Origin of the sequence: Roseomonas populi (genome assembly GCF_024594815.1) — a bacterium.
GTDB lineage: Bacteria > Pseudomonadota > Alphaproteobacteria > Acetobacterales > Acetobacteraceae > Roseomonas > Roseomonas populi.
Genome location: NZ_JANJOU010000001.1, coordinates 1 through 222,442 on the forward strand (window position 1 = coordinate 1; position 222,442 = coordinate 222,442).

Here is a 222,442-nt window from a genome sequence, read left to right on the forward strand (position 1 = left end):
GGGAGCATCAGGTTCTCCGTCACGTCGAGGCTGGCGAAGATCCCGCGCTCTTCCGGGCAGTAGCCGATACCGGCGCGGCCGATCGCGTCCGGGCTCATGCGGATCGTCTCGCGCCCCTCGAAGATCACGGAACCCGTGCGGCGGCCGGTCAGCCCCATGATGGCGCGCAGCGTGCTCGTCTTTCCCGCGCCGTTGCGGCCGAGCAGCGTGACCACCTCGCCCGGGCGGATGTCGATGTCCACGCCGTGCAGCACATGGCTCTCGCCGTACCAGGCGTTGAGTCCGCGCACCGCCAGCATCGTGTCGGTGGAGACGGCGGCATCAAGCATGGGCCGCCTCCTGGCTCGCGCCGGAAACGCCGGGATCGCTGCCGAGATAGGCCGCGATCACCGCCGGGTTGCGTGAGACCTCGGCATAGGGGCCCTCCGCCAGCACCTTGCCGCGCGTCAGCACGGTGATGGCGTCGCAGAGCCCCTCCACGACCTTCAGGTTGTGCTCCACCATCAGCACGGTGCGGCCCTGCGCCACGCGGCGCACCAGCGCCACGATCCGGTCCACGTCCTCATGCGTCATGCCCGCCGTGGGTTCATCCAGCAGCATCAGGGTGGGCTCGAGCGCGAGCGTCGTCGCGATCTCCAGCGCGCGCTTGCGGCCATAGGGCAGCGTGCCCGCGGGCGCGCCGGCATAGGAGGTGAGCCCGACATCGGCGAGCAAGGCCATGGCGCGGTCGTCGTACTGGCGCAGCACTGAATCGCTGCGCCAGAAATCGAAGCTGCCGCCACGCTGGCGCTGCAGCGCGACCCGCACATTCTCCAGAACCGTCAGGTGCGGGAACACGGCCGAGATCTGGAAGGAGCGCACCAGCCCCATCCGCGCCACCTCCGCCGGGGGCGTGCGCGTGATGTCCTGCCCGTCGTAGCGGATGCTCCCGCGGGAGGGCTGCATGAACTTCGTCAGCAGATTGAAGCAGGTGGTCTTGCCCGCCCCGTTCGGGCCGATCAGCCCGTGGATCGTGCCCCGCCTGATACGCAGCGAGACGTCGGAGACCGCGACGAAGCCGCGGAACTCTTTCGTCAGCCCGTCCGTCTCCAGGATGTATTCCTGCACCCAGACCGTCCCATTCCCCAAAGCGCCGTCTTCGCGGCTGCGGGGAAGCATGGACGGGCCGTCAGGGCCACGCAAGCGGATTGAGGTAAGAAGGATAGGAAGGGGGAAGGATGGTCGGAGCGGCGGGATTCGAACCCACGACCCCCAGTCCCCCAGACTGATGCGCTACCAGGCTGCGCTACGCTCCGACGCGGCGGGGTCTAGCACCCGCCCGCACCGCCCTCAACCCCGGCGGCACGGCTTTCCGCAGGTTTCAGCGGGCGGTCAGGGCCCTGAGAGCGCCGGCGATCGCCTCCAGCTCGTCCAGGCAGGCGCGCAGCTCCATCCCCTCGGCGACCTCGGGCGAGTCGGCCAGGGCGGCCTCCCCGGACTCGCCGGCGGCCTCAACGGCCTCCAGCCCGCCCTCGCGCAGCAGGCGTTGCACGCCCTTGATGGTGTAGCCCTGGGTATAGAGGAGGTCGCCGATGCGGCGGAGGAGGTTGATGTCCTCCGGCCGGTAGTAGCGGCGGCCGCCACCGCGCTTCAGCGGCTTCAACTGCGGGAACTTCGTCTCCCAGAAGCGCAGCACGTGCTGCGGGATGTGCAGGTCCTCCGCCACCTCGCTGATGGTGCGGAAGGCATTGGGGGACTTGCGGGCCCGGGCGGCGGATTCGCCGCCCTCGCTGATCCCTGAGGGCGGGGTGGGAGTGATATCGCCAAGGACGCTCATGCCGCTCATCGCGCTCCTGCTCAGTCCTCGCCCACTCAATCGTCGGTCCGGGGCGGCGTCTCGCCGTTGATCCGGGCCTTCAGCACCTGGCTGGCGCGGAAGGAGAGGACGCGGCGCGGGGTGATGGGCACCTCGACGCCGGTTTTGGGGTTACGCCCGATCCGCTGCGCCTTCTGCCGGACCGAGAAGGTCCCGAAGGCCGAGAGCTTCACCGCCTCCCCCGCCTGCAGCGTGGCGGAGATGCGGTTCAGCACATCCTCAAGAAGTGCCGCGCTCTCGTTCCGGGAGAGACCGACCTGCATGTAGATCGCCTCAGCCAGCTGAGCGCGGGTAATGGTGTTCACGCGGCCATGCCCCCTCTCGCCCCTGCGGGAATGTCCCGCCTGGGGCGATTGGACCGCCGCTACCCCACCCCCGTCAATCGACTCACGGGAAAGATGTGGTTTCCGGCACGCAGTGTTGCCGATTTGCCGAGGTGAGTCGGAGCGCGGCCTAGAACCGCGCCAGCGCCGCGCCCCAGGTCAGGCCGCCGCCGATGGCTTCCATCAGCACGAGGTCTCCGCGCGCCACGCGCCCGTCCCGCGTCGCCTCGGCGAGGGCGAGGGGGATGGAGGCGGCGGAGGTGTTGGCGTGGCGGTCCACCGTCACCACCACGCGCTCCGGCGGCAGGCCGAGCTTGCGGCCCATCGCATCGATGATCCGCCGATTCGCCTGGTGCGGCACCAGCCACTGCACGTCCGCCTGGGCCAGGTTGTTGGCGGCCAGCGCCTCGTCCACGGCGGAGGCGAGCTTGGCAACGGCGTGGCGGAACACCTCCCGCCCGGCCATGCGGACGAGGCCGCCCTCCACCTGCAGGATGTCGCCGTGGCGGCCGTCCGAGTGCAGGTGGCTGGAGAGGATGCCGCGCTCCCCCTCCCCGTCCTCGGCGCGCAGCAGCACGGCGCCGGCACCGTCGCCGAAGAGCACGCAGGTGCTGCGGTCCGTCCAGTCGAGGATGCGGCTGAAGGCCTCGGCCCCGATCACCAGGGCGCTGCGGCACTGCCCCGTGCGGATCATCGAGTCGGCGACGCCCAGGGCATAAATGAAGCCCGTGCAGGCGGCCGAGATGTCGAAGGAGAAGCCCTGGTGGATGCCCAGCTTCTCCTGCACGCGGGTCGCGGTGGAGGGAAAGGCGGAGTCGGGCGTGGCGGTGGCCAGGATGATGGCGTCCACCTCGGAGGCCTCGGCACCGGCCTGGGCCAGGGCCTCGCGCGCGGCGGCGGCGGCCATGTCCGCGGTGGTCTCGCCCGGGGCGGCCATGTGGCGGCGGCGGATGCCCGTCCGCTCGGTGATCCAGGCGTCGGAGGTGTCGAGGCTATAGGCCTCGGCCAGCTCGTCATTGGTCAGGGCACGCGCCGGCAGGTAGCCGCCGGTGCCGGCGATGACGGAACGGATCATCAGCCGGCCGCAGCCCGCTGCTTCTGCGGGATACCCAGTTGGGCCCCGCCCAGCTGGGCCACGCCCGTGCGGATGCGCTCGTTGAAGCCGTGCGTCACCATGTCCATCGCAACGTCCACCGCATGGGCGAAGCCGAGCGCGTCCGTGCCGCCATGGCTCTTCACCACCACGCCGTTCAGTCCGATCAGCACCGCGCCGTTGTAGCGGCGGGGGTCCATCCACTGCCGCAGCCGGTCCAGCGCCGGGCGTGCCAGCAGGTAGCCCAGGCGCGCGGGGATGGAGGAGTTGAAGACCTGCCGCAGGAGGCTGCCGACGAGCTTCAGCGCCCCCTCCCCGGTCTTGAGTGCCACATTGCCCGTGAAGCCGTCCGTCACCACCACGTCCACCGTGCCGGCCGTGATGTCGTGCCCTTCAACGAAGCCGTGAAAATTCGCGCCGATATGGCTGTCGCGCAGCATCTCCGCCGCCTGACGGATCCGCTCATCGCCCTTCAGCTCCTCGGAGCCGACGTTGAGCAGGCCGATGGTAGGGTCGGTGAGGCCGAGCACGGCCCTGGCGAAGGCGTCGCCCATCACCGCGAACTCCACGAGGTTGCGCGCCTCGTAGGTGATGTTGGCGCCGAGATCGAGCAGCACCACGTCGCCGCGCGCGGAGGGGCCGATGGCAGCGAGCGCCGGGCGGTCGATCTCCGGCATGGTCCGCAGCACGATCTTGGCCAGCGCCATCAGCGCGCCGGTGTTGCCGGCAGAGACCACGCCCTCAGCCTCCCCCGCCGCCACCGCATCGATGGCGAGCCGCATGGAGGCGCGGCGGACGCGCAGCGCCGCCGTGGGCTTCATGTCGCCGGGGATGGCGTCGGGCGCGTGCCGGATCGTGCAGAGAGCGGCCGCGCGCGGACGGGTCGCGAGGCCGGCCGTCAGCCGCACCTCGTCACCCACCAGCAGGAAGCGGGCGCCCTTGTGGCGCTCCGCGGCCTGCTCCAGCCCGTCCAGCACGGCATCAGGGGCGTGGTCGCCCCCCATGGCATCGACCGCGAGCGCGAAACGCTCCGCGGGTCCGGTGGCCCCGGGTGCGGCCAATTCCGCGCTCCTCAGCTTGCCTGGACGGGAAGGAAGCCGCGCCGGATCAGGCGCGGACAGCGGCCTTCAGCGGCTTGCCGGCGGCCACGACCTCGCGGCCATCGTAGAAGCCGCAGGAGACGCAGATGTTGTGCGGGCGGCGCAGCTCACCGCAGTTCGGGCACTCGGCGTGCGCCTCGCGGTTCAGGGCCTCATGGCTGCGGCGCATGCCGCGGCGGGAGGGCGAGGTCTTTCGCTTCGGAACGGCCATCGGTGCCGGGCCTTTCTATAGTTATGACACGTCACGCGGACGGACGGGATGCTCGGGAGGCGCGCGCCTTACCACTCACGCTCTCGCGGGGCAAGGCTTCTGGTGCCTAGCTGGGCTTCAGCCCGCGCAAGGCGGCGAAGGGCGAGGCCGCCGCATCCCGCGCACCATCCGGCAATTCAGCGTCCGGGGCGCGCGGATAAGGGTCCAGGGCCAGGGAAAGACTCTGCGCGAGGGCCTCGCCGAGGTCCACCGTGCCGTCGGGCTCCGATTCGATCTCGTCCGGCCCATCGTCCAACTCGTCGGAAGGCTCCTCCCCCGGCGGCAGGATACGCCAGTCCAGAGGCTCCTCGATGGTCTGCGGCACCGGCTCAAGCGTCACCACGCAGGCCTGCACCACCGCCGCGCGCAACATCCCGCGCGCCCGCGCCGTGCTGCCAGGGCCGGGCACCAGGTCCAGGTCGGCGGAGAGGGAAGCGAGCGACAGCAGCCCCATACGCGCCGCAAGTGCCGCGCGCTCCTCCGGCGTCGCCTCCAGGTGCTCCGCCCGCCCGCCCTGCGCCAGGGCGGCCGGGCGAAGGGTCCTGCTGAATTCCCGCTTCATGCGGCCACCTTCCCGAAATCGACCTCGCCGGCAGCGAAACCAGCGAAAGGCTGGGCCGCCAGCCGCCCATCCAGCGCCGCGGCATGCGCCGCCAGCCGCGCGGCCGCCCCTTGCGGCGGTTCCCCGCCCCAGACATTGCGGGCCAGGGCCGCCTCCAGCCCGGCGGCATCCCCGCCCTCCAGCGCGGCCTCGTAGGCGAGGGCGCGGCCATGGAAGGCCTCCCACATGCGCCGGACGCGCTTGCCGATGGACATGTCGCCCACCCCCATCTCCCGCAGATTCAGGTCCATGTCGGCGAACATCGCGTCGAACACGGCCTGAGCCAGGGCCGGGCCGCGCGGGTCCGGGTCCCGCCGGAGGCGGCGCACCAGGAGGGCCGCGTGGAGCGCCACCAGGTCGAAGCGGCCCTCCAGCGTGTCCGGCACCCCCCCTTCCTCAAAGAGGAGGGGATCGCGGGCCGCGGTCACGGCCGCCGTGTAAAGGGCGAAGCCGGCCCGCTCATGCGTGCGGCGGCGAAAAAGGCCGAAGAAGGCCATGGCTTCAGAGGTTCCGTTCCAGCAACCCACCCCCTGGCCCGGAACGGGCGCGACGATCTGTTGACCGGGCCGCGGGGCGGTGGCAATCGAACCCCCGAGATGGCCTCCATGACCGCCCCCGTCAATCCGCTCTCCGGGCCGCCGGCACGGCGCCGCGCCGGCCCTGCCGCGCTCGTCCTGCTCGCGCTCCTCGCGGCGCCCCTTGGCGGATGCTCCGTCTTCGGCGCGCCGGAGGAGCTGCGCGGCAACCGGGCGGATGCCGAACTGCTGCGGGACATCACCCCCGGCGTCTCCAGCAAGGCGGACGTCACCGCACTGCTCGGCTCGCCCACCGCCACCTCCACCTTCGACGGGCGCGAGTGGTACTACATCAGCTCCACCACCCACATTCGCCCGGCCCGCACCCCCGGCATCGACAACCAGCGCGTGGTGATCGTGCGCTTCGACGAGCGCGATATCGTCCGGGGCGTTGAACAGAAGGGCGAGGACGACATGCGGAACATCGCCATGTCCGAGCGCACCACTCCCGTTCCGGGCAATGACCGTTCCTTGCTGCAGGCCCTGTTCGGCAATATCGGCCGCTTCGGCCCCTCCGCGACCACGCCGGTGGGTCCGGGCGCCGGACCCGGGGCGCCCTGATCGGCGCCGCCCCCCGCTGCTGGCGGGGGATCCAGGCGGCCCGCCGATAGACCTGCCCGGATTCTCCGCCGGGGAGCGGACGACCGCGCCGGCCCGCCCTGCCCGGCCTTATTCCCGCGTTGCCTGGCAGGCCGGCCAGGGCCGCTCATCTCAGAAGTGGCTCCAGCCCCCTTGTGGAAGGCTCACGGCATCCCCCTCCGGTCCTAGCACCGTGACCTCCACATGGCCGTCCGTAAAACCTCCTATGCGCGCGACAGGTGTGCCCGCAGCCCGGGCGGCCGCCTCCACCCGCCCGGCATCGGCCGGGTCGGCCGCGAAGAGCAGCTCGTAGTCGTCCCCGCCCGCGGCCAGGCGGGCCCGCCAGCACGGGTCCTCCAACGCCAGAGCGGCGGCCGGCGGGGATAGCGGGATCGCGGCCAGGTCCAGCACCGCCCCCACCCCGCCTGCGCGGCAGAGATGGCCAAGGTCCTGCGCCAGCCCGTCCGAGACGTCCATCGCGGCCCGCGCCACGCCCCGCAGAGCCTTCCCCAGCGCCAGGCGCGGCTCCGGCAGGCGGTAGCGGCGGGTCAGGTGCCCCTCGGGGTCGGCCGGAATCCGCCCCTGCAGCACGCCCAGCCCCAGCATCCCATCCCCGATCGTGCCGGAAACCCAGAGATCGTCGCCCGGGCGAGCGCCGGCACGCCGGAGAGCCTGCCCGGGCGGCACGGTGCCGAGGATGGTGAGGGAAAGGCAGGCCGGGCCAGGGATGGAGACGGTGTCGCCCCCGAGCACGTGCAGCCCGAACCTCCGCTGGTCATCCGCCAGCCCGGCTGCGAAGGCGGCTAGCCAGTCCGGCGGCGTGCCGCGTGGCAGGGCCGTGGTCATGAGATAGGCCAGCGGCTCCGCTCCCATGGCTGCGAGGTCGGAGAGGTTCACCCGCAGCAGCTTGCGCCCGACCGTCTCCGGCGGGTCGTCTGGCAGGTAGTGCACGCCCTCCACCATCGCGTCGGCCGCCAGCACCAGCTCCAGCCCCGGCGGAGGGGCGAGGAGGGCGGCGTCGTCCTGGAGGTCCAGCGCCCCCTCCCCCGCCAGCCCGCGGAAGTGGCGGGCTATGAGGGCGAATTCCGGGGGCAGGGACACGGGATCAGGCCCCGGAGGCGGGCTTCGCCTGGAACTCGTCCCCACGCATCTGCCGCGCGAGTGCGTCCAGCACGCCGTTGGCGAAGCGGGGCTCCTCGCCGTCGAAGAAGCCGTGGGCGATGTCCATGTACTCGTTGATCACCACCCGGGCGGGGGTGTCCGCCGCGCCCCAGAACTCGGTGGCGGCGGCGCGCAGCAGGGCGCGCAGCACCGGGTCCAGCCGGTCCAGCGTCCAGTTGCCGGAGAGGTGGGAGGCGATGGCGGCGTCGATCGTCTCCGCGTCCTTGGCGGCGCCGCGGACGATCCGGCTGAACAGGGGCACGTCCGCCTGGGGCACGCGCCCGTCCTCGAAGCCGGCGTCGCTGTTCAGCGTGCCGATGCGGTGGCGGACAAACTGGTCGATCACCGTCTCCGCGCTCTCCCCGCCCGCCTCGGACTGGAACAGGGCCTGCACGGCGGCGACGCGGGCGCCCGTGCGGGGGCGGCCGGCCTTGGCCGGCTTGGGGTTGCGCTTCGGGGCCGGGCCCGTGGTCTGGTTCATTCGGTGGTCTCCGCCAGCCGCCGGACGAGGGCGATCTGGCCGATCATGGCGTTCGCCGCCTCCACGCCCTTGTTGTGGCGGTCAGCAGAGGAACGCGCGATCGCCTGCTGGATCGTGTGCACGGTAAGGAGACCGAAGCCGATCGGGGCCATCGTCTCCACCGAGATGTCCATCACGCCGCGGCAGGCCTCGCGGCAGATGTGGTCGTAATGGTCGGTCTCGCCCTTCACCACGCAGCCGAAGACCAGGAACCCGTCCCAGCGCCCGGCGCGGATCGCCATGCGGAGGGCGGCGGGCAGCTCGAAGGCGCCGGCCACGTCCACCACCTCGGCCTCGGCGCCGATGCCGGCGAGGACCGCCAGCGCCCCGTCCACCATGCCGCCCACCACGTCGGCGTAGTAGGGCGCCTGGATCACCAGCACGCGCGGCGGCGGGCCGGAGAGCTCGGGGGCAGCGCGGAGGGGGGCGTCGGCAGTGCTCAAGAGGCGTCTCCGATGGGGCGGATCTCGGTGATGGTCAGGCCATAGCCCTCCAGCCCCACCACGGGGCGGGGATGGTTGGAGAGGAGGACCATCTCCCGCACCCCGAGGTCGGCCAGGATCTGGGCGCCGATGCCGTAGTCGCGCAGCTCCGGCGCCGCCTTCTCGCGCCCGGCCCGCACGCGGCTGGAGAGCGCATCGGCCTTCACGTCCCGGATCAGGACCACCACGCCACGCCCGATGCGCGCGATCTCCTCCATCGCGTCGTGCAGGTCCTTCGGCCCGTTGCGGCCGGTGATGTCGGAGAGAAGGTTCACCGCGTGCACCCGCACGGGCACCGGGCCGGGGCGGGTCAGGTCGCCCTTCACAAGGGCCACATGCTCCCCGTACTCCAGGGTGTTGGCGTAGATCGTCACGCGCCAGGGGCCGCCGGGGGCGTCCTCCAGCGTGCCCTCCTCCACCCGGCGCACCAGCCGCTCCGTGCGGCGGCGGTGGGCGATAAGGTCGGCGATGGTGCCGAGCTTCAGGCCGTGGTGCTGGGCGAAGGCCACCAGGTCCGGCATCCGGGCCATGGAGCCGTCCTCGTTCATGATCTCGCAGATCACGCCCGCGGGGTTCAGCCCGGCGAGCCGGGCGAAGTCCACCGCCGCCTCGGTATGGCCGGCCCGGACCAGCGTCCCGCCCTCCCGCGCGACCAGCGGGAAGACATGGCCCGGTGTCACGATGTGCTCGCGCCCCAGCTCCGGGTTCACCGCCACCGCCACCGTGCGGGCGCGGTCGGCGGCGGAGATGCCCGTCGTCACCCCGTCCCGCGCCTCGATGGAGACGGTAAAGGCGGTCTGGTGCCGGGTGCCGTTGCTCTGCGCCATCAGCGGCAGGCCGAGCTGCTCCACCCGGTGCCGCGTCATCGCCAGGCAGATCAGGCCCCGCGCGTGGCGGGCCATGAAGTTCACCGCGTCCGGCGTCGCGAACTGGGCGGGGATCACCAGGTCGCCCTCGTTCTCCCGGTCCTCGTCGTCCACCAGGATGAACATGCGGCCACGCCGCGCTTCCTCCAGCAGCTCCTCAGTGGGGCTGATGAAGTCGGAGAAGCTCGTCTTCACGGCCTGCACGTTCATGCCCCGGACTCCCGTCCTTCAAACTGGCGAAGCCGCGCGACGTAGCGCGCGAGCATGTCGATCTCGATGTTGACCCGCGCGCCCGGCGCGAGGGCGCCGAGGGCGGTGACCTCCGTCGTGTGGGGGATGAGGTTGACGCCGAAATCGGTGCCTTCCACCGCGTTCACGGTAAGGGAGACACCGTCGATGGCGATGCTGCCCTTCTCCGCCACGAAGCGGGCGAGCTTCTCCGGCAGGCGGAAGGTCCAGCGGTGCGACCCGTTCTCCGGCACGACGGAGAGCACCTCCGCCACCCCGTCCACATGGCCGGAGACGACGTGGCCGCCCATCTCGTCGCCCATCTTCAGGGAACGCTCCAGGTTGATCCGCGCCCCCTCCCGCCAGTTGCCGAGGGTGGTGCGGGAGAGGCTCTCGGCGGAGATGTCCACCTCGAACAGGCCTTCCTCCAGCGTCACCACGGTCAGGCAGCAGCCCGAGCAGCAGATGGAGGCGCCGATGGCCACGCCATCCAGCCAGCCTGCCGGGGTGGCGATGCCGACGCGCATGTCCTGCCCCGCCCCGATCGGGGAAAGGCGGCGGATCTCGCCGATCGCGGTGACGATGCCGGTGAACAAGGGGGCGGTTCCAGGAACGGTTGAGAACGCGAGGCAGGGGATGGCGCGCGGGGCGCCCCATGACAAGAGGGAGACGGCGCGGGTCAGCCCGGCGTCGTGTCTCCCGGCATGAGATCGGCTTCAACCAGCCAGCAGTCCCCCGCCGGGCGCCGCCCGGTGATACGGAGCCGGGGCATGGTGGCCAGGCGCTCCACGCCGAGGGAGTCCAGCCCCGCCCGGCCATCGCCGCCGATCAGCGATGGCGCGGTGAACCAGGCCAGCCGGTCCACCAGCCCCGCCCGGATCAGGGAGGCGGCCAGGGCCGCCCCACCCTCTACCAGCAACCTTGTGATGCCTTTCCGGGCCAGGGCGCGCAGCAGCGCCTCCGGCTCCAGCCCGCCCCCGGGCGCGGCAGGGATGTCGATGAACTCCGCCCCGCGCTGCTCCAGCGCCGCCAGGGCCGCCGGGTCGTGGCCGGACACGGTGGCGATCCAGGCCGGGGCCTCGGACGAGAAAAGGCGCGCACCGAGCGGCGTGCGGAGCCGCGCATCGGCCACCACCCGCACCGTCCGCACGGGGGCGTAGCCGGGCAGGCGGCAGGTCAGCTCCGGATCGTCCGCCAGGAGGGTACCGCTGCCGGCCATCACCGCATCGTGGCTGCCGCGCAGCGCATGGGCCAGCCGCCGCGCCTCCGGGCCGGTGATCCACTGGCTCTCGCCGGTGCGGGTGGCGATGCGGCCGTCCAGCGTGGTGGCCAGCTTCACCGTGACCATCGGGAGGCCGCGCTCGAAGCGCTTGAGGAAGCCGGCGTTCACGCGCCGCGCCTCCTCCTCCAGCAGCCCGACCTCCGCCGCGATCCCGGCATCGCGCAGGCGCTGCAGCCCGACGCCGTCCACCCGCGGGTCCGGGTCGCGCAGGGCGACCACAACGCGGGAGACGCCGGCCGCGATCAGCGCGTCCGTGCAGGGCGGGGTGCGGCCCCAGTGGCAGCAGGGTTCCAGCGTGACATAGGCGGTGGCGCCGCGCGCGGCCTCGCCGGCGGCGCGGAGGGCCTCCGTCTCCGCATGGGGCCGGCCGCCAGGGCGCGTGTGGCCGCGCCCGACCACCATCCCGTCCCGCACGATGACGCAGCCGACGGACGGGTTGGGCCAGGTATTTCCAAGGCCCCGCGCCGCCAGCGCCAGGGCCGCACTCATATGCGCGCGATCAGACACGCGAGCCCTTTGCTCGCCTCACCCGGCATTGTCCAGGGAGCCGAGGAAGGCGTGAAAGTCCTCCGCATCCCGGAAGTTCTGGTACACGCTGGCGAAGCGCACATAGGCCACGGGATCCAGCTCCCGAAGCACCTCCATCACCCGCTGGCCGATAGCCTTGGAGGTGATCTCCTCCGCCCCCTCCGACTCCAGCCGGCGCTGGATGGAGGAGACGATGCGCTCCACCTTCTCCGCATCCACCGGCCGCTTGCGGAGCGCGACGCGGATGGAGCGGGCCAGCTTCTCCCGGTCGAAGGGCACGCGCCGCCCGTCCGTCTTCAGCACGATCAGGTCGCGCAGCTGCACCCGCTCGAAGGTCGTGAAGCGGGCGCCGCAGGCGTTGCAGGAACGGCGGCGGCGTATGGCCGAGCCGTCCTCCGCCGGACGGCTGTCCTTCACCTGCGTGTCCTCGGACTGGCAGAAGGGGCAGCGCATCCGGCTGGGCTAACTCAGCCGCGGTAGATCGGGAAGCGGGCGCAGAGAGCCTGCACCGCCTCCCCGGCCGCCCGCTCCACGGCCTCGTTCCCCTCGGGGGAGTTGGAGCGGGAGAGCCCATCCAGCACCTGCCCGATCAGGCGCCCCACCTCGCGGAACTCCGCCTCGCCGAAGCCGCGGGAGGTGGCGGCGGGGGAGCCCAGACGCACGCCGGAGGTGACGAAGGGCTTCTCCGGGTCGAAGGGAATGGCGTTCTTGTTCACCGTCAGGTGGGCGCGGCCCAGCGCGGCCTCGGCGGCCTTGCCCGTCAGGTTCTTCGGCCGCAGGTCCACCAGCACCAGGTGGTTGTCCGTGCCGCCCGTGACGAGGCCGAAGCCCTGCTCCAGCAGCTCCGCCGCCAGGGCCTTGGCGTTGTCCGCGACGGCGCGGGCATAGGTACGGAACTCCGGGCGCAGCGCCTCACCCAGCGCCACGGCCTTGCCGGCGATGACATGCATCAGCGGCCCGCCCTGGGTGCCCGGGAAGACGGCCGAGTTCAGCTTCTTCGCGATCGCCTCGTCATTCGTGAGGATGAGGCCGCCGCGGGGGCCGCGCAGGGTCTTGTGGGTGGTGGTGGTCACCACATGCGCGTGCGGGAAGGGCGAGGAGTGGACGCCGCCCGCCACAAGGCCGGCAAAATGGGCCATGTCCACCAGGAACAGGGCGCCCACCTCGTCGGCGATCTCGCGGAAGCGCGGGAAATCCCACTCGCGGGCATAGGCGGAGCCGCCGGCGATGATCAGCTTCGGGCGGCTCTCCCGCGCGATGCGGGCCACTTCCTCCATGTCGATCCGCTGGTCCTCGCGCCGCACCGTGTAGGGGGCGACCTTGAACCACTTGCCGGAGAGGTTGACCGGGGAGCCGTGGGAGAGGTGCCCGCCGGCGGCCAGGTCCAGGCCCATGAAGGTGTCGCCGGGCTGGAGCAGGGCGAAGAACACCGCCGCATTGGCGGAGGCGCCGGAATGGGGCTGCACATTGGCGTAGCCGCAGCCGAAGAGCTTCTTGGCCCGCTCGATGGCCAGCGTCTCGGCGAGGTCCACCACCTCGCAGCCGCCGTAGTAGCGCTTGCCCGGCAGGCCCTCGGCATACTTGTTCGTCAGGACCGAGCCCTGGGCCTCCAGCACGGCGCGGGAGACGATGTTCTCGGAGGCGATCAGCTCGATCCCGTCCTGCTGGCGCACCAGCTCGCGGGAGATGATGTCCGCGATCTCCGGGTCAATATCGGCCAGGGGGGCGTTGAAGAAGCGGTCCGTGCTGGCGGCCGGGGTCTGCTCGTTCATGGGGTGCGGGTCCAGTCCGGGGAGAGCTTCAGGACCCGGCGGTCATGGCGGCCGCCGGCATAGGGGGTGGCGAGGAAGGCCTTCAGGGCCTCCAGCGCGGGTTCCGGGCCGGTCATGCGGGCACCGAAGGCGATGACGTTGGCGTCGTTGTGCTCGCGGGACAGGCGGGCGCCCGTCACGTCATGCACCAGGGCGCAGCGGATGCCGGGGGTGCGGTTGGCCGCGATGGAAATGCCGATTCCCGTGCCGCAGACGAGCACGCCGTAGCGGGCCCGGCCCGCGTTCACGGCCTCGGCCACGGCCATGCCGAAATCGGGATAATCCACGCTTTCCGTGCCGTGGGTGCCCATGTCGAGCACGGAGTGGCCCGCTTCCTCCAGCGCCTGGCGGAGGGTGGCCTTGAGCGCCAGGCCGGCGTGATCGGCGCCGACGGCGATGGTGAGGGGGGCAGTCATTGCGGCGCCTTACCACGGGTGGCGCCGGGGTTGAAACGGCAGGGCTAGTCCTTGCGGTCGGGTCCGCCATGCGCGGCCAGGAAGGCCGGCACGCGGCGCAGCGCGTCGGCCCGTGCCGCCTCGTCCGTGCCCATGCGGGCCGTGCCGTCGCCGCGGGCTGTCATGTCCAGTCCGGACAGGCTGCGCGGGGGCATGGCGGGCTGGTCGAAGCCGTGCACGGCGCCGGGGTACTCCACAACCTCCACCGACGCCGGGCGGGCGCGCTCCGCGGCCAGCCGGCAGGGGCCGGGCGGGGTCCAGTCGTCGGCGCCGCCCAGCAGCATCAGCACGGGGGCGGCGGGCTTCCAGGGCGGGGGCGGCTGACCCGGGCGGGCGCAGCCGGGGTAGAGAGCTACGGCCCCGCGCAGCAGGCCGGGCGGCACGGGCTGCCCGATGGCGGCCAGGGCCGTGCTGCCGCCATGAGACCAGCCCATGAGGAAGGCGCCGCCGGGGACGGACCAGGGCTGGGCGGCGGCCCAGGCGGCGGCCGCCTGGGCATCGGCCCGGCGGATCGTCTCGGGCATGATCCCGTGCTCACCGCCCGAGCAGACCTGGGTCACGCCCCGGCTGCCGAAGCTGTCGGGGAAGACCAGGGGGTGGCCGAGCGCGGCCAGCCGAGCGGCCCAGTCGGCCTCCCGCGACGGCAGCGACAGGGGCGTGCCCGGGCCGCCGAGCCCGCCGCAACCGTGCAGGGCGACGATCGGTATGCCCCGGGCATGCCCGGCCGGGCGCACCAGCAGCCCGCGCAGCGCCACGCCGCTCGGGCCGGGGATGGTGACGGGCTCGGCCGCCGCGGCGGGCAGGGCGGCGAGGAGCGCGGCCGGGAGGAGCCATTTCATGCCGATCCAGCGCCCCTCCCCCGCCACGGTTTCGGCTTGGCGGCCCCGGAACTTGGCGCGACAAGACGCCATGCACCACGCCCCCTTCCCCTCCGGCCGCCCCCGCCGCAACCGCCTGGACGATTCCACCCGCCGCCTGGTGGCGGAGAACCGGCTCTCGGTGGATGACCTGATCTGGCCGATCTTCATCACGGAAGGGCAGAACCAGCGGCAGTCCGTGGCGTCCATGCCCGGCGTGGAGCGCGTCTCGCTGGACCTGCTGGCGGACCATGTCGGCCCGGCGGCGGAGCTGGGCATCCCGGCCATCGCCCTGTTCCCCGTCACGCCGCCTGAGAAGAAGAACGCTGAGGGGACGGAGGCGAAAAACCCGGAGAACCTGATGTGCCGGGCCGCGCGCATCCTGACGCGGGATTTTCCGGGCCTGGCGCTGGTCGGCGACGTGGCGCTGGATCCCTACACCGACCATGGGCATGACGGCGTGATACGCGACGGCTACGTCCACAACGACGAGAGCCTGGAGGTGCTGGTCGCCCAGGCCGTGGTGCAGGCGGAGGCGGGGATCGGCATCATCGCGCCCTCCGACATGATGGATGGCCGCGTGGGCCGCATCCGCGGCGCGCTGGACGAGCGGCACCTGATCCACACGCGGATCATGTCCTATTCCGCCAAATACGCCTCGGCCTTCTACGGCCCGTTCCGGGACGCGGTGGGATCTGGCGGCGCGCTGAAGGGCGACAAGAAGACCTACCAGATGAACCCCGCCAATTCCGACGAGGCGCTGCGCGAGGTGGCGGGCGACCTGGCCGAGGGCGCGGACATGGTGATGGTGAAGCCGGGGATGCCGTATCTGGACATCATCCGCCGCGTGAAGGACGAGTTCCGCGTGCCCACCTTCGCGTATCAGGTGAGCGGAGAGTACGCGATGATCCAGGCCGCGGCGCGCAATGGCTGGCTGGACGGCGAGAAGGCGATGATGGAGAGCCTGATGGCCTTCCGCCGCGCGGGGGCGGACGGCGTGCTCACCTATTTCGCGGTTGAGGCCGCGAGGCGGCTGCGCGCCGGCTGAGGCCGGCGCACAGCCCGTTTCTCACATCGCGGGGGCCGGGCGCCGCACCGGCCGGCGGCCACGCGGCGGGGCCGCGGGCATCGGCGGCGCGTCGAAGGCACGGCGCATCTCGGCGCCCACGAAGCTCTGGGCCTCCTTCGCCTTCGTCAGCACGGGGTCGGCGCCGAAGAACTCGTGCGTGACACCGGCATAGGCGCGCCGGATCACCGGCGTGCCGGAGGAGCGGAACTTCTGCTCCAGCCGCGCGCCGTCATCGGCCAGCGGGTCGATCTCCGCATTCACCAGGATCACCGGCGGCAGGCGGGAAAGGTCGGCCTTCCCGATCAGGTCCAGCCGCGGGTCCTGCAGGTCCTGCGGGCCGCGCGTGTAGTTCTGCACGAACCACTGGATCATCGGCTTGTTCAGCGGCTTCGCGTTGGCGAACTGCTGGTAGGAGGGCGTGTTCAGGTCCACGCCGCCGACCGGATAGATGGCAGCGACGGCCTTTGGCGCCGGCAGCCCGGCCTCGCGCGCGTAGATGGCGGCGTTGATCGCGAGGTTGCCGCCCGCGCTCTCGCCGGCGATGGCGATCTCGTTCGGGTCGGCGTTGATGGAGGCCGCGTTCCGAACGGCCCAGGCATAGGCGACGTTCGCGTCATCATGCGCGCCGGGGAAGCGGACCTCGGGGCCCTGGCGGTAGTTGATGGAGAGCACCATCGCGCCGGACTCCACGCAAAGGGCGCGCGCGGACTCGTCGTAGGTGTCGATGTTCGCGATCACCCAGCCGCCGCCGTGGAAGTACACGATCAGGGGCACCGGGCCGGCATAGTTCACCACCGGGCGGTAGAGCCGCGCGATCAGCGGGTTCGGCACGGTGTTGAGGGTCATATCCTCCTGGCTGCCGATCACCCGCATCGGGTTCGTGTTCGCCAGCTCCAGCGCCCGGGCGCGGACTGCATCGGCCATGGAGGGCTGGCGGCGGGCCTCGACGGCACTCAGCGTCTCGATCGGGCGCGGGTTCAGGCGGGCGAAGGTCTCGAGGAGGGCGCGCATCTCCGGATCGGCACGGCCTGAGGGATCGGCGGGCATCAGCGTCCCGGCAGGGGGCTGCACGCAGGCCGAGGTGAACGCGGCCAGGCCCAGCGGCAGCATGAGGGCCCCACGACGGGACAGATTGTTCATAAGGGATCTCCAGCGATGCCGGTTCGGCATGCCGGCTGGAACGCTAAGTTCCCTGGGCGGTTGCTGTCTTAGGTTACGAAAGGAAATCGGCAATCGCGCCGGTTTGATCGGCGTCGATCAGCGCAGGCGCATGGCCGCAACGCGGGAAGGTGACGAGCCGCGTGGCCGGGCGCGCCACCATGGCGGCGGCGGTGGCCTCGTCCAGCAGGTCGCTCTCGGCACCGCGGATGACGAGGATCGGCTGGGCAAGCGCTTTCCAGAGCGGCCCGAGCTCCACATCCACCACGGGCGCGTTGACCACCGGATCGGCGATGGCAGGGTCGTAGTGCATCACCAGCCGCCCTTCCGGAGTGCGGCGGCTGCTCGTCTCGGCCATGTGGCGCCAGGCGGCGTCGGGTAGCTCACCGAAGCCGGCGTGGACGAGGCGGAGATGGGTCTCCACCTCCTCGATGCTCATAAAATCGTGCCGTACGGCGAGGTACGCGGCGATACGGCCAAGCGCGCGGGCGGGCAGGAACGGGCCGACATCGTTCAGCACCATGCGGCGCGGCGAGAGACCGGGCGTGGCGCCGATCGCCATCCCGATCAGCCCGCCCATGGAGGTGCCCACCCAGTCATAGGGCTTGGGCAGCTGTGCCAGGAACTGCTGGAAAGCCAGCGCGTAGTTCGGCACGGCGTAGAGCTTGCCGTCCGGCAGCCAGTCGCTGTCTCCGCGGCCGAAGACGTCCGGGCAGATCACCCGCCGGCCCTGCGCGGCGAGGCGCATGGCCAGGGCATCGAAATCCCGGCCGTTGCGCGTCAGCCCGTGCACGCAGACCACGGGCATCCCGTCCGGCGGGCCCCACTCCACCCAGCGCAGCATCGCCCTGAAGTGGCCGACGCCGCAGCGGAACTGGCCGGGACGAGGTCCGTCAGGCGATGCCATCGGCCCGCAGCTTCGCGATCTCCTCCGCGCCCATTCCCAGGCCTTTCAGCACCACCTCCGTGTGCTGCCCCAGCACCGGGGCGGCGCTGCGGTAGCCTGGCGGGGTGGCGGAGAGGCGCACGGGGTTGGCGATGACCTGCACGCGCTCGCCCGAGGCATGGTCCATCTCCACGATCACGCCGCGCGCCTGCACCTGCGGGTCCTCGAACACGTCCTTCAGCGTGTTGATCGGGCCGCAGCCGATCTTCGCCGCCTCCAGCGCCGCCACCCAGTCCTTCGTGGTGCGGGTCTGCATGACAGGCGTTAGCGTGTCCGTCACGAGCTGGCGGTTGCTCACGCGGGCAGCATTGGTGGCGAAGCGCTCGTCGGCCAGCAGCGCCTCCTGCCCCGTCAGCTTGCAGAAGCGCTCGAAGGTCGGGTCGTTGCCGACGGAGAGGACGATGTACCCGTCCTCTGTCGGGAAGACCTGGTAGGGCACGATGTTCGGGTGCTGGTTGCCCAGGCGCTTCGGGTTCTCGCCGGTGGCGAGGAAGTTGGAGGCCTGATTCGCGAGCCACGCCACGCTGGTGTCCAGCATGCCGATGTCGATGCGCTGCCCCTGCCCCGTCGCGTGGCGGTGGTTCACCGCCGCCAGGATGCCGATGCAGCCATAGAGGCCGGAGAAGAGGTCGGCCACCGGCACGCCCACCTTCTGCGGCTCGCCCTCGATATCGCCGGTGATGGACATGACGCCGCCCATGGCCTGGATCAGCGCGTCGTAGCCCGGGCGGGGGGCATAGGGGCCGGTCTGCCCGAAGCCAGTGATGGAGCAGTAGATCAGGCGGGGATACCGGTCCTTCAGCTCGTCCCAGCCCAGCCCGTACTTGGCCAGCGCCCCGACCTTGAAATTCTCCACGAGGATGTCGCACTCGCCGAGCAGCTTGTGGATGATCGCCTGCCCCTCAGGCTTGGCGATGTCGAGCGTGACCGACTTCTTGTTTCGGTTCACGCCGACGAAATAGGCGCTCTCCCTCGTGTTGGGGACGTAGGGCGGGGCGAAGCCGCGCGTGTCGTCCCCCGCACCGGGGCGCTCGATCTTGATCACCTCGGCGCCGAGGTCGCCGAGCATCTGCGTGCAGGTGGGCCCGGCCAGCACGCGGGTGAGGTCGAGAACCTTCAGGCCGTTCAGCGCGCCGGGAGCGATCGCGGACATTCTCAGGACGCCTTCGTGGAGGAGCGGGACTTCTTGGAGGCCGCCGGCTTGCCCGGCGCGAGCAGCGCGTCCACGGCGCCGGAGCGCACAACCGTGCCGCCGCGCGCGAAGGCCTCGTGGTTCCGCTCGATCTCGTCGCGCTCGTAGAGGTAGTTCACCATCAGCCCGTAGGATTCCTTCATGCCGCGGGGCGCGGTGTTGCCCAGCCAGTTGATCCGCTCCAGCCGCGCGCCGTTGCCGAGGTGGAAGCGCGCCACAGGGTCCATCTTGTCGTCCGGATCGGTGAGAAACTCCGCACAGAGCTTCAGTAGCGGCCCGCGCAGCGCCTCCGCCCGCGCCGGATCCTGCCACCAATCGGAATCCGCCAGCGGCAGCGCCAGTTCCGGGTCCGCGCGGCCATCGGCCAGCCGCTTCTCCAGCCAGCGCCGGAATCCCGGCACGGGGGAGAGGGTGGAGAAGCGCGTGAGCTGCGGCAGCTCCGCCTTCAGGTCCTCCACGACCTGCTTGATGAGGAAGTTGCCGAAGGAAATGCCGCGCAGCCCGTCCTGGCAGTTGGAAATGGAGTAGAAGATGGCGGTGTCCGCCGCCTCCGCCCGCGCCTCCGCTCCCGCCTCGTGCTCCGTGTCCAGCAGCGGCTGGATGGAGGCGGCGAGGCCCTGGACCAGCGCCACCTCCACGAAGATTAGCGGCTCGTTCGGGAGCGAGGGGTGGAAGAAGCCGTAGCAGCGGCGGTCGGCGGCAAGGCGGCGACGCAGGTCGTGCCAGCCGGCGATCTCGTGCACCGCCTCGTAGTGGATGATCTTCTCCAGGATCGCGGCGGGGGTCTGCCAGTCGATCCGGCGCAGCTGCAGGAAGCCGCGGTTGAACCACGAGGTGAAAAGGTGGTGCAGGTCCGCGTCCAGCGGCTTCAGCGCCGGCTCGCCCCGCACCTCCTGCAGCAGCTGCCGCCGCCACTCAACCAGCGTGCCGGTAGCGCCGGGGGACATGTTCATGCGGCGCAGCAGCTCCTGCCGCGGCGGCTCAGCGCAGATTGTCAGGTGGGCCGCGTTCTCCGGGCTGGGATCGGCGAGGTAGGCCTCGGCGGCCGCGCGCAGTGGCTCCGGCCTCGGCGTGAAGTTCGTGGCGAGGTAGAGGCGGAAGGCGCTGCGGTCCTCCGGCGAGAGGTCGCGCAGCGCGTGCATCACCTCCCGCGCGACGGCGGCGCCCGAGGCCTCGCCGCGCTCGGTCAGTAGGGCCTGGGCCAGCTCCTTGGCCCGCTCCAGCGGCGGCGCGGAGTCATTCGGGACGGTCGCGAAGAGGCGACCCCGGTCCGCGATGGAGGACCAGAGCCGCTCGATCCAGGACCGGCTGTTGGCTGGAACGGACTCGGACGGCGCGTCCTGGTCGATGCTGGGCGCGTCGGACATGAGTCTCCTCCTCTGCGTCGCCCCGGAGCCTTCGGGAGGGCGGGCGACGTGGCCAGATTGGCCGCGCGGGGGCGCGCGGGCAAGGCACGGTTGCGCCAGGACAGCGATGCTTGCGGCGCCGCGCCGGCAGGGGCACCCTCGCCCGCCCCATACTGGCCGCAAGGAGGAAAAGTCCGTGCTCGACACCCCGCACCCGACGCCCGAGGCCCCGACGCTGGACCCCTTCGTTCTGGCCAAGGGCCTGTCCGGCCGGCACTTCATCGGCGGGCGCTACGTTCCCGCCCGTTCCGGCAAGACCTTCCCGGTGGTGAACCCCGCGACCGGTGAGGAGGTTGCCACTGCCGCGGACGGCGACGCCGCCGACGTGGACGCGGCGGTCGAGGATGCCGGCCGCGCCCAGAAGGAATGGGCCAAGACCGCCGCCCGCAAGCGCGGCGCCCTGGTGGCGCAGTGCGCCGCCGTAATCCGGCTGCACGTGGAGGAGCTGGGGCGCCTGATCGCGCTGGAGACGGGCAAGGCGCTGCGGACCGAGAGCCGGGTGGAGGCCAATACCGTCGCCGATATCCTGGAGTTCTTCGGTGGGCTGGGCGGTGAGATCAAGGGAGAGACCGTTCCCTTCGCGCCGGAAGTCCTTTCCATGACGGTGCGCGAGCCCCTGGGCGTGGTGGGCGCCATCATCCCCTGGAACGTGCCCATGCTGCTGATGGCGCTGAAGGTGGCGCCCGCGCTGGTGGCCGGGAATTCCGTGGTGGTGAAGAGCGCGGAGGAGGCGCCGCTGGCGGTGCTGCGCATCTGCGAGCTGATGAATCGCGTGCTGCCTGCCGGCGTGTTCAACATGGTTTCCGGCTTCGGGCCGGAATGCGGCGCCCCTCTCGTCTCGCACCCGAAGGTGCGGAAGGTGACCTTCACCGGCTCCGTCGAGACCGGGAAGATCGTCTACAAGACCGCCGCCGAGAAGCTGATCCCGGTGACGCTGGAGCTGGGCGGCAAGTCGCCCATGATCGTCTTCGAGGACTGCGACTTCGACAAGACGCTCGCCGGCGCCCTCACCTCCATGCGCTTCACCCGCCAGGGGCAGAGCTGCACGGCCGCCAGCCGCATCTACGTGGAACGGCCGATCTTCCAGCGCTTCGTCGATGCCATGGCGGAGAAGGTGGACAAGATGGTGATGGGCGATCCGCTGGATGAGAAGACGGATATCGGCACCATCATCTCCGACGGGCAGTTCGAGAAGGTGAAGACCTTCATCGACGAGGGGAAGGCGACGGCGGGCGCCAATGGGCGCGCCTGCTCCGCCATGCCCGACGATCCCGCGCTGAAGAAGGGGCTCTTCATCCAGCCGCACATCTTTACCGGCCTGACGAAGGAGAGCCGGCTGGTGCGGGAGGAGATCTTCGGCCCAGTGACCTGCATCTTCCCCTTCGACGATCCGGAGGAGGTTCTGGCCGAGGCGAATGACAGCGAGTACGGGCTGGCCGCCAGTCTCTGGACGAACAACCTGAAGGTCGGGCTGAACCTGGCGCACAAGCTGGAAGCGGGGCTGGTGCAGATCAACCAGAACCTCGTCGTGCAGGCCAACCTCTCCTATGGCGGCGTGAAGTCCTCCGGCCTCGGCAAGGAAGCCTCGCTGGAGGCGATGCTGGAGCACTTCACCCACAAGAAGACGATCATGATCAACATGGCCTGAGTGCCAGGGGCGCGGTGCCGGCCGGGCGCATCGCCCGGCCCGCCGGCGCCCCCGGCAAGGCTCCCGGAACTTTCCTGCCCTCGTTGAAGAAGAACACAGCGGAACCGTAATCGCAGGTTGTCTGAACCGCGCACCAACCGCCCGCGTCCCGGATCGTTCTTAACCCAGGCGAAGAGGCGGAGGAGAGGTGCAGCAGCGGGTCCCCATCGCCGGCAGCGTGCCCGGAGGCAATCCGGGCAGGGGCAATGCCGAGACCCGGGCGCTGAGATCCGCCCTCGCGGCCGCGCGCGTCGAATCGGCCCGGCTTGCCGCGCGGCTCGAGGCGGCGGAGCGCCAGCTGATGGCTGGCCGCGCCCTCGTTTCCGCCCGGCGCGCGGCCGGCGAGGAGGACGCCGTCCTCGGCGAGGCGCTCGAGGACCTCTGGTCCCTCACCACCGAGTTGGAGGAGGCGAATTCCCAGCTGGCGCGCGAGACGGCGGAGCGCCGGGCGGAGCTGGCTGCGGTGGACTCCGCGTTGCGCGAGAGCGAGGACCGCGTGCGCCTGGCCCACCGCTACGCCGGGGCCGGGGCCTGGGAGTGGGACGTGCAGTCCGGGACCATGACCTGCTCGGCCGAGTACCGCGACCTTCTCGGGCTGGATCCCGATGCCTGCGGCACGAAGGAAGACTGGCTGCAGAGCATCCTGCCGGAAGACCGCGCCTCTGCGGAGCGGGCCGCGCTCCGCCTGCTCGACGAACCGGGCACGCCGGAGTTCGAGGTGGAGTACCGCGCGCGGCACCCCGGAAAGGGCATCCTGTGGCTCGCGGGGCGTGGGCGGCTGCAGCGCGACGCGGCGGGCCGCCCCTGGCGCCTCACGGGGCTGAGCATCGACATCACGGCCCGGAAGCGGGCGGAGATCGCGCTGCGCGACGCCAACGAGAACCTGCGGCGGGAGGTGGAGAAGGAGGTTGCGGCCCGGGAGGCCGCGCAGGCCGGCGTGACCCAGACGCTGAAGCTGGAGGCGCTGGGCCGCCTCACGGGCGGCGTCGCGCACGACTTCAACAATCTCCTGGCCGTGGTCAGCGCCGGGATTTCCCTCCTAGCCCGCACGGAGGATCCGGCGCGGCGGGAAAGGCTGACATCCAGCATCGCCAGCGCCGCCCAGCGCGGCGCGGACCTGACCCGCCGCCTTCTCACCTTCGCCCGGCGCCAGGCGCTGCGGCCGGAGCCGATCGCGCTCGGCCCCTGGCTTGCCGATCTCGGCGGCATGCTCTCCCGCTCGCTGCAGGCGGACATCGCCGTGGAGATCGCGACGCCCGAGGATGTCTGGCCCGTCCACGCCGACCCTTCCGAGCTGGAACTTGCGCTGACCAACCTCGCCCTCAACGCGCGGGATGCGATGCCGCGCGGCGGAACGCTGCGGATCTCGGCGGGGAACACGACGCTGGACGGAACGGAGGAGCCCGATGGGCTGCAAGGCGACTTCCTGCGCCTCGAGGTCTCCGACACCGGCACGGGCATGGCGCCGGAGGTGCTGGCCCGCGCCTTCGAGCCCTTCTTCACCACCAAGCCCGGCAGCGGCAGCGGGCTGGGACTGGCCCACGCCTACGGCTTCGCGCGGCAGAGCGGAGGCGGGGCGCGGGTCCGCAGCCGGGAGGGCCAGGGCACCTGCGTGACCCTCCTGCTCCCGCGCGCCGCCGAGGAGGCCTCTGCCCCTGCCCAGGCCGAGCCCGCGGCAGAGGAGCGGCCGCTCCGCGTGCTGGTGGTGGAGGACGAGGAGGCGGTGGCCGGCCTGGTGCTGGACATGATGCGCCACCTCGGCCACGCCCCCATTCGCGCCGCCAGCCCGGCCCTGGCGCTGGAGATGCTGGAGCGCGGGCTGGAGCCGGACCTCGTCTTTACGGACGTTCTGATGCCCGGCGGGATGGACGGGCTGGACCTCGCGGCCCGCCTGAAGGCGCTGCGGCCGGGGCTGCCCGTGCTCCTGACCAGCGGCTATGGCGGCGCCCCCGCGCGGGTGGCGGCGGCGGGCCTGCCGCTCCTCCGCAAACCCTATACCTTGGGCGCGCTGCGGGAGGCCCTGGCGGCCGCGGCGGATGTCCGGAAGCCCGGCTGAGAGCCCGCGAAGGTTTCACGCGCCCCGGCCTTGGCCGGCGACCGGCGGGCTGGTTGATTGGTGCTCATGCCCCTTGCACCCCGGCGCGCCCGCCCCTCCCCTGCCCGGTTCGCCTGGCGCTGGCTGCGCCGCGCGCTGCTTCTGCTGGTGGCACTGCCGCTGCTGCTGATCGCGGGCGTGGCGGGGCTGGTCTGGTGGAGCCTGCCCGGCGCGGATGACGCGCTGCGCGTCGCCGGCCTCTCCGCCCCGGTGGAGATCGGCTTCGACCCCAACGGCATCCCGCGCATCCGCGCCTCCAGCGAGCGCGACGCCGCCATGGCGATGGGCGTGCTGCACGCGCGCGACCGGCTTTTCCAGATGGAGATGACGCGCCGGGGCGGCGCCGGGCGGCTGAGCGAGATCGCCGGCCCATCCACCCTGCGGCTGGACCGCTTCGTTCGCACCCTCGGCCTGCGGCAGAAGGCGGAATCCGATCTCGCCGCCCTGCCCGCCGATGCGCGCGAGATGCTGGAAGCCTATGCGGCGGGGGTGAACGCCTGGATCGCCGCGCGCGGCCGCTTCGCCGCGCCGGAATTGATTGCCCTCGGCGCGCCGGAGCCCTGGAAGCCCTCGGATAGCCTTCTCTGGGGCAAGGTGATGGGCCTCTGGCTCTCCGGCAACTGGCGGCTTGAGACGGAGCGGGCCCGGCTGGCGGGCATCCTGCCGCAGGAGAAGCTCTGGCAGCTCTGGCCCTCGGACGACAGCCCCGGCCGGCCCGACCTGGCGGCTCTGCCAGCGCCCGAGCGCCTGGCGGGGCTGCTGGAGGCGACGCCGAGCTGGGGCCGGGGCGCGCCGCTGCCGGAATCCGCCTCCAACGCCTGGGCCCTGGCGCCACATCGCTCCGCGACCGGCGGCGCCCTGCTCGCCTCGGACCCGCATCTGGCGCTGCAGGCGCCGGTGCTGTGGTACCTCGCGCGGATCGAACTGCCGGGCGGGCGCTTCCTGGCCGGGGCCACCGCACCGGGCGTGCCGATGGTTGTGATTGGCAGGAACGAGCGGCTGGCCTGGGGATTCACCACCACCCATTCCGACACCCAGGACGTCTTCGTCGAGCGCCTTTCCGGGCCCGACGCCTACGAGACGCCGGAAGGCCCCCGCCCCTTCACCACGCGGGAGGAGCGCATAGCCGTGCGCGGCCGCGCCGAGGAGGTGCTGCGGGTGCGGGAGACGCGGCACGGCCCCGTCACCTCCGACCTGGACGAGCAGCCGCCGGGGAACGAGGTGCTGGCCGTCTCCATGGCCTCGCTCGCCCCGGCCGACAGCCAGGCCGCGGGGCTGCTGGCGCTGAACCGCGCGCGCTCCGTCGCGGAGGCGCGGTCGGCGGCGGCGCTCATCGCCTCGCCCGCGCAGAACCTGATGGTGGCCGATGCGGCGGGCGGCATCGCGATGTATCTCACCGGCCGCACCCCGGTGCGCGCCTCCGGCGACGGCTCCATGCCCGTGCCGGGCTGGGACGGGGCGCATGACTGGACGGGCTGGGTGCCGTTCGATTCCATGCCGCACGCGGAGCGCCCGGCCAGCGGCGTACTGGTGAACGCCAACAACCGCGTGCAGCCGCCCGGGCAGGAACCCTTCCTCGGCCGGGACTGGTACGGCGACTGGCGCTTCCGTCGGATCGGGGAGCTGCTGCGCCAGCGGGAACGCCAGTCGCCCGGCGACCTTGCGGCCATCCAGGCTGATCCCGTGAGCCTGCTTGCGCGGGAGATGCTGCCCCTCCTTCTCTCCCCGGCGCGCCCGGCGGGCGCGGCCGGCACGGCGCGCGACCTGCTGCTGGGCTGGGATGGCACGATGGGGCCGGACATGCCGCAGCCCCTGGTCTTCAACGCCTGGATGCGAGAGTTCGGCCGGCTGGCTCTCGGCATGGCGCAGGTGCCGGAGGACGCCTTCTCCGCCACGCCGGAGTTCCTGCGCCTGCTGGCGACGCCGCAGGGCGCGGAGTGGTGCGGCGGCGCCGGCTGCGCGGCCCTGTCGACGCGCGCGCTGGAGGCGGCGGTGGCCGGCCTCGTTCCCCGCTTCGGCCCGGATCCTGCCGCTTGGCGCTGGGGCGAGGCGCACCGCGTGCGGCTGGAGCACCCGTTGCTGCGCTTCGTTCCCCTGCTGGGCGACATGCTGCGGATCGAGGCGGCCACGCCCGGCGACGGGCAGACGGTGAACCGGGGCGGGCTGGCGCGGGACTTCTCCCATGTCCACGGGCCTGGGCTGCGGATCGTGATGGACCTCGCCTCCCGAGACGGCGTGGCGGCGGCGATCGCCACCGGGCAGTCGGGCAACCCCTTCTCCCGCCACTGGCGGGACATGAACGGCGGCTGGGCGGCGGGCCGGCTGGAGCCGATCCCCGCCCTGGCCGAGACGGCGGAGCGTCTTCGCCTGGAGCCCTGACGTTTCAAGCCGCCACGAAATTGAAACCCTGCGGCCCAGCCATGCGATTGAGGTTCAACGAAGCCATGGACGGCGACGGCCTTTCCGCGGACACTGGGGTTCTCATGCTGCACCGCGCCGGCCGCCGACCGCAGTTCTTCTACACCACCGCGCCCCTGCCCTGCCCCTACCTGGCCGGGCGGACGGAGCGGAAGGTCGTCACCGAGCTCTCCGGGCCGGAGGGCGAGGCCCTGCACGACCGCCTTTCCCGCGCTGGGTTCCGCCGCAGCCACAACATCGCCTACGCGCCGGTCTGCCCGGGCTGCCAGTCCTGCATTCCCATCCGGATCGTGGTGGCGGATTTCCAGCCGGGGCGGACGCATCGCCGTCTGCTGAAGGCCAATGCCGGCGTGACGGCGCAGGAGGTTCCGGCCCGCGCCACCGCGGAGCAGTTCGCCCTGTTCCAGCGCTACCAGCGCGCCCGCCACCGGGACGGCGACATGGCCGCCATGGGCTTCTACGACTACCGCGCCATGGTGGAGGACACGCCGATCACCACCATGCTGATCGAGTTCCGGGAGGCCCCGGACCGGCTGGTCGGCGCCTGCCTGACGGACTGGCTGAAGGACGGGCTCTCCGCCGTCTACTCCTTCTTCGAGCCGGACTACGCGAGCCGCTCCCTCGGCACCCTTTCCATCCTGCACCTGGTGGAGCGCGCCCGGCAGCTCGGCCTGCCCTACGTGTACCTGGGCTATTGGGTGCCGCAGAGCGCGAAGATGGCCTACAAGGCCGCTTTCAGGCCCAGCGAGATCCTGGTGAACGGCGCCTGGGTGCCGCTGCGCGACGCGGCGCCGCCAGTGGCCTCCTTCGTGCCGGAGAGCGTGGGCTAGCGTCCCGCGCGGTTTCGGCCTGATCCTTGCGTGAGTGGAACCGGTGTCTGCCCGGCCTGTGCCGGGGCTGTCGGACCGCACCCATCGGAGCGCCGGATCGTGCTGGATCGCCGTAGTCTTCTCCTGAGCCCGCTGCTCGCCAAGTCCGCCCTCGCGCAGGAGAGCTTCCCGAGCCGGCCGGTCAGCTTCGTCGTGCCGCTCACGGCCGGCGGCCCCGCCGACGTTATCTTCCGCCCCCTCGGCAATGCGCTGCAGGCGGAGCTTGGGCAACCCGTGGTCATGGACTACCGGCCGGGCGCCGGCGGCACCGTGGCGATGGACTATGCCATCCGCTCCCGCCCCGATGGCCATACCCTGGCGATCGCCAGCAACAGCCAGTACGCGATCGCGCCGTTCCTATTCCCCATGCCCTACGACAATGACCGGGCCTACCTTCCGGTGATCCTCGTCGCGCAGGCGCCGAGCTTCGTGGTGGTGCACCGTTCCGTTCCCGCCAGCACGCTGGCGGAGCTGATCGCGCTGGCGAAGGGCAAGCCGGACGGGCTGAGCTTCGCCACCGCGGGCGTGGGCTTCACCAGCCATCTCGCGACGGAGCTGCTGATGGAGCGGGCGGGCGTCTCCATGCTGCACGTTCCCTATCGCGGGGCCTCCGCAGCCACCCAGGCGGTGGTGAGCGGTGAGGTGCAGATGAACTTCATGGAGGCCGCCTTCCTGGCTGGACAACTCCCGGGCGGCCAGATCCGGGCGCTGGCGGTCACGAGCCGGGAGCGGCACCCGCTTTTCCCCGACGTGCCGACCGTCGGGGAGGCCGGCATCCCCGGCTTCGAGACCGCCACCTACTGGGGGCTGGTCGCGCCCGCCGGCGTGCCCACGCCGGTGCTGGAGAGGCTGCGGGCCGCCTGCCTGCGCCACGTCGCCTCTGCCGAGGAACGCGCGCGGCTGATCCAGGCGGGCTTCCTGCCGGTGGCGGGCGACGCGGCGGCGTTCGAGCGGAACAAGGCCGAGGAGAGCGCCAAGTGGGGACCCCTCATCCGGTCCCGCAACATCCGCGTGACCTGAGCGGGGCGCCGGGCGTCGTGCCCGGCGCGGCTCAGCCGTCGAAGCGGTTGGACTTCGGGAAGCCGGTGGGCGGCATCTTGCCCGCACCGCCGCGGTTGCCGCGCCAGGGGGCCAGCGCCGTCTCCGTGCGCGTGCGGTCGCCGAGCTGCCAGGTGAGGCCCTCGCGCCGCGCGTCGAAGACCTTCACGTCGGAGAGGCCGCCGTCGCGGTAGCCCTGCAGGGCCACGCCGCGCCCGCGCGCCAGCTCCGGCACCTGTTCCAGCGGGAAGACCAGCAGCTTGCGGTTCTCGCCGACCACCGCGACCGTGTCGCCCTGCGCAGGCACGGCGGCGGCCAGCGTGTCGGGCGCGTCCACCACCAGCACCTGCTTGCCCGTGCGCTTCTCCGCCAGCAGGTCCTCGCTCTTCGCCACGAAGCCGCGGCCGGAGGCGGAGGCGAGCAGGAACTTCATCCCCTCCCTCCAGACAAAGGCGGAGAGGACGTCGTCCTCGTTCCCCAGCTCCACCATCAGCCGCACCGGCTGCCCGTCGCCGCGGCCGCGCGGGATGGCATCGGCCTTGATCGTGTAGGCGCGGCCGTTGGAGGCCAGGAGCCCGATCCGGTCCGTCGTCTCGGCGTGCAGGAGCAGGGCGAGGCTGTCGCCCTCCTTGAAGCGCAGGCCGGAGGGGTCTTCCAGATGCCCCTTCTGCGCGCGCAGCCATCCCTTCTCGGAGAGGATAACGGTGATCGGCTCCTTCTCCACGAAGTGGCTCTCGTCGAAGACGACCGCCACGGCCTCCTTCTGCACCGTCCGCCGGTCCCCAAGCGCGCCGGAGCCGAACTTCTGCCGCGCCGCCTCGATCTCGTCCGCGATGCGGTCCCACTGCGCCTTCTCGCTGGAGAGCAGCTTTTGCAGCCCCTTCAGCTCCTTCGTCAGGCGCGTGTGCTCCTTGCGGATCTCCATCTCTTCCAGCTTGCGCAGGGCGCGCAGGCGCATGTTGAGGATGGCCTCGGCCTGGTTGTCCGTTAGGCCGAAGGTCCGCATCAGGACCTCCTTCGGGTGGTCCTCCTCGCGGACGATCCGGATCACCTCGTCCAGGTTCAGGTAGACGATGAGGTAGCCGTCCAGGATCTCCAGCCGGCGCTCGATCGCGGCGAGGCGGTGCTTCGAGCGGCGGACCAGCACCACCTGCCGGTGGTCCAGCCAGGACCGCAGCACCTCCTTCAGCCCCATGACGCGCGGCGTGCGGTCCGCATCCAGCACGTTCATGTTCAGGGAGATGCGGCTCTCCAGCGGCGTCGCGCGGAACAGGCTCTCCATCAGCACGGCCGGGTCCACGGTGCGGGACTTAGGCTCCAGCACCAGCCGCACCTTGTCCGTGCTCTCGTCCCGCACATCCGCCAGCAGCGGAAGCTTCTTCGCCTCCAGCAGCTCCGCGATCTGCTCGATCAGGCGGGACTTCTGGACCTGGTACGGGATTTCCGTGACGACGACGTGCCAGGTGCCGTTCTTCAGCGCCTCCTTCTCCCAGCGCGCGCGCAGGCGGAAGCCGCCGCGGCCGGTTTCGTAGGCGTTCAGCACGCTGTCCGCCGGCTCCACCATGATGCCGCCCGTGGGGAAGTCCGGGCCGGGCATGTGGGCGAGGAGGCCGGCGGTGGTGACCTCCGGGTTGCGGATCAGCTCCAGTGCGGCGGCGCAGCACTCGCCGGCATTGTGCGGCGGGATGCTGGTCGCCATGCCCACCGCGATACCGTTCGCGCCGTTCGCCAGCAGGTTCGGGAAGGCGGCCGGCAGAACCACCGGCTCCTGCTCCTCCCCGTCATAGGTCGGGCGGAAATCGACGGCGTCCTCGTCGATCCCCTCCAGCAGGGCCTTCGCCACCTCGGTCAGCTTGGCCTCGGTGTAGCGCATGGCCGCGGCGTTATCGCCGTCGATGTTGCCGAAGTTGCCCTGGCCCTCCACCAGCGGGTAGCGCGCGGCGAAGTCCTGCGCGAGCCGCACCAGCGCCTCGTACACGCTGGCGTCGCCGTGCGGGTGATACTTGCCGATCACGTCGCCCACGACGCGCGCGCACTTCTTGAACCCGCCCGCCGGATCCAGCCGCAGCTGCTGCATGGCCCAGAGCAGGCGCCGGTGCACGGGCTTCAGCCCGTCCCGCACATCCGGCAGGGAACGCGCCATGATGGTGGACATGGCGTAGGCGAGGTAGCGCTCGGACAGGGCCCCGGCGAGCGGGGTCTCGTGGATGCGCCCCCCCTCGGGGAGCGCCTTGAGGTCGTCTGGCATGGCGGCCCAGGCCCTCTGTTCTCAATTCGTTCAGGTGGTTCCGTTCTAGCAGGCCGGGCGCCGCGGCGCCAGGGCACGGCCATGTTGATGGACCACCGGGCGGGCAGAGGTTAGCAGGGGGCGAAGCGACGAGGAGGATTCCGCATGGCGCAGCGCGGATCGAGCAGGACGATCGGCACGGTGGCAGGGGCCATGATGGGTGTCGCGGCGATGCTGGCGGCGGGCGGGGCCGGCGCGCAGTCGCCCGCCCGGCCAGCACCGGAAGGCCCGGCCAAGGGGCCCGCCACCCCCTCCCCTTCGCGCCCTGGCCAAGCCGCCGCGCCGGCGCCGGCGCCGGCCTATGCGCTTAACGCCGCCGACGCCGCCCGCACCCCGCCGCTGCAGCCGGACCGCCCCGTGCAGGTGAACCTCCGCCGCGGGCAGCAGGCTTTCTTCCGCGTGGCGCCGGAGGCGGGCCAGGCCTGGGCCGTGACCACGCGCCGCCTCGCCCGCAGCACGGACACGGTGCTGGCCGCGCTGAACGAGGGCGGCGAGGTGGTGGCCGAGGACGATGATGGCGGGCAGGAGAGCCTTGCCTCCCGCCTGGAGATCCAGCCCGGCGACGGCGCGCGGCTGATCCGCGCCGGCGTGCTGGACGATTCCGGCGGACGCTTCGAGGTGGTGCTGACGCGCGAGGCGGTGCTGCCCCCGCCGGACTTCGCCACCACGCGCGAGGACGCGGCCAACCGCCCGCCCCTGGCGGCCGGGCAGGCCGTGCGGGTGCGGCTGCGGCGCAACCAGCAGGCCTTCTTCCGCCTGCCGGACGACCGCACGGACCTGATCGCCGTCACGCGCGATCTGTCCCAGAACACGGACACCGCCCTGGCACTGCTCGACTCCACAGGTCGGGTCCTGGCGGAGAACGACGATTCCGAGCGCGGCCTGGCCTCCGTCCTCACGGTCTCCCGCGCGGCGGAGGGGCCGCTGCTCCTGCGGGCGAGCCTCGTGAACGAAGGCACGGGAAGCTTCGAGGTGATGCTGGAGCGGGAGGCCCCCCTGCCCCCGCCCGACTACCCCGCCACCCTGGAGGCGGCGCGCGCCCGCGGTCCGCTCTCGCCCGGGCAGGCCGTGCGGATTGAGCTGGCGCGCGAGGGGCAGGCGATCTTCGCCCTGCCCGAGGGCCAGAGCCTCACCCTCCTCACCCGCGACCTCAGCGAGAACGCCGACACGGTGCTGGCCCTGCTGGACGCAGCCGGCGAGCAGGTGGCGGAGGACGATGACGGAGGCGGCGGCGTTGCCTCCCGCATTGCCACCTCGGCCGCTTCCCGCCCGGCCGCCTTCGTGCGCGCCACGCTGCTGAACGGCGCGCGCGGCAGGTTCGAGCTGGTGGCGCAGGGCGCGGCGGAGGCCACCCCGGGCGGTGCTTCCACGAGCCTGGCCGACGCGGCGCGCCGCCCGACCCTGGTGCTGGGCGAGGCCGTGCGGGTGCGTCTGGAGGCCGGTGGGGAGGCCTTCATCGCCCTGCCGCATGACGGCCGCCCGGCCCAGGCCCTGACCTTCGACCTGGAGGCCGAAGTGGACACGGAACTGGCCCTGGTGGACGAGAACGGCGCGGTGCTGGCGGAGAACGACGACGCGGACGGCCTGGCATCCCGCGTGGACGTGCCGCCCACGCCGCGCCCCGCCTTCCTGCGGGTGAAGATGGTGGATGAGAAGGCCGGCTCGTTCAGCCTCGTCCTGGTGCGCCCGGCGCCCTGAGGCGCGGGCCGGTCAGGCTGCGGGCGGCGCTTCCGCCGGTGCCGCGGCCTGGGCCAGGGCGTCCACCCGGTCGGCCAGCGCCTGCCGGGCGGCCGGCACGGGGCGGTGGTGCACGCCGAAGGCGTCGCGGGCCAGGAAATGGCCGGTCAGGCGCAGCGCGTCGGACCAGTCCTTGGGCCCGCTGGGCAGGGTGGCCTTCCTCAGGAAGGGCGGCAGGACCAGCATCCGGTCGCCATAGGGCGCGGCGATGTCCGAGCGCACGGCGCGGCCGGATTTCGGAGAGACGTGGGTGAGGCCTTGCGTGTCCCCCGTCATCGCGCAGCGGGAGAGGTCCAGGCCGTAGCCCAACTCCGCCAGCAGCAGCATTTCCCACTGCGCATAATCCGGGATGACCTCCACCGCGCCGGTCTGCAGGTGGGCGATGATCGGCAGCAGGGCGCGGAAGGCCGCGGGGTGCGCCTCCCGCTCCGGCAGCGCCTCCATCGCCACGGCGCAGGCGGAGGACAGCAGGGCAAGGGCGAGCGGGTCCTCCATCGCGAGGGCCGCGGTGGGGTGCACGAGTTCACCGGAGAGGTGGCCGAGCTGGTCGGACAGCCGCGCGACCCAGCGCGCCTCCACCAGGTTGCCGGGCAGCCAGGTCGCCACCTGCCCGCGGGAAGCGCCGCCCTTCACCAGCCCGGCGTGGCGCCCGTGCTCCTCGGTCAGCAGGGTGACCACCGCGCCTCCCTCGCCGAGGGGGCGCGAATCCAGCACGATCGCGGGGGCGGTCCATTCCATGCCGGGAAGATGGGGCGTTCCCGGCTTCGCCGCTACTCCAGGTCCTCGAGGCCGAGGGCGCGCAGCCGGCCCCGCTCCTCGTCCCAGCCCGGCCGGTCCTTCACGTTGAGGAACAGGTGCACCGGCCGCTCCAGCAGCTTCGTCAGCTCGGTGCGCGCCCTCTGGCCGATCTCGCGGATGCGGCTGCCCTTGTCGCCGATCAGGATGGCCTTCTGGGAGGCGCGGCCGACGTAGATCGTGCAATCGATCCGGACGGAGCCGTCCTTCCGCTCCTGCCAGGATTCGGTCTCCACCGTCGCGTGATGGGGTACCTCCTCATGCGTCTGCCGCAGGATCTGCTCGCGCACGATCTCGGCGGCCAGCATCCGGTCCGGCACGTCCGAAAGCTCATCCTCAGGGAAGAGCCACGGCCCCTGTGGCATGGCCTCGCAGAGCTGGGTGCGCAGCCGGTCCACCCCATCGCCCGTTTCGGCGGAGACCATGAAGGTCTCCTGGAAGGACAGCATCTCGTTCAGCTCGGCTGTCAGCGGCAGCAGGCGCTTGGTGTCGAACAGGTCGGTCTTGTTCAGCACCAGCCAGAGCGGCGGCGCCCCCTTGGCCAGCTTCTTCACGATGGCCCGCAGCGGGTCTGTCACGCCCGCCCGCGCATCCACCACCAGCATCGCCATGTCCGCGTCCTGCGCCCCGCCCCAGGCGGCGGCGACCATGGCGCGGTCCAGGCGCCGCTTGGGCGCGAAGATCCCCGGCGTGTCCGTCAGCACCACCTGGGACCGGCCCTCGGTGATGATGGCACGGATGCGGAAGCGCGTGGTCTGCGGCTTGTTGGAGACGATCGAGACCTTCGCCCCCGTCAGCCGGTTCACCAGCGTGGACTTGCCGGCATTCGGCGCGCCGAGCACGGCGGCGATGCCCGCGCGGGGCGGTCCGTCCGGCAGGGCGGGGCCATCCTCGTGCGGGGCGTCCTCGGGCGGCGTCTCGGCAGGTTCGTCAGCCACGGCCCAACTCCGTCAGCAGCGCCTCGGCGGCCGATTGCTCGGCGGCGCGCTTGCTGTCGCCGGTGGCCTCCGCGACCTTGCCGCAGGCCGTGACGGAAACGGTGAAGAGCGGCGCGTGGGAGGGTCCCTCCGTGCCGATTAGCGCGTATTCCGGCAGGCCCTGGCCCCGGCCGAGCGAGAATTCCTGCAGCCGGCTCTTCGCCGACATGGGCGGGGTGGCGTCGGCCTCCATGGCCTCGCCCCATTCGCGGCGGATGAAGTCCCGCGCCGCTTGCAGCCCGGCATCGAGATAGAGGGCGCCGATCAGCGCCTCCGTCGCGTCGGCCACCACGTTGGCGCGCTGGCGCAGCCCCGTGCGGCCCTCGGCTGGCGGGATGCGGAGCGCGGCGGGCAGGCCGATGGCGTCGCCGACCTTCGCCAGCGTATCGGCAGCCACCAGCACGGCGAGGCGCTTGCCCAGCTCCCCTTCCCGCTCCTGCGGGAAGCGCTCGCTCAGCCATTCCGCCATGCAGAGGGCCAGGACGCGGTCGCCCAGGAACTCCAGCCGCTCGTTCGAATCGAGCTGGCGGCGCTTGGGGTCGGCGGCGGACCGATGCGTGAGGGCCTGTTCCAGCAGCGCGGCGTCGCGGAACTCGTGGCCCAGCCGGCCGGCGAGGGCGGCGACGGGGGCTTTCACGGGGACAGGACCTTCATCAGCGGACGCCCGAGAAGATGCGGGACCAGCGGACGGCGAAGGGCCAGGCCCAGACCTCCCACCAGTTCGCCGAGCCGTCCCAGGAGAAGAAGATGAACTCCGCGCGGCCGACAAGGTTCTCCACCGGCACGAAGCCCACATAGTTGGTGGCGCGGCTGTCCAGCGAGTTGTCGCGGTTGTCGCCCATGGCGAAGACATGGTTGGGCGGGACCACGAATTCCTGGGTGTTGTCGTAGGGACCGTCGTCGGTCTGCTCGAGGATGTCGTGCGTGCGCCCGGGCGCGTCCGCGCTCGGCGGCAGCGTTTCGCGGTACAGGTTCACCGTCAGGCGCGGGCCGTCGCCCTCCACCGTGTAGGGGCCGACGCGGTTGCGCGTGACGGGCTGGCCGTTGATCCGCAGCACGCCGCCGCGGACCTGGATGCGGTCGCCGGGCAGGCCGACGATGCGCTTGATGTAGTCCGTCACGCCGTCCCGCGGCAGCTTGAACACGGCCACGTCCCCGCGCGCCGGCAGGCTGCCGAGGATGCGGCCGCTGAACAGGTTCGGGCTGAAGGGCAGCGAGGCGCGGGAATAACCGTAGGAGTACTTGGAGACGAAGAGGTAATCGCCCACCAGCAGGGTGGGGATCATGCTGCCGGAGGGGATGTTGAACGGCTCGAAGGCGATGGTGCGGATGCCGATGGCGATCAGGCCCGCGTAGAGGATCGTCTTCAGGCTCTCCAGCCAGCCGCCGGAGGACTTCTTGCTCATCGTGCGCTTGCTCGCGGGCCTACCCGGTTGGCCGTGCGTCCCAGGGTTCGGGTCGTGCCACCGCGTCGCGGGTGGGTGCGACAGATGCGGGCTCCTGTCAAGGAAGCGGCCTCTTTCCAGGCCCTCCGGAATGGTGGCGCTCGTCGCCCGGGTGGCACGGAAAAGTGAGTTGGACTAATCCCTATAACGCCGATAGGATTAAGGTAGATCGGATGGAGCGTATCCCAATGACCTTCCGCGACCCGATGCGTAGCAATCCCTCGCGCCGCCAAGCGCCCGCCGCCGTGCCGGCACCGGCCGACCTGCCGCCGAGCCTGACCCGGCCCTTCCGGAAAGAGACGCCGCAGGAGGCGGTGGAACGCGCCGCGCGGGCGCAGCCGGCAGCAACCGGCGCCGGCGATTTGGCCTTCGTGGCCGCCATGCTGGCCAAGCGCGGGGTCGCCAAGGAAAACTAGGACAGGCAGGTCGCACCGCGGCGCCCTGCCGAAGGGCGGTCGCCGCGCTTTCCGGCGGGATCGCCCTACGGCGATCCGCCCGGCACGGGCGGGATCGGGACGGCGGAAATGATCACGACCGCCTCCGCGTACGGGTACTCGTCCGTCATCGTCAGCGAGACCTGGGCCAAGTGGCCAGGGGGCGTCATCGCCGCCAGCCGCTCCGCCGCGCCGCCGGTCATCCGCAGCGTCGGCTGACCGGACGGCAGGTTGACCACGCCCAGGTCGCGCCAGAACACCCCGGCCCGGAACCCCGTGCCCAGCGCCTTCGAGGCCGCTTCCTTCGCCGCGAAGCGCTTGGCGTAGGTCGGGATGCGGGTCAGGCCCCGCCGCTCTGCCTTCGCCCGCTCGACATCGGTGAAGATGCGGGAGAGGAACCGGTCCCCGTGCCGCTCGATGGTCCGCTCGATCCGGCGGATGTCCACCATGTCGTTTCCAAGACCGAGGATCACGCCTTCGCCCGCTCCACCTGCTCGATTCCCGGCAGCGCCCGCAGCGCCGCGATGACGCTGGAGAGGTGGCGCAAGTCCTTCACCTCCAGGTCCACGTTCAACTCCGCAAAGTCCGCCGCCCGGTGCAGGAAGCGCAGGGACTGGATGCGTGCCTCCTGCTTCGCGATGGCCGTCGTCATGCCCGCGATGGCCGGCCCCTCGTTGGAGGTAATGATGGAGAGCCGGGCCACATGCTCCCCGGCGACGCCGGGCCCGCTGTCCCAGTCCACGTCGATGAAGCGCTCCGGCGTCCCCGCGAAGGCTTCCAGCGTGTGGCAGCCCTGCTTGTGCACGGTCACGCCGCGCCCGGTGGAGATGATGCCGACGATCCGGTCCCCCGGCACGGGGTGGCAGCAATTGGCGAAGTGCACCTCCATACCGGAGACGAGGCCGGTGATGCCGTGCGCGACCTCCCGCCCGCCGGCTCCGCGGGCATAGGGCACGGTGGAGCCGGGCTTGCCGCGGGCACGGGTCAGCGCCAGCGCCTCGATGCCGGTGACGGCAGGGCGGGGCGGCCCGCGCAGCTCCGGCACGGCGGCGTGCAGCACGTCGCGCGCCGTGATGTTGCCGTTACCGACCGCGATGCAGAGTTCCTCGAAGCCCGGCTGCTTCAGGGCCTTCACCGCGGGCTCGGCGATCTTCTCGGAGAACTCCAGCCCTTCCTGGCGGAAGGCGCGGGCGATGGCCTGGCGGCCGTTCTCGCGGCTCTCCTCGCGCTGGCGGGCCAGGACGGTGCGGCGGATGCGCGCCCGTGCCTTGCCGGTGACGACGAAGCGTTCCCAGGCCGGGTTCGGCGTGCCGCCCCGGGCCGTGATGATCTCGACCTGGTCGCCATTCTCCAGCTGGTAGCGCAGCGGCACGATGCGGCCGTTGATCTTCGCGCCCACCGTGGAATCGCCCACCTGGGAGTGGACCTGGTAGGCGAAGTCCACCGGCGTCGCGCCGCGCGGCAGGGCGATCAGGTCGCCCTTCGGCGTGAAGCAGAAGACCTGGTCCTGGTGGAGGGCGAGCTTCGTGTTCTCCAGGAAGTCCTGCGCCTCGCCGGCGTTCTCCAGGATTTCCAGCAGGTCCTTCACCCAGGGGAAGCGCTTGCGGTCCCGCGCCGCGTTCACCACCCCGTCCGGGCCCTGCTTGTAGATCCAGTGGGCGGCGACGCCGAACTCCGCCACCTCGTGCATCTCCGGCGTGCGGATCTGCACCTCGATCTTGGCGTTGCGCCGCTCCGGCACCGTGACCCCGGTGTGGAGGGACTGGTAGCCGTTGGGCTTGGGGGTGGAGATGTAGTCCTTGAAGCGGCCGGGCACCACGCGATAGGCGGAGTGGACGGCGCCGAGCGCGGCGTAGCAGTTCGCCTTGTCGTCCGTGATGATGCGGAAGGCCATGATGTCCGAGAGCTGCTCGAACTCCACCTTCTTGGAGTGCATCTTCAGCCAGATGCCGTAGGCCGACTTCTCCCGGCCCTGGATGTCGATCACCGGCACCTCGGCGTCGCGCAGCCGGCGGTGGATGTCGGCCTTGATCTCCTCGATCAGGTCCGCCCCCTGCCCGCGCAGGAAGGCCAGCCGCGCATGGATGGTCTGGGAGGCGTCGGGCTGGAGCTCGCGGAAGGCGCGGTCCTCCAGCTCGTCCTTCACGGCCTGCATGCCGATGCGCTCGGCCAGTGGCGCGTAGATCTCCATCGTCTCGCGCGCGGTCTTCATGCGGCGGTGCTGCTGCGGCACGAAGTACAGGGTCCGCATGTTGTGCGTGCGGTCCGCCAGCTTCACCAGCAGCACGCGGATGTCCTCGCTCATCGCCAGGACCAGCTTGCGGAAGTTCTCGGCCTGCTTCGTGCGCTCGGACTGCAGCTCCAGCCGGGTCAGCTTCGTGACGCCGTCCACCAGCTTGGAAATCTCGGCCCCGAAGTCGCGGGTGAGGTCGGCCAGTGTCAGGCCGGTGTCCTCCACCGTGTCGTGCAGGAGGGCGGTGGCGATCGTGGCGGCATCCAGCCGGTAGCCGGCCAGGATCCCCGCGACGGCCACGGGATGGCCGATATAGGGATCGCCGTTGTCGCGCTTCTGCTCGCGGTGGGCCCGCTCCGCGACGCGGTAGGCCCGCTCGATCATCGCCCCGTCGGCGCGGGGGTCATAGCCGGTGACGAGATCGGCGAGGGCCTTGCCGGGATCGGGGCCGAGCCCAGCATCCCCCAGCGCATCGCTCTCCGGCGGGCCGGCCTGGACAGGGGCGGTGCCGGCCACCCCCTCGGGCGCGAGGAGGGGCCTCATGACAGCACCGGGAGGTCTGGGGATCCCGGTGCCGTCGGTCATGCGGTGGTTCGATCCTGCGTCAGGGTCAGCGGCGGCCGCCCAGCTCGGCCGCGATCGCGGCCTCGAGGTCGTCGCCGGACATGTCCTCGACCTGCATGCCAGCCTCGGCCGCGGTCTCCTCGTTCACGTCCATCACGCCGAAGATGTTCTCGTCGGTGGCGATCAGGTCGATCACCTCCTCCTCCACGGGCTCCGGCTCCGGCGCGCGCAGCAGGGACTTCACGATGTCCTGCTCCAGCCCGTCCAGCTCGACGGTCTGCTCGGCGATCTCGCGCAGGGCGATGACGGGGTTCTTGTCGTTGTCCCGGTCCACCGTCAGCTCGTCCCCGCGCGAGATGGCGCGGGCGCGCTGGGCAGCGAGAAGGACCAGGTCGAAGCGGTTGGGAACCTGGAGGATGCAGTCCTCGACCGTGACGCGGGCCATGGCGAACCTCGGAATCTGTGGGCGGGCGAACGGTCCAGATAGGCCCCCGCCCGTGCAAAGGCAAGCCTCGCAGGGGCGAGCCTGCCCTTCCCTACCCCAGCGGTCGCATGGGGGCGGGGGGCAAACCCGATAGAAGTTCGGAGACGCTAAGGCCGCTCATGGGATGCGTCCAGCCCGGCCAGACCTGCGCCAGCGGTTCCAGCACGAAGCGGCGGAGATGGGCACGGGGATGCGGGATCACCGGGTCCGGCGCGTCCCGCCGCAGCGGCCCCATGGCAATGATGTCCAGGTCCAGGGTCCGGGGGGCATTCGGATAGGGCCGCACCCGTCCATGCGCCGCCTCGATGGCCTGCAGCGCCGCCAGCAGCGCGGCCGGCTCGGCCGCCCCGCGCAGCCGCGCCACCCCGTTCACGTACCAGGGGCTGCCGGGCAGTGGCGGTTCCGGCGCCGTCTCCCACCAGCCGGAAACGGCAAGGAGGGAAAGGCCGCAGATCCCGTCCAGCGCCGCCGCGGCCGCGCGGCAGGTCGCCAGGGGGGCGGAACCGTCCGCCCCCGGCAGGTTCGCGCCGATGGCGACGAGGGTGTCGTCCCCTTCGCCCAACTCAGGCGTACCGCTCCTCCAGCCAGGGGTCGCCGCGCTCGTGGTAGCCGCGCACCTCCCAGAAGCCGAGCTTGTCGTGCGGGATCAGGCTGATGCGCCGGATCCACTTCGGGCTCTTCCAGAAATACAGGTGCGGCACCACGAGCCGCAGCGGACCGCCGTGCTGGCGGGTCAGCGGCTTACCGTCCCAGTGGGTAGCCAGCAGGTTCTCTGGCCGGTCCAGGTCCGGAAGCGGCAGGTTCGTCGTGTAGCCGTCGTGGGATTCCATGGTCACGAAGGCTGCCTCGGCCTTCGGCCGCGCCAGGGCGAGCAGGTCGGAGATGGAGATGCCCCGCCAGTCATTGTCGTAGCGGGACCACTGGGTGACGCAGTGGATGTCGTTTCGCCACTCCCGCTGCGGCAGTGCCATCAGATCCGCCCAGGAGAGGGAAAGCGGGTTCTCCACCAGCCCGTCGATGTCCAGCCGCGCCTGCGCCTCGGCCACCGCGGGCTGGATACCCAGGTCCAGCACCGGCCAGTCCGTCACCAGCCGCTGTCCGGGCGGCAGCCGGTCCCTGATCGGGTCCGAGGTGGTGCCGGTGAGGAGGCGCCCTTCCTCCGCCCACCGCTCCTTCGTGCGGACGAGCTTTTCCTTGGCGCCTTCGGGCAGGGGTTCGTCGGTCATGCCGCAACAGGTGCCCGCGGCGGGCGCCGGATGCAACGGCGGATTCAGGGGTGGGCCGAGATCCAGGCGTCGATCGGCGGCCCCCAGGCCGCCGCCCCGCCCGGCCCGTAGAACATCCCGTGCCCGTCCTCGCCCCAGGCCGGCAGCCCCGCCAGGATTGCCTGCCCCCCGCCCGCCGCGAAGGCGCGGTGCATGGCGCGGACGAGGCCGGGCGCGAAGAAGCTGTCGTTCGGCGTGTGCAGCCAGAGGACCGGCAGGCCGGCGCCGCGCCCAGCCAGTAGCCCGGCATCCGCCACCAGCCGGTCCGGGGCGCAGTTCTCGTTCGGCCGCCCTCCCCGCCACCCGCCCCGCCCGGGCGCGACGGCGACGAGGGCGGTGACGCCAGGGGGCGGATCGGCGGCCAAACCCAGCACGCCCCAGCCCCCGGCGGACTGCCCGATCACCGCGATCCCGTCCGGCCGGATGCCCGGCAGGCCGCGCGCGAGGGCGATGGCGGCGCGGATGTCCCGGCCCGTCTCCGCCGCCGCCATCGCGTAGTCCGGAGCGTCGCAGCTTCCGTAGCCCTCCGCCCAGGCGCCGCCGCCGGGACCGTAGCCCCGCCGCAGCGGCGCCAGCACCGCCTCGCCCCGCGCCAGGAAGTGGCGGGCGATCCCGGAATCGCAGGGCAGGAGGCCGTAGCGCGCCCGTGGCGACGCCCCTTCCCCGGGGGATCCGTGGTTGATCACGACCAGCCGGGCCGGCGAGGCCCCCTCCGGGCGGCAGAGCCGGGCGGCGATGCGGCGCGGCGCGCCATCCGCCGCCGTCACGGGCACCGTGAGGACCTCCTCCCACGGCCCGCCCGGCCCGGCGCAACCGGCGAAAAGCAGCAGCACGACAAGGGCCAGAACAAGGGGCTGATGAAGGCCATTTTCCTGCCGCGCGATGGGCCTATGTCGTTGCCGGGCAGGCGGTGGCGAAGCGTAACAGGGCATGGGACCCAGGAAGTATCGCCCCTAGAAGGATACCGTGCGAGATGCGATTCCCATGAAGAACCCCACCGCGGCGACGCGGCGGGACACCGGCCGGCTTGTGCTGAGCGCCCTGCTCGGGGCCGTACCGGCGGGCTGCGCCCTGCGCCCGGACGCCATACCTCCGATCGACCGCGGCCCGGACCGGTTCCGCGAGGCGGAGGCGAAGGCGACCTGGCCTGATCCGAACTGGTGGCGCGGCTTCGGCTCCCCGGAGCTGGACCGGCTGATGCGGCGCATCGCGTCCGAGAACCTGGACCTGGCCGCCGCCGCGGCCCGCGTGCGGCAGGCGGACGCCACGGCCCGCATCGCCGGCTCCACCCTGCTGCCCACGGTCACCTCGGGCGGGAATGCGCGGCGCAGCCAGACCGGCTCGGGCAGTCCCTCCGCCACCGCCTACGACCTCAGCCTCGCCGCCTCCTACGAGTTGGATGTCTGGGGCCTGAACCGGAACACCTACGAGTCCTCGCGTCTCTCGGCCGTGGCCGCCCGCTACGCCCTGGGCACGACGCTGATCACGGCCGAGGCCTCGGTCGCCAACACCTATTTCACCATTCTGGAGGCGCGGAACGCCCTGCAGATCCAGGAGGCGAACCTGGACGCGGCCCGGCGCGTGCTGAACGTGATCCGGCAACAGGTGGCCGCCGGCACGGCCACTGGGTTGGACCTGGCCCAGCAGGAGACGGTGGTGGCCCAGCAGGAGGCAGCCGTGCCGCCGCTGCGGCAAACCTTTTCCCAGAACATCGCCACCCTGGCGGTGCTGGTGGGGCTGGCGCCGGTGCAGCTGGAGATCCAGGCCGAGGGCTTCGACGGGCTGGACGTGCCCTCCGCCTCCCCAGGCCTGCCCTCCTCCCTGCTGGCGCGCCGGCCGGACGTGCTGCAGGCCGAGGCGAGCCTCGCGGGCGCGAACGCCAATACCGCGGCGGCTCGGGCGGCGCTGCTGCCCTCCATCACCCTCTCGGCCCAGGGCGGGTTCACGGCGGCGCTGATCGGCACGCTGCTGCGGCCGGAGGCGCAGTTCTACACCCTGGCCGCCAGCGTGGCGCAGACGATCTTCGACAATGGCGGGCTACGCGGCCGGGTGGGCCTCGCCCGCGCCCAGCAGGAGGAACTGGTGGTTATCTATCGCCAGACCATTCTCAATGCTCTCGCGGATGTGGAGAGCGCGCTGGCCGCGCTGCGCGAGACGACGGCGCAGGAGGCCCTGCTGGCCGAGGCGGAGCGCCGCGCCGCCCGGGCTTACACCATCGCCGAGGGGCAGTTGCGGGGCGGGGTCATCAACCTGATCACCCTTCTGTCCACGCAGGCAACGCTGTTCTCCGCGCGGCGTAACCTTTCCGCGGGCCGGCTGAACCGGCTCCAGGCGGCGGTGGGCCTGTTCCGAGCCCTGGGCGGCGGCTGGGGCGCGGGCGCCGCCGATGCGCTGCCCCCCGCCCATGTGGAGGAAGCCCGATGAGGCGCGCTTTCGGTTGGCTCCTCGTCCTCGTCCTCCTCGCGGGGGGCGGCTGGTACGGGTGGCGGTGGTGGCAGGAGCGGCACGGCGCGCAGGATCCCTCCGCCGCGCGCGACCAGATGCAGGCGCAGGGCCCGCAGGGCGGCGCCAATCCGCAAGGGCCGGGCGCGCGGCGGGAGGGCGGCGGCAACCGACCGCGCCGCCCGGGGGGCCCGGGTGGCGCGGGCGGCAGCGCCGTTCCCGTGACGGTGGCGGAGGCCGCACGGCGCGACGTGGCGCTGACCGTGGACGCTCTGGGCACGGTGGTGCCGCTGCAGGCCGTGGTGGTCCGCACCCAGCTGGATGGCCAGCTGATGGAGGTGAACTTCCGCGAGGGCCAGGAGGTCGCGGAAGGCGACGTGCTGGCCCGGGTGGACGACCGCACGGCGAAGGCGGCCCTGCAGCAGGCCGAGGGCAAGAAGGCCTACGACCAGGCGCAGCTGGCGAATGCCCGCGTGGACCTGACCCGCTACCAGGGGCTGGTGCGCGCATCCGGCGCCACGCAGCAGCAGCTGGACACGCAGCGCGCCCAGGTGGCGATGCTGGAGGCCCAGGTGCAGCAGGACGAGGCCGCCATCGCCCAGTCCCGCACCCAGCTCGGCTTCGCCACCATCCGCGCGCCCTTCGCCGGGCGGGTGGGCATCCGGCAGGTGGATCCGGGCAACCTCGTCCGCTCCTCCGACACGAACGGCATCGTCAGCGTGACGCAGATGGCGCCGATCAGCGTCACCTTCACCCTGCCGCAGCAGGAGCTGCCCCGCCTGAACCGGGCGCTGGCCGCCGGCGCCGTGCCGGTTGAGACGCTGCCGGGGCCCAGCTCCTCCTCCGGGACGACCCAGCCGGTGGCGCGCGGCACGCTGCTGACCATCGACAACACCGTGGATTCCACCACGGGCACCATCAAGGCCAAGGCGGTCTTTCCCAATGACGACCGCTCCCTCTGGCCCGGCGCCTTCGTGAATCTGCGCCTGCGGATCGAAGTGGTGCCCCAGGCCGTGGTGGTGCCCCTGGTTTCCGTCCAGCGCGGGCCTGAGGGTAGCTACGCCTTCGTGGTAAAGGACGACCGCACGGTGGAGCAGCGCCCCGTGACGATCGGCCAGATGACGATGACGGATGCCGTGGTGCAGTCCGGCATCCAGCCCGGGGAACGGGTGGTCACTTCCGGCGGGCTCCGCCTCTCCAACGGCGCGGCGGTGGCCCTGCAGGAGGAGAACGCACCCGCCCGCCAACCCGGCAACCGCCCCCGGCGCACCGCCGACGCGCGGGAGACGGCGAATTGAACATCTCCGCCCCCTTCATCTCGCGGCCGGTGGCGACGACGCTGCTCTCCGTCGCCGTGCTGCTGGTGGGGCTGTGGGGATACTGGAAGCTGCCGGTCTCCTCCCTGCCGGAGGTCGAGTTCCCGACCATCGAGGTCTCCACCCAGCTCCCCGGCGCCTCCCCGGACACGGTTGCGCTGCTGGTCACGGCACCGCTGGAGCGGCAGCTCGGGCAGATCGCGGGCGTGTCGGTGATGACCTCCACCTCCGGCCCGGGCACCAGCCGGATCGCGATGCAGTTCGCGCTGGATAAGAACATCGACGAGGCGGCGCAGGACACGCAATCGGCGCTGGACGCGGCCCGCGGCACCCTGCCCAGCACCCTGCCCTACCCGCCGGTCTACGCGAAGGTGAACCCGGCGGACCCGCCCATTATCACCCTGGCGCTGACGAGCGACACCCTGCCCATCGCCCGCCTGTCCGACACGGCGGATACGCTGCTGGCGCAGAAGCTATCCCAATCCGCGGGCGTGGGGCGCGTGACCGTGCAGGGCAACATGCGCCCGGCCGTGCGGCTGCGGATCGATCCGGCGCGGCTGGCCGCCTACGGGCTCTCCATGGCCGATGTCCGCACGGCGGTGACCACGGCCAACGCCAATACCCCCAAGGGCTCGCTGGACGGGGCGCGGCAGGCCTCCACCATCATGGCGAACGACCAGATCACGGCGCCATCCCAGTTCGCCGACATCATCGTCACCTGGCGCGACCAGGCGCCGATCTTCCTCCGCGACCTCGGCACCGCGCAGGAGGGGCTGGAGAACGACCGCAACGCCGCCTGGTTCAACGGCCGCCCCGCCGTGATCCTGGACGTGCAGCGCCAGCCCGGCGCCAACATCGTGGACACCGTGGCCCGCGTCCGCGCCCAGTTGCCAGTGCTGGAACGCGGCTTGCCCGCCGGCATCCGCATGGCCGTGGTCTCCGACCGGACGGAGACGATCAAGGCCTCCGTGCGGGAGGTTGAGCTGACGCTGGTTCTCTCCACCTTCCTCGTGGTGGCGGTGATCTACTTCTTCCTGCACTCCGGCCGCGCCATGATCGTGCCGGCCGTCTCCCTGCCGCTCTCCATCATCGGCACTTTCGCGGTCATGGACTGGCTGGGCTTCTCGCTCGACAACCTCTCCCTCATGGCGCTGGTCATCGCCACCGGCTTTGTCGTGGACGACGCCATCGTGATGATCGAGAACATCGTCCGCCACATCGAGGACGGGATGGCGCCGCTCGCCGCCGCCTATGAGGGCGCGCGAACCATCGCCTTCACCATCGTCTCCCTCACCGTCTCCCTGATCGCCGTCTTTATTCCCCTTCTCTTCATGGAGGGCGTGGTCGGGCGGCTGTTCCGGGAGTTCGCGCAGACACTGACGGCCACCGTTCTCGTCTCCATGGTCGTCTCCCTCACTCTCACGCCGATGATGTGCGCCCTGTTGCTGCGCCCGGCACATGGGGAGAAGGGCTGGTTGTCCCGCGCCGCCGACAGGGTCTTCGACGGCCTGCTCCACGTCTATGACCGGGCCCTGCGGGTGACCCTGCGCTTCGAGGCGGTCACGCTGCTGGTCGCGCTTGGCACCGTGGCGCTGACCGCCTGGTTCTACGTGATCATTCCCAAGGGCTTCCTGCCCGCCCAGGACACGGGCCTGATCCAGGTCGCCACCGAGGCACCGGGCGACGTCTCCTTTGCCCGCATGTCCGCCCTGCAGAGCCAGGTGGCGGACATCGTGCGCGCGGATCCGGCGGTGGAGGCCGTAACCTCCGTCGTCGGCGCCGGCACGGTGAACGCCACGCTGAACGGCGGCCGGGTGACGGCCGTGCTGCGCCCGCGGGAGGAGCGGGACGAGACGGCGCAGGAGATCATCGCCCGCCTCGCCCCCCGGCTCGCGGGGGTGGCGGGCATCGTCTCCTACCCTCTGGCGGTGCAGGACATCCAGATCGGCGCGCGCGCCAGCACCACCCAGTACCAGTTCACCATCGTGGACGCGGACGCGGCGGAACTGGCGGCCTGGTCACCGCGCATCCTGGCCGCGCTGCGAAACTTGCCGCAGCTCCTGGACCTGTCCAGCGACCAGCAGCAGCAGGGGCTCCAGATCAGCGTGGAGGTGGACCGCGCCCGCGCCGGGCGGCTGGGCGTGACGATGCAGGCGATCGACGACGCGCTCTACGACGCTTTCGGCCAGCGGCAGATCTCCACCATCTACGCCCAGAACAACCAGTACCGCGTGATCCTGGAGGCGGCCGAGGACTTCCTGGCCGATCCCACGAAGCTCGGCATGATCCGCGTGGCCGGCAGCACGGACGGCACCGCGACCGTGGTGCCACTGGCGGAGGTGGCGCGCGTCGGGCGGGTGAACGGGCCGCTGCAGGTGACGCGGGAGAACCAGTTCTCCGCCGTGACCTACTCCTTCAACCTGGCGGACGATGTCTCCCTCGGCGATGCGGTTGAGGCGATCGGGAACGCGATGCGCGATCTCGGCGTACCCTCCACCATCTCCGGCCGCTTCGCGGGCGATGCGGCGGAGTTCAACGCCTCCCTGAAAAGCCAGCCCTGGCTCATCCTGGCGGCGGTTGTCGTGATCTACATCACCCTCGGCGTGCTCTATGAAAGCCTCGTCCACCCGCTGACCATCCTTTCCACCCTGCCCTCCGCCGGCATCGGGGCTCTGCTGGCGCTGGAGCTGTTCGGGCTGGATCTCTCGGTGGTGGGGATCATCGGCATCCTGCTGCTGATGGGTATCGTGAAGAAGAACGCGATCATGATGATCGACTTCGCGCTGGAGGCGCAGCGGGAGCGGGGCGTTCCGCCGCGCGAGGCGATCGTGCAGGCCGCCCTTCTCCGGTTCCGCCCGATCACCATGACCACCCTGGCCGCCCTGCTGGGCGCCCTGCCGCTGGTTCTCGGCCATGGCGCGGGGTCGGAGCTGCGCCTGCCGCTCGGCGTCTCCATCGTGGGCGGGCTGGTGCTCTCCCAGTTCGTTACCCTCTTCACCACGCCCTCCGTCTATCTCGCGCTGGAATGGGTGCGGCTGAAACTCGGCGGCCGGCCGGACGTGGCGCCGGCCCCGGCGCCCGCCGAGTGAGACGGGCCGGATGAACATCTCCGCCCCCTTCATCGCGCGGCCCATCGCCACGGCGCTGCTGGCGATCGGGGTGGCGCTGTTCGGGCTGGTGGCGCTGTTCCGCCTGCCCGTCGCCTCCATGCCGCGGGTGGACATCCCGACCATCGTCGTCACCACCAGCCAGCCCGGCGCCGCGCCGGAGACGATGGCGAGCACGGTCGCCGCCCCGCTGGAGCGGCGTATCGGCACCATTCCCGGGGTGACGGAGATGACCTCCTTCTCCTCCCTTGGCAGCGCGACCATCATCATCCAGTTCGACCTGGCCCGCACCCAGCGGGAGGCGGCGCAGGACGTGCAGGCGGCGGTGAACGCGGCGCGCCAGGACCTGCCGTCGGGCCTGCCCAATCCGCCGACCATCCGCAAGATCAACCCGGCCGACGCGCCGATCATGATCCTGGCGATGACCTCGGAGACCCTCGCCGGCCCGGCTGTCTACGACGCGGCCGACAGCCTGGTGGCGCAGCGCCTGGCGCAGGTGCCGGGCGTGGCGCAGGTGGAGGTGAGCGGCGGGGACCAGCCCGCGGTGCGCGTGGCGGTGGACCCGGCCGCCGCCGCAGCCGCCCAGGTCTCGCTGGAGGACATCCGCCTCGCCATCACCCGCGCCAACGTCACCGCCGCCACCGGCTTCATCGAGGGGCCGGAGCAGTCCGCCTCCATCCGCACCAACGACCGGATCGACCGCGCCGATGCCTACCGGGAGATCGTGCTGAAGGCTTCCGGCGGCGCCATCGTCCGCCTCTCGGACGTGGCGAGAGTGGAGGACAGCGTCCGCAGCCGCAGACAGGCCGGCTGGTTCAACGGCCGCCCGGCCATCCTGCTGATGGTCCGCAAGCAGGCCGACGCCAACATCATCGACGTGCTGGACGGCATCCAGGCCATGCTGCCCCAGGTGGAGAACTGGGTTCCCGCCGGTGTCCGCATCGAGGTGGTGAGTGACCGCTCCACCACCATCCGCGCCTCGGTGGAGGAGGTGCGGACCACGCTCGCCATCACCATCGGCCTCGTCGTCGCCGTCGTCGCCGTCTTCCTGCGGCGCTGGGCGCCGATCCTGGCCGCCAGCGCCTCCGTGCCGCTCTCCCTCCTCGGCACGGTCGGGGTGATGTGGTGGATCGGCTACTCGCTGAACAACCTCTCGCTCATGGCGCTCACCATCTGCGTCGGCTTCGTGGTGGACGACGCCATCGTCATGATCGAGAACATGGCCCGCCACCGGGAGCGCGGGATGCCGCCGATCCAGGCGGCCCTGACGGGCGCGCGGGAGATCGGCTTCACCGTCCTCTCCATCACCATCTCCCTCATCGCCGTCTTCATCCCGTTGCTGGCCATGGGCGGGATCATCGGGCGCATCTTCCGGGAGTTCTCTGTCACGCTGGCGGTCGCGGTGGGCATCTCCGGCATCGTCTCCCTCACCCTCACCCCCATGATGGCGGGCTGGATGGAGCGCGACCGGCCGGAGAAGCCGCCCGGCCGCCTCTCCCGCGCCTTCGAGGGCGGCCTGGCCGCCATCGCCCGCGGCTACGTCGCCAGCCTCTCCTACCTCCTGCGCTTCCGCTGGCTGATGCTGCTGGCCACCTTCGGGCTGATGGGGCTGACGGTGTGGCTCTACATCCTCGTGCCGAAGGGGTTCATCCCCACCCAGGACACGGGGTTGCTGCAGGGCAGCACCCAGGCCGCGCCCGACACCTCCTTCGCCCGCATGGAGGAGTTGCAGCGCCGCGCGATCGAGATCGTGGCCGCTGACCCGGCGGTGGAGAGCGTGGGCGGGAATGTCGGCAGCAATGGCGGCCAGGGCTCCTCCAACCGCGGCAACATGTACGTCACCCTCAAACCGCGGGAGGAGCGGGACGTGACGGCGGAGGGGGTGATCGCGCGGCTGCGCGGGCCGTTGAGCCGCATCCCCGGCGCCGGCGTCTTCCTGCGCCCCAACGAGGACATTCGCATCGGCGGGCGCCAGGACAGCGGCCGCTTCTCCTACGTGCTGCTCGGCAACGAGATCGAGGAGCTGCGGGAGTGGACCCAGACCATGGTCACGGCGCTGCGCGGCGTGCCCGGCATCAACGACGTGACGAGCGACCAGGACCGCGCCGGCCTCGTCACCCGCGTCGAGGTGGACCGGGCGGCCGCCGCGCGGCTGGGGGTGACGCAGACCGAGATCAACGCCGCGCTGAACAACGCCTTCGCCCAGCGCCAGGTCTCCACCATCTACCGCACCCGCAACCAGTACCGCGTGGTGCTGGAGATCGACCCGGGGCTGCAGCAGGGCCCGCCCGACATCTCCCGCGTCTTCGTGCCCGGCGCGGGGGATACACAGGTTCCGCTTTCTGCCGTGGCCAGGGTGGTCGCGGCCGCCGCCCCGCTCTCGGTTGCGCACCAGGGCGGCTTCCCCTCCGCCGCCATATCCTTCAACCCCGATGAGAGCCTGCAGGTCGCCGAGATCCAGGCAAGGATCGAGGAGGTGCAGCGCCAGGTCGGCCTGCCTCCCTCGATCCGCGCCCAGTTCGGCGGCAACGCGCAGGCGGCGCAGTCCTTCACCCAGGACATGCCGCTGCTCATCCTCGGCGCCTTCCTCGCGATCTACGTCGTGCTGGGCGTGCTCTACGAGAGCTTCGTCCACCCCATCACCATCATCTCCACCCTGCCCACGGCCGGCCTGGGCGCGCTGCTGGCCCTGCTGGTCACGGACACGCCGCTGACGGTCATCGCGCTGATCGGCGTGATCCTGCTGCTGGGCATCGTGAAGAAGAACGCGATCATGATGGTGGACTTCGCGCTGGAGCACGAGCGCAACCACGGTGCGAGCAGCGAGGAGGCCATCCTCGCCGCCTGCCGGGAGCGCTTCCGCCCCATCCTGATGACGACGCTCGCCGCCCTGCTCGGGGCCGTGCCCCTGGCGCTCGGCACCGGCACGGGGTCGGAGATCCGGGCGCCGCTCGGCATCGCCATCATCGGCGGGCTGATCGTCTCCCAGGTGCTGACGCTCTACACCACGCCCGTGGTGTACCTGGCGCTGGACCGCCTGCGCCGGCGGGAGCACCCGCGCGCCATTCCCGCCCCTGCCGAGTAGGCGGGGGCTTGCGGCGCGGCGCAGGAGCGGGCCTCCTGCGCGCCGCAACACGGGAGCCCTTCGATGAACGCCATCCAGGCCGCGGCCGACCTTCTCGCGCGCGCCCGCGCCGGTGCCGCCCTGCCCGGCCTGCCGGCAGATCTGCGCCCGGTGACCATGGAGGCGGCCGAGGCCATCCAGCACGCCACGCTGGAGGCGATGCGGGAGCGCGTGGGCGGCTGGAAGATCGGCCGGCTGGAAGGGATGCCCTTCTCCGCCCCCATCCCCGCCTCCCGCCTCCTCACCGATCCCCTGCCCGGCCCGATCACCCTGCCGGTGGAGCGCTACATTGAGATGGAGTTGGCCATCCGGTTCCGCGTGGCCGTCACCCCGGCCGAGGTGATGACGCTGATCCCCGGCGACCTGACCGGCCTCGCCACCCTCGCCACGCTGTTCGAGTTCGTCAGGCCGCGCATCCCGACCTCCGGCGACGTGACGCCGTTCGACCGGATCGCCGATGCCATGGGCAATGACGGCGCGCTCGTCCGCGCCACGCTGGTGCCCTGGACGCTCACCACCATCGACATGCCGCCCACCGTCACCCTTCTCCAGGACGGCGCCGTCCTCTCGAAGCGCGAGGCCGGCGCGCATGTCGCAGCGCCCCTCGGCCCGCTGCTGGAGGCCTGGATCGAGCGCCTGCGCCGGGAAGGCCGGGGCATCGCCATGGGCGAGGTCGTGACCCTCGGCAGCCTGAGCGGAATGCCGCCCATCCCCGCCTCGGGCGCGAGCTACTTCGGCGAGATCGAGGGGTTGGAGGCGCTTCGCTGCACGGTGGCCGGCGTCTCCTGATCGGCGCTGCCGCCTTTCCCGGCCCCTTCCGCCCCGCGCATCAGGGGCACCCGGGCTAGGAGGTCGTGGTGCGCCAGCAGCTTATCCAGCAGGCGGCCCAGCAGGGCCGCCTCCCGCTCCGTCAGCGGCGCGAGGAGGGCGCGTACGGAGCGCTCGGCCGCTGGCTCGATCTCTTCCAGCAGCGCCGCGCCGCGCGGGGTGAGATTGAGGATGCGGCGCCGCCGGTCCTGACGGTCCGCGCTGCGGACGAGCAGCCCGCGCTCCTCCAGCAGGCGGACGACCATGCCGGTGGTGGAGCGGTCCAGCCCCAGCAGCTGCGCCACGCCGATCTGGTCCACCCCCGGCCGCGCGCGCAGGGCGACAAGGATGCCGTACTGCGTCGTCGTCACCTCCATCGCCCGGCACTCCCCGGCGAAGACGGAGAGCGCGATCTGGTGCGCGCGGCGCAGCCGGAAGCCCGGCCGGGCATAGAGGGCGGCGAGCGCCGTCTCCGGCGCGGCAGGCGGGTCGGCTTCGGCCGCGGTGGTCAAGGGTCCGCTCTCCTCGGGCCCGGGCAGGTTTGCCGGAAAGGCCTGCCCGGCGCCACTCCGGACTCTCAGCCCGCGGTGATCTTCGCCTCGCGGATCACCTCCGCCCAGCGGCGGTAGTCGCGCTCCACGAGCGCGCCGAAGGCCTCCGGCGTGGCCGGGCTGGGGATCATGCCCTGGGCCTTCAGCGCCTCCGCCGTGGCGGGCTCGGTCGCCCAGGCGTTCAGCGCGGCGTTCAGGGCGCGCACCATCGGTTCCGGCATGCCCGCCGGTCCCAGCAATCCGTACCAGAGGTCGGCCTGCGCGCCGCCGAACCCGGCCTCGGCCAGGGTCGGCACCTCGGGGGCGGAAGGGCTGCGCGCCTCGCTCGCCACGGCAAGCATGCGGATCTGCCCGGCCTGCACCAGCGGCAGCGCCGTGTGCACGGGCAGCACCATGGCGGCCACGCGCTTGCCCAGTAGGTCCTGGATGGCCGGGGCGGAGCCGCGATAGGGGATGTGCGTCATCTCCACCCCCGCCTTCAGCGAGAAGAGCGCCATGCCCAGGTGCTGCGGCGTTCCATTGCCGGGCGAGGCGTAGTCGATCTCCCCGGGCCGGCGCTTCGCCAGATCCGCGAAGGCCCGCGCGTCCCGCGCCGGCACGTCCGGGTTCACCACCAGCGCCAGTTCGCCGCGGGTCAGCAGGGCGATGGGCGTGAAGCCCTTCACCGGATCGTATGGCACGGTGGGAAAGAGGCTGGCGTTCATGACGAAGGTATTGGGCTGCATCATCAGCGTGCGCCCGTCCGGCGCGGCGCGGGCCACGGCCTGGGTGCCGATCAGCCCGCTGGCGCCGGCGCGGTTGTCCACCACCACTGGCTGCCCGAGGCGCGGCTGGAGGTAGGGCGAGGCCAGGCGCGCCAGGATGTCCGGCCCTGTCCCTGCCGTGTAGGGCACGATGATGGTGACGGGCCCGTCCGGCTGGCTCCCCGGCGCGATCCCCTGGGCGCTCCCCTGGGCGCTCCCTTGGGCGCTCCCTTGGGCGCGCGCGGCATGGGGGAGGAGTGGCAGGGCGGCGAGCACGGCCAGCCGGCGCCGGGCGATGGCATGGGACACGAAACGTTTCCTGGCTTGGGTGATCGGCGCCAAGCTGAGGCACCCCGGAGGCGTCCGTCAATCCGTGGCGGACGATTCAATGAGACGTCTGATGATCTGGACAGGGGGTTGGCGGCGTGGGAAGCCTCACGCCGAAACGAGCCCCCACCAGTCCGCCGGGGCCGGGAGGACATGCCATGACACAGCACGGGGACAGGACAGGGGTCGTGATCGTCGGCGGCGGCCCGGTCGGGACGGGGCTGGCCATCGCCCTGGCGCAGCGGGGCGTCGAGTCGGTCCTCGTCGAGCGGTACCGCAGCCCGCAGCCCATCCCCAAGGGCCAGAACCTGACCCAGCGGACGATGGAGCACTTCCATTTCTGGGGCGCGGAGAAGGCGCTGCGCTCCGCGCGCACCATCCCCCGGGAGTACGGGATCGGCGGGATGACCGCCTACGGCACCCTGCTCAGCGAGTATCACTACGACTGGCTCCAGCGGGAGCTGGTGCGCCCCTACTACTTCACCGACAACGAGCGCCTGCCCCAGTACGCCACGGAGGCCGTGCTGCGCGCCCGCCTGGCGGAGCTGCCGGCGGCACAGCCTCTGTACGGCTGGTCGGCCGAGGCGGTGGAGCAGGACGAGGCCGGCGTGCGCGTCACGGTCGCGGAGCGGGGCGGCGAGGCGCGGCGCGTGCTCTCCGCCGACTACGTCGTGGGCTGCGACGGCAGCCGCTCCACGGTGCGCGAGGCGGCGGGGATCACCCAGACCCGGTCCGACCACGACCGGCTGATGGTGCTGCTGGTGTTCCGCTCCCGGGGCCTGAACGAGCTTCTGCGGCGCTATCCCGGCAAGTCCTACTACAACGTGCTGCACCCGGACCTGGAGGGGTACTGGCAGTTCTTCGGCCGCGTGGACCTGGAGGGCGGCTTCTTCTTCCACGCCCCTGTCCCTGCCGGCACCACAAAGGACAGCATGGACTTCGCCGCCTACCTGCATCGCGCAGCGGGCGCGGAGTTCGACGTAGAGTTCCAGCACATCGGCTTCTGGGACCTGCGCTTCGCCATCGCGGACAGCTACCGCACGGGGCGCGCCTTCGTTGCAGGGGACGCCGCGCACAGCCACCCGCCCTATGGCGGCTACGGCATCAACACGGGGCTGGAGGACGCGGCGAACCTCGCTTGGAAGCTGGCGGCGGAGTTGCAGGGCTGGGCCGGGCCCGGCCTGCTGGACAGCTACGACGCCGAGCGCCGCCCCGTCTTCGCCTCCACCGCCGGGGACTTCATCGGCAAGTCAATCGAGGTGGATCGCGAATTCCTCGCCGCCTACGACCCGGCGCGCGACAGGGCGGGCTTCGAGGCCGAGTGGAGCGCGCGCCAGGGCGGCGCGAAATCCGAGGTGGCGTCCTTCGAGCCGAACTACGAGGGATCGCCGATCATTCCCGGCCCGCCCGGGCGCGGGCCGAGCGCCCTTGGCTCCCACACCCTAGCCGCACGGCCGGGCCACCACCTAGCGCCGCAGCCCCTGCCGGACGGCCGGAACGTCTTCGAGGCGTTGGGGCCGGGCTTCACGCTCCTCACCGCCGCCCCACAGGACGGCGCCGTGGCCGCCATGAGTGCAGATGCGGTGCGCCGGGGCATTCCTCTGAATGTCGTCACCATCGGGCCGGAGGCGCGCGAGGCCTATGGGGCGGAGGCGGTTCTCGTCCGCCCTGACCAGTTCGTCGCCTGGGCCGGCCAGGCGGCGGAGGCGGGTGACGCCCTGGAGCGCGCGACCGGCGGCTGAGGGAGTGGCGCGGCCGGGCTAGCCCCGGTCGCGCATCACCCGGGCCTTGTCCCGCTTCCAGTCGCGCTCCGCGATGGCCTGACGCTTGTCGGCCTTCGTCTTGCCCTCGGCCAGGCCGAGGGTGAGCTTGGCAACGCCGCGGTCGTTGAAGTGGATGTCCAACGGCACAAGCGTCGCGCCCTCACGCGTCACGGCGCCGGCCAGGGCCTCGGCCTGCTTCTTGTGCAGCAGCAGCTTGCGGGGGCGGCGCGGCTCGAACTTCGCCACCACCGATCCCGCCTGCCATTCCGGGATGTAGAGGTTGAAGATCCACATCTCGCCGTCGCGCTCGCCCGCCCAGGCTTCGCTCAGCGTGGCGCGCCCGGCGCGCAGGCTCTTCACCTCGGGCCCGACGAGGACCAGCCCTGCCTCGTAGGTGTCGAGGATCTTGTAGTCGAAGCGCGCCTTGCGGTTCTGCGCGGCGACGCCGTGGCTGATCAGTGCCTTCTTGCGGGGTTCCGCCATCAGTTGAGCAGCCCCACGCCGGTCATGGCCGCCCGGACGCGTGCCTTCGAGGCCTCGGCGATCGGCGCCATGGGCAGGCGGCAGAACTCGGTGCCCCGGCCCAACAGGCTCGCGGCGTACTTCACCGGGCCGGGCGAGGTCTCGCAGAACATGGCGTCGTGCAGCGGCGTCAGGCGGGTCTGGATGGCCTGCGCCTCCTTCACCCGGCCATCGGCCCAGGCGTCGTGCATCTCCCGCAGCAGCCGCGGGGCGACATTCGCCGTCACGCTGATGCAGCCCACGCCGCCGGCGGCGTTGAAGGCCAAGGCCGTGTGGTCCTCGCCGGAGAGCTGGCAGAAGTCCTCGCCGCAGGCGATGCGCGTGTGCAGCGGACGAGTCAGGTTCGCCGTCGCGTCCTTCACGCCCACGATGTTCGGGTGCTGCGCCAGCCGCGCCATCGTCTCCACGCTCATGTCGATCACGCTGCGCGGGGGAATGTTGTAGATGATCACGGGGATGTCGGCGGCGTCAGCCACCGCCTTGAAGTGCAGGTACATCCCCTCCTGCGTCGGCTTGTTGTAGTAGGGCGTCACCACCAGCACGCCGTCGGCCCCCGCCTTCTTCGCGTGCTTCGTCAGCGCCACCGCCTCCGCCGTGGAGTTGGAACCGGCGCCGGCGATCACCGGCACCTTCCCACCCGCCGCCTCGATGCACAGCTCCACCACGCGGTGGTGCTCCTCATGGGAGAGGGTCGGGCTCTCGCCGGTGGTGCCCACAGGCACCAGCCCCTGCGTTCCCTCGGCCACCTGCCAGGCAACGAGGTCCTGGAAAGCGCGCTCGTCGATCTTCCCCTCGGGCGTCATGGGCGTGATGAGGGCGACGAGCGATCCCTTGAACATGGGGCGTTTCCTGGCTGGCGGGGCGGCGGGGAAGGCTTGATGTGGGGTGCCGGCGCCCCGCGCGCCAGCATTCCCTTCCGATACAGGGCGCCCCCGCCGGGAACAAGGCCTGCCCAAAGCCCCACCCGCTGGGCGCGACAGGGGCCGCCGGACAGGTTAGAAGCGACGCCGATGCGCATTCCGGTCCGCCCGGCGGTCGCCGCCCTCCTCGCCCTCGCCGTCACGGCGGGCTCCGCCGCCGCCCAGCCCTGGGCGACCGAAGCGCAGAGAACCGCCGGCCGCGCCGCGCTGGGCCTCGCCAATGGCGGGCGCTACGCGGCGGCCGAAGCCGCCGCCGCCCAGGCCGACCCGCTGGTGCGGAAGATCGCCCTCTGGCTGCGACTGCAGGCGCGGGGCCAGGGCAGCTCGGCCGAGCTGGTGGAATGGATGGCCGCCAACCCGGACTGGCCCCTTCCCAACACCATGAATCGCCGGGCGGAGGAGGCGCTGGCCGCCGATCCGGACGATTCCCGCGCCCTGGCCCACTTCTCCCGCTTTCCCGCCACGACGCTGGACGGCGCCCAGCGCCACGCCGACGCCCTGACCCGCGCCGGAGACACGGCGGGGGCGGCCACCGTAATCCGCGGCGCCTGGACCTCCGGCCTCGGGGACGCGGCCGCCGAGAGCGGCTTCGCCGAGCGCAACGCCGCCCTGCTGACGGCGGAGGACCGCTGGCGGCGCTTCGACCGTGCCTTCCTCTCTCTCGACACCGGCGACGCCGCCCGGGCCGCGGCCTGGCTGGACCCGTCCCGCCGGGGTGTGGCCGATGCGCGCTTGGCCGTGGCCGCCGGCACGGCCCAGCCCGTGACCACCGGGGACGATCTCGGCATCCTCGCCGCCAGCGCCCGCGCGCTGCGCCGGGCGGACCGCGACGCGGAGGCCGCCGCCGCCTGGGCCGCCGCCGCCCCGCTCCAGCGCGACCTGCCGCCGGGTGCGGCGAAGGGGATCTGGACGGAGCGCCAGGTCCTCGCGCGCAAGCTCGTGCGGCTGGGGCAGGACCGGCTGGCCTACGAGGTCGCCGCCCGGCACGGCCAGACGGAGGGCGAACCGCGGTCCGAGGCGGAGTTCCTGGCCGGCTGGATCCTCCTGCGCCGGCTGAACGATCCGCTGGGGGCCGCCCGCCACTTCGCCCTGCTGGGCGATAACAGCGCCAGCATTATCACCCGCGCCCGCTCCGCCTACTGGGAGGGACGCGCGCTGGACGGCAAGGATGCCGCCCGGTCCCGCGCGCGATATGGGGAGGCGGCGACCCTCGGCACCGCCTTCTACGGGCAGCTCGCCGCGCTGGCGCTGGGCGAGGACGAGCCGCGCATCGCCGCCCGCATCCGCGCCATCGTTCCGCCGCAGCCCAGCGAGGAGGCGCGCCGCCTGTTCCAGGGCCGGGAGCTGGCGGCGGCGGCCTCGGCCCTGGCCGATCTCGGGGATTACCGCCGCGCCCGCATTTTCCTGCTGCGGATGGAGGAACTCTCCCCGGATGCCGCTGACCGGGTGCTGATCGCGCGCCACGGCATGGCGATGGGGCGGCCGGACTTCGCCGTCTGGATCGCCCGCCGGGCCGGAGCCGACGGCGTGATGCTGCTGCCGGAGGGCTGGCCCTCCCCCTACCCCGCCCCTCCCGGCGGGCTGGAGCCCGCGATCGCCAACGCCATCGCCCGGCAGGAAAGCAACTTCGATACGGAGGCCGTCTCCGGCGCCAATGCGCGCGGGCTGATGCAGCTCCTGCCCGCCACCGCGGCCGGGGTGGCCCGCAAGCTCGGGATCCCTCATCAGGTCGGGTGGCTCACCTCCGATCCCGCCCACAATATCCGGCTGGGGTCCCAGTACCTGTCGGACCAGCTGGCGCGGTTCGGCGGCAACCTGGCCTTGGCGGCCGCGGCCTACAATGCGGGCCCGGGGCGGGTGCAGGAATGGCTGGGCACCTACGGCACCCCGGGCGAGGGTGGGACCGACGTGATCGACTGGATCGAGCTGATCCCCTTCGCCGAGACGCGGAACTACGTGCAGCGGGTGGTGGAGAACGCGGTGGTCTATCGGGCGCAGGATTCGGCGGCCTCTTCGCTGCCCCACCCGCTCAAGCCCTGGATGACCGGGCCATGAGCGCGGTGATGGCACCAAGGGAGCGCAGGGTCGCCGCGCGCGACGGATTGTTGCTGCACGCGCTGGACTGGCCGGGGGATGAGGGCCGCACGCCCCTGCTCTGCCTCAGCGGCATCCTCCGCACCGCCCACGACTACGACCGCTTCGCCGCGCGCCATGCCGGCCGGCGCCGCGTGGTGGCCCTGGACTACATGGGCCATGGCGAGAGCGCCCGCGCCGGGGATATCGGCCGCTACCGGCCGGAGCGGGCGGTGAACGACGTGCTGGATGCCTGCGCCGCGCTGCACCTGCCCCGCGCCGTGGTGGTCGGCACCTCCTTCGGCGGGATCATGGCCATGATCCTCTCCGTGCTTCGCCCCACCCTGCTTCGCGGCGTGGTGCTGAACGACATCGGGCCGGTGATCGATCCGCTCGGCCTCGCGCTGGCGGGCAACTTCGCCGGGCACGACCCCGGCCTCCCCGGGATCGACGACGCGGTGGCCTATCTCCGCACCATCATGCCCCGCCTGCCCCTGGCCGATGACGAGGCGTGGCGTCACTTCGCCGGCCTCACCTATGCCCGCGGCGAGGACGGGCTGCTGCATCCCCGCTGGGACACGCGGATCGCGGAGGCGATGGAGGCCGGCGCCGCCCCGCCGGATCTCGGCCCCGTCTTCCGCGGCCTCCGCCCCATCCCCGCGATGCTCGTCTGGGGCGAGAGGAGCGAGTTCCTGGCCGCCGACACGGTGCGCGCCATGGTGCGGGAGAAGCCGGACCTCGAGCTCATCACCCTGCCCGGCGCCGGCCACGCCCCGACGTTGGAGGAGCCGGAGCTGGTGGGCCCGGTCGACGAGTTCCTGGACCGCATCCCCTGATGTCTCCCGCGATGATGGTGGCCAGCCTGTGCGGCATCGGGCGACTGCGGCCGGCGCCGGGCACCTGGGGCTCGGCCGTGGTGCTTCCCGCCGCGCTGCTGGGGCCGGGCCCGTGCCTGGCGCTGGGGATCGCCTTCTCCCTCGCCGGCCTCTGGGCCGTCTCCCGCCTGCCGGAAGCGCGGGAAGACCCGGGCTGGGTAGTGGCGGACGAGGCGGCCGGGCAGTGCCTGGCGCTCGCGGCGCTGCCGGCCGGCGCCTCGCTCTGGTGGGTGCTGCTGGCCTTTGCGCTGTTCCGGGCCGCCGATATCGTGAAGCCCGGCCCGGTCGGCTGGGCCGATCGCCGCGGGGGGGTGCTCGGCGTGATGCTGGACGACGTGCTGGCCGGGATCCTGGCCGCGGCGGTGCTGGGTCTGCTTCGCTCGCTCGGGGGATTCGCCTGATGCTGCCCGCCACCACCATCGCCCTCGCCGCCACCCTGCTCTCCGCCCTGCGCGAGCGGGGCATGGTCGCCGCGACGGCCGAATCCTGCACCGGCGGCCTCGTCGCGGCCGCGCTCACGGCCGTGCCCGGCTCCTCCGACGCAGTGCAGGGCGGCCTCGTCACCTATTCCAACGCGATGAAGATGCGGCTTCTCGGCGTGCCGGAAGGGGTCATCACCCGCCATGGCGCCGTCTCCGCGGAGTGCGCGCGCGCGATGGCCGAGGGCGCGCTGCGCGCCGCGGAGGCGGGGCTCGCCATCGCCACCACGGGCATCGCGGGCCCGGGCGGCGGCAGCGCGGAGAAGCCCGTGGGCCTCGTCTTCATCGCCGTTGCATCGGGCGGCGGCGACGTGGCGGTGCGCCGCTGCCTCTTCCCTGGAGACCGCGACGCCGTGCGGGCCGCGACGGTGGAGGTGGCTTTGCAGATGGCGCTGAGCGTGACGAGCGGGGATCGGCGTGCAAAAACCGGCGAAACCGGACAACATTAATGTCACTGTTGCATCCGTCGCACTACAAACTCGGTATGGTGGCACCGCTTGGTAGCTACGCCCGCCACACGCGAGTGGCCGCGGACAATGTAAGGGGGAAGGTGATGAGGCAGCACGCGACAGGTCCGGGTCCCGTCACGGGACATCGAGCGCCACGCGCATGACTCTGACTGTCCGTGCCGTCGGCCCTTCAGATGTCCAGGGGCTCGCCGCTCTGCTTTCCGAGATGCAGGCTTATTACGGCGCCCCCGTTCCGATGGATGACGCGCTGGAGGCCGCGGGCCAGCTCTGCACCCTGCCGCCGGAGGGTTTCAATCCCCGCACCATCCTGGCGATGGACGGGGAGACGGCGATTGGCTCCTGCGTGCTGAACGTGATGCTGCCAGCGGCGGAGCTGCGCCGCTCCCTCTACATCCGGGACCTCTTCGTCTCCGCCAGGTCGCGCCGCCGGGGTGTCGGGCGCGCCCTCGTCGCGGGCGCGGCCCGGCTGGTGCGGGAGGGCGGCTTCTGCGCCCTGGACTGGACCACGGACTCGCAGAACCTGCCGGCCCGCCGCCTCTACGACAGGGCCGGCGGCCGGGTGCTCGGCCGCACCTACTACCGGATCGAGCACAACGCGCTGGGCACGCTGCTGGACGAGGAGATCCTCGCCCTCAGCCGCGCAGCAGGCGGCGGATAGCCCCCAGCGCCTCGTCGATCATCGGCGCGGCCACGTCCAAGTGGGTGCAGGCGCGCAGGCGCCCGCCCAGGCCGCTGACCGCGATCCCCTCGCCGCGCAGCGCCGCCTGTAGCGCGGCCGGGGCCATGCCGGCGCCGGTGGGATCGAAGAAGACGAGGTTGGTGTCCGGCTCCTCCACCACCACGCCATCGATCCCGCGCAGCCCGGCGGCGAGTGCCTTCGCATTGGCGTGGTCCTCCGCCAGCCGGTCCACGTTGTGATTGAGGGCGTAGAGGCAGGCGGCCGCGCAGATGCCGGCCTGGCGCATGGAGCCGCCCAGGCGCTGCTTCCAGCGCCAGGCGCGCTCGATGAACTCGTGGGATCCGGCGAGCACGGCACCGAGCGGCGCGCCCAGGCCCTTGGTGAAGTCCAGCCACACGCTGTCGAAGCCCGCGCACATCTCGGCGGCGGGGATGCCGGAGGCCACGCAGGCATTCATCAGCCGCGCCCCGTCCATGTGGGTGGACCAGCCCTGCTCCCGCGCGATGCCCGTCAACTCCGTCAGCGTCGCCAGCGGCCAGACGGCGCCGCCGCCGATGTTGGCGGTCTGCTCGATCTCCAGCAGGGTCTGCTCCGGCGCGTGCCGCGTGCGCGGCCGGATGGCGGCGCGCAGCGTGTCGGCGTCGAACATGCCGCGCGGGCCGCGCAGCGGCTGGATCTGCACCCCGGCGATGGCGGCGTGGGTGCCCGCCTCGCTCGTCAGGATATGCGCCGTCTCGTGCGCCAGCACCTCGTCGCCGTTACGGCAGTGCACGTTGACGGCGATCACGTTGGCCATGGTGCCGGAAGGCAGGTAGACCGCCGCCTCCTTCCCCAGCAGCGCCGCCATGCGGTCGCAGAGCGCGTGGACGGTGGGGTCGTCCCCGTGCTGCTCGTCGCCAACCTCGGCCTCCATCATCGCCGCCTTCATGGCGGTGGATGGGCGGGTCTGCGTGTCGGAGTAGAGGTTGATGCGGACGGGCGGCGCGCCAGGGGCCGGGCGCTCAGGGATCTGAACCATGGGGCAGAGCTTGCCAGCGCGCGCGCGATATGGCCAGGACGGGCCCTGTACTGACGGGGGATCGGACTTGGCCGGGAATGCGGATGCCTCGGCGCGTCTCCGGCTCGTCCTGCCCATCGCGCTCGGCCTCTCCGTGCTGGCAGCGGCCGCGCTGGTCTTCCGCTACGGCCACTACCCTTCAGCCGCCGATTCCTGGTCCTACGGCTTCTACGCCTTCCGGTTCCGCATGCACGGGCCGCTCCACGACTTCGGTACCGTGCGGACTTACGGCTATCCGCTGCTCCTGCTGCCCCTCACCTTCCTCTCGGGCTACGAGCCCGCGCGGCTCGCCGCCATCGCGGGAAGCGTGCAGTACGCGCTCTACGTGGCCGCCTGCCTCTGGCTTGCCGCGGGGCTCCGCCGCACCTCGCCGCGATGGGCGCTGGCCACCGCCCTTGCACTGCTGCTCGGGCCGCTCGGGCTGGCGCTCGTTACCGATGTCCTGACGGAGGCGCCTTCCCTCATCGTCACCGTGCTGCTCGCCGGGTTAGCGGTGCGCCTGGACGGCCCCTACGCCGCGGGGCGGACAGAGGCGGCCCTTGTGATCGGGGGCGCGCTGGCGGGCTTCGCCCTGATGGTGCGCCCGGCGAACCTGCCGCTTCTCCTCGCGTGGAACGGCGCGGTCGGGCTGGGGCTGCTTCTCGCTCCCGGCTGGGCGGCCCATCGCGGGCGGCTGCTCGCGGCCACCATCAGCGGCGGGCTTTTCGGCGCCGCGAGCTGGCTACCGCAGTTCCTTTACAACTGGCATGTGCTGGGGGAGCCGGGCGTACTGCCAGCCTGCCGGCTCGGCGGCTTTCAGGTGACCTTCGGCGCGCTCGTCTGGAAGTACGATACGGTCATGGGGCTGGGTGCGGCCGCGGGCGGTTGGTACACGCCGAACCCGCTCTTCTCCGGGCATCTGGAAGCGGGAGAGGGCTGGGCCTGGTACTTCGCCCACCCCTTCAGGGCAGCGGCGACGATGCTGGCACACCTGTTCCTCTCCTTCGATGTTCGGAGCCCCTTCGTGTACCTCTACGACCGGCTGCCCTGGTACGGGCCCCTGGTTCGCCCCCTCTACTGGGCCGCGACCGTGCTGGCCGCGTTCCGCATCGCAGGCTTGGCGGGCCACGCCATCCGGGAGAGGCGGTGGTCCGTCACGCCAGCCTTCCTGTCTATGGCCTGCGGGGCCATCCTGGCGATCAACGCGATCTCGGCGATCGAGACCCGGTTCAACGCCATCCCGCTCGCCGTGGCGATGGTGGTCGCGGCGGAGGCATTGCTGGCGCTCCACGAGGGGCACCTGCGCTGGGGCTGGGGCCGCTGGGGCGCCATCGCGGCCCTGGCCCTGCTGTTGACGGGCGCGGGGAGTTGGGTGGAGCGGACGGGCAGCGCCAGCCTGCCCCCCGCCTCCAGCTTCAACCTGCCCCGAAGCCTGCGCTGCGTCCTGACCGCGGAGTCGGAGCAGATGGGCGACCCGGAGGTGATGCGCCGCCACGACGAGGAGATGGCCGCCCGGCGCGCGACGCCGTAGCGAGCCTTCAGGAGGTGGCGTTCGCCGGGCGCCCGCCCGGCCTCTCCCGCCGGTAGAGCATCATCGCCCGCCGTTCGAAGGCGCGGACCATCAGCCGCACCGCCTCGTTGAACACGGTGCCGATCACCGCCTGAAGAAGGCGGGACTTGAACTCGAAGTCCACGAAGAACTTCACCTCGCAGCCGCCCTCGACGGGGGAGAAGTTCCAGTGATTGTTCAGGTAGCGGAAGGGGCCGGTCAGGTACTCCACGTGCACGTGGCGCGGCCGGTCCAGCGTCACCCGGCTGCGGAAGGTCTCGCGGAACATCTTGAAGCCGATCGTGAGGTCCGCGATCAGCTCATTCTCCGTCTTGGACACAACCTGGGCGCCGACGCACCAGGGCAGGAACTCCGGGTAGCGGCGCACATCGGCCACAAGGTCGAACATCTGCTCCGGCGTGTAGGGCAGACGCTTGGTCTCGGCATGGGTGGGCATCTCAGGCGGCGCGGCCCAGCCTGGCTTCGCGCGCCGCCCGCAACTCCGCGAAGTCCTTGTCCGCGTGGTAGGAGGAGCGGGTGAGCGGCGTGGCGGAGACGAGCAGGAAGCCCTTCGCCCGGGCCAGCCGCGCGTAGTCCTCGAACTCGACCGGCTCCACGAAGCGGTCCACCGCCGCGTGCTTCACCGTGGGCTGCAGGTACTGCCCGATCGTCAGGAAATCGATCTCGGCGGACCGCATGTCGTCCATCACCTGCAGCACCTCGCCCCGCGCCTCGCCCAGCCCGACCATCACGCCGGACTTGGTGAAGATGCCGGGATCCAGCCGCTTCACCTCGTCCAGCAGGCGCAGGGAATGGAAGTAACGCGCGCCGGGCCGGATGGTCGGGTAGAGGCGCGGCACTGTCTCGAGATTGTGGTTGAACACGTCCGGCCGGGCGGCCACCACGACCTCCAGCGCCCCGTCCTTTCGCAGGAAGTCCGGAGTCAGGATCTCGATTGTGGTCTCCGGCGCCGCGGCGCGGATGGCGGCGATGGTCTGCGCGAAGTGCTGCGCGCCGCCATCCTTCAAGTCGTCCCGGTCCACGGAGGTGATGACGACGTGGCGCAGGCCGAGCGCCGCCACCGCCTCGCCCACCCGGCGCGGCTCGTCCGCGTCCAGGGACTTGGGCATGCCCGTGGTGATGTTGCAGAAGGAGCAGGCGCGCGTGCAGATCTCGCCCATGATCATCATGGTGGCGTGGCGCTGGGACCAGCACTCCCCGATATTCGGGCAGGCCGCCTCCTCGCAGACCGTGACGAGCTTCTGCTCCCGCATCAGGTTGCGGGTCTCGTGGTAAATCGGGTGGTTCGGCGCCTTCACCCGGATCCAGTCCGGCTTGCGCTTGATGGGGTTGTCCGGCCGGTTTGCCTTCTCGGGATGCCGTAGCGGCGCCGGGGCCGCGCTGGGTACGATCCGGGCGATGTGGGCGGGCAGGACGGCTTCAGACGCGGGGGCCGCCAGGCTGGCGCCCTGAATGCCTCCCTGGATGCCTCCCTGGGGGCCTCCTTGGGCGCCGCCGGCGCGGTGATCCACCAGGATGCGGGTGGCCATATGGATTCTGTCCTTCGGCCGCGCCCCTTGGCGGGGGCGCGGCGATAGGGGTGCGGGGTCTTGCCCCTAGATGTGGATCACCCGGCCGTAGGCATCAAGGACGGCCTCGTGCATCGCCTCGGAGACGGTGGGATGCGGGAAGATCGTGTGCATCAGCTCGGCCTCGGTGGTCTCGAGGGTCCGGGCGATGGTGTAGCCCTGGATCATCTCCGTCACCTCCGGGCCGACCATGTGGGCGCCCAGCAGCTCCCCGGTCTTGGCGTCGAACACGGTCTTGATCAGCCCTTCCGGCTCGCCCATGGCGATGGCCTTGCCGTTGCCGATGAAGGGGAAGCGCCCCACCCGCACCTCGTGCCCGGCCTCCTTGGCCTTCGCCTCGGTCAGCCCCACGCTCGCCACCTGCGGGCGGCAATAGGTGCAGCCCGGGACGTTCATCGCCTCCAGCGGGTGCGGGTGCATCCCCGCGATGTGCTCCACGGCGATAATCGCCTCGTGGCTCGCCTTGTGGGCCAGCCAGGGGGCGCCCGCCAGGTCGCCGATGGCGTAGACCCCCGGCTCGCCGGTCCGGCACATCTCGTCGATCAGCACATGGGTGCGCTCGACCTTCACCTTCGTGCCCTCGAGGCCGATATCCTCGACGTTGCCGACGATGCCGACGGCGGAGATCAGCCGGTCCGCCGTGATTTCCTGCATCTTGCCGCCTGCCTCGACGGAAACGGTCACAGAGTTCCCGTTCTTCGTGATCTTGCCGATCTTGGCCGAGGTGAGGACATTCATCTTCTGCTTCGTGAAGGACTTCTGCACGAAGGTGCTGATCTCCGCGTCCTCCACCGGCAGGATGCGGTCCAACACCTCGATGAGCGTCACCTGGGCGCCCATGTTGAGGTAGAAGCTGGCGAACTCGCTACCGATCGCACCCGATCCGATCACGATGAGGCTCTTCGGCATGGTGTCCGGCACCAGCGCCTCGCGGTAGGACCAGATCAGCTTCCCGTCCGGCTCCATCCCCGGCAGCACGCGGGCGCGGGCGCCGGTGGCGAGGATGATGTTCTTCGCGGCCAGCTCCGCCACCGGCTTGCCGTCCTTGGAAACGGAGAGCTTGCCCGGGCCGGCCAGCTTCGCGTGGCCGTCATAAACGGTGATCTTGTTCTTCTTCATCAGCCCCTTCACGCCGCCGGAGAGCTGTCCGGCGACCGCGCGGGACCGCTTGATCACCTTGGCGAAGTCGAAGCGGATGTTGTCCGCGGCGAAGCCGTAGGCATCCAGCGTGTGCAGCAGGTGGTTGATCTCGCTGGCGCGCAGCAGGGCCTTGGTCGGGATGCAGCCCCAGTTGAGGCAGATGCCGCCGAGATTCTCGCGCTCCACCAGCGCGACCTTCATCTTCAGCTGCGCGGCGCGGATCGCGGCCACGTAGCCGCCGGGCCCACCGCCCACCACCACCAGGTCGAATTGGTCGGCCATGCGGGCCTCCTCCGTGGCGCTCTCGCGCAGATTGCGTCTCAGCCGGCGGGTCGCCCCGCCAAAGTCACGCGGCCAGGGCCCTGAGAGCGTCACCGCTCAGGCGCTGGCCCATCCACTCATCCTTCGTGTCGGCGCCCAGGCCGCGGTAGAAGTCGATGGACGGCTTGTTCCAGTCCAGCACCTGCCAATCCAGCCGCGTCCACCCCTCCGCCACCGCGCGCCGGGCGAGGTAGCGGAAGAAGGCCTTGCCGATACCCAGGCCGCGATGGCCGGGCTCGACGAAGATGTCCTCCAGGTAGATGCCTGGCTTGCCGGTGAAGGTGCTGACGTTGTTGAACCACAGCGCCTGCCCGACCACGCGGCCGTCCACCTCCGCCAGCACGGCGTGCAGCAGCGGCCCCTCCCCGAAGAGCAGGGTCCGGAAGTCCTCCTCCGTGCCCACCGCTTCGTCCAGCAGGCGCTCGTAGTCGGCCAGCTCGCGGACGAGGCGCACCACCTCCGGCACGTCGGCCGGGGTGGCGTCCCTCAGGATGAAGCGCTGCTCCCCACTCACAGCATCAGGCTCAGCGGGTCCTCGACGATCGACTTGAAGGTCGAGACCCACTCGGCCGCCAGCGCGCCGTCGATGGCGCGATGATCGACCGAGAGCGTCACCGTCATCACCGTCGCGACCACAACCTGGTCGCCCTTCACCACCGGCCGCTTCTCGCCGGCCGAGACCGCGAGGATGCCGGCCTGCGGCGGGTTGATGATGGCGGAGAAATTGGACACCCCGAACATGCCCATGTTCGAGATGGAGAAGCCGCCGCCCTGGAACTCCTCCGGCTTCAGCTTGCCGGACTTGGCGCGGGAGGCGAGGTCCTTCATCTCGTTGGAGATGGTGGCCAGGCCCTTCTGGTCGGCCTTGCGGATGATCGGCGTGATCAGCCCGTCGGGGATGGAGACGGCGATGCTGATGTCCACGTCGTCGTAGAGGACCATCCCCTCGTCGGTCCAGGTGGCGTTGGTGCTCGGCAGCTTCCGCAGCGTGGCGGCGGCCGCCTTGATCACCAGGTCGTTCACAGAGAGCTTATAGGCCCCGGCGCCATCCTTCGGGGAACGTGCGTTCAGGTCCGCGCGCAGCTTCAGCAGGGCGTCCAGCTCCACGTCGATGGAGACGTAGAAGTGCGGGACGGTCTGCTTGGACTCCGACAGGCGGCGCGCGATGACCTTCCGCATCGAGGAGTGCGGCACCACCTTGTGCGGCGCCGTGATGGCGGGCGCGGCGGGCTTGGGCGCGGGCTTCGGCGCCTCGGCGGCAGCCGGCGCAGCGGCGGCGGGCTGGGCCTGCGGGGCCGCGGCCGGCTTCGGGGCAGCCTGGGCGGCCTCGATGTCCGACTTCACGATCCGCCCGTTCGGGCCGGAGCCCTTCACGGAACCCAGGTCGATCCCGGCCTGCTGCGCCATGCGGCGTGCGAGCGGCGAGGCGAAGACCCGCCCCCCCTGCCCGCCCGACGGCGTGGAGGCCGGGGCGGGCTGGTTCTGCCCCGAGGGCACCGGCGCGGAAACCGGCTGCTCCGCCGCCCCCGCCACCTTGCCGCCGGCGGCCTGCACCGCCTCCAGCGCCGGGCTGCCGGAGGGAGAGGGGTTCGGGCCAGCATCGCCACCCGACTTGGCGGCCGGGGCCGCGGTGCCGGCATCCGCCGGAACCGCCTCCCCTTCCTCCACCATCACGCCGATGGGCTGGTTGACCTTCACGCCCTCGGTCCCGTCGGGAACGAGGATCTTGCCGAGGATGCCCTCATCCACGGCCTCGAACTCCATCGTGGCCTTGTCGGTCTCGATCTCGGCGATGATGTCGCCGGACTTGATCGCCTCGCCCTCCTTCTTGAGCCAGCGGGCAAGCGTCCCTTCCGTCATCGTCGGCGAAAGGGCGGGCATCAGGATGTTGGTGGCCATGTGCCGCGCCCCTTACTTGTAGGTGACTTTGCGCGCCGCCTCGACCACCTGCGCCACCGTGGGCAGCGCCAGCTTCTCGAGGTTCGCGGCGTAAGGCATCGGCACGTCCAGGCCGGCGACGCGGACCGGGGGCGCGTCCAGGTAGTCGAAGGCTCCCTCGATCACCTGCATCGCCACCTCGCCGCCGACATTGGCGAAGGCCCAGCCCTCCTCGACCGTGACAAGGCGATTGGTCTTCTTCACCGAGTTCAGCACGGTCTCGATGTCCAGCGGGCGGATGGTGCGGAGGTTGATCACCTCGGCCTCGATCCCGGCCTTCGCCATCTCCTCCGCCGCCTGCATCGCCAGCCCCACCATGATGGAGTAGGCGACGATCGTGACGTCTTTGCCCTCGCGCTCCACCTTCGCCTTGCCGATCGGCAGGATGAAGTCCTCCGCCGTGGGGCACTCGAAGGTCTGGCCGTAGAGGATCTCGTTCTCGAGGAACACGACGGGGTTCGGGTCGCGGATCGCGGCCCGCAGCAGCCCCTTCGCGTCCGCCGAAGACCAGGGCGCGATCACCTTCAGCCCGGGGACGTGCGCGTACCAGGAGGTGTAGTCCTGGCTGTGCTGCGCCGCCACGCGGGCCGCGGCGCCGTTCGGGCCGCGGAACACGATCGGCGAGCCGAGCTGGCCGCCGGACATGTACAGCGTCTTCGCCGCGGAGTTGATGATGTGGTCGATGGCCTGCATGGAGAAGTTGAAGGTCATGAACTCGACGATCGGCTTCAGCCCAGCCAGCGCCGCGCCGACCGCCATGCCGGTGAAGCCGTACTCGGTGATCGGCATGTCCAGCACGCGCTTCGGGCCGAACTCGTCCAGCAGGCCCTGGGAGATCTTGTAGGCACCCTGGTACTGGGCGACCTCCTCACCCATCAGGAACACGTCCTTGTCGGCGCGCATCTCCAGCGCCATCGCGTCGCGCAGCGCCTCGCGCACCGTGATCGCCTTGGTCGGGCCCCAGTCCTTCTCGGGCTCGGAGGAGGGCGCCTTGGGCTGCGCGTCCACGCCCTCGCGCTCCTGCGCGCCCTTGGCGGCCACCTGCGCGTGGTCCTCGGCGGCCTTGGCCACCTGACCCACCGAACCGCCCTGCTGCGTGGCGTTGGATTCGGGCTGCTGCGGGGTGGCGGGCTTGCTGCCCTGCGCGTTCGCCGGGGTGGAGGTGTCGCCGGCCGGGGCCGCGCTGCCATCGCCGCCGTCCAGCTCGGCGATGGCGGCGTTCACCTGCACGCCCTCCGTGCCTTCGGCGACGAGGATCTTGGTGATCGTCCCCTCGTCCACGGCCTCCACCTCCATGGTGGCCTTGTCGGTCTCGATCTCGGCGAGCACGTCGCCGGACTTCACCGCATCGCCTTCCTTCTTCAGCCAGCGGCTGAGCTTGCCCTCCGTCATCGTCGGGGAGAGGGCGGGCATCAGGATCGTCGCGCCCATCTCAGCGGGTCTCCATCTTCATGGACTGGGCGTCGACCGGGCTGGGCAGCACCACGTCGGTCCACAGTTCGGATTCGTCGGGCTCGGGGCTGGACTGCGCGAACTCCGCGCTGTCCTGCACGATCGCCTTCACCTCGTCGTCCACCGCCTTCAGCTCGGCCTCGCTGCGGCCCTGCTCCAGCAGCAGCTTCCGCACCTGCTCGATCGGGTCGCTGTTCTCGCGCATCCCCTGTACCTCCTCGCGGGTGCGGTACTTCGCGGGGTCTGACATCGAGTGGCCGCGGTAGCGGTAGGTCTGCATCTCCAGCAGGTACGGTCCCTTGCCCTCGCGGCAGTGGGCCACGGCGCGCTCGCCGGCCTCCTTCACCGCCAGCACGTCCATGCCGTTCACCTTCTCGCCCGGGATGCCCCAAGGCGCGCCGTTCTGCGACAGGTCCTTGGAGGCGGAGGCGCGCTCCACGCTCGTGCCCATGCCGTAGCGGTTGTTCTCGATAATGAAGATGCAGGGCAGCTTGAGCAGGGCGGCGAGGTTGAAGCTCTCGAACACCTGGCCCTGGTTGGAGGCACCCTCGCCGAAATAGGCGAGCGCGACCTGCCCATTCTCCTTGTACCAGTTGTGGAAGGCGAGCCCGAGGCCCAGCGGAACCTGCGCCGCCACGATGCCGTGGCCGCCGTAGAAGCCCTTCTCGCGGGAGAACATGTGCATGCTCCCGCCCTTGCCCTTGGAGTAGCCGCCGATGCGCCCGGTCAGCTCCGCCATCACGCCGCGGGCCTCCATGCCCGTGGCCAGCATGTGGCCGTGGTCGCGGTAGGAGGTGATGACCTGGTCGCCCTCCTTCAGGGTCATCTGCATGCCCACCACCACGGCCTCCTGACCGATGTAGAGGTGGCAGAAGCCGCCGATCAGGCCCATCCCGTAGAGCTGGCCCGCCTTCTCCTCGAAGCGCCGGATCAGCAGCATCTCGCGGTAGGCCTTGGCCAGAAGGTCCTGGTTGTGGCCGGCGGAAGGCGGAGATTCCTTGCCGTTCCCGCGGCGCTTCGCCGCGCTGTCGGTCCCGAGGGCCATGAGGTTCTCCTGCGTTAAAAGTCGGCCAAGTGGCCGTCTTTCATGCGCAGATACGGTTGGCGCCGGGCTTCAGCAAGCTACAAGACTCAGCTAAGTCATTGATGTTGCATTGCAACATCGCGAATATCAGGTCCGCTTTCGTAATAATGAGGTCCGGGACGCCGAACGGCGCGGCAGGAACCCCCGCCGCGCCGCCCACAAGCCTGCCGTGCCGGCCCCTTAAAAGAGGCGGCGGTTCGGCGCGTAGGGAACGATGATCTCGTCCTTGGCGACCACGTTGAGCAGCGCGCGGGCGCGCTCCTCCAGCATGTCGCGGTCCAGGTGCTCGGCTCTCAGGCCGGCGACCTTGCGCTCCATCGCATCCCGCTCGGCCTCGGCCTCGGCCAGCACGATACGGGCGGCCGCGATCTCGGCGTTGCGGGCATCGCGCGCGATCAGCCCGCGCGTCCCGTGGATGGCGTGGTGGGCGAAGTAGCCGCACAGCGCGAAGAAAATGGTTGGAAGCACCAAGGCCTGAGCCCGGCGCTTCACCCCCCTTAAAAAAGCCAACTGCCCCTCCCCCGAAGAGCTTAGGCCGATCGGAATGATCCCCTGTCCGGGAGTAAAATCGCCGCCACGCTGCGGCGCAAGACCATTCAGCCCAGGGTTGCGGAAATAGCTGTGGACGTTGCGCGCGCGCCGCGCTTTGCGGCGCGCGCAGCCGCGTTCAGCGCCCCTTCGGCAGCACGGTGCGGCCCGCGTAGCGCGCCGCCGCACCCAGGCCCTGCTCGATTCGGATGAGCTGGTTGTACTTCGCGAGTCGGTCGGAGCGGGACAGCGAGCCGGTCTTGATCTGGCCACAATTCGTCGCCACCGCGAGGTCGGCGATCGTCGCGTCCTCCGTCTCGCCGGAGCGGTGCGACATCACCGCCTTGTAGCCGGCGCGGTGCGCGGTCTCCACCGCCTCCAGCGTCTCCGTCAGCGAGCCGATCTGGTTCACCTTCACCAGGATCGCGTTGCCCACGCCCTTCTCGATGCCCTGGCGCAGCCGCTCCGGGTTGGTCACGAAGAGGTCGTCGCCAACGAGGTTCACCTTGTCGCCCAGCCGCTCCGTCAGCAGCTTCCAGCCGGCCCAGTCATCCTCGGACATGCCGTCCTCGATGGAGACGATGGGGTACTTGCCGCAGAGCGCGGCCAGGTAGTCCACCATCCCGGCGGCGTCGAGCTTCTTGCCCTCGCCCTCCATGTCGTAGGTGCCGTTCTTGAAGAACTCGGTGGAGGCGCAGTCGAGGGCGAACATAATGTCCTCGCCCACGCGGTGGCCGGCGGCCTCACAGGCGGCGGCGATGAAGTCCAGCGCCTCCTCCGCGCTCTTCAGGTTCGGCGCGAAGCCGCCCTCGTCGCCCACATTCGTCGCGTGGCCGGCGTCGTGCAGCTTCTTCTTCAGCGCCTGGAACACCTCGGAGCCGATCCGCACCGCGTCCGCCATCGTGCCGGCGGCCACGGGCATGATCATGAACTCCTGGATGTCGATCGGATTGTCCGCGTGCTGGCCGCCGTTGATGATGTTCATCATGGGCACGGGCAGCGTGCGCGCGAAGGTGCCGCCGACATAGCGGTACAGCGGCAGCCCGTAGTGCTCCGCCGCCGCCTTCGCGTTGGCGAGCGAGACGGCGAGGATCGCGTTCGCGCCCAGCCGCGCCTTGTTCGGCGTGCCGTCCAGCTCGATCATCGTCTCGTCGATCTTCACCTGGTCCGTGGCGTCGAGGCCGGAAAGGGCGTCGAAGATCTCGCCCTCCACGTTCGCCACGGCCTTCAGCACGCCCTTGCCGCCGTAGCGGGACTTGTCGCCGTCGCGCAGCTCCACCGCCTCATGCGCGCCGGTCGAGGCGCCGGAGGGGACGATCGCGCGGCCGATGGCCCCGCTGTCCAGCACCACCTCCACTTCCACCGTCGGGTTGCCGCGGCTGTCGAGGACCTCGCGGGCGATGATGTCGGAAATGGCGGACATGGTTGACTCCGGCTTTGCGGGGACGTTGCCGGGGCGATAGGGCGGCGCGCCCAGCGCCGCAAGAGGGAAGGCGTGCCCCTTCAGCCGGACTCGATGATTGCCTTGATGCGGGCGCCAAGGGCATCCATGGCGAAGGGCTTGGTCATCACGTGCAGCCCCGGCTCAAGCCGGTCGCCGGTTGCCGCCGTCTCGGCGTAGCCCGTGATGAACAGCACCGGAAGCCCGGGCCGGATCGCCCGGGCAGCATCGGCCAGCTGCCGCCCGTTCAGTCCGCCGGGCAGGCCGACATCCGTGACCAGCAGGTCGATCCGCCGCGCGCCGCGGAGGGTTTCCAGGCCGGAAGGGCCGTCCGCCGCCTGCAGAGCCGTGTAGCCCAGGTCCTGCAGGACCTCCGCCACCAGCATGCGGACGGTCTCCTCGTCGTCCACGACCAGCACCGTCTCACCGGCCCGTGCGCGGGGGGTCTCAACGGGCGCCGCGGGCGCCTCCTCCTCCGCAGCGGCCGCGAGGTGCCGGGGCAGGTAGACGATGATGGCCGTCCCCTCGTCCGGCGCGGACCGGATCCGCACCTGCCCGCCCGACTGCCGGGCGAAGCCGTAGACCATGGAAAGGCCGAGTCCGGTCCCCTGCCCCAGCGGCTTGGTGGTGAAGAAGGGGTCGAAGGCCCGCTCCAGCACCTCCGCGGTCATGCCCACACCCGTGTCGGTGACGCGCACCGTCACGTAGTCCCCAGGCGTCAGCCCCCTCCTGCGTGCCTCCTCGCCGGAGAGGGAAAGGTTCGCGGTCCCAACCGTCAGCACGCCGCCCCCGGGCATGGCATCCCGGGCATTGATGCAGAGGTTGAGGAGCGCGTTCTCCAGCTGGTTCGGGTCGCAGAGCGTCGGCCAGAGCTCGGGGTGGAGATGGGTTCTCACCTCGATCGCGGGCCCGACCGTCCGCTGCACCAGCTCGCCCATGCCAGTGATCAGCCGGTTTGCGTCCGTCGGCTTGGGATCCAGGGTTTGCCGGCGCGCGAAGGCCAGCAGCCGGTGGGTCAGCGCCGCCGCGCGCCCGGCCGCGCCCTGGGCGGCGCTGATGTAGCGGTCCAGTTCCCCCGTCCGCCCCTGGGCGATGCGGGTCTTCAGGAGATCCAGGCTGCCGGAGATTCCCGCCAGCATGTTGTTGAAGTCGTGCGCCAGCCCGCCCGTGAGCTGCCCCAGGGCCTCCATCTTCTGCGCCTGAAAGAGCTGCTCGCGGGATTGCTCCAGCTGCAGCTGTGTCTCCCGCCGCTCGGTCAGGTCGCGCGTGACCTTGGCAAAGCCGATGAGCGCGCCGGCCTCGTCGCGGATGGCGTCGATCACCACCCCGGCCCAGAAGCGGGTGCCGTCCTTGCGGCGCCGCCATCCCTCGGCCTCGTAGCGCCCCTCGCGCCGGGCGGTCTCCAGCGCCCGGTAGGGCAGCCCGGACTCGCGGTCCTCCTCCGTATAGAAGCGGGAGAAGTGCTCGCCCACGATCTCGTCGGCGGTGTAACCCTTGATGCGCTCGGCCCCGGTGTTCCAGTTCGTGACCTGGCCGTCCGGGCCCAGCATGTAGATGGCGTAGTCGTGCACGCCTTGCACCAGCAGGCGGAAGCGCCGCTCGGTCTCCAGCGCGGCCAGCTGGGCCGCGCGCTGTTCCGTCATGTCCCGCGTGACCTTGGCGAAGCCGATCAGCACGTCTCCGCGCCGGATCGGGTCGATCACCACCATGGCCCAGAAGCGGGTGCCGTCCTTGCGGATGCGCCAGGCCTCGGCGGTGAAGCGCCCCTCCTCGGCGGCGGTCCGCAGCGCCCGCTCGGGCATGCCGCGGCGCCGGTCCTCCTCGACGTAGAAGCGGGAGAAGCTGGTGCCGATCACCTCGTCGGCGGTGTAGCCCTTGATGCGCTCCGCGCCCGGGTTCCAGCTCACCACGATCCCGGTCGGGTCCAGCATGTAGATGGCGTAGTCGACCACCCCCTGCACCAGCAACTCATAGGAATCCGCTGCGAGAGACGGCTTTGATCGGCTCATAGGAACACTGATCGAGGTCTGGCCCACTTCAACTCAACCCGGTTGAAGCACTGATTCCGGCCGTTCTCAAGCAAGCCGCAAAAAAACGTTGCAACCATCACGCGAAAATCGCGCGGGAAGATCGCGTCGCTCCGGAGGGCAGCAGGGGGAGCGGACCGCCCCCCCCGGCGCATGGTCAGGCGGCCAGCTTGGCCGCGATGCGCGCCACGTGCTCGCCCTGGAAGTGGGCGGCTCCCAGGTCGTCCGGCGTCGGCTTCAGGCTGCCGTCCCCGCCCGCCACGGTGCTGGCGCCGTAGGGCGTGCCGCCCTGCACCTTCGTTACGTCCTGCAGCGGGGCATAGGAATAGGGCAAGCCGACGATGACCATGCCGAGGTGGTAGAGCACGTTGTTGGTCGCCAGGATCGTGCTCTCCTGCCCGCCATGGAGGCTGGCCGTGGAGGTGAAGCAGGACCCGACCTTCCCGTTGAAGGCGCCTCGGGCCCAGAGGCCGCCCGTTTGGTCCAGGAAGTTCTTCATCTGGGACGCCATGTTCCCGTAGCGGGTGGGCGTGCCAATGATGATGGCGTCGTACTCGGTCAGTTCGTTCACGGTGGCCACCGGGGCCGCCTGGTCCATCTTGTAGTGGGAGTTCCGCGCCACCTCTTCCGGCACAAGCTCCGGCACGCGCTTAACGTCCGCCGTCACGCCGGGCACGGCACGGGCACCCTCGGCCACGGCCTGCGCCATCGCCTCGATATGGCCGTAGCTGGAGTAGTAGAGGACCAGGACCTTCGCCATCGCGCTTAACCCTTGTTAGCGGCCCGCCGGGGTGGCGGGCCTGCCGCGGAGTTAGGTGAACGCGACGGCGCCGGAAAACGCTTGGCGGAAATGACCGTCATTCACGCCAAGCGATAGGCACGCCAAGCGATCGGCACGCCTCAGACGAGGCGGGCCTGCCGCACCGCCGCACCGATGAAGCCGGCGAAGATGGGGTGCGGATCGAAGGGCTTGGACTTCAGTTCCGGGTGGTACTGAACGCCGAGGAACCAGGGATGGTCCGGCCGCTCCACGATCTCCGGCAGAACGCCGTCCGGCGACATGCCGGAGAAGCGCAGGCCCGTGGCCTCCAGCTTCTCCCGGTAATTCACGTTCACCTCGTAGCGGTGGCGGTGCCGCTCCATGATCTCCGGCTTGCCGTCGTAGATCCCGCGCACCAGCGAATCCTCGGCCAGCAGCGAGGGGTAGGAGCCGAGCCGCATCGTGCCGCCCAGGTCGCCGCCTGCCTCGCGCTTCTCCACCTGGTTGCCCCGCTTCCACTCCGTCAGCAGGCCGACCACGGGGTCCTCGCAGGGCCCGAACTCGGTGGACGAAGCGTGGGGCAGCCCGGCCTGGTTCCGCGCCGCCTCCACCACCGCCATCTGCATGCCGAAGCAGATGCCGAGGAAGGGGACGCTCCGCTCCCGCGCGAACTGCACGGCGCGGATCTTGCCCTCGCTCCCTCGCTCCCCGAAGCCGCCGGGCACGAGGATGGCATGGGCACCTTCCAGCCGCTTGATCGCGCCCTCGCCCTCGAAAATGGAACTGTCCACCCAGTCCAGCTTCACCTTCACGTTGTGCGCGATGCCGCCATGGGTCAGCGCCTCGCCGAGCGACTTGTAGGCATCCAGCAGCGACATGTACTTGCCGACGACGGCGACCGTCACCTCGCCCTCGGGGTGCTGGAGCGCGTTGACGATCTTCTGCCAGCGGGACAGGTCCGGCTCGCCATAGACCGACATGTCGAAGTGGCGCAGCACCTCAACGTCCAGCCCCTCCGCGTGGTACTGCAACGGCACCGCGTAGATGCTGCTTGCGTCCAGCGCGGGGATCACGCTCTCCGGCCGCACGTTGCAGAAGCTGGCGATCTTGCGCCGCTCGTTCTCCGGAATCGGGCGGTCGCAGCGGCAGAGCAGGATCTGCGGCTGGATGCCCAGGCCCAGCAGCTCCTTCACGGAGTGCTGCGTCGGCTTCGTCTTCAGCTCGCCGGCGGAGGCGATCCAGGGCACCAGCGTCAGGTGGACGAAGAGGGAGTTGCGCGGCCCCAGCTCGTTCGCGAGCTGCCGCAGGGCCTCCAGGAAGGGCAGGCTCTCGATGTCGCCCACCGTGCCGCCGACCTCCACCAGAACGAAGTCGTAGTCCTCGACCCCGCTGGTGATGCCTTCCTTGATGGCGTCCGTGATGTGCGGGATCACCTGGACGGTGCCGCCCAGATACTCGCCCCGCCGCTCCTTCGCGATCACCTCGGAGTAGATGCGCCCGGACGTCCAGGCATCGGCCTGGTTGGCGTGCACCCCTGTGAAGCGCTCGTAGTGGCCGAGGTCGAGGTCGGTCTCCGCCCCGTCATCGGTCACGAAGACCTCGCCGTGCTGATACGGGCTCATCGTGCCCGGATCGACGTTGAGGTAGGGGTCCAGCTTCCGCATGCGGACCTTGTGGCCGCGCGCCTGTAGCAGCGCAGCCAGGGATGCCGCGGCGATGCCTTTTCCGAGGGAAGAGACCACGCCGCCGGTGATGAATACGTACCGCGTCATGGGAGGCCCTTATAACGAGCGATAGGGCGCCGCGGCCAGGGGCCGCGGACGCGGGAGTGCCATGCGCGGCCCCGGCTTGAACGGGGCCGCCACCGGAACAGTGGCTTAGTTGGTCGGGACGCTCGGCGCAGCCGGGGCAGCGGGCGCGGCCGGGAGGGCTGGCGCGGTCGCGGCGGGCGGCGAATCGAAGAGGGAGCGCTGCCGCCCCGTTCCCTGGTTCAGCAGGCCCAGCGCCAGCGCCAGCGCCATGAAGATTGTGGCCAGTACCGCCGTGGCACGGGTCAGCAGGTTGGCCGTTCCACGCCCGGACATGAAGTTGCCCATGCCCTGGGAGGAGCCGATGCCCAGCCCGCCGCCCTCGCTGCGCTGCAGCAGCACCACCCCGATCAGGGCGGCGGCGACGAAGAAGTGCAGGACGAGGAGGACGGTGGTCATGATTCCCGGCTTCTAGCCCTGTAACGGGTGCGGGGGGAAGGGTTTCAGGCCGGAACGGCCGCGGCGATGGCCAGGAAATCCTCCGCCTTCAGGCTCGCGCCCCCCACCAGCGCCCCGTCCACGTTCGGCAGGGCCAGGATGGCCGCGGCGTTGGAGGGCTTCACCGAGCCGCCGTAAAGAAGGCGGGTCGTCTCCCCCAGCCCGGGGAAGCGCGCCGCCACCTCGGCCCGCATCCGGTTGTGCATGGCGGAGATGTCCGCCTCCGTCGGCGTGCGGCCCGTGCCGATGGCCCAGACCGGCTCGTAGGCCACCACGCCCTTGGCCGCGGCGAAGTCCGGCGGCAGGGAACCGGCGATCTGCGCGGCCACCACCGCCTCCGCCTCCCCGGCGTCGCGCTGGGCCTCCGTCTCGCCCACGCAGACCACGGGGATCAGCCCCGCCTCGATCGCCGCCTGGGCCTTGGCCTGCACCTGGGCATCCGTCTCCCCGTGGTCCGCCCGGCGTTCGGAGTGGCCAAGAATGACGAAGCCGCATCCGGCATCGGCCAGCATGGCGGCCGAGACATCGCCCGTATGGGCCCCGTTCGCCTCCGCCGAGCAGTCCTGCCCGCCGATCGCCACCGGCTTCCAGCCCATGGAGGCGGCGGCGACGTGCAGGTGCAGGAAGGGCGGGCAGATCAGCAGGTCCGCGCCCGGCGCCCGGTCCAGCCCGGCCCGCACCCCCTCGGCCAGGGCCGCGGCGTCCCGCAGCGTGCCGTTCATCTTCCAGTTGCCGGCAATGAGGGGGCGGACTCCGGGGGTCATGGGCTCTCCTGGCGTGACGGCGCGTATCAGCGCCGCCTATCGGGAGGATGGAGGTTTGGCAACCGTATCCGGATAGGCTACCGCCCCTTCTCCGAACTTCCCCCAGCAGGGCCCGCCGCCGCCATGATCACCGCGTTCCGCCGTCTCGCCGGCACCTGGTTCGCCAGGGGCCTCTTCGTCCTGCTGGTGCTCTCCTTCGCGGTCTGGGGGATCGAGGACACCATCCGCAACTTCGGCCGAGACAATGCCGTGGCGCGCGTTGGCGGGCAGCCGATCGAGCTGGCGGAGGCCCAGAACGCCGCCCGGCGGGAGACGCAGCGCCTGCAGCGCCAGCTCGGCCCGCGCTTCGAGCCGAACGAGGCCTTCCGCCAGGCCGTGGCCCGCCAAGCGCTGGAGAACCTCATCGCCTCCCGCGCCCAGGACCAGGAGGCGCGGAGCCTCGGCGTCTCCGCCTCGGTGGACGCGGTCCGGGCCTATACCTTCGCCATTCCCGCCTTCCGCGACGCGGCCGGCCAGTTCAGCCCCTTCATCCTGCAGCAGTTCCTGCGCCAGAACGACCTGACGGAGGGCGACTTCACCCGCCTCGTCATCTCCGACCTGCAGCGGCAGCAGCTGGTGGGCGCCGTCCGCGCCGGCGCCCGGGCGCCCGAGACACTGACGAAGCTCCTCGCCGCCTTCGCCGGGGAGAAGCGGGTGGCCGAAGTGGCGGAATTCCCCCTGCTCAGCGCCCCCGAGGTGCCGGAGCCGACCCAGGCGCAGCTGGAGCGCTTCCACGAGAACAACCCCGCCGAGTTCTCCTCCCCCGAGTACCGCGAGGCCGCCCTCGCCCTCCTCTCTGCCGAGATCCTGCTGCCGAAGGTGCAGGTGACGGATGCCGAGATCGACGCCGGGCTGGAGGCGCAGCGCGAGCGCAGCGGCACGCCGGAGCGCCGCACGGTGGAGCAGGCCCTGGTCTCCACGAAGGAGGCTGCGGACGCGATCCGCACCGCCTGGACCGGTGGCGCCGACCTCCAGGCGATCACGACCCAGGCGCAGGCTGCTGGCGGCGCCGCGCTGGAGATGGGCCAGGTGACCCGCTCCGAGATGCCCGTGGAGAACATCGCGAACGCTGTCTTCGCCCTGCCGGATGGCGGTGTGAGCGAGCCGATCCAGAGCCCCTTTGGCTGGCACGTGATGAAGGTGACGGCGATCCAGCCCGCCACCGAAATCCCGATGGAAACCCTGCGCGCCCAGACCCGCGAGACGCTGGCGCGGGAAAAGGCCGCTGACCTCTCCTTTGAGGAGGCGAACAAGCTGGAGGACGCCCTCTCCGGCGGCTCCACCGTGGAGGAGGCGGCGCAGCGCTTCGGCCTGCAGGCCACCCGCGTGACGCTGGATCGCCAGGGCAATGGCCGTGATGGCCGCCCCGTGACCCTGCCCGGCGGCCCCGCCGCGCGCGCCGCGCTGATCGAGGCGATCTTCGCCAACCCCGCCGGCTCCGGCCCGCGCGTGGCGGAGGTGGGCCAGGCCTTCGCGGCGTTGGACGTGCCCACCGCCATCCCCGCCGCGCTGAAGCCCTTCGCGGAGGTGGAGGCTGAGGTGCGCCGCGCCTGGACGCTGGACGCCCGCCGCCGCGCCCAGGAGGAGCGCGCCACGGCGCTGATGACGGCCGTCCAGGGCGGGAAGGACTTTGCGGAGGCCGCGAAGGAGGCCGGGGTCGAGCCCGCCCGCATGGGCCCGGCCGCGCGCGACGCCCAGGGCCCAGCCGCGGGCGGCATCCCGGCCGAGCTGCTGCCCGGCCTCTTCACCCTGAAGCCCGGGGAGGTGACCATGGCCACCACCGCCGCCGGCTTCGCCGTGGCGAAGCTGGTGGAGATCATCCCCGCCGACACCGCGGCCGCCCCGGACGCCCAGGCGCGCGCCAAAACCGAGGTGGAGCAGGCCATGCAGGACGACCTGGAGGCCCAGTTCGCCGCCGCGCTCCGCGCCCGCGCCAAGGTGACGATCAACGAGGGCCTAATGGACCAGGTGGCCGCGAGATGACCGCCCCCGACAGCTACGCCGCCTTCGCCACCGCCCACGCGGCCGGGCGCGGGCAAGTGGTGTTCCGGGAGCGCGTCGCGGACCTCGACACCCCCGTCGGCGCCTTTCTCAAGCTCGCCGAGGGCCGCCCCAACACCTTCCTGCTGGAGAGCGTGGAGGGCGGGCAGAGCCGGGGCCGCTACTCCGCCATCGGCCTCGCCCCCGACCTGATCTGGCGCTGCCGGGACGGGCGGGCGGAGGTGAACCGCCACGCCCTTTCCGCCCCCCACGCCTTCGTGCCGGAGGAGGCGCCGCCGCTGGAGGGCCTGCGCGCCCTGATCCAGTCCTGCCGCATGGACCTGCCGGCCGGGCTGCCGCCCTGCGCCGCCGGCCTGTTCGGCTATCTCGGCTACGACATGGTCCGGCAGATAGAGCGCCTGCCGGCGGAGAACCCGGACCTGCTGGGCATTCCCGAGGCGATCCTCAGCCGCCCCACCCTGCTCGCCGTCTTCGACCACGTGCGGGACATCCTGACCCTCTGCGCGCCCGTCTATGCCGATAGGGGAGAGACGGCGCGCGAGGCCTACGAGGCCGCCCAGGCCCGGCTGGACGAGGCCGAGGTCGCGCTGGACCGCCCGGTCCCTCGCCCTGCCCCGCCCGCCGCCCTGCCCCCGCCGGGCACGCCTTCCTCCAACTTCACGCGGGAAGGCTTCATGGCCGCGGTGGAGCGGGCGAAGGAGTTCATCGCCGCCGGAGACGCCTTCCAGATCGTCCCCAGCCAGCGCTTCCAGGCGCCCTTCGCCCTGCCGCCCTTCGCGCTCTACCGCGCGCTGCGGCGCCTCAACCCCGCACCGTTCCTGTTCCACTTCGACTTCGGCGGTTTCGCGGCCACCGGCGCCAGCCCGGAGATCCTGGTTCGGCTGCGGGACGGGGTGGTGACGGTCCGCCCCCTCGCCGGCACGCGCCGCCGCGGCGCGACGCCGGAGGAGGACAAGGCGCTGGAGAGGGAGCTTCTGGCCGATCCGAAGGAGCGGGCGGAGCACCTGATGCTGGTGGATCTCGGCCGTAACGACGTGGGCCGGGTGGCCGAAACGGGCAGCGTCCGCGTCACCGCCCAGTTCGGGATCGAGCGCTACTCCCAGGTGATGCACATCAGCTCCGAGGTGCAGGGCCGGCTGCGCCCGGGCCTGACGGCGCTGGACGCGCTGATGGCCGGCTTCCCCGCCGGCACGCTCTCCGGGGCGCCGAAGGTGCGGGCCATGCAGATCATCGAGGAGCTGGAGCCCTCCCGCCGCGGCGTCTACGCGGGCTGCTTCGGCTATTTCGGCGGGGATGGCGGCATGGACACCTGCATCGGCCTCCGTATGGCCGTGGTGAAGGACGGCACCATGTACGTCCAAGCCGGGGCCGGGGTGGTGGCGGACAGCGATCCGGCCTCCGAGGAGGAGGAGACCCGGCAGAAGGCCCGCGCCCTGTTCCGCGCGGCGGAGGAGGCCGTGCGCTTCGCCGCAGCCGCGCCCCGCAGGGCGGAGGGCTGAGCCGATGGATGGCGCCATGGAGCTGTTCGAGACGAATGGCGTCCGCATCGACCTGGCGCATCCCCGGATCCAGCCCGTGGCGGACGAGTTCCGCCGCGGTGCCTTCGAGGCGAGCGAGGCGAAGATCACCCGCCGCGTCGTGCGGCCCCATCATCGCATCCTGGAGCTCGGCACCTGCACGGGCTTCATCGCCATGATCGCGGCGCGGATCGTCGGCCCCGCCAACATCCGCTCCTATGAGGCGAACCCGGAGAACGCGGCGCTGGCCGCGCACCACTTCGCCGCGAACGGGCTGCCGGTTGAGCTCTACAACACCGTGCTGCTGTCCCGCCGCTCCGCGGCGACGCATCCCGCCACGGTGCCATTCTTCGTCTCCCCCTCCCTCGTCTCCTCCTCCCTCATCCCCATCCCCCGCCGGGGCACGGTGGATGTCCCGGTCGCGGTGTTCGAGGAGGAGGTGGCGCGCCACGGGGCCAACTTCCTCATCATGGACATCGAGGGTGGCGAGGTGGACCTGCTCGGCACGGCCGACCTGGACCCGATCACCGGCATTATCCTGGAGACGCATTACCGGAAGGCCGGGGTGGCCCCGACGGACGCCATGATGAAGCGCCTCTACGACCGCGGCTTCCGGATCAACCTGCGCAGCTCCGGGTCCGAAACGCTCCACCTCTACCGCGAGGGCCACGAGGCGGATCTCCAGGGCGCCTTCTAGTCCCGGCCCGGAGCTCCGTCTTGACCGGCGGTGGCCCCTGGGCCGAAGTGGGGCGGCCATGATCCTGCTCATCGACAATTACGACAGCTTCACCTTCAACCTCGTCCACTTCCTCGGGGAGCTGGGCGCGGAGGTGGCCGTCTGGCGCAACGACGCGCTCTCGGTGGACCAGGCGATCGAGATGAAGCCGCAAGCAGTCATCCTCTCCCCCGGCCCCTGCACGCCGAACGAGGCGGGGATCTGCCTGGACCTGATCGGCGCGGCCGCGGGGAAGGGCGTGCCCGTGTTCGGCGTCTGCCTCGGCCACCAGTCCATCGGGCAGGCTTTCGGCGGCGCTGTGGTGCGCGCCCCCCAGCCCGTGCACGGCAAGGTGCACGACATGCACCATGGCGGCAGCGATGTCTTCGCCGGCCTCCCCTCCCCCTTCAAGGCCACGCGCTATCACTCCCTCGTCGTGCGGCGGGACGACCTGCCGGAGACCCTGAAGGTCACGGCGGAGACTGAGGACGGGCTCGTCATGGGGCTCGCGCACCGCGACCTGCCGGTCTGGGGCGTGCAGTTCCACCCGGAGAGCATCGCCTCGCAGCACGGCCACGACATGCTGGCCAACCTGCTGCGCCTGGCCGGAATCAACCTGCCGCCCAGGGGCAATCCGCTGGGCGAACCTCTTCCCCAGGCCGCCTGAGCCATGTCCCTCAAGCCTGTCCTGGCCCGGCTCGCCGCCGGGGAGCGCCTTGCCGAGAGCGAGGCCGAGGCCGCCTTCGGCACGGTAATGGCCGGCGAGGCCACGCCCGCCCAGATCGCCGGCCTGCTGATGGCCATGCGCGTGCGCGGGGAGACGGTGGCGGAGATGACCGGCGCCGTGCGGGCCATGCGCGCCCGCATGCTGGCGGTCGAGGCGCCTGAGGGCGCGATCGACCTTGTCGGAACCGGGGGGGATGCCGCCGGTACCCTCAACATCTCCACCGCCGCCGCGCTGGTCGTCGCCGGCTGCGGCGTGCCGGTGGCTAAGCACGGGAACCGCGCCCTCTCCTCCCGCTCCGGCGCCTCCGACGTGCTCAGCGCGCTGGGCGTGAACACCGATGTTCCCATGGAACGCATCCCCGAGGTGCTGCGGGAGGCCGGGATCTGCTTCCTCGCCGCCCCGCGCCACCACGCCGCCTTGCGCCACGCGGCCGGCCCGCGCGTGGAGCTGGGCACCCGCACCATCTTCAACCTGCTGGGCCCGCTGACCAACCCGGCCCGCGTCCGCCGCCAGATGACCGGCGCCTTCGCCCCGCAATGGCTGCGCCCCATGGCGGAGACGCTCGGCCGCATCGGGACGGAGCACGCCTGGCTCGTCCACGGGCAGGGCCTGGACGAACTGACGGTGTCCGGCCCCTCCCAGGTGGTGGAGCTGAAAGGCGGCCACATCCGGGAGTTCGAGGTGGCGCCGGAGGATGCGGGCCTACCCCGCCACCCCGCCGAGTCCCTGAAGGGCGGCGAGCCGGCGGAGAACGCGGAGGCCGTGGTCGCGCTGCTGAAGGGTGAGGCCGGCGGCTATCGGGACTGCGTGCTGCTCAACGCCGCCGCCGCCCTCATCGTCGCGGGCCGGGTGGAGACGCTGAAGGAAGGCGCGGCGCTGGCCGCCGAGTCCGTCGCCTCCGGCCGCGCCCTGGCGGCGCTGGAGAGGCTGCGGGCGCTGACGGCCGCCTGACGCGGCGCCCGGCTCCCTTGCGCTCACCTCGAACGCGCCAGCCCCGGCCGGCCGGCGCTTGGGCGCTCCTGGGCCCGGGCGCCCGATCCGCATCCGGAACGTCCCGCGCGCGTTGCACCGGGGGCCCGGCCCGGCCAGACGGGCGCGACGCCCTGCCCCGCGCGGGTGCCGCTTGACGGCACCCGCGCAACAGCGCGAGGAACCGTCCACCATGGATCAGACCCTCCCGGTGACCGACGCGCCCCTTCCCGACACCAAGCGCAGCGCGGACCTGTCGGACACGCTCCGGCAGATACTGGCCGCCAAGTACGTGGAGGTGCAGGCGCGGCAGCAGGAAACCCCCCTGGCGGAGATGGAGCGGCGCGCCCGCGATGCCGGGCGGCCCCGGCCCTTCACGGCGGCCCTCTGCAACGCCGTGGCGGATCTTCGGGTAGGCCTGATCGCCGAGGTGAAGCGCGCCTCCCCCTCCGGCGGGCTGATCCGCGAGCCCTTCGACCCTGCCGGCATTGCCCGCGCCTATGAGGAGGCGGGCGCCACCTGCCTCTCCGTGCTGACGGACGAGCCCTGGTTCCAGGGCACCCCGGAGCACCTGCGCCTGGCGCGGGAGGCGACGAACCTGCCCGTGCTGCGGAAGGATTTCATGGTGGATCCCTGGCAGGTCTTCGAGGCCCGGGCCATGGGGGCGGACGCTATCCTCATCATCATGGCCGCGGTGACCGACGAGATGGCCGAGCGGCTGGAGGACACGGCCCGCGGCCTGGACATGGGCGTGCTGGTAGAGATCCATGACGAGGCGGAGCTTCAGCGCGCCCTGGGGTTGGAGACGCGCCTGATCGGCGTGAACAACCGCGACCTGCGCAGCCTCAAGACCGACATCGCCGTGACGGAGCGCCTGGCGCCGCTGGTCCCCGCCGACCGCATCCCCGTCGCCGAGAGCGGCATCCGCACCCCCGAGGACGTGCGCCGCATGGCCCATGCCGGCGCCCGCTGCCTGCTGGTGGGCGAGCACCTGCTGCGCCAGCCCGACCCCGGCGCCGCCGCCCGCGCGCTGGTGGAGGCCGCTTGAGCGGCCCCCTCACCCATTTCGATGCCGCCGGCCGGGCGGCGATGGTGGATGTCTCGGCGAAGGCCGAGACGGTGCGGGAGGCAACGGCCAAGGGCCGGATCACCATGCGCCCGGAGACCCTGGCCCTTATCGCCGAGGGCCGCGCGGGCAAGGGCGACGTGCTCGGCGTGGCCCGGCTGGCCGGGATCATGGCCGCCAAGCGAACCGCCGAGTTGATCCCCCTCTGCCACCCCCTCCCCCTCTCCTCCGCCAGCGTGGAGCTGGAGCTGGCGGAACCGGACGCGGTGGAGATCACCGCAACCGTTCGTACCGCTGGCCGGACGGGGGTGGAGATGGAGGCGATGACGGCCGTGACCGTCGCGGCGCTGACAGTTTACGACATGGTGAAGGCGGTGGACCGGGCCATGCGGATCGAGGCGGTAAGGCTGACGCGCAAATCCGGCGGAAAGTCCGGGTTCTACGAGGCCGAATAGGGTGATCCCCGTCGCCGAGGCGCTGGAGCGCATCCTTTCCGCCCTCTCTCCCACCCCCGCCGAGACCGTCTCCCTGCCCGAGGGCTGGGGGCGGGTCCTCGCGCGCCCCGTCCTCGCCCGCGTGACCCAGCCGCCCGCGGACGTCTCCGCCATGGACGGCTACGCGCTGCGGGCGGCGGATGGCGCGGTGGGGGGCAGGCTGCGCGTGATCGGCAGCGCCCCGGCCGGGCACCCCTTCGGCGGCACGGTCGGCCCCGGTGAGGCCGTGCGGATCTTCACCGGCGGCGCCGTGCCCCCGGGTGCGGATTCCATCCTGCTGCAGGAGGACGCGACGGCCGGGGACGGCTTCGTGACCCCGACCGAGGCCGTGCGGGAGGGCCGCCACATCCGCCGCGCCGGGCTGGACTTCGCCGCTGGCGGGACGGTGCTGGAGGCGGGCCGCCGGCTGACCGCCCGCGACATTGGCCTGGCCGCCGCGGCGAACCACCCCTGGCTGCACGTCCATCGCCGCCCCCGGATCGGCATCCTCGCCACCGGGGATGAGATCGCCCTGCCCGGCGAGCCGATCCCGCCGGGCGGAATCGTCTCCTCCAACGCCCATGCCCTGGCGGCGCTGGTCCGCGCCTCCGGCGGGGAGCCGGTGGTGCTGCCGATCGCCGCCGACGACCGGGACGCGATCGCCGAGGCCGCGGCCGCGGCGGCCCGATGCGACCTTCTGCTGACCACGGGCGGCGCCAGCGTGGGCGAGCATGATCTCGTTCAGTCCGCCCTCGGGCCCCAAGGCTTCTCGCTGGATTTCTGGAAGATCGCCATGCGGCCGGGCAAGCCGCTGATCTGGGGCGACCTGCGCGGCACCCCGATGCTCGGCCTGCCGGGCAATCCCGTCTCGGCCCTGGTCTGTGCGGTGATCTTCCTGATCCCGGCCCTGCGGCGGCTTTCGGGCCTGCCCGCCGGCCCGGTGGAGACCCGCACCGCTCTGTTGGGCCGCGAGATGGGCGCGAACGACCGACGCCAGGACTATGTGCGCGCCGAAATCACCCGTGGTCCCGACGGTGCCCTCACCGTGAGCCCCCTCCCCCTGCAGGACAGTTCCATGCTCGCGGCTCTCGCCCGGGCCGGGGCGCTGGTGATCCGCCCGCCCCATGCCCCGGCCGCCCCGGCCGGCACGGCAGTGGAAATTGTGGAGCTTTCCTCGCTCGGCGTCTGAGGAGCGGCATTGACCGACGCGGGAGAACTTTCATAGAACTTCCGGCGGGGTTGCCCGTTTGTTCGTGCGGACAACCCAAGCCCTCGCCCCCAGGGAGACGCCCGGACCATGCTCACCCGCAAGCAGCATGAGCTGCTCACCTTCATCGACAAGCACCTGCGGGATACCGGCTTCTCACCCTCCTTCGAAGAGATGAAGGAGGCGCTGAACCTGAAGTCGAAGTCTGGCATCCACCGCCTGATCACGGCGCTGGAGGAGCGCGGCTTCCTGAAGCGCCGCGCCCACCGCGCCCGCGCCCTGGAGGTGCTGCGCGTGCCGGAGAGCCTCTCGCCCCGTGCCGCCCAGCCCGCGCAGGCGGTGCCCCAGCCCGCCCTGGCCGCGGCCCCGTCCTTCGCACCGAACGTCATCCGCGGCAACTTCGCGCCCAACCTGCCGGGCGCGGTTCGCACCGCCAACGATGCCGCCGCCGTCCACCTTCCCCTCTATGGCCGCATCGCCGCCGGCCTGCCCATCGAGGCGCTACGGGACATGGGCGAGAGCGTTGAGGTTCCCGCCGCGATGCTTGGCGGCGGCGAGCACTACGCGCTGGAGGTTTCCGGCGATTCGATGATCGAGGCCGGCATCCTGGACGGCGACACGGTCATTATCCGCCGCGGCGACACGGCCGATAACGGCTCCATCGTGGTGGCCCTAGTGGACGAGAACGAGGTGACGCTGAAGCGGCTGCGCCGTCGCGGCAACTCCATCGCGCTCGAGGCCGCGAACCCGCGCTTCGAGACCCGGATCTTCGGGCCGGACCGCGTGAAGGTGCAGGGCCGGCTTATCGGGCTGGTGCGCCGCTACCACTGAACGCGGGTGGGGGCTGCGTCAGCCCCCCTCCTCCGGCACCAGTTCCACCCCGTCCAGCACCGCCGCGAACCCCGCCTCGCAGAACAGCCGCACCTCCACGCCGATCAGGTCTTCGGCCGCGGTGAAGGGCAGCGAGGCGGTCCAGCCCTCGGCGATCAGGGCCTCGCCCTGCACCGCGCGCGCGGCGATGCGGGAAGCGCCATTCCCGGTTGAAATGTCCATGACCGCGCCCCCCATGGCGGGCGCGCCTGGCCGGAAGCGCAGCCGCGCCGTCCAGCCCCCGCGCGCGAGGGGCAGGTAGGGGCCGAAAAGGCCTGTCCCGGCCCTCCCATCCAGCACGATCGCCCCGTTCTCCCGCCGGCCGACCGCTGTGTGCACCCGCTCGTCGGTGGCGGGGAGGTGCAGGGCCGTCCTCGTCAGGCGGCGGGCTTCCCACACCGTGGCCCAGGACGGGTCGGCGCAGGGGATGCGGCGGCCGGACCAGCCCGCACGGGCCAGGGCGCGCTGGAAGTAGTCCTCGTGGAAGCCCAGCTCCAGCCAGCCGTTCTTTCGGATTGCCCAGAGCGAGTTGCCGTCCAGCCGGACACCCCAGGGCTGGGGAAAGTCGGCGGTGATGGGCTCCCCGCCGAAGAAGAGCCGTCCCCCTTCCGCCACGCGCGCCTGCAGCGCCCTCAGCAGGCGCAGGTGGTCGGCGCAGTGGTGGAAGCACTCGAAGAAGAGCACGGCGTCGAAGGTCGCGCCGCTGCGCTCGGCCCAGAAGAAGTCGTCGTGGACCACTTCGATGGAGAGGCCCTCGCGCTCGGCACGGCGACGAATCAGCTCGCAGAAGCGCGGCTCCACATCCACGCAGGTGACGTGGTGGCCCAGCCGGGCCAGCTCCAGCGTGGTGTTGCCCCAGCCCGGGCCGAATTCCAGCACGCGGGACCCGGGCGGCAGGGCCATGGCGCGCAGGGCGAAGCCGATGCCCATCAGGTGCTCGCCCGCCGTGGTGCCGCTGCCCGTCGAGTAGGGGAAGGGCCGGCGCAGCGCGGCATCCACGTCCAGCGGCGTCGCCTCGTTCTCCAGCGCGTAGCCGCGCCCGGCGATGGTGGCGTAGATGCCCATCTGCGCCTCGCGATAGGCGTCCGAGAAGGGGTCCTCTGGCATTCCGGCGGGCGGGTCGATCCGGAAGGTGCCGAAGACGACGCGCATGGCGTCGTCGGAGATCCTCTCCGCCCGGTCGCACTCCGCGAGCGCCTCGTCCAGCTCCTCCAGACTCCGCAGCACGCGCATCAGAGGTTCTCCGGCCCGTCGTCGCAGGGGTCGTCGATGATGCCCATGGCCACCCAGGGCTGCGTCTCGGAATTCGATTCGCCGGACGGGACGGAGGTGCGGATCTCCAGCGCCTCCTCGCGCGGGCGGATGGAGCGGGCGACCTGGCGGCGCATCAGGGTCTCGAAAAGTTCTATCCGGTCCCCGTGGCGCGCCAGCACCTCCCTTATCTCAGGCTTCGGGGAGCGGCGCAGCACCGCGAAGCCGCGCAGGGACAGGCCGGCGGAGTAGTTCCAGAAGCTGCCATGGGTGTGGCGGTTCCCCTTCTCGTCCGCCACGTCCACGACCACCCCGTCCTGCTTCACCGGGCCGCCGAGATCGACGGCGTGGGTGCCGATGGCGAAGGCGCTGAGCGCGTGATCCAGCGCGGGCGCGATGCGCGGGTCGTCGATGGCCGAGGCGGCGCGGGCCAGGGCCAGCACCGCGGCCGCGTGGCAGTCCAGGTAGGCCGGCTCGCCCTTCCCCATGGGGAAGACGGAAACGGGCTTGCCGATCATGTCCTTCGCGGGCTGCTCGAACGTAAGCAGCACGTCCACCGCCCGCCGCAGTGCCTCCCGGTGGCGGGGCGAGCCCGTGACGGCCAGCGCGTCCACCAGTCCCATCACCACGAAGGAGAGCGGGCGGGAGAAGATCGCACGCGGGTCCGTCTCCGCCGGGCGGAGCATGTTCTCCTCATAGGCGGCGAGAAGCTGGTCGTGCATCCCCAGCGCCTCCTCGACCATCGGCTTCGCCCCTTCCCCCGCGCGGGCCAGCATGCGGGCTCGCCGCGCGAAGGCGGCGAGCTCCACGCCGTAGTCGTAGGAGAGGGAGAGGTCGATGGGCTGGCTCGGCGGGCCCGCAGCCTCGGCCGCCATGATGGCGGCCATGTCGTCCACCCGGTCGTAGAAGCCGCCGGAGGTGAGAAGCTTCGTCTCCTCCACAGAAACCCGTTCGCCGCAGCGATCGCCGGGGAAGGCGTGCTCGGCGGCCACCCAGTGCAGGTTCCCTTCCTCCTGCGCGACGATGTTCAGTGCGGAGAACCGCCCGGGCTCGCGGGGCATGGAGTGGATGGCGGGTGAGAAGCCGCGCATGAACCGGTCCCGCGAGAGGGACCAGTAGGGCGCGCCGGAGAGGGGCAGCAGCCCCTGGGCGGGTTCCGAGACGCTCACCGTCAACGGCGCAGCGCCCGGGCGCCGGGCGCGCACGGCGTTGTAGGTCATGCCCAGCTCGCCATGGGTCAGCTGGTCCGCCGAGATCGTCAGCACGAGGTCGGAGACGGTCACGCCGGGATCGAGGTCGAGCGCCGCCTCCGCCCGGAAGACGGTTGTGCGCGCATCGAAGCGGTAGGTGTAGGCGAGACGCCCGAGGCGTAGGTTCCGCCCCTCATGGACGAAGCGCAGCTCGCTCGCGTGGGTTAGCTCCAGCGAATCGCCGCGGTGCCGGATCTCCCAGGCATCGATGGCGTCCTCCACGTCCAGCGTGTAGCCCACACCGCCGTAGTCGAACCGCACGTAGTTGCCCGTCAGCATGACGTTGCGTGCCGTCCGCCCGTCGTGGAAGCGGACGCCGACCGTGACCACGCCCGCCGGCAGGTCGCAGGTGATGTCCATGAGGCTGTGGACGAAGCGGGCCCGCGCGCCATCGTTCTCCACCGCGTCCAGCCGGGCCTGGCCGAGGCGGCGGTACACGTAGGGGCCGCGGCAGAGGTCCCGCAGGAATCCGAAGGTCGCGTCCACCGCCTCAGGGAAGGCCCACCAGACCGGCGGGAGGGAGAGGAACTCCAGGACCTTCGCGTTGTCGTCGGACCAGAACCAGCGGTCCCCGTCCATCATCTCCTCGGTTTCCGCCACGGCATGACGGTTCCCGAAGCGGGGCCCGACGGGGTGCAGGAGATGGCGCACGATGAAGGCGGCGTAGGGAATCGGGTCTGTCGTCAGCACTGGCCTAGCCTGGATGGGGCTGGACAGGATGTAACCCGAAAGAGATGAAAAACCCATGGCCGCAAGCCGCCGGCGCAACCGGCAAGACCAAAAATCAGCAACGATTACATGGGTTAGGAGGCGGATGGTGGGCGCAACAGGGATTGAACCTGTGACCCCCACCGTGTCAAGGTGGTGCTCTCCCGCTGAGCTATGCGCCCATCCGCCGGGTCTGCCGCCCCCGAACGGGCGCGGCGTGGCGGCCCGTTTAGCGTGGCCCCCGCCGCACGGCAAGCCCGAAGGGGCGGCAGAATAGGCCGCCGCGCAGCATCGCGCGTGACAGCCGCCTCCGGCTGTGGTGATTCAGGTGCAGATGGACCTACCGATCCAGGCCGCGCTCGAGGCCGACGCCCCCCCTCCCTTCCAGCTCAGCCGGCCGGAGACCCAGGCCGCGCCGATCGTCCTCGCCTCCCCGCACTCGGGCCGGCACTACCCCGCCGCCTTCCTTGCGGAGAGCCGGCTGGATTCGGTCGCCCTCCGCCGCTCCGAGGACGGCTTCGTGGAGGAGATCTTCGCCGGTGCCCCGGCGCTCGGTATCCCGCTCCTCGCCGCCACCTTCCCGCGCGTCTACTGCGACGCGAACCGCGAGCCGTGGGAACTGGACCCCGGCATGTTCGACGGGCCGCTGCCGGACTTCGTCAACAGCGCCTCGCCGCGCGTCGGCGCCGGGCTGGGCACGATCGCCCGGGTGGTGGCGAGCGGCGAGCCCGTGTACCGCCGCCGCCTCTCCTTCGACGAGGCGGCGGACCGCATCCGCGCCCTGTGGGAGCCCTACCACGCCGCGCTGAACGGGCTGATCGCGGAGACGGTGCGGCGCTTCGGCACCTGCCTCCTGATCGACTGCCACTCCATGCCCACCATCCCCGGGGAGGGAGGGCGCTCGGCGGACATGATTCTCGGGGATGCGCACGGCACCGCCGCCGCCCCGCGCGCGACGCGGATGATGGAGGAGGCGCTCTCGGCCATGGGCTACCGGCACCGGCGGAACGACCCTTATGCCGGCGGATACGTCACCCGCCACTACGGCCGCCCGCGAGAGGGCGTGCACGTGATCCAGCTGGAGATCGCCCGCAGCCTCTACATGGACGAGCGGCGGATCCAGCGCCTCCCCGGCCTCGCCCTGCTGAGCGCCGACATGGAACGGCTGCTGGCCCGGTTGGTGGCCGAGGACTGGTCCTTCCTGCGCCCCTGACGCACCGCCCGGGCCGGGGCCAGCGCGCGGGCAAAAAAAAGGCGGTGCCAGAGGCACCGCCGAGTTTAGGGAGGAAACGTCCAAGAAAGACAACAACGCGACAACATCGCGTTGCTGCGATGCACAACGTAGTGGTGCACCACTGGTTGCGCAAGTCCTATTTTGCATCGCAGCATCACGGAAATGAGATAGCCGCCTCTGGATGGAGGTGGCACGAGGCTTGAGCAGGCAGGGCCATGCGCCTCCTCGCCCTGATCCTCGTCCTGCTTCCCGGGCTGGCCGTGGCCCAGCCCTCTCCCACGGCGCTCTGCCGTGCCGCCATCGCTGCGGCGGAGCGGGAATATGGGCTTCCGGCCGGCCTCCTGGCGGCTATCGGCCGCGTGGAATCCGGGCGCCGCGACCCTGCCACGGGCGAGAGCGGCCCCTGGCCGTGGACCATGAACGCGGAGGGGACCGGCAAATTCTTCTCCTCCAAGGCGGAAGCGGTTGCCGAGGTCCGGCAGCTTCGTGCCGGGGGCATGCGGCTGATCGACATCGGCTGCATGCAGATCAACCTGCACCACCACCTTGACGCCTTCGCTTCCATCGAGGATGGCTTCGATCCCCTGACCAATGCCCGCTACGCCGCACGCTTCCTCCAGAGACTGCAGGCGGCCAGCGGCGACTGGATGGTGGCGGCGGGCCACTATCACAGCCAGACCCCTGGCCGGGCGGAGGCCTACCGCGCCCAGGTGGCGCTGCGCTGGCCGGAGGAGCAGCGGCAGGCCGGCACCGCCCCGGCCTGGCAGCCCGGCTGGTCACACCAGCCCGGCTGGTCGAACCAGCCCGGCGCGGCCCGCTTTCCCGTGGCCTCGGCCGCCACTCCCGGCATGAGCATTCGCAGCGCCCCGCCGCCAACGGTCCTCCGCAGCGTCGGCACCGACGGCGGCGAGCGGGGGCGCGGGCTGGACGCCTATCGCGCCATGGCCATCCCGCTGGCCAGCCGCATCGCGCCGATGCCGCTGCGCGGCCTGCCGGGGGTGCGGGGCTGAATCACGGGGTGGCGGGCGCCTCCATCAGCGGCACCGCGCCGCGGATCACCCCCGCCAACTCGTCCAGGACCTCCGTGCGCGGGTCGGAGGCGCGGACGAGCAGGACGACCTCGCGCCCAACCCCGGCCGGCAGGGGCGCGTACTCCACCAGGCCCTCCATCGGCCCGAGCGCCGCGGCTGCCATCGCCGGCATGAGGGAGGCCCCCTCTCCCGCCGCCACCATGTGACGCAGCATCTCCAGCCCTGTCGCGTGCCGCGCGCCCGGCGGGGTTCCGATGCCGCAGGCCGCCAGCGCCTGGTCCCGCAGGCAGTGGCCCTCCTCCAGCAGCAGCAACTCGCCCTCCTCCGGCATTCCGGACGGGGCGCCGGATGCCCACCCCGGGGGCTGCATCAGCAGGAAGGGCTCCAGGAAGAGCGGCAGGGCCCGCAGCGCCGGGTCGGGCGGCCCGGCACAGCAAAGTGCCGCGTCCAGCAGGCCCGCCTTCAGCGATTCGCGCAGCTCGGCGGTGCGCACCTCGCTCAGGACGGGGCGCGTGGCGGGAAAGGCCTCCCGCAACGGCCGCAGCACCCGGGGAAGCAGGTAGGGGCCGAGAGTGGGGATGGCGCCCAGGCGGAAGGGCCCGGCCAGTGGCGCCTCCTCGGCCCGCGCGGCCAGCAGCAGCGCCCGGGCTTCCCGCACCACCACGGCGGCACGGGCCAGTACGACCTCCCCGCGCGCGGTCACCAGCACGCGGCCGGGCAGCCGCTCGAAGACGGAAAGGCCGAGCAGGCCTTCCAACTTGCGGATCTGGGCCGAGAGGGCGGGCTGGGACACGCCGCAGCTCTCTGCCGCGCGGCCAAAGTGGCGGTGGTCGGCAACGGCCAGGAGGTATTCGAGATCGCGAAGGGAAAGGCCAGCCAGGGACATGAGGTAGGCATAAGCGATTCCTATGAATTCTGGAATAGAACTATATTGGTCATTATCTCCCTCATGCGTGATCTTCGCGCCGTGGCCAGCCGGCAAGAAGGGAGATCACCGTGCGTAAGGACATCGACGAAGGACACGCGGCGCCAACGCGGCGGAACACCGGACGTCGGCGCAAGGCGATGACCCCGGCCGGCCGCGCGGCGCTTCGATTGCTGATCCAGCTCGTCGCGGCACGCCGGACGGAGGGCTGACCTCGCCCTTCGCGATGCCCTTCCCGAGGTTGAGGCCCGCGCGACGGCAAACCCAGTCGTTCCGGATGCCTGCCGTAACTGCCGCGCGGCGGGAGGACCCGTCGGGCTGAACCTGTCTCCATGCCGGCCTAACCGGGGTTAAGACGGCGAAACCCCTCCTATCCTGATGCGCTGGCCGGGGATCGGAACAGCGCGGACGAACCATGCCAGCCCACGCCACCACGCGTTCTTCGTCCCTCCCCCGGGCCAGCTTGCGGGAGACGCTCACCTTCCTCTCCGGCGTGGTGCTGCCGCTGCTCGGCAAGGGCGTGATCCTGCGCCGCCCTCCGGCGGTGGACCTGGCGCAGCGGCTGAAGTTGGACAAGCGCGCCGTCGGCATCGTGCAACGCCTGCGGGACCGCCACGGCCCGGGCCCCCTGCTGCTGCCCGTGCCCCTGCATCCCTACGCGCTGGTCCTCTCGGCGGATCATGCCAGCCGCATCCTCGCGGCCGCCCCCACGCCCTTCACCCCGGCGAGCGACGAGAAGCGCTCCGCCCTCAACCATTTCGAGCCGCACGGCCTGCTCATCTCCGGCGAGCGCGGGCGCGCCCTGCGGCGCCCCTTCAACGAGGCGGTCCTGGAGACGCCCTGCCCGCTGCACCACCTCGCGCCGCGCTTCATCGCCGTGGTGGAGGAGGAGGCCGCTGCCCTGGCCGATGAGGCGAAGGCGGCCGGCGAGCTGGACTGGCCTCGCTTCGCCGCCGCCTGGTGGCGCATGGGTCGGCGCGTCATGTTCGGGGACGAGGCGCGGGAGGACCACGCGCTTACGGACATGCTGGCCCGTCTGCGGGCTGACGCGAACTGGGCCTTCCTGTTCCCCCGCCGCCGGCGCCTGCGCGCGCGGTTCGAGGAGCGGCTGGCCACGCATCTCGACCGGGCGGAGCCGGGCAGCATCGCCGAGGTGATCGCGCGCATGCCGGCTCAACCGGGCACGGACCCGCTGCATCAGGTGCCGCAATGGCTCTTCGCGCTGGACGGCCCGGCCCGAGCCACCTTCCGCACCCTCGCGGTGCTCGGCACGCATCCGGTGGCGCGGGATCGGGCGATGCAGGAGATCGCGGACGGAAAGCCGGACTTGCCCTACCTGCGGGCCTGCATCCTCGACACGCTGCGCCTCTGGCCCACCACGCCCGTGATCCTGCGCCAGGCGACGGAGGACGTTGCCTGTGAGGGCGGCACCATCGCCAGGGGCACGGGAGTCATCATCTACGCCCCCTTCCTGCACCGCGACGCCGCGCGCCTGCCCCAGGCCGACCGCTTCGCGCCCGAACCCTGGCTGGAGGGCACGCCGGAGCGGGCCGGGCTGGTCCCCTTCAGCGACGGCCCGGCCCGCTGCCCTGGCCGCCACCTCGCGCTGACCCTTTCCAGCGCCCTCCTGGCGGCGCTGCTGCGGCGGGGCTTCGCGCCGAAGGACCTGGAAGGCGTTGGCCCCGATCAGCCCCTGCCCGCAACGCTGAGCGCCTACGGGCTGCGCTTCAGCCCGAGGTGATCAGCGATTCCGCGTCACCAGCCGCCCCGGCTTCTCCCCCGTCGCGCCTATCGCGGCGACGTAGGTGGGAAGGCCGTTGCACCACACCTCCTCGATCCCCTCGCTGAGCTGCTTGGGGTTCTCGAAGGTGGCGCGGTCGCGCACGGTGTGCGGATCGAAGAGGACGATATCGGCGTAGGCGCCCTCTCGCAGCACGCCGCGATCCACCATGCCGAAGGTCTCGGCCGCCTTGCCCGTCATCTTGTGGACGGCGGTCTCCAGGCTGAACAGGCGTACGTCGCGCACGTAGTGGCCGAGTACGCGCGGGAAGGTGCCCCAGAGGCGGGGATGCGGGTGCGCGTCGTGCGGGATGCCGTCCGAGCCGATGATGGACATGGGGTGCGCCATGATCCGGCGCACATCCTCCTCGTCCATCTGCCAGGTCACCTGCCCCGCCGGCAGCAGCCGCGCGGCGGCGGACCTGATGTCCGTGTTCCAGCCGCGCGCGATGTCCTTGATGTACTTCCCCGCCATCTCCGGGTGCGGGATCGACCAGGTGACCATCGTCTCCACGTCGTCCCGCAGCTTGTCCGGCATCAGCACCGTGGAGCCGGCGGGATAAGGATAGACGTCGTAGCTCACGGCCTGCGTGCGCGCGAACTCCGCGATCAGCGGCAGCGTCTGAGTGGAGCGCCCGTAGTTCTCGGGCATGGAGCACTTGTGGTGGCTGATATGGACGGAGATGCCGGCGCGCTTGCCGATCTTCGCCGTCTCCTCGATGGAGCCGAGGATGCGGTCCGCCTCGTCGCGCATGTGGGTGCAGTAGAGGCCGCCGAAGGGCCGGATCGCCTCCGCCACCGCGATCACCTCCTCTGTCGTCGCCTGCGCGTTGGGCGGGTAGTAGAGGCCGGTGGAGAAGCCGCTCGCCCCCTCTCCCATGGATTGCTTCACCAAGTCGTGCATCCGCGCGATCTCGGCGTCCTTCGCCTGGCGGTACACGTCGTTGTTCATGGTGCGGGCGCGCAGCGTCTGGTGGCCGACGAAGGCGTAGGTGTTCACCTCGCTGCCCTGCGTCTTCAGGGCGTGCGCGTAGTCGCCGAAGCTCTCGAAGGTGTACCAGCTCTCCTCGCCCAGCAGGTCCAGCGGGGGCACGGGGCGCGTGGTGAAGCGCGCGGGCGCGAGGCTGACGCCGCAGTTCCCGACGACGACCGTCGTCACGCCCTGGCTGGTCTTGCAGGTCGTGCACTCCGGGCCGCAGAGCACGGCGCGGTCGTCATGCGTGTGGCTGTCGATGAAGCCCGGCGCCACGGCCTTGCCCGTGGCGATCACCTCCCGGTCCGCCGTGGCGCCGCCGAGGTCGCCCAGGCCCACGATGCGGTCGCCCCGCAAACCGACATCCCCCACACGCCGCGGCGCGCCCGTGCCGTCAAAGAGGGTGGCGTCGCGGATGATCGTGTCGCAGCGCAGGGCCATGCGGGCACCGTGTCCTGTCGGGTGGAATGGGGGCGATCATGATCCCCCGCGAAAGCTTTATCCAGAGCCGCTGGACCCTGCCGGGCCGGTGGCGCAGCCTGCCCGCATGACAGGCAAGGAGGAAAGGCAGGCCGCCGCGCTTCCCGGGCGCATCGACCGCCTGGGCGACCGGCTGGCACGGCTGAGCAAGACCCTGCCGGCCACGGACCGCCTGCGTGGCGGGCTGCGCCAGGCGGCACTTTCCGCAGCGGGTGCGGCGATCGCCTACCTGCCCACCCAGGCCCTGAGCCTGCGGGAGGGCTTCTGGGGCGCCATCACCGCCATCGCGGTGGTGCAGAACGAGTGGGGCGCGGCGCGGGGCGCCGGACGGGACCAGTTCCTGGGCGCCAGCATCGGCGGCGTGGTAGGCGTGGCCGTGGTGCTGACGGTCGGGCAGGAATTCGTGAGCTACCTGCTGGCCGTCGTGCTGGCAGTGATCGTCTGCTGGCTGGCCAACGTCGCCTCGGCCAGCCGGCTGTCGGCCATCACGGCCACCATCATCCTGCTGGTGCCGCACACCGGCACGCCGGCGCACATGCTCTTCTCCCGCGTCACCGAGGTGGGCTGGGGCGCGCTGGTCGGGGTGACACTGGCCTGGGCGGCGACCCGGCTGGAGAAGCGCTGAACCGGGCGCGGCAACCCCGCGCCGCCGAGGGCCGTTCCCGCCGGCACACCCGGTCAGGACCCGCCCATGCCCCTCCCCCGCCCAGGCGCCACCGCATGACGCCCGCCGAGGCACGGGCCGCCTTCGAAGCCGCCCTGCGCCGCTTCGATCCCGCCCGCCCGCCCCTGGTCCTCTGCCACCACGACGCGGACGGGCTGGCGGCCGGGGCCATCCTGGCCCGTGCCCTGCCCGGCGCCGCGGCGCGCGTGATCGGCCGGGGAGAGGGTGCCTGGACGGAGGAGACGGCGGCGGAGGTCCGGGCCCGCGACCCGGGCGGCCTCCTCGTCGCCGACCTCGGCACGCGGGCGGAAGCGGTGCTGCCCGGCCTGCCGACCGCCGTGCTGGATCACCACGTGCCCATCTCGGGCACGACCGGGGCCGCCGAAGACGTAACCGTCATCGCCGGCCACGATACGGAGCCGCAGCCCTCCTCCGCCCTCATCGCCCACTGGTGCGTGGGCGGGGAGGATCCCTGGCTGGCCGCCATCGGCATCCTCGGCGATTTCGGCGACAAGGCTCCCTTCCCAGAGCTGGCGGATGCCCGCAAGCGCCACGGGATTGGCGTGCTGAAGGAAGCCGTGGCCCTGCTGAACGCGCCGCGCCGTGCAGCATCGGGCGACGCCTCCCCCGCCCTCGCCCTGCTGCTGCGCGCGGCCAGTCCGCGCGAGGTGATCGACGGTTCCCAGCCGGAAACCGCGATCCTGGCCGCGGCGCGGGAGGAGGTTCGCGCGGCGCTGGACGCTGCCCGGCGCACGCCGCCGAAAGTGGTGGGCGAGGTCGCGCTGATCCGCATCCACACGCCCTGCCAGGTGCATCCCCTGGTCGCGCAGTCCTGGGTTTCCAGGCTGCGCGGGAAGGTCGTGATCTGCGCCAACACCGGCTACCGCGAGGGCTGGGTCCACTTCGCCGCCCGTTCGTCGGATGGCCGCGACCTGATCGCCTTCCTGCGGGAGCGCGCGCCGGAGAACGCCGGCGAGAACTTCGCCCAGGGCCATGCCCGCGCCACCGGCGGGATGCTGCCGCCCGAGGCCTGGGCGGACTTCCTGCGCCGCCTGGATTTCCCGCCGGGCTGAACTCTGCCGGGTTGATCTCCGAGCCGCCGCGGCGCGCGGCCGGCAATGTGCCGGCCGTGCGCCCGTTTGGGGCATTCCAGGGAGGGGAAGCCCTGCTTCCCTTCCTAGACCGCTCATCCCCACCAACTCCCCGTCCCCTGACGCCTTCCGTCCAGTGTCACCGTCACTGGCCGACGTGTCTCAGTAACTGGAAGGGAGGGGGTGCGATCCTTGCTGCGCTCACGGCAGCCAGGCGGGAGCTGCGGGAACGGCATCTCCCGGCAGGCCCCATGGCGTGGATAGAGGATGAACCCCGGAGCCGATCAGGCGCCCTGGCCGCCGCCACCCGTCGCGCCGCTGCGCTCCAGCAGCGTCATCCCGCCGGAGCTGCCGCCCTGAAGGACTGCGGGGCCGGTGCTGCGCTCCACGGCAGTGGTGCCGGGCAGGACGCTGGTGAAGGCCGGGTTGGGCTCGGCACCAGCCGCCCCCTGCATCTGCGACTGCATGGCGTGAGCGGCGGAAGCCAGTAACGGCGCCACGAGGGCTGCGGCAGCGATGAGGCGGACGCGGGTGACGGCCTTGGAAGTCATGAATCTCTCCTGGTATCTGGCAGTGCCGGAATGGCGCCGCCGCCCGCGAATTGAGGTGGCCGCCACATTTCCGCCAGATGGACAAAATTTCATTACGCCGATAGCGAACCTGAATAGGTAACGGCGGTTACGCCGAACGCCGCGCGCTTTGAATCCAAGTGTCACAGAAGGGGCGGTGGCGGGGCTATACCATTCAGCTTCCTGACTACTTCACGCGCATGCGGGATGCTGAACCGAGTATCCGCCATGTATCGGGATGCGGCATCGCGTAACTGGGATCGGCTCTCGTCATTCACATCACGAATTTAGGAGCAGGCCTCGCCGGCCTGACGAGGCGCCGCGCGCAGGTTGCCCCGGGATCGAAAAGCCCGAAGCGGCAGGTGCGCTGACCGCTTCGCCTCAGTCCGAGAAGAAGTCCGGCAACGGCCTGGGCTGCGCCGAGGCCGGGCGGCGGGCCTGCTGCACCGTCCGCTCCAGAGCCTCCAGGAAGAGGGAGCGGTTCCGGTTGGTGAAGCCGGCGTGCCGCGTCTCCATCCCCGTCTCGCGCAGGTGGCGGGAAATCTCCCGCCCGGCCATCGCGCTGCCGATGTTCTCCGAATCCCACACGCGTCCGGCGGGCGCCACGGCCAGGGCGCCCTTCGCGAGGCAGCGCGAGGCCAGGGGAATATCGGCCGTCACGCAGATGTCGTTCGGGCCGATCGCCTCCACGATCCAGTCGTCGGCCGCATCCGCGCCCTCCTCCACGATCACGCGGCGGACACCCTCGGGCAGCCGCACCCCGCGCGACCCGTTGGAGACGACGGTGACGGGCAGGGACAATCGGCCCGCCACGCGGAAGACCTCGTCGCGGACGGGGCAGGCATCCCCGTCCACGAAGATATGGGGCGCGCTCAGACCAGGCCGTCCGCTTCGTCCCGCGCCACAAGCGCAGGATCGCGTTCCGCCGGGTTCCCCATCCCGCCGCCGCCGGGCAGCAGCAGTCGCAGGCGCTTGCCCTTGGGAACCACCTGGAAACCCTTCGTCCGCAGCAGCGTGCCGTCGGTCAGTCCGACCCAGCCCGGTGCGCCGTCTCCGCCGCCGTCACGCCCGCGGGGCGGGTTCGCCACGCGGTCGAAGATGGCGTTCACGGCGAACTCGGCGTCGTTCTTGCCGCCGATCTCCATGACCTGCCCGAGCCCGCCGCGCGTGCGCCCAGCGCCGCCGGAGCCGGGCCGCAGCTCCTTCTTCCAGAAGATCACGGGGGCGACGTTCTCGGTCGCCTCCACCGGCATGGTCCGCACGCCGGAGGGGAAGGCGGTGCCGTCCAGCCCATCCTGCGCCGGGCGGGCCCCGGTGCCGCCAGAGTTGAAGGTAATGACCTCGAAATCCGGCAACTCGGCATCCGCGCCGCTGACCTGCCCGCCGCCGCGGAGGGGCGGGTTCCAGAGGCAGGAGGAGCCCTCCGCCGTCACCCGGTCCGGCACCGCCTGGTGCAGGCAGCCCATCATCAGGTCCGGCAGCAGCTGACCGACGACGTGCCGCACCGCCACGGGATAGGGCCGCGGCGCGTTCAGGATGCAGCCCTCCGGAATCTCCATGCGGAAGGGCAGCAGCGAGGCCCAGTTGTTCGGAACCTCCGGCGCCACCACGCACTTGATGCCGAAGCAGGCATAAGCCCGCGTGTAGGCCGCCGGCACGTTGATGCCGCGCCCGGACAGGCCGGAGGTGCCGGCGTAGTCGACGATGATGTTGTCCTCCGACACCGTCATGCGCGCCCGGAGCGTGACCGGCGCCTCGTAGCCGTCCGAGCTGATCTGCGCGGAGAACTCGCCGCGCGGCAGCTTCGCGATCTCGGCGAGGGTGGCGCGGGAGGAGGCCTCGAAGATGGACTCGGCCAGCTCGTCCAGCGAGTTCATGCCGAACTCGTCCATCATCTCCACCAGCCGGCGCGCGCCCGCATCGTTGCAGGCGCAGAGGGAATAGACATCGCCCTCCAGCTCCGCCGGGGTGCGGGTGCCGGCCCGCAGGATGTCGAAGAAGGTCTCGTTCGCCCGCCCCTGGTCGAAGCACTTCACGATGGGGATGTAGAGCCCCTCCTCGAACACGGAACGCCCCTCTGGCCCCATGCCCAGCCCGCCCACGTCGATGACATGCGCCGTGTTGGCGAAAAGGCCGACGATGATGCCGTTGCGGAAGGCGGGCGTGACGACGGTAAGGTCGTGCAGGTGGCCGGTGCCCAGCCAGGGATCGTTGGTGATGTAGTGGTCCCCGGCCTTCATCGTCTCCGCCGGGAACTTCGCGAGGAAGTGGCCCACGCTCTCCATCATGGAGTTCACGTGCCCTGGCGTGCCCGTGACGGCCTGCGCCAGCATCCGCCCGCGCAGGTCGAAGATGCCGGCCGAGAGATCGCCCGCCTCCCGCACTGTGGTGCTGAAGGCGGTGCGGATCATGATCTGCGCCTGCTCCTCCACCACGGCGATCAGGCGGTTCCATTGGATCTGCCGCTGGATAGCGGCGAGGGCATCGCGCGGAGGCGCGTCGGGCGAAGCGTTCATCGCGTCAGCTCCAGGTATCCGAGGCCATCCATCCGGCAGGTCCAGCTCGGCCCCACCAGCGTGCTCGTCTCCGCCTCGGCCACGATACAGGGCCCGGGCACCGCCGCCCCCGGCGCGAAGGTGTCGCGCTCATAGACCGGCCAGTCCGAGACCTCGCCCTTCGCGGTGTCACGCACCGCCAGGCTGCGGACCGGCGCCGGCGCGGGCGCCGCATCAACTTCCGCCACCGGCGGCGGCGCGTCCACCACCGTCGCCACCGTCACGGCGAAGGAGAGGATTTCCACGTCGCTCCCCGGCACGGGCCGGTCGTAGAAGGCCGCGTATTCCCGGTCATAGGCCGCGCGCACCTCGGCCACGTCGGCCGCGGCGAGCGCCTTTACCGGCAATTCCACCGCGATCTCGTGCCCCTGGCCGACATAGCGCATGTAGGCAATGCGCCGCTCCACCAGTTCCGCACCGAAGGCCGCGGCCGCCACCACGCGCCGCGCCTCGGCCGACATCTCCTCCAGCAGCGCGTTCACCGCCGCCGCGTCAAAGGTCCGGAAGCGCTGGTACAGGCTGCGCACCACCTCGTAGCCCACCGGCGCGCGCAGGAAGCCGATCGCCGATCCCACGCCCGCGCCGGAGGGCACGAGAAGCCTGTTCACCCCAATCTTCTCCGCCACGCGGTAGCCATGCACCGGCCCGCCGCCCCCGAAGGCGATCACCGCGCGGCCGTCATAGCCCTTGCCGCTCTCGATCGCATGGACCCGGGCGGCATTGGCCATGTTCTCGTCCACCACCTCCACCACGCCCAGCGCCGCCATCGCCGGCTCCAGCCCCAGAGTGCCGAGCGCGGAATCCATCGCCGCTGCGGAAGCATCGGGATGCAGCGTCATCGCCCCGCCGGCGAATGTCGCGGGGTCGTAGCGCCCCAGCAACAGGTTCGCGTCCGTCACCGCCGGCTTAGCCCCGCCGCGCCCGTAGCAGGCCGGGCCGGGATCGGCGCCCGCGCTCTCCGGCCCCACCTGGATGCGGCCGAGCGCGTCCACGGCTGCGATGGAGCCGCCGCCCGCCCCGATCTCCACCATCTCGATCACGGGTATCCGCAGCGGCAGGCCCGATCCCTTCTTGAACCGCCCGATCCGCGCCACCTCGAAGGTGCGGGCCGTTTGCGGCGCGAAGTCGTCGATCAGGCAGACCTTCGCGGTGGTGCCGCCCATGTCGAAGGACAGCACCCGGTCCCATCCCTTCTGCCGGGCCACGAAGGCGGAGAAGATGGCACCGCCCGCCGGTCCGCTCTCCACCAGCCGGATGGGGAAGCGCGCCGCCGTCTCCAGCGTCGTCAGCCCGCCGCCGGAGAGCATGAGGTAGAGCGGGCAGGTGAAGCCCGCCTCCTCCACGCCCGCGCGCAGGCGGTGCAGGTAACCCATCATCAGCGGCTGGACGTAGGCGTTGGCGGCAGTCGTGGAGAAGCGCTCCCACTCCCGCATCTCCGGCGAGACCTCGCTCGACAGGGAGACGGGAAGCTCCGGCCAGAGGTCCCGCACGATCTCCGCCGCCTGCCGCTCATGCGCGGGATTGACGAAGGCGTGCAGGAAGCCGATCGCCAGGCTCTCGATGCCCTCGCCCTTCATGAAGGACACGGCCTCCCGCACTGCGCCCGTGTCCAGCGGCAGCAGGACCTTCCCCTCATTGTCCAGCCGCTCCGGCACCGGCAGGCGCCAGCGCCGCGGCACCAGCGGCTGCGGCAGGGTGATGTTCAGGTCGTACTGGTCGTATCGGCTCTCATTCCCGAGCGCGAGGACGTCGCGGAACCCCTCCGTCGTCAGCAGCGCGGTCCGCGCGCCCTTGCGCTCGATCACGGCGTTCGTCGCCAGCGTCGTGCCGTGGATGAACAGTGAGACGTCGGCCGGCCCCATCCCCGCTTTGGCGAGCACCGCGCGGATGCCCTCTAGCACGCCTTTCTCCGGCGCCGCGGGGGTGGTCAGCACCTTCGCCGTCCAACGCTCGTAACCGCCCTTCCCGTCCGCGCGCTCCAGCGCCAGGTCCGTGAAAGTGCCGCCGATGTCGGAGGCCAGCCGCACGTCCGCCACCGATCAGATGCTCCGCACCACGCCGCCATCGATCTTGATGATGCTGCCGGTGATGTAGCCGCCGGGCTCGGAGGCCAGGAAGGCGGCGGTGCGCCCGAACTCCTCCGGCGTGCCGTAGCGGCGCATCGGGATGGTCTTCTCCCGCTCCTCGATCACCTGCTCCGCGGTCTTGCCCGCCTTGGCCGCATTGGCCTGGGCCAGCTCATAGGTGCGGTCGGTGCGGATGGCGCCGGGCGCGACGATGTTCACCGTCACCCCGTCCGGCCCCACCTCGTCCGCCAGCGTCTTCGCCCAGCCCACGATGTTGGCGCGAAGGACATTCGACAGAGCGAGGTTCGGCAGCGGCTGGATCATGCCGGAGCTGCCGACCGCGATGATCCGCCCGAACTTGCGCTCCCGCATCCCCGGCAGGGCCAGGTTCGCCAGCCGGATCGGGGAGAGCACGATGCGCCGGAACCAGGTCTCCAGCGCCTCCTCCGTCAGGTCGGACGCCGTACCGGCGGGCGGGCCGCCATGGTTCAGCACGAGGATGTCCACGCCGCCCAGCGCCTTCAGCGCGCCGGCGTAGAGGGCGTCCATGTCCTCGCCCTTGGCGACATCGGCCGCGAAGGCCTGCGCCGATGGCGCACCCATGCCCTTCAGCCCCTCGCAGACCGGCGCCAGCCGCTCCGCGTCGCGGCCGGAGATGGCGAGCGCCGCGCCGTCGGCCGCCAGGGCCTCGGCGATCGCCCGGCCCAGGCCCTTGGACGCGCCCATCACCAGCGCCCGCTTGCCGCGAAGACCGAGTTCCATAGAAACCTCCAACCGATTCAGGGCCGGGACCCTGGACCGGCCCCCTCTGGCTGGCAAGGTGGCCGGCAAGAAAGGGGCCGCTCACGCGCCCCCGGGCGCAACAGGTTTGGCAAGCCCGGCCCGCGCGGGCATCCTGCGCCCATGCCCCGCCCGACCCTGCTCCAGACCCGTGCCCTGCCCGCCGCCGTGGAGGCCCGGGCCGCCAGGGACTACGATGTCCGACGCCCGGAAGGGCCGGACCGCTCCCTTGATTCCGCGGCCCTGCTCGCCGCCGCCGCGGGATGCGACGGCATCCTCTGCGCCGCGGGCGATACGCTCGACGCGGGAACCATCGCAGCCCTGCCCGGGGGTGTACGGGTCATCGCCACCTTCTCCGTCGGCACGGACCACATCGCGCTGGACGCGGCGAGGGCGCGCGGCATCGCCGTGACGAACACGCCGGATGTACTGAGCGTGGCCACGGCCGAGATCGCCATGCTGCTGATCCTCATGTGTGCCCGCCGCGCGGGCGAGGCGGAGCGCCTGCTGCGCGCGCGGGAATGGACGGGCTGGGCCCCCACCCAGCTCATGGGCGTGACGCTGGAAGGCAAGCGCCTGGGCATCCTCGGCATGGGCCGCATCGGGCGGGAACTGGCCCGCATGGCCCGCGGCATGGGCATGAGGATCCACTACCGCAACCGCGCCCGCCTGGCGCCCGCCGAGGAGGAGGGCGCGACCTTCCACGCAGAGGACGAGAGCTTCCTCGCGGCCTGCGACGTGCTCTCCATGCACATTCCCGGCGGCGCGGCGACCAGCGGCTGGCTGAACGCCGCCCGGATTGCCGCCCTGCCCAGGGGCGCCATCGTGGTGAACACGGGGCGCGGCACCACGGTGGACGACGAGGCGCTCTGCGAGGCGCTGAGGGCCGGCCACCTGCGCGCCGCGGGGCTGGACGTGTTCGCCGGGGAACCCGCGATCTACGAGGGCTACCATAGCGCCCCCAACGTCACCCTCCTGCCCCATCTCGGCAGTGCGACCGTGGAGACGCGGGACGCGATGGGCTTCCGCTGCCTCGACAACCTGGACGCCGTGCTGCTGCGCGGCGCCGAACCGCCGCACCGCGTCGCCTGACCCCGGCGATTTTCCACATCCATCGCCGGGGCCGACGAGCCGGGCCCGGCAAAGGAAACACCGCGCCATGCTCTTCGACTTCGCGGCCCTGCAGAAGAAGGACCGCTACAAGCTGGTGGTCTCCACTATCGTCCCCCGCCCCATTGCCTGGATGGTCACGCAGGACGCACAGGGCCGGACCAACGCCGCCCCCTTCTCCTTCTTCAACGTCTTCAGCAACGATCCCGTCGTTGTCGGCATCGGCGTCGGTGCCCGCGGCATGGGCGGTGAGGAGGTGGCGGACATGAAGGACACGATGGACAACATCCGCGCCATCGGGGAGTTCACCGTCTGCCTCGTCAGCGAGGAGCTGGCCGAGGCCATGAACGTCACCGGCGCCGATTACCCTACGGGGGTGGACGAGATCGCCATGGCAGGCCTCACCACCGCCCCATCGGCGAAGATCCGCCCGCCCCGCATCGCGGAGAGCCCGGTGGCGCTGGAATGCCGGCTCTGGCAGGCCATCCCGATCGGAACGCACAACCTGGTGCTGGGGGAGGTTCTGGCCGTCCATGTGCGGGACGAGTGCATGCTGGACGTGGACCGCCTCTACGTGGACACCCCGAAGCTGAACCTCGTGGGCCGCATGCATGGTGGGGGCTGGTACGCACGCACCACGGACCGCTTCGACATGCCGCGCGTCACGCCGGAGCAGGTGGAGACCCGCCGCAAGGGCTGAGGCGCCGCCGAAGGACCCCGGCAGCCCCCCAGCAGGCTCGCCGGCCCGCCCGGCCCGGGAAACTGGCCCAGCGGGCCCGATTGTGCTAGTTTTGTTCCATGCGGATCTATCTTGCGGGCCCGGAGGTCTTCCTGCCGGATGCCGGCGCGCTGGCCGACGCCAAGCGCGCACTCTGCGCGCGCCACGGCGCCACCGGCATCTTCCCCACGGACCACATCCACTGCCCTGAGGCGGATGCGGCCGAGGAGGAGTGGCTGGCCATCTACCTCCGCAACGAGGCCCATATTCGCGGGGCGGACGCGCTGATCGCCAACCTCACCCCGTTCCGCGGCCCCTCCGCCGATGCGGGAACGGTGTACGAGTTGGGCTTCATGCGCGGCCTTGGCCGCCCTATCGCCGCCTACGCCAACACCGTCCTCCCCTTCGAGGAGCGCACCCGCGCCTTCCTGGGCCCCGCAGGGCGGCCGCGCCCGGAGGGCGGCTGGGAGGATTCGGAGGGCATGCAGCTGGAGGCCTTCGGCCGGCACGACAACCTGATGATCGACGGCGGGATCCGCGCCTCCGGCGGCCCCCTCGTCACCCGCGCCGTGCCGGAGGAAGGGCGCTGGCGCGACCTGGCCGCCTTCGAGGAGGCCCTGCGTCTCCTCCTGCGGGCCCGCTGAGCAGAATTCGCGCCGCAGCGGCTTGCCCCGCCGCCGCAGCCCCCCTATACCCCGCCGCCGTTGGACAGGTGGCCGAGTGGTCGAAGGCGCGCGCCTGGAAAGTGCGTATAGGTCAAAAGCCTATCGTGGGTTCGAATCCCACCCTGTCCGCCATCTCCCCCTCTTTCTTTCCGCTCGTTGCGTCCGTCCTAGTACGGTTTGATCCCGCGGTGGCTTGATCCAGCCCCGGTTTTCAGCGACCAGCCGTTCCGCGGCCCCGTCCGCGGGGGCATCCCCGGCCGATGCCCGCCACCTCTCCTCCCCGCCGGAGCGAACGACGCATGACGACGATCTGGATCGATGTGGAGGACCTGTTCGACTACGCCGTGGCGAACCCCCGGCCGAGCGGCATCCAGCGCGTCGAGTACGAGATCTGCCGCTGCCTCGTGACCGCGCAGGGAGAAGGCGCCGTCCGCTTCCTGCGTCACACCGACGGCGGCCGTGATTTCCGTACCGTTCCCTGGTCGGCGGTGGAGGCGCTCTTCGCCGGCCTCACTAAGCCGAAGGATGATGATGGCGGGGCCGACGCGGCCCCCGCCCCTGCCGTCGGCGAGCTGACCCCGGCCGTGCCGGATGCCCCGCCCCCGCCGCGCCGCCTGCGCCGCCGGATCCTCAGCTGGCTGGCCCGCCGCACCCCTGCCCCGCTGCGGGCCCCGCTGGGCGATGCCGTCATCCAGCAGATCGGGGCGTTGCGGAGCGCGGCCCAGGCCGGGCGCATCGCCGCCTCTTCCATCCGCCCGCGGCCGCGCCCCGCGGCCCTGCCAGCGCCGATGCCGGCGCCCGCCACCGCGGCCGGATCCCCCGTTGCCTTGCCGCAGGCGGGCGCCGCCGACCCCTTCCAGTCCGCCGAGCCGGGCGACACCCTGCTCGTCCTCGGCTCCCCCTGGTTCCACGCGGACTACGGCGCGCTGATCGAGCGTATGAAGGCGACGAGGGGCATCCGTTTCGGCGTGCTCCTCTACGACATCATCCCGCTGCGGCGGCCGGAGTTCTGCGACCAGGGGCTGGTGCGGATCTTCGAGCACTGGCTGAGCACCGTCCTGCCCCACGCCGACGTGCTGATGGCCATCTCCAAGGCCAGCGCCGACGACATCGACGCCTACGGTAAGGAGAAGGGCTGGAACCTGAAGGCCCGGCCGGTCAGCATCCCCATGGGCACGGGCTTCGGCACCCCCGCCCCCGCCGCGCGCCTGCCTGGGCGCGATTACCCGGAGGAGGGCAGCTACGCCCTCATCGTCTCCACGATCGAGGCGCGGAAGAACCACATCCTGCTCTTCCGCGTGTGGCGCCGGATGCTGGAGGAGATGCCGCGGGAGAAGGTGCCCACCCTCGTCTTCGCCGGGCGCGTGGGCTGGATGGTCTCCGACCTGATGCAGCAGCTGAAGAACGCCAACTACCTGGACGGCAAGCTGGTGCTCTTCCGGGACCCCACGGACGGCGAGCTGAGCACCCTCTACCAGGGCGCGCTCTTCACCCTCTTCCCTTCCTTCTACGAGGGCTGGGGCCTGCCGGTGACGGAGAGCCTGGCCTTCGGCAAGCCCGCCATCATCTCCAGCAGCACCTCCCTGCCGGAGGCGGGCGGCACGCTCGCCCGATACTTCGACCCGGAGAACACGGCCGAGGCCTACAGCGTGGTGCGGCAGGTGGTGGAGGACCCGGAGGGGCTGCGCCGCTGGCAGTCCCGTGTCGCGCGGGAGTTCCGCCCGGTTTCCTGGGACGAGGCCGCCGAGGCCGTGCTGCGCGCCCTGCACGAGCCGGCACCGGCGGCGTAGCGCCGCCCGTCAGCGCCAGGCCGACAGCAGCGTCTCTGTGTCCACCGCTTCCACCTGCTGGCCGTAGCGTTCGCGGTAGAGGGTCAGCAGCGCGTCATGGGTGCGGTCGGAGGAGGAGCAGAGCGCGTCCGTGGGGATGATCACGCGGTAGCCCCGGTCCACCGCCCCCAGCACCGCCGCCAGCACGCAGACATCCGTCTCCGCCCCCGTGACGACGACCGTGTCCGTCCCCCGTTCCCGCAGCAGCGCGTCCAGTTCCGGCTGGAGCCAGGGGGAATAGACGGGCTTGTCGATGACGGTAGCGGGCGGCACGAAGCGGGCGAGGCTCGGGAGCATTTCCACCATGGATTCCGGCAGGGCCTCCAGCGTCATGCCGGACCAGCGCTTCCAGTAGCGGTTCCAGGTGCCCGTCCCCTCACCAGGGCGAGCGGCGGGTATGAAGCGGGTGAAGATCGTCTCCGCCGGGTGGGCTTCGGTGATCCGCTCCACCACGGGCAGCACGCGTTTCATCCAGGGCGTGTGCCATTCCGTGCCCTCCGCGAAGAGGTTCTGCATGTCCACGCAGAGATGCACGCAATTCGGCCCGAGCGGGCCGAATTGCAGCCCTTCCTTTTCGTCCGGCATTCCCGGCCCTCCCCTTGGTTCCGTCGCCAGGAACGCAGGAAATGGCCGGAGGATACGCGGGGTGGTTACCTGAAATCCCCCGCGTTCACATAGGTTTAGGCGATCGGCCTAGCGTCCCTTCTCCTTCCGCCACTCCGCGAAGATCTCCAGGTTCTTCGGGTCGGTGGCGGGATACAGGCCGCGGATCGTGTGCCCGGCGCGCACGCGCTCCGTCACGAAGTCCTCGTAGGCCGTCATCTCCACGGCCTCATTCGCGATCTCGTCCGCGATCCCGGCGGGGATGACGATCACCCCGTCCCCATCGCCCACGATCACATCGCCCGGGAAGACCGGCGCGTCGCCGCAGCCGATCGGCACGTTCAGGTCGACCGCCTGGTTCAGCGTCAGGTTCGTCGGCGCGGAAGGGCGGGAGTGATAGGCCGGGATGTCCATCCCCGCGATCTCCGCCGCATCGCGGAAGCCGCCATCCGTCACAACGCCAGCCACGCCGCGCACCATCAGCCGCGTGACGAGGATGGAGCCGGCGGAGGCCGCGCGCGCGTCCTTGCGGCTGTCCATCACCAGCACGGCGCCGGGCGGGCAGGATTCCACGCCCTTGCGCTGCGGGTGCTCGGGGTCGCGGAACACCTCAAGCCCGTTCAGGTCCTCGCGGGCGGGGATGTAGCGGAGCGTATAGGCCTCGCCGACCATGCTCTCGGTCGGCTGGCGCAGCGGCCGCACGTCCTGGATGAACTGCTGGCGCAGGCCGCGCTTGTAGAGCGCGGTGGCGAGCGTGGCGGTGCTGACGCCCTTCAGCTTCTGGCGCGTCGCGTCGGAAAGCGGCATCTGGATCGTTCCCCCGGGTTGCTTCTCAGTAGATCACGGGCTCGGGCACGGGCGCGCCGAACTCTGTCCGCAGGAAGTCGAAGTCGCAGCCCTCGTTCGCCTGCTGGATGTGCTTGGTGAACATGTAGCCGTAGCCCCGCTCGAAGCGCGGCTCCGGCGCCTTCCAGGCGGCGCGGCGGGCGGCCAGCTCCTCCTCGGAGACTTCCATGTTGATGGTCCGCGCATCCACGTCCACCGTGACGATGTCGCCGGTCTTAAGCAGCGCCAGCGGCCCGCCGATGTAGGATTCCGGGGAGACGTGCAGCACGCAGGCGCCGTAGGAAGTGCCGGACATCCGCGCATCGGACATGCGCATCATGTCGCGCAGCCCCATCTTCAGCAGCTTCTTCGGCATTGGCAGCATGCCCCATTCCGGCATGCCCGGGCCGCCCTGCGGCCCCGCGTTGCGGAGCACCATCACCGTGTCCGGCGTGAAGGGATAGCTCTCGTCGTCCACCGCCTTCTTCATCGAGGGGTAGTCGTCGAACACGACCGCCGGGCCGGAGTGCTTCAGGAAGCGCTGGTCCATCGCCGCCGGCTTGATGACGCAGCCATCGGGCGCAAGGTTCCCCTTCAGCACGGCCAGCGATCCCTCCCCGTAGATCGGGTTCGCGGTGCTGCGGATCACGTCGTCGTTGTAGACCCGCGCGCCCTCGATGTTCTCGCCCAGCGTCTTGCCGGTCACGGTGACGCAGGACAGGTCCAGGTGCTCGCGGATGTTGCCCATCAGCGCGCGGATGCCGCCGGCGTAGAAGAAGTCCTCCATCAGGTACTTGTCGCCCGAGGGACGGACGTTGCCGATGACCGGCACGCGGCGGGAGTAGCGCTCGAAGTCGTCCAGCCCGACATCCTGCCCCGCGCGGCGCGCCATGGCGATCAGGTGGATGATGGCGTTGGTGGAGCAGCCCATGGCCATGGCCACCGCGATCGCATTGCCGAAGGCGGCCTTGGTCTGGATCTTCTGCGGCGTCAGATCCTCCCACACCATCTCCACGATCCGCCGCCCGCTCTCGCTCGCCAGCCGGATGTGGCCGGCATCGGGGGCCGGGATGGAGGAGCCGCCCGGCAGCACCATACCCACCGCCTCCGCGATGGCCGTCATCGTGCTTGCCGTGCCCATGGTCATGCAGGTGCCGTAGGAACGGGCGATGCCGCCCTCCACCCCCAGCCAGTCCTGGTCCGTGATCTTCCCGGCGCGCAGCTCGTCCCAGTACTTCCAGCTGTCGGAGCCCGAGCCGAGCACCTTGCCCTGCCAGTTGCCGCGCAGCATCGGCCCGGCCGGGAAGTAGATGGCGGGGATGTTCATGCTGGTGGCGCCCAGCAGCAGCCCCGGCGTCGTCTTGTCGCAGCCGCCCATCAGCACCACGCCGTCCACGGGGTGGGAGCGCAGAAGCTCCTCCGTCTCCATCGCCAGCATGTTGCGGTACATCATGGTGGTCGGCTTGACGAAGCTCTCGGAGACGGAGAGCGCCGGCAGCTCAACCGGGAAGCCGCCCGCCATCAGGATGCCGCGCTTCACGTCGTCCACGCGCGTCTTGAAGTGGGAGTGGCAGGGCTGCAGGTCGGACCAGGTGTTGACGATCGCGATGACCGGCTTGCCCGTCCACTCCTCCGGCGCGTAGCCCATCTGCATGGCGCGGGACCGGTGCCCGAAGCTCCGGAGGTCGGCCGGGCCGAACCAGCGGCGGGAGCGCAGCTCCTCGACGGACTTGCGCTTCGGCCCACCCTCGGTCGGCCCGGGCTCGAGGGATTCGGGCGGCAGGTTCGGATCGGACATGGTGCTCTCCCGGACGGCGTTCAGACTGACATAGCAGATTCATCGCCCGACGCCAGAGGCCGGGAATGCGCGGCGTCCCGTTGCGGCGGCGCACAATGCCTGTTTCCCTTGATGCTGAACTCGCAGGGGGACAGGCGCAAATGGAGAGGCTTTTCCGGCTCTCGGAGAACGGCACCACGCCAGGGCGGGAGGTGGTGGCGGGGCTGACCACCTTCCTCACCATGGCCTACATCATCGTGGTCAACCCGCAGATCCTTACGGCCGCGGGCATCGACCCAGGCGCGGCCTTCGTCGCCACCTGCCTGGCCGCGGCCATCGGCTGCGCGCTGATGGCCTTCCTGGCGAACTATCCCATCGCCCTCGCGCCGGGGATGGGCCTGAACGCCTATTTCGCCTTCTCCGTGGTGGGCGGGATGCACATCCCCTGGCAGGTGGCGCTGGGGGCGGTGTTCCTCTCCGGCATCATCTTCCTGATCGTCTCCCTGGTCGGCTTCCGGGAATGGCTGATCAACGGCATCCCCATCTCCCTCAAGCTTGGCATCGCCGCGGGGATCGGGTTCTTCCTCGGGCTGATCGGGCTGGAGAACCTCGGGCTGGTGGTGGATAACCCGGCGACGCTGGTTGGAATGGGCAGTGTTCGCGCCACGCCGGTGCTGCTGGGCTGCCTGGGCTTCGTCATCATCGCGGGCATGGCAGCTCGCAATGTGCCAGGCGGAATCGTCATCGGCATTCTCATCACCGCGGCCCTGGGCATCCCCTTCGGGCTGACGAAGCTCAACGGCATCGTCGCCATGCCGCCCTCCCTCGCGCCGACCTTCCTGCAGATGGACATCGCCGGCGCCCTCTCCCTTGGGGTCGCCGGCATCGTCTTCACCTTCTTCCTCGTGGACCTGCTGGACAACGCGGGCACGCTGATCGCCACCACCCACCGCGCCGGCTTCATGCGGCCGGACGGCACGGTGCCGCGGCTCGGCCGGGCGCTGCTGGCGGATTCGGGCGGGGCCATCCTCGGGGCCGCGCTCGGCACCTCCACCACCACTTCCTACATCGAGAGCGCGTCGGGCATCCAGGCGGGCGGGCGCACGGGGCTGACGGCGCTCACCGTCGGCGCGCTCTTCCTCCTCGCCCTCTTCCTTGCCCCACTCGCCACCTCCATCCCGGCCTTCGCGACGGCGCCGGCGCTGATCTTCGTCTCCTGCCTCATGGCCCATTCCCTGCGCGACCTGGCCTGGGACGACATGACGGAGTACCTGCCCGCGGTCCTCGGCGCGATCGCCATGCCCTTCACCTTCTCCATCGCCACGGGCATCGGCATCGGGTTCATCGCCTATGTCGCGATCAAGACCATCGCCGGGCGCCCAGGCGAGGTGCACGGCGCGGTGTGGCTCATCGCCGCGCTCTCGGCGGCCAAGTTCGCGCTCAGCTGAGCGGCGGGGCTGGCATGGGGATTGCTGCGCCGCAACCCGGCCGCAATCCCCATGCAAGGACCCGCCCATTGCCGCAGCCGACCCGGCGCGCTCTTCTCGCCAGCCCCGCCCTCCTCCTGCCGGCGGTCGCGCGGGCCCAGCCTTTCCCCGACCGCCCCATGCGGATGATCGTCCCCTTCCCGCCGGGCGGCGCGGCGGACTTCCTCGGCCGCGTGGCGGCTGAGCCCATGGCGAAGACCCTCGGCCAGCCCATCGCGGTGGAGAACCGCACGGGGGCCGGCGGCAACATCGGCACCGCCGTTGCGGCCCAGGCGGAGAAGGACGGCCACTCCATTCTCCTCAACGGCCTGCCCTACGCGGCGAACCGCTTCCTCTACGCCAGCCTTCCCTACGACCCGGACCAGGACTTCACGCCACTCGCCATGCTCGCCGTGGTGCCGAACATCATGGTCGTGTCCAAGGACCTGCCCGTGCGGAACGTGGCGGAGTTCGTCGCCTTGGCTAAAGCGAAGGGCGCGCACTACGCCTCCATCGGCAACGGCACCTCCCTGCACCTCGCCGGCGCGCAGTTCACCCTCGCCGCCGGCCTGGACATGACCCACGTGCCCTATCGCGAGACGGCCGCCGCCAACTCGGACGTCATGTCCGGCCGGGTGGAGGTGATGTTCCAGACCATCTCCGCCGCCGCCGGGCTGGTGAAGGGCGGCCGCATGAAGGCCCTCGCCGTGACGAGCGCCGAGCGCGTGCCCGCCTTCCCCGAGGTGCCGACGCTGCGGGAGGCGGGCATGGACCTCGTCTCCGTCGGCTGGTTCGGCCTCTTCGCGCCGCGCGGCGTGCCGGAGGACCGTGTGACCAGGCTCGAGGCGGCCACGATCGCCGCCGTGAACGACCCGGCCGTGAACGCCCGCATCCTGGAGACGGGCAGCCTGCCCCGCCCCCTGCCCGGCGCCGGGTTCGCCCGCTTCATCGCCGGGGAATCCGCGCGCATGGGCGCCACCATCCGCGCCGCCGGCATCCGCGCCGACTGACACCCCACCGAAGCACCGGGAACCCCGCACCATGCCCATGACCCCCGTGATCCCCGCTAGTTCCGGCAAGCCGATCGCGCCCTTCTCCCCCGGTGCCATGGCGGACGGCGTGCTCTACGTCTCCGGCACCCTGCCCTTCGACAAGGACAACAACGTCGTCCATGTCGGCGACGCCGCGGCCCAGACGCGCCACGTGCTGGAACTGATCAAGGGCGTGGTGGAAGCCGCCGGCGGCACCATGGCCGACGTGACGATGAACCACATCTTCGTCACGGACTGGGCCAATTACGGCGCCGTCAACGCCGTCTATGCCGAGTACTTCCCGGGCGACAAGCCGGCCCGCTACTGCATCCAGTGCGGGCTGGTGAAGCCGGACGCCCTCGTCGAGATCGCGACCGTGGCGCACATCGGCAAGTGAAGTACGAGATCACGGGAAAGCCCGGCGCGGAGGCGGTCGTCCTCTCCGCCGGGCTCGGCGGCGCGGCCGCCTTCTGGAAGCCGCAGATGGCGGCGCTGGGGGAGCATTTCCGCGTCGTCGCCTTCGACCAGCGCGGCACCGGTCGCAACGCGGAACCATTGCCGGAGGGCTACACCATCGCCCACATGGCCGATGACGTGGTGGAGGTGCTGGATGATGCCGGGATCGGCCGTGCCCACTTCATCGGCCACGCGCTGGGCGGCCTCGTCGGCCTGGAACTGGCCCGCCGTCATCCCGCGCGCCTCGGCCGCCTCGTGCCGGTGAACGCCTGGGCGAAGGTGGAGCGCCACTCCGAGCGGTGCTTCGACATCCGCATCGGCATCCTGAAATCCCAGGGCCCGGCCGCCTACGTCGCCGCCCAGCCGCTCTTCCTGCACACCGCACCCTACATGGCGGAGCACGACGAGAAGCTGGACGCCGAGATCGCCCACGGCACGGCGCACTTCCAGGGAGAGGAGAACCTGCTGCGCCGCATCGGCGCACTCCGCGCCTTCGACGCGCGGGCGGACCTCGCCTCCATCACGGCACCCACCCTCGTGGTCGCGGCGAAGGACGATTTGCTGGTGCCCTGGACCGCCTCGCAGAAGCTGGCGGATGGCCTGCCGGATGCCCGGCTCTGGCTGACTGAAACCGGCGGCCACGCATACACCGTGGAGCAGCCGGAGCCCTTCAACCGAGCCGTACTGCAGTTCCTGCTGGGGGGCTGACCGCCCCTACAGGTCCTCCTTCCGGCGAACGATCTCCGTCAGCAGCAGCTTCGCCACGTCGTGCGGGTCGCCCTCGCCGGCATGGCCGCTCTCCTCCGCCGCATAATCCTCCGAGCGGACGGTCACCAGGTCGCCCTCGACCCGGTACTCCCCCGCATGCTCCTTCCCGCCGACCTCGACGGTGACCATTCGCGGCTCGTCCATCTGCGACCTCGCTTTCCCGATCCGTGGAGACCGGGTTCAACGCCGGGGCCGGGCCGATGTTGCCGCTAGTGGATCCCGGCCCGGCGCAGTTCCGCCTCCAGCCGCCCGGTCAGGAACAGCCAGGCCATTCGCAGGTCAGACCCCAGGGACCAGAAGGGATAGGTGAAGGTGGCCGGCCGGTTCCGCTCGATCACCATGTGGCTGACCCAGGCAAAGAGATAGCCGCTGACCACCCCGGCCAGCACCAGCCACCACAGCCCCGCTAGCAGCCCGACCAGGACCAGCCCGACGCCCAGCACCGTGCCGAGCACGTGGATCCGTCGCGTTCGCGGATCGGCGTGCTCCCGCAGGTAGTACGGCCAGAAATCGGCGTAGCGGGTGAAGCGGGCCTGCATCCGGCGATGCTAGCTCCCTCCGCGCCCGCCCGCACCAGGGATCATGCCACCTGCCTGAAGGGCCGCAGGGCCCGCCCGCGGAAGCGCCGCACTACGGCCACGCCGAGGACCAGGAAGCCGGCCAGGACGATTAGCTGCGCGGCGCCGAAGCCCCCCTGCCCCAGCGCCGCAAGCGCGGGCACCTTCTGGAAGGCCTGCGCCACCGCCACGAAGGCGAGCAGGTACTCGCTCGCCACGAGGCAGGCGGCATAGGTGGCCGGCCGCCGGCCATGGCGCGCGAGCAGCGCAGCGGCGAGGATCGCCAGCGCCAGGGCACCGACGACCTGCGCCGGCGTGATCACGCCCGTCATGGGGAAGCCGTAGCCCGTGACGCTGGTCGCGATCGCGAACGCCAGGAAGGCACCGGTCCAGCCGCGCGGCACGCGGCGGGAGAGCAGCCCCGCCAGGGTCACGGCCCCGCTGGCCAGCGCGAGCAGGCTGAGCCAAGTGTGGAACCCGGTGAAGGTCGTCGGATCGAACATCGCCCTGTCCTCCGGAGGGAGGACGTTACCCTATCCCAACGATCAGGCCGGAAGCTTGTCGATTTCCGACATGATCCGCACCGTGGAACCGTACATCACCCGGCCCGCTGCACCGCCGCCAGCCGGGAATAGACCCCGCCCTGCCCCAGCAGCTCCCCGTGCCGCCCCTGCTCCACCACGCGCCCGGCATCCACCACCACGATGCGGTCCGCATCCCGGATCGTCGCCAGCCGGTGGGCGATCACCAGGCTGGTCCGCCCCTCGGACAGCTCCCGCAGGGATTCCTGGATCGCCCGCTCCGTCTCCGTGTCCAGCGCGGAAGTCGCCTCGTCCAGGATCAGGATCGGCGGGTTCTTCAGGAAGATGCGCGCGATCGCCAGCCGCTGCTTCTGCCCGCCGGAGAGCTTCACTCCCCGCTCCCCGATCACCGTATCCAGCCCTTCCGGCAGGGCGGCAATCACCCCGTCCAGCCGGGCCCGCCGCGCCGCCTCCAGGATCTCCGCCTCGCTCGCTTCCAGCCGGCCATAGGCGATGTTCTCGCGGATCGTGCCGCCGAACAGGAATACGTCCTGCTGGACGATCCCGATCTGCCCGCGCAGGGAGGCGAGGGTCATGTCCCGCACGTCGATCCCGTCGATGGTGATCCGCCCGCCCGCCACCTCGTAGAAGCGCGGCAGCAGGGAGCAGAGGGTCGTCTTCCCCGCGCCGGATGGACCGACGAAGGCCACCGTCTCCCCGGGCCGGATGTGCAGGTCGATCCCGTCCAGCACCGGCCGGCCATCGGCGTAGCCGAAGCGCACCCCCTCGTACCGAATCTCGCCGGAGAGCCCCGAAACCTCTCGCGCGCCGGGCCGGTCCACGATGTCCGGCTCCGTGTCCAGCAGCTCCGTGTAGCGGCGGAAGCCCGCGATGCCCTTGGGATAGGTCTCGATGACGGAGTTGATCTTCTCCACCGGCCGGAAGAACACCCCCACCAGCAGCAGGAAGCCGACGAACCCGCCCGCGGAGAGCTCCCCGCGCATCACGAAGAAGCTGCCGGCCACCATCACCACAAGTTGCGTGAGCCGCATGGACATGTAGGAGAGCGAGCCGCTGGCGGCCATCAACCGGTAGGCCTCCAGCTTCGTGGCCCGGTAGGCCGCATTGTCCCGCGCGAAGAGCCGCTTCTCGTGCTCCTCGTTGGCGAAGGCCTGCACCACGCGGATACCGCCCACATTCTCCTCGATCCGGGCGTTGAAGCCCCCCACTCGCCCGTAGATGGCGTGCCAGTTCCGCGTCATCCGCCCGCCAAACCGCGCAGTGAGCCACCCTGTGACGGGCACCACCGCCGCCGTGATCAGCGCGAGCTGCGGGTTCACGGTGAACATCAGGGCGAAGGCGCCGAGGAAGGTCATCACGGCGATGAACAGGTCCTCCGGCCCGTGATGGGCCACCTCCCCGATCTCCTCCAGGTCCTTTGTCCGCCGGGCCACGATGTGCCCGGTCTTGTTGTTGTCGAAGTAGGAGAAGGAGAGCTTCTGCAGGTGCGCGAAGGCGCGGCGCCGCATCTCCGTCTCGATGTTGATGCCAAGCATGTGGCCCCAGTAGGTCACCACGGCCATCAGCCCGGCATTCAGCAGGTACACCGCCAGCAGCCCCGCCGAGGCCAGCCCGATCAGCGCCCAATCCTGCCCGGGTAGAAGCCGGTCCACGAAAGCCTTCACGGCAATGGGGAAGCCCAGTTCCAGCACGCCCGAGAGAACGGCGCAGCCGAAGTCCAACAGGAACAGCCGCCGGTGCGGGCGGTAGTAGGCGAAGAAGCGCTTCAGCATGGCCGCCCCATACCACCCGGCCCGTCCTGCCACACCGCACAAGCGCGCAACCCGGCCTTGCCTTGCCGATCCATGACGGGCAGGAAATCAGGCGCCGTTCCGTCAGGTGTTCATGCCCGCCCCCGCTGCCTTCACCCCCTTCCGGAACCCCGCCTTCCGGATGCTCTGGATCGCGACCACCATCAGCAACATCGGCGGCTGGGTGCAGAGCACGGGGGCCGGGTGGCTGATGACCTCCCTCGACCCCTCGCCCCTCATGGTCAGCCTCGTGCAGGTGGCCTCCATGCTGCCGGTCTTCCTGCTGGCCCTGCCGGCTGGGGCGCTGGCGGACATCATGGACCGCCGGCGCTTCCTGATCCTCACCCAGATCTGGATCCTGACCACCGCGCTGATCCTCTGCGCCCTCACCGCCACCGGCCTGCTCGGGCCCTGGGGGCTGCTGGCGCTGACCTTCTGCATCGGAATCGGCGCCGCGGCGAACTTCCCGGCCTTCGGCGCAACCACGCCGGAGCTCGTCCGGCGCGAGGACCTGGTCCAGGCCATCGTCCTCAACTCCATGGGTTTCAACCTCGCCCGCGCCCTCGGCCCGGCGCTGGGCGGCCTGGTCCTCGGCTGGGCCGGGGCGGAGATCGCCTTCGCCCTCAACGCCACCTGCTTCCTCTACCTCACCGTCGCCCTCCTCCTCTGGCGCCGCGTGCCGGAGCGGAGCGAGGCACCTCGCGAGGGCCTGGCGGACGCCATCGGCAGCGGGCTGCGCTACGTCGTCGCCAGCCCGGTCATGCGGGGCGTGATCCTGCGCGCCACCGCCTGCTTCTTCGCGGGCACGGCCGTCTGGGGCCTGATGCCCCTGCTGGTGCGCTACCGCCTGGGCCTCGGCCCCGGTGCCTTCGGCCTCCTGCTCGGCGCCATGGGCGCTGGCGCGGTCATGGCCGGCTTCTTCCTGCCGGCGCTCCGCCGCCGGCTCTCGCTCTCCAACACCGTCGTCGTCTGCGCCTCCTGCGTCGGCCTCGCGATGATCGGCCTCGGCCTCTCCGGCCACTGGCTGCCCGCCGGGCTCGCCATGCTCTTTTACGGCGCGTCCTGGCTGGGCATGACCTCCACCCTCAGCGCCGCCGCCCAGCTCGGCGCCCGGCCCTGGGTGCGGGCCCGGGCCATCGGCCTCTTCCAGGTCGCGACCTTCGGGGCGATGGCCCTCGGCTCCGTCTGCGGCGGCGTCGGCGCGGCGCTGATCGGCGTTCCCGCCACCCTCATCGCCTCCGGCCTCATCGGCATCGGCCTCGCCTTCGCCACGCGGCGCCTGCCCATGGAGGCGGCGCCCCCGCCCCCCACCGCCACCCTGCACGCCGAGCCGGTGCCGGAAGCCCCCTCTCCGGAAATCCTCCCCAGCCTCGCCGCGGAGGAGGCGCGGCTGCTGGAATCCGTGCGCTACACCGTCCCCGCCGCCTCCCGGGCCGCCTTCCTCGCCGCGATGGCGGAGGTGCGCGGGGTGCGCCTGCGCGCGGGCGCGATCGTATGGCGCCTCTACGAGGATGTGGCCCACCCCGAGCGCTACGTGGAGCTATGGGCCGTCCGCTCCTGGACGGACCACCTGCGGGAGCAGTCGCGCCTGTCCGAGCAGGACCACGCCACCCTCGCCGCCGCCGCCGCCTTCCAGGAAGCGGGATCGGCGCCGGAGGCGGAGCGCTTCGTCCAGCTTCCCGTCTGATTGTCGGGCCGGGGCGCGATGGCCCCGGCCCGATCTCGCCCTTTCGTCAGGCCTGCGCGGGCGTGATCCGCACGGAGAGGTCGGGCAGCCCCTCGATCTTGCAGAGGATCACGTCGCCCGGCACCACCGGCCCCACATTCTCAGGGGTGCCGGAATAGATGATGTCCCCCGCCTTCAGCTCGAAGGCCTGGGACAGGTTGGCGATCTGCTCCGCCACGCTCCAGATCATCATGGAGAGGTCGGCGTTCTGCTTCACCTGCCCGTTCACCGCGAGCGAGATGGCGCCCTTGGTGAAGTGCCCGGTCCCCGCCACCGGATGGATCGGGCCGATGGGCGCGGAGCGGTCGAAGGCCTTGCCGATCTCCCAGGGCTTCTTCTGGTCGCCCATGCCGCGCTGCAGGTCGCGCCGCGTCATGTCCAGGCCCAGCGCGTAGCCGTAGACGTGCTCAAGCGCGCGGTCCGCGGCGATGTTCCGCCCGCCGGACTTCAGCGCGGCCACCAGCTCCACCTCGTAGTGATAGTTCTTCGTCAACGACGGGTAGGGATGGTCGCCCACCGTGCCGGGCGCCACGAACTGGATGGCGTCGGTCGGCTTCTGGAAGAAGAAGGGCGGCTCGCGCGTCGGATCGCTCCCCATCTCCCGCGCATGGGCGGCGTAGTTGCGGCCGATGCAGTAGATCCGCCGCACGGGGAAGGCCGCGTCGCTCCCCACCACCGGCACCGTCATTTGCGGAACCTCGAAGAGGGTGCGCGGGCCGGGCGCGACCTGCGCTTCCGCGGCCGCCGTGGCCCCCACCAGCCCCGCCGCGCCGAGCGGAAGCGCGGCGCCCAGCATCGTCCTGCGGTTTGTTCTCATGCTCATCTCCTCCGCCCCGCCCCGTTCCGGGACTTCAACGTGAAGGCTAGCACGCCGACAGGACCCGGCCATGCTCTGTGATGGCAGCAGCTTCGTCCTAGAAACCTTCCCCGGCGCCGTGCATTCGGGTTGCCGAGGACGGCATCCACCCCATCATCGGACCGTCCATCGGACTCGAGCACGAAGGAGCCCCCCGTGGCGACCAAGACCGAAGCCGGCAAGGTTCCCGGCAAGATCCCTACCCGCAACGACACCCCGAATAACGGCAAGGCCGTCTCCATCGGTGTTCTCCAGGCTTGCCTGGTGGACATGGCGGACCTGACCAACTCCACCAAGCAGGCGCACTGGAACGTCAAGGGCAGCCACTTCTACGGCCTGCACAAGATGTTCGAGGAGTTCTACACGATCCTCAACGAGCAGACCGACGAGATCGCGGAGCGCGCGGTCCAGCTCGGCGGCATCCCGGACGGCACGACGGAGACGATCGGGGCCACCAAGCGCATCGAGCGCTACGACAATAAGCTGCTCGACGGGCTGGAGCACTGCGCCGCGCTCGCCGACCGCTACGCCCAGATGGCCAAGGAGCTGCGCGAGGGCATCGACCAGACGGACGAGGCCGGCGACGCCGACACCTCCGACCTGCTGACCCAGGTCTCCCGCGAGGTGGACAAGATGTTGTGGATGATCGAGGCCCACCTGCAGGGCAAGGATTGATCCTTCCTCGGCCATCTGAAGGCCTGTTGACTGCCGCCCTGGAGCCGAGAGGCCCGGGGCGGTTGCTTTTTGGCCCCCCGCCGGGCTAGTTTGGGCCAGGGGACCAGAACAAGACATGAACGATCTATTCGGCGGTCGCCCCCCGAAGGGGCCGGCCCAGCAGAGCTATTCCGCGGCTGACATCGAGGTGCTGGAGGGGCTTGAGCCCGTCCGCCGCCGGCCCGGCATGTATATCGGCGGCACGGACGAGAACGCCCTGCACCACTTGGCGTCCGAGGTGATCGACAACGCCATGGACGAGGCGGTGGCCGGCCATGCCGACCGCATCGAGGTGACGCTGGAGGCCGATAACTGGCTGACCGTGCGGGACAATGGCCGCGGCATCCCCGTGGACCCGCATCCCAAGTTCCCGAAGCTTTCGGCCCTGGAGGTGATCCTCACCACCCTCCACTCAGGCGGCAAGTTCTCCGGCAAGGCCTACGACACCTCGGGCGGCCTGCACGGCGTCGGCTCCTCCGTGGTGAACGCCCTGTCCGAGCGGATGGAGGTGGAGGTCGCCCGCGACCGCACCCTGTTCACCCAGGCCTATTCGCGCGGGAAGCCGCTGGCGAAGCTGAAGAATGCCGGCCCGGTCCATAACCGGCGGGGCACCACCATCCGCTTCAAGCCGGACCCCGAGATCTTCGGCAAGCTGCACTTCCTGCCGGCGCGGCTGTACCGGTTCTGCCGGTCCAAGGCGTACCTCTACAAGGGCGTGGAGATCCGCTGGTCCTGCGATCCCTCCCTGGTGAAGGAGGAGACACCGTCCCAGGCGGTGCTGCACTTCCCGGGCGGGCTGGCGGACTACCTGGCCGCGGCCATCGAGGGCCGCCCCACCGTAGTCCCTTCCCCCTGGACCGGCGAGGTGACCTTCCCCGGCAATGCCGGCCGCGCCGAGTGGGCTGCCACCTGGCTGGAGGGGGGCGACGCCTTCCTCAACACCTACGCCAACACCATCCCCACCCCCCAGGGCGGCACGCACGAGACCGGCTTCCGCAACGCCCTGGTGAAGGGCCTGCGCGCCTATGGCGAGCTGAAGAAGGAGAAGCGCGCCGCGAACGTGACGGCGGAGGACCTGTTCGGCGGCTTGGCCGCCACCGTCTCCGTCTTCATCCGCGACCCGCAGTTCCAGGGGCAGACGAAAGACAAGCTCACCTCCCCCGAGGCCGCGCGCCTGGTGGAGAACGCGCTGCGCGACCACTTCGACCACTGGCTGACCGGCGATACCCGCACCGCAGACAACCTGCTGGCCTGGGCCATCGAGCGCGCCGAGGACCGCATCCGCCGGCGCGAGCAGAAGGACACGCCGCGCAAGACCGCGACCCGCAAGCTGCGCCTGCCGGGCAAGCTGGCGGATTGCAGCAGCGAGAACGCCGCCAGCACCGAGCTTTTCCTGGTGGAGGGCGACTCAGCGGGCGGCTCCGCGAAGCAGGCGCGGGACCGCGCGACACAGGCCGTGCTTCCGCTGCGCGGCAAGATCCTGAACGTCGCCTCCGCCTCCACGGAGAAGCTGCGCGCGAACCAGGAGCTGCGCGATCTGGTGGAGGCGCTGGGCTGCGGCGTGGGCGAGCGCTTCGACATGGCGAAGCTGCGCTACGGCCGCGTCATCGTCATGACAGATGCGGACGTGGACGGCGCCCATATCGCGGCCCTGCTGATGACCTTCTTTTACAAGGAACTGCCGGCCCTGGTACGGGAGGGCAAGGTCTTCCTCGCCCAGCCGCCCCTCTACCGCCTGCAGCACGGCGCGAAGTCGATCTACGCGCGGGACGACGCGGACCGGGAGCGCATCCTGAAGCGCGAGTTCAAGGCGAACCAGAAGGTCGAGGTCTCCCGCTTCAAGGGCCTGGGCGAGATGCCGCCCGCCTCGCTGAAGGAGACGACGATGGATCCGGCCAAGCGCACCCTGCTGCGCGTGGTCCTGCCCCAGGATGCCCGCGCGGAGACGGCGGAGTTGATCGAGGCGCTGATGGGCCGCAAGCCGGAGCTGCGCTTCCGCTTCATTCAGGAGAACGCGTCCAAGCTGGACGAGGCCGAGGTGGACGTCTGACCCAGCCGGGCGCCACCTGGGAAGTCCACCCAGGCCCGCAACGCTGAAAGGGCCGGGCCGCTCCCCCGGCCCGGTGCCGTCAGGCCGCGGCGGCCTGCAGCGCCTTCGCGGCCTTCCGGGCCGTCCGCTTCGCGGCCCCGCGCTTCGCTGCGGGCGCCGCCTTCTCCGATTTCAGCCGGGCGAGCAGCGCCAGTACCGCGGCCTCCTCCGGCTTCAGCCGCTCCATCTCCTCGCGCAGCTCCTCGTCCGCCGCCTCGGCGATCTCCAGCGCGAGCTGCCCGGCCATGTAGCCTTCCAGCAGATCGGGGTGGACGTAGCACTTGCGGCAGACCGTGGGCGTGTTCCCCAGCCGGGCGGAAACCTGCTCGATCGCCGCCCGCACGTTGCGCTTCGCGGCGGCCTGGGTGTCGAAGGTCTCGAACTCGCGCAGCGCCAGGGCGGCCATCACCGTGCCCGCCCAGGTGCGGAAGTCCTTGGCGGTAATGTCGCGCCCCGTGATCTCCTTCAGGTAGTCGTTCACGTCGCCGGAGGAGACGTCGTGCATCGTCCCGTCCTCCGCCGGCCAGGCGAAGAGCTCCTGCCCCGGCAGGTCCTGGCAGGCCTTCACAACCTTCGCGATGCGCCGGTCCTGCACGCCCAGCTTCCAGGTCTTCCCGCTCTTGCCCTTGAAGGCGAAGCGCATGCTCCCGCCTTCCACCTTCACGTGTCGGTTCCGCAGGGTGGTGAGGCCGAAGGAGCCGTTCTCCTTCGCGTAGTCGTCGTTGCCCACGCGGATCAGCGTCGTCTCCAGCAAGCGGACCACGGTGGCCAGCACCTTCTCGCGGCACAGTTCCTTCCGTGCCAAGTCGGCGGCCACCCGCGCGCGGATCGCCGGCAGGGCCTGGGCGAACTCCGCCATGTGCTCGTACTTCGTCGCGTCCCGCGTCTCCCGCCAGCGCGGGTGGTAGCGGTACTGCTTGCGCCCGCGCGCGTCCCGCCCCGTGGCCTGGATGTGGCCGTTGGCGTGGGGGCAGATCCAGACATCGGTATAGGCCGGCGGGATGGCGAGGGAACGGATCCGCTCCAGCAGCGCCTCGTCCTCGACGAGGTTGCCCGAGGTGTCCCGGTAGACGAATCCCTCGCCCTTCGCCTCCCGCGTGATCCCCGGCTTCGCGTCGCTGACGTAGCGCAGCCCCGCCGCCCGCGCCGCCTCGCGCGGATCGACGATGAGGCCCTCCTCCGTATCCGGGGCGCTGGTGGTGTCACGTGGCATGGCGTCGTTCCTTCCGCCGCAAGGAAGCGGCCCGCCACGCCTGCGGTTTCAGGAGGGTGACTTCAGGCGCGGGCCGGCCAGCCCAACCAGTCCCGCAGCATCGCCGTCACGGCCTCCGGCGCCTCCATCGGCGGCAGGTGCCCGCAGCCCGGAACCTCCCGCAGCACCGCGCCGGGAATCCCCGCCGCGATCTCCCGCGCGAGCTCCGGCGACGTCATCGCGTCCGCCTCCCCCACCGCCACCAGGGCGGGCACGGCGATCGCGCCCAGATCCGCGCGCGAATCCGGCCGCCCAAGGATGGCCGCCTGCTGCCGCAGGAACGCATCCCGCCCCACCCGCTCCGCCATGGCCATCACCTCCTCTGCCAGAGGACCGCCGAGGTTCGCTGGATGCAGGAGCCTGGGCAGGAGCCGCGGTGTGACGCCCCGGAACCGGCCGGAGCGGGTGAGCGAGATGAGCCCCCGCCTCTGCCGCGCCTGATCCGGCGTATCGGGCCGCGCGGAGGTGTCGAGCAAGGCCAGCCGCTCCACCCGCCCGGGTGCCCGCCGCATGACCTCGAACGCCGCGTAGCCGCCCATGGAGAGCCCGGCCATGGCGAAGCGTGGCGCGCCGGCCGCGTCCATCGCCGCCAGCGCCCGCTCGGCCATCGCGCCCAGGCTGTCGTCCAGGGTCACGTCCGCCACCACCGGCTCGGCCAGGTCCGCCAGGCCCGCGAGCTGATCGCGCCAGAGCCGCTCGTCACAGAGCAAGCCAGGAAGGAGCAGCAGGGGCGTGCGGGGCATCCGGCGTGTCAATCACGCCACGCAGGCCCGGGCAACCCGCCGCTGAGGCCCCGGGAAGCGCCGGATTTGGCTTGCAACCTTGCATCGCGGGCGCAGCGGGCGCATATCGCGCGCACGCGGCTGCGTGCCGCGCGGACGCGATTCCCGCTGGCTCGGGCGCGGCCGCGCCACGCCGGACCACTGGCCGGGCGCTCCGGCCATGCCGCACGGCGCCCGACCCCATATTGACCACGCAGCCGAGTTTTCGCCGCCCTTTGCCAGAGCCGGCCGGGCGGCGGCACAGGAACACACGCTTGAGCGAACACGACCAGCCCCGCCCCGCCGACAGCCTCTCCCCCGAGGAGCGTCCGGAGGAGATTCGCGAGGGCCTGCCCGAGGCGGGCGCGACCGGCAGCATCGAGGGCGCCGCGGACGGCGACCCCGTGGGCGAGGGTAGCTCCCCCGGCTTTCCCGAGCGCCCGGCCGCCTTTGAGGAAGCGGAGCCTGTCGCGGCCCTCGCCTCCGACGCCCCCGATGCGGGCGAGACCGGCGCGGACGAGGACGAGGACCCGGGCGAGACCGGCCCGGACGGGGACGAGGTCGGCGACGCGGGGGCGGACCTGGACGAGTCCTCGGACGAGTCCTCCGATGAGGATGACGAGTCCTCGGACGAGGATGATGAGGACGACGAGGAAGACGAGGACGAGGTGGCCGCCGCCTCCCGCGCCACCTTCGCCGACCTCGGCCTCTCCGAGCCCATCCTGCAGGCCGTGGCCGAGACGGGCTATGTCCACCCCACCCCGATCCAGGAAGCCGCCATTCCCGTGGTGCTGATGGGGCGCGACGTGCTGGGCTGCGCCCAGACCGGCACGGGCAAGACCGCCAGCTTCGTCCTGCCGATGATGGACATCCTGGCCGGGTCCCGCGCCAAGGCCCGCATGCCGCGCAGCCTGATCCTGGAGCCGACCCGCGAGCTGGCCCTTCAGGTCGCCGAGAACTTCGTGAAGTACGGCAAGCACCTGAGCCTCAACCACGCGCTGCTCATCGGCGGCGAGAGCATGGATGAGCAGAAGGCCGTGCTCGAGAAGGGCGTGGACGTGCTGATTGCCACCCCCGGCCGGCTGCTGGACCTGTTCGACCGCGGCCGCATCCTGCTGGCCGACTGCAAGGTGCTGGTGATCGACGAGGCGGACCGCATGCTGGACATGGGGTTCATCCCCGATGTCGAGCGCATCGTCTCCCTGCTTCCGCAGTTGCGCCAGACACTGTTCTTCTCCGCGACCATGGCGCCGGAGATCAAGCGCCTGGCCGATGCCTTCCTGCAGAACCCGCGCGAGATCAGCGTCTCCGCCCCTGCCTCCGTCGCCACGACCATCACGGCCGGCCTGGTCTGGGTGGGCGACCGCGACAAGCGTGAGGCGCTGCGCCGCCTGATCCGGCGCGAGCAGGTGCAGAACGCACTGATCTTCTGCAACCGCAAGGTTGACGTGGACATCCTGTTCAAGAGCCTGAAGAAGCACGGCTTCAGCGTGGGCGCCCTGCACGGCGACCTTGCCCAGTCGGTCCGCTTCGCGACGCTCGAAAAGTTCAAGAACAACGAGCTGCAGCTTCTCGTCTGTTCGGACGTGGCGGCGCGCGGCATCGACATCGGCGGCCTTTCCCACGTCTTCAACTTCGACGTGCCCTTCCACGCGGAGGACTATGTCCACCGCATCGGCCGCACCGGCCGCGCCGGGCGGGAAGGCCATGCCTATACCCTTGCTACCGCGGACGAGGCGAAGGCCGTGGCGGCGGTGGAGACCCTGACGGGCCGGCCCATCCCGCCCATGTCGATCGAGGGCATCGATCCCGTTGACCCGGAGGACATCCAGGCCGCGTTGAAGGCAACGGGCCGCGGGCGCGGCCGGGGCCGTGGCGGCGAGAGCCGCGGCGGGCGCGACGGCGGCCGGGGCGGGCGCGGCGATGCGCGCCGCGACCGCGGCGGCGAGGCCCGCGAGGGCGGCCGCCGGGAGGCGAATGGCCGGCGTGACGAGGGTCGGCGCGACGAGGCCCGCCGGGACGAGCCGCGCCGCGACGAGAAGCGGCGCGACGAGCCCCGCCGCGAGGAGCGCGAGGGCCGGGGCGGCCGTGAGAGCCGCAGCGCCGACCGGGTGCTGGACGAGGTGAACCGCGATGCCGCCCGCGAGAGCGGCCGCGACTGGGGCCGGGACGAGCGCCCACGCGACGACCGCGCCCGCCGCGACGACCGCTACCGCGACGACCGCCCGCGGGAAGATCGGGGCCGCCGCGACGACCGGCGCTATCGCCAGGACGATCTCGGCCCCTCCGTGGTTGGCTTCGGCGACGCGGTGCCTGCCTTCATGCTGATACCCATTCCCCGCCCTCGCCGGGTTCGGGACGACGAGGCCGAGGCGGCCTGACCCGCGGGAGGGGTTCCGGCCCCTCCCCGCCTCCATTGCTGGCGATCCCCCGCCTCCTGGGGCAGGATGCGCCCGCATTGGCATGACCCATCAGAGGAACGCAGAGATGAACGTCGTCACACAGGTAATGCCTGAGGCCCCGCAGGCCCGCGTTCCGCAGAAGATGGGTCAGTTCGTGTGGGAGGACCCGCTGCTGCTCGAGGAGCAGCTGACGGAGGACGAGCGCATGATCCGCGACGCGGCGCGGGATTTCTGCCAGTCCAAGCTCCTGCCCCGCGTGATCGAGGCCACCCGGCGCGAGCACTTCGACCGCGAGATCATGAACGAGTTCGGGGAGATGGGCTTCCTGGGCGCAACGCTCGACAGCCATGGCTGCGCTGGCGTCGGCTACGTCTCCTACGGCCTGATCTCTCGCGAGGTTGAGCGGGTGGACAGCGGCTACCGTTCCGCCTTCTCCGTGCAGTCCTCCCTGGTGATGTACCCGATCTGGGCCTTCGGCTCCGAGGCGCAGAAGGACAAGTTCCTGCCGAAGCTCCGCACCGGCGAGTTCGTCGGCTGCTTCGGCCTGACCGAGCCCGATGCCGGCTCCGACCCCAATTCCATGCGCACCCGCGCCAAGAAGGTGGATGGCGGCTACCTCGTCTCCGGATCCAAGACCTGGATCTCCAACTCCCCGATCGCCGATGTCTTCGTGGTCTGGGCGAAGGACGATGAAGGCGTGCTGCGCGGCTTCATCCTCGAGAAGGGCATGAAGGGCCTCACCGCGCCGAAGATCGAGGGCAAGCTGTCCCTGCGCGCCTCCGTCACCGGCATGATCATGATGGACGAGGTCTTCGTGCCGGAGGAGAACCGCCTCCCCGGCGTGAAGTCCCTGGCCGGCCCCTTCTCATGCCTCAACCGCGCCCGCTACGGCATCGCCTGGGGCGCGATGGGTGCCGCTGAGGATTGCTGGATGCGCGCCCGCGAGTACACGCTGGGCCGCAAGATGTTCGGCAAGCCTCTCGCCCAGACGCAGCTCATCCAGAAGAAGCTGGCGGACATGCAGACCGAGATCGCGCTTGGCCTGCAGGGCGTGCTGCGGCTGGGCCGGCTCTTCGACGAGCACAAGGCGGCGCCGGAGATGATCTCCATGATGAAGCGCAACAACTGCGGCAAGGCGCTCGACATCGCCCGCGTCTCTCGCGACATGCACGGCGGCAACGGGATCGTGGACGAGTACCACGTGATCCGCCACCTCATGAACCTGGAGACGGTGAACACCTACGAGGGCACGCACGACGTGCACGCCCTCATCCTCGGCCGCGCGCAGACCGGGCTGAACGCCTTCGGCTGATCCGCGCCGCCATTCGCGTTGAAGGGGCGGTCCCTCGGGGCCGCCCCTTCCTGTTTTTGGAATCCACCATGCGCGTGACAGTCGAGGCCATCGGCGCTGCCGGCGACGGCATTGCCCGCGATGAGGCGGGCCACCCCCTCTTCATCCCCTTCGCCCTGCCCGGCGAGACGGTGCAGGCGGAACCCGGCCCCGTCCGCGGAGAGGGCCGCGCCGCATCCCTCGCCGCCGTCGAGACCCCCTCCCCCGACCGCGTCGAGCCGCCCTGCCCGCATTTCGGCACCTGCGGCGGCTGCGCCGTGCAGCACTGGGCCCCGCCCGCCGTCGCCGCCTGGAAGGCCGCGCGCGTGTCGGAGGCCCTCTCCCGCGGCGGCTTCCCCGGCATTGCGGTGGAACCCGCGGTCCCCAGCCCGCCCAACAGCCGCCGCCGCGCCGATTTCGCGATCCGCCGGCGGCAGGACGGGATCGTCATCGGCTTCCACGCGCGCGGTAGCGCCGAGCCCTTCGACATGGCTGTCTGCTTCGTCATCGATCCGCGGCTGCTGGCCCTTGTGGGCCCGTTGCGGGTGATGCTGGCACGCCTGCCCGCGCTGAAGCGCAGCGGCTCGGCCATGGTGAACCTGCTGGACAGCGGCCCGGACCTCTGGCTCCGCACCGATGCGCCGCTCACCCCGACGGATCGGACGAGGCTGGCCGCCTTCGCCGCGGAGAACGGAATCCCCCGCATCGCCTGGTCCCGGGAGGGCACGCGCGACACGCCGGAGATCGCCGCCCAGTCGGGCCCGGTGCAGGCCAGCCTCTCCGGCGTGGCCGTGGTCCCCGCCCCCGGCGCCTTCCTGCAGGCCACGCCGCAGGGGGAGGCCGCCATCGCCGCGGCCGTGCTGGCCGGCCTGCCGCGGCGCATGCCCGGCAAGCCGCGCCTGATCGAGTTGCATGCCGGGCTCGGCACCCTCACCTTCCCGCTCGCCTCGAAGGGCCGGGTCGATGCCTTCGAGGGCGCGCCGGAGGCCGCCGCCGCCCTGCACACAGCGGCCGGCCGCGCCGGGGCCAAGGTGAAGGCCACGCGCCGCGACCTGGCGCGCCAGCCCCTCCTGCCCCCGGAGCTGAACGGCGCCGCCGCCCTGGTGCTGGACCCACCTTTCTCGGGCGCGGCCGAGCAGGCCGCCATCCTCGCCCGCAGCACCGTGCCGCGCGTGATCTACGTCTCCTGCAACCCCGCTGCCCTGGCACGGGACCTGGTGCCCTTCGCCCGCGCACCGGGCTGGCGGGTGGAGAGCGCGGTGGCGGTGGACCAGTTCCTCTGGTCCGCCCAGGTGGAAGCGGTCGTCACCCTCGCACGCGGCCCTTGATTAAGCCGCGGGAGTCCAGAACTCTTCGGCTCCGCCCGAAGGAAACGGACCCATGGATCGACGCGCGCTCATCGCCGCCGGCCTCGCCGCCCCCGCCCTGATCGCCGGGGGCTTGGCCAAGGAAGCACGGGCCCAGACCCAGGCGGCCCCGCCCGCCGCCCCGCCCCTTCCACCCCAGGCGCCAGGCTTCTACCGCTTCCGCGTGGGCCAGGCCCTCGTCACCATGGTGCATGACGGCCAGGGGGCCCGGCCCAACCCCACCCAGGGCTTCGTCCGCAACGCCTCGCCAGAGGCGGTGACGGCTTCCCTCCGTGCCCAGGGCCTGGATCCCGCCCAGATCACCATTCCCTTCACCATCCCCGTCGTCCGCACTCCGCGCGGCACGGTGATGTTCGACACGGGCAACGGCCCGCAGACGGCCGCGGACAGCCGCATCGGCCAGCTCCAGGCCAATCTCTCCGCCGCGGGGATCGACCCGGCCTCCATCGACATCATCGCCTTTACCCACTTCCACGGCGACCACATCGGCGGCCTTCTGGACGGCGCCGGCAACGCCGCCTTCCCGCGCGCCAGGGTGATGGTGCCGGAGAAGGAGTGGGCCTACTGGATGGACGAGGCCCAGGCCAGCCGCGCGCCCGAGGCCATGCGCCCGGCCTTCGCCAATGTGCGCCGCCGCTTCGCGCCCTACGATTCCCGGATCGAGCGGATCGGCGACGATGCCGAGGTGCTGCCCGGCATCCGGGGCGTGGAAACGCCCGGCCATACGCCCGGCCACATGTCCTTCCAGCTCTCCGACGGCAGCGCGCAGCTGATGATCCTGGGCGACCTGACCAACCGCCCGGAGCTGAACCTGACCAACCCCGGTTGGCATCTGGTCTTCGACATGGACCCGACTGGCGCGGAGATGACCCGGCGCAAGATCTTCGACCGCGTGGCGGCGGACCGCACCCCCTGTGTCGCCTATCACTGGCCCTTCCCGGCGCGCGGAATCGTCACGAAGGAGGGAGACGGCTACCGGCTGCTGCCCGCCGACTGGTCCAGCGTAATCTGACACGAGGGCGGGGCGGCGGGCTTCCGCCGGTCGCCCCTGTTCCGCCGCCCGGGATGAGGCGGCGGCCGGCCATCCGGTTCGGCCCGCGAGGGCAGTTCCGGACCGCCGACTGCCGCCGACAGGAAGCACGGGAGCGGAGAGCAGGGACCACCTCCCTGCGGGCAGAACACGTCCGAAGGCCTTGTTCGCGCGTTGACGCGGCATGATCCTGCGCAGCCCGGAGGACGGCGTCCGCCTCCTCATCCCCCAGCCCTCCCACGCCCTTCTCGCCGGCCAGATGATGGCGGCCTGGGGCGCCCCTGGTTTCGCCCGGCCAGACCCGGCGCCCGAGGTGATCCTCGCTGCCAGCCAGCATGACATCGCTTGGCTACCCTGGGAGGTCGCTCCGACCCTTGATCCGGAAACGGGCCTGCCCCACGCCTTCACCCAACTTGGCGCGGCGGTCCATGCGCCCATGTGGGCGCGGGGCGTGGAGACGGCCCGCGCTGCCTATGGCCTCTGGCCAGCGCTGCTCATCTCGCTGCACGGGACCCGGATCTACACGCAGTACATGGACCCGGATCGTCTGCCACCGGAGGACCATGCCGCGATCGACCGCAACAACGCCAAGGAGGAGGCGCTCCAGGCGGACTGGACCGCCAAGCTCGGCGCCCTGCCCGATCAGGTGGCCCGGAACTCCGCCCTGGTTGCGGTGACGGACGCCCTCTCCCTCGCCCTCTGCTTCGCCGATCCGTCGAAGGCCGGGGAGGCGCCGATGGAAGATGGCAGCACCCGCAAGATGAAGCTCGTCCGGCAAGGAACGGCCCGCTGGTCGCTCGATCCGTGGCCCTTCCGCGACAGCACCTTGACCCTGCGCTGCGAGACGATCCGCCTGCCCACTGCAACCCGCTGGACCGACGAAGAGGCGATGCGCCGCGACCTGCGCGACGCAACCTGGAGCACCCTGGCCGAAACCCTGGTCCCGGCCTGAGAGATCAAGCGGCCGGCGCTGTCGCGCTACGCCAGATCAGACGTGGAAACTCTCGCCGCAGCCGCAGCGACCCTTCTCGTTCGGGTTGGTGAAGGTGAAGCCGGCGGACATCGCCTTCTTCTCGTAATCCATCACCGTCCCGATCAGGAACAGGGTCGCCTTGCGGTCCACCAGCACCGTCACGCCCTTGTCCGTCACGGTCTCGTCGCCCGGCCCTGCGGCCTCGACGAAATCCATCTGGTAGGACATGCCGGAGCATCCCTTGGTGGAGACGGAGACGCGCAGCAGCTTGTTGCCGTCACCCTTCGCGTACATCGCGCGCAGCCGCTCAGCCGCGGTATCGGTCAGCGTCATCAGCGGCGGCAAGGCCCGGCGCGCCTTCGGGGCCTCGGTGGTCGTCGTTCCCATGATGCCCTCCTCTCTCAATAAACGTTCAGGGCCAGCTTCGCGTCCTCGCTCATGCGGGACGGGTCCCAGGGCGGATCCCAGACCACCTCCACCTTCACGGAGGTGACGTTCGGCACGGTCTTAACCGCTTCCTCCACCATCCCCGGCAGTTCCTGCGCCGAGGGGCAGGAAGGCGTGGTGAGGGTCATGTCCACCTTCACCGCTCCGTCATCGCCGATCTCGACGGCATAGACGAGGCCGAGTTCATAGATGTCCACGGGGATCTCGGGGTCGAACACGGTCTTCAGCGAGTCCAGCACGGCCACCTCGCTCACGCGGGTGGCCGGGATCGGGCCTTCGGGCGACCAGGCCTCGTGAGTCGTGCCCCCGTTCGTCGTGGATTCACTCACTTGAAGCCTCCTTCCCGCCATCGAGGGCGGTGTTGAGGGTGTGCCAGGCGAGCGTCGCGCACTTTACGCGGCTCGGATACTCATGAACGCCGGACAGGGCCTGGAGGCGATCCATCTCGTCCTCCAGCGCCGCGCCACAATCCGGGCAGGTGCCGGTCATCGCCATCTCACGGAAATGCGCCGCCAGATCGCGCGCCTCGGCCGCCGTCTTGCCCTTCACCGTCTCCGTCATCAGCGAGGCGCTGGCGGTAGAGATGGCGCAGCCGCGCCCCTGGAAGGCGGCGTCCGCGATGCGGTCGCCATCCATGTCCAGGAACAGCTCGATCCGGTCGCCGCACATCGGGTTGTCCCCGCGCGCGGAGAGATCGGGTGTCTCCAGCCGCTTGAAGTTCCGGGGCTTCCGCCCGTGGTCCAGGATGACCTCCTGGTAGAGGTCTCGCAGGTCGTCAAACATCAGGAAAAGAACCTCCGCGCGGAGGTCAGCGCCTCCGCCAGGAAATCGATCTCTTCATGCGTCGTGTACATGCCGAAGGAGGCACGGCAGGTGCTGTCGTGCCCGATGCGGACATGCAGCGGCTCCGCGCAGTGCCGGCCGGCGCGCACCGCGATGCCGACGCGGTCCAGCAGGGTGGAGAGGTCGTGCGCGTGCGCGTTGCCGAGCGCGAAGGAGAACACCCCGCCCCGGTCCTGTGCGCGCCCGATCACCTTCAGGTCCTCGATGACGGAGAGCTTCGTCATGGCGTGGTCCACCAGCGCGCGCTCATGCGCCTCGATGGCCTCCATCCCGATCGCGGTCACGTAGTCGATCGCCGCGTGCAGCCCGATGGCCTCCACGATGGGCGGCGTGCCCGCCTCGAACTTCGCCGGCACGGGCGCGGGGCGGAAGCCCTCCCGCGTCACCTCGGAGATCATGTCGCCGCCGCCCATGAAGGGCGGCATGGCGTCCAGCAGCTCCATCCGGCCCCAGAGCACGCCGATCCCGGTCGGGCCATAGAGCTTGTGCCCGGTGAAGACGTAGAAGTCCGCGTCCAGCGCCCGCACGTCCACGCGCCGGTGCACCGCGGCCTGCGATCCATCGAACAGCACCTTCGCGCCATGGGCATGGGCCAGCGCCGCGATGCGCGCGGCGGGCGTGACCGTGCCCAGCACGTTCGACATGTGGGTGACGGCGACCAGCCCGACCTTGCCATCGGCCAGCTTGGCCTCCAGGTCGGCGAGATCCAGTTCCCCGGCATCGGTCACGTCCGCGATCCGCAGCTCGATCCCGTGATCCTGCGCCAGCATCTGCCAGGGCACGAAGTTGGCGTGGTGCTCCATCTCGGAGACCAGCACCGCCTGCCCGGGCTTCAGCACCCCGCGCCCATAGGAATGGGCCACAAGGTTGATCGCGGCGGTGGAACTGGAGGTGAACACCACCTCCCGCGCATCGCCGGCATTCAGGAAGCGGGCCACTGCCCCCCGCGCCGCCTCATAGGCGGCGGTGGAGGCCTCGCTCAGCTGGTAGGCGCCGCGATGGACGTTCGCGTAGCTCGTCTCGAACATCGCGCGCATCGCGTCGATCACCGCGCGCGGCTTCTGCGCGGAGGCCCCGGAATCCAGGAACACCAGCGGCTTCCCGTGCACCTTGCTCGACAGGATCGGGAAATCCTGCCGAATCAGCTGCACGTCGAAGCCGACCTCCGCGGCCTGAGGCCGCACGCTGCCATCCATCACGCGGCCTCCCCGTGCTGCGCCCACCAGCCCGCCACCGCCTCGTCCAGCGCCTCGCGCGCCGTCTCGTCCGCCACGATCTCCACCGCCTCCTGCAGGAAGGCGCGCACCAGCATCGCGCGGGCCGCATCGGCAGGAATGCCGCGGGAGCGGAGATAGAACAGGCTGTCCTCGTCCAGCGCGCCGGCGGTGGCGCCGTGGCTGCACTTCACGTCGTCCGCGTAGATCTCCAGCTGTGGCTTGCTGTCGATCTCGGCCTCCTCGCTCAGCAGGAGAGCCTGGTTCATCTGGTAGCCGTCGGTCTTCTGCGCCTCGCGCCGCACCAGGATCTTGCCCTGGAACACGCCGCGGGAGCGGCCGGACAGCACCGTCTTCACCGTCTGCCGGCTGGCGCAGTTCGGCGCCGCGTGGTCCAGCGCTGTGGTCGTGTCGGCCAGCTGCCCCTCGGCCACCAGCTGCGCGCCGTTCAGGTGCGCGGCCGCCTTGGGGCCCAGCAGCGCCAGATGCGTCTCGCTGCGGCTGATCTTCCCGCCGGCGTTCAGCACGAAGCCGTCATAGGTGCCGCCCTCCGCCACGCGCACGCCGAGATGGGCGAGGTGGTAGGCGCTCTCCGCCTCCCGCTGCACACGCACATGCGTCAGCACCGCGTCTTCCGCCACCTCGATCTCAAAGACCGGGTTGTGCAGGTGCGCGGAGCCGGTGGGCGACACCGCCGTCTCAAGCAGCACCAGACGCGCCCCACGCGCCAGGCGAATCAGGTGGCGCGGATGCACCGTCGCGGCCGTCTCGCCGGAGACGAGGGAGAGCAGCTCCACCCGCCCGGCATCCGTGCCCTCCGGCACCTCCAGCACCAGCCCGTCCTCGAACAGCAACGTGTTCAGCGTCACCATCGGCTGGGACGCCGAGGCCACGGTATTCAGCCGCGGTGCCACCGTCTCAATCACCTCGGCGAGCGAGCCCGCGACAAGGCCGTCCAGGGAGGACAGATCAGCCCGGAACCGCCCGTCCACGAACACGGCCCGCCGCTCCGCGCGCGCAGTCGGCAGCTCCACGTCGCCGTCCACAGGCGTCAGCGCCTCACGGAACTCCGCGCGGAGCATCGGGGAAAGATCCGTGTAGCGCCAGGCCTCCACGCGGCGGCTGGGCAGCCCGGCGGCCATCAGCGTTTCCGCCGCGGCATCGCGCAGCGTGCGGACCGCCGGAACGGAAGCGCCGGGCAGGCGCTCGGCCAGCCCCGCGTAGCGGTGCAGGAAGGCGGCCGCGTTGCCGGCCGGAGATACGCTGTTCATCGCATCCCCCTCAGGCGGCCTCGCCCAGGACGCCGGCATAGCCCTCGGCCTCCAGGCGATGGGCCAGCTCGGGCCCGCCGGAGGTGACGATGCGGCCATCGGCCAGCACATGCACCCGGTCCGGCACAATGTGGTTCAGCAGGCGCTGGTAGTGGGTGATCACCAGGGCGGAGAAGTTCGGCCCGCGCATGGCGTTCACGCCATCGGCCACGATCTTCAGCGCGTCGATGTCCAGCCCGCTATCCGTCTCGTCCAGGATGGCGATCTTCGGCTGCAGCAGCGCCATCTGCAGGATCTCGTTGCGCTTCTTCTCGCCGCCGGAGAAGCCGACGTTGACGCCGCGCTTCAGCATGTCCTCCGGCATGGACAGCTCCTTCATGCGGGCGCGCGCCAGCTTCAGGAACTGCATGGCATCCACCTCCGGCTCGCCCCGCGTGCGGCGGATGGCGTTCAGGGCGGTGCGGAGGAAGTTGGCGTTGCCCACGCCGGGCAGCTCCACCGGGTACTGGAAGGCCAGGAACAGGCCGGCGGCCGCGCGCTCCTCGGGTTCCATGTCCAGCAGGTCCTGCCCGTTCAGCAGAACGGAGCCGCCCGTGATCTCGTAGCCCTCTCGGCCCGAGAGCGCGTAGGACAGCGTGGACTTGCCCGCGCCGTTCGGCCCCATGATGGCGTGCACCTCGCCATCCGGCACCTCAAGGGTCACGCCCTTGAGGATCGGCTTGCCATCGACCTCGGCGGTCAGGTTCTCGATACGCAGCATGTCTCTACTCTCCGCGCCGGGCTTACCCGACGCTCCCTTCCAGGCTGATCTGCAGCAGCTTCTGCGCCTCGACCGCGAACTCCATCGGCAGCTCCTTCAGCACCTCGCGGCAGAAGCCGTTCACGATCAGGCCCACCGCGTCCTCCTGCGACAGCCCGCGCTGCCGGCAGTAGAAGAGCTGGTCCTCCGCGATGCGGCTCGTCGTCGCCTCGTGCTCCACCTTCGCCGTCAGGCAGCGGTTCTCGATGTAGGGCACGGTGTGCGCCCCGCAGAGATCGCCGATCAGCAGGCTGTCGCACTGGGTGAAGTTGCGCGCGTCCTTCGCCTTCGGGCTGATCCGCACCAGGCCGCGATAGGTGTTCTGCCCGCGACCGGCCGAGATGCCCTTGGAGACGATGGTGGAGCGCGTGCCCTTCCCAAGATGGATCATCTTGGTCCCGGTATCGGCCTGCTGGTGGTTGTTGGTGATGGCCACGGAGTAGAACTCGCCCACCGACTCCTCGCCCTGCAGGATGCAGGATGGGTACTTCCAGGTGATGGCGGAACCGGTCTCCACCTGCGTCCAGCTCACCTTGCTGCGCTTGCCCCGGCAGGCCGCCCGCTTGGTGACGAAGTTGTAGATGCCGCCCTTCCCGTTCTCGTCGCCCGGGTACCAGTTCTGCACCGTGCTGTACTTGATGGAGGCGTCGTCCAGCGCCACCAGCTCCACCACCGCGGCGTGCAGCTGGTTCTCGTCGCGCTGCGGGGCCGTGCAGCCCTCCAGGTAGGAGACGGTTGCGCCCTCATCCGCGATGATCAGGGTGCGCTCGAACTGCCCCGTGCTCTTCGCGTTGATGCGGAAATAGGTGGAGAGCTCCATCGGGCAGCGCACGCCCTTCGGGATGTAGACGAAGCTGCCATCCGTGAAGACCGCGCTGTTCAGCGCCGCGAAGAAGTTGTCGGTGTGCGGCACCACGGTGCCCAGGTACTTCCGCACCAGCTCCGGGTGGTTCTGCACCGCCTCGGAGATGGAGCAGAAGATGATTCCCTCCTTCTCCAGCCGGCCCTTGTAGGTGGTGGCGACGGAGACGCTGTCGAACACGGCATCGATCGCGACCGGCAGGCGGCCATCGGCCGGGCTCTCGCCCGCGCCCTCCACGCCGGCCAGGATGGCCTGCTCCTTCAGCGGGATGCCGAGCTTGGCATAGGTCTTCAGCAGCTCGGGATCGACCTCGTCCAGCGACTTCGGCGCGGCCTTCTGCTTCGGCGCGGCGTAGTAGTACGCGTCCTGGTAGTCGATCGGCGGATAGGTCACCGCCGGCCAGCGCGGCTCCTCCATGCCCTTCCAGGCCTCGAAGGCGCGCAGGCGCCAGTCGAGCAGCCAGGACGGCTCGTTCTTCTTCGCGGAGATGAAGCGGACGATATCCTCGTTCAGCCCCTTGGGGGCGAACTCCATCTCGATGTCGGTCTCGAATCCCCACTTGTAGGCGCCCTGCGTGGCGTCCCGGACGGTATCGAGGGTCTCTTCGACGGCGGGCATGGCTTGTCCCTTACTCGGCCGCGAAATGAGCGGCGGGGGAAACGGGAGCGCGGCGATGGGCCTCCGCGCAGGAAGGCCGGGCCAGGTCGGCGATGGTCACGGCGGAGAGCGCGGCGCGAACCGCCTCGTTCACGGGGGTCCAGCGGCCGTGGATGGGGCAGTGCCCCTCCGCCTCGCAGCCGCCGGAACCGCCATCCACGCAGGCGGTCAGGGCGATCGGGCCGTCCATGGCCACGATCACCTCCGCCAGGTTGATAGCGGTGATGGGCCGCGCCGCCCGGTGCCCGCCCCGCGCCCCGCGCTGGGCCTCGACGAGCCCGGACTGGGAGAGGATGCGCAGCACCTTCGCCACCGTCGGCTCGGCAATGCCGGTCGCGGTGGATAGAGAGGGGGCGGTGTGCAGCCCGCCCTCCTGCCCCAGCCGGGCGAGGAGGACGACCGCGTAATCCGCGAGTTTGGACAGGCGAAGCACGGTGATGTCCGACCATTGATCTAGATACCAGACCTCAGCGGTCCGGTATGGCTGGGAAATGCGTTGGCCTCCCCTTCATGTCAAGCCGCCCACGCCGGCGTGACCGGCAAAAACAACGACTTGCGAGTGATTCGCGGCTGGCATGCAAGGGGGCCATGACTTCCGCCGCCCCGGCCCACAGCATAGAAACGAAGGGCAGACGCGGACGGGAAGGTCCCATGACGGAAACGATGCGCCCCACCGACTTCACCGCCGCCGGCGAGGCCGCCCCCGCGAAGGCTGTCCACCCCAGGCACGCGGCCACCCTTCTCCTCTGGCGCGAGTCCGGCGGCCACCTGGAGGTGTTGATGGGCGTGCGAAGCGTGAAGCACCGCTTCATGCCAAGCCGCCTCGTCTTCCCCGGCGGCCGGGTGGACCTGGAGGACCGCACCGCCCCCGTCCTCTCGGATCTCGACCCGCAGACCCGCCGCGCGCTGGAACGCCAGGCCCCGCCCCGCCTGGCGCGCGCCATCGCCGTGGCCGCCGCGCGGGAGCTGCTGGAGGAGACAGGCCTCGTCCTCGGCCGGATGGAAAACGGCCGGCTGCACGCCGACCTCGCCCCGATGCGGTATCTCTGCCGCGCCGTGACCCCGGCGATGAGTCCGGTGCGCTTCAACGCTCGCTTCCTCATGGCCCCCGCCGAGTCCGTCAGCGGCGAGATCGCCGGCTCCGGCGAGCTGGAGCACCTGGAGTACCACCGCGTGGACGCCACCCCGGCCCACGAGATGGCCCCGATCACCTCCAAGGTCCTGTTGGAGTTCCGCGACCTCATGGCCCTGCCGGAAGCGGAGCGGGAAACCCGCCCCCTGGTCTGGTACCAGGGCCGTGACACGCGCCGGCTGGAACGGGCCGCTTGATGGCCCCTCCCGTCCCTGACCGGGAGGGGATGGCCAGGGAAGCCGAGGCGGCCCTCCTCAAGGGCGATCATCCAAGGGCCGCCGCGCTGTTCGGCCGGCTTGCCGCGTCCCAGCCCGGCAGCCCGCGCTGGCGCGTTGCCCTCGCGCGCACGGCGCTCTCGGCCGGACGGCCTGAGGAGGCGCTGCCGGAGATAGAGGCGGCCGAGAGCCGCTCCCCCCAGCCGCGCCCGGCCTGGGTCCTCCTCCGCGCCCGTGCTCTGGAGGCACTGGACCGCCCCACCGAGGCGCGGTCCGCCTTCCAGGCCGCACTCGCGCTCGATCCCGCCAACATGGGCTGCCGCGTCGCCGTTTCGCGCCACTTCCGCCAGGCCGGGCAGCTCGAGGAGGCGCTGCGCGTGCTGGAAGAGCCGCCGGCGGCGGAGGTGGAACGCGACCCGCTGGCCGGTCCCGCGCGGGCCAGCCTCCTCCTGGACCTTCGGCGCGGCGAGGAGGCGCGCGCCGCCTTCGCCGCGTCGCTCGCCCATGCCGGCACGGCGGCGGCGGTGCAGCGCCTGTTCCCCATGGTCGGCCGGCTGCTGGGCCGGGGCGAGCCGGCCGGGCGCGCCTTCCGCCGCCTTCGCCAGGTTCTGGATGCCACGGAGCGGGAGTTTGCGACGGAGGGCCTCCGCGCGACCCTCTCAGCGCGGCTCCGCCTTGCCATGGGAGAGACGGACCTTTTCCGGGCCGAGGTCGATGCCCTGCTGCGGGCGGACCCGACCCACCCTCTCGCTCTCCCGTTCCGCTCCGCCGCCCGAGGCCTTTCGGGCACGCCGGAGGACGGCGGCGTGGGGAAGGTCTTCGTCATCGGCCTGTCCAAGACCGCGACCAGCTCCCTGGACGCGGCGCTGTCGCGGCTCGGCCTCGGCGCCGCGCACTGGGCGAACCCCATCACCGGCCAGCTCCTCGCCCTGGAGGACGCGGCGCTCCTCGACGCGCTCTCCGATATTCCAGTGGCCGACATGATGGAGGCCCTGGCCTCCCGTTACCCGCTGGCGCGCTTCATTCTCTCGGACCGTCCGCGCGACGACTGGCACCGATCCGTCGTCTCACACTACCAGCGGCACCAGGGCACGCCGGACCTGGATGCCCTGCGCCGGCTCTGCGAGCACCCGGACCAGGTGCCCTTCGGCCGCGAATGGTGTGGGTTGCAGCAGCGGATCTACACCAGCCACGCCAGCTTCCCCGCCGCTTACGACGCGCACCAGGCGCGCGTCTCCGCCCTCTTTGCGGACTCCCCTGGGCGGCTGCTCCGCTTCAGCGTTTTCGAAGGACATGGCTGGGACAGGCTGTGCGGGTTCCTCGGCCACCCCGTCCCGGACACGCCCTTTCCCCACGCCAACGCCGCGCCGGGCAGATAGGAAACAGGCTCCTTCAGCCCGCGCGGAACCGCCCCCCTTCCGAAGCCACGGCCAGCCCCTCCGCCGCAAGCTTCAGCAGATGCGCCAGAAGGCTGCGCGCCGCCGCCGGCACCAGCCGCTCCTCCAGCGCAGGCCCATAGACGGCCCGCACCAGTTCCACAGCGGATACCGGCCCCGGCGAGGCGCGCAACGCCGCCAGCACCGCCGCCTCACGCTCCTGCCGGTGCGCGATCAGCGCGCGGATATAGGGGCCGGGATCGTCCTGGGCCGGCCCGTGCCCGGGCAGCAGCAGCCGGTCCCCACGCGCCGCCACGCGATCCAGCGACCGCATGTAGTCCGCCATGTCCCCATCCGGCGGGGAGACGACGCTGGTGGACCAGGCCATCACATGGTCCGCGCTGAACAGCACGCCGGGCGGCGCCAGCGCAGCATCCGCCTCCAGCGCGAAGCAGAGATGGTTGGCGCAGTGCCCGGGCGTGTGCAGCGCCGTCAGGCGCCACCCATCCCCTTCCACCACCTCGCCATCCGCCAGCCGCAGGTCGGGCGAGAAGTCGTGGTCGCCGCCCTCCCCCTCCGAGGCCGGGGTCATGTGCGGCCCGAAGCCCAGCGTCGTTGCCCCCGTCGCGGCCTTCAACGGCGCCACGCCCGGCGAATGGTCCCGGTGCGTGTGGGAGACGAGGATGCGCGTCACCCGCTCCCCCCGCACGGCCGCCAAGATCGCCCGCAGATGCGCCTCGTCCACCGGCCCGGGATCCAGCACCGCCACCTCGCCGCGCCCGATCAGGTAGGTGTTGGTGCCGCGGAAGGTGAAGGGGCCGGGGTTGTTGCAGATCACCCTCCGCACCCCGGGGGCGATCCACTCCACCTCCCCGGGCGGCAGGGGATCGTCACGCCGGAACACAGGGTTCATCGCGCCCTCCTGAACTCGCTGCGCAGGATCAGGAACCCCGCCCCCACGATCAGCACACTTCCCGCCAGCATCGCCACGCCCGGCAGCTCGCCCCAGACGAGCCAGCCCAGAATCCCCGCCCAGAGCAGCCCCGTATAGGTATAGGGCCCGAGCGAGGAGACCTGCGCGCTCGCGAAGGCCTCCGTGTTCAGCACCTGCCCCATCCCGCCGATCAGCCCGATCAGCACCAGCAGGCCCAGGTCGGGCCAGGACGGCGTGGTCCAGAAGAAGGGCAGCGCCACCCCCGTCATCGCCGTCATCATCAGGGACTGCCAGAGCACGATCGTGGCGCTCGCCTCCGTTGCCGAGAGCTGGCGCACCAGCATGGTGGAGAGCGCGGCGAAGAACCCGCCCAGCGCCGCGACCAGGTAGCCCACCAGCAGCCCGGCCCCGCCGAGGGCGATGCCCGGCCCCGGCCCGGCGGCCTCTCCGCCATGGCTCGCCCCCTGGCCAGCCGCGATCGCCAGCACGCCGATGAAGCCCATGATCACCGCCGCCCAGCGCGCCGGCCCCGGCCGCTCCCCCAGCCAGGGAATGGCGAGAAGAATGACGAAGAGCGGCTGCGTGTAGTTCAGCGCCGTCTGCTCGGCGAGCGGCAGGAGGGTAAGGGAGAAGAAGGCGCAGGCCATCGCCACCATGCCCGTGAAGGCGCGCCCGGCATGCCCGGCCAGCCGCCGCGTGCGGAGCAGCGCGCCCGCCCGCAGCCCCACCGCCAGCACGATGGGCAGGGAGAAGAGGTTGCGGAAGAACATCAGCTCCAGGAAGGCGTAGCGCGGACTCAGCCCCTTCACGAGGGCGCCCATCACCGCGAAGCAGGCGGTGGCGCCGAGCATCATCAGCGCCCCGCGCCGCGCATCGTGGCGAAGCGGCATCAGCGCGCTTCCGCCAGCGCCGGCCCGGCCACGCGCTCCGCCGCCCGCGCCTGCCGCGCCCGCACCCTCTCCCGGTAAAGGTTGTACAGCCCGGCTGCCACGACGACGGTGGCGCCCAGCACCGTGGTCCAGGCCGGCACGTCGCCCCAGACGAGCAGCCCGACGAGGGTGCCCATCACGATCGTGGAGTACTCGAAGGGCGCCAGCAGCCCCACCGGCGCCAGCGCGAAGGCGCGGGCGAAGAGGAAGTGCGCGCAGGCATTGCCGAAGCCCAGGAACAGGATGGCCACGATCCCCCCGGCGGAGGGCCAGCCCAGCGGCGGAAACAGCGGCAGCACCGCGATCCCCATCGGCACGTGCGCCACCATCAGCCAGAACGTGATCCCCGCCGGCCGATCCGTGCGCGCCAGCACGCGCATCCACAGCCGCGTCAGCGCCATCAGCCCGACGCCCGCCAGCAGCACCCCCGCTTCCCAGCGCCAGAGATCGCCGCCCGGCCGCACCATCACGAGCACGCCGAGGAACCCCGCCAAGGTGGAGAGCCACCGGCGCCACCCCACCGCCTCGCCCAGGATCGGGATGGCCAGCAGCGTCATCGCCAGCGGCGCCATGGCGGCCACGGCGTAGCTGTCGCCCAGCGGCATGCCGCGCACCCAGGCGAAGTAGAAGGTCACCGTCACCAAGCAGTGCAGCAGGCAGCGCCAGAACAGGAGGGGACGGTTCACCGGCCGGACGATCCCCGGCGACCGCCAGGCACCCGTGAGCAGCAGGATGGCGAAGGCGCCGATGATCCCGCGCAGGATCATGGCCATCGCCACCCCGATCTCCGGCAGCACCCATTTCACCGCGGCGTCCGAGACTGTGACGATGGCAAAGCCCGCCGCGACGCAGCCGATCCCCCGCAGCGCCTCGTCCGGGCGCGCCGGCTGAAGTTCAGGCAAGGGTCGCCTCGGCCTCCTGGCAGGTCGCGCCGTCCTCGTCCCGCGTCTCCAGCCGGATCACGCCCTCCGCGTCCCGCCGCCCGAGTAGGGACAGGCGTCGTCCGTCGAAGCAGGGGCGCTTGCCGCGATAGGCGAAGCGCGCCAGCGAAGCGCCGGGCCCTGCCAGGTCCAGGGCGTGCCGCGCCAGCAGCGTCGCCTGCAGCGGGCCGTGCACCACCAGCCCGGGATAGCCCTCCTCGCCCGTCACATAGGGGTGGTCGTAGTGGATGCGGTGCCCGTTCCCCGTCAGCGCGGAGTAGCGGAACAGCATCACCGGGTCCGGCACCAGGGAGGCCTCCAGCGCCCCCTCCCAGGCCGGGGCGGCGGTCGCGGCCTTCACCGCTGCTCCTTCCGTGCCGCGATAGACGATGTCCTGCTCCTCCTCCACCAGCACGCCGCCCGGCCCGTGCAGGACATGCCCAACGGTGACGAAGACCAGCCGGCCCGATCCCCCGGCCTTCTCCTTCACGGAAAGGATGGTGCTGACGCGCCGCACGGCGTCGCCCGTTCGCACGGACGCGCGGAAGGTCACGCGCCCGCCCGCCCACATGCGGCGCGGCAGGTCATGGACGGGGGGAAGGAAGCCGCCCCGGCGCGGGTGGCCGTCCGGGCCCAGCCCGTCGGGCATCCGCCAGTCCTGGAACAGGGTCCAGTGCCACAGCGCCGGCCATTCGGCACCGTCGGACACCCGCCCGAGCGTCGCGGCCATGCCCTCGGCCAGGCGGGGATCCGCGCGGTCCTCCCGCTCCTCCTGCCGCCCGACATATTCCTCGAACGCCATGGCTCACCCCTCCCCCGTGCTGGCCGGCAACTTAACGGGCTTTCATGACGGCGGTAGGGCAGCGGAACCGGAGGCTGGCATGCGGGGCGGCCCAAACGGCCGGGCGCCCGCCTCAGCCGTCGTAGCGCAGTTCCAGCAGGTCCACCTCTCGCATCAGCCGCGCGGCCGTCTCCGTCCCGATCCGGCGCAGGCGGAGAAGGTCCTGGATCGCCCGGCGCTCCGCCCGCAGCGCCGCCAGCACCATCGCCCGCTCCGCCACCTCGCTGCGCCGGGCCAGTCCCTTCGCGGCGCCGTCGCCGGTCCGCCGGTCGATGCGCGCGCGGTAGTACTCCATCACCCGCGCCGCCGCCTCCACATAGAGGTCGGCGTCCGCCCGCCCCTCTGCCAGCCCGTGCTCGGCTCGCTCGACCGCGCGGATCGCCGCCTCGGCCGCCACCACGCGTGCCCGGTCCTCCTCCTCCGCCTGGCCGTGCTCCTCGGGCATCTCCAGCCCGCGCAGCAGCAGCGGCAGCCCCACGCTCGCCGCGACGAGGGAGAGGATGATCACGCCCATCGCCAGCAGGATCGCCAGATCCCGCGCAGGGAAGGGCTCTCCGTCGTTGAGGAAGAGCGGAAGGGTCAGCACGCCGGCCAGGGTGATCGCGCCGCGCACCCCGGCCAGGGAGGTAGCGACAAGCAGCCGCCAGCCCGGCCGCTGCACAACCACGCCGCGCCGGTTCGCCCGATAGAGGAAGAAGCGGAGCGATACCCACACCCAGGCGAAGCGCAGCGCCCCCAGGGCCATGTTGATGGCCACCACGTAGATCACCAGCCAGATCGGCTCGTGGTGCCCGGTCAGCGCCACGGTCTCCGCCGCGCGCTCCAGAATGCCCGGCAGCTGCTCGCCCAGCAGGACGAAGATGATGCCGTTGGCGACGAACTGGATCGTGTCCCAGACCGTGGCGCGCTGCATCCGGGTGGAGGCCGCGGCAGGCCCCGCCGCCTCGGCGAAGCTCATCGCGATCCCCGCCGCCACCGCGGCCAGGATGCCGGAGCAGTGCAGGTGTTCCGCCAGCAGGTAGGAGCCGAAGGGAATGAGGAGGCTGACGACGATCTGCGTCCCCGCCTCCTCCCCGATGCGCCGGGCAATCCAAGTCTTGGCCCGCGTCACCGCGAGGGTGACGAGCAGGCCCACGGCGATCCCGCCCAGCGCCACCCAGAGGAAGCTCAGCGCCGCGTCATAGAGGGAGAAGGTCCCCGTCAGCATCGCCGCCACGGCGAAGCGCAGGCAGACGAGGCCCGATGCGTCGTTGAGGAGGGATTCCCCCTCCAGGATGTGCATCAGCCGCTTCGGGATCGGCACCCGGGCCGCGATGGAGGTGACGGCAATCGGGTCGGTGGGGGAGAGCACGGCGGCCAGCGCGAAGGCCACCGGCAGCGGCATGGCCGGCACCAGCCAGTGGATGAACAGCCCCACCCCCAGCACGGTGAAGACCACCAGCCCCAGGGCCAGCTCCAGGATCGTCCCAGCGTCCCGCAGCATCTCCTCCTTCGGGATCCGCCAACCGTCCAGGAACAGCAGCGGCGGCAGGAAGAGGAGGAAGAAGAGCTCCGGATTCAGCTCCACCCGGAGATCCGCCGCCAGGCCCACCACCGCGCCGAGCGCGATCTGGACCAGCGGCCGCGGGATGGGGATGGGCAGGGCCCGGTTGACCCACCCGCTCACCACCAGGACGAGCAGGAGGACGAGGACGATCGTGACGCTTTCCAAACCCGGGTCTCAGTCCTCTCGCACGTAGAGCTTGTAGCCCTCGATCTCCCCCTGCTGCCGGTAGTGCTGAAAGGCCTCGGCGAAGAGGGGATGGCGGCTGAAGTACTCGATGAAGTCGAACTCCTTCCCGCACCAGGGGATGCCGACATGCCGGGTCACGAGGACGGCAGAGGGCGGTGCGGCCGCGAAATCCTCGGCAACGGTGCGGTAGACAAAGAACTCGGCGCGGGACATCTCCCACGGCTCGCGGTAGCGCTCCCCGCTCTCAGGGCAGCGGCCGTTCACGCCCTGCAGCAGCCACAGGTTCATGAAGCGCAGGGTGGACTGGCTGTGGGCGTAGTTCAGCGCCGGGTAGATCGGCCAGATATCCGGCGTCAGGATCAGCAGCCGCTCGTTCCAGGCATGCTCCTTCAGCCAGGCCGTCAGGCGTCCGCCCTTGGCGTTCTCGAACTCCAGTTCGCGGAAGGGCGCCTCGCCGCCGCGCACCATGCCCAGGCACAGCGCGGCCGCCAGCAGGGCGGAGAGCGCCGGCGCCGCCCGCCGGGCGCGCGCGGCCGGCAGGGCGCCATCCAGCCAGCGCGCAGCCATCAGCCCGCCGGTCAGCCCGCCCAGCATGAAGGTGGGCGCGACGTGGTAGGTCCAGCCCTTGTGCTGGACCCAGGCCGCGATGAAGGCCCCCGCCATGGCCGCCCAGAGCGCCAGCACCAGCGGCCCGCCCCGCCGCACAAGGCACGCGGCGGAGACCAGCAGCAGCGCCAGCGTTGCCACGCCCATGTTCGGGGTCAGCAGCGCGCTGAAGGCGGAAAGCCCGCCCAGGTCCACGTAGTAGTCCCAGACCAGCGGCAGGACGTGCCCGAAGAAGTCCGGGAAGAAAACGGGAATGGAGGCGAGATAGAGCACCCAGATCCCGGCCATGGTCCAGGGCACCGGGTCCTTCAGCGCGGGCACCACGCGCGGCCAGCCCCCGGCCACCCCCGCCCGAAGCAGCACCGCCGCCTCCACCAGGAGCGGTACGCCGAGGAAATGCGGCTTCAGCGCAAAACCCAGCGCCGCCAGGACCGCCACGCCGAAGGTCATCCGCCGCCCGGTGGGCAGCCCCTGCATCCGGCGCGCCGCCAGCACGGCGTAGGGGATGGCGGCGGTGCCCATCAGCACTTCCCGCTGGCCGAAATCATAGCCGGGCATCAGCAGGACCAAGGGCACCAGCGCCCCCAGCGCCGCCCGCTCCACGGGGCCCAGGGGCATGTCCCGCGCCATCCGCGCCACCAGCCACCAGCACAGCCCGGCCAGGGAGACGAGGCAGAGGAGGAGCGCGCTGACCCCGTCCAGCGGCGTCCATTCCGCCAGGTAGCCTGGGATGAGGTTCAGTACGAAGATCAGCGGCGGGTTGACGTCGATCAGCTCGGAATACAGCCGCTCCCCCGCGATCCAGCGCTGGGTGAAGTTCAGCACCGCCGCCACGTCGTGGTTCAGTGGGGGGGAGAGCACGACGGCGAGGAAGAGTGCCGCCGGCAGCAGCGCCGCCGCCCGCCAGAGCCTCGCGGCCAGGGCCGGCGTGATCAGCGCCCCCAGACGCGGCCGGCGCCCCAGCGAGAGGCCGGGCGCCTCGCCGGCCAGGGAAGGACCGGCCAGCGAGGGGCTGGCCAGGGAAGGGCCGGACAGGGAGGGTGGGACGGGAGCGTTCATGCCGAAGGGATCTGCGGTCGCATCCTGAGTGGGCGGGGCAGGCGGCGCAATCGGCGCCGGCCGCCCGGGCCGGGTGTTTTACCCCCCGGCCCCTTAACATTGGACAGGGATTGCGGCAGCGCCTGGGCGGGGCTGCCTTGTCCCTGCCGCAGCCCGCTGCCACAAGCGGCGCACTGGCATTCCCCGGCGGCAGCCCGCCCCACCGCCTCGCCGCCGCGCCGATGCCACCCTTGGAGCCGCGCTTGGAAGACGCCGAATACGATCTGATGGACGCCGTGGAGGACGGCATGTGGTGGTACCGCGCCGTCCATGCCCGGCTGCTGGATGTCCTGGAACGCCGCCCCGGCCAGGCCGCCCTGCCCGTGCTGGATGCCGGCTGCGGCACGGGCGGCTTCCTGCGCCGCCTGGCCGAGGTCACCGCCCGCCCCGCCATCGGCCTGGACTACAACGCCCGCGCCGCCGCGCGGGCCGCCGGCAAGTCGGGCCTGCCCGCCACGGGCGGGACAGTGAATGCCCTGCCCTTCCCCGATGCCAGCTTCGGCGCCGCCGTCTCCGTGGACGTGATCTGCCATGCGGGGGTGGAGGAAGGCGCGGCCCTGGCGGAGTTGCACCGCGTCCTCGCGCCCGGCGCCACCCTGGTGCTGAACCTGCCCGCCTATGCCTGGCTGCACTCGGCGCATGACCGGCGCGTGCACACCGCCCGCCGCTACACCGCCTCCTCCGCCGCGCAACTGCTCCGCGGCGCCGGCTTCGCCGATGTCTCGGCCTGGTACTGGAACAGCCTCCTGCTCCCGCTCATGGTCCTGCAGCGCAAGGTGCTGGCCCGGAGCGAGGACCATGCGAGCGATGTGGCGGAGTTCCCGCCCTGGCTGAACCGCGTGCTCCACGGCGCGACGGAGGCCGAGCGCCGCCTTCCCTTCACGCTTCCCGCCGGCGGCTCCGTGCTGCTGGCCGCAACCCGCCCCTGATGCGCCATTCTTCCGACGCATCCGTCCCACCATCTGAGCGGCCAATACCCGCCGAGGACCCGCCCACCATGCGGAACCAGGAAGGCCCCATGCCCAGCCTCGCCCCCTTCACGGAGACGGTCGGCCTCTCCATCGTCGTTCCCGTCTATCGGGGCGCGGCGACGATCGGCATCCTTGTCGCCGCCCTCTCCGAGCTCCGCCCCGCGGGCGGAATCGAGATCGTGCTGGTGAACGACGGCTCCCCCGACAATTCCGGCGAGGTCTGCCGCCAGCTCGCGGAGACGGCCACCGTCCCCCTCACCTATGTCGAGCACGCCCGCAACTTCGGCGAGCACAACGCGGTCATGTCCGGCCTCCGCGTCGCGCGCGGCGCTTACGTCATCACTATGGACGACGACCTGCAGAACCCGCCGGAGGAGGTGCTGAAGCTCTATGACCACGCCCGCCTCGGCAACTACGACGTGGTCTACACCCGCTACGCCGTGAAGGAGCACGAGGGCTGGCGTAACCTCGGCAGCCGCTTCGCCAACGGGGTGGCGGACCTGCTGATCGACAAGCCGAAGGGCCTCTACCTCTCCTCCTTCCGCTGCATGTCCGCGCTGGTGGTGCGGGAGATCACACGCTACGCCGGCCCGTACCCGTACATCGACGGCCTGATCATGCAGGTGACGCAGCGCATCGATTCCATCGAGGTGCGCCACCTCAAGCGCGTCGAAGGGCACAGCAACTACACGCTGCGCCGTCTCGTGCGCCTCTGGCTGAACCTCGCCACCAACTTCTCCCTCCTGCCCGTCCGCCTCGCCGTCTTCGCCGGCGTGGCCATGGGCATCCTCGGCGTCGTCGCCTCGCTCTTCGTCATCGCGGAGGCGCTGACGGGCAGCCCGCCCTCCGGCTGGGCCTCCACCATGACGGTCACGCTGCTTATCTCCGGCGTGCAGTTCCTCATCCTCGGCGTGCTCGGCGAGTATGTCGGGCGCGCCTTCCTCTCGGCCAACGGCACGCCGCAGGGCGTGGTGCGCGAGGTGGTCCGCGCCCGCCCGCCGGCCGGGAACCGGGTGGAGGACGCGGCATGACCCTGCACTGGCTCATGCTGGCGGCCGCCATCCTCACCTCGCTGGGCGGCCAGATCCTGCTGAAGTCAGGGGCGGTGGCGGAGGGCGGCTTCATCGCCCAGCTCTTCCGGCCGCAGACGATCATCGGCCTCGGCCTCTACGGCGGCGCGGCCCTGCTCTACATCGTCGCGCTGCGGAAGATCCCGATGTCCGTGGCGCTGCCCTGCACCGCCGCCTCCTACGTCGTCGCCGTGGTGATCGGCCACTTCGTCTTCGGGGAGCCGCTCGGGGCGCAGAAGATCGCCGCCATCGCGCTCATCAGCGCGGGCGTCGTGGTACTCGCCACGGCATGAGGGCGGTGGCGCTGCTGCTGCTCCTGGCCGCGTGCCAGGCCGGTGGCGCGCCGCCCGCCTGCCCGGACGGCACGGGCCCGGCCGCCGTGGCGGAGCTGGCCTTCGGCCGCAACGGCCCGGACGGCACCCTTCGCGTCACCGACGCGGATTGGGCCGACTTCCTGGCGGAGGAAGCCACGCCGCGCTTCCCGGATGGCCTCACCAGCTTCGATGCATCGGGCCAGTGGCGCGGACCCGACGGCCGCATCGCGCGCGAGCCCGCCAAGTTCCTCTGGCTCGTCATGCCCGCCGCCTCGCTGGAGGAGGCCCATGCCCGGACCAAACCAGTGGCTGAGGCCTATCGCCGCCGCTTCCGTCAGGAGAGCGTGCTGGTCGTCCTTCGCGGGACCTGCGCGACCTTTCAGGGAAGTTGAAGGCCGGCGCGGACCTGCCGCGCTGGGGCGGTTGCGGTGAGGGGGCGAACGGAATCCGCTTCAGCGATCCGGTCCAGGCGGACGCCATTCGTGCCCCGCGCCTGCCTCGCCGGCCGAGGACGGCATCAGAGATGCTGCCATTGCCTGCAGCCCACCCGCGGATAAAGTCCGGTCCGGCATGGACGAAGGCGAGTCATGGAACTGATGCTGGCCGGTACGGATGGGGTCTGGGTTCGGATCCCCGACGGGTGCTACGGCATGCAGGGGCGCGATGGACGCATGGTGCCGATCCGCCGCGGGCGCAGCACGGGGCAAGGCAGCGACGGGCGTCTCGTGTCGTTCCACCCTCGCGCGCTCACCGCCGAAGGGCGCGATGGTCGATTGACCGGCTACATGCCGGACGACACCACGATGGAAGGAGAGGACGGCCGGCTTGTGCGCATTCCGCAGGGCTGGTCGCATCAGGTTGGCAGGGGCGGCCGCATCAAGGCGGTCATGGCGGAACCCGACGCGCCGGCTGAGAGCAAAGGCTGAACGGCGGGAAGTCCAGTAGCGCCAGGCACCGGCCTGTCCTCTGGGCGGGCCGGGCAGCTTGACGCACCACCTGCCGCCGAACCGCGCAGCCCTCCGGAAATGCGAAAGGGGAGCACAGCTCCCCTCCCTGCATACCCCTTCAGAGATCCGGCGGTTCCCCGCCGGGCCCGCTCTAGTGCACGAGGACCGGCGCCATCTCGTGCTGGAGGATCGCGGCGATCGCCAGCGCCTCGGTGGGCGCCGCGCCGATCGGGGTGCCGTCCGCGGCATGGATGGCGACCGCCTGCGTGCCGTTGACGGTCACCGGGCGGATATAGGCCATCTCCTGCGCGCCGAACTGCGCCCAGTCCACGGCGGACAGATTGCGGAGAGTAGTGCTCGGGGTCGGGTTCATCGCTCTGCTCCTCGCCCGCAGCCGGAATGGCCTGCAGGCTGGTAACGCCGGTTTCGCATCCTGGTTCAGCGAAGCGTCCCCGGCGGGGAATGTTGGCCTGGGCCGGCTGGCCTAGGCCTCGCCGTCCACCATCGGGCGGGTACGGCCGTTGATCTGTATGGTCCGCACGCGGACCTCGGGCTGTGGGCGCCGCAGTTCGACGTGCAGCAGCCCGTTGTCGAGCCAAGCGCCCTCGATCTCGATGCCCTCAGCAATCACGAAGGCCCGCTGGAACTGGCGGGCGGCGATGCCGCGATGCAGGAAGATCCGGCCCTCGGAGTCGTCCTTCTGGCGGCCTCGGATCACCAGTTGGTTGTCCTCCTGCGTGATCTGCAGGTCGTCCATGGCGAAGCCGGCGACGGCGAGGGTGATCCGCAGGCGGTCCGCGGCCGTTTGCTCGATGTTGTAGGGCGGATAGCCGTCCGACGACTTCTGCACGCGGTCGAGCATCTGCTCGAGGTGATCGAAGCCAAGGAACAGCGGCGATCCGAAGACCGGCGAACGCGACATGGGGCGGCATCCTTGACGAAGCGAGGCCACTGGGGGCCAGCCCAGGAAGGCGCCGACCCGCGGGTGCACATATTGGCAACCGCGGGGGGAGTTGCAAGGCGGTAACCCGCCCGCCGGTCGCCTCAGCCGCCGGCCAGCATCGCCTCGACCTCCGCGAGGACGGCCCGGATTTCCGGTTCCCGCCGTTCGCCGAGGCGGGTGAGCATGGACCGGCGGAAGGTGGCGTTGGCCAGGCGCGCCGATTCCCGGAACCAGTGCACCGCCTCCGCGATGCGCCCCTCATCCGTCAGCAACGTGCCGAGGTTGAACTGCCCGCGAAAGTCGCCGCGCTCTGCGGAGAGCCGATAGAGCCGCGCGGCACCGGCCGGGTCTGGCGGCGTGTCCCAGCCCTCCTCCATGGCGCGCGCGACCACGTTGATGGATTTGGCGTGGCCCTGCGCGGCGGCGGCGCGGTACCAGCGCAGCGCGGCGCCCCGGTCCTGCGCCACGCCATCGCCGCGCATCAGCATGTTCGCGAGGTTGTACTGGCCCCAGTCGAACCCCGCCTCCGCCGCGCGGCGGAAGCACTCGGCCGCCGCCGCGTAGTCGATTGGCGTCCCCCAGCCAAGCTCGTGGCAGCGCCCGAGCATGGTGATCCCGGCCGCGTCGCCGGCACCCGCCGCGGCCTTGAACCAGCCCAGGGCCGCCCTTTCGTCCTTCGGGACACCCAGCCCCTCCAGCAGCATCTGGCCCCAGCGCGTCTGGGCGCCGGCGATGCCGTAGCGGGCCGCGGCCTCCACCCAGGGCGCCGCCTCCGCGGGCGGGGCGGCAAAGGCGGCCGCAAGGTCCTCGGGAGACGCGGCGGTGAGTTCGGTGAAGGAGATGATGCGGCGCCGGGCGGGCGCGCCGCGGGACGGGCCGGGCATGGAGGGCTGCATCGCACACATGCGAACGTTTCGCAATTTCAGCTTTTCTGGGCTGCGCCGCCGGATGGGTCAGCTTGGCAGGACGTCCCAAGCATCCTCGTAGGCCTTGACCTGGCGTAGCAGCACTCCCGGCGCGTGATAATCGGCCGGTCGCTTATGCCGTTCTAACTCCTCCCGACGGAAAGCGTACACCTGCGCCTGTGTCAGCACGAACAGGCGGGTCGGACCATCATCCGGCACCAGGGCTAGGACATAGAACAGGTCGTCACGCTCTGCCCTGGTTTTAATGATCCATGGATTCAGGCGGTACAGGCCCCTCACCTCCAACAGGAAGGTCAGCCTGCGGGCAGGGCTCACAACCGGGAAGGCACCGATCCGCCCAGTATCCGTCGCGAAGGATGGTACCTCGTAGCCCCGTTCGCGGAGCTTCGAGACTACGGCCTGTCTCGCCCTCCGGTTCGTGAGGAGGCCGTCTCTCCTCGGCTTCAGGGCCGGCCCGCCGCTTCGCTCCACCGAGTCCATGCGAGATCCTCCTTCTCCCGAGGTATGGCGCGCAGACCTACCCCTCACCAGGGTTGCTGCCACGGCCGATCGCCGGCCCGTAGGTGATCCCGGGGCCGTCCTCTTCGCAGTCCCACCAGACCTTCCGATGTCCCCGGTGATTTCACTCCGGCGGGATCGGCCCTAAATGACCCGAACGCCATGACCGACGACGTCTCCCTCCTCCCCATCTTCCTCCACCCCGCGCCCATCCTGCGCGCCAAGGCCCGCGCCGTGGCCGATGGCGACGAGGACCGGGTGCGCGCCCTCGCGCCCCGCATGTTGGCCACGATGTACAAGGCCCCCGGCATCGGCCTGGCCGCCCCCCAGGTGGGCGAGGGGCTGCGGCTGGTGGTGATCGACGTCGCGCGGGAGGGTGAGCCGCCGGCGCCGATGGTGCTGGTGAACCCCGAGATCGTGGCCGCCAGCGAGGACCGCGCGCTGCGCGAGGAGGGCTGCCTCTCCCTCCCCGGCCAGTACGCCGACGTGGAGCGCCCGGCCCGCGTGAAGGCGCGCTGGCGCGAGCTGGACGGCACCCGGCGAGAGGTGGAGGCGGACGGGCTGCTGGCGACCTGCCTGCAGCACGAGATCGACCACCTGGACGGGGTGATGTTCACCGATCACCTCAGCCCGCTGAAGCGGAACATGCTGATCAAGAAGTTCCTGAAGGAGCAGAAGCTCAAGTCGCGCGAGGCGATGTGAGGCCGCTTCGCCTCGCCTTCATGGGCAGCCCGGGCTTCTCCGTGCCGGCGCTGCGGGCGCTGCACGCGGCGGGGCACGAGATCGCCATGGTCTACGCCCAGCCGCCCCGCCCGGCCGGGCGCGGACAACGGGAGACCCCCTGCCCCGTCCACCAGGCCGCGCTGGATCTGGGCCTGCCCGTGCGCACGCCGGCGCGCGTGCGGAAGGATACGGCGGCGCACGAGGCCTTCGCCGCGCTGGACCTGGATGCGGCCGTGGTCGTCGCCTACGGCCTGATCCTGCCGAAGCCGATGCTGGACGCGCCACGGCGCGGCTGCCTGAACATCCATGCCAGCCTGCTGCCGCGCTGGCGCGGCGCGGCGCCGATCCAGGCCGCCGTGCTGGCGGGGGATGCGGAGACGGGCATCACCATCATGCGGATGGACGAGGGGCTGGACACCGGCCCGATGCTGCTGCGGGAAGCCCTGCCCCTCGGCCCGCGCGCGACGACGCCGGAGGTGCACGACGCGCTTTCCGACATCGGCGCCCGGCTGATCCTGCGGGCGCTGCATGAGGATCCCTCCCCCGTGCCGCAGCCGGAGGAGGGTGCGACCTACGCGCCGAAGCTCGGCAAGGAGGACGGGCGGCTGGACTGGGCGGAGCCGGCGGTGGCGCTGGACCGCCGCGTGCGGGCGATGAACCCCTGGCCGGGCGCCTTCACGGCCTGGAACGGCGAGGTGCTGCGGGTCCTGTCGGCCGAACCGGCGGCGGGGAGCGGCGCACCGGGCACGGTGCTGGATGACGAGCTGCTGGTGGCCTGCGGCGAGGGTGCGCTGCGGCTGGCCCGGGTTCAGCGCGCCGGCAAGGCGGCGATGGAGGCCTCGGCCTTCCTGCGCGGCACGCCCGTGCCACCCGGCACGGCCCTCGGCTGAGATGCCGCGCTACGCCCTGCTGATCGAGTACGACGGCACCCCCTTCGTCGGCTGGCAGCGCCAGAAGGACGGCCTCTCCGTCCAGCAGGTGCTGGAGGAGGCCGCGGCACCGCTGAACGGCGGGGTGGAGCCGGTGATCGGCGCCGCCGGGCGCACCGATGCCGGGGTCCATGCGGAAGGGCAGGTCGCCCAGGTGGACCTCTCCGCCGACCTGCCGGTGGAGCGGGTGCGGGAGGCGCTGAACACCCGCTCGCGGCCGCACCCCGTCTCCGTCCTCGCCGTGGCGCGCCCCCCCGAGGAGTGGAGCGCCCGCTTCTCCGCCGTCCACCGGGCCTACCGCTACCGCATCCTGAACCGGCGGGCCCGGCCGGGGCTGGACATGGGGCGGGTGTGGCACGTGCCGCAACGGCTGGACGCGGCGGCGATGCACGAGGCCGCGCAGGGCCTGCTGGGCCACCACGACTTCTCCGCCTTTCGTGCCGCCGCCTGCCAGGCGAAGGACGCGCTGCGCACGCTGGACCGGCTGGACGTGAGCCGGGAGGGCGAGGAGATCGTGGTGCGGGTGGAAGCCCGTTCCTTCCTTCACCATCAGGTCAGGAACATGGTCGGCACGCTGGCGCAGGTCGGGCGCGGGTTGCGGCCGGTGAACTGGCCCCGTCAGGTTCTGGACAACCGGGACCGGCGGCGCGCCGGGCAGACGGCGCCGGCGGAAGGGTTGTGCTTCGTTTCCGTGCGGTACGAGCCGGCGCTGGACTGGCCGGCGTGAGGCAGGGGCGCGCCGCAGCGCGCCCCCTCTCCGATCAGAGACCGGCCTGCGTCACGAACTTCGTGACGAGATAGGGCTCGATCGCCTCGGACCCGCCCTCGCTGCCGTAGCCGCTGTCCTTCACGCCGCCGAACGGCACTTCGGGAAGCGCAAGGCCGAGGTGGTTGATGGTCATCATGCCCGTCTCCACCCCGGCGGCGATGCGCTGGGCCGTCGTGGCCGATCCGGTGAAGGCATAGGCGGCGAGGCCGAAGGGCAGGCGGTTGGATTCCGCCACCACCTCGTCGAAGTCGGAGAAGCGGTTGACGAGGGCGAGCGGGCCGAAGGGCTCCTCGTTCATCGCGCGCGCGTCCAGCGGCACCTCGGAGATGACAGTCGGCTCGTAGAAGTAGCCCTTGTTGCCGATGCGCTTGCCGCCGGTCTGCAGCTTGGCGCCGCGGCCCACCGCGTCCTGCACCAGGGTCTCGATGGTGGGAATGCGGCGCTCATTCGCCAGCGGGCCCATCTGCACCCCTTCCTCCGTGCCGTTGCCGACCTTGATGGCGGCGGCGGCCTTGGTGAAGGTCTCCAGGAACTCGTCGAAGCTGCGCTCCTGCACCAGGAACCGCGTGGGGGAGACGCAGACCTGACCGGCATTGCGGAACTTGGACGCCGCGAGCGTCTTCGCGGCCTTCTGGATATCGGCGTCGTCGAAGACGATGGCCGGCGCGTGGCCGCCCAGCTCCATCGTGGCGCGCTTCATGTGCTGGCCCGCGAGGCCGGCGAGAAGCTTGCCCACCGGGGTGGAGCCGGTGAAGGTGATCTTGCGGATCACCGGATGGGCGATGAGGTAGGAGCTGATCTCGGACGGCACGCCATAGACCAGCTGCACCACGCCCTTCGGCACACCCGCGTCGATGAAGGCGCGGATCAGCTCGGCGGGCGAAGCCGGGGTTTCCTCCGGCGCCTTGACGATGATGGAGCAGCCAGTGGCGAGCGCGGCGGAGAGCTTGCGGACCACTTGGTTGATCGGGAAGTTCCAGGGTGTGAAGGCGGCGACGGGGCCGACCGGCTCCTTCACCACAAGCTGGTACACGCCCTCGGCGCGGGCCGGGATCACGCGGCCATAGGCGCGGCGCCCTTCCTCGGCCATCCACTCGATGATGTCGCCGGCGGCGAGCGTCTCCATCTTCGCCTCGACCAGGGGCTTGCCCTGCTCGGCCGTCATCATGGCGGCGATGGAATCGGCGCGGCTGCGGAGGATATCCGCGGCCTTCCGCATCAGCTTGTAGCGATCGAAGGCCGAGACCTTGCGCCAGGTCTCGAAGCCGCGCTGCGCGGCCTCCAGCGCCTCGTCCAGGTCCGCCTTCTCGGCATGGGCGACGGTGCCGATCACCTCTTCCGTCGCGGGATTGATGATCTCCAGCACCTTGCCGGAGCGCGCGTCGCGCCACTCGCCGTCGACGTGGAGCTGGACGTTCGGGTAGTCGGCCATGCGGATGTCCTTGTCAGACCAGAAGTTCGATGAGGAAGGGGCCGGGGCGGCTGACACTCTGGGAAAGAAGGTCGGCCAGGGTTTCGAGGGTGGAGGCTTGGGCGGCCTCGACCCCCATGCCCTCCGCGATCTTCACCCAGTTGAGGTCCGGATTCCCCAGATCAAGCATGTTCATCGCCGTCGGCCCGGGATTGGCGCCAACGCCCGCATATTCCCCGATGAGGATCTGGTACTTGCGGTTGGAGAGGATGATCGTGGTCACGGGCAGCCTTTCCCGCGCCTGGGTCCAGAGGGACTGCAGCGTGTACATGGCGGACCCGTCCGCCTGGAGGCTGATGGTCCGGCGCTGCCCCCCTGCCCCGATCGCGGCACCGGTGGCCACCGGCATGCCGTCCCCGATGGCGCCGCCCGTCAGCTGCAGCCAGTCATGCGGCGGGGCGACATGGGTCAGCGGGAAGAAGCCGCGGCCGTAGGAAACGCTCTCGTCCGAGACGATGGCGCCCTCCGGCATCAGGGCGGCGACGACGCCGGCAACGCCCTCCGGGCTCGGGGCGCCGCGCGGGGCCTCCGGGCGGGGGCCGGGATCGGGGATGGCGGCTTCCGGCGCGCCCAGCTCGTCGGCCAGGGCGGCCAGCGCGACCCCGGCGTCGCCCTCCAGCCGCGTCAGCACGTGGAACACCGCATCCTCCCGATTGTGGAAGGAAGGCTTCCCGGGATAGGCGAAGAAGCTGACAGGCGGCTTCGCGTTCACCAGCACGATGTGGTCGTAGGGGGCCAGCGTCTTGCGGGCGAGCTCCCCGACATAGGGCACGCGCTCCAGCTGCACCCGCCCGCGGCCGCGGGCGATGCGGGCATTGGACCCTTCGGCCAGCAGCTTGGCGCCCGTCGCCTGGGCGATGCGCCAGGCCAGGGCCTGGTTCTCCGCGCGCAGGGCGGGGCCGCCGAGAAGGATCAGAACGCTCCCCCGCTTCTCCCGCAGGACCTTCGCCACCTTCCCCACAGTCGCCGGGTCGGGCGCGACCGCGGCCGGGACAGGAAGCGCATCCGCGATCTCGCCGCCCTCATCCCACGAGGCGTCGGAGGGAAGGATGAGGGTGGCGATTCCCCCGGGGGCCGTCCGGGCCTCCTGCACCGCCACGGCGGCGTCGCGGCCGACATCGGCGGATTTCGCGGTCGTGCGGACCCAGGCGGAGACGGGGCGGGCCCAGCCCTCCGTGTCGGCCGTCAGCTGGGCGTCGTGGGGCCGGTGGTAGGTGGCCTGGTCGCCCACGATGTTGACGATGCCGCTGCGGGCCCGGCGGGCGTTGTGCAGGTTCCCCAGCCCGTTCGCCAGGCCCGGGCCGCAGTGCAGCAGGGTGCAGGCCGGCTTCCCGGCCAGGCGGAAGTAGCCGTCCGCCATGCCGGTGACGACGTTCTCCTGCAGGCCGAGCACGCAGCGCATGCCGGGGATGGTGTCCAGCGCCGCAACGAAGTGCATCTCGCTGGTGCCGGGATTGGCGAAGCAGGTGTCCACCCCGGACTTCAGCAGCGTGTGGACAAGGCTCTGGGCACCGTTCACCGGCTTCGACTCCCCCTTTGGACGGGGCGCAAGTTGCGCGCGGCGGGCGGCCGCCGCAAGCCGGGGCGTGACACGCGATGTTCGAAAGGGCGCCCGTTCTCGTGGGGAATACGCTCGAAATCCCGCCGCGCCGGGCGCCTTCAGCCTTGCCCCGGCCGCGTCCCCGGCGCAATTTCCGGCCCTCCGCGCGCGAGGGACAACCGATCCATGGGCACCACGATTTCCGGCGAGACCACAGCCGACATCCCGGAGGGCCCGACCAACGCCGCCCTGCAGAAGCGGCGCGAAGCGGCGGTGCCGCGCGGCCTCGGCATCTCCCTCCCCGTCTTCGCCGCGAAGGCGAAGGGCTCCGAGATCACGGATGTCGAGGGCAAGCGCTACATCGACTTCGGCGGCGGCATCGCCGTGCTGAACACCGGCCACCTGCACCCGAAGGTGAAGGCCGCCGTGCAGGCGCAGCTGGAGAACTTCTCCCACACCTGCATCCAGGTGACGCCGTATGAGAGCTACATCCGCCTTGCGGAACGCCTGAACGAGATCGCGCCCGTGCGCGGCCCGGCCAAGACCATCTTCCTGACCACGGGTGCCGAGGCGGTGGAGAACGCGGTGAAGATCGCCCGCGCCCATACCGGCCGCCCGGGCGTGATCGCCTTCTCCGGCGCCTTCCACGGCCGCACGCTGCTGGGCATGGCGCTGACGGGCAAGGTGGTGCCCTACAAGGTGGGCTTCGGCCCCATGCCGGCGGACATCTACCACCTGCCCTTCCCCGTGGCCTATCACGGCAAGGAGGTGGCGGACACGCTGGAGGCGATCGAGACCCTCTTCAAGTCCGACATCGACCCGAACCGGATCGCGGCCTTCATCATCGAGCCCGTGCAGGGCGAAGGCGGGTTCTACCAGGCGCAGCCGGAGCTGATGCAGGGCCTGCGCTCCATCGCCGACAAGTACGGCATCCTGCTGATCGCGGACGAGGTGCAGACCGGCTTCGCGCGCACGGGCAAGATGTTCGCCATGGAGCACACGGGGGTGAAGGCCGACCTGGTGACGATGGCGAAGTCGCTGGCCGGCGGCTTCCCGCTCTCCGCTGTCTCCGGCACCGCCTCCATCATGGACGCGCCGGGCGTGGGCGGCCTCGGCGGCACCTATGGCGGCTCCCCGCTCGGCTGCGCGGCGGCGAACGCGGTGCTGGACGTGATCGAGGAGGAAGGCCTCATCGAGCGCGCCAACACCATCGGCGACCTGATCGTGGCGCGCATCAAGGAGCTGCAGAACAGCAACTCCCTGAAGGGCATCATCGGCGACATCCGCCAGGTGGGCGGCATGGTCGCGATGGAGCTGGTGGCGGAGGGGAACGCGGACAAGCCGGATCCCGACCTGACCCGCGCCCTGGTGGCCCGCGCCGCGGAGAAGGGGCTGGTCCTGCTCTCCTGCGGCGTGCGGGCGAACGTGATCCGCTTCCTCTGCCCCCTCACCACCTCCGATGCGCTGGTGAACGAGGGCATGGACAAGATGGCCGAGGCGCTGCGCGAGTGCGTGGCGGAGCGCGCGCAGGCCTGACGCGATGCTTGAGGATATCCGCAGGGCGCTTCTGTTCGGGGCGCCCTGCGGCGCGCTCTCCGTCATCGTCTTCCGCGATTCGACGCTGTTCCTGCTGCACCACCTCTTCAAGGTGATGCCGCTGGCCGCCTATGTGCAGACCATCGGCTGGCACGGTGTGCCCTGGGTGTGGTGGTTCGTGCTCTGGGGTGCGCTCGGCGGCTTCATCATCGGGCTGGTGCTGCGGCTGCTGCCCTTCGCGGACCTGCTGACGGGCGCGGTGCTGGGCGTGGCGGCGGCCTACCTGCTGCCGCAGCGCCTGCCGGCGGCCACCCCGCCCTGGGTGCTGCCGCTGATCGGCGCGGCCTGGGGCTGGGGCAGCGCCTTCCTCATGCGGCCCCTGGCGCTGCGTGGGCGGGACTAGGCCCGGCATTCTCGCTGTCGTGCTGGCCGGCGGGCTGGCACGGCGCATGGGCGGCGGGGACAAGACTCTCCTGCCCCTGGGTGGGCAGCCGATGCTGTCCGTTTTGATGGAACGGCTGCGGCCGCAGGCCGCGGCGTTCGCGATCAGCGCGAATGGCGATCCGTCGCGCTTCGCCGCCGTGGCCCCGGGGGTGCCGGTCCTCGCCGATCCCCTGCCCGGCTTCCCCGGCCCGCTGGCGGGCGTGCTGGCGGGGATGGATCATGCCGCATCGCTCGGCCTGGACATGGTGCTGACCGTGCCGGGCGACACGCCGCTGGTTCCCATGGACTTGGCCGCCCGCCTGCATGCGGCGGCATCGCCGATCGCCTGCGCGGCCTCCGCCGGCCGGATGCACCCACCTGTGGCGCTCTGGCCCGCGGGCCTGCGCGACGACCTGCGGGCCGCCATGGCAACGGGCGAGGGCAAGGTGAGCCGCTGGGCCGCGCGGCACGGCTGCATGCCAGTGGAATGGCCGGGCGACCCCTTCCTGAACGCCAACGCGCCGGAGGACCTGGCCGCCCTGGAAGCCGCGATGGCCCGGGGCGCCTGAGCTCCCGGGCCGATACGGGTCACGCGGGCGTCGGCGCGTTCTCCGGCAGCACCTTCTCGCGCTTCAGCTCGGCCCAGAAGTCGCCGGGGATGGGCCGGCGCATCAGCGCCAGGTTCTCGCGCACGCGCTCCGGCTTCTTCGTCCCGGGAATGACGGAGGCCACCACGGGATGCGCCGCACAGAACTGCAGCGCTGCCGCGCGCAGGTCGACGCCGTGGCGCGCGGCGATCTCGGCCAGTCGGTCCCGAGCCTGCACCTTGTCGGAGGAGGCCTGCTGGTACTCAAAGGTGCTGCCGCCGGCGATGAGGCCGGAATTGTAGGGCCCGCCGACGACGACATGCACGCCCCGCTCCTCGCAGCGCGGGAAGAGCGTCTCCAGCGCCGGCTGGTTCAGCAGGGAGTAGCGTCCGGCAAGGAGGAACACATCGGGATCCGCGCGCTCCAGCGCCAGGACGCAGGGCTCCACCCGGTTCACGCCCAGGCCCCAGGCGCGGATCACGCCCTCCTCCCGCAGCCGCGTCAGCGCCACGGCCGCGCCCTTCATGGCCGTGTCGAACACCTCCAGCCAGCGGTCCCCATGCGCGTCCTCCGCGCAGTCGTGGATGTAGGCCACGTCGATGCGCGCCAGCCCCAGCCGTTGCAGGCTGTCCTCGATGGAGCGGCGCACGCCGTCGGCGGTGTAGTCGTAGTCCACGCGGAAGGGCAGGCCGGCGACGAAGGGGCCGTGCTTCCCGCCCTTCGTCGCGTCCGCCCGCAGCAGGCGGCCGACCTTGGTGGAAAGGACGTAGTCGTCGCGTGTCTTGTTCCGAAGCACCTCGCCGAAGCGGTGCTCGGAAATGCCGGGGCCGTACTCGGGCGCGGTGTCGAAGTAGCGGATGCCGGCGTCCCAGGCGGCCTCGAGCGTCGCGCGGGCGTCGGCGTCGGAGACGATCTCGAACATGTTGCCGAGAGGAGCGCCGCCGAAGCCGATCGGGCCGGGCGGGGCGTAGTGCTGGGTCATCGGGGGCCTTTCAGACCGTTCCCCCGATAGGTGCGCGGCGGAGGCCCGCATTCCAGGGGCCTCACGCGGCTGGGAAAGGCCACTCGGCAGCGTGTTCCAGAATCAGGCGGCCCACGGCGGGGATGTCGTCCAGCGCAGCATGCGGCAGCCCGCCCGGGGGCGGGATATCCGCGGCCACGGCGCGGATCGCCGGGTCATCCAGGTGCAGCCAGGGCTTGGCATTGGCGGCGCGATGGATCTCGATTTTCGGGACCGGGTCGCGCTTGAAGCCCTCCACGATCACCAGATCCACCGGGTCCAGATGGGCGAGCAGCTCGGTCAGCCCCGGCTCCGGCGCGCCGCGCAGCTCCGTCATCAGAGCCCAGCGGTTGGCGGAAGCGACCAGCACCTGGGATGCGCCGGCCTGGCGGTGGGTGTGGCTGTCCTTGCCGGGCTTATCGACGTCGAAGGCGTGGTGGGCGTGCTTGATCGTGGAGACGGAGAGGCCCCTGCCCTTCAGCCAGGGGATCAGGGCGGCGAGCAGGGTGGTCTTGCCGGCCCCGCTCCATCCGGCAAGTCCGATCACCCGCATGTCGGTTCAGGCGCGCTCATGCGGCGGGCTGTAGAGCGGGCGGGTCGGGTGCGCCAGGGGGTGGCGGGTTGTGCGGACGGGGGCGCGGCCCAACTCTGGCGGCGAACAGGAGACCGCCCGATGGCCGAGACCAACCTCCGCGTCCTTCTTCGCGCCCGCCCCGAGGGGAAGGTGGGACACGAGCACTTCGAGGTGAGGGAAGAGGCCCTCCCCTCCCCCCGCCCCGGCGAGGCGCTACTGCGGAACCACTATCTCTCCCTCGATCCCTACATGCGCGGGCGGATGAGCGCCCGGAAGTCCTACGCCGCCCCGGTGGGCATCGGCGAGGTCATGGTCGGGCAGACCGTGGCGGAGGTGGTGGAAGACCCGACCGGCACCTTCAGGCCCGGCGATACCGTGCTGGGCGGCTATGGCTGGCAACGCTTCTGCTGCGTGCCCGTGGCCGGGCTGCGGAAGCTGAACCCCGATTCAGCCCCACTGACCACCGCGCTCGGCGTGCTCGGCATGCCCGGCACCACCGCCTGGGTGGGGGTGACGGAGATGTCGCCCCCGAAACCCGGCGAGACCTATGTCGTCACCGCCGCCTCCGGCGCCGTGGGCGGGGTGGCCGGGCAGATCGCGAAGCGGATGGGCGCGCGGGTGGTCGGCATCGCCGGCGGGCCGGAGAAATGTGCCTTCGTGACCGATGAGCTGGGCTTCGACGCCTGCGTGGACCACAAGGCGCCCGACTTCCCCGACCTGCTGGCGAAGGCCTGCCCGGACGGCATCGACGGCTATTTCGAGAATGTGGGCGGCGCCGTGCAGAAGGCCGCCTGGCCGCTGATGAACGAGTTCGGCCGCATGGCCTTCTGCGGCTCCATTGCCGAGTACGAGGATGCGGAGCCGCAGCCCGGCCCGAACCTCGGCCAGATCAACCGCAAGAAGCTGACGCTGCGCGGCTTCATCGTCAGCGACCATCCCCGTGCCTTCGCGGAATGGCGGCGGATCGGCTCGCGCTGGGTCAAGGACGGATCGCTGAAGTACCGCGAGGACGTGGTGAAGGGCCTGGAGAATGCCCCCGAGGCCTTCATGGGCCTGCTCGCGGGCAGGAACTTCGGCAAGCTCATCATCGATCTGGGCTGAGGGGCCCGGCGGGCGTAAGGGTGGGGTCATGAAGAACGACCCCATCGCGCTCGACCGCCTTTCTAACGCCGTGGAAGCGAAGGCGCCCGCCTTCACCGAGCTGTCCGACCGGATCTGGGAGACGCCGGAGCTGCGCTTCGCGGAGACGCGCTCCGTGGAGGCGCAGATCGCCCGGCTGGAGGCGGAGGGGTTCCGCGTGACGCGCAACGTCGCCGGCATCCCCACCGCCTTCCTGGCCGAGAGCGGCGAGGACGGCCCGGTGATCGGCTTCCTCGGCGAGTTCGACGCGCTGGCCGGGCTCTCGCAGGAGGCGGGCATCGCGGAGCCCCGCCCGCTCGTCGCCGGCGGCAACGGCCACGGCTGCGGGCACAACCTCCTCGGCGCCGGCGCGATGCTTGCCGCCGTCTCGGCCCGAGACGCGCTGCGCGAGGCGGGGATGAAGGGCCGCGTTCGCTACTACGGCTGCCCCGGCGAGGAGGGCGGATCGGGCAAGACCTTCATGGCGCGGGAAGGCGTGTTCGACGACCTGGACGCCGCCATCACCTGGCACCCCGGCGCCTTCAACGCGGTGATGTCCATCCGCAACCTAGCGAACTACCAGGTCTATTTCCGCTTCAAGGGCAAGGCGGCGCACGCGGCGGGCTCCCCGCATCTCGGGCGCTCCGCGCTGGACGCGGTGGAACTGATGAACGTGGGCGTGAACTACCTGCGGGAGCACATGCCGCAGGAGGCGCGGGTCCACTACGCCGTCACCAACTCCGGCGGCGTCTCGCCCAACGTGGTGCAGGCCGAGGCGGAAGTTCTTTACCTCATCCGCGCGCCGAAGGTGACGGAGGCGGCCGCGCTGTTCGAGCGGGTGAAGGCCTGCGCGGAGGGCGCCGCGATCATGACGGGGACGAAGTGGTCCTTCGAGATCGACAAGGCCTGCTCCGAGGTGGCGCAGAACCGCACGCTGGAGACGGTGCTACACGGGAACTTCCAGTCCCTCGGCGCGCCGGACTACGACGAGGCGGACCACCGCTTCGCCGCGGAGATCCGGCGTTCCCTGAGTGCGGAGGACATCGCCTCCGAGGTGGCAAGCTTCGGCGCCGATCCGTCGCTGGGTGAGGCGGAGCTGCACGACGGCGTGCTGCCCTTCGATGGCACTCCCCTCATCCAGGCCGGCTCGACCGATGTGGGCGACGTCTCCCAGATCGTGCCGACGGTGCAGGCCTGGGGCGCCTGCTGGGCGGTGGGTACGCCCTTCCACACCTGGCAGGCGGTGGCGCAGGGGCAGTCCGCCCACGCGCACAAGGGCATGGTGCAGGCGGCGAAGGTCATGGCCGCCACCGCGCTGGATGGCTTCCGCGACCCGGAACTCCTGGCGCGCGCGAAGGCGGAGCTGGCGCAGCGGCGCAGCGGGAAGGCCTATGCCAGCCCGATCCCGGCGGAGGTGCTGGCTCCGCCGCTTCGCCGGAAGGCCTGATCAGGCCGCCACATGCACGCCCGGCCGGCGGCCATCATTCCACGCGCCGCCGATCGCGCGCTCCACCTGCGCGGCAAGCTGCAGCAGCAGCCCGTCCCCTGCCTGCCGCGTCTGCGCCTGGATGCCCAGCGGCAGCCCGCTCTCCTGCCAGCCGAGGGGCAGGGAGATGGCGGGGATGCCGCAGAGGTTTGAGAGCGGCGTGTAGGCGAAGTTGCGCCAGAGGTTGGCGAACCAGTCGTGGACATCCGGGTTTTCGCTGATCGTCAGGTACTCGGTGGTGCCGATCACCGGCGTGGGCAGGGCCGTGATCGGCGTGAGCATGATGTCCCACTCTTCGAGGAAGGCACCGAAGGCGCGGGAGGTGGCGTTGAACACCGCCTGCATCCGCGCGCGCTCCGTGTAGGAGGTGTTCAGCCCGGCCTCCCAGATGCGGATGTTAACCGGCTCCACGAGATCGGCGGGCGGCCGCTCCAGCCCGAGCGCGCCGATGAGGTTGTTCACGGTCTGCGCGAAGTTGCTGATGTAGCAGGTGGTCTGCGCCGCGAAGGCCGCGCGGAAATCCACGTCCGGCCGCGCCCATGCCACGTGGTGGCCGAGGGATTCCAGCAGCCGCCCAACCCGCTCCAGCTCCGCCACGAAATGCGGCACGGCGCGGTAATCGCCCCACTCATGGGAAAGGGCGATGCGGAGCCGCGGCGGGTCGCGGCGGATCAGCTCCGCATAGGGCTCGGGCGCCGTCCAGTACGGCATGAACTCGCCCGGCGCGCCGCCGCGGCAGGCATCCACGAAGCCGGCGGTGTCACGCACGGTGCGGGTGTGGCAGCCCTGGATGGAGACGAGCCCCGTCAGGTCCGAGGCGTAGGGCGCGATGGAGAAGACGCCGCGCGACGGCTTCAGGCCGATATTCCCCGTGGCCCCTGCGGGAATGCGGATGGACCCGCCGCCATCGGTCGCGTGGGAGATCGGCAGCACGCCGGCCGAGACGGCGGCGGCCGTACCGGCTGAAGAACCGTTGGTGGTGTAGCCCGTGTCCCAGGGATTCCGCGTGACATAGACGGCCGGATTCTCGGCCGAGGAGCAGCAGCCGAACTCCGGCGTGGTGCTGCGCCCGATGATGTTCAGCCCGGCGGCACGGATCTTCCCGGCCAGGAAGCTGTCCGCCGGCGCGCGGTTTCCCCGCATGAGGAGGGAACCCATTTCCTGCAGCCGCCCTTCCAGCGTCGGGCCCAGGTCCTTCATCAGGTAGGGCACGCCGGCGAAGCAGCCCGCCGTGTTCGTCCCGTTGGCGCGCGGGTCCGCGACCGCGTCCTCGAAGACCTCCACCACGGCGGAGAGTGCGGGATTCACCTTGGCGATGCCGGCAGCGGCCTGGGCGGCAAGTTCGGCGGGCGTCACCTCGCCCGCGCGGACGAGGCCCGCAAGGGCTGTTGCGTCGTGGCGCGCCCACTCGTCCCAGCTCATCGCCAGCGTCATGCCGCCCTCCGCCCATGGTGCGGGTGGAGGCTAGATCAGGGGGGTGGCCGGTCAAGGGCGCCCGGATCAGCCCAGGAGCTTCGGCAGGAGCGCGGCGACGCCCGCCAGCGGCAGCAGGAGCTGCACGGGGCGAAGCCGCGCGAAGTACCGGGGCGCCTCGCCGCGCCGTGCCGCAATAGGATCGAGCACGAGCATGATCGCGTACCCGGCCAGGACCAAGATCGCGGCCGCCAGCGGCCAGGGCGAGAGCAGCGACGCCGCGCCCAGGCCGAAGAAGAGGAGCGTGCCGAGAACCTGCATCAGGGTGGCACCGCCGGGCTGGCGAAAGCTCAGGCCGCGCCGGACGCCCGAGAAAAAGCAGAGCAGCGCGCCGGCCCAGGCGAGGGTCGCCCGCAGCGCCGCCGCATCCCAGGGCGCCGGCAGCACCCAGGACGCCAGCGCCCCCGCCAGGAGGGGAACCATGGCCCCGTAGGCAAGCACGAGGCTGAGGATCGGCGCGTGCTCGCTCGCATCCTCGGTTCCGGCGAGGGAGGGGTTCGGCATCGAGTCCATGGCGGGGTAACGGCGCGGCGCCCGGCGCGACGGCAGGGCCGTTTCGCCCTTCGGGCGGCGACCCTCACCGGGGCCAGCCCGGGCTTTCGGCAACCACGGCGATCCCTGCCCCGCCACACTCGCGCGCGGCCGGTTGGTTGCGGCGCCGCCGGGGTCAGGCGCCTGAACGGAGTGCGGCGGCCACAGAAGTGAATGGACGGCGCTGTGGCCCCAGCGCCCCTGGGCAGGCAGGGCCTCCTCTGGGATGTTCCCCCCCGATATGACCTCCCGCCGCTCGCTCCTCCTTGCCCTTCCCGCGCTCGGCGCGGCCGGAGCCCTCGCGGGCTGCGGCACCTCACCCGAAACCTTCGAGGGCAAGGGCCCGCCCTTCCGGCCCGAAGAGTTCTTCGCCGGCAAGATCAAGAGCTACGGCGTTTTCACCACGCGGCTGGGCGCGATCGAGCGCTGGTTTCGGGCAACGACGGTCGGCGCCTGGGACGGCACCACCCTGACCTTCGACGAGATCTTCCACTACGAGGACAGCTTCGAGGACCGGCGCTTCTGGAAGCTGCGGCGGGACCCGTCCGACTCCTCCGGCAATGCCTGGGTGGGCGAGGCGACGGACGCGACGGGGCCGGTGCGCGGGCGCACGGTGGGCAACGCCTTCCACCTGGAGCACGAGCTGGACATGCTGACCCTCTCCGGCGACCGCCGGCGGCTGGGCTTCGACCAGTGGTTCGTGCGGATGGCCGACGACATGGCCCTCTCCCGCGCCGCCGTGACCTGGCACGGGATCCAGGTCGGCACGGCGCAGGTGGCCTTCCAGCGCGTCAGCGTGGGCGTGACGGAGGGCTCCGTCTTCGCCGGCGCCGCGGCGCGCGAGGAGCCGGTGCCGCCGCGCGGCGTGCCCACGGGCACGGGCGGGCGCGACCCCGGGCGGCTGATGAACGCGCCACCCCGGCGCTGAGCTCCTTACGCGGGGGTGACGTACCGAAGCTTGTTGGGGGGCACCCGCGACAAGTGGCGGCGGCTGTGGCAGGGTGTCTGCCATGGGTCAGTTGCTGTTGCTGCGTCACGCCAAGTCGGCCTGGGACGATCCGGCCCTCTCGGACCATGCCCGCCCCCTGAACGCCCGTGGCCGGCGGGCCGCCGCGGCCATGGCGGGGGCCATGCGCTCCCTGGGCCTGCGGCCGGAGCTGGTCCTCGTCTCCTCCTCCCGGCGCACGCTCCAGACGCTGGAGGGCCTCGGGGCGCTGGAGGGATCGCCGCGGGTAGAGCCGACGGACGACCTCTACCTCGCCCCCTGGACCCGGCTGCTGGACGCCATCCGCGAGGTGCCGGACGAGGTCCGGAGCGTGCTGCTGATTGCGCACAACCCCGGCCTGCACGACCTCGCGCTGAATCTGGCACCGCCCGATTCGGGCGCGCCCGGGCGGGCGCTGGCCGAGGCCTACCCCACAGCGTCGCTCACGGAATTCGCCGTTGAGGGCCCGTGGGGATCGCTCGCCCCGCAAGGCGCCAAGCTCGTGCGCTTCCTGCAACCGAAGGACCTGCCGGAGATGGCGGGCTAAATCCGAGCGGGCCGGGCTTTTTACGCACCGTCCGGCCCAGCGTACCCGGTTATCTACCCGGGAATTTTCCACTCGAACAAAAGCAGAACTTCCCGTAGCTTCTGGCCACGCTCCCCCGGCGATCCCACCCCGGCCCACAACCGAGGATCACCTATGGCCAAGTCCCCTGCCCGCCCCTCCGTCCAACAGGAGGTCGCGACCCGCATTACCCGCCTCATGCAGAAGGAGCCGACGCCGGCGCGCTGCGTGTTGGAGGTGGAGATTATCGTCTCCAGCCTGCGCCGCGAGGGCGACCCCGAGCAGGTCCAGACCTGGCTGGAGGAGCTGCGCGATGGCTTCGCCGAGGCGTCCGAGCAGGCGGCGGAAGCGGTGGACGAGGTGGAGAGCGGCCAGAGGGCAGAGCGGCGCAAGGCCGAGAACGCCGTGGTCTGCCTGCGTGAGATCAGCCAGGCGTTCGGCCGCGCCCTTGAGATGGTGGAGGCTTGATCGTGGAGCGCTTCCCAACATTCCCCTCCCTGACTGGCTTTCCGGTCAAGCGGCTGCGCGCGGTGGGAGCGGCCTATCGGCAGGGTGTGGGCGAGGGTCTGGACCGACCGACCTGCCTGCGTCTCTCGATAGAGGCGTACGTCGTTGCAGGCGGCAGCCGGGCCAGCGCGGTGGCCGACGTGCCGGCAATGGTCGAGGCTATCGCGGCCGAGATGCCGGGGTGGCTATGGGCTGCCGCTACCGATTGGCTGGAACAGCAGGCCGGAGGAGGCGCCCGGTCCTCTGTGCAGCTACGCCTCGCGGCATGATCCGATGGCCTTCCCGCTGGTCCGCCGCCCTGTGCGAGGCGGTGGGGCTGGCCTATCGAGAGGCGGGCGGCCGCGGCGCCGACGAGGCCGGGCGGATCCAAGCCGGAGTGGAGGCCTTCCTGGATACTGGCGGCGTGGCCGCCGTCCCGCGCGAGACGGTCGAACTCATCATCCGCGATCTCTCGCAGGACCGGCTGGACTGGCTGCTGAAGCCGGCGGAGGAATGGGCGCTGAGGCAGCACCGCCGCCCCCAGGACGGGCGCCATCGGTGGCGCCGCCGGCTCCGGTGGCAGAACACCGACATCGGGGCCCTGCCCGGGTGGATGGAGAGCCGGCCTTGAGCGGGGATCCCCTGCACCCGGCCGACCCCGAGGACCTAACATCCTCGATCGCCTACGCCCTCCGCTTCAACGAGCGAGGCAAGGCGCACACGAGGGGACTGCGGGACGACCCCGACTACATGGCTGGGTGGATTGTCGCCCACCTGGCCCGTAGCCTCTACGTCGTGCTGAAGAAGGTGCCGGAACCCAGAGGGCTAAGCCCGTTCGGGCAGAGCCGGCCTGACTTGGATTGACCCTGGCCACCGACCATTACTGCAGCAGCTGCGTCCACGAGGCTGGCCACGTCGTGGTGGCTCGGCGGGTGCTCGGCCGGGTGCCGGATTGGGCGCAGGTCCACCCCGCCCGGCCGCCGTGATCCGGGATGAACTCGACCTCGGTCAGTGGCCGCGAAACCGCCCCTGCTCACACCAGAAGGTTCTCACGCCCGGGTGCGCGATGAACAGCTCTGCCGCGAGTTAGCGGCGACCTCCGGCAGGATACCGAAAGGGCGGTGTGCTAAGCGCCCTGGATACAGTCCCGCAAGATAACGTAGGAACCTGGGTACGGGACGGCGTTGATGCAGAGCCGTTGCTGGTTGGCGGGCAGTGTATTCCACCTAGCACGCAAGCTGTCGTAGGCCTTCTCTTCCCCATCCATGCACAACTGTCGCTCCGACATAGTCCCACCAGCTTGTTCGCAGCCAAGTGCCGGCAGGAACTGCGGGAACACGGGGCGGGCTTCGGGTGCGCGCTGGATGGCTCGGCGCGGCGGTTGACTTCTCGATGCCGGAGCCCTGCTGGCTTCTACGCGAGGGGGCTTTGAGCTGATGAGAAGCATCGGCGGGGGAGCTTGGACGCATGCCGCGACCGCCAAGGCGCAAAGGGGGGTGTATCGGCGCATGCAGCCGACGCTAGCCACGAGCCCTCAGCCGCGCCAGCCTTCTAGGGATCCGGCAGCATGAGCGGCGTTCCCTCGGCAGAGCTCCAGCGTCATGTTGCAGCTTCCCTCAGGCGAACGTCAGACCCGCCCCTGTTTCCGGGATGAGCGGACGACAGCTTTTCAGCGGGATCGGTCTCGCGCAGCCCGCACCAGTGCCGCGGTGGAGAGCAGGACCGCCGAGACGAGGATCCCGGCGGCGATCAGTCCCGCCGGCGTTGCTCGGGCGCTGGTCCGCAACACCGTGGAGCTGCCTACGCGCAGTTCCATCTCGGCGCGCATCTCCTCTGGATGCGGGGCTGCCGTCGGCATCGTCTGATCGCGCATGTGCTGCGCTTCTCCCCTCTAGGGCCGCAAAGAGCGAAGGAGTGCGAAGATGTAGACAATGGCAAAGACGATGGGAACAAGACGTTCGATCCGAGTGAAGGCATGATTAGTTCTGCCCTGCTCGTTCTTCCCCGTTAGCGAAGTCTCTGCAGAGAATGGCGTGCAGGGCAGTGCCCGCTCTACCAGGACGATAACGTCATACTTGGCATTCGAAAGATTTTTGTAATTCAGTACACTACAACACCGTATGGTCGAGAGCATTAGGCCCGCGACGGCAGCGTAGTTAGCAAATGTTGTTGGGACTTCTTTGAAATTCGAGATCCCGATACGACCTGCGTTGATTGTGAAATAGATCGCGTTAGAGGTCTGACGCCTGGCTCGAAATCAATCCCACATCTCGACAGCCAGTCTTTATTGATCGAACACTCTTTCCAACAGAGCTGGGTCGGTGGGCAAACCCTGAGGGAAAACCTCGGAAGCGATTACGCGGCGCTTGCTCATTTCGGCTTCCGCAACCGCACCCCAGCCCCGCCCTCATCCTCCGTGATGAACCTAACGCCTACGGCCTGTAGACAGAAGTGCATGGCCTTCGACGTTAAAAGTGCCCTCTGACCTCTCGCGCCAGTCCGGCGAGCATGCCCTCGACCAGAGGGTCCGGCAGAGTGTTTACGCCCGGGATCACGTCGAACTGCACCTCACGCTTGATGACATAGCACCCGGCCGCCAGCGGGAAGAGCGTTGCGAAATCGAATGCGACACATAGAGCTACGGCAAGGACACGAAACATCGTGTGGCGCTCAGTAGTGGAACCCGGGGTGCTCATCCAGGTACTTTGCCCACCAACGCGCGCAGTCTCACCCCAACATCGCCCCCGTTCTCCTGGATGAACTCAACCCCTGCAGCCTTCAGGGCCGCACGGAGCGCCACCAGCGTACCCCGGCTTGGCCGATGCCGCTCGACCTCCAGGTTCCGAACGGTTTGGGATGAGCACGCTGCGGCCATCGCGAGATCCACCTCATTCCAGCCCAGCAGCTTGCGCGCCTCTCGGCAGAGCTCCGGTGTCATGCCACAGCCTTCCTTAGCCTCACTCCTGTCTCGCCTCCATCCCCAGGGGCGAAGATCACGCCGGCCGCCTCAAGGGCGGCGCGGAGAGAGGCGCGGGTCTGCGGCGTGATAGACTGAGCGCCACCCTCGAACCTCCTGACTGAGGTGCTGCTGAGGTCTGATTTGACGCCGAGGCGCTGCGCGTTCCAGCCGAGTAGCTTCCGCGCAGCGCGGCACTGGTCCGGGGTCACAGGTGGGCCTTCTTGAGACGAGCTCCCGATCCGCCTCCGTCTTCCGCGATGAATTCGACCCCAGCGGCCTCCAGGGCAGCGCGAATGGCGGCGAGGGTTGATGCATTCGCCGGTTGATCCGCTTCGATGTGGGTGACGGTAGCAGGAGGCGCTTTGGCTGCCGCGGCAAGCTTTCGGAACCCCAGCTTTAGAGTCGCTCGGGCCATCCGGCACTGTGTCCCTGTTATCATCCAATCACCCGGTCGTTAGGACAGGTGCCCCGTGACCAAGTTGGCACCTCGTTATCACATGAGTGCGGGAACGAAGCCATAGCCCTACGGCCCCAGGCCGAGTAGGGAGGATGGTAAGAGGACGAGCCGGCAACGCGCCAGACAATCCTGAGCATAGGGGGATCAATGAGGCCCCTGAGCAGAACGCAAAAAGCGGCCGGCAGACGATGCCCCCTGCCCCGCCTGCCGGCCGCTCTCACGCGCCCGATCGGAAGACGGGGCGAGGCGAAGTCTACCCGACCGGAGAACGCATTGCATCAATCACAGCCTGCACTGCTCTCACCTGCGCAAGAGTGAGCCTGGCCACTAAAGCGGTGGGCTCCGCGTCACCGCCGCCGATGAGCTGGGCAGGCGGAACGTTGAGGATCTGGGCTAGTTCGGCCAGCACATCCAAACGCGGCTCACGGCGGCCCATTTCCCACCCGGCATACGCCGCCTGAGATACGCCAAGTATCGTGGCGATGGCCCTCTGAGACAAACCCGCCACCCGACGGGCAGCGGCCAGGCGCGAGGGGAGTTCATCCGTCATCATGGATGAGAGTGATCGCCGAGTTGGACCGAGCAGGACGGGATAATCTGCTTCTGGCAGCCGTCGAGGAACTTGCCGAGATGACACGTTTCCATGGCGACCTCGCTCATGAGCTCTGGCGCGCCGCACTGTCCTAACAGGTACGTCGGAGACTTACGGGATCGGCAGCCGGCGCGAGAGCGTCGAACATGAGCGTTCCATTTTTCTGGGGTGCCGGAAGCCGTCCGGCGGCGGTACGGTCGCGGCTCTCTGAACAGGAGCCGTGGCGTCGGAGGTCGGTGGCCGAAGGACATGGCGCGCCTCTTGGGCCTGGAGACGGTGGACTTGCCGTCCCAGCCCCGCCTCGTGATTGTCACCTACATGACGGAGCAGGGAGTACGCCTGGCGCATATGCCACTCTGGCGTGCGGAAGAACTCGGCCTCATTGAGGCCCTGCAGGACGGCCGCTTCATCTTTGCGTCCGAGTTGGAGGACGCTTCCGTCTAGCCACCCGGGCGCGGGATTACGCGATATCCTTGAACACCGGCACCTCGGGCAGGGGCCGATCATCACCGGCGAGGATGAGCCGCTCGGCCGCGACGTGCCGGATCTTCGCGGCCGCAAGGGTTAGGACGCTGATGAAGGCATGGGCGCGCGCCAATTTGCGCCGCGCCATAGCCAGCGCCATCTCCAGTTCCTCCTCATCCTCCTTGTTGATGGCGTCCCGCCGCGAGCGGATGGCGCCGCCGGCGGTGAGCAACCCGGCAAGGCCGGTGAAGAACATGGAGCCGATGGCGACGATCTGCTCTGCGGTCAGGCTAGGCATATCGGCGCCACAACCTACACGAGAGGATACCCGCGATCGTCCTGAGCGCGAGCAGCAGGGGGATGATGGGGGAGAACGGGTCGAGGCTCATTGCGCCCACGCAGACCGTCACGTGCGCGAGGACGACATAGCCGGCCGTCTGCCTGAGCCGTGATGGAAGTGGAGAGCAGCGTTGCCAAACTGCGCCGTGACGGCGACCCCGAGCAGGTGCAGGCTTGGTTGGAGGAGCTGCGCGATGGCTTCGCCGAGGCGTCCGAGCAGGCGGCGGAAGCGGTGGACGAGGTGGAGAGCAGCCAGAGGGCAGAGCGGCGCAAGGCCGAGAACGCTGTGGTCTGCCTGCGCGCCATCGGTGCGGCGTTCGGCCGCGCGCTGCAAGAACCCGTCCTGGCATAGGCGAGAGGCCGTCACCTCGCCAGCTCCGGAGAACCCGCGATATCCACCGCAGCGCTTGCCCGTTTAGCGTGTGGCAGGAGGCGCGTGGGTCGGCGCCTGCGGGAGCGTCCATCCGATGGTGGCGACGTCGAGCATCTACTCGCGCGAGAATATCTGCCTTATTAAGTCCGCATTAGTTGACGGCGCGGTATCATAAACGTTACGATTACGCACTCAATCCGATGCGAGACGCTCCCGTGACCCAAGCCCAACGTGCCTTGCTTCTTGCTATCGCGCGAAGGCTCGCGCAGGACGACGCGGGCAATGCGAAAATTGCCGGCGTCGAGCCCGCAAATGACGGATTTATAAGGCTCATCGCAGCCGTTGAAGACGAACACAGATTGTCCTACGAGGGTTCGGATTAGTGCGCCGCAATTTTTGCGTCATATTCACCGAAAGAATGCACACGGACGTTGCGCCGGTGTTCTTTGATTATCTCCTGGCTGCTGCCATCAGCCCTGGCGCCGAATAGAAAGGGGCCGCCGATCAGTACCGCCTTTCGTGCGGACAACTGAACTTATGCCGGGCTCCCCATCCTTGTTCTAGCATGTCGCAGTGCAACCTTTTTGCCGGTCAGCATCGCCCTCTCAGAAGCGATCGCCCCCGGCCCGGCAGATTGAGTCAGGCGCCGGCCTTCTTGTCCGGCCCGGGCTCCCGGAAAGCCCACGCTGCGCCAGGATGGTGTTCCCGCCACCGCAGCGCCCTCCGGAGATGGCAAGGCGACACGCAGCGGCTTGTGCCAGGGCGTCAGCCCTTGCTAGGCAGGCCGCAGTGCTTCCCCGTCGCCGCATCTTCCGTCCCGCCCCCTCCCCCCGCGCCTGGCGCGGGCCCTTGCTGCTGCTCGGCCTCGCGGCCGGCGCGGCGACCTTGGTAGGCCTGGGCGGCCCCACGCAGCTCTTCGGCAACTCCCCGCGCGAGCAGGAATGGGCTGCCGCACCGGCCGACGTGCGGGTGGTGGACGGCGACACGCTCCGCCTCTCCGATCGCATTGTACGCCTGCGCGGTCTGGAGGCCCCCGCCCGTGGCCAGGCCTGCCGGGATGCGGCGGGGCGGGAATTCGACTGCGGCGCCGGATCGGCCGAGGCGCTGTCCCGCCTCCTGGGCGGGCGGGGCGTCTCCTGCCGCGTGCGCGGGCGGGATCGCTTCGGCCGTGGCCTGGGGCAGTGCTCCACCCTCGGCGGGACCGACGCGGCGGGTGTGGAGCTGAACGGCGCCCTGGTCTCCGCCGGATGGGCCCTGGCCGAGGATGAGGGCCTGGCCGGGATGGAGGGCGCGGCGCGCGCCTCCGGCCGGGGTCTCTGGGCCACGGGCGTGCGGCCGCCGGAGGGCTGGTCCGCCAGCCGCTGAGGACGCCGCCGCCGCGTTAGGGCGGCCTGTTCCCTGCCGCGCGCCCCCATGCGCCGGGCAACCGGCCGCGGCGCGCGCCAGTGGATGGACAAGGGCGCTGACCGGCCTATCTTGCGCCGCATCATCCCCCACGGTTTGGCCCTGGGGATGGGACCGGCCGGCGCGGCTGCAGCACCGGGCGGCCCGGCTTCCACCATACGGCCGGACGTACCGGCTGCGAGGATCAGCGCATGAGCGAACCGACCACCTCGGGTTCCGTCACGATCACCCTCGACGGAACCAACAAGTCCTCCAGCGCGCCGTTGGTGCAAGCGAGCGTCGGCCCGGCCGTGGCGGACATCCGCAAGCTCTACGCCGATCTCGGGGTCTTCACCTTCGATCCTGGCTTCGGCATGACCGCGGCCTGCGAGAGCAAGATCACCTACATCGACGGTGACCAGGGCGTGCTGCTGTACCGCGGCTACCCCATCGAGCAGCTGGCCGAGAAGTCCGATTTCGTGGAGGTCTGCCACCTCCTGCTGAACGGCGAGCTGCCGTCCGCGGCGGAGCTGAAGGAGTTCCAGCACAACGTCACCATGCACACGATGGTGCATGAGCAGATCCGGAACTTCTTCAACGGGTTCCGCCGCGACGCGCACCCGATGGCGATCCTGTGCGGCGTGGTTGGCGCCCTCTCCGCCTTCTACCACGACAGCCTGGACATCAACGATCCGCGCCAGCGCGAGATCGCGGCCTTCCGCCTGATCGCGAAGGTCCCGACCATCGCGGCCATGGCCTACAAGTACTCGATCGGCCAGCCCTTCGTTTATCCGCGCAACGACCTGAGCTACGCCGAGAACTTCCTGTACATGCTGAACGCCGTGCCGGCGGAGGAGTACAAGGTGAACCCGATCCTGGCGCGTGCCATGGACCGGATCCTCGTGCTGCACGCCGACCACGAGCAGAACGCCTCCACCTCCACCGTCCGCCTGGCCGGCTCCACCGGCGCCAACCCCTATGCCTGCATCGCGGCCGGCATCGCGGCGCTCTGGGGCCCCGCGCATGGCGGCGCCAACGAGGCGGTGCTGAAGATGCTCGGCGAGATCGGCAGCCCGGAGAACATCCCGGACTTCATCAGCAAGGTGAAGGACAAGAACAGCCATGTGAAGCTCATGGGCTTCGGACACCGGGTCTACAAGAACTTCGACCCGCGCGCGAAGATCATGAAGGAGACCTGCCACGAGGTCCTCGCCGAGCTCGGCATCAAGGACGAGCCGCTGCTAGACATGGCGATGGAGATGGAACGGATCGCGCTGAGCGACGACTACTTCGTCTCCCGCAAGCTGTACCCGAACGTGGACTTCTATTCCGGCATCATCCTGAAGGCGATGGGCATCCCGACCAGCATGTTCACCGTGCTCTTCGCCGTGGCCCGCACTGTGGGCTGGGTGAGCCAGTGGAAGGAGATGATCGAGGACCCGGCGCAGCGCATCGGTCGCCCCCGGCAGGTCTACACGGGCGCGACGACCCGGGACTACAAGCCGATGGCCAGCCGCGGCTGAGCCATCCCCGCCGGGGAAGCCCAGCTTCCCCGGCGATTCGGCCCTTCATCTGGAATGCCCGCCTCGAGAGAGGCGGGCATTCTTGTTTTAGGGCACGAATTTCGATTTCAACTTCAGGCAAATGCCGCAGAAGTATGAAGATATTCACGAAGCATCAGAGGCTGAGATTAAACTCTCGCGCATGAATGACTTTCAGGGCTAAAGTTTTCTTTCACAAATTATTATCGGGCCACTTTTCTTTCCCTCTCTGTTCCCTTGATAACAAAGGGGTGAAGAGTTCTTCTAGGCAAAGTTGTACACCTGAGGGTACCCACCCGTGATCACCGCGGTCAGCACACGGCCCAGCCTTGCCCCATCGGCCGACGAAATGGTCCGGCGCAGTCTTCGCCAATGGCCGCAACAGCCCCCCGGCACGCTGAGCAACGCCAAGCAGCCCGGTACCTGGCTGCGGGCCCGCCCTGGCGATGCCAGGACGGCCAACCAACCCTTCCTGAAGCTGCCCGGTACCAACCGCCTCCGCACCCTGCCGGACGGGCTCTGGCTGCATTTCTCGCCGGATCCCTCGGACCCCTACGCCGACATCCTTTGCATAGAAGCCTGCTCCAGCCTTCAGAACCTGCTGGACAAGCGCTCGCGCTTCGCCCCCTCCACCACCTCCCTGCTGGCCGTGTGCCCGGTGCCCTGGCTCATGAGCCCCTGCCAGCCGAACGACCCGACCCCGCGGTGGCGGCTGATCCGGTCCGTGCGGGCGGAGCCGGTGGAGGCGCTGGTGCTGCCGGTGCGCGACGTGCGCGTGCTCTACGGGCTGAAATCCCGGCAGTACGACGGCTTCGCCCGGACGCAGATGCCGCAGGCGCACGAGTACTTCTGCCCCATGGAGGCACTGACGGCGGAGCGGGGGGACGAGAACCCGGCCATGCGCGCGCTGCTGGCCCGGGCCAGCGCGGCCGCGAACTTCATGCACCTGCCAGGATAGCAAAGGATGGAACGAAGGGCCGGTTCAGCCCTGAAATGGGCGTACCGGGGCCGGCGATGTGCGGCGCAAGAAGAATGGCGCGCCCGAAGAGATTCGAACTCCTGACCCCCAGATTCGTAGTCTGGTGCTCTATCCAGCTGAGCTACGGGCGCATCACCAAAGGAAAGAACGCGTAGGCAGCGGAGATGGCGCGCCCGAAGAGATTCGAACTCCTGACCCCCAGATTCGTAGTCTGGTGCTCTATCCAGCTGAGCTACGGGCGCACTCCGCGGGCCGGGGGATAGCGCCTGGAGGCACCAGGCGCAACCCCTTTCAGGCCGCCATCTTGTCGAGTTCGCGCACCACGGCCTCGCCCATCACGCTGGTGCCCACGCGGGCAGCGCCGGGAACCATGATGTCGGCCGTGCGCAGGCCGCCGGCCAGCACCTTCTCCACCGCGTTCTCCACCAGCCGCGCATCCTCCTCCATGCCAAAGGACCAGCGCAGCAGCATGGCGAAGGAGAGGATCTGCGCGCAGGGATTGGCGATCCCCTTCCCCGCGATGTCCGGCGCGGAGCCGTGGATGGGCTCGTAGAGCGCGTGGCGGCGCCCATCCGCGTCGGGTGCGCCGAGAGTGGCCGAGGGAAGCATGCCCAGGCTGCCCGTGACGGCCGCCGCGAGGTCCGAGAGCACGTCGCCGAACAGGTTGCTGGCGAGGATCACGTCGAACTGCTTGGGCCGGGAGGCGAGCTGCATGGCGCAGTTGTCCGCGTACATGTGGGAGAGCTCGACATCGGCGAACTCGGCCTTGTGCACCTGCGTCACGATCTCCCGCCAGAAGCGGCCGGACTGCATGACATTGGCCTTCTCCACGCTCGTCAGCCGGTTGCTGCGCTTGCGCGCCAGCTCGAAGCCCACGCGCGCCACGCGGGCGATCTCCTCCTCCGTGTAGGACTCGGTATCGAAGCCGCGGCGCATGCCGTTCGCCATCGTCTCGATGCCGCGCGGCTCCCCGAAATAGATCCCGCCCGTGCTCTCGCGCACGATCATCAGGTCCAGCCCGTCCACGAGGTCCGCCTTGAGCGAGGAGGCCTGGGCGAGCGGCGACCACACGATGGCCGGGCGCAGGTTGGCGAAAAGGCCGAGATCCTTGCGCAGCCGCAGGATGCCCAGCTCCGGCCGGTTCTCGAACGGCAGTCTGTCCCACTTCGGCCCGCCGACGGAGCCGAAGAGGATGGCGTCCGTCCGCTGGGCCTTCTCCATGGTGCTGTCCGGGCAGGGATGGCCCTCCGCGTCGATCGCGGCGCCGCCGACCAGCCCCTCCTCGATGTCGAAGGTCACGTGGCGGCGGCGATCCATCCAATCCACCACGCGGCGGACCTCGCGCATCACCTCGGGGCCGATGCCGTCACCGGGCAGCACCAGCATCTTCTTGTTGGCGGGCATGGAAGATTCCCTCAATGCAAGAACGGCTCCGGCAGGATAGCCGGAGCCGTAGGTCGCGGATCAGTTGGAAGTTCGGGTCACGACCCAGGGCATCAGCCGTAGAGCCAGGGCTGGGCCGCGCGCTGCTTCGCCTCGAAGCCCTCGATCACGGCGGCGCGCTGCATCGTCTCACCGATGTCGTCCAAGCCGTTCAGCAGGCGGTGCTTGCGGAGCGGATCGACCTCGAAGGGAATCTCCTCTCCGTTCGGGCGGATCACCACCTGGCGCGTGAGGTCCACGCTGATGCGGGCATTGGCGCCCATCTTCGCGTCCTCCATCAGCGTGTCGCAGATCTCCCGCGGCAGCTTGATCGGCAGGATGCCGTTCTTGAAGGAGTTGTTGAAGAAGATGTCGGCAAAGTCCGGCGCGATCACGCAACGGATGCCGAAATCCAGCAGTGCCCAGGGCGCGTGCTCGCGCGAGGAGCCGCAGCCGAAGTTCTCGTGCGCGATGAGGACCTCGGCGTTCCGGTACGGCTCCTGGTTGAGCACGAATTCCGGCTTCTCGGAACCGTCGTCGTTGAACCGCATGTCGGCGAAGGCGGCGCGGCCCAGCCCCTTGCGCTCGATGGTCTTCAGGAAGCGCGCGGGGATGATCTTGTCCGTGTCCACGTTCGCCATGGGCAGCGGCGCGGCGATGCCGGTCAGGGTGGTAAAGGGCTGCATCAGACGGTCTCCCCCGCGCCTTCGCGCGAAAGCTCCCGCACGTCGGTCAGGTGCCCTGTGACGGCGGCGGCAGCGGCCATGGCCGGGGAGAGCAGGTGCGTGCGCCCGCCCTTGCCCTGCCGCCCCTCGAAGTTGCGGTTCGAGGTGGAGGCGCAGCGCTGGCCAGGCCCGATCTTGTCGGGGTTCATGCCAAGGCACATGGAGCAGCCGGCCTCGCGCCACTCGAAGCCCGCCTCCTTCAGGATGACGTCCAGCCCCTCCTGCTCCGCCTGCTCCTTCACGAGGCCGGAGCCGGGAACGACCATGGCGCGCACGCCCTCGGCCACGCGGCGCCCGCGCACCACCTCGGCGGCGGCGCGGATGTCCTCGATGCGGCCGTTGGTGCAGGAGCCGACGAAGACGGCGTCCACCTTCAGGTCCTGCAGGCGCTGCCCGGGCGTCAGGCCCATGTACTGCACCATGCGGCGAAGCTGCGCGCGGCGCGCCTCGTCACCCGCCGTCTCCGGGTCCGGCACGACGCCGGTGATCGGCAGCACGTCCTCCGGCGAGGTGCCCCAGGAAACCATCGGCGCGATCTCGGAGGCGTCGAGGGTGACCTCCCTGTCGAACACAGCGCCCTCGTCCGTCGGCAGCGTGCTCCACCACTGGATGGCGCGCTCCAGCGCCTCGCCCTTCGGCGCCATGGGCCGGGTGCGGACGTACTCGAAGGTGGTCTCGTCCGGCGCGATCATGCCGGCGCGGGCACCCGCCTCGATCGACATGTTGCAGACCGTCATCCGCCCGGCCATGTCCAGCGCCCGGATCGCCTCGCCGGCATACTCGATCACGTGGCCGGTGCCGCCGGCCGTGCCGATCTTGCCGATGATGGCCAGCACGATGTCCTTGGCCGTGCAGCCGAAGGGCAGCGCCCCGTTCACCGTGACGCGCATGTTCTTGGCGGGCTTCTGCAGCAGCGTCTGCGTGGCCAGCACATGCTCCACCTCGGAGGTGCCGATCCCGAAGGCCAGCGCCCCCATGGCGCCGTGCGTTGAGGTGTGGCTGTCGCCGCAGACGATGGTCATGCCCGGCAGCGAGATGCCCAGCTCCGGCCCGATGATGTGGACGATGCCCTGACGCTTGTCGTTCAGCGGGATGTACGTCACACCGAAATCGGCGACGTTCCTCTCCAGCGTCGCGACCTGCAGCGCGCTCTCCGGCTCCTGGATCCCGGTGAATCGGGTGGAATCCGTCGGCACGTTGTGGTCGGTCACGGCGAAGGTGCCGTCCAGCCGGTGCACGGGGCGGCCGGCGGTGCGAAGGCCCTCGAAGGCCTGCGGGCTCGTCACCTCATGGACGAGGTGGCGGTCGATGTAGAGAAGGGCGGTGCCGTCCGGGGACGTCTCGACGACGTGGGCATCCCAGATCTTGTCGAACAAGGTGCGCGGCTTCATGGCCGACATCGCTCTTCCCTCCAAACTCCAATCTGAAAGCGGCCCGCCGGATGTCCCGGCGGGCCGCTTCCGTCTTACGCCTGCTCGCCGGCAGGGGTCTCGGCCGCCGGGGCGGCGGGGGCAGCGGCAGCGGCGGTGGCCGCCTTGCCACGGGGGCTCGCGGCCTCCTGGATGCGGGCGGACTTACCGGTCCGGCCGCGCAGGTAGTACAGCTTCGCGCGGCGCACCTTGCCGCGGCGCACAACCTGGATCTCCGCCACGTTCGGGGAATACAGCGGGAACACGCGCTCCACACCCTCGCCGTAGGAGAGCTTGCGGACAGTGAAGTTGCTGTTCAGCCCGCGGTTGGAACGGGCGATGCACACGCCCTCATAGGCCTGGGTGCGGATGCGCTCGCCTTCCTGCACCTTCACCATCACGCGCACCGTGTCGCCGGCGGCGAACTCGGGGGTGGCGCGGGCGCCCGACAGGCGGGTCATCTGCTCGTGCTCGAACTGCTGCAGCAGGTTCATGGCCGTAGTCCTTCTCTGATCTCAATTAGGCGGGGCTGTCCGCCGGATACAACGGCGCGCCCGCGCGCCCCTGATCCTGGTTTGGGGAATGGGTCAGCAGGTCCGGGCGCCGCTCTCGCGTGACGGCCTCGGACCGCTCCCGCCGCCAGCGCGCGACCTCTGCGTGATGGCCGGAGAGGAGGACCTCCGGCACGCGCAGGCCGCGCCATTCGGCTGGGCGGGTGTAGTGGGGGTACTCGAGAAGATTGGAGCTGAAGCTCTCCTCCTCCGCGCTCTCGGCCGCGCCCATCACGCCGGGGATAAGGCGCACGCATGCATCCAGCAGGACCATGGCCCCCAGCTCCCCGCCCGAGAGGACGTAGTCGCCGATGGAGACCTCGATCATGCCCCGCGCCTCGACCACGCGCTGGTCCACCCCCTCGTAGCGGCCGCAAAGGGCCACCACGCCGGGCCCGGCGGCGAGCTGCCGCACCAGGGACTGGCGCAGCGGCACCCCGCGAGGGGTGAGGAAGACCAGCGGGCGCTGGTCGCCTTCCGGCACGGCCGCCGCGATGGCCGCATCCACCACATCCGGGCGCAGCACCATGCCGGCGCCGCCCCCGAAGGGCGTGTCGTCCACCGTGCGGTGCCGGTCCGTGGCGGCCTCGCGGATGTCGCGCGCCTCCAGCGACCACAGCCCGCGATCCATCGCGCGCCCGGCCAGCGAGGTGCCGAGCGGCCCCGGGAACATGCCGGGAAAGAGGGTAAGGACGGTCGCGTTCCAGCTCATGCCGCGTCCCGCCCGCCGCTGCGGCGGCGCATGGAGGGGCGGCGCGGGCGCGGCGTGTCCACGGACTCCGCCTCGCCGGGCTGGGGCGGAACCTCCACCTCCCCCGGCGGAACCACGACGACCCGGCCCGCAGCCACCTCCACCACCGGCACGACGGCCTTGGTGAAGGGCAGCAGCGTCTCGCGCCCGCTCGCATCCCGCAGGGTTAGGAAGCTGCCGGCGCCGAAATCCTCCACGGCCGAGACGGTGCCGAGCACGTCCCCGCCCTCCGTCTCGGCGCGCAGGCCGATCAGGTCGGAGAGGTAGAACTCATCCTCCTCGGTCGCGGGAAGCGCCTCGCGATCGACGTAGAGCTTCGTGCCGGTGAGCTTCGCCGCCGCGTCGCGGTCCGCGATGCCCTCCACCTGCACCAGCCCTTCGGCCAGCCACTTCAGCACGAAGCGCCGCTCCCCGCTCTCCTCCGAGAGCGGGCCGTAACCGGCGATGGCGGCCGGCTCCGAGGTGTGGGAGCGCAGGTGAACCAGCCCCCTCACCCCGTGCGGGCGGCCGAACTCGCCGACCAGAATGCGACGCGACGCGGACATGGCCTAGCCGATCAGTCCTCAGCCGTTCGCGGCGGCAGCGGCCGCGGCGCGCTCCTGGGCGCGCTTCTTCGGGGCGGACTGCTTCGGCTGGTCGCGGAACACCGGCATCGGCGCCAGCTCGGCCTTGCCGAGGAACTTCGCCACGCGGTCCGTCGCCACGGCGCCCTGGCTCAGCCAGTGCTTGATGCGCTCGTCGAAGAGGCGCACGCGCTCGGCGTGGTCGGAGGGCAGCATCGGGTTGTAGGAACCCAGGCGCTCGATGAAACGGCCGTCGCGCGGAGAGCGGCTGTCGGCCACCACGATGTGGTAGTAGGGGCGCTTCTTGGCACCGGCGCGGGCGAGGCGGATCTTAAGGCCCATGTGTCGTCTTCCTTAGTGTGTCTCTACGGGTGGTTCAGAAGGGGCGCTTGCCGCCCCCCATGCCAGGCAGGAGCGCGCCGAGACCGCCGCGCATCAACCCCTTCTGGCCGAGCTTGTTCATCCGCTTCATCATCGCGGACATGTCGTCGAACTGCTTGAGCAGGCGGTTCACGTCCTGCACCGTCACGCCGGCACCCGTGGCGATGCGCTTCTTGCGCGACGCCTTGATGATGTCGGGGTTCTTCCGCTCCTTGCGCGTCATCGAGGAGATGATGGCGGCCTGGCGCCCGATCATCCCGTCGTCGATCTTCGCGTTGGCGATCTTGTCCTTCATCGCGCCCAGGCCGGGCAGCATGCCGAGGATGCCGGAGAGGTTGCCCATCTTCCCGACTTGCTTCAGCTGGGATGCGAAGTCCTCCAGGTCGAACTGACCCTTCTGCATCTTCGCGGCCAGCTTCTCGGCCTCGTCCCGGTCGATCGTCTCGGCCGCGCGCTCCACCAGCGACACGATGTCGCCCATGCCGAGGATGCGCCCGGCGATGCGGGAGGGGTGGAAGTCCTCCAGCGCATCTAGCTTCTCGCCGGCGCCCAGCAGCCGGATCGGCGCGCCCGTCACGGCCCGCATCGACAGCGCCGCGCCACCGCGCGCATCGCCGTCCACGCGCGTCATAACGATGCCGTTGACGCCCACGCGGTCCTGGAAGTTCCGCGCGGTGTTCACCGCGTCCTGGCCCGTCATGGCGTCCACGACGAGCAGCGTCTGGTGCGGCCGGGTCGCGGCCTTCACCGCGGCGACCTCGTCCATCAGCGCATCGTCGATGGAGAGGCGCCCGGCGGTGTCGAGGATCACCACGTCGTAGAGCTCGCGCCGCGCCGTATCCATGGCGCGGGCCGCGATCTCCAGCGGGGTCTGGCCGGGTATGATCGGCAGGCTGGTCACACCGGTCTGGTTCGCCAGCGTCTGCAGCTGGAGCTGCGCGGCGGGCCGCTGCACGTCCAGCGAGGCCAGCAGAACCTTCTTCTTCTCCCGCGTGCGCAGGCGAAGGGCGATCTTGCCCGAGGTGGTCGTCTTGCCCGAGCCCTGGAGCCCGACCATCAGGATCGGCACCGGTGCCGGCGCGTTGAGATCCAGGCCCGGGGCCTCGATCCCCTCCCCGCCCCCGAGCGCCTCCACCAGCGCGTCGTTGACGATCTTGATGACCTGCTGGGCGGGGGAGACGCTGCGGATCACCTCCGCGCCCACCGCCCGCTCCCGCACCTTGTTGATCAGGTCGCGCGCCACCGGCAGGGCAACATCGGCCTCCAGCAGGGCGATGCGGACCTCGCGCAGGGCCTCGTTCACGTCGGCCTCGGACAGGGCCCCGCGCCGGCGGAGCTTGTCGAAGACGCCGTTCAGGCGGGAGGAGAGCGCCTCGAACATACGGGCGGAATAGACCTCACTTCTTGGGACCTGCCCATGACCGATCGCGCCGCTGCGCGAGCCTTCGCGGAGCGACGGAGCCGGCACCCTGGGGGTGGCCGACTGACGAGCGGGACATGTCCCGGGAGCGGGGCCCATAAACCCACGGCGGCCCAGCCGTCAAGCGTGTTGCTCCAGCCACAACAGGGAGGGACGGCATGCCTCACCGGCATGCCCCGCTTGCAAATGCCACCTTCTCTCGTAAAGGTTGTGCAAAACCTCTCTTACCGCAACCAGGCCGTCCTCCCGATGTTTCGGATTCAGACGCGGAACGCCGCCCCGAAGGGCAGAATGCCTGAGGGCAATGCCCGCGTGAGTTGTCTCCAGCAGCCAGGGCCGGCTGCCTCGGAAATGCGGAACCGCCTGAAATGGAGTCTCCTGTGACCCCTCTCGGTCCCTGCCCGACACCACAGAAGCGGAGCGTCAACCCGGCGCCGCTCATCGCTGCGGTGAAGGATCTTGTGCAGCATGCCCGCTCCAAGGACCTGCCCCTGGCGGACGAGGTGCTGACGGACGTGCTGGCCAAGCTCTGCGGCTGGCCGGTCGAGGAGCTGAACCGGCTCCGCTGACGCGCCACGGGCCGCAACAGAAACGCCCGGACACTCCGCCGCCCCGGGGGCCGGGATGCCGAGCTCAGGCAGGCCGAGATGCTTCGGCTGGAGAAGAGATTGGGCCGCCCGGGGGTGCTGGAGCACATCTGCCTCCCGCCCTCGCCCGTGCTGCTCTCCGACCTGCTGTTCCTAGACCGTCTCGGAGGCCAGGTGGCGAAGGACGCACTCCGCGCCGTGCGCCGGGCCGCTTCGATCCTGCGGGGCGCCAGCTTCCTGCTGATCGACGACATCGCGGAGTTCCACATCGCCGCCTCGCAGGTCTATGCCGCCCTGAGCCACGACTTGCGACGCAATCCGCGCTGCACCTGATCTCGGCGCGCTGGCAGCACTACCCGCGCGAGCATGACCGCCTGCCCGTGACCCTCGTGTCCGGCATCGACCTGCCGCCGGCTGCCCGCACCGCCACGCTGGCCTCGCTCTCGGCGCTGCTGGGCAAGCCGCTCTTCCGGATCGCTACCTCCTCTGCATCGCCGCCCAGCGCGCCAGCCTCCCCCACATGGCCCACGCGATCGAGGCGGCCGGCAAGTCTTTCGTCCAGGCCTCGGACTACAAGGCTGAAAGCCTGCACGCGGCGGGCGGCGCGCCCAAGGTGGTTCTGGCCTGCGGGCCACAGGGCCCGCCGGAGCCCGGCTTGCCCGCGATCGCCCTGATGAACGCCGGCATCGCGATGCCGCCCGAGATCCGGGCGATCTGTGGGCAGGAGAGCTTCACCGTGAAGGCTTCGGACGTACCGTCGAGCGGCGATGACTGGCAGCACGACTTCGCGTTCGACCGGACAGAGAACCTGGCGATCCTCGCGGACCTGCGGGGTGGAGGCTGTCGGGAACGAGGAGCTGCGCACGCCGCGCAGGGCACGGCAGGCAGGCAGGCAGCGATGCTGGAGGCACGGTAGAGGGCGAGGACCGTAAGCCCGGCCCCAGCGGGCGAGATGCCGGACCGGGCGAAGGCTGGAGGCCCGGCACCGGGAGCAGGCACGCCGGCTGGCCGAGCGGCAGGCGAGGCTCGACGTCAGGCACGCCGAGCAGGCGCGGTGGCAGGCGGAGCGGGCGGGGATTACGGCGGGGTGGTTGCGCGAGCGTACGCCCATTGCTGATCAGGCCAGCCCTCGGGACCGATCAAAGGCCCCAACCGTCAGACCATCGGAACAGGTGGGTCGACAACGCCAGTTCGACGACGGAGGGCCGGCACGGAAAATCGGCGAAGAACAAAGGCGTTGCTGACACTACTCTCAGCTGTGTGACTAGGTCGGGCTCAGTCGGTTAGCCGGGTCACCAGCAGCGTTGCGCCGAGCATCGCGAGCACCGTGGCAGCCGCGCCTATGGTCAGGTTCCGTCGCCTCACTGGATCGAGCGTCCCTCGCCCCAGCAGCCCCGCTGCGCCAACGCCAGCACCGAAGCCGAGAACAAAGCCAAGCTCCGCCGCGAGGGCTAGGCGATTGAACACCATATCGAAGCTGGTGGCGCGCTCGGCGTAGAGCAGGCGGTCCGGGATCATCAATGCGAGGACGATGCCGAGCGCGATGGAGGTCAGAACAACCGCGACGCGGAAGGCGAACTGGAGCATGTGCAAGCTTGGCACAACCTGAATAGGTCAGCCTTCACTGTCTCGATCTTTCCGAAGCCGGACGCCGTTCGCGAAGCGGAGAGCCCAGCGCCGCCGGTCAGCAATTGCAGCGGCCGCGTCATCTGGTTGGGGACGTAAATTACGCTGCTGAGCCGTCTCCCTGAGACGGCCGCGACAGGAGCTTGGCTGTGGAGTGCAGGCCTGCATTGACCGGGAAAACAGCCCGATACGACGCCGCATGGCGTCCCCTACGGGATCGCAATTGATGTGCAGGGCTGTGCGCCCATGTGCATCAAGCAGCTGAAATCCTTGCGCTACCCCCACGTGATCGTGCGAGGCCGTGCGCCCATGTGCGCCCATGTTGCCGTCGCATTGTGGGGGTGATTGTGGGGGTGGTCCAGTTGTGCTTCCTCCCGACAGGGAGGGACCGATGCCCAAGCTGACAGAGCGCGCCGTCGCCAATGCCAAGCCCCGGGAGAAGGTCTATCGGCTGTCCGATGGCGACGGGCTGCTGCTGGAGGTGCGCCCCGCCGGCGGTCGCGCCTGGCTGTTCCGGTTCATGCTGGCCGGCCGGCGTCGGGACATGGGGCTGGGCGCCTACCCCGCCGTGGGGCTGAAGGAGGCCCGGCAGAAGGCCAAGACCGCCGCGGCCGAAGTGGAGAAGGGGATCGACCCCATCACCCACCGCGACACTGCCGAGCGCGCTGAGGCAGCCAGGAAGGCAGAGCGGGACGAACGGCAGGCCCGCACCTTCCGCGGTGTGGCCGAGCGCCTGGTGGAGGCGCAGAAGCCCGGATGGACCAGCGGCAAGACCCTGGCGAGCTGGCGCCTGACCCTCGACAAGCACGCCTACCCGGTGATCGGGGACGTGCCGATCGGCGAGATCACCCGGGACCACGTGGTGGAGGCACTGACGCCGGTGTGGACCGCCCAGCCCGCCACGGCCCGCAAGCTTCAGCGCCGCATCGCCTCCGTGCTGGACTACGCCGCGGCCCTGGGGTGGCGATCGACCGACAACCCGGCCACCGGCCGTGTCCTGCGGTTGACCAAGGCTCTCCCGAAGCAGCCGCCCGAGCAGCGCCAGCCCTCCCTCCCCTGGCAGCGGGTGCCAGCCTTCCTCCGGGTGGTTGAGGGCATGGAGGGGACAGCCCCCCTCGCCCTCCGCTTTGCCGTCCTGACCGCCGTTCGGTCCGCCGAAGTCCGGCATGCCCGGTGGCCCGAGCTCGACTTCCACACCCTGACCTGGACCATCCCTGCCCAGCGCATGAAGGGCGGCAAGGCCAAGGCGATGCCGCCCCACCGGGTGCCCCTGACGGATGCCATGCTGACCGTCCTCGCCGCCGCTGCCGTGCACGTCACTGGCAAGATCGAGGGACCGGACAAGCTGGCGTCGCAAGCCGCGCTCAAGGGTGATGCGCTGGTCTTCCCCTCCCCGTCTGGCCTGGCACTCAGCGATGCCGCCCTGGGCGCCTGCATCCGCCGCATGAACGAGGACGCACCCAAGGGTGGTCCCCTTCCTTGGCAGGACGTGGACGGCCGCGGAGCCACCCCGCACGGGTTTCGTCGGTCCTTCCGTAGCTGGGTGGACGACACACGCCCCGCCGAAGGGGAAGCAGCCGAGAAGGCGCTGGCCCATGAGGACGAGAACAGCGTCCGTGCCGCTTACCGGGGATCCGACATGCTGGAGCAGCGCCGGCCGCTTATGGCGGCCTGGAGTGAGTTCTGCGTGCCGCCCGCCAAAGGTGCCGAGGTGGTCCCGATCAGGGGTCAGAGATGAACGCCTCAGCCCGCCCGGAACATCGTTTTCATCCTTACCCTCTGCTTTCGGGTCGGGACGGTCGTGGCGGTCAGGACAGCCATATTTTGCAGGGCTTTTCGCGTCCCGACTAGTCGGGTCAGCGTCGGGGCAGTCGGGACAGGGGGGGGATTGCCCAGTCTCGCTGTCAATGTGAGGTTCGCCCAATGGAGCTGCTGCGGCATTGGGACCGGCCGGATCGGGAGAAGCGTAAGTTGCTGCTGTTGCTGGCGCGGGAGATGGGTGGAGTGAGCTGTGATGAGCGGTAAAGAAGAGGAGGGTAGTTCTCCTGAAAGATTATCAGGCGTGCAAAGCCTGTTGTTAGATCGTGTTGCCACGGTGATGAATTATCAAATCGCGGTCGCTAACTACGTTGGGTCACTTTACAACGTACTACCAGGGCTACTGGAGAAGGCAGGATTACAGAATATGGGGCCCATGAAGGAAAGTTCCGCCCTTATCTCCAACAACATCAAAAATATCACCGATACTCTTGAAGTATTAGCCAAAGAGTTGGTGGAGTTGCGGAATATTAACAATAATGAATGAAGCTCGCTTCGAACCAGAAATCGCAAAACTCATAGCGGCAGCTAATTCGGCCGTTGGAGGACCTAAGACGGCTAGCAATGGGGGTGGGGGCACGCCCCCTCCGCCAGTTGATCCAGGCCGACAGGGCCCCCATGATGACGGGATGAGCAATCTCGAAGGTCGGGTCGCGGGTCTGGAAGCGGCAACAAGGGCCATCGGATCGGACGTGACTGATTTGAAGGTGGCGATAGCAAAGCTACCGGGCCGGTGGGAGTTGGTTGCGTTGATTGTGGGCACGGCCATCGCCTGCACCGCCGCGATGATTTCTATGCAGGCAAACCTTCTCTCTGCGTTCCAGTCGGGCCTGTCCGCCGTATCGACGGCAGTCGCTGTCCGCACCGCAGATCCGCCGCCCTCCACACCGCCGCAGATTATAGTGGTGCCGCAGCTGACAACTCCGCCCCAGAGCATCCCGCAGACACCCCCGCAGCCCGGTGCAACACAAGCCCCGCCCTAACCGGCGGGGCTTTTGCTTTCCCGTCACACCTCGACGATTTCTCACCTCACCCGTGCGCCAGTGTGCGCTGGTGTGCGGCCCATCTTCCTGAAATGACTTGCTTTTCTTGGTTAGGCCGCCGCCCTCAGGCATAATTCCGGCGGGGTCGGCCGCCGGCACGGACGAACCCCGCTCATCTCGCCCGGGGACACCACGTGGCAGCCAGCCGCCAGATCGCCATCCGCTTGTCGTTGGAAGATGCCCAGAAGGTCCGCGAGGGTCTTCGGGCGATCGGCGAGGACGGCAAGGCTGCCCTCCAGTCCTTGGAGACGGCTTCGGTTCGGGCGGCTTCCTCCACGGCCCAGATTGGAAATCAGGCGCAGACCGCTGGCAGCCGGATGGATCAGTTCCGCGGCGTGATGGGCCAGGCCGGGTTCCAGGTGCAGGACTTCGCCACCCAGGTCAGCATGGGCGGCAACGCCCTCCAGGCCCTCGGTGTCCAGGGCTCTCAGCTGCTGGGAGCGTTCGGTCCCACGGGCGCGATCGCCGGCGCCGTCCTGATGGTGGGCACGCTGGCAACGCAGTTCCTGACCGCTGGCGACAACGCGGAGGTTGCAAAGACCAAGGGCCAGGAAGCCCTGGACGCCATGACCAAGAGCGCGCGCGAGACGGCCTCGGTCCTGCGCGACATCAACTCGCTATTCCTGACGGCTTCGCAGCGGGCCGCCACCCTGGCGAACAATCAGCGCGCCGAACTTCGCGCCCGTGCCGAGACCAGGCTTGGCGAGGTAGAGACTGGCCGGACAGAACTCGGCCGCCGCATCGCTGACGAGCAGCAATTCCTCAGCGACATTAACCGCCCGAACGGCCCGTACTACCGGGCGGAAAGCAACGCGGACCGGAACCGTGAAGCTGAGGCCATCGTCCGGCTCAAGGACCTGCAATCGCAGGCGCAGGCGGCTGACCGCGAAGTGGATCGGCTGAGGCAGTCCCTGCAGCAGCTGGACAAGGCCGGGGTGCTGGGCGCTGAGGAGTTTGGACCGGAGCGGCCCCAGGGCCTGCCGCAGAGCGTGGATGCAATCTCTCGCCAGTTGGACCGTGCTCGGACCATCCGCGAGGAGTACGCGGGGCGCGTCGCGGTCATCAACAGCAGCCTCGCCGCCGGCAGCGTGGAGCAGGAAGAAGCCACACGCCTCCTCCGCCTCGCCGAGCAGGATCGCGACAAATCACTCCAGGCGCTGACCGCATCCTCTGGCCGGATGACGGCTGCCCAGCGCGACGCCAACAAGGAGATGGAAGCGGCCCTGCGCGTGCAGGCCGAGTTGTATGGCACTCCTGTGCGGACGGCCTCCGGGCTGGACGCCATCGGCGCCATGGACGAGCGGGTCATTCGCGAGATCCAGGGCCGGCAGCGCGCGACGGAGCGGGCCGGCGAGGAGACGAAGAGAGCCGCCGACAAATACGCCAAGGATTGGGAGGATGCCTACAAAGAGCAGCAGCGCGCCAACCGCCGGGTGACGGACGACATCGTGCGCTACGGCGCCGACGCCTTCGCCGACATGTTCGACAAGAACGGGAAGGGCTGGAAAGGCCTGCTCGACACCTTCGAGACGACCTTCCGCCGCACCATGGCGCGCATTGCGGCCGAGGCGATCATCCGGCCTGTGGTGTCGCCGATTGTGCAGGGGTTGGGGCTGGGGAACACCTCCGGCTTTGGATCCACAGGCGGCCTATTGTCTGCCGGCTCGGCCCTCTCTCCCATGGCATTGAAGGGCCTGCCGGTGACGGACGGTGGCGGTAGCCTCGTCGGCTATGCCAAGGGCTTGGGCAGCCTCTTCGACAATGGGATGATCGGAGGCGGAGGCAGCTTCCAGACAGGCCTCATTGGGCGCTTTGACCGGTTCGCCGAGACGAACATCGGCGGGTTCCTGGACACGCCAGCCTACACCATCGGTGGCAACTCCGAACTGGCTTCGCAGCTTGGCGCCTTCCAAGACACCGGCATGACGGTTGGCGAAGTCGGCTCGTCGGTGTCGGGCACCACCGTGTCCATCGGGAACGCTGCCCTGGGCGCCGCCGGCGTCGCGGCCGGCGCCTACGGGCTCTACAGCGCGGCTCAGACAGGGGGTGCGAAAGGCTGGGCACAGGGCGTCGGCAGTGTGGCTGGCATAGGTGCTGGCGCCACGACCTTGGCCGGCGGTGCGTCTGCAGTGGGAGCGGGCGCGACTGCCGCCATGGGCGCCACAGCAGGCACCATCATTGGTGGCCTTGCCACGGTCGCGCCGTATCTCGCAGCAATTGCAATGATCGTTGCGCAGTTCCTTCCCGCCCAGAAGCCCTCCAACCGGGAGGGCAACTCCACCATCGACTTCGGCGACGGCTCGGTGTTCAGCGGCGGCGCGACGGGCGGCAAGTTCAGCCAGGAGAACCGCGACGCGGCCAAGAGCCTGACCGACGCCATCGGCAGCATCGCCGACCGCATCGAGACCGCCTACGGGGTCCAGCTTGAGGGCCGCATGTCGGTGGGCGTGGGCGACCGCGACGGCATGTATCTGACCCGCAACGGCCGCGACAAGCTGACCTTCACGGCGGACGAGAAGGGCTCGACCGATCTGCTTCAGGAGGCCACCAAGCGGATCGTGGAGGGCATCGCGGGCCAGCTCGAAGGCGCCATGGCGACGACCTACGCGAAGGTTGGCACGGGCGACCTCGACAGGCTGCTGGGCGCGCTGGATTGGACCAGCACGACCTACAAGGCCTTCGAGGACAACAAGGACCCGGAGAAGCCGACCTCCTACGATCAGCAGATCAAGGCGATCACCGACGCCTACGAGCCGCTGATCGCCAAGGCCAAGGAGTACGGCCTCGCGCTGCAGCCCATCTCCGACGTGATGGACGAGCAGCTGAAGGCGGTGGAGAAGGCCCGGAACAGCGACTTCGAGAAGCTGCTCCAGGACTACCGGGTCACCGCCTCGCAGCTGATGGGTCAGGACCAGACGACCGAGGCGCTGAAGCAGTTCGACCAGGCGCGCACGGCCGCTTGGCTGGCGCTGGAGGCGCAGATCAAGGACTGGAACCTGCCGGACAGCGACGTGGCCAAGGCCACGGCCGGCTTCGACAGGGTGCAGGACCTGCAGCGGGCCGCGCTCCAGCGGCAGACCACGCGCGCCGCGGAGGACCGGGAGGCCTCGGCCGCTGACATCCGCAACAGCCTCCGCAACGCCTACCTGGAGGCGACCGGTAACTCCGAGGCGGGGGTGCTCTCCTACACGCAGCAGCGCGACAACGAGTGGCGCGCGCTCAAGCGGCAGATGGAGGACCTGGACTTCGCCTTCGGCGATATCGTCGCCTCCTCGGAGGAGTTCAACGCGGTCACGCAGGCCAACATCAAGGTCATGCGCGACAAGACCACCACGGACCGTCTCTCGGCCGAGCAGAACGCGCTGACCCGGATCGGCTCCGTCCAGGGCACGCTGGTGGACTTCCTGAACGGCATGAACATCTCAGCCGCCTCGCCGCAGAACGCCTTCACCGCCGCCCAGGAGCAGTTCGCAGCCGAGATCAGCAAGGCACGGACCGCCGGGATCCAGGGTATCGACGCAGGGCGCGTGACGAGCGCGGCCGACGCACTCCTCCAGGCGGGCTCGGCCTACCTGGGCGACGGTGCCCAGGGCGCGTTCCTGCGGCAGACCGTGGAGAGCCAGGTTCGGAGCCTCGGCGCCTCCCTCGATCTGCCGGCCTTCGGGGGCTCCATCGACAGAGCAACCGCGGCGATCAACCCGCTAACCGACCAGGTCGCGGCGCTTCGCCAGGAGATCGCCCGCCTCCGGGAAGAGATCGTGACCACCCGCCTGAGGACCGCCGCATGACCGACCCGGCCCTTCATGTCGCCGCCCGTCTAGAGGTGATGACGCGCGTCCTGATGACGTTGGTCGCAGCGTCGCCTGAGGAACCCCGGCTGGAAGTGCGGAGGGCACTGCTCGCGCTGCAGCTCTGGCAGGGGACAAGCGCAGACACCACCGCCGCGATCAGGCATCAGGCCAACACGGCGGTGGAAGCCCTCGACATTGCAGAGGCTGAACGTCTGCGGCCGGCAGGCCGTGGAGACCAGGGCCCGCCTCCCGTGCCCACCGGCCGCTCCCGCCCGCCGGCGGGGTCTAAGCTGCGGCTGGTGGAGTAGGCGGGCGCCGCATCCTTGGCGCGGCTCGCAATCTCCCGGCAGCACTGCAGCGCACCACCCGCATCATGCCCCTCGCCTGCGCAGCCTCACATCGGACCTGAGGTTTCCTCTCCGCCTGGGTGCCGCCTTCTTGCCCCTGGCTGCGTTTGTCTGGGGATGCTGAACGTCATAACCGTATCAGACCGGACGTTCGTCGCTCTCCGCAAGGCAGGTCGGCCTGTCTCCGGACGCGAACGGATCTACCACGCCGTCACGCCGTATTGCCGGCCCGCCCTCTGCGCTGATGAGCCGGGCGCCGGATCTGGATGGGAAGAGCCGCCCCACCATGAGGTGACGTGCAGAAAGTGCCTGGAGCGGCTAGCAAAGCTCCGGCAAGCCTGCCGCTTCTGAACTAGTCGGCTTTCCTCAGCCGCACCCCCGCCCCGCCCCCGGTCTCTGCCATGAACTCGACACCGGCTATCTCAAGGGCAGCACGCATTATCTGAGCCGTTGCCGGTTGCGTTTTGTGCGCTCCGACTTCGAAGTTCCTGACCGTGCTGGCACAAATACCCGACTTCGTCGCAAGCCGCTGCTTGCGCCAGCCAAGGAGCTCGCGTGCAGCGCGGCACTGCTCGGGGGTCACGGAGCCGTCTTTCGCAAACGCACCCCAGCGCCCCCGCCATTCTCCGCGATGAACTCGACGCCGGCGTACTCAAGGGCGGCTCGTAATGCGACCCGTGTCGCGTAACTGGGCCGGGTCCTACCCTCCTCCAAATTGCGCACCGTCAACGACGAGCAGGCTGCAGCAATTGCAAGGTCTAGCTCGCTCCAGCCCAGCAGCTTGCGCGCCTCTCGGCAGAACTCTGGTGTCATATAACGGCCTTCCTCAGCCTCACTCCTGCCCCGCCTCCATCCCCAGGCGCGAAGACCACGCCGGCGGCTTCGAGGGCGGTGCGGAGAGAGGCATGGGTCTGCGGCGTGATAGACTGATCGCCACTCTCGAACCTCCTGACTGAGGTGCTGCTGAGGTCTGATCTGATGCCGAGGCGCTGCGCGTTCCAGCCGAGTAGCTTCCGCGCAGCGCGGCACTGGTCCGGGGTCACAGGTTGGCCTTCGTGAGACGAACTCCCGGACCGCCTCCATCTTCCGAGATGAATTCGACCCCTGCGGCTTCCAGGGCAGTCCGGATGGCCGCCAGAGTGCGATCGTAGGGTGTGCGAGCCTCACGCTCGAAGTCAGCGATCGTCTTCCTGGCGACCTTCGCCGCAGCCTCCAACTGATCCTGAGACCAGTTCAGTAAGGCGCGGGCTGCACGGCACTGGGCCGGGGTCATGATCACAGGGTGAGTAACCTTACTCGATTTGTGTTGACCACCCATTCCGGGCGGGGTTACACAATACGTGTGAGGCGCTTCTGTCGCAACACAAAGCGGCCGGACATCGGGGGTCGGATCCCGAGGCCCGGCCTAACCGCAACCCGCTTGGTGGAAAGCAGGTCATGGCTGTTCACGCCCATATCACGCCCGGCGCCCTGCCCAGAAGAGTTCTGGCGGATCAGGCGCACGACCCGAGAAGAAGACCCCTCCCCTTCGCCGCGGCCGTGATGACGGCCGAGCTGCGCGCCGCAATCGAGCAGAAGGCGCAGCAGCTGATGGACGAGGCGCGCGCCGCGCTAGACGGCGCCGCCTACCTGATCGACTTCCTGGACGCGGCCGATCGGCCGATCCTCGACATGGAGCCCGACGCGGACGGCGAGGCCTCCGACGACGTGGGCGAGGAAGAGCACCAGGAGCCCTGGGACGCGCCTATCACCCTGGCTCCTGACATTACTCACGCCCGGGTCATCCGCCCCACCCGCCGCCAGATGGCCGCCGCCTATCGCCGTGTTGGCGCCCCGGTGCCGGCGAACCTGCGCGGCCTGTTCGGGAGGGCCTGGGCATGAAGGCTTCCCGCCGCGGCATCCTGGGCGGCGCTGCTGCCCTCGCCGCCCCCACGCTGCCCGCTATCGCCGTCGGCGCCGTCAGCCCGGATGCGGCGCTGATCCACGCCTGCAACCGCTACCTGGAGATCGAGCGCGCGTGGGCCGATCCGAACAGCCCCACCCGCCACATTGATTGCGACGCCACCCCCGAGTGGGCCGAGTACGAGGCCGTGCAGGGCTACATCCGGGCCGCCACGCCCAAGACCCCGGAGGGATGGGCCGCCATGGCCCGCGTCGCGCTGCTGGAGGACAGCGGCGAGAACACCTCGATCTGGGACACCAGCACCGGCACGCGGCTCGCTCACAAGCTGCTGGTGCACTACGCCGGGCAGGAAGCCGACGCCGAGGCGTGGCGCCTCAAGGCCGAGCAGACAAGAAGACACAACGAGTACCTGGCCCAGCGCATGGCAGGTGACGCATGAGCGCCCGCCGCCGCGGCCTGCTGGCCGTCCTGGGAGGGGGCGCCGTCGTGGCGCCCGCCCTCCCTATCCCCGCCAGCGCCACGCCGCCCAGCATGGGCCCGGTGGAGGCGCTGGCCCGCCAGATCCCAGCCTTCAGCCGAGCGTGCGACGAGGCCGAAGCCGCCTGGCTGGCCTGCCCCGGCCCCGAGGCAGAGAAGGATCGTCTGTACCGCGCGAGCATGGATGCCGCGGGCCTGCAGTTCGATTGCGAGGACCTGGCGATGGCGACCCCGCCGGAGACGGTGATGGATGCGCTGCTGGTGATCGCGCTGGTTGCTGCGCACACCCACAGGGCGGCCGGCTGCGACATGGAGCACCCCGGCGCAGAAGAGAAGCTGGAGGGCGCCGCCAGATACGCCCGGCGCGCGGCGGACTTCATCGCGGCCAGCATGGGGCGCGACATCGCCGCGGTGCTGGGCGCCGAGTACGCCATCCCGGAGGCGCGGGCATGAGCCGCCGCCAGATCCTCGCCGGCTTCGCCTCCGCAGCGGTCGGCCTTGGTGGGGTCGGGGCTCAATCCCGACCCTTGCCGGCGAACGACGCCCGGCTGCTGGCGCTCAAGGCGGCGCTGGCACGGGCCGACCAATGGCACGAGCTCTGCGCCCTGGACGCGGGACGCGACTTCACTAGCAGCGTGGCGCAGGCTGTCGCGGAGGCTGCCCAGGAGAGCGCCCTGGACGCCTGGGAAGCCGTCCTCTTCCAGATGGCCGAGACACCAGCGGCCGGCATGGTGGGCGTGGCTGTGAAGGCGGAACAGGTCGCGCTGGCCGTGTGCGCAGGGTCGAGCGCCGGAGAGAAGGCCCTGGCCGAGAGCCTGCGCGCCGACCTGGCGCGGCTGGTGCCCGGGGTGGTGACAGCATGACCCTACCCACCCGGCACTCCCCTGCTACACTCCCCCTCAGCGGGGCTAGGTTTGGCCGCCGAACGTCCGGCTCTCCGCGTCGGGCTGCCCCGCCTCTTCACCTGCGGATGCGCTGCGGAGGCGTGAGGGATGTCGGCTGTCGAGCCGCCTTGGTTCAGTCGTCTCAGCGAGCCTACGCTACAGCGGGCTCGGGAATGGCTACGGGCGGATCCGGCAGCATTTGCCGAGATCATTCAAGCGGACAAGCGCGGCCGCCCAAGAGCTGCTCTGGGCCCTGGCGCGGCTTTCGAGAGCATGGCTCGGCTTCTGACCGACGACCCCGGAATGCCGGTATTCACGGCGGCGCGCATGTCCGTCCACCTGGTGGAGGAGAACACCGCGGTGTCGCGCTCCATCGTCATGCGTCTAACGCGGCAGTGGCTTCAGGTGTCTCGCCGCTATCTCAGGGCCGAAGAAAAGCGCCGGCGGCTGCAGGACGCGGCTTCTCTCAGCATGTACGGCATCTCGGGGCTACTTGCTCTGGATCGGAGCAACCCGGAGAGGGCTGCCGTCATTCGGGCGATCGAAGAGCACGCGCGCCTCAATGCCGAGATGCAGGAGCGCTACGCTCCGGGGTTCGCAACCCTAGCTGGGCTTGGGATCGCAGGACCGGATGCGGCCCATTTCATGCCTCCGATCCGCGCAGAGGACTGATACTCACCACTTCGCCCTGCGGCACAAAAACACGCAAATCATGCGACGCAATGCCGCTGCAAGTGCTTGGTGCGTCACGAACATCCGCTGTTTGTTGGAACGGACAGGCGCGAACGCATGTGAATAATGGGCGGCACCCCAGCACAGCAAAGGGTGCCACGATGAACCACCAGCCCGCCAAGTTGGCATTCACCATCCCCGAGGCAGTCACCAGCTCCGGCATCGGCAGGACCAAGCTCTACGCGCTGATCAGGGAGGGCCAGCTTGAAGCCAGGAAGCTCGGCAGCCGTACCCTGATCCCCGCGCCGTCGCTGCAGGCGCTGATGGACAGCCTGCCCCGTCTCACCAAGACCGCGGCCTAGAACGAAGCAACCCGCCGCGGGAGGTCCCGGGCGGGCTGCAGGAAAAAAACGTCGCTACTCAATTACGCGGACCCAACACCCCGCATGTAGCGCGCCTCCTGCCGCTTTGCCAGTCCTTTCCGTGGCTCCAACGACGGAGACCACCATGCAAAAGACCACCCGGATCAAGAAGCGCCGCGTGAAGGCCGCGCCCACGATCTATGCGCCGATCAAGCTGCTGCACATCCCTGCCGCGCTGGACGCTGCCGGCGAGCCGCGCGTGATGCTGGAAGTGCCGCCCAGGCCGGGCAGCGTCACCCGCCGTCCCATGCTGCACGCCTTCGCCTCCGTCGCCGCGGCGCTCGCCGCCAAGGCCGAGATGGAGGCGCGCTGATGCATCGCACGATCCCGCTCCCCACCACCCTGCCGCCGCTGGCCTTCATGGACCTGGCGCCGGCGCAGATCAGCGAGGCGATCCGCCGCATGGAAGGGACGCCTGGCGACTTCGCCGTCCCGCTCTGGCGCGGCTCGCTGGCCGGGGAATACCGCATCGCGGTATCTCTCCCCGGCGGCCGGCTGCCGGCGAGGGTGCTGGATCGGCAGCGCCCGCCGACCTGCATCATCCTCTCAGCGGATCCCGACTTCCCGGCGCCCACGCCGCCGCCGACTGCCTTCCCGAAACTCTCTCGCTACTTGGATTGGGCGGCTTCCGTCATCGTCCACGCGACCGGCGGCACCCGCGAGCACTACACCACCGTCGCCGCCGCTACGGTGATCATGCGGCGGATCCTGCTGATCGAGACGGCCACCGTCCAAGAGGACGCCTGGATGGCGCTGGTGCAGGCCGAGGCAGAGCGGCGCGAGAAGCGCGGCCAGCGCCTACCGCGCCTGTGCTGGAGCGCCACGCCGCGGGGCGGGGTCCATCCCGTGCAGGAGGGCATCGGATGAACGCCGACAGCCTCACTATCCTGCGCAGCCGCGGCCGGCGCCTCGCCAAGCTGATCCGAGCCGGCGGCGACGTAGAGGGCTATGACAGCGCCAAGCACTACGACATGGCGCCGATCGGCTTCGAGGGGCTGCACGACCTGGCGGAGGTGCTGGAGAACCTGCTGCACCTTCCAGATCGGTGCGTGGTGCGCGGCGCCATCGCCCATCCCTCCCGCGTGTCCGGTGTGCGGCGGCTGGTGCACCCGGATCAGGACACGGGGGACGAACCCACCCTGCACGACGCGCCCCGGGCCTGGGTGGCGCTCGACTGCGACGGCATCCCCGCTCCGGTCGGGCTGGACGTGCTGGACCTGGTGGCGTGCGGCAGCGCAGCGCGGGAGGTGATGCCGCCGGCCTTCCGCGCCGCCGCCTCCGTCGTTACCGCCACCGCCGGGCACGCCATCAAGCCCGGCTTGCGACTGCGCCTCTGGTTCCTGCTGGAGCGGGCGCTGACCGGCGCCGAGTGCCAGCGCTGGCTGCGTGGCGTGCCGGGGGTTGATCCGTCCACCCTCCGGGCCGCGCAGGTCACCTACACGGCCGCGCCGCTGTTCGTGGACATGGTCGATCCCCTGCCGCGCCGGCTGATGGTGCTGGACGGCGCCGAGGCGGTGGTGTGCCCCTCCCCCGCCGAGTTGGCGCCGCCGCGCCGTCCGGAGTTTGACCCCGACGCCGTACCGCGGGCCGCCACCGGCGACCGCTACGTCCGCGCCGCCCTGATGCGGGCCTGCAGCAACATCGCGACCGCTCCGGTGGACAGCCGCCATCCAACTGCCGTCGCCGAGGCCTGGGGGCTGGCCCGCTTCGTGGTGGGCGGGCTGCTGACCGCCGACGAACTGATCCGGGCCGTGGACGGGGCGCTGGAGCAGGCCGGCAAGCCGAAGGGCGAGGGCGCGAAGATCGCCGCCTGGGCAGCGGCGCGCCGGCCGGACAGCGGGAACCTGCAGACCGGAGGGCGCGAGTGATGGACGCGCGCATGGACGTGGATCCGATCCTCAACGGCTTCGCCAGCCGCGGTGGCGCCGAGGACGAGCCCGCCGACGCGGTGGACGTGACACTGCAGGTCGTGCGCCTCGCCGGCCTGGCCGAGGCGGACTATCAGCAGCAGCGAAAGGCGGCGGCGCGAGAGTGCGGCCTGACGCTGACAGCCCTCGACAAGCTGGTGCGCGCCGAGCGTGCCAAGCGCCTGCAGGAGAAGGCCGCCGCCGCCCGGCGCAAGGCACCGCCCCGCCCCGGCGAGATCCGCTGGCCCCACGGCTTCGCGATGGAAAAGGAAGGCCTCTACGCCGACCAGGGCGAGGCGGGGCAGGTCTGGCTTTGCGCGCCGTTGGAGGTGCTGGGCGAGGCCCGGGACGCCGCCGGCGAGGGCTGGAGCCTTTGGCTACGATGGAAGGACCGCGACGCCCGGATCCACACCTGGCCGATGCCGGCGCGACTGCTGGTGACGGCGCCCGGTGAGTTGGAGGCGGCGCTGCTGGAGCGGGGGCTGCGGGTCTCCCCCAACCCGTCCTCGCGCATGCTGCTCCGCGAGGCTCTAGGGGGCGTCCAGGCCGGCTCCCGCGTCACGCTGGTGTCGCGCTCCGGCTGGCACGCGGTGGGCACCGATGAGGCCGCCTACATCCTGCCAGACGGCACGGTGATCGGCGCCACGGCCGAGACGCTGGTCATGAAGGCGCCGCCCGAGAACGCGGCGCAGATGGTGGCGCAGGCCGGCACGCTGGACGGGTGGAAGGCCGAGGTGGCCGCCCCCGCCGCGGGCAACCCGATGGCCGCCTTCCTCCTCGCCGCTGCCTTTACCGGCCCTCTGCTGGACGCCTGCGGCGAACCGTCGGGCGGGTTCCACATCACCGGCCGCAGCAAGGTCGGGAAGACCCTGGCGCTACGCCTCGCCCTCTCGGCCTGGGGGCCGCCGGTGAAGGGGGCGATGCTGCGGGACTGGCGCAGCACGGCGAACGGCCTGGAGGGTGCGGCCGAGGAAGCCGGCGACGGGCTGCTGGGGCTGGACGAGCTGCATCAGGCCGACCCGCGGGAGGTGGCCGCCGCCTGCTACATGCTGGCGAACGAGAGCGGCAAGGGTCGGATGCGGCGCGACACCACCGCCCAGCGCCGGCGTACCTGGCGGACTTTCATCCTCTCCACGGGCGAGCTCGACATCGCCACTGTCGTCTCCCGCACCGGGCAGAGCCTGCCGGCCGGGGCGGAGGTGCGACTGCCCTCCATCAGCGTGGACGGCGGAAGCGCCTGGCCCGCACTGCACGGGCGCCCGGCGCTGACCGACCTGATGACGGACCTGCACGCCGCGGTGCGCCGGCATCACGGACACGCCGGCCGGGCCTTCGTCGCGAGGCTGGCCGAGGCACGGCGAGATGACGCTGCAGGCCTTGCCGATGCTGCGACGGCGATGCGGGATCGGATCGCCGCCACTCTCCCGTCCGACGCGGATCCGCAGGTGCGAGACGTGGCGCGGCGATGCGCCCTGGTGGCTCTGGCCGGTGAGCTGGCCACGCTCTGGGGCATCCTCCCCTGGCCGCGGGACGAGACCTTCCGCGTAGCCGAGGCGATGCTGGCGCGGTGGATCGAGAAGCGCGGCGGCGGCGGGGCATCGGAGGAAGCGCAGCACGTCCGGGCGGTGCGGCTGTTCCTCACTGAGCACGGCGCATCGCGGTTCGTCGCCCTGCACTTCGATCGCAGCCAGAACGTCAACGCCTGGGTGGAGAGCCACCCTGACCGCCCCGTCATCAAGCGGGCGGGCTGGCGCCGGCGGCGCGCCGATGGGCGAGACGAGTACCTGATCGCCCCGGATGTATGGCGCGAGCTCTGCCGCGAAGCCGGCGTGGATCCTGCGGAGGCTGGGCGCACGCTGCGGGCCGAGGGCTTCCTGGACGCCGGCGACGGCAAGAACCTGGCCGCCACGGTGCGGGTGCCCGGCGTCGGCAAAATCCGCGTGTACCGCGTCCTGCCCGACCTGATGGGTGAGGGAGGCAGCGCGTGAGCGCCAACGCTGTCCCGACTGCCACGACCCCGACCCGACCGGTCGGGACGCAGAAAACCCCTGCAAACATTGAGTGTCCTGACCGTCCCGACTGCCACGACCGCAGAACAGAAGCCAGGGATGAAAACGATGTTTCCCTCGCTGCTCTGGCTGCCCGCTGGCGGGCGGATACGGGCCACGACGAGGCCGAACGGGCAGCGATGCGCGAGCACTACGCCGCACCTGCCGGGCCTGCCCTCCCCTCCCCCGACCCGCTGACGGAAGGCCTGCTGCGCGGCTTCCGAAGGCACCACCGCAAGGAGAACAGCACATGCGTCAGGTAACCGTGGCCTGCCTCGACAGGGATCTGCGGATCGACCGCGGCATCCGGGACGACGGCGGCGCCCGCTACGCCAACACCAGCACCGGGCTGTACCTGCTGGAGGAAGAGTTGCACGCCGGCGGACTGACCCGCTTCGCCCCGCTGCTGCACATGGCGCGTGACCGCTACGCCGCGCTGATCCTGACCCCGCCCGGCGGTGTCGTTCCCTTCGGGGATCTGCGGAAGCCGGAGTGGACGGTCATCGCCCTGCTGGGCCGCGGCAGTGCCGAAGGCCCCGACGCCTGGCCACAGGCGCAGCGTCTGATCGAGTGGGCCGCGGTGATCGTCCTGCAGGACACGGCGACCGACCATTACGGCGCCCTGGTCCGCCCCGCCGGCCTCTACGGGCGGACGCTGCTGATCGAGACCAGCCCCGAGCAGATCGGCGAGTGGGAAGCCCTGCTGCAGCGTCTGAACCGTCACCGCGACCGGGTGCACCTGCCCGCTCCGGTCCACGCCTGAACCACCCTCGAAGGAGATCGACCATGGACATCAAGAAGCTGTTGGGCATGCGCCCGAAGGAGCAGACCGCCGCGGCCATCCGCGCCGCCATCACGAACGCGGAGCAGGGCAAGGCCGCAGCGCTGGCTCGCGCCGCCGAGCTGGAGGGTGGCCGCGGGAAGCTGCTGCTGACCGGCGACGCCAAGGAGGTGGAGGCGAGCGAGCGGGAGCTGACGGAAGCCCGCATGGAGGCCGAGCGCTGCGACGTGATGGCGCAGGCGCTGCAGGCCCCGCTGGCTGAGGCGGTGCTGCGGGAGAAGGCCGCGGAGTTCGCCGATCTGGAGCGGCAGGCGGCGCAGCAGGTGGAGGGGTTCGTTACCTGGTGGCGGTCCCGCTACGGCGAGCTTGCCAGCGAGATCCGCGATGGGGCGCGGATGGAGAAGGCCGCTAACGACAGCATCAACCGGCTCTATCACCTCTCGAACCAGCACCCGGAAGCCTTCGCCGCGAGCGGCGTCACCATCCCCAAAGCGCCGAACGAGCACCTGCGGCCCGGGTACTCCGGAAACAACGTCGCGGGGATGTCGGACATGATCCGGCTGCCGCCTGTGAGCGGGCGCCCCGGCATGACGAGCGAAGAGGACCCGATGCTTTGGCCGGAGAGGAGCGTCTGACGTGACGGCCCTTACCCCTGGGGTGATCGTCCCGCATGAGGTGGAGCAGCGCCGCGCGCTGCTCTGCTTCGCCACCAACGTCGGCACCGACAATTACGGGCAAGGCGACAGCAAGATCCTGGAGATGACCGGCGCCGATCTGGCCCTGCTCAACTCCGGACGGGCTCCGCTGCTGGACGGCCATTTGCACCAGCTGACAGCGGTGCTGGGTGTGGTGGAGACAGCTTGGATCGAAGGCGGCAGCGCATGGTGCATCGCGCGCTTCGCCAGCCACACCGCAGCTCTCGATGCCTGGGGAATGGTCAGGGACCGCATCGTGACCAACGTCTCGATGGGGTTCTCCTACCTGTCCGGCCAACAGGACGCGGACGGGGCTGAGCGGATCAGCACATGGCGCCCCTTCGAGGTGTCGCTCTGCGCCGTGCCCAAGAGCTGGACGGCTGGCGTGCTGCCCCAACCCCAGGCCGAGGCGATGGAGGCAGTGGTGGACGCCGCCGAGGCTGCCCAGCGCCGGCGCGTCGCGGATCAGGTGAAGCAGTTGCAGACGCAGGAGAAGCGACGTTGGGCCGAGACCATCAGCCCCACCGTCGCCCAGCGGCTCGGGACCGATCCGGCCCTGACCGCAGAAGTCATCGCGGAAGCCTCCGCGGTGTGACCGCCCCGAGTGGGCAGATGAACAGCATGGAGACCAGCATGAACCTAGTAGCACTGCCCGGCATGGACGGGACGGCATGGATCAATCCGCAAGCGGTCGCGTCGGTGACATCCGAATTGGCCGGCCGGGAGGTCGTCACCATCATCACGCCCACAGCCGGCCCGCAGATCCGCGTCGCGGCCGGACCGGACGAGGTGATCGCAGCCCTGAAGGCGGGCGGGTGACCGGACTAGGGGTGTGGCCGCAGGGACACACCCCGACCCCTCGGGTCCTTCCCGCCGATGTCACGTATGCGGGTGGCGTCAGCGCGCCACTTCGCTAGCCACAGCAAACTCCAAGGGGGTTCATCATCGTGATCCCGTCAGAAGTGACTGCCGGCGACCTGGCGCAGGCTCTCGGCATATCTGAGCGCCGCGTGGCGACGCTGAAATCCGAGGGGCGCATTCCCTCCACGCCATCAGGCCGGATCAACCTGCCCGAGCTGCTGGCCCAGCTCTACCGCGAGAATGCCGATTACCGGCAGCGATCGGCGGTGCACGGTCCGAAGCAGAGGATTGTCGGTCCTCTCACCTGGGAGGAGCGTCATCCGGCCGACGCCATGACCAACGTCGCGCTGAACACCATGGCGTTCCTGGCGCCGGATGCGGTGAAGCGGGCAGCCGAGCAGGCCGGGATCACGCCCGAGGCTGCCGAGCGCCTGCACGAGGTGATGCTGACCGCGGCAGCCGGACTACGGGCCGAAGCCGCCGAGTTATGCGGCATACTGCGGGATCCGGACGGGCCGGAACCGATGAAGCACGCAAGGCTTGCTGCCGCAGACTAATTGTGGGGGTGATTGTGGGGTGCTGGCCAGCACTGGCCAGAAAGACCAATAAAAACAACGCCGCATGGCGTCCCCTACGGGATTCGAACCCGTGTCGCCGCCGTGAAAGGGCGGTGTCCTAGGCCTCTAGACGAAGGGGACAGGCGCGGGCGGTCACTACAACGCTCCGCTCCTCCCGTCCAGCACCCCTCAGAGCGCGAGCGGTGCTTCCGGCGGCACCAGCGGCGTCCGGGGCGAGGGCGGCGCATCCGCGGAGGCCGGGGCCGCGGGGGGAAGCTCCGTCCGCGTGGCCCCCTCAACCGGCGGCACGGGAGTCCCAGGTGGCGGGCCGGCAACCCCACCGGTAGCGGGCAGGTCCGCGCGCACCGGCGCCTCCACCCTCGCCGGCCCGCCCTGCGCGGGAGGGGCGCCCGCGGCTGCCGCCTCGGGCACGGTGTAGTCCGGCACGATCCGCGCTTGAGCGCCCGCGATAACCAGCACCTTCTGTCCCAGGGGCAGGGACGGCACGTCCCGCTGGGTCACGTTCACCAGTTCTCCGTTGGTCTTCCGGACGATGTACTCGGTGGCACGATTGTCGTTGATCACCCGCTCCGTCGCCGAGCCGAAGAGGCCGCCGACCAGGCCGCCGCCGACGCCGGCCAGGGCGGAGGTGAGATTACTGCCAGGGGTCGCCGCACCCACGATGCCGCCCGCCGCCGCACCGGCCGCGGCCCCCGCCGCGCCGTCGGAGGAGATCTGCACGTCCCGCGCGCCGATGATGACGCCCTGCTGGACCGGGTTGGCCTGCTGCACCGCCCTGGTGGAGTAGGTATCCGCCGAATAATCGCTGCCGCAGCCGGCCAGGATCAACAGGGGGAGGAAGAAGCGGCAGGGATGCATGGAGGCTCCGCGTTGTCGGGCGCGCAGGGGCGGGTCCATCGGGCCGCCCCATGGACTTTGCCGGGCCAGTTAAGGGCCCGCGCCGCGCTGCACAACCCGGCAGGCGTCAGGCCGGCGCCGCATCCTGCACATGCAGGCAGGCCGAGACCTCGCCATTCCAGCTCTCTGCCCGCAGCGCGCCGCAGAGATGCAGCGGCAGCCCGCGGGATCGGAGGAGGAGATCCGCCAACGGCCCCTCCTTGGCGCGGAAGCAAACGGCCTTCAGGCGTCCGCCCCCCTCGCCTTCCAGGAAGAGACGGATTGTCCCGCCCTCCTTGCCCACCCGGTCCGCCCGGACCACGCGGGCGCGACGGATGGCAAAGAAGGGCTCCTCGTTGCCCGTACCGAAGGGCGCCAGCCGCGCCACCTGCTCGGCCAGTGTGGTATTGGCCGCGGCGACGGAAAGCGTTCCCTCCAACACCAGCGCGGCAGCATCCGGCAACTCCGCAGCGCGGGCGAGGCGATCCTCGAGGAACGCCCGCACAGCCTCCAGCCGCTCCGCGCGGAAGGAGAAGCCGGCCGCCATGGCGTGCCCGCCCCCCGTCTCCAGCAGCCCCGCCTGCCGGGCCGCGATGATGGCGGCACCAAGGTCCAGGCCGGGAACGGACCGCCCGGATCCTTTGGCCAACCCATCCGACACGCCGGCGACGAGGGCGGGGCGGTTGAACCGCTCCTTGACCCGGCCGGCGACAATGCCGACCACGCCAGGGTGCCACCCCTCCCCCAGGATGAGGAGAACAGGGCGCCCCTCGGCCACCTGCATCTCCGCCATGGCGAGGGCGGAACCCAGCACCTCCGCCTCCACCTCCTGGCGGCGGCGGTTGGTGGCGTCCAGGCTCTCGGCCCTGGTACGGGCCTCCAGCGGGTCCTCCTCCAGCAGCAGCCGAAGGGCGAGGTCACTCTCCCCGATCCGGCCAGAGGCATTGAGGCGCGGCCCGATCCCGAAGCCCAGGGAATAAGCGGTGGGCGCGTCCTTCACCCCCGCCACCTCCAGCAGGGCCGCGATCCCCGGCCGCCCGCGCCGCGCCATCACCCGCAGCCCTTGCGCGACAAGGGCGCGGTTGAGCCCGGTCAGCGGCATCACGTCGCAGACCGTCGCTGTAGCGACGAGATCCAGCAGGTCCAGCAGCGGCGGCTCGGCCCGGGAGGCGAAGAAGCCCGCCTTGCGAAGGGTCCGGTGCAGGGCAACCGCCGCCATGAAGCAGACAGCGGCGGCGCAAAGGCCGCGCAGCCCGGAATTACAGTCCAGCCGGTTGGGGTTCACCGTGGCGAGGATGGCGGGCGGCGGCCCCTCGGCCTTGTGGTGGTCCAGCACCACCACATCCGCCCGGCCCCGCGCGGCCTCCAGCGCCTGATGGGCGGAGATGCCGCAGTCCACGCAGACGATCAGCCGCGCGCCCGCATCGCACAGGGCGGCGATGGCCGGCGCGTTCGGCCCGTAGCCTTCCTTGATCCGGTCCGGAACGTAATGCGTGGCGGGCACGCCCAGGTCGCGCAGCACCCGCACCATCAGGGCGCCCGCGCAGGCGCCGTCCGCGTCGTAGTCCGCGAAAACCGCCACCTTCTCCCCGGCCCGCACCGCCTCGGCCAGGCGCCCGGCGGCGGCATCCATGTCCCGCAAGCAGGACGGGTCCGGCATCAGCGCGCGCAGTCGCGGCTCCAGGAAGTCGGTCGCTGCCTCCACGCCCACGCCGCGGGCGGCAAGAAGGCGGCCGACGATCTCCGGCACCTCGAGGCGCTGGGCGATGGCCAGCCCCGCGCGCTCGTCCCCCTCCCGCCACACCCAGCGGCGGCCGGTGGCGCTGCGCGAGACGCCGAGAACGGCCTCCCCCGCCGCGCCCGCGCCCGGCGCCTCCGTCATCAGTCCATCAGGCAAGGTAGGTGTTCGGCTTGACCATGAAGTTGTGGTGCCCCTCCACGTAGCGCACCGTCCCCGTCTTGCTGCGCATGACGATGGAGTGCGTGACCGCGGAGGTCGCGGTGCGCCGCACGCCCCGCAGCATCGCGCCGGTGGTGACGCCGGTGGCGGAGAACATCACGTCCCCCTTCGCCATCTCGTCCACGGTGAAGATCTTGTCCGGATCGGTGATGCCCATGGACTTCGCCCGCTCCCGCTGGGAATCGTCCTCGTAGATCAGTCGCCCCTGCATCTGCCCGCCGATGCAGCGCAGCGCCGCGGCCGCCAGCACGCCCTCCGGTGCGCCGCCCCAGCCGAGATACATGTCCACCCCCGCCTCGGGCTGCGAACAGGCCACCACTCCCGCCACGTCGCCATCGGGGATCAGCATGATGCGGGCGCCGGCCTCACGGCAGGCGCGGATGATGTCCTTGTGGCGGTCGCGGTCCAGGATGCAGACGACCAAATCCTCGATGGAGGACTTCTTCGCCTGGGCGAGGTTCTTCAGGTTCTCCTTCGGCCCGGCATCGATGTGCACCACCCCGTCCGGCAGGCCGGGGCCCACCGCGATCTTGTCCATGTAGATGTCCGGCGCGTGCAGGAACCCGCCCTTCTCCGCCACGGCAAGCGTCGCGATCGCGTTCGGCATGCCACGGGCGCAAATGGAGGTGCCCTCCAGCGGGTCCACCGCGATGTCCACCTCCGGCCCGCCGGCGCCCACCTTCTCGCCGATATAGAGCATCGGCGCCTCGTCCATCTCGCCCTCGCCGATCACCACCGTGCCGGTGATGGCCACGCTGTCGAAGGCGCGGCGCATGGCGTCCACGGCGGCGCCGTCGGCCGCGTTCTTGTCGCCCCGGCCGATCCAGCGGGAGGAGGCGATGGCGGCCGCCTCCGTCACCCGCACCAGCTCCAGCGCCAGGTTGCGGTCGCTCTGCAGCGGGGCGTCCGGGTTGATGGCGGCGCGGGTGGTGCTCATGGGCTCTCGATCCGGATGAGGGCGGGGGATTCCAGCACGGCGTCGAGCGAGGCGATGCGGGCGATGGCCTCGCGCATCGCGCTCTCGCGCGCGTCATGGGTGGTGAGGACCACGGGCACGGCCTCGCCGGGCGCCCGGCCGCGCTGCAGCATGGATTCCAGGCTGATCCCGGCGTCGCGCAGCGCGCCCGTCACGTCCGCGATCACGCCCGGCCGGTCCACCACCATCAGGCGCAGGTAGTAGGCCCCGGAATGCCGCTCCATCCCGACGGAGGGCAGGGCGGAGAAGGAGTCCGCGCCCCACACGGGCGTGTGGCGGCCCCGGGCGATGTCGATCAGGTCGGAGACAACGGCGGAGGCAGTCGGCCCGGCCCCCGCGCCGCGCCCCACCAGCACCACGCGGCCGACATGGTCGCCTTCCGCCACCACGGCGTTGAACACGCCGTCCACGGTGGCAACGGGATGGGCGGCCGGCACCATGCAAGGATGCACGCGCGTCTCCACCCCGCCTTCGGAGCAGGTGGCGATGCCCAGCAGCTTGATCCGGTAGCCCAGTTCCTCCGCCAGCCGGATATCCAGCGCCGAGACCTGCCGGATCCCCTCCACATGCACCGCGTCGAAGTCCACGGGCCGCCCGAAGGCCAGCGCCGCGAGGATCGCCAGCTTGTGCGCCGCGTCGATGCCATCCACGTCGAAGGTGGGATCGGCCTCGGCGTAGCCGAGCTTCTGCGCCTCGCTCAGCGCCTCGGCGAACTCCCGCCCGCGCTCGCGCATCTGGGTCAGGATGTAGTTGCAGGTGCCGTTGAGGATGCCGGTCACGCGGGTGATGCGGTTCCCCGCCAGGCCCTCGCGGATCGCCTTGATCGCGGGGATGCCGCCCGCCACCGCCGCCTCGAAGGCCAGCGGCACGTCCGACTTCGCCGCCAGTTCCGCCAGTTCGGCGCCGTGGATCGCCAGCAGCGCCTTGTTCGCCGTGACCACCGGCTTGCCGGCCGCCAGCGCCGCCTGGATCAGCGCGCGCGCCGGCCCCTCGCTGCCGCCGATCGTCTCCACCACCACGTCGATGGCCGGGTCATTCGCCAGCGCGGCCGGATCATCGTACCAGCGCAGCCCTTCCAGGCTGATGCCCCGGTCGCGCGTGCGGTCGCGCGAGGAAACGGCCGTCACGGCGATCCGGCGCCCGGCGCGGGCCGCCACGATCTCCGCGTTCTGGCGCAGCAGGCCGAGCACCCCCGCGCCCACCGTGCCGAGCCCGGCGACGCCAACAGCAAGCGGGCGGGTCATGCGCGAACGGAGTCCTCTTTGTGCTCGTCCATGTGCGGGGCGGCATTGTCGCCCTGCAGGAAGGTCTTGATGCCCCGCAGCGCCTGGCGGATCCGGTGGTTGTTCTCCACCAGCGCGATGCGGACGTGGTCGTCCCCGTGCTCGCCGAAGCCGACGCCCGGCGCCACCGCCACCTTGGCGCGGGCGAGAAGCAGCTTGGAGAACTCAACGCTGCCCAGGTGCTTGAAGCGCTCGGGGATCGGCGCCCAGAGGAACATGGAGGCGTCGGGGGACGGCACGTCCCACCCCGCCTGGTGTAGCCCCTTCACCAGCAGGTCCCGCCGCTCCTTGTAGAGCTTGCGCATGTCCTCGATGCAGTCCTGCGGTCCGTTCAGTGCCGCCGTCGCCGCCACCTGGATCGGCGTGAAGGCGCCGTAGTCCAGGTAGGACTTCACCCGCGTCAGCGCCGCGATCAGCTTCGGGTTGCCCACCGCGAAGCCCATGCGCCAGCCCGGCATGTTGTAGGTCTTGGACATGGAGGTGAACTCCACCGTCACGTCCTTCGCGCCCTCCACCTCCAGCACGGAGGGCGGCGGCGTGTCGCCGTAGTACAGCTCCGCATAGGCGAGGTCGGAGAGGATGAAGATCTCGTGCTTGCGGCAGAAGGCCACGAGCTCGCGGTAGAACTCGATGGAGGCCGTCAGCGCCGTCGGATTGGACGGGAAGTTGACGATCACCGCCGTCGGCTTCGGCACGGAATGCCTGACAGCGCGGTCAATCGCGCGCAGCATCTCGTCGTCCGGCGTATAGGGGATGCTCCGCACGGAGGCGCCCGCGATCAGGAAGCCGAACTGGTGGATCGGATAGGACGGGTTCGGCACCAGGATGGTATCGCCCGGCGAGGCGATGGCCTGCGCCAGGTTCGCCAGCCCCTCCTTGGAGCCCAGGGTGGCGATCACCTCGGTCTCCGGGTCCAGCTTCACCCCGAAGCGGCGGGCGTAGTAGGCGGCATGCGCCTTCCGCAGCCCGGGGATGCCCTTGGAGGCGGAGTAGCGGTGCGTCCGCGGGTCCTGCACCGCCTCGATCAGCTTCGCCACGATGTGCGGCGGGGTGGGGCTATCCGGGTTCCCCATGCCGAGGTCCACCACGTCCTCTGCTGCTGCCCGCGCCTTCGCCTTCGCCGAGTTGACCTCGGCGAAGACATAGGGCGGCAGGCGGCGGATGCGGTGGAACTCGTCGGTCATGGCACGGGTGCTCGGCGTTCTCTGGATGACAGGATAGCGGCAGCGGTCAGAGGCCGCGAGGCGCGATCCGCGGAAAGCTGGGTGTCGCGGAAAGATCTGGCGGCGGCGGGGCCGTCAATTCCGCCGGCGGGGCGGAAGGAGCCTCGGGCGCAATCTCCGGCACGGCCTGCGCCTCCCCGCCACCGGGCAGGAGGAGGGTGGCGGGCCCGGCGCCGATCGGCGGCGCGGGTACCAGCCTGGGTGGGGCGGGCGGGGCGGCGGGCACGGCGGCCAGTCCTTCGGTGGCCGGCCGCTCAGGGATCGGTCCGCCCGGCGGCGCCGGGTTGGCCGCTGCGGCGCGGTTCGCGGCCAGCAGTGAGGAAAGCTCCGCGCGCTGGCTCGCCGGGCCCCGGTCAGGGCGCTGCGGCACGCTGCCGAGGTTGGGCCGCGGCTGGTCCAGCCCCGGCGGCATCGGCCGGCCCTCCAGCGCCTCGCCCGTGAGCTGCCGGTAGAACTCGAAGGGGCTTTCGCCTGGGGATCCCACGCAACCGGCCAGAGCCAGGGTTGCAGCGAGCACCAGGAATGCACGCGCGGAAGGGGCACGTGCTTGTCGTGCCACCTCCCGGTCCCTAGCTTCCCTATACCGGATGGAATCCGGCCGGGACGGCATGGCCTGCTCTCGCATCGCACGCTCCTCTCCCCGGGGGGTTTGCCTGAGAATGGCGACCGGCGGAAGCCACGGAAGGGACGCCGCGCCCGGTGACGGAGACGCGGTTGTCCGGCGGGAGAGGAAGCGCAGGAATGAGCCAGAAGCGTCGGAGCGGCCGGACCCCACCCGAGGTAGCGCTGGCCGGAGCCGAGGCGCTCGGTGGTCGGGATCAAGGAAGCCCGCCGGCGCCGCCGGAAGCTCCGCCGAAGTCGCCGGCCGAGGACAGGCAGGACAAGGCGGCAAGCCGGCGCGCGCTGGAATCCGGCACGGCCCTGGGAACCATTGCCGCCGTGCAGAATGCGCTGCCCGACGCTCCCTCGCTGATAGAGCCCGCAGCCACCACCGCCATGAACACAGAGGCCGAGAGCACGGCCGTCTCGGCGCCGGCCGCCGCGCCGGCGGAGGCACCGGCGTCCGCCGTCATGACCGCGGAGCCGGCCACGGCCACGAAGCCCAGCTCCGGGACCGCCGAGGCGCCCCCCTCGGCACAAGAACCCACCGCGGCGCCCCCGTCCGACCCGCCCGCGCCCCCGCGGCAAGGGGCGCCTTCCCCTCCCCCGCCGGCCGCGCCGTCGGCTTCCGCCGAGGCGCCCGCCTTCCGCCTGCCCGACCCCGCCCTCGTCGGCCGCACCATGGCCGATGTGGCGGAGCGCGGTCAGCGGATCGTGCGCGAGTTCCTCAAGCGCCAGGGCGAGGCCGGCACCACGCCCAACCCGGACCCGCTTAACATCGGCAACGCCTTCATGGAGATGACGGCCCGGCTGATGACCAACCCCGCCCGCGTGATGCAGGCAGGTATCGGCTTCTGGCAGGACTACCTGACCCTCTGGCAGAACACCGCCCGCCGGATGCTCGGCGGCGAGGTGCAGCCCGTGATCACGGAGCGCCGCGGCGACAAGCGCTTCAAGGACGACGCCTGGCGCGAGAACGAGGTCTTCGACTTCATCAAGCAGTCCTACCTGCTCTCCTCCCGCTACGTGACGAACGTGGTGCACGGGGCGGAGGGGCTGAACCCGAAGACGGCGCAGAAGGTGGATTTCTACACGCGCCAGTTCACCGACGCGATGAGCCCGAGCAATTTCTGGCTCACCAATCCCGAGGTGCTCAGGAAGACGGCCGAGACGGGCGGCGAGAACCTGCTGAAGGGCCTGTCCAACCTGCTCTCCGACCTGGAGCGCGGGCACGGCAAGCTCCGCATCAACATGACGGACGAGAGCAAGTTCAAGATCGGGGAGAACATCGCCGTCACCCCAGGGAAGGTGGTGTACCGCAACGCGCTGATGGAGCTGATTCAGTACACGCCCACCACGGACAAGGTGCTGAAGCGCCCGCTCCTGCTGCTGCCGCCCTGGATCAACAAGTTCTATATCCTGGACCTGCGCCCGAAGAACTCCTTCGTCCGCTGGGCCGTCAGCCAGGGCCATACCGTCTTCGTCTGCTCGTGGGTGAACCCGGATGAGAGCCTCGCGGAGATGGGGTTCGACGACTACATGCGCCTCGGCCCCTACGCCGCGCTGGAAGCCATCGAGAAGGCCACCGGCGAGCGGCAGGTGAACGCCATCGGATACTGCCTTGGCGGCACGCTCCTGGCCTCCACCCTCGCGCATATGGCGAAGCGCAAGGACGACCGCATCGCTTCCGCCACCTTCTTCACCACGATGCTGGACTTTGAGGAGGCGGGCGAGCTCGGCGTCTTCATCGACGAGGAGCAGCTGCAGGCCATCGAGGCCAAGATGAGCAAGCGCGGCTTCCTCGAAGGTGCGGAGATGGCCGACACCTTCAACATGCTCCGCGCCAACGACCTGATCTGGTCCTTCGTGGTGCAGAACTACCTGCTGGGGCAGGAGCCCTTCCCCTTCGACCTGCTGTTCTGGAACGGCGATTCCACCCGCATGCCGGCGAAGATGCACAGCTTCTATCTGCGCCGCATGTACCAGCAGAACGACCTGGTGAAGCCCGGCGCGATCGAGCTGAACGGCGAGGCGCTGGACCTGCGCGACATCAGCCTGCCCACCTACATCCTGGCGACGCGGGAAGACCACATCGCGCCCTGGAAGAGCAGCTACAAGGCCACCGGGATCTTCTCCGGCCCTGTCCGCTTCGTCCTCGCCGCCTCCGGCCACATCGCCGGGGTGGTGAACCCGCCGGACAGCGGCAAGTACAGCCACTGGGTCGGCACGGCGGAAGCGCCCGCCAGTTCCGACGCGTGGTTCGAGAGCGCCACCGAGTTCGCGGGCTCCTGGTGGCCGGACTGGCAGCGGTGGATTCTCGGCCAGGACCGCGAGACCGTCCCGGCCCGCCAGCCCGGCGAAGGCGGCCTGCCCGCGCTGGAGGACGCGCCGGGGAGCTATGTGAAGGTCATGGCGGGGGACTAGCGACCCCCGCGCCCCTCAGATCCCGAAGGGGATGGGCCCCAGCCCACCCCGGTCCGGCGGCACGGGCGTGTCGAAGTCAGAGGACCAGCCGCTCGTCTCGTCCAGGCTGCGAACCGCCTCCGCCAGGGCGGCCGCCGCGATCTCGCCCTGCGGCAGCGGGCCGGGATCGGAGAGGCGCGCCAGGGCCGCTTCCCCGCCGCGGGGGAACAGCGCCGTCGGCAATGCCGCCACGGCCGCGCCCCGGTTGCCGGCCGCCAGGGCGCGCGCCGCCGTGGCCAGGGCCGCGGCCAGCCGGGGGGAATCGCCTAGCGGGTCGGCCCCCAGCGCGCCGCGCATCTCGTCCCGCGCCTGCCCGATGCCCGCCCTGGCATTCGCCGGCACGGGCGCCCAGCGAGGGTTGTTGGCCAGGTCCACGGCCAGCCACTCCAGCAGCGCGGCAGCGCGGGCCACGCGCACGGGCTGGTCCCGCAGGCCGACATTGGCCCCCTGCATGTCACGGGCCAGCGCGGCTATCGCGGCGCGGCCCGCCTCCTGGTCGGGCGGCAGCAGGCCGGGCGGGGCAGGCCGGGCGGTCACCGGCCGCCGCAGCTCATCGCAGGCTCCCAGGGAACCCAGGGCGAGTAGTGCGGCCAGGGCGCGGCGGCGGGAGGTCGTGTGAATCGGGTTCATGCGCCGCGCAGGATGCCCGGCTGGGCCCCGCGCGTCACGGCCCACGCTTCAAGGCCCAAGCCTCAAGGAAGGTCCCAGTCCTCGGTGCGGCCGAACTCGATGTCGCGCTGCGCCCGCAGGGTGGCCTGGTTCGCCTGTGGCAGGCGCGGCAGGTTGGCCAGCCGCTCCAGCGTGTCCGGCGCGAAGGTGGGGGGCGAGAGCATCCCCCGCGCCCCCTGCTGGTCCCCCGCGATCAGGGCGGCCGCCGCGCTGTCCATCGCGCCCATCACCAGGGCCGGCCGGGCATCCTGGCGGATGCCAAGTGCCTGGCGCACCTCGTAGCGGGCCGCCGTGAGAGCAGGGCCGGTGATGGTGCTGAACCAGAAGAAGCTCCGCTCCACCGGGATCGCCGCGGCCTCCCATTCCAGGCGGCTGACGGCGATGGCCGCCTCGGCCGGGCGGCCGGCCAGGGCGGCCGGATTGGCGAAGGCCATGGCCGCCCCCTGGATCGCGTTGAACACGGGGCTGCGCGTGCCCTGCCCCGCCAGGGGCGGAACGGGCGGGATGGTGTCGTCCTGGACGGCGCAGGCCGTCAGGCCGAGAAGAAGGGCGAGGGTAACGTACCGCATGGATCCTCCCCGGGCGGGCAGTGCCGGGCGGCATCATACCGCGCCCTTCCCTGCTTAACGGCGCAGATCGTCCGGCGTTTTCCACCGGCCGGAACGCACGGATCCGCCCCCCCGCCGCCGGGAGGCCGATCACGCCGGCAGCACCACCTCCGCGCAGAGCCCCCCGCCCGCCCGGTTCCGCAGCGTCACGTCCCCGCCATGCGCGCGCAGGATGTTCCGGGCGATGGGCAGGCCCAGGCCCACGCCGCCCGTTTCCCGGTTGCGGCTCGCCTCCAGGCGGCGGAACGGCTGGAACACGGCCTCCTGGCTCTCGGGCGGGATGCCCGGCCCCTCGTCCTCCACGCGCAGGTGGATCTGTCCGCCATTGGGGGCCTCCAGCACCACCCGCGCCGCGCCGCCGTAATTCGCAGCGTTGATGACGAGGTTCGCCAACGCCCGCTTCAGCGCGATCGGCCGGCCGCGCACCGTCAGCCGCTCCGGCCCCTCATAGGCGAAGGCTTCCGCGTCCGCATCGGGCCGCGCGTCCGCCGCCTCGTCCAGCACCGTGCGGCACAGCGCCGCCAGATCCAGCGGCACGGAGGGCTCGGCGGCCGCGTCGTCCCGCGCGAAGGCAAGGGTGGCGTTCACCATCGCCTCCATCTCCTCCAGGTCGGAGAGCATCTTCGCCCGCTGCTCGTCGTCGTCCATGAACTCGGCCCGCAGCTTCAGCCGGGTGATCGGCGTGCGAAGGTCGTGCCCGATCGCCGCCAGCATCTGCGTGCGGTCGCCCACGAAACGGCGGATGCGCTCGGCCATGGTGTTGAAGGCGTGGGCGGCGGTGGCAACCTCCAGCGGCCCGTCCTCCGGCATGGGCGGGGCATTCACGTCCCGCCCCAGCGCGTTCGCCGCCCGCGCCAGGTCCCGCACCGGCTGCGTCAGGCGCCGCACGGCCCAGAGGATCAGCGCCGCCGCCGCCGCGGTCATCAGCACGAAGGCGATCAGGAAGGTCTCGGAGTGCCAGGGCCGCAGCGGCGGGGCGCGCAGGCTCATGTTCAGCCAGGCCGAGCCGTCCGGCAGCATCATGGCCAGGTGCAGCGATCCAAGGCCCATTCCCGCCTGGATCTCGCGCGGGCGCAGGCGCGGCGGGGCGCCCATCAGGATCTCCGGCCGGACCATCCGCAGCACGGGCGGCGGGGCGGGCGGCATGCCCAGCCGCACGCTCGGCCGCTCGTCCAGCGATGCCTCCATCCCCTGTGGCAGGTCGATGTCCGAGATCAGCGCACTGCGCCGGTCGGGCAGCGCCAGCACCACGGCACGCCAAAGGCTGAACACGCGGGCGGAAACCTCCCGCTCCATCGCCGCACGCTGCAGGTCCACGCGGTCCAGCGCGTGGATGGTGAGCCCCGCGGCCTGCACCGCCATCAGGGCCAGCAACAGGAACAGCGCCGTGCGCGCCGCGAGAGTGCGCGGCAGCACGCGCCGGATCAGCGCCTTCATGAGCCGGAGCGCGTCACGCGGCCCGTTCCACATCGGCCGCCAGCACGTAGCCGCCGCCCCTCACGGTCTTGATCAGGCTGGGATTGCGCCCGTCATCCTCCAGCTTGCGCCGCAGGCGGGAGACGGCGACATCGATCGCCCGGTCGAACGGCCCGGCCTGCCGCCCGCGCAGCAGGTCCATCAGCATGTCCCGCGTCAGCACGCGGTTCGGGCGCTCCACCAGAACGGTCAGCAGCTCATACTCGCCGCCCGTCAGGGAGACCTCCACCCCGTCCGGGTTCAGCAGCCGCCGGCGCTGCGGCTCCAGCACCCAGCCGCCGAAGCGGATGGCGGAGGGCAGCGGGTCGCGCCGCGTCCCCTCCCCGTGCGCGCGCCGCATCACCGCGCGGATTCGCGCCAGCAGCTCCCGCGGGTTGAAGGGCTTGGCCACGTAGTCGTCCGCCCCCAGCTCCAGCCCCACGATCCGGTCCGTCTCCTCCCCCATGGCCGTCAGCATGACGATCGGCACGTCGGATTGCCCGCGCAGCCAGCGGGCGAAGTCCAGCCCGGACTCGCCGGGCATCATCAGGTCGAGGATAACGATGTGGTAGCGCCCCAGCGGCCAGGCGCGCCGCGCCTCTCGCGCCTCCCGCGCCGTGGTCACGCGGAATCCCTGCTTCTCGAGGAAGCGGGCAAGAAGCTCGCGGATCTCGCGGTCGTCATCGACCACCAGGATGTGCGGGGCGGGTTCCATGGCCTGTTACATAGCCCGGGCGCGGCAGGTGTCGCGCGCCTGCTTGTTACAATCCATGTCGAAACGGCCGCCCGTTGCCCGCCGTTTCACCAGCCCGTCATCACGCCTTGGATGGAGCCCACCGAGCGACCAAATCCTGCCCGCTGACGATGCCCTTCCCCCCCAATCCTCGGGGCATCGCCGCGGAATCGGCGGCGGGTGCGGCGCATCCCCCCTCTTGTCGCGCCCCCCGTCGCCGTTCCATCCCCTACCCCCATGCAGACCTCCCCGGCGGCGGCCCAGGCGGCGCCCCATCAGCCCCTCGCCCCGCCGCCATGGGCCGAGGCCGGATTCGCGGCCCTCGCCGCCGCGGATCCGGTCCTGCACGGGGTCGTCGCCCTGTGTGGCCCCCTTCCCTGGCGCCGCCGCGCGCCCGGCTTCCCTGGGCTGCTGCGCGCCATCTGCGGCCAGCAGATCAGCAACCGCGCCGCCGGCGCGATCTGGGCAAGATTGCGTGCCTTGCCCGGGGCGTTGGATCCAGCGGGGCTGCTGGCGCTGGACGATGCCGCCCTTTGCGGCACGGCGGGCCTGTCCCGTCCCAAAGCCGCCCATGCCCGCAGCCTCGCCGCGGCCATCCTCGCCGGGGATCTCCAGTTGGACGCTCTTCCCGGCATGACGGACGAGGAGGCTGTGGCCCATCTCTGCGCCGTGCGGGGCCTCGGCCGCTGGACCGCCCAGGTCCACCTCCTCTTCGCCGAGGACAGGCCGGACATCTTCCCTGAGGGCGACCTCGCCCTCGCGGCGTCCCTCGCGCATCTGCGCGGCCTG

Annotated in this window: 223 protein-coding genes, 6 tRNA genes and 1 pseudogene (1 of these 230 cut by a window edge); 104 read left to right on the top strand and 126 right to left on the bottom strand. The window is 70.9% G+C overall.

The window, feature by feature from the left end:
- The 10 genes from NRP21_RS00005 to NRP21_RS00050 all read right to left on the bottom strand — a co-directional run.
- Positions 1-329, bottom strand: a 329-nt coding sequence (locus tag NRP21_RS00005; protein ID WP_332844175.1) for an ATP-binding cassette domain-containing protein, incomplete at its 3' end; no start/stop codon positions are given.
- Positions 322-1,107, bottom strand: coding sequence for an ABC transporter ATP-binding protein (locus NRP21_RS00010; RefSeq protein WP_257714120.1), 786 nt, complete (start codon positions 1,105-1,107; stop codon positions 322-324). The genes NRP21_RS00005 and NRP21_RS00010, both read right to left, overlap by 8 nt.
- Before the next feature lie 111 nt (positions 1,108-1,218).
- Positions 1,219-1,295, bottom strand: a tRNA-Pro gene (locus NRP21_RS00015).
- Positions 1,296-1,360: 65 nt separating this feature from the next.
- A complete protein-coding gene (locus NRP21_RS27975; RefSeq protein ID WP_257714121.1) occupies positions 1,361-1,816 on the bottom strand; it encodes a MerR family transcriptional regulator in 456 nt (151 codons plus the stop codon).
- A gap of 35 nt (positions 1,817-1,851) precedes the next feature.
- Positions 1,852-2,160: an integration host factor subunit alpha gene (locus NRP21_RS00025; protein ID WP_257714122.1), complete on the bottom strand. Its 309-nt coding sequence runs from the start codon at positions 2,158-2,160 to the stop codon at positions 1,852-1,854.
- Positions 2,161-2,308: 148 nt separating this feature from the next.
- A complete protein-coding gene (locus NRP21_RS00030; protein WP_308219854.1) occupies positions 2,309-3,253 on the bottom strand; it encodes a beta-ketoacyl-ACP synthase III in 945 nt (314 codons plus the stop codon).
- Positions 3,253-4,332, bottom strand: coding sequence for a phosphate acyltransferase PlsX (gene plsX / locus NRP21_RS00035; protein ID WP_257714123.1), 1,080 nt, complete (start codon positions 4,330-4,332; stop codon positions 3,253-3,255). The genes NRP21_RS00030 and plsX overlap by 1 nt, the downstream gene beginning before the upstream one ends.
- A gap of 46 nt (positions 4,333-4,378) precedes the next feature.
- Entirely contained in the window at positions 4,379-4,582 is a 204-nt protein-coding gene (rpmF, locus tag NRP21_RS00040) for a 50S ribosomal protein L32 (protein WP_257714124.1), read from the bottom strand.
- A gap of 106 nt (positions 4,583-4,688) precedes the next feature.
- Positions 4,689-5,183, bottom strand: coding sequence for a YceD family protein (locus NRP21_RS00045; RefSeq protein WP_257714125.1), 495 nt, complete (start codon positions 5,181-5,183; stop codon positions 4,689-4,691).
- Complete coding sequence (locus NRP21_RS00050) at positions 5,180-5,719, bottom strand: ubiquinol-cytochrome C chaperone family protein (RefSeq protein WP_257714126.1); 540 nt, start codon at positions 5,717-5,719, stop codon at positions 5,180-5,182. The genes NRP21_RS00045 and NRP21_RS00050 overlap by 4 nt, the downstream gene beginning before the upstream one ends.
- A 108-nt stretch (positions 5,720-5,827) precedes the next feature.
- Between NRP21_RS00050 and NRP21_RS00055 the strand changes: the two genes are divergently transcribed.
- On the top strand, positions 5,828-6,358 hold the full coding sequence (locus NRP21_RS00055) for an outer membrane protein assembly factor BamE (protein WP_257714127.1): 531 nt from the start codon (positions 5,828-5,830) through the stop codon (positions 6,356-6,358).
- 150 nt (positions 6,359-6,508) lie between these two features.
- Here the strand turns inward: NRP21_RS00055 and thiL are convergent, their stop codons facing one another.
- The 10 genes from thiL to NRP21_RS00105 form a co-directional block, all read right to left on the bottom strand.
- Positions 6,509-7,477, bottom strand: coding sequence for a thiamine-phosphate kinase (thiL, locus tag NRP21_RS00060; protein WP_257714128.1), 969 nt, complete (start codon positions 7,475-7,477; stop codon positions 6,509-6,511).
- Positions 7,478-7,481: 4 nt separating this feature from the next.
- Positions 7,482-8,018, bottom strand: a complete 537-nt coding sequence (nusB, locus tag NRP21_RS00065) for a transcription antitermination factor NusB (protein WP_257714129.1) — start codon at positions 8,016-8,018, stop codon at positions 7,482-7,484.
- Positions 8,015-8,500 (bottom strand): 6,7-dimethyl-8-ribityllumazine synthase, encoded by a 486-nt coding sequence (gene ribH, locus NRP21_RS00070; RefSeq protein WP_257714130.1) that lies wholly within the window; start codon positions 8,498-8,500, stop codon positions 8,015-8,017. The genes nusB and ribH overlap by 4 nt, the downstream gene beginning before the upstream one ends.
- Positions 8,497-9,615: a 3,4-dihydroxy-2-butanone-4-phosphate synthase gene (gene ribB, locus NRP21_RS00075; protein ID WP_257714131.1), complete on the bottom strand. Its 1,119-nt coding sequence runs from the start codon at positions 9,613-9,615 to the stop codon at positions 8,497-8,499. The genes ribH and ribB overlap by 4 nt, the downstream gene beginning before the upstream one ends.
- Positions 9,612-10,229, bottom strand: coding sequence for a riboflavin synthase (locus NRP21_RS00080; protein ID WP_257714132.1), 618 nt, complete (start codon positions 10,227-10,229; stop codon positions 9,612-9,614). The genes ribB and NRP21_RS00080 overlap by 4 nt, the downstream gene beginning before the upstream one ends.
- Before the next feature lie 83 nt (positions 10,230-10,312).
- The gene (gene ribD, locus NRP21_RS00085; protein ID WP_257714133.1) at positions 10,313-11,422 is read right to left on the bottom strand and encodes a bifunctional diaminohydroxyphosphoribosylaminopyrimidine deaminase/5-amino-6-(5-phosphoribosylamino)uracil reductase RibD; all 1,110 of its coding nucleotides are present in this window, start codon (positions 11,420-11,422) and stop codon (positions 10,313-10,315) included.
- 18 nt (positions 11,423-11,440) lie between these two features.
- Entirely contained in the window at positions 11,441-11,896 is a 456-nt protein-coding gene (nrdR, locus tag NRP21_RS00090) for a transcriptional regulator NrdR (RefSeq protein WP_257714134.1), read from the bottom strand.
- Positions 11,897-11,910: 14 nt separating this feature from the next.
- The gene (glyA, locus tag NRP21_RS00095; RefSeq protein WP_257714135.1) at positions 11,911-13,215 is read right to left on the bottom strand and encodes a serine hydroxymethyltransferase; all 1,305 of its coding nucleotides are present in this window, start codon (positions 13,213-13,215) and stop codon (positions 11,911-11,913) included.
- Positions 13,212-13,670, bottom strand: coding sequence for a ribose 5-phosphate isomerase B (gene rpiB / locus NRP21_RS00100; RefSeq protein WP_257714136.1), 459 nt, complete (start codon positions 13,668-13,670; stop codon positions 13,212-13,214). Before rpiB ends, glyA begins: the two co-directional genes overlap by 4 nt.
- A gap of 44 nt (positions 13,671-13,714) precedes the next feature.
- Complete coding sequence (locus NRP21_RS00105; protein ID WP_257714137.1) at positions 13,715-14,620, bottom strand: dienelactone hydrolase family protein; 906 nt, start codon at positions 14,618-14,620, stop codon at positions 13,715-13,717.
- Here NRP21_RS00105 and hemB point away from each other — a divergent pair.
- Positions 14,619-15,614 (top strand): porphobilinogen synthase, encoded by a 996-nt coding sequence (gene hemB / locus NRP21_RS00110; protein ID WP_257714138.1) that lies wholly within the window; start codon positions 14,619-14,621, stop codon positions 15,612-15,614. The genes NRP21_RS00105 and hemB overlap by 2 nt on opposite strands.
- 21 nt (positions 15,615-15,635) lie before the next feature.
- Here the strand turns inward: hemB and NRP21_RS00115 are convergent, their stop codons facing one another.
- The 4 genes from NRP21_RS00115 to NRP21_RS00130 all read right to left on the bottom strand — a co-directional run bounded on the left by NRP21_RS00115 (position 15,636) and on the right by NRP21_RS00130 (position 20,298).
- Positions 15,636-16,775: an alpha/beta hydrolase gene (locus NRP21_RS00115; protein ID WP_257714139.1), complete on the bottom strand. Its 1,140-nt coding sequence runs from the start codon at positions 16,773-16,775 to the stop codon at positions 15,636-15,638.
- Positions 16,776-16,848: 73 nt separating this feature from the next.
- A complete protein-coding gene (locus tag NRP21_RS00120) occupies positions 16,849-17,700 on the bottom strand; it encodes an alpha/beta fold hydrolase (RefSeq protein WP_257714140.1) in 852 nt (283 codons plus the stop codon).
- On the bottom strand, positions 17,687-18,892 hold the full coding sequence (locus tag NRP21_RS00125; RefSeq protein ID WP_257714141.1) for a CaiB/BaiF CoA transferase family protein: 1,206 nt from the start codon (positions 18,890-18,892) through the stop codon (positions 17,687-17,689). Before NRP21_RS00125 ends, NRP21_RS00120 begins: the two co-directional genes overlap by 14 nt.
- Before the next feature lie 2 nt (positions 18,893-18,894).
- Complete coding sequence (locus tag NRP21_RS00130) at positions 18,895-20,298, bottom strand: malonyl-CoA decarboxylase (RefSeq protein WP_257714142.1); 1,404 nt, start codon at positions 20,296-20,298, stop codon at positions 18,895-18,897.
- A gap of 175 nt (positions 20,299-20,473) precedes the next feature.
- Between NRP21_RS00130 and NRP21_RS00135 the strand changes: the two genes are divergently transcribed.
- The 5 genes from NRP21_RS00135 to NRP21_RS00155 all read left to right on the top strand — a co-directional run bounded on the left by NRP21_RS00135 (position 20,474) and on the right by NRP21_RS00155 (position 28,426).
- Positions 20,474-21,985 carry an aldehyde dehydrogenase family protein gene (locus tag NRP21_RS00135; RefSeq protein WP_257714143.1) on the top strand — a complete coding sequence of 504 codons (1,512 nt, stop codon included), beginning with the start codon at positions 20,474-20,476 and terminating at the stop codon, positions 21,983-21,985.
- 187 nt (positions 21,986-22,172) lie between these two features.
- Positions 22,173-24,080, top strand: coding sequence for a PAS domain-containing hybrid sensor histidine kinase/response regulator (locus tag NRP21_RS00140; RefSeq protein ID WP_257714144.1), 1,908 nt, complete (start codon positions 22,173-22,175; stop codon positions 24,078-24,080).
- A 66-nt stretch (positions 24,081-24,146) separates the two neighbouring features.
- Positions 24,147-26,498, top strand: a complete 2,352-nt coding sequence (locus tag NRP21_RS00145; RefSeq protein WP_257714145.1) for a penicillin acylase family protein — start codon at positions 24,147-24,149, stop codon at positions 26,496-26,498.
- Positions 26,499-26,602: 104 nt separating this feature from the next.
- Positions 26,603-27,367 carry an arginyltransferase gene (locus NRP21_RS00150; RefSeq protein WP_257714668.1) on the top strand — a complete coding sequence of 255 codons (765 nt, stop codon included), beginning with the start codon at positions 26,603-26,605 and terminating at the stop codon, positions 27,365-27,367.
- Positions 27,368-27,466: 99 nt separating this feature from the next.
- Positions 27,467-28,426: a Bug family tripartite tricarboxylate transporter substrate binding protein gene (locus NRP21_RS00155; protein WP_257714146.1), complete on the top strand. Its 960-nt coding sequence runs from the start codon at positions 27,467-27,469 to the stop codon at positions 28,424-28,426.
- A gap of 31 nt (positions 28,427-28,457) precedes the next feature.
- Here NRP21_RS00155 and parC read toward each other — a convergent pair whose 3' ends face one another.
- A complete protein-coding gene (gene parC / locus NRP21_RS00160; protein WP_257714147.1) occupies positions 28,458-30,692 on the bottom strand; it encodes a DNA topoisomerase IV subunit A in 2,235 nt (744 codons plus the stop codon).
- 144 nt (positions 30,693-30,836) lie between these two features.
- Here parC and NRP21_RS00165 point away from each other — a divergent pair, with 144 nt between their 5' ends.
- Positions 30,837-32,429: a hypothetical protein gene (locus tag NRP21_RS00165; RefSeq protein WP_257714148.1), complete on the top strand. Its 1,593-nt coding sequence runs from the start codon at positions 30,837-30,839 to the stop codon at positions 32,427-32,429.
- 12 nt (positions 32,430-32,441) lie between these two features.
- Here NRP21_RS00165 and recO read toward each other — a convergent pair whose 3' ends face one another.
- From recO to lepB, 4 genes are read right to left on the bottom strand one after another with little or no spacing between them, the layout of a single operon-like run.
- The gene (gene recO / locus NRP21_RS00170; protein ID WP_257714149.1) at positions 32,442-33,206 is read right to left on the bottom strand and encodes a DNA repair protein RecO; all 765 of its coding nucleotides are present in this window, start codon (positions 33,204-33,206) and stop codon (positions 32,442-32,444) included.
- Between the two features lie 32 nt (positions 33,207-33,238).
- Positions 33,239-34,141, bottom strand: a complete 903-nt coding sequence (era, locus tag NRP21_RS00175; protein WP_257714669.1) for a GTPase Era — start codon at positions 34,139-34,141, stop codon at positions 33,239-33,241.
- A 52-nt stretch (positions 34,142-34,193) separates the two neighbouring features.
- Positions 34,194-34,877 carry a ribonuclease III gene (rnc, locus tag NRP21_RS00180; protein ID WP_257714150.1) on the bottom strand — a complete coding sequence of 228 codons (684 nt, stop codon included), beginning with the start codon at positions 34,875-34,877 and terminating at the stop codon, positions 34,194-34,196.
- Positions 34,878-34,893: 16 nt separating this feature from the next.
- A complete protein-coding gene (gene lepB, locus NRP21_RS00185; protein ID WP_257714151.1) occupies positions 34,894-35,646 on the bottom strand; it encodes a signal peptidase I in 753 nt (250 codons plus the stop codon).
- Between the two features lie 227 nt (positions 35,647-35,873).
- Between lepB and NRP21_RS00190 the strand changes: the two genes are divergently transcribed.
- A complete protein-coding gene (locus NRP21_RS00190; protein ID WP_257714152.1) occupies positions 35,874-36,101 on the top strand; it encodes a hypothetical protein in 228 nt (75 codons plus the stop codon).
- A 65-nt stretch (positions 36,102-36,166) separates the two neighbouring features.
- On the opposite strand, the gene acpS is transcribed toward NRP21_RS00190, so the two are convergent.
- From acpS to NRP21_RS00220, 6 genes are all read right to left on the bottom strand, one after another.
- Positions 36,167-36,592, bottom strand: coding sequence for a holo-ACP synthase (gene acpS, locus NRP21_RS00195; protein ID WP_257714153.1), 426 nt, complete (start codon positions 36,590-36,592; stop codon positions 36,167-36,169).
- Positions 36,589-38,895, bottom strand: coding sequence for a RelA/SpoT family protein (locus NRP21_RS00200; RefSeq protein WP_257714154.1), 2,307 nt, complete (start codon positions 38,893-38,895; stop codon positions 36,589-36,591). The genes acpS and NRP21_RS00200 overlap by 4 nt, the downstream gene beginning before the upstream one ends.
- 67 nt (positions 38,896-38,962) lie before the next feature.
- Positions 38,963-39,361 carry a DNA-directed RNA polymerase subunit omega gene (gene rpoZ, locus NRP21_RS00205; RefSeq protein ID WP_257714155.1) on the bottom strand — a complete coding sequence of 133 codons (399 nt, stop codon included), beginning with the start codon at positions 39,359-39,361 and terminating at the stop codon, positions 38,963-38,965.
- Positions 39,362-39,452: 91 nt separating this feature from the next.
- Entirely contained in the window at positions 39,453-39,962 is a 510-nt protein-coding gene (gene folK / locus NRP21_RS00210; RefSeq protein ID WP_257714156.1) for a 2-amino-4-hydroxy-6-hydroxymethyldihydropteridine diphosphokinase, read from the bottom strand.
- 1 nt (position 39,963) lies between these two features.
- Positions 39,964-40,626, bottom strand: a complete 663-nt coding sequence (locus NRP21_RS00215; RefSeq protein WP_257714157.1) for a sulfite oxidase-like oxidoreductase — start codon at positions 40,624-40,626, stop codon at positions 39,964-39,966.
- Between the two features lie 44 nt (positions 40,627-40,670).
- Complete coding sequence (locus tag NRP21_RS00220) at positions 40,671-41,498, bottom strand: alpha/beta hydrolase (protein ID WP_257714158.1); 828 nt, start codon at positions 41,496-41,498, stop codon at positions 40,671-40,673.
- 151 nt (positions 41,499-41,649) lie between these two features.
- Between NRP21_RS00220 and NRP21_RS00225 the strand changes: the two genes are divergently transcribed.
- The 5 genes from NRP21_RS00225 to NRP21_RS00245 all read left to right on the top strand — a co-directional run bounded on the left by NRP21_RS00225 (position 41,650) and on the right by NRP21_RS00245 (position 51,443).
- The gene (locus tag NRP21_RS00225; protein WP_257714159.1) at positions 41,650-43,089 is read left to right on the top strand and encodes an efflux transporter outer membrane subunit; all 1,440 of its coding nucleotides are present in this window, start codon (positions 41,650-41,652) and stop codon (positions 43,087-43,089) included.
- Complete coding sequence (locus tag NRP21_RS00230) at positions 43,086-44,405, top strand: efflux RND transporter periplasmic adaptor subunit (RefSeq protein ID WP_257714160.1); 1,320 nt, start codon at positions 43,086-43,088, stop codon at positions 44,403-44,405. The genes NRP21_RS00225 and NRP21_RS00230 overlap by 4 nt, the downstream gene beginning before the upstream one ends.
- Positions 44,402-47,512 carry an efflux RND transporter permease subunit gene (locus NRP21_RS00235; protein WP_257714161.1) on the top strand — a complete coding sequence of 1,037 codons (3,111 nt, stop codon included), beginning with the start codon at positions 44,402-44,404 and terminating at the stop codon, positions 47,510-47,512. Before NRP21_RS00230 ends, NRP21_RS00235 begins: the two co-directional genes overlap by 4 nt.
- Before the next feature lie 10 nt (positions 47,513-47,522).
- The gene (locus tag NRP21_RS00240) at positions 47,523-50,615 is read left to right on the top strand and encodes an efflux RND transporter permease subunit (protein WP_257714162.1); all 3,093 of its coding nucleotides are present in this window, start codon (positions 47,523-47,525) and stop codon (positions 50,613-50,615) included.
- A gap of 63 nt (positions 50,616-50,678) precedes the next feature.
- Positions 50,679-51,443, top strand: coding sequence for a hypothetical protein (locus tag NRP21_RS00245; protein WP_257714163.1), 765 nt, complete (start codon positions 50,679-50,681; stop codon positions 51,441-51,443).
- On the opposite strand, the gene NRP21_RS00250 is transcribed toward NRP21_RS00245, so the two are convergent.
- Together NRP21_RS00250 and NRP21_RS00255 are read right to left on the bottom strand one after the other, a co-directional pair.
- Positions 51,383-51,973 carry a MarR family winged helix-turn-helix transcriptional regulator gene (locus NRP21_RS00250; protein WP_257714164.1) on the bottom strand — a complete coding sequence of 197 codons (591 nt, stop codon included), beginning with the start codon at positions 51,971-51,973 and terminating at the stop codon, positions 51,383-51,385. The two genes, NRP21_RS00245 and NRP21_RS00250, sit on opposite strands and share 61 nt — an antisense overlap.
- A gap of 65 nt (positions 51,974-52,038) precedes the next feature.
- Positions 52,039-53,064, bottom strand: coding sequence for a tripartite tricarboxylate transporter substrate binding protein (locus tag NRP21_RS00255; RefSeq protein ID WP_257714165.1), 1,026 nt, complete (start codon positions 53,062-53,064; stop codon positions 52,039-52,041).
- A 176-nt stretch (positions 53,065-53,240) separates the two neighbouring features.
- Here NRP21_RS00255 and NRP21_RS00260 point away from each other — a divergent pair, with 176 nt between their 5' ends.
- Positions 53,241-54,824 (top strand): FAD-dependent monooxygenase, encoded by a 1,584-nt coding sequence (locus tag NRP21_RS00260; protein ID WP_257714166.1) that lies wholly within the window; start codon positions 53,241-53,243, stop codon positions 54,822-54,824.
- A gap of 18 nt (positions 54,825-54,842) precedes the next feature.
- Here NRP21_RS00260 and smpB read toward each other — a convergent pair whose 3' ends face one another.
- Together smpB and dapA are read right to left on the bottom strand one after the other, a co-directional pair.
- On the bottom strand, positions 54,843-55,328 hold the full coding sequence (gene smpB / locus NRP21_RS00265) for an SsrA-binding protein SmpB (protein ID WP_257714167.1): 486 nt from the start codon (positions 55,326-55,328) through the stop codon (positions 54,843-54,845).
- Positions 55,328-56,206, bottom strand: a complete 879-nt coding sequence (gene dapA, locus NRP21_RS00270; RefSeq protein WP_257714168.1) for a 4-hydroxy-tetrahydrodipicolinate synthase — start codon at positions 56,204-56,206, stop codon at positions 55,328-55,330. Before dapA ends, smpB begins: the two co-directional genes overlap by 1 nt.
- Before the next feature lie 171 nt (positions 56,207-56,377).
- Here dapA and NRP21_RS00275 point away from each other — a divergent pair, with 171 nt between their 5' ends.
- The 5 genes from NRP21_RS00275 to NRP21_RS00295 all read left to right on the top strand — a co-directional run bounded on the left by NRP21_RS00275 (position 56,378) and on the right by NRP21_RS00295 (position 60,842).
- A complete protein-coding gene (locus NRP21_RS00275; protein ID WP_257714169.1) occupies positions 56,378-58,342 on the top strand; it encodes a lytic transglycosylase domain-containing protein in 1,965 nt (654 codons plus the stop codon).
- The gene (locus NRP21_RS00280) at positions 58,339-59,196 is read left to right on the top strand and encodes an alpha/beta fold hydrolase (protein ID WP_257714170.1); all 858 of its coding nucleotides are present in this window, start codon (positions 58,339-58,341) and stop codon (positions 59,194-59,196) included. Before NRP21_RS00275 ends, NRP21_RS00280 begins: the two co-directional genes overlap by 4 nt.
- Positions 59,196-59,636: a phosphatidylglycerophosphatase A family protein gene (locus tag NRP21_RS00285; RefSeq protein ID WP_257714171.1), complete on the top strand. Its 441-nt coding sequence runs from the start codon at positions 59,196-59,198 to the stop codon at positions 59,634-59,636. The genes NRP21_RS00280 and NRP21_RS00285 overlap by 1 nt, the downstream gene beginning before the upstream one ends.
- Positions 59,636-60,163, top strand: a complete 528-nt coding sequence (locus NRP21_RS00290; protein WP_257714172.1) for a CinA family protein — start codon at positions 59,636-59,638, stop codon at positions 60,161-60,163. The genes NRP21_RS00285 and NRP21_RS00290 overlap by 1 nt, the downstream gene beginning before the upstream one ends.
- 160 nt (positions 60,164-60,323) lie before the next feature.
- Complete coding sequence (locus NRP21_RS00295) at positions 60,324-60,842, top strand: GNAT family N-acetyltransferase (protein ID WP_257714173.1); 519 nt, start codon at positions 60,324-60,326, stop codon at positions 60,840-60,842.
- Here the strand turns inward: NRP21_RS00295 and NRP21_RS00300 are convergent.
- Complete coding sequence (locus tag NRP21_RS00300) at positions 60,817-61,881, bottom strand: threonine aldolase family protein (RefSeq protein WP_257714174.1); 1,065 nt, start codon at positions 61,879-61,881, stop codon at positions 60,817-60,819. The genes NRP21_RS00295 and NRP21_RS00300 overlap by 26 nt on opposite strands.
- Positions 61,882-61,948: 67 nt before the next feature.
- Here NRP21_RS00300 and NRP21_RS00305 point away from each other — a divergent pair, with 67 nt between their 5' ends.
- Positions 61,949-63,430, top strand: coding sequence for a hypothetical protein (locus NRP21_RS00305; RefSeq protein ID WP_257714175.1), 1,482 nt, complete (start codon positions 61,949-61,951; stop codon positions 63,428-63,430).
- A gap of 7 nt (positions 63,431-63,437) precedes the next feature.
- Here NRP21_RS00305 and NRP21_RS00310 read toward each other — a convergent pair whose 3' ends face one another.
- The 14 genes from NRP21_RS00310 to tpiA form a co-directional block, all read right to left on the bottom strand.
- The gene (locus NRP21_RS00310; protein ID WP_257714176.1) at positions 63,438-63,905 is read right to left on the bottom strand and encodes a type II toxin-antitoxin system RatA family toxin; all 468 of its coding nucleotides are present in this window, start codon (positions 63,903-63,905) and stop codon (positions 63,438-63,440) included.
- A gap of 1 nt (position 63,906) precedes the next feature.
- Positions 63,907-64,998 carry a lipoyl synthase gene (gene lipA, locus NRP21_RS00315; RefSeq protein WP_257714177.1) on the bottom strand — a complete coding sequence of 364 codons (1,092 nt, stop codon included), beginning with the start codon at positions 64,996-64,998 and terminating at the stop codon, positions 63,907-63,909.
- Between the two features lie 66 nt (positions 64,999-65,064).
- Positions 65,065-66,459 (bottom strand): dihydrolipoyl dehydrogenase, encoded by a 1,395-nt coding sequence (gene lpdA / locus NRP21_RS00320; RefSeq protein ID WP_257714178.1) that lies wholly within the window; start codon positions 66,457-66,459, stop codon positions 65,065-65,067.
- A gap of 64 nt (positions 66,460-66,523) precedes the next feature.
- Entirely contained in the window at positions 66,524-67,012 is a 489-nt protein-coding gene (locus tag NRP21_RS00325; RefSeq protein ID WP_257714179.1) for a GNAT family N-acetyltransferase, read from the bottom strand.
- A complete protein-coding gene (locus tag NRP21_RS00330; RefSeq protein ID WP_257714180.1) occupies positions 67,009-68,397 on the bottom strand; it encodes a pyruvate dehydrogenase complex dihydrolipoamide acetyltransferase in 1,389 nt (462 codons plus the stop codon). Before NRP21_RS00330 ends, NRP21_RS00325 begins: the two co-directional genes overlap by 4 nt.
- 12 nt (positions 68,398-68,409) lie before the next feature.
- Positions 68,410-69,867 carry a pyruvate dehydrogenase complex E1 component subunit beta gene (locus NRP21_RS00335; protein WP_257714181.1) on the bottom strand — a complete coding sequence of 486 codons (1,458 nt, stop codon included), beginning with the start codon at positions 69,865-69,867 and terminating at the stop codon, positions 68,410-68,412.
- 1 nt (position 69,868) lies between these two features.
- A complete protein-coding gene (pdhA, locus tag NRP21_RS00340; RefSeq protein ID WP_257714182.1) occupies positions 69,869-70,933 on the bottom strand; it encodes a pyruvate dehydrogenase (acetyl-transferring) E1 component subunit alpha in 1,065 nt (354 codons plus the stop codon).
- 219 nt (positions 70,934-71,152) lie between these two features.
- Positions 71,153-71,440 carry an FtsB family cell division protein gene (locus NRP21_RS00345; protein ID WP_257714670.1) on the bottom strand — a complete coding sequence of 96 codons (288 nt, stop codon included), beginning with the start codon at positions 71,438-71,440 and terminating at the stop codon, positions 71,153-71,155.
- Between the two features lie 199 nt (positions 71,441-71,639).
- Positions 71,640-72,923, bottom strand: coding sequence for a phosphopyruvate hydratase (gene eno / locus NRP21_RS00350; RefSeq protein ID WP_257714183.1), 1,284 nt, complete (start codon positions 72,921-72,923; stop codon positions 71,640-71,642).
- Between the two features lie 80 nt (positions 72,924-73,003).
- Entirely contained in the window at positions 73,004-74,902 is a 1,899-nt protein-coding gene (locus NRP21_RS00355; protein WP_257714184.1) for a hybrid sensor histidine kinase/response regulator, read from the bottom strand.
- A gap of 223 nt (positions 74,903-75,125) precedes the next feature.
- Positions 75,126-75,728 carry an NAD(P)H:quinone oxidoreductase gene (gene wrbA / locus NRP21_RS00360; RefSeq protein ID WP_257714185.1) on the bottom strand — a complete coding sequence of 201 codons (603 nt, stop codon included), beginning with the start codon at positions 75,726-75,728 and terminating at the stop codon, positions 75,126-75,128.
- A gap of 140 nt (positions 75,729-75,868) precedes the next feature.
- The gene (locus NRP21_RS00365) at positions 75,869-77,500 is read right to left on the bottom strand and encodes a CTP synthase (RefSeq protein WP_257714186.1); all 1,632 of its coding nucleotides are present in this window, start codon (positions 77,498-77,500) and stop codon (positions 75,869-75,871) included.
- A gap of 105 nt (positions 77,501-77,605) precedes the next feature.
- Positions 77,606-77,935: a preprotein translocase subunit SecG gene (gene secG, locus NRP21_RS00370; RefSeq protein ID WP_257714187.1), complete on the bottom strand. Its 330-nt coding sequence runs from the start codon at positions 77,933-77,935 to the stop codon at positions 77,606-77,608.
- Positions 77,936-77,979: 44 nt separating this feature from the next.
- The gene (gene tpiA / locus NRP21_RS00375; RefSeq protein WP_257714188.1) at positions 77,980-78,738 is read right to left on the bottom strand and encodes a triose-phosphate isomerase; all 759 of its coding nucleotides are present in this window, start codon (positions 78,736-78,738) and stop codon (positions 77,980-77,982) included.
- Between the two features lie 123 nt (positions 78,739-78,861).
- Here tpiA and NRP21_RS00380 point away from each other — a divergent pair, with 123 nt between their 5' ends.
- The 9 genes from NRP21_RS00380 to lexA all read left to right on the top strand — a co-directional run bounded on the left by NRP21_RS00380 (position 78,862) and on the right by lexA (position 88,283).
- Entirely contained in the window at positions 78,862-80,760 is a 1,899-nt protein-coding gene (locus NRP21_RS00380; protein WP_257714189.1) for a peptidylprolyl isomerase, read from the top strand.
- Positions 80,757-82,277, top strand: a complete 1,521-nt coding sequence (trpE, locus tag NRP21_RS00385; RefSeq protein WP_257714190.1) for an anthranilate synthase component I — start codon at positions 80,757-80,759, stop codon at positions 82,275-82,277. Before NRP21_RS00380 ends, trpE begins: the two co-directional genes overlap by 4 nt.
- 4 nt (positions 82,278-82,281) lie before the next feature.
- Complete coding sequence (locus NRP21_RS00390; RefSeq protein WP_257714191.1) at positions 82,282-82,992, top strand: FkbM family methyltransferase; 711 nt, start codon at positions 82,282-82,284, stop codon at positions 82,990-82,992.
- Positions 82,993-83,050: 58 nt separating this feature from the next.
- Positions 83,051-83,677 (top strand): anthranilate synthase component II, encoded by a 627-nt coding sequence (locus NRP21_RS00395; protein WP_257714192.1) that lies wholly within the window; start codon positions 83,051-83,053, stop codon positions 83,675-83,677.
- A gap of 3 nt (positions 83,678-83,680) precedes the next feature.
- Entirely contained in the window at positions 83,681-84,688 is a 1,008-nt protein-coding gene (gene trpD / locus NRP21_RS00400; RefSeq protein WP_257714193.1) for an anthranilate phosphoribosyltransferase, read from the top strand.
- A 211-nt stretch (positions 84,689-84,899) separates the two neighbouring features.
- Positions 84,900-85,754, top strand: coding sequence for an indole-3-glycerol phosphate synthase TrpC (gene trpC / locus NRP21_RS00405; protein WP_257714194.1), 855 nt, complete (start codon positions 84,900-84,902; stop codon positions 85,752-85,754).
- The gene (moaC, locus tag NRP21_RS00410; protein WP_257714195.1) at positions 85,751-86,227 is read left to right on the top strand and encodes a cyclic pyranopterin monophosphate synthase MoaC; all 477 of its coding nucleotides are present in this window, start codon (positions 85,751-85,753) and stop codon (positions 86,225-86,227) included. The genes trpC and moaC overlap by 4 nt, the downstream gene beginning before the upstream one ends.
- Before the next feature lies 1 nt (position 86,228).
- A complete protein-coding gene (locus NRP21_RS00415; RefSeq protein WP_257714196.1) occupies positions 86,229-87,434 on the top strand; it encodes a molybdopterin molybdotransferase MoeA in 1,206 nt (401 codons plus the stop codon).
- Positions 87,435-87,542: 108 nt separating this feature from the next.
- The gene (gene lexA, locus NRP21_RS00420; protein ID WP_257714197.1) at positions 87,543-88,283 is read left to right on the top strand and encodes a transcriptional repressor LexA; all 741 of its coding nucleotides are present in this window, start codon (positions 87,543-87,545) and stop codon (positions 88,281-88,283) included.
- Between the two features lie 18 nt (positions 88,284-88,301).
- Here the strand turns inward: lexA and NRP21_RS00425 are convergent, their stop codons facing one another.
- The 3 genes from NRP21_RS00425 to NRP21_RS00435 form a co-directional block, all read right to left on the bottom strand.
- Positions 88,302-89,555 (bottom strand): class I SAM-dependent methyltransferase, encoded by a 1,254-nt coding sequence (locus tag NRP21_RS00425; protein WP_257714198.1) that lies wholly within the window; start codon positions 89,553-89,555, stop codon positions 88,302-88,304.
- The gene (locus NRP21_RS00430) at positions 89,555-91,513 is read right to left on the bottom strand and encodes a hypothetical protein (protein ID WP_257714199.1); all 1,959 of its coding nucleotides are present in this window, start codon (positions 91,511-91,513) and stop codon (positions 89,555-89,557) included. Before NRP21_RS00430 ends, NRP21_RS00425 begins: the two co-directional genes overlap by 1 nt.
- A gap of 125 nt (positions 91,514-91,638) precedes the next feature.
- Positions 91,639-91,713 (bottom strand) — tRNA-Val (locus NRP21_RS00435).
- Between the two features lie 152 nt (positions 91,714-91,865).
- On the opposite strand from NRP21_RS00435, the gene NRP21_RS00440 reads away from it, so the two are divergent.
- Both NRP21_RS00440 and NRP21_RS00445 read left to right on the top strand, forming a co-directional pair.
- Complete coding sequence (locus NRP21_RS00440) at positions 91,866-92,744, top strand: N-formylglutamate amidohydrolase (RefSeq protein ID WP_257714200.1); 879 nt, start codon at positions 91,866-91,868, stop codon at positions 92,742-92,744.
- Between the two features lie 236 nt (positions 92,745-92,980).
- Positions 92,981-93,775 (top strand): lytic transglycosylase domain-containing protein, encoded by a 795-nt coding sequence (locus NRP21_RS00445; protein WP_257714201.1) that lies wholly within the window; start codon positions 92,981-92,983, stop codon positions 93,773-93,775.
- Position 93,776: 1 nt separating this feature from the next.
- Here the strand turns inward: NRP21_RS00445 and NRP21_RS00450 are convergent, their stop codons facing one another.
- Positions 93,777-94,682, bottom strand: coding sequence for a LysR substrate-binding domain-containing protein (locus NRP21_RS00450; protein ID WP_257714202.1), 906 nt, complete (start codon positions 94,680-94,682; stop codon positions 93,777-93,779).
- A gap of 110 nt (positions 94,683-94,792) precedes the next feature.
- Between NRP21_RS00450 and NRP21_RS00455 the strand changes: the two genes are divergently transcribed.
- Both NRP21_RS00455 and NRP21_RS00460 read left to right on the top strand, forming a co-directional pair.
- Positions 94,793-94,933, top strand: coding sequence for a hypothetical protein (locus NRP21_RS00455; protein ID WP_257714203.1), 141 nt, complete (start codon positions 94,793-94,795; stop codon positions 94,931-94,933).
- 203 nt (positions 94,934-95,136) lie between these two features.
- Positions 95,137-96,462 carry a cytochrome P450 gene (locus tag NRP21_RS00460; RefSeq protein ID WP_257714204.1) on the top strand — a complete coding sequence of 442 codons (1,326 nt, stop codon included), beginning with the start codon at positions 95,137-95,139 and terminating at the stop codon, positions 96,460-96,462.
- Here NRP21_RS00460 and NRP21_RS00465 read toward each other — a convergent pair whose 3' ends face one another.
- Positions 96,463-97,914, bottom strand: a complete 1,452-nt coding sequence (locus NRP21_RS00465; RefSeq protein ID WP_257714205.1) for an N-acyl-D-amino-acid deacylase family protein — start codon at positions 97,912-97,914, stop codon at positions 96,463-96,465. It lies immediately after the preceding gene.
- Positions 97,915-98,020: 106 nt separating this feature from the next.
- Between NRP21_RS00465 and NRP21_RS00470 the strand changes: the two genes are divergently transcribed.
- Both NRP21_RS00470 and NRP21_RS00475 read left to right on the top strand, forming a co-directional pair.
- Complete coding sequence (locus NRP21_RS00470; protein WP_257714206.1) at positions 98,021-98,578, top strand: FUSC family protein; 558 nt, start codon at positions 98,021-98,023, stop codon at positions 98,576-98,578.
- Positions 98,579-98,673: 95 nt separating this feature from the next.
- Positions 98,674-99,690 carry a hypothetical protein gene (locus NRP21_RS00475; protein ID WP_257714207.1) on the top strand — a complete coding sequence of 339 codons (1,017 nt, stop codon included), beginning with the start codon at positions 98,674-98,676 and terminating at the stop codon, positions 99,688-99,690.
- Positions 99,691-99,992: 302 nt separating this feature from the next.
- Here NRP21_RS00475 and NRP21_RS00480 read toward each other — a convergent pair whose 3' ends face one another.
- The 5 genes from NRP21_RS00480 to NRP21_RS00500 all read right to left on the bottom strand — a co-directional run bounded on the left by NRP21_RS00480 (position 99,993) and on the right by NRP21_RS00500 (position 105,660).
- Entirely contained in the window at positions 99,993-100,259 is a 267-nt protein-coding gene (locus NRP21_RS00480; protein ID WP_257714208.1) for a hypothetical protein, read from the bottom strand.
- 399 nt (positions 100,260-100,658) lie between these two features.
- Positions 100,659-101,132 (bottom strand): YaiI/YqxD family protein, encoded by a 474-nt coding sequence (locus NRP21_RS00485; protein ID WP_257714209.1) that lies wholly within the window; start codon positions 101,130-101,132, stop codon positions 100,659-100,661.
- Positions 101,133-101,149: 17 nt separating this feature from the next.
- The gene (locus NRP21_RS00490) at positions 101,150-102,793 is read right to left on the bottom strand and encodes a hydantoinase B/oxoprolinase family protein (RefSeq protein ID WP_257714210.1); all 1,644 of its coding nucleotides are present in this window, start codon (positions 102,791-102,793) and stop codon (positions 101,150-101,152) included.
- A complete protein-coding gene (locus NRP21_RS00495) occupies positions 102,790-104,868 on the bottom strand; it encodes a hydantoinase/oxoprolinase family protein (RefSeq protein WP_257714211.1) in 2,079 nt (692 codons plus the stop codon). The genes NRP21_RS00490 and NRP21_RS00495 overlap by 4 nt, the downstream gene beginning before the upstream one ends.
- A gap of 3 nt (positions 104,869-104,871) precedes the next feature.
- Positions 104,872-105,660, bottom strand: a complete 789-nt coding sequence (locus NRP21_RS00500) for an SDR family oxidoreductase (protein ID WP_257714212.1) — start codon at positions 105,658-105,660, stop codon at positions 104,872-104,874.
- A 141-nt stretch (positions 105,661-105,801) separates the two neighbouring features.
- Here NRP21_RS00500 and NRP21_RS00505 point away from each other — a divergent pair, with 141 nt between their 5' ends.
- The 5 genes from NRP21_RS00505 (at position 105,802) to NRP21_RS00525 (ending at position 109,961) form a co-directional block, all read left to right on the top strand.
- Positions 105,802-106,770 carry a 2-hydroxyacid dehydrogenase gene (locus NRP21_RS00505; protein WP_257714213.1) on the top strand — a complete coding sequence of 323 codons (969 nt, stop codon included), beginning with the start codon at positions 105,802-105,804 and terminating at the stop codon, positions 106,768-106,770.
- Between the two features lie 67 nt (positions 106,771-106,837).
- Positions 106,838-107,488 (top strand): flavin reductase family protein, encoded by a 651-nt coding sequence (locus tag NRP21_RS00510; protein WP_257714214.1) that lies wholly within the window; start codon positions 106,838-106,840, stop codon positions 107,486-107,488.
- Between the two features lie 98 nt (positions 107,489-107,586).
- Positions 107,587-108,150, top strand: a complete 564-nt coding sequence (locus tag NRP21_RS00515; protein WP_257714215.1) for a nucleoside 2-deoxyribosyltransferase — start codon at positions 107,587-107,589, stop codon at positions 108,148-108,150.
- Between the two features lie 62 nt (positions 108,151-108,212).
- Positions 108,213-108,303 (top strand) — tRNA-Ser (locus tag NRP21_RS00520).
- A 167-nt stretch (positions 108,304-108,470) separates the two neighbouring features.
- Complete coding sequence (locus NRP21_RS00525) at positions 108,471-109,961, top strand: glycosyltransferase family 4 protein (protein WP_257714216.1); 1,491 nt, start codon at positions 108,471-108,473, stop codon at positions 109,959-109,961.
- 9 nt (positions 109,962-109,970) lie between these two features.
- On the opposite strand, the gene NRP21_RS00530 is transcribed toward NRP21_RS00525, so the two are convergent.
- The 3 genes from NRP21_RS00530 to araD all read right to left on the bottom strand — a co-directional run bounded on the left by NRP21_RS00530 (position 109,971) and on the right by araD (position 113,226).
- On the bottom strand, positions 109,971-110,585 hold the full coding sequence (locus tag NRP21_RS00530; RefSeq protein WP_257714217.1) for a cysteine hydrolase family protein: 615 nt from the start codon (positions 110,583-110,585) through the stop codon (positions 109,971-109,973).
- Between the two features lie 108 nt (positions 110,586-110,693).
- Positions 110,694-111,410 carry a ribonuclease activity regulator RraA gene (locus NRP21_RS00535; RefSeq protein WP_257714218.1) on the bottom strand — a complete coding sequence of 239 codons (717 nt, stop codon included), beginning with the start codon at positions 111,408-111,410 and terminating at the stop codon, positions 110,694-110,696.
- A 25-nt stretch (positions 111,411-111,435) separates the two neighbouring features.
- Complete coding sequence (araD, locus tag NRP21_RS00540; protein WP_257714219.1) at positions 111,436-113,226, bottom strand: L-arabinonate dehydratase; 1,791 nt, start codon at positions 113,224-113,226, stop codon at positions 111,436-111,438.
- Positions 113,227-113,366: 140 nt separating this feature from the next.
- On the opposite strand from araD, the gene NRP21_RS00545 reads away from it, so the two are divergent.
- The 4 genes from NRP21_RS00545 (at position 113,367) to rutD (ending at position 116,866) form a co-directional block, all read left to right on the top strand.
- Positions 113,367-114,653 (top strand): NCS2 family permease, encoded by a 1,287-nt coding sequence (locus NRP21_RS00545; protein ID WP_257714220.1) that lies wholly within the window; start codon positions 113,367-113,369, stop codon positions 114,651-114,653.
- A 68-nt stretch (positions 114,654-114,721) separates the two neighbouring features.
- Complete coding sequence (locus NRP21_RS00550) at positions 114,722-115,681, top strand: Bug family tripartite tricarboxylate transporter substrate binding protein (RefSeq protein ID WP_257714221.1); 960 nt, start codon at positions 114,722-114,724, stop codon at positions 115,679-115,681.
- A gap of 31 nt (positions 115,682-115,712) precedes the next feature.
- Complete coding sequence (gene rutC / locus NRP21_RS00555; RefSeq protein ID WP_257714222.1) at positions 115,713-116,099, top strand: pyrimidine utilization protein C; 387 nt, start codon at positions 115,713-115,715, stop codon at positions 116,097-116,099.
- Positions 116,096-116,866 (top strand): pyrimidine utilization protein D, encoded by a 771-nt coding sequence (gene rutD / locus NRP21_RS00560; protein ID WP_257714223.1) that lies wholly within the window; start codon positions 116,096-116,098, stop codon positions 116,864-116,866. Before rutC ends, rutD begins: the two co-directional genes overlap by 4 nt.
- A gap of 6 nt (positions 116,867-116,872) precedes the next feature.
- Here rutD and NRP21_RS00565 read toward each other — a convergent pair whose 3' ends face one another.
- From NRP21_RS00565 to NRP21_RS00580, 4 genes are all read right to left on the bottom strand, one after another.
- The gene (locus NRP21_RS00565) at positions 116,873-117,070 is read right to left on the bottom strand and encodes a hypothetical protein (RefSeq protein WP_257714224.1); all 198 of its coding nucleotides are present in this window, start codon (positions 117,068-117,070) and stop codon (positions 116,873-116,875) included.
- Positions 117,071-117,135: 65 nt separating this feature from the next.
- Positions 117,136-117,465, bottom strand: a complete 330-nt coding sequence (locus NRP21_RS00570; protein WP_257714225.1) for a DUF962 domain-containing protein — start codon at positions 117,463-117,465, stop codon at positions 117,136-117,138.
- Between the two features lie 41 nt (positions 117,466-117,506).
- Positions 117,507-117,986: a hypothetical protein gene (locus tag NRP21_RS00575; RefSeq protein WP_257714226.1), complete on the bottom strand. Its 480-nt coding sequence runs from the start codon at positions 117,984-117,986 to the stop codon at positions 117,507-117,509.
- 95 nt (positions 117,987-118,081) lie between these two features.
- Positions 118,082-119,797, bottom strand: coding sequence for an ABC transporter ATP-binding protein (locus NRP21_RS00580; RefSeq protein WP_257714227.1), 1,716 nt, complete (start codon positions 119,795-119,797; stop codon positions 118,082-118,084).
- A 112-nt stretch (positions 119,798-119,909) separates the two neighbouring features.
- Between NRP21_RS00580 and NRP21_RS00585 the strand changes: the two genes are divergently transcribed.
- Positions 119,910-121,502 (top strand): MFS transporter, encoded by a 1,593-nt coding sequence (locus tag NRP21_RS00585; RefSeq protein ID WP_257714228.1) that lies wholly within the window; start codon positions 119,910-119,912, stop codon positions 121,500-121,502.
- A 46-nt stretch (positions 121,503-121,548) separates the two neighbouring features.
- Here the strand turns inward: NRP21_RS00585 and NRP21_RS00590 are convergent, their stop codons facing one another.
- A complete protein-coding gene (locus NRP21_RS00590; protein WP_308219855.1) occupies positions 121,549-122,358 on the bottom strand; it encodes a fumarylacetoacetate hydrolase family protein in 810 nt (269 codons plus the stop codon).
- Positions 122,359-122,553: 195 nt separating this feature from the next.
- On the opposite strand from NRP21_RS00590, the gene dps reads away from it, so the two are divergent.
- Together dps and parE are read left to right on the top strand one after the other, a co-directional pair.
- Complete coding sequence (gene dps / locus NRP21_RS00595; protein ID WP_257714229.1) at positions 122,554-123,072, top strand: DNA starvation/stationary phase protection protein Dps; 519 nt, start codon at positions 122,554-122,556, stop codon at positions 123,070-123,072.
- Positions 123,073-123,187: 115 nt separating this feature from the next.
- The gene (gene parE / locus NRP21_RS00600) at positions 123,188-125,161 is read left to right on the top strand and encodes a DNA topoisomerase IV subunit B (RefSeq protein ID WP_257714230.1); all 1,974 of its coding nucleotides are present in this window, start codon (positions 123,188-123,190) and stop codon (positions 125,159-125,161) included.
- A gap of 79 nt (positions 125,162-125,240) precedes the next feature.
- On the opposite strand, the gene NRP21_RS00605 is transcribed toward parE, so the two are convergent.
- Together NRP21_RS00605 and NRP21_RS00610 are read right to left on the bottom strand one after the other, a co-directional pair.
- Positions 125,241-126,413, bottom strand: coding sequence for a DNA topoisomerase IB (locus NRP21_RS00605; protein WP_257714231.1), 1,173 nt, complete (start codon positions 126,411-126,413; stop codon positions 125,241-125,243).
- Positions 126,414-126,475: 62 nt separating this feature from the next.
- Positions 126,476-127,195, bottom strand: coding sequence for an alpha/beta hydrolase (locus NRP21_RS00610; RefSeq protein WP_257714232.1), 720 nt, complete (start codon positions 127,193-127,195; stop codon positions 126,476-126,478).
- Positions 127,196-128,007: 812 nt separating this feature from the next.
- Here NRP21_RS00610 and NRP21_RS00615 point away from each other — a divergent pair.
- The 5 genes from NRP21_RS00615 to NRP21_RS00635 all read left to right on the top strand — a co-directional run bounded on the left by NRP21_RS00615 (position 128,008) and on the right by NRP21_RS00635 (position 134,294).
- Positions 128,008-129,594: a DEAD/DEAH box helicase gene (locus NRP21_RS00615; protein ID WP_456300224.1), complete on the top strand. Its 1,587-nt coding sequence runs from the start codon at positions 128,008-128,010 to the stop codon at positions 129,592-129,594.
- A 106-nt stretch (positions 129,595-129,700) separates the two neighbouring features.
- A complete protein-coding gene (locus NRP21_RS00620) occupies positions 129,701-130,927 on the top strand; it encodes an acyl-CoA dehydrogenase (protein WP_456300221.1) in 1,227 nt (408 codons plus the stop codon).
- A gap of 68 nt (positions 130,928-130,995) precedes the next feature.
- The gene (locus tag NRP21_RS00625; RefSeq protein ID WP_257714233.1) at positions 130,996-132,273 is read left to right on the top strand and encodes a class I SAM-dependent RNA methyltransferase; all 1,278 of its coding nucleotides are present in this window, start codon (positions 130,996-130,998) and stop codon (positions 132,271-132,273) included.
- 52 nt (positions 132,274-132,325) lie between these two features.
- On the top strand, positions 132,326-133,324 hold the full coding sequence (locus tag NRP21_RS00630) for an MBL fold metallo-hydrolase (protein WP_257714234.1): 999 nt from the start codon (positions 132,326-132,328) through the stop codon (positions 133,322-133,324).
- Positions 133,325-133,526: 202 nt separating this feature from the next.
- A complete protein-coding gene (locus NRP21_RS00635) occupies positions 133,527-134,294 on the top strand; it encodes a DUF3891 family protein (protein ID WP_257714235.1) in 768 nt (255 codons plus the stop codon).
- Between the two features lie 36 nt (positions 134,295-134,330).
- Here NRP21_RS00635 and NRP21_RS00640 read toward each other — a convergent pair whose 3' ends face one another.
- Genes NRP21_RS00640 through NRP21_RS00675 form a run of 8 tightly spaced genes read right to left on the bottom strand, consistent with a single transcriptional unit; the run spans position 134,331 to position 140,841 of the window.
- Entirely contained in the window at positions 134,331-134,702 is a 372-nt protein-coding gene (locus tag NRP21_RS00640; RefSeq protein WP_257714236.1) for a HesB/IscA family protein, read from the bottom strand.
- A 14-nt stretch (positions 134,703-134,716) separates the two neighbouring features.
- The gene (locus tag NRP21_RS00645; RefSeq protein ID WP_257714237.1) at positions 134,717-135,091 is read right to left on the bottom strand and encodes an SUF system Fe-S cluster assembly protein; all 375 of its coding nucleotides are present in this window, start codon (positions 135,089-135,091) and stop codon (positions 134,717-134,719) included.
- A complete protein-coding gene (gene sufU, locus NRP21_RS00650; RefSeq protein WP_257714238.1) occupies positions 135,084-135,545 on the bottom strand; it encodes a Fe-S cluster assembly sulfur transfer protein SufU in 462 nt (153 codons plus the stop codon). Before sufU ends, NRP21_RS00645 begins: the two co-directional genes overlap by 8 nt.
- Positions 135,545-136,801, bottom strand: a complete 1,257-nt coding sequence (locus tag NRP21_RS00655) for an aminotransferase class V-fold PLP-dependent enzyme (protein ID WP_257714239.1) — start codon at positions 136,799-136,801, stop codon at positions 135,545-135,547. Before NRP21_RS00655 ends, sufU begins: the two co-directional genes overlap by 1 nt.
- The gene (sufD, locus tag NRP21_RS00660; RefSeq protein ID WP_257714240.1) at positions 136,801-138,090 is read right to left on the bottom strand and encodes a Fe-S cluster assembly protein SufD; all 1,290 of its coding nucleotides are present in this window, start codon (positions 138,088-138,090) and stop codon (positions 136,801-136,803) included. The genes NRP21_RS00655 and sufD overlap by 1 nt, the downstream gene beginning before the upstream one ends.
- Positions 138,091-138,100: 10 nt before the next feature.
- The gene (gene sufC / locus NRP21_RS00665) at positions 138,101-138,850 is read right to left on the bottom strand and encodes a Fe-S cluster assembly ATPase SufC (RefSeq protein WP_257714241.1); all 750 of its coding nucleotides are present in this window, start codon (positions 138,848-138,850) and stop codon (positions 138,101-138,103) included.
- A gap of 22 nt (positions 138,851-138,872) precedes the next feature.
- Positions 138,873-140,369 carry a Fe-S cluster assembly protein SufB gene (sufB, locus tag NRP21_RS00670; protein ID WP_257714242.1) on the bottom strand — a complete coding sequence of 499 codons (1,497 nt, stop codon included), beginning with the start codon at positions 140,367-140,369 and terminating at the stop codon, positions 138,873-138,875.
- Positions 140,370-140,379: 10 nt separating this feature from the next.
- The gene (locus tag NRP21_RS00675) at positions 140,380-140,841 is read right to left on the bottom strand and encodes an RrF2 family transcriptional regulator (RefSeq protein WP_257714243.1); all 462 of its coding nucleotides are present in this window, start codon (positions 140,839-140,841) and stop codon (positions 140,380-140,382) included.
- Between the two features lie 218 nt (positions 140,842-141,059).
- Here NRP21_RS00675 and NRP21_RS00680 point away from each other — a divergent pair, with 218 nt between their 5' ends.
- Positions 141,060-141,737, top strand: a complete 678-nt coding sequence (locus NRP21_RS00680; protein ID WP_257714244.1) for an NUDIX hydrolase — start codon at positions 141,060-141,062, stop codon at positions 141,735-141,737.
- The gene (locus tag NRP21_RS00685; protein WP_257714245.1) at positions 141,737-143,134 is read left to right on the top strand and encodes a sulfotransferase; all 1,398 of its coding nucleotides are present in this window, start codon (positions 141,737-141,739) and stop codon (positions 143,132-143,134) included. Before NRP21_RS00680 ends, NRP21_RS00685 begins: the two co-directional genes overlap by 1 nt.
- Positions 143,135-143,147: 13 nt before the next feature.
- On the opposite strand, the gene NRP21_RS00690 is transcribed toward NRP21_RS00685, so the two are convergent.
- The 6 genes from NRP21_RS00690 to NRP21_RS00715 all read right to left on the bottom strand — a co-directional run bounded on the left by NRP21_RS00690 (position 143,148) and on the right by NRP21_RS00715 (position 150,152).
- A complete protein-coding gene (locus tag NRP21_RS00690) occupies positions 143,148-144,044 on the bottom strand; it encodes an MBL fold metallo-hydrolase (RefSeq protein WP_257714246.1) in 897 nt (298 codons plus the stop codon).
- Positions 144,041-144,955, bottom strand: coding sequence for a DMT family transporter (locus tag NRP21_RS00695; protein WP_257714247.1), 915 nt, complete (start codon positions 144,953-144,955; stop codon positions 144,041-144,043). Before NRP21_RS00695 ends, NRP21_RS00690 begins: the two co-directional genes overlap by 4 nt.
- Positions 144,955-145,896 (bottom strand): DMT family transporter, encoded by a 942-nt coding sequence (locus NRP21_RS00700; protein WP_257714248.1) that lies wholly within the window; start codon positions 145,894-145,896, stop codon positions 144,955-144,957. Before NRP21_RS00700 ends, NRP21_RS00695 begins: the two co-directional genes overlap by 1 nt.
- Positions 145,889-146,716: an FAS1-like dehydratase domain-containing protein gene (locus NRP21_RS00705; protein ID WP_257714249.1), complete on the bottom strand. Its 828-nt coding sequence runs from the start codon at positions 146,714-146,716 to the stop codon at positions 145,889-145,891. The genes NRP21_RS00700 and NRP21_RS00705 overlap by 8 nt, the downstream gene beginning before the upstream one ends.
- A 112-nt stretch (positions 146,717-146,828) precedes the next feature.
- Positions 146,829-148,466 (bottom strand): Na+/H+ antiporter, encoded by a 1,638-nt coding sequence (locus NRP21_RS00710; RefSeq protein ID WP_257714250.1) that lies wholly within the window; start codon positions 148,464-148,466, stop codon positions 146,829-146,831.
- Between the two features lie 9 nt (positions 148,467-148,475).
- A complete protein-coding gene (locus tag NRP21_RS00715; protein WP_257714251.1) occupies positions 148,476-150,152 on the bottom strand; it encodes a hypothetical protein in 1,677 nt (558 codons plus the stop codon).
- A gap of 242 nt (positions 150,153-150,394) precedes the next feature.
- Here NRP21_RS00715 and NRP21_RS00720 point away from each other — a divergent pair, with 242 nt between their 5' ends.
- The 5 genes from NRP21_RS00720 to NRP21_RS00740 all read left to right on the top strand — a co-directional run bounded on the left by NRP21_RS00720 (position 150,395) and on the right by NRP21_RS00740 (position 153,472).
- Positions 150,395-151,120: a class I SAM-dependent methyltransferase gene (locus NRP21_RS00720; RefSeq protein WP_257714252.1), complete on the top strand. Its 726-nt coding sequence runs from the start codon at positions 150,395-150,397 to the stop codon at positions 151,118-151,120.
- Positions 151,121-151,209: 89 nt separating this feature from the next.
- Entirely contained in the window at positions 151,210-152,193 is a 984-nt protein-coding gene (locus NRP21_RS00725; protein ID WP_257714253.1) for a glycosyltransferase family 2 protein, read from the top strand.
- Positions 152,190-152,525: a DMT family transporter gene (locus NRP21_RS00730; protein ID WP_257714254.1), complete on the top strand. Its 336-nt coding sequence runs from the start codon at positions 152,190-152,192 to the stop codon at positions 152,523-152,525. Before NRP21_RS00725 ends, NRP21_RS00730 begins: the two co-directional genes overlap by 4 nt.
- Complete coding sequence (locus NRP21_RS00735) at positions 152,522-152,938, top strand: DUF3574 domain-containing protein (RefSeq protein ID WP_257714255.1); 417 nt, start codon at positions 152,522-152,524, stop codon at positions 152,936-152,938. The genes NRP21_RS00730 and NRP21_RS00735 overlap by 4 nt, the downstream gene beginning before the upstream one ends.
- 195 nt (positions 152,939-153,133) lie before the next feature.
- Entirely contained in the window at positions 153,134-153,472 is a 339-nt protein-coding gene (locus tag NRP21_RS00740; protein ID WP_257714256.1) for a hypothetical protein, read from the top strand.
- Positions 153,473-153,644: 172 nt separating this feature from the next.
- On the opposite strand, the gene NRP21_RS00745 is transcribed toward NRP21_RS00740, so the two are convergent.
- From NRP21_RS00745 to NRP21_RS00760, 4 genes are all read right to left on the bottom strand, one after another.
- The gene (locus NRP21_RS00745; RefSeq protein ID WP_257714257.1) at positions 153,645-153,866 is read right to left on the bottom strand and encodes a DUF1150 domain-containing protein; all 222 of its coding nucleotides are present in this window, start codon (positions 153,864-153,866) and stop codon (positions 153,645-153,647) included.
- A gap of 111 nt (positions 153,867-153,977) precedes the next feature.
- Positions 153,978-154,415: an Hsp20 family protein gene (locus NRP21_RS00750; RefSeq protein ID WP_257714258.1), complete on the bottom strand. Its 438-nt coding sequence runs from the start codon at positions 154,413-154,415 to the stop codon at positions 153,978-153,980.
- Between the two features lie 122 nt (positions 154,416-154,537).
- Positions 154,538-155,341 carry a tetratricopeptide repeat protein gene (locus NRP21_RS00755; RefSeq protein ID WP_257714259.1) on the bottom strand — a complete coding sequence of 268 codons (804 nt, stop codon included), beginning with the start codon at positions 155,339-155,341 and terminating at the stop codon, positions 154,538-154,540.
- Positions 155,342-155,389: 48 nt separating this feature from the next.
- On the bottom strand, positions 155,390-155,842 hold the full coding sequence (locus NRP21_RS00760; protein ID WP_257714260.1) for a hypothetical protein: 453 nt from the start codon (positions 155,840-155,842) through the stop codon (positions 155,390-155,392).
- 180 nt (positions 155,843-156,022) lie between these two features.
- Here NRP21_RS00760 and def point away from each other — a divergent pair, with 180 nt between their 5' ends.
- From def to truA, 3 genes are read left to right on the top strand one after another with little or no spacing between them, the layout of a single operon-like run.
- Positions 156,023-156,562 (top strand): peptide deformylase, encoded by a 540-nt coding sequence (gene def / locus NRP21_RS00765; protein WP_257714261.1) that lies wholly within the window; start codon positions 156,023-156,025, stop codon positions 156,560-156,562.
- Positions 156,563-156,582: 20 nt separating this feature from the next.
- On the top strand, positions 156,583-157,473 hold the full coding sequence (fmt, locus tag NRP21_RS00770) for a methionyl-tRNA formyltransferase (RefSeq protein ID WP_257714674.1): 891 nt from the start codon (positions 156,583-156,585) through the stop codon (positions 157,471-157,473).
- Between the two features lies 1 nt (position 157,474).
- Entirely contained in the window at positions 157,475-158,239 is a 765-nt protein-coding gene (gene truA / locus NRP21_RS00775; RefSeq protein ID WP_257714262.1) for a tRNA pseudouridine(38-40) synthase TruA, read from the top strand.
- 34 nt (positions 158,240-158,273) lie between these two features.
- On the opposite strand, the gene NRP21_RS00780 is transcribed toward truA, so the two are convergent.
- Both NRP21_RS00780 and NRP21_RS00785 read right to left on the bottom strand, forming a co-directional pair.
- Positions 158,274-159,713: an NAD-dependent succinate-semialdehyde dehydrogenase gene (locus NRP21_RS00780; RefSeq protein ID WP_257714263.1), complete on the bottom strand. Its 1,440-nt coding sequence runs from the start codon at positions 159,711-159,713 to the stop codon at positions 158,274-158,276.
- Positions 159,714-159,726: 13 nt separating this feature from the next.
- Positions 159,727-161,271 (bottom strand): acetolactate synthase large subunit, encoded by a 1,545-nt coding sequence (locus tag NRP21_RS00785; protein ID WP_257714264.1) that lies wholly within the window; start codon positions 161,269-161,271, stop codon positions 159,727-159,729.
- Positions 161,272-161,478: 207 nt separating this feature from the next.
- On the opposite strand from NRP21_RS00785, the gene gabT reads away from it, so the two are divergent.
- Genes gabT through mobA form a run of 3 tightly spaced genes read left to right on the top strand, consistent with a single transcriptional unit; the run spans position 161,479 to position 163,820 of the window.
- Positions 161,479-162,828, top strand: coding sequence for a 4-aminobutyrate--2-oxoglutarate transaminase (gene gabT, locus NRP21_RS00790; RefSeq protein ID WP_257714265.1), 1,350 nt, complete (start codon positions 161,479-161,481; stop codon positions 162,826-162,828).
- A 4-nt stretch (positions 162,829-162,832) separates the two neighbouring features.
- Complete coding sequence (locus NRP21_RS00795) at positions 162,833-163,231, top strand: hypothetical protein (protein WP_257714266.1); 399 nt, start codon at positions 162,833-162,835, stop codon at positions 163,229-163,231.
- Positions 163,218-163,820, top strand: a complete 603-nt coding sequence (gene mobA, locus NRP21_RS00800; protein WP_257714267.1) for a molybdenum cofactor guanylyltransferase MobA — start codon at positions 163,218-163,220, stop codon at positions 163,818-163,820. Before NRP21_RS00795 ends, mobA begins: the two co-directional genes overlap by 14 nt.
- Before the next feature lie 19 nt (positions 163,821-163,839).
- Here mobA and NRP21_RS00805 read toward each other — a convergent pair whose 3' ends face one another.
- Both NRP21_RS00805 and mobB read right to left on the bottom strand, forming a co-directional pair.
- Positions 163,840-164,820: an aldo/keto reductase gene (locus NRP21_RS00805; RefSeq protein ID WP_257714268.1), complete on the bottom strand. Its 981-nt coding sequence runs from the start codon at positions 164,818-164,820 to the stop codon at positions 163,840-163,842.
- A 61-nt stretch (positions 164,821-164,881) separates the two neighbouring features.
- Complete coding sequence (gene mobB, locus NRP21_RS00810; RefSeq protein WP_257714269.1) at positions 164,882-165,391, bottom strand: molybdopterin-guanine dinucleotide biosynthesis protein B; 510 nt, start codon at positions 165,389-165,391, stop codon at positions 164,882-164,884.
- A gap of 120 nt (positions 165,392-165,511) precedes the next feature.
- Between mobB and NRP21_RS00815 the strand changes: the two genes are divergently transcribed.
- Together NRP21_RS00815 and NRP21_RS00820 are read left to right on the top strand one after the other, a co-directional pair.
- On the top strand, positions 165,512-166,513 hold the full coding sequence (locus NRP21_RS00815; RefSeq protein WP_257714270.1) for an NADP-dependent oxidoreductase: 1,002 nt from the start codon (positions 165,512-165,514) through the stop codon (positions 166,511-166,513).
- Between the two features lie 28 nt (positions 166,514-166,541).
- Positions 166,542-167,978, top strand: coding sequence for a M20 family metallopeptidase (locus NRP21_RS00820; protein WP_257714271.1), 1,437 nt, complete (start codon positions 166,542-166,544; stop codon positions 167,976-167,978).
- On the opposite strand, the gene NRP21_RS00825 is transcribed toward NRP21_RS00820, so the two are convergent.
- Positions 167,979-169,451 carry an amidase gene (locus tag NRP21_RS00825; RefSeq protein WP_257714272.1) on the bottom strand — a complete coding sequence of 491 codons (1,473 nt, stop codon included), beginning with the start codon at positions 169,449-169,451 and terminating at the stop codon, positions 167,979-167,981.
- 66 nt (positions 169,452-169,517) lie between these two features.
- The gene (locus tag NRP21_RS00830; protein ID WP_257714273.1) at positions 169,518-170,003 is read right to left on the bottom strand and encodes a DUF3429 domain-containing protein; all 486 of its coding nucleotides are present in this window, start codon (positions 170,001-170,003) and stop codon (positions 169,518-169,520) included.
- 259 nt (positions 170,004-170,262) lie between these two features.
- On the opposite strand from NRP21_RS00830, the gene NRP21_RS00835 reads away from it, so the two are divergent.
- The 6 genes from NRP21_RS00835 to NRP21_RS00860 all read left to right on the top strand — a co-directional run bounded on the left by NRP21_RS00835 (position 170,263) and on the right by NRP21_RS00860 (position 172,921).
- On the top strand, positions 170,263-170,949 hold the full coding sequence (locus NRP21_RS00835) for a DUF3833 domain-containing protein (protein ID WP_257714274.1): 687 nt from the start codon (positions 170,263-170,265) through the stop codon (positions 170,947-170,949).
- An 82-nt stretch (positions 170,950-171,031) separates the two neighbouring features.
- Entirely contained in the window at positions 171,032-171,553 is a 522-nt protein-coding gene (locus tag NRP21_RS00840) for a SixA phosphatase family protein (RefSeq protein WP_257714275.1), read from the top strand.
- A 153-nt stretch (positions 171,554-171,706) separates the two neighbouring features.
- Positions 171,707-172,039: a hypothetical protein gene (locus tag NRP21_RS00845; RefSeq protein ID WP_257714276.1), complete on the top strand. Its 333-nt coding sequence runs from the start codon at positions 171,707-171,709 to the stop codon at positions 172,037-172,039.
- A complete protein-coding gene (locus NRP21_RS00850; RefSeq protein WP_257714277.1) occupies positions 172,036-172,347 on the top strand; it encodes a hypothetical protein in 312 nt (103 codons plus the stop codon). The genes NRP21_RS00845 and NRP21_RS00850 overlap by 4 nt, the downstream gene beginning before the upstream one ends.
- Positions 172,344-172,688: a hypothetical protein gene (locus NRP21_RS00855; protein ID WP_257714278.1), complete on the top strand. Its 345-nt coding sequence runs from the start codon at positions 172,344-172,346 to the stop codon at positions 172,686-172,688. Before NRP21_RS00850 ends, NRP21_RS00855 begins: the two co-directional genes overlap by 4 nt.
- Positions 172,685-172,921: a hypothetical protein gene (locus tag NRP21_RS00860; protein WP_257714279.1), complete on the top strand. Its 237-nt coding sequence runs from the start codon at positions 172,685-172,687 to the stop codon at positions 172,919-172,921. Before NRP21_RS00855 ends, NRP21_RS00860 begins: the two co-directional genes overlap by 4 nt.
- Positions 172,922-173,726: 805 nt before the next feature.
- Here the strand turns inward: NRP21_RS00860 and NRP21_RS00865 are convergent.
- The 4 genes and pseudogenes from NRP21_RS00865 to NRP21_RS27980 all read right to left on the bottom strand — a co-directional run bounded on the left by NRP21_RS00865 (position 173,727) and on the right by NRP21_RS27980 (position 176,026).
- Positions 173,727-173,930 carry a hypothetical protein gene (locus NRP21_RS00865; protein WP_257714280.1) on the bottom strand — a complete coding sequence of 68 codons (204 nt, stop codon included), beginning with the start codon at positions 173,928-173,930 and terminating at the stop codon, positions 173,727-173,729.
- Between the two features lie 18 nt (positions 173,931-173,948).
- Positions 173,949-174,296, bottom strand: a pseudogene (locus tag NRP21_RS28145) (RipA family octameric membrane protein); the annotation flags it as partial.
- 453 nt (positions 174,297-174,749) lie between these two features.
- On the bottom strand, positions 174,750-174,995 hold the full coding sequence (locus tag NRP21_RS00870; RefSeq protein WP_257714281.1) for a helix-turn-helix domain-containing protein: 246 nt from the start codon (positions 174,993-174,995) through the stop codon (positions 174,750-174,752).
- A gap of 731 nt (positions 174,996-175,726) precedes the next feature.
- Positions 175,727-176,026 carry a helix-turn-helix domain-containing protein gene (locus NRP21_RS27980; protein ID WP_408639588.1) on the bottom strand — a complete coding sequence of 100 codons (300 nt, stop codon included), beginning with the start codon at positions 176,024-176,026 and terminating at the stop codon, positions 175,727-175,729.
- A gap of 288 nt (positions 176,027-176,314) precedes the next feature.
- Here NRP21_RS27980 and NRP21_RS00875 point away from each other — a divergent pair, with 288 nt between their 5' ends.
- On the top strand, positions 176,315-176,509 hold the full coding sequence (locus NRP21_RS00875; RefSeq protein WP_257714282.1) for a hypothetical protein: 195 nt from the start codon (positions 176,315-176,317) through the stop codon (positions 176,507-176,509).
- 16 nt (positions 176,510-176,525) lie between these two features.
- On the opposite strand, the gene NRP21_RS00880 is transcribed toward NRP21_RS00875, so the two are convergent.
- Positions 176,526-176,828, bottom strand: coding sequence for a hypothetical protein (locus NRP21_RS00880; protein ID WP_257714283.1), 303 nt, complete (start codon positions 176,826-176,828; stop codon positions 176,526-176,528).
- Positions 176,829-176,981: 153 nt separating this feature from the next.
- On the opposite strand from NRP21_RS00880, the gene NRP21_RS00885 reads away from it, so the two are divergent.
- From NRP21_RS00885 to NRP21_RS00900, 4 genes are all read left to right on the top strand, one after another.
- A complete protein-coding gene (locus NRP21_RS00885) occupies positions 176,982-177,221 on the top strand; it encodes a hypothetical protein (RefSeq protein WP_257714284.1) in 240 nt (79 codons plus the stop codon).
- 810 nt (positions 177,222-178,031) lie between these two features.
- Complete coding sequence (locus tag NRP21_RS00890) at positions 178,032-178,607, top strand: thermonuclease family protein (protein WP_257714285.1); 576 nt, start codon at positions 178,032-178,034, stop codon at positions 178,605-178,607.
- Between the two features lie 230 nt (positions 178,608-178,837).
- Complete coding sequence (gene gltA, locus NRP21_RS00895; RefSeq protein WP_257714286.1) at positions 178,838-180,148, top strand: citrate synthase; 1,311 nt, start codon at positions 178,838-178,840, stop codon at positions 180,146-180,148.
- 316 nt (positions 180,149-180,464) lie between these two features.
- A complete protein-coding gene (locus NRP21_RS00900) occupies positions 180,465-181,124 on the top strand; it encodes a hypothetical protein (protein ID WP_257714287.1) in 660 nt (219 codons plus the stop codon).
- Between the two features lie 75 nt (positions 181,125-181,199).
- Here NRP21_RS00900 and NRP21_RS00905 read toward each other — a convergent pair.
- The 10 genes from NRP21_RS00905 to ffh all read right to left on the bottom strand — a co-directional run bounded on the left by NRP21_RS00905 (position 181,200) and on the right by ffh (position 188,328).
- Positions 181,200-181,276: transfer RNA gene (locus NRP21_RS00905), tRNA-Arg, on the bottom strand.
- A gap of 34 nt (positions 181,277-181,310) precedes the next feature.
- Positions 181,311-181,387 (bottom strand) — tRNA-Arg (locus tag NRP21_RS00910).
- Between the two features lie 49 nt (positions 181,388-181,436).
- Positions 181,437-182,549, bottom strand: coding sequence for a 3-isopropylmalate dehydrogenase (gene leuB, locus NRP21_RS00915; protein ID WP_257714288.1), 1,113 nt, complete (start codon positions 182,547-182,549; stop codon positions 181,437-181,439).
- 92 nt (positions 182,550-182,641) lie between these two features.
- Positions 182,642-183,253 (bottom strand): 3-isopropylmalate dehydratase small subunit, encoded by a 612-nt coding sequence (gene leuD / locus NRP21_RS00920; RefSeq protein WP_257714289.1) that lies wholly within the window; start codon positions 183,251-183,253, stop codon positions 182,642-182,644.
- Positions 183,253-184,683, bottom strand: coding sequence for a 3-isopropylmalate dehydratase large subunit (leuC, locus tag NRP21_RS00925; RefSeq protein WP_257714675.1), 1,431 nt, complete (start codon positions 184,681-184,683; stop codon positions 183,253-183,255). The genes leuD and leuC overlap by 1 nt, the downstream gene beginning before the upstream one ends.
- Positions 184,684-184,757: 74 nt before the next feature.
- A complete protein-coding gene (rplS, locus tag NRP21_RS00930; protein ID WP_257714290.1) occupies positions 184,758-185,195 on the bottom strand; it encodes a 50S ribosomal protein L19 in 438 nt (145 codons plus the stop codon).
- Positions 185,196-185,220: 25 nt separating this feature from the next.
- Positions 185,221-185,964: a tRNA (guanosine(37)-N1)-methyltransferase TrmD gene (gene trmD / locus NRP21_RS00935; RefSeq protein WP_257714291.1), complete on the bottom strand. Its 744-nt coding sequence runs from the start codon at positions 185,962-185,964 to the stop codon at positions 185,221-185,223.
- Positions 185,961-186,548 carry a ribosome maturation factor RimM gene (gene rimM / locus NRP21_RS00940; protein WP_257714292.1) on the bottom strand — a complete coding sequence of 196 codons (588 nt, stop codon included), beginning with the start codon at positions 186,546-186,548 and terminating at the stop codon, positions 185,961-185,963. Before rimM ends, trmD begins: the two co-directional genes overlap by 4 nt.
- Positions 186,549-186,566: 18 nt before the next feature.
- Positions 186,567-186,908, bottom strand: coding sequence for a 30S ribosomal protein S16 (rpsP, locus tag NRP21_RS00945; protein ID WP_257714293.1), 342 nt, complete (start codon positions 186,906-186,908; stop codon positions 186,567-186,569).
- Positions 186,909-186,942: 34 nt separating this feature from the next.
- Positions 186,943-188,328, bottom strand: a complete 1,386-nt coding sequence (gene ffh, locus NRP21_RS00950) for a signal recognition particle protein (protein ID WP_257714294.1) — start codon at positions 188,326-188,328, stop codon at positions 186,943-186,945.
- Positions 188,329-188,747: 419 nt separating this feature from the next.
- Between ffh and NRP21_RS00955 the strand changes: the two genes are divergently transcribed.
- The 3 genes from NRP21_RS00955 to NRP21_RS00965 all read left to right on the top strand — a co-directional run bounded on the left by NRP21_RS00955 (position 188,748) and on the right by NRP21_RS00965 (position 189,870).
- On the top strand, positions 188,748-188,936 hold the full coding sequence (locus tag NRP21_RS00955) for a hypothetical protein (protein WP_257714295.1): 189 nt from the start codon (positions 188,748-188,750) through the stop codon (positions 188,934-188,936).
- Between the two features lie 99 nt (positions 188,937-189,035).
- Positions 189,036-189,287 (top strand): hypothetical protein, encoded by a 252-nt coding sequence (locus tag NRP21_RS00960; RefSeq protein WP_257714296.1) that lies wholly within the window; start codon positions 189,036-189,038, stop codon positions 189,285-189,287.
- 187 nt (positions 189,288-189,474) lie between these two features.
- On the top strand, positions 189,475-189,870 hold the full coding sequence (locus tag NRP21_RS00965; protein WP_257714297.1) for a hypothetical protein: 396 nt from the start codon (positions 189,475-189,477) through the stop codon (positions 189,868-189,870).
- Positions 189,871-190,229: 359 nt separating this feature from the next.
- Here the strand turns inward: NRP21_RS00965 and NRP21_RS00970 are convergent, their stop codons facing one another.
- Positions 190,230-190,541, bottom strand: coding sequence for a hypothetical protein (locus NRP21_RS00970; protein WP_257714298.1), 312 nt, complete (start codon positions 190,539-190,541; stop codon positions 190,230-190,232).
- Positions 190,542-190,971: 430 nt separating this feature from the next.
- Between NRP21_RS00970 and NRP21_RS00975 the strand changes: the two genes are divergently transcribed.
- From NRP21_RS00975 to NRP21_RS00995, 5 genes are all read left to right on the top strand, one after another.
- Positions 190,972-192,318, top strand: coding sequence for a tyrosine-type recombinase/integrase (locus tag NRP21_RS00975; protein ID WP_257714299.1), 1,347 nt, complete (start codon positions 190,972-190,974; stop codon positions 192,316-192,318).
- Positions 192,319-192,594: 276 nt separating this feature from the next.
- On the top strand, positions 192,595-192,885 hold the full coding sequence (locus tag NRP21_RS00980; protein ID WP_257714300.1) for a hypothetical protein: 291 nt from the start codon (positions 192,595-192,597) through the stop codon (positions 192,883-192,885).
- A gap of 142 nt (positions 192,886-193,027) precedes the next feature.
- Positions 193,028-193,381 carry a hypothetical protein gene (locus NRP21_RS00985; RefSeq protein WP_257714301.1) on the top strand — a complete coding sequence of 118 codons (354 nt, stop codon included), beginning with the start codon at positions 193,028-193,030 and terminating at the stop codon, positions 193,379-193,381.
- A 194-nt stretch (positions 193,382-193,575) separates the two neighbouring features.
- On the top strand, positions 193,576-197,229 hold the full coding sequence (locus NRP21_RS00990; RefSeq protein WP_257714302.1) for a hypothetical protein: 3,654 nt from the start codon (positions 193,576-193,578) through the stop codon (positions 197,227-197,229).
- Positions 197,226-197,540 carry a hypothetical protein gene (locus NRP21_RS00995; protein ID WP_257714303.1) on the top strand — a complete coding sequence of 105 codons (315 nt, stop codon included), beginning with the start codon at positions 197,226-197,228 and terminating at the stop codon, positions 197,538-197,540. Before NRP21_RS00990 ends, NRP21_RS00995 begins: the two co-directional genes overlap by 4 nt.
- A gap of 1,078 nt (positions 197,541-198,618) precedes the next feature.
- On the opposite strand, the gene NRP21_RS27970 is transcribed toward NRP21_RS00995, so the two are convergent.
- Entirely contained in the window at positions 198,619-198,897 is a 279-nt protein-coding gene (locus NRP21_RS27970; protein ID WP_332844176.1) for a helix-turn-helix domain-containing protein, read from the bottom strand.
- A gap of 119 nt (positions 198,898-199,016) precedes the next feature.
- Between NRP21_RS27970 and NRP21_RS01005 the strand changes: the two genes are divergently transcribed.
- The 15 genes from NRP21_RS01005 (at position 199,017) to NRP21_RS01075 (ending at position 208,786) form a co-directional block, all read left to right on the top strand.
- On the top strand, positions 199,017-199,460 hold the full coding sequence (locus NRP21_RS01005; protein WP_257714305.1) for a hypothetical protein: 444 nt from the start codon (positions 199,017-199,019) through the stop codon (positions 199,458-199,460).
- Positions 199,457-199,921, top strand: coding sequence for a hypothetical protein (locus tag NRP21_RS01010; RefSeq protein WP_257714306.1), 465 nt, complete (start codon positions 199,457-199,459; stop codon positions 199,919-199,921). The genes NRP21_RS01005 and NRP21_RS01010 overlap by 4 nt, the downstream gene beginning before the upstream one ends.
- Complete coding sequence (locus NRP21_RS01015) at positions 199,918-200,412, top strand: hypothetical protein (RefSeq protein ID WP_257714307.1); 495 nt, start codon at positions 199,918-199,920, stop codon at positions 200,410-200,412. Before NRP21_RS01010 ends, NRP21_RS01015 begins: the two co-directional genes overlap by 4 nt.
- Positions 200,409-200,822 carry a hypothetical protein gene (locus NRP21_RS01020; protein WP_257714308.1) on the top strand — a complete coding sequence of 138 codons (414 nt, stop codon included), beginning with the start codon at positions 200,409-200,411 and terminating at the stop codon, positions 200,820-200,822. Before NRP21_RS01015 ends, NRP21_RS01020 begins: the two co-directional genes overlap by 4 nt.
- A 129-nt stretch (positions 200,823-200,951) precedes the next feature.
- On the top strand, positions 200,952-201,515 hold the full coding sequence (locus NRP21_RS01025; protein ID WP_257714309.1) for a hypothetical protein: 564 nt from the start codon (positions 200,952-200,954) through the stop codon (positions 201,513-201,515).
- Positions 201,516-201,676: 161 nt separating this feature from the next.
- Complete coding sequence (locus tag NRP21_RS01030; protein ID WP_257714310.1) at positions 201,677-201,877, top strand: helix-turn-helix domain-containing protein; 201 nt, start codon at positions 201,677-201,679, stop codon at positions 201,875-201,877.
- A gap of 145 nt (positions 201,878-202,022) precedes the next feature.
- The gene (locus NRP21_RS01035; protein WP_257714311.1) at positions 202,023-202,250 is read left to right on the top strand and encodes a hypothetical protein; all 228 of its coding nucleotides are present in this window, start codon (positions 202,023-202,025) and stop codon (positions 202,248-202,250) included.
- A complete protein-coding gene (locus tag NRP21_RS01040) occupies positions 202,250-202,804 on the top strand; it encodes a hypothetical protein (protein ID WP_257714312.1) in 555 nt (184 codons plus the stop codon). Before NRP21_RS01035 ends, NRP21_RS01040 begins: the two co-directional genes overlap by 1 nt.
- Positions 202,801-203,805 carry a hypothetical protein gene (locus NRP21_RS01045; protein ID WP_257714313.1) on the top strand — a complete coding sequence of 335 codons (1,005 nt, stop codon included), beginning with the start codon at positions 202,801-202,803 and terminating at the stop codon, positions 203,803-203,805. Before NRP21_RS01040 ends, NRP21_RS01045 begins: the two co-directional genes overlap by 4 nt.
- Positions 203,805-205,832 (top strand): DUF927 domain-containing protein, encoded by a 2,028-nt coding sequence (locus tag NRP21_RS01050; protein WP_257714314.1) that lies wholly within the window; start codon positions 203,805-203,807, stop codon positions 205,830-205,832. Before NRP21_RS01045 ends, NRP21_RS01050 begins: the two co-directional genes overlap by 1 nt.
- Positions 205,833-206,142: 310 nt before the next feature.
- Entirely contained in the window at positions 206,143-206,655 is a 513-nt protein-coding gene (locus NRP21_RS01055; protein WP_257714315.1) for a hypothetical protein, read from the top strand.
- Positions 206,656-206,678: 23 nt separating this feature from the next.
- The gene (locus NRP21_RS01060) at positions 206,679-207,308 is read left to right on the top strand and encodes a hypothetical protein (protein ID WP_257714316.1); all 630 of its coding nucleotides are present in this window, start codon (positions 206,679-206,681) and stop codon (positions 207,306-207,308) included.
- Between the two features lies 1 nt (position 207,309).
- On the top strand, positions 207,310-207,963 hold the full coding sequence (locus NRP21_RS01065; RefSeq protein ID WP_257714317.1) for an HK97 family phage prohead protease: 654 nt from the start codon (positions 207,310-207,312) through the stop codon (positions 207,961-207,963).
- A 26-nt stretch (positions 207,964-207,989) separates the two neighbouring features.
- Positions 207,990-208,187: a hypothetical protein gene (locus tag NRP21_RS01070; protein WP_257714318.1), complete on the top strand. Its 198-nt coding sequence runs from the start codon at positions 207,990-207,992 to the stop codon at positions 208,185-208,187.
- Between the two features lie 191 nt (positions 208,188-208,378).
- Positions 208,379-208,786, top strand: a complete 408-nt coding sequence (locus NRP21_RS01075) for a hypothetical protein (RefSeq protein ID WP_257714319.1) — start codon at positions 208,379-208,381, stop codon at positions 208,784-208,786.
- A 65-nt stretch (positions 208,787-208,851) separates the two neighbouring features.
- Here NRP21_RS01075 and NRP21_RS01080 read toward each other — a convergent pair.
- From NRP21_RS01080 to NRP21_RS01110, 7 genes are all read right to left on the bottom strand, one after another.
- Positions 208,852-208,927: transfer RNA gene (locus NRP21_RS01080), tRNA-Glu, on the bottom strand.
- A 48-nt stretch (positions 208,928-208,975) separates the two neighbouring features.
- Positions 208,976-209,665, bottom strand: coding sequence for a hypothetical protein (locus NRP21_RS01085; protein WP_257714320.1), 690 nt, complete (start codon positions 209,663-209,665; stop codon positions 208,976-208,978).
- Positions 209,666-209,771: 106 nt separating this feature from the next.
- Complete coding sequence (gene recJ, locus NRP21_RS01090) at positions 209,772-211,565, bottom strand: single-stranded-DNA-specific exonuclease RecJ (protein WP_257714321.1); 1,794 nt, start codon at positions 211,563-211,565, stop codon at positions 209,772-209,774.
- A 7-nt stretch (positions 211,566-211,572) separates the two neighbouring features.
- Positions 211,573-212,580: a class II fructose-bisphosphatase gene (gene glpX / locus NRP21_RS01095; RefSeq protein WP_257714322.1), complete on the bottom strand. Its 1,008-nt coding sequence runs from the start codon at positions 212,578-212,580 to the stop codon at positions 211,573-211,575.
- Complete coding sequence (locus NRP21_RS01100; RefSeq protein WP_257714323.1) at positions 212,577-213,863, bottom strand: homoserine dehydrogenase; 1,287 nt, start codon at positions 213,861-213,863, stop codon at positions 212,577-212,579. The genes glpX and NRP21_RS01100 overlap by 4 nt, the downstream gene beginning before the upstream one ends.
- Positions 213,860-215,086: an LL-diaminopimelate aminotransferase gene (locus NRP21_RS01105; protein ID WP_257714324.1), complete on the bottom strand. Its 1,227-nt coding sequence runs from the start codon at positions 215,084-215,086 to the stop codon at positions 213,860-213,862. Before NRP21_RS01105 ends, NRP21_RS01100 begins: the two co-directional genes overlap by 4 nt.
- Before the next feature lie 46 nt (positions 215,087-215,132).
- Positions 215,133-215,609 carry a hypothetical protein gene (locus NRP21_RS01110; RefSeq protein WP_257714325.1) on the bottom strand — a complete coding sequence of 159 codons (477 nt, stop codon included), beginning with the start codon at positions 215,607-215,609 and terminating at the stop codon, positions 215,133-215,135.
- Positions 215,610-215,866: 257 nt separating this feature from the next.
- Between NRP21_RS01110 and NRP21_RS01115 the strand changes: the two genes are divergently transcribed.
- On the top strand, positions 215,867-218,149 hold the full coding sequence (locus tag NRP21_RS01115; protein WP_456300222.1) for a PHA/PHB synthase family protein: 2,283 nt from the start codon (positions 215,867-215,869) through the stop codon (positions 218,147-218,149).
- 15 nt (positions 218,150-218,164) lie between these two features.
- Here the strand turns inward: NRP21_RS01115 and NRP21_RS01120 are convergent, their stop codons facing one another.
- From NRP21_RS01120 to NRP21_RS01135, 4 genes are all read right to left on the bottom strand, one after another.
- On the bottom strand, positions 218,165-218,818 hold the full coding sequence (locus NRP21_RS01120) for a hypothetical protein (RefSeq protein ID WP_257714326.1): 654 nt from the start codon (positions 218,816-218,818) through the stop codon (positions 218,165-218,167).
- A gap of 62 nt (positions 218,819-218,880) precedes the next feature.
- The gene (locus tag NRP21_RS01125; RefSeq protein ID WP_257714327.1) at positions 218,881-219,426 is read right to left on the bottom strand and encodes a hypothetical protein; all 546 of its coding nucleotides are present in this window, start codon (positions 219,424-219,426) and stop codon (positions 218,881-218,883) included.
- Between the two features lie 129 nt (positions 219,427-219,555).
- On the bottom strand, positions 219,556-220,902 hold the full coding sequence (locus NRP21_RS01130) for an ATP-binding protein (protein WP_257714328.1): 1,347 nt from the start codon (positions 220,900-220,902) through the stop codon (positions 219,556-219,558).
- A gap of 13 nt (positions 220,903-220,915) precedes the next feature.
- The gene (locus tag NRP21_RS01135; RefSeq protein ID WP_257714329.1) at positions 220,916-221,635 is read right to left on the bottom strand and encodes a response regulator; all 720 of its coding nucleotides are present in this window, start codon (positions 221,633-221,635) and stop codon (positions 220,916-220,918) included.
- Positions 221,636-221,890: 255 nt separating this feature from the next.
- Here NRP21_RS01135 and NRP21_RS01140 point away from each other — a divergent pair, with 255 nt between their 5' ends.
- Positions 221,891-222,442, top strand: the 5' portion of a protein-coding gene (locus NRP21_RS01140; RefSeq protein WP_257714330.1) for a DNA-3-methyladenine glycosylase family protein. It continues 141 nt past the right edge of the window; 552 of the gene's 693 nt are visible here — the first part of the coding sequence; the start codon lies at positions 221,891-221,893; the stop codon falls past the right edge of the window.

Coding starts and splice junctions, on each gene's coding strand:
- NRP21_RS27975 (WP_257714121.1), bottom strand. CDS start 1,816: ATGAGCGTCCTTGGCGATATCACTCCCACCCCGCCCTCAGGGATCAGC.
- NRP21_RS00030 (WP_308219854.1), bottom strand. CDS start 3,253: ATGATCCGTTCCGTCATCGCCGGCACCGGCGGCTACCTGCCGGCGCGT.
- rpmF (WP_257714124.1), bottom strand. CDS start 4,582: ATGGCCGTTCCGAAGCGAAAGACCTCGCCCTCCCGCCGCGGCATGCGC.
- NRP21_RS00045 (WP_257714125.1), bottom strand. CDS start 5,183: ATGAAGCGGGAATTCAGCAGGACCCTTCGCCCGGCCGCCCTGGCGCAG.
- NRP21_RS00050 (WP_257714126.1), bottom strand. CDS start 5,719: ATGGCCTTCTTCGGCCTTTTTCGCCGCCGCACGCATGAGCGGGCCGGC.
- NRP21_RS00055 (WP_257714127.1), top strand. CDS start 5,828: ATGACCGCCCCCGTCAATCCGCTCTCCGGGCCGCCGGCACGGCGCCGC.
- nusB (WP_257714129.1), bottom strand. CDS start 8,018: ATGAACCAGACCACGGGCCCGGCCCCGAAGCGCAACCCCAAGCCGGCC.
- ribB (WP_257714131.1), bottom strand. CDS start 9,615: ATGAACGTGCAGGCCGTGAAGACGAGCTTCTCCGACTTCATCAGCCCC.
- nrdR (WP_257714134.1), bottom strand. CDS start 11,896: ATGCGCTGCCCCTTCTGCCAGTCCGAGGACACGCAGGTGAAGGACAGC.
- glyA (WP_257714135.1), bottom strand. CDS start 13,215: ATGAACGAGCAGACCCCGGCCGCCAGCACGGACCGCTTCTTCAACGCC.
- rpiB (WP_257714136.1), bottom strand. CDS start 13,670: ATGACTGCCCCCCTCACCATCGCCGTCGGCGCCGATCACGCCGGCCTG.
- hemB (WP_257714138.1), top strand. CDS start 14,619: ATGCACCACGCCCCCTTCCCCTCCGGCCGCCCCCGCCGCAACCGCCTG.
- NRP21_RS00105 (WP_257714137.1), bottom strand. CDS start 14,620: ATGGCGTCTTGTCGCGCCAAGTTCCGGGGCCGCCAAGCCGAAACCGTG.
- NRP21_RS00115 (WP_257714139.1), bottom strand. CDS start 16,775: ATGAACAATCTGTCCCGTCGTGGGGCCCTCATGCTGCCGCTGGGCCTG.
- NRP21_RS00120 (WP_257714140.1), bottom strand. CDS start 17,700: ATGGCATCGCCTGACGGACCTCGTCCCGGCCAGTTCCGCTGCGGCGTC.
- NRP21_RS00125 (WP_257714141.1), bottom strand. CDS start 18,892: ATGTCCGCGATCGCTCCCGGCGCGCTGAACGGCCTGAAGGTTCTCGAC.
- NRP21_RS00130 (WP_257714142.1), bottom strand. CDS start 20,298: ATGTCCGACGCGCCCAGCATCGACCAGGACGCGCCGTCCGAGTCCGTT.
- NRP21_RS00145 (WP_257714145.1), top strand. CDS start 24,147: ATGCCCCTTGCACCCCGGCGCGCCCGCCCCTCCCCTGCCCGGTTCGCC.
- NRP21_RS00150 (WP_257714668.1), top strand. CDS start 26,603: ATGCTGCACCGCGCCGGCCGCCGACCGCAGTTCTTCTACACCACCGCG.
- parC (WP_257714147.1), bottom strand. CDS start 30,692: ATGCCAGACGACCTCAAGGCGCTCCCCGAGGGGGGGCGCATCCACGAG.
- NRP21_RS00165 (WP_257714148.1), top strand. CDS start 30,837: ATGGCGCAGCGCGGATCGAGCAGGACGATCGGCACGGTGGCAGGGGCC.
- recO (WP_257714149.1), bottom strand. CDS start 33,206: ATGGAATGGACCGCCCCCGCGATCGTGCTGGATTCGCGCCCCCTCGGC.
- lepB (WP_257714151.1), bottom strand. CDS start 35,646: ATGAGCAAGAAGTCCTCCGGCGGCTGGCTGGAGAGCCTGAAGACGATC.
- NRP21_RS00190 (WP_257714152.1), top strand. CDS start 35,874: ATGACCTTCCGCGACCCGATGCGTAGCAATCCCTCGCGCCGCCAAGCG.
- NRP21_RS00200 (WP_257714154.1), bottom strand. CDS start 38,895: ATGAGGCCCCTCCTCGCGCCCGAGGGGGTGGCCGGCACCGCCCCTGTC.
- rpoZ (WP_257714155.1), bottom strand. CDS start 39,361: ATGGCCCGCGTCACGGTCGAGGACTGCATCCTCCAGGTTCCCAACCGC.
- NRP21_RS00215 (WP_257714157.1), bottom strand. CDS start 40,626: ATGACCGACGAACCCCTGCCCGAAGGCGCCAAGGAAAAGCTCGTCCGC.
- NRP21_RS00225 (WP_257714159.1), top strand. CDS start 41,650: ATGAAGAACCCCACCGCGGCGACGCGGCGGGACACCGGCCGGCTTGTG.
- NRP21_RS00230 (WP_257714160.1), top strand. CDS start 43,086: ATGAGGCGCGCTTTCGGTTGGCTCCTCGTCCTCGTCCTCCTCGCGGGG.
- NRP21_RS00240 (WP_257714162.1), top strand. CDS start 47,523: ATGAACATCTCCGCCCCCTTCATCGCGCGGCCCATCGCCACGGCGCTG.
- NRP21_RS00245 (WP_257714163.1), top strand. CDS start 50,679: ATGAACGCCATCCAGGCCGCGGCCGACCTTCTCGCGCGCGCCCGCGCC.
- NRP21_RS00260 (WP_257714166.1), top strand. CDS start 53,241: ATGACACAGCACGGGGACAGGACAGGGGTCGTGATCGTCGGCGGCGGC.
- smpB (WP_257714167.1), bottom strand. CDS start 55,328: ATGGCGGAACCCCGCAAGAAGGCACTGATCAGCCACGGCGTCGCCGCG.
- dapA (WP_257714168.1), bottom strand. CDS start 56,206: ATGTTCAAGGGATCGCTCGTCGCCCTCATCACGCCCATGACGCCCGAG.
- NRP21_RS00275 (WP_257714169.1), top strand. CDS start 56,378: ATGCGCATTCCGGTCCGCCCGGCGGTCGCCGCCCTCCTCGCCCTCGCC.
- NRP21_RS00280 (WP_257714170.1), top strand. CDS start 58,339: ATGAGCGCGGTGATGGCACCAAGGGAGCGCAGGGTCGCCGCGCGCGAC.
- NRP21_RS00285 (WP_257714171.1), top strand. CDS start 59,196: ATGTCTCCCGCGATGATGGTGGCCAGCCTGTGCGGCATCGGGCGACTG.
- NRP21_RS00290 (WP_257714172.1), top strand. CDS start 59,636: ATGCTGCCCGCCACCACCATCGCCCTCGCCGCCACCCTGCTCTCCGCC.
- NRP21_RS00295 (WP_257714173.1), top strand. CDS start 60,324: ATGACTCTGACTGTCCGTGCCGTCGGCCCTTCAGATGTCCAGGGGCTC.
- NRP21_RS00300 (WP_257714174.1), bottom strand. CDS start 61,881: ATGGTTCAGATCCCTGAGCGCCCGGCCCCTGGCGCGCCGCCCGTCCGC.
- NRP21_RS00310 (WP_257714176.1), bottom strand. CDS start 63,905: ATGCCCACCCATGCCGAGACCAAGCGTCTGCCCTACACGCCGGAGCAG.
- lipA (WP_257714177.1), bottom strand. CDS start 64,998: ATGGCCACCCGCATCCTGGTGGATCACCGCGCCGGCGGCGCCCAAGGA.
- lpdA (WP_257714178.1), bottom strand. CDS start 66,459: ATGGCCGACCAATTCGACCTGGTGGTGGTGGGCGGTGGGCCCGGCGGC.
- NRP21_RS00330 (WP_257714180.1), bottom strand. CDS start 68,397: ATGGCCACCAACATCCTGATGCCCGCCCTTTCGCCGACGATGACGGAA.
- NRP21_RS00335 (WP_257714181.1), bottom strand. CDS start 69,867: ATGGGCGCGACGATCCTGATGCCCGCCCTCTCCCCGACGATGACGGAG.
- pdhA (WP_257714182.1), bottom strand. CDS start 70,933: ATGGCCCTCGGGACCGACAGCGCGGCGAAGCGCCGCGGGAACGGCAAG.
- eno (WP_257714183.1), bottom strand. CDS start 72,923: ATGTCCGCCATTTCCGACATCATCGCCCGCGAGGTCCTCGACAGCCGC.
- wrbA (WP_257714185.1), bottom strand. CDS start 75,728: ATGGCGAAGGTCCTGGTCCTCTACTACTCCAGCTACGGCCATATCGAG.
- NRP21_RS00365 (WP_257714186.1), bottom strand. CDS start 77,500: ATGACGCGGTACGTATTCATCACCGGCGGCGTGGTCTCTTCCCTCGGA.
- secG (WP_257714187.1), bottom strand. CDS start 77,935: ATGACCACCGTCCTCCTCGTCCTGCACTTCTTCGTCGCCGCCGCCCTG.
- tpiA (WP_257714188.1), bottom strand. CDS start 78,738: ATGACCCCCGGAGTCCGCCCCCTCATTGCCGGCAACTGGAAGATGAAC.
- NRP21_RS00380 (WP_257714189.1), top strand. CDS start 78,862: ATGATCACCGCGTTCCGCCGTCTCGCCGGCACCTGGTTCGCCAGGGGC.
- trpE (WP_257714190.1), top strand. CDS start 80,757: ATGACCGCCCCCGACAGCTACGCCGCCTTCGCCACCGCCCACGCGGCC.
- NRP21_RS00390 (WP_257714191.1), top strand. CDS start 82,282: ATGGATGGCGCCATGGAGCTGTTCGAGACGAATGGCGTCCGCATCGAC.
- NRP21_RS00395 (WP_257714192.1), top strand. CDS start 83,051: ATGATCCTGCTCATCGACAATTACGACAGCTTCACCTTCAACCTCGTC.
- trpD (WP_257714193.1), top strand. CDS start 83,681: ATGTCCCTCAAGCCTGTCCTGGCCCGGCTCGCCGCCGGGGAGCGCCTT.
- trpC (WP_257714194.1), top strand. CDS start 84,900: ATGGATCAGACCCTCCCGGTGACCGACGCGCCCCTTCCCGACACCAAG.
- lexA (WP_257714197.1), top strand. CDS start 87,543: ATGCTCACCCGCAAGCAGCATGAGCTGCTCACCTTCATCGACAAGCAC.
- NRP21_RS00425 (WP_257714198.1), bottom strand. CDS start 89,555: ATGCGCGTGCTGCGGAGTCTGGAGGAGCTGGACGAGGCGCTCGCGGAG.
- NRP21_RS00440 (WP_257714200.1), top strand. CDS start 91,866: ATGGACCTACCGATCCAGGCCGCGCTCGAGGCCGACGCCCCCCCTCCC.
- NRP21_RS00445 (WP_257714201.1), top strand. CDS start 92,981: ATGCGCCTCCTCGCCCTGATCCTCGTCCTGCTTCCCGGGCTGGCCGTG.
- NRP21_RS00450 (WP_257714202.1), bottom strand. CDS start 94,682: ATGTCCCTGGCTGGCCTTTCCCTTCGCGATCTCGAATACCTCCTGGCC.
- NRP21_RS00460 (WP_257714204.1), top strand. CDS start 95,137: ATGCCAGCCCACGCCACCACGCGTTCTTCGTCCCTCCCCCGGGCCAGC.
- NRP21_RS00465 (WP_257714205.1), bottom strand. CDS start 97,914: ATGGCCCTGCGCTGCGACACGATCATCCGCGACGCCACCCTCTTTGAC.
- NRP21_RS00470 (WP_257714206.1), top strand. CDS start 98,021: ATGACAGGCAAGGAGGAAAGGCAGGCCGCCGCGCTTCCCGGGCGCATC.
- NRP21_RS00475 (WP_257714207.1), top strand. CDS start 98,674: ATGACGCCCGCCGAGGCACGGGCCGCCTTCGAAGCCGCCCTGCGCCGC.
- NRP21_RS00480 (WP_257714208.1), bottom strand. CDS start 100,259: ATGACTTCCAAGGCCGTCACCCGCGTCCGCCTCATCGCTGCCGCAGCC.
- NRP21_RS00490 (WP_257714210.1), bottom strand. CDS start 102,793: ATGAACGCTTCGCCCGACGCGCCTCCGCGCGATGCCCTCGCCGCTATC.
- NRP21_RS00500 (WP_257714212.1), bottom strand. CDS start 105,660: ATGGAACTCGGTCTTCGCGGCAAGCGGGCGCTGGTGATGGGCGCGTCC.
- NRP21_RS00505 (WP_257714213.1), top strand. CDS start 105,802: ATGCCCCGCCCGACCCTGCTCCAGACCCGTGCCCTGCCCGCCGCCGTG.
- NRP21_RS00510 (WP_257714214.1), top strand. CDS start 106,838: ATGCTCTTCGACTTCGCGGCCCTGCAGAAGAAGGACCGCTACAAGCTG.
- NRP21_RS00515 (WP_257714215.1), top strand. CDS start 107,587: ATGCGGATCTATCTTGCGGGCCCGGAGGTCTTCCTGCCGGATGCCGGC.
- NRP21_RS00525 (WP_257714216.1), top strand. CDS start 108,471: ATGACGACGATCTGGATCGATGTGGAGGACCTGTTCGACTACGCCGTG.
- NRP21_RS00530 (WP_257714217.1), bottom strand. CDS start 110,585: ATGCCGGACGAAAAGGAAGGGCTGCAATTCGGCCCGCTCGGGCCGAAT.
- NRP21_RS00535 (WP_257714218.1), bottom strand. CDS start 111,410: ATGCCGCTTTCCGACGCGACGCGCCAGAAGCTGAAGGGCGTCAGCACC.
- araD (WP_257714219.1), bottom strand. CDS start 113,226: ATGTCCGATCCGAACCTGCCGCCCGAATCCCTCGAGCCCGGGCCGACC.
- NRP21_RS00545 (WP_257714220.1), top strand. CDS start 113,367: ATGGAGAGGCTTTTCCGGCTCTCGGAGAACGGCACCACGCCAGGGCGG.
- rutC (WP_257714222.1), top strand. CDS start 115,713: ATGCCCATGACCCCCGTGATCCCCGCTAGTTCCGGCAAGCCGATCGCG.
- NRP21_RS00565 (WP_257714224.1), bottom strand. CDS start 117,070: ATGGACGAGCCGCGAATGGTCACCGTCGAGGTCGGCGGGAAGGAGCAT.
- NRP21_RS00570 (WP_257714225.1), bottom strand. CDS start 117,465: ATGCAGGCCCGCTTCACCCGCTACGCCGATTTCTGGCCGTACTACCTG.
- NRP21_RS00575 (WP_257714226.1), bottom strand. CDS start 117,986: ATGTTCGATCCGACGACCTTCACCGGGTTCCACACTTGGCTCAGCCTG.
- NRP21_RS00580 (WP_257714227.1), bottom strand. CDS start 119,797: ATGCTGAAGCGCTTCTTCGCCTACTACCGCCCGCACCGGCGGCTGTTC.
- NRP21_RS00585 (WP_257714228.1), top strand. CDS start 119,910: ATGCCCGCCCCCGCTGCCTTCACCCCCTTCCGGAACCCCGCCTTCCGG.
- NRP21_RS00590 (WP_308219855.1), bottom strand. CDS start 122,358: ATGAGAACAAACCGCAGGACGATGCTGGGCGCCGCGCTTCCGCTCGGC.
- parE (WP_257714230.1), top strand. CDS start 123,188: ATGAACGATCTATTCGGCGGTCGCCCCCCGAAGGGGCCGGCCCAGCAG.
- NRP21_RS00605 (WP_257714231.1), bottom strand. CDS start 126,413: ATGCCACGTGACACCACCAGCGCCCCGGATACGGAGGAGGGCCTCATC.
- NRP21_RS00610 (WP_257714232.1), bottom strand. CDS start 127,195: ATGCCCCGCACGCCCCTGCTGCTCCTTCCTGGCTTGCTCTGTGACGAG.
- NRP21_RS00615 (WP_456300224.1), top strand. CDS start 128,008: ATGGGGCGCGACGTGCTGGGCTGCGCCCAGACCGGCACGGGCAAGACC.
- NRP21_RS00620 (WP_456300221.1), top strand. CDS start 129,701: ATGAACGTCGTCACACAGGTAATGCCTGAGGCCCCGCAGGCCCGCGTT.
- NRP21_RS00625 (WP_257714233.1), top strand. CDS start 130,996: ATGCGCGTGACAGTCGAGGCCATCGGCGCTGCCGGCGACGGCATTGCC.
- NRP21_RS00630 (WP_257714234.1), top strand. CDS start 132,326: ATGGATCGACGCGCGCTCATCGCCGCCGGCCTCGCCGCCCCCGCCCTG.
- NRP21_RS00635 (WP_257714235.1), top strand. CDS start 133,527: ATGATCCTGCGCAGCCCGGAGGACGGCGTCCGCCTCCTCATCCCCCAG.
- NRP21_RS00640 (WP_257714236.1), bottom strand. CDS start 134,702: ATGGGAACGACGACCACCGAGGCCCCGAAGGCGCGCCGGGCCTTGCCG.
- sufU (WP_257714238.1), bottom strand. CDS start 135,545: ATGTTTGACGACCTGCGAGACCTCTACCAGGAGGTCATCCTGGACCAC.
- NRP21_RS00655 (WP_257714239.1), bottom strand. CDS start 136,801: ATGGATGGCAGCGTGCGGCCTCAGGCCGCGGAGGTCGGCTTCGACGTG.
- sufD (WP_257714240.1), bottom strand. CDS start 138,090: ATGAACAGCGTATCTCCGGCCGGCAACGCGGCCGCCTTCCTGCACCGC.
- sufC (WP_257714241.1), bottom strand. CDS start 138,850: ATGCTGCGTATCGAGAACCTGACCGCCGAGGTCGATGGCAAGCCGATC.
- sufB (WP_257714242.1), bottom strand. CDS start 140,369: ATGCCCGCCGTCGAAGAGACCCTCGATACCGTCCGGGACGCCACGCAG.
- NRP21_RS00680 (WP_257714244.1), top strand. CDS start 141,060: ATGACGGAAACGATGCGCCCCACCGACTTCACCGCCGCCGGCGAGGCC.
- NRP21_RS00685 (WP_257714245.1), top strand. CDS start 141,737: ATGGCCCCTCCCGTCCCTGACCGGGAGGGGATGGCCAGGGAAGCCGAG.
- NRP21_RS00690 (WP_257714246.1), bottom strand. CDS start 144,044: ATGAACCCTGTGTTCCGGCGTGACGATCCCCTGCCGCCCGGGGAGGTG.
- NRP21_RS00695 (WP_257714247.1), bottom strand. CDS start 144,955: ATGCCGCTTCGCCACGATGCGCGGCGCGGGGCGCTGATGATGCTCGGC.
- NRP21_RS00705 (WP_257714249.1), bottom strand. CDS start 146,716: ATGGCGTTCGAGGAATATGTCGGGCGGCAGGAGGAGCGGGAGGACCGC.
- NRP21_RS00715 (WP_257714251.1), bottom strand. CDS start 150,152: ATGAACGCTCCCGTCCCACCCTCCCTGTCCGGCCCTTCCCTGGCCAGC.
- NRP21_RS00725 (WP_257714253.1), top strand. CDS start 151,210: ATGCCCAGCCTCGCCCCCTTCACGGAGACGGTCGGCCTCTCCATCGTC.
- NRP21_RS00730 (WP_257714254.1), top strand. CDS start 152,190: ATGACCCTGCACTGGCTCATGCTGGCGGCCGCCATCCTCACCTCGCTG.
- NRP21_RS00735 (WP_257714255.1), top strand. CDS start 152,522: ATGAGGGCGGTGGCGCTGCTGCTGCTCCTGGCCGCGTGCCAGGCCGGT.
- NRP21_RS00740 (WP_257714256.1), top strand. CDS start 153,134: ATGGAACTGATGCTGGCCGGTACGGATGGGGTCTGGGTTCGGATCCCC.
- NRP21_RS00745 (WP_257714257.1), bottom strand. CDS start 153,866: ATGAACCCGACCCCGAGCACTACTCTCCGCAATCTGTCCGCCGTGGAC.
- NRP21_RS00750 (WP_257714258.1), bottom strand. CDS start 154,415: ATGTCGCGTTCGCCGGTCTTCGGATCGCCGCTGTTCCTTGGCTTCGAT.
- NRP21_RS00755 (WP_257714259.1), bottom strand. CDS start 155,341: ATGTGTGCGATGCAGCCCTCCATGCCCGGCCCGTCCCGCGGCGCGCCC.
- NRP21_RS00760 (WP_257714260.1), bottom strand. CDS start 155,842: ATGGACTCGGTGGAGCGAAGCGGCGGGCCGGCCCTGAAGCCGAGGAGA.
- def (WP_257714261.1), top strand. CDS start 156,023: ATGACCGACGACGTCTCCCTCCTCCCCATCTTCCTCCACCCCGCGCCC.
- fmt (WP_257714674.1), top strand. CDS start 156,583: ATGGGCAGCCCGGGCTTCTCCGTGCCGGCGCTGCGGGCGCTGCACGCG.
- truA (WP_257714262.1), top strand. CDS start 157,475: ATGCCGCGCTACGCCCTGCTGATCGAGTACGACGGCACCCCCTTCGTC.
- NRP21_RS00780 (WP_257714263.1), bottom strand. CDS start 159,713: ATGGCCGACTACCCGAACGTCCAGCTCCACGTCGACGGCGAGTGGCGC.
- gabT (WP_257714265.1), top strand. CDS start 161,479: ATGGGCACCACGATTTCCGGCGAGACCACAGCCGACATCCCGGAGGGC.
- NRP21_RS00795 (WP_257714266.1), top strand. CDS start 162,833: ATGCTTGAGGATATCCGCAGGGCGCTTCTGTTCGGGGCGCCCTGCGGC.
- NRP21_RS00805 (WP_257714268.1), bottom strand. CDS start 164,820: ATGACCCAGCACTACGCCCCGCCCGGCCCGATCGGCTTCGGCGGCGCT.
- mobB (WP_257714269.1), bottom strand. CDS start 165,391: ATGCGGGTGATCGGACTTGCCGGATGGAGCGGGGCCGGCAAGACCACC.
- NRP21_RS00815 (WP_257714270.1), top strand. CDS start 165,512: ATGGCCGAGACCAACCTCCGCGTCCTTCTTCGCGCCCGCCCCGAGGGG.
- NRP21_RS00820 (WP_257714271.1), top strand. CDS start 166,542: ATGAAGAACGACCCCATCGCGCTCGACCGCCTTTCTAACGCCGTGGAA.
- NRP21_RS00825 (WP_257714272.1), bottom strand. CDS start 169,451: ATGACGCTGGCGATGAGCTGGGACGAGTGGGCGCGCCACGACGCAACA.
- NRP21_RS00830 (WP_257714273.1), bottom strand. CDS start 170,003: ATGGACTCGATGCCGAACCCCTCCCTCGCCGGAACCGAGGATGCGAGC.
- NRP21_RS00835 (WP_257714274.1), top strand. CDS start 170,263: ATGACCTCCCGCCGCTCGCTCCTCCTTGCCCTTCCCGCGCTCGGCGCG.
- NRP21_RS00840 (WP_257714275.1), top strand. CDS start 171,032: ATGGGTCAGTTGCTGTTGCTGCGTCACGCCAAGTCGGCCTGGGACGAT.
- NRP21_RS00845 (WP_257714276.1), top strand. CDS start 171,707: ATGGCCAAGTCCCCTGCCCGCCCCTCCGTCCAACAGGAGGTCGCGACC.
- NRP21_RS00855 (WP_257714278.1), top strand. CDS start 172,344: ATGATCCGATGGCCTTCCCGCTGGTCCGCCGCCCTGTGCGAGGCGGTG.
- NRP21_RS00865 (WP_257714280.1), bottom strand. CDS start 173,930: ATGCGCGATCAGACGATGCCGACGGCAGCCCCGCATCCAGAGGAGATG.
- NRP21_RS00870 (WP_257714281.1), bottom strand. CDS start 174,995: ATGACACCGGAGCTCTGCCGAGAGGCGCGCAAGCTGCTGGGCTGGAAT.
- NRP21_RS27980 (WP_408639588.1), bottom strand. CDS start 176,026: ATGATGACGGATGAACTCCCCTCGCGCCTGGCCGCTGCCCGTCGGGTG.
- NRP21_RS00875 (WP_257714282.1), top strand. CDS start 176,315: ATGGCGCGCCTCTTGGGCCTGGAGACGGTGGACTTGCCGTCCCAGCCC.
- NRP21_RS00880 (WP_257714283.1), bottom strand. CDS start 176,828: ATGCCTAGCCTGACCGCAGAGCAGATCGTCGCCATCGGCTCCATGTTC.
- NRP21_RS00885 (WP_257714284.1), top strand. CDS start 176,982: ATGGAAGTGGAGAGCAGCGTTGCCAAACTGCGCCGTGACGGCGACCCC.
- gltA (WP_257714286.1), top strand. CDS start 178,838: ATGAGCGAACCGACCACCTCGGGTTCCGTCACGATCACCCTCGACGGA.
- leuB (WP_257714288.1), bottom strand. CDS start 182,549: ATGCCCGCCAACAAGAAGATGCTGGTGCTGCCCGGTGACGGCATCGGC.
- leuD (WP_257714289.1), bottom strand. CDS start 183,253: ATGCAGCCCTTTACCACCCTGACCGGCATCGCCGCGCCGCTGCCCATG.
- leuC (WP_257714675.1), bottom strand. CDS start 184,683: ATGAAGCCGCGCACCTTGTTCGACAAGATCTGGGATGCCCACGTCGTC.
- rplS (WP_257714290.1), bottom strand. CDS start 185,195: ATGAACCTGCTGCAGCAGTTCGAGCACGAGCAGATGACCCGCCTGTCG.
- trmD (WP_257714291.1), bottom strand. CDS start 185,964: ATGAGCTGGAACGCGACCGTCCTTACCCTCTTTCCCGGCATGTTCCCG.
- rimM (WP_257714292.1), bottom strand. CDS start 186,548: ATGTCCGCGTCGCGTCGCATTCTGGTCGGCGAGTTCGGCCGCCCGCAC.
- rpsP (WP_257714293.1), bottom strand. CDS start 186,908: ATGGGCCTTAAGATCCGCCTCGCCCGCGCCGGTGCCAAGAAGCGCCCC.
- ffh (WP_257714294.1), bottom strand. CDS start 188,328: ATGTTCGAGGCGCTCTCCTCCCGCCTGAACGGCGTCTTCGACAAGCTC.
- NRP21_RS00965 (WP_257714297.1), top strand. CDS start 189,475: ATGGCCCACGCGATCGAGGCGGCCGGCAAGTCTTTCGTCCAGGCCTCG.
- NRP21_RS00970 (WP_257714298.1), bottom strand. CDS start 190,541: ATGCTCCAGTTCGCCTTCCGCGTCGCGGTTGTTCTGACCTCCATCGCG.
- NRP21_RS00975 (WP_257714299.1), top strand. CDS start 190,972: ATGCCCAAGCTGACAGAGCGCGCCGTCGCCAATGCCAAGCCCCGGGAG.
- NRP21_RS00980 (WP_257714300.1), top strand. CDS start 192,595: ATGAGCGGTAAAGAAGAGGAGGGTAGTTCTCCTGAAAGATTATCAGGC.
- NRP21_RS00985 (WP_257714301.1), top strand. CDS start 193,028: ATGAGCAATCTCGAAGGTCGGGTCGCGGGTCTGGAAGCGGCAACAAGG.
- NRP21_RS00995 (WP_257714303.1), top strand. CDS start 197,226: ATGACCGACCCGGCCCTTCATGTCGCCGCCCGTCTAGAGGTGATGACG.
- NRP21_RS27970 (WP_332844176.1), bottom strand. CDS start 198,897: ATGGGTGGTCAACACAAATCGAGTAAGGTTACTCACCCTGTGATCATG.
- NRP21_RS01005 (WP_257714305.1), top strand. CDS start 199,017: ATGGCTGTTCACGCCCATATCACGCCCGGCGCCCTGCCCAGAAGAGTT.
- NRP21_RS01010 (WP_257714306.1), top strand. CDS start 199,457: ATGAAGGCTTCCCGCCGCGGCATCCTGGGCGGCGCTGCTGCCCTCGCC.
- NRP21_RS01015 (WP_257714307.1), top strand. CDS start 199,918: ATGAGCGCCCGCCGCCGCGGCCTGCTGGCCGTCCTGGGAGGGGGCGCC.
- NRP21_RS01020 (WP_257714308.1), top strand. CDS start 200,409: ATGAGCCGCCGCCAGATCCTCGCCGGCTTCGCCTCCGCAGCGGTCGGC.
- NRP21_RS01025 (WP_257714309.1), top strand. CDS start 200,952: ATGTCGGCTGTCGAGCCGCCTTGGTTCAGTCGTCTCAGCGAGCCTACG.
- NRP21_RS01030 (WP_257714310.1), top strand. CDS start 201,677: ATGAACCACCAGCCCGCCAAGTTGGCATTCACCATCCCCGAGGCAGTC.
- NRP21_RS01035 (WP_257714311.1), top strand. CDS start 202,023: ATGCAAAAGACCACCCGGATCAAGAAGCGCCGCGTGAAGGCCGCGCCC.
- NRP21_RS01040 (WP_257714312.1), top strand. CDS start 202,250: ATGCATCGCACGATCCCGCTCCCCACCACCCTGCCGCCGCTGGCCTTC.
- NRP21_RS01045 (WP_257714313.1), top strand. CDS start 202,801: ATGAACGCCGACAGCCTCACTATCCTGCGCAGCCGCGGCCGGCGCCTC.
- NRP21_RS01050 (WP_257714314.1), top strand. CDS start 203,805: ATGGACGCGCGCATGGACGTGGATCCGATCCTCAACGGCTTCGCCAGC.
- NRP21_RS01055 (WP_257714315.1), top strand. CDS start 206,143: ATGCGTCAGGTAACCGTGGCCTGCCTCGACAGGGATCTGCGGATCGAC.
- NRP21_RS01060 (WP_257714316.1), top strand. CDS start 206,679: ATGGACATCAAGAAGCTGTTGGGCATGCGCCCGAAGGAGCAGACCGCC.
- NRP21_RS01070 (WP_257714318.1), top strand. CDS start 207,990: ATGGAGACCAGCATGAACCTAGTAGCACTGCCCGGCATGGACGGGACG.
- NRP21_RS01085 (WP_257714320.1), bottom strand. CDS start 209,665: ATGCATCCCTGCCGCTTCTTCCTCCCCCTGTTGATCCTGGCCGGCTGC.
- recJ (WP_257714321.1), bottom strand. CDS start 211,565: ATGACGGAGGCGCCGGGCGCGGGCGCGGCGGGGGAGGCCGTTCTCGGC.
- glpX (WP_257714322.1), bottom strand. CDS start 212,580: ATGAGCACCACCCGCGCCGCCATCAACCCGGACGCCCCGCTGCAGAGC.
- NRP21_RS01100 (WP_257714323.1), bottom strand. CDS start 213,863: ATGACCCGCCCGCTTGCTGTTGGCGTCGCCGGGCTCGGCACGGTGGGC.
- NRP21_RS01105 (WP_257714324.1), bottom strand. CDS start 215,086: ATGACCGACGAGTTCCACCGCATCCGCCGCCTGCCGCCCTATGTCTTC.
- NRP21_RS01115 (WP_456300222.1), top strand. CDS start 215,867: ATGAGCCAGAAGCGTCGGAGCGGCCGGACCCCACCCGAGGTAGCGCTG.
- NRP21_RS01120 (WP_257714326.1), bottom strand. CDS start 218,818: ATGAACCCGATTCACACGACCTCCCGCCGCCGCGCCCTGGCCGCACTA.
- NRP21_RS01125 (WP_257714327.1), bottom strand. CDS start 219,426: ATGCGGTACGTTACCCTCGCCCTTCTTCTCGGCCTGACGGCCTGCGCC.
- NRP21_RS01130 (WP_257714328.1), bottom strand. CDS start 220,902: ATGAAGGCGCTGATCCGGCGCGTGCTGCCGCGCACTCTCGCGGCGCGC.
- NRP21_RS01135 (WP_257714329.1), bottom strand. CDS start 221,635: ATGGAACCCGCCCCGCACATCCTGGTGGTCGATGACGACCGCGAGATC.